The organism is Ureaplasma canigenitalium ATCC 51252 (genome assembly GCF_000712165.1).
Lineage (GTDB): Bacteria > Bacillota_I > Bacilli_A > Mycoplasmatales > Mycoplasmoidaceae > Ureaplasma > Ureaplasma canigenitalium.
In genome coordinates, this window is sequence record NZ_JONZ01000004.1 from 1 (window position 1) to 230,686 (window position 230,686).

At 31.8% G+C, this 230,686-nt stretch carries 188 protein-coding genes, 1 tRNA gene, 1 rRNA gene, 1 other RNA gene, 2 pseudogenes and 2 other annotated features (1 of these 195 cut by a window edge); of the genes and pseudogenes, 122 read left to right on the forward strand and 71 right to left on the reverse strand.

Annotated elements, in window-relative coordinates; all coding sequences use genetic code 4:
- From T416_RS0100005 to uvrA, 13 genes are all read right to left on the reverse strand, one after another.
- Nucleotides 1–413, reverse strand: a 16S ribosomal RNA gene (locus T416_RS0100005); the annotation flags it as partial.
- A gap of 188 nt (nt 414–601) precedes the next feature.
- The gene (locus T416_RS0100010) at nt 602–1,546 is read right to left on the reverse strand and encodes an RluA family pseudouridine synthase (protein WP_031488786.1); all 945 of its coding nucleotides are present in this window, start codon (nt 1,544–1,546) and stop codon (nt 602–604) included.
- Nucleotide 1,547: 1 nt separating this feature from the next.
- On the reverse strand, nt 1,548–2,162 hold the full coding sequence (locus tag T416_RS0100015) for a suppressor of fused domain protein (protein WP_051675812.1): 615 nt from the start codon (nt 2,160–2,162) through the stop codon (nt 1,548–1,550).
- A 23-nt stretch (nt 2,163–2,185) separates the two neighbouring features.
- Nucleotides 2,186–4,540 (reverse strand): type 2 periplasmic-binding domain-containing protein, encoded by a 2,355-nt coding sequence (locus tag T416_RS0100020; protein WP_051675813.1) that lies wholly within the window; start codon nt 4,538–4,540, stop codon nt 2,186–2,188.
- 2 nt (nt 4,541–4,542) lie between these two features.
- Nucleotides 4,543–5,397 carry an ABC transporter permease gene (locus tag T416_RS0100025; RefSeq protein ID WP_031488789.1) on the reverse strand — a complete coding sequence of 285 codons (855 nt, stop codon included), beginning with the start codon at nt 5,395–5,397 and terminating at the stop codon, nt 4,543–4,545.
- Nucleotides 5,375–6,388 (reverse strand): ABC transporter permease, encoded by a 1,014-nt coding sequence (locus T416_RS0100030; RefSeq protein WP_031488790.1) that lies wholly within the window; start codon nt 6,386–6,388, stop codon nt 5,375–5,377. The genes T416_RS0100025 and T416_RS0100030 overlap by 23 nt, the downstream gene beginning before the upstream one ends.
- Nucleotides 6,378–7,961, reverse strand: a complete 1,584-nt coding sequence (locus T416_RS0100035) for an ATP-binding cassette domain-containing protein (RefSeq protein ID WP_031488791.1) — start codon at nt 7,959–7,961, stop codon at nt 6,378–6,380. The genes T416_RS0100030 and T416_RS0100035 overlap by 11 nt, the downstream gene beginning before the upstream one ends.
- Nucleotides 7,962–8,196: 235 nt before the next feature.
- Entirely contained in the window at nt 8,197–8,796 is a 600-nt protein-coding gene (locus T416_RS0100040; RefSeq protein ID WP_031488792.1) for a Vmc-like lipoprotein signal peptide domain-containing protein, read from the reverse strand.
- A gap of 152 nt (nt 8,797–8,948) precedes the next feature.
- Nucleotides 8,949–10,208, reverse strand: a complete 1,260-nt coding sequence (gene serS / locus T416_RS0100045) for a serine--tRNA ligase (RefSeq protein ID WP_031488793.1) — start codon at nt 10,206–10,208, stop codon at nt 8,949–8,951.
- Nucleotides 10,209–10,258: 50 nt separating this feature from the next.
- A complete protein-coding gene (gene ftsH, locus T416_RS0100050; protein ID WP_051675815.1) occupies nt 10,259–12,373 on the reverse strand; it encodes an ATP-dependent zinc metalloprotease FtsH in 2,115 nt (704 codons plus the stop codon).
- A gap of 13 nt (nt 12,374–12,386) precedes the next feature.
- Nucleotides 12,387–12,941, reverse strand: a complete 555-nt coding sequence (gene hpt / locus T416_RS0100055) for a hypoxanthine phosphoribosyltransferase (RefSeq protein ID WP_031488795.1) — start codon at nt 12,939–12,941, stop codon at nt 12,387–12,389.
- A 49-nt stretch (nt 12,942–12,990) separates the two neighbouring features.
- Nucleotides 12,991–14,811, reverse strand: a complete 1,821-nt coding sequence (locus T416_RS0100060) for a Vmc-like lipoprotein signal peptide domain-containing protein (RefSeq protein WP_031488796.1) — start codon at nt 14,809–14,811, stop codon at nt 12,991–12,993.
- Nucleotide 14,812: 1 nt separating this feature from the next.
- On the reverse strand, nt 14,813–17,641 hold the full coding sequence (gene uvrA, locus T416_RS0100065; protein WP_031488797.1) for an excinuclease ABC subunit UvrA: 2,829 nt from the start codon (nt 17,639–17,641) through the stop codon (nt 14,813–14,815).
- Nucleotides 17,642–17,756: 115 nt separating this feature from the next.
- Here uvrA and T416_RS03475 point away from each other — a divergent pair, with 115 nt between their 5' ends.
- Nucleotides 17,757–18,422 (forward strand): hypothetical protein, encoded by a 666-nt coding sequence (locus T416_RS03475; RefSeq protein WP_156953964.1) that lies wholly within the window; start codon nt 17,757–17,759, stop codon nt 18,420–18,422.
- A gap of 65 nt (nt 18,423–18,487) precedes the next feature.
- On the opposite strand, the gene T416_RS0100080 is transcribed toward T416_RS03475, so the two are convergent.
- The 5 genes from T416_RS0100080 to dnaX are packed head-to-tail and all read right to left on the reverse strand — an operon-like array spanning nt 18,488 to nt 25,593.
- A complete protein-coding gene (locus tag T416_RS0100080; protein WP_031488799.1) occupies nt 18,488–21,529 on the reverse strand; it encodes a hypothetical protein in 3,042 nt (1,013 codons plus the stop codon).
- Nucleotides 21,530–21,542: 13 nt separating this feature from the next.
- Nucleotides 21,543–22,898 carry a signal recognition particle protein gene (gene ffh, locus T416_RS0100085; RefSeq protein ID WP_031488800.1) on the reverse strand — a complete coding sequence of 452 codons (1,356 nt, stop codon included), beginning with the start codon at nt 22,896–22,898 and terminating at the stop codon, nt 21,543–21,545.
- 14 nt (nt 22,899–22,912) lie between these two features.
- On the reverse strand, nt 22,913–23,518 hold the full coding sequence (gene recR / locus T416_RS0100090; RefSeq protein WP_031488801.1) for a recombination mediator RecR: 606 nt from the start codon (nt 23,516–23,518) through the stop codon (nt 22,913–22,915).
- A 6-nt stretch (nt 23,519–23,524) separates the two neighbouring features.
- On the reverse strand, nt 23,525–23,824 hold the full coding sequence (locus T416_RS0100095) for a YbaB/EbfC family nucleoid-associated protein (RefSeq protein WP_031488802.1): 300 nt from the start codon (nt 23,822–23,824) through the stop codon (nt 23,525–23,527).
- Between the two features lie 14 nt (nt 23,825–23,838).
- Nucleotides 23,839–25,593, reverse strand: coding sequence for a DNA polymerase III subunit gamma/tau (gene dnaX / locus T416_RS0100100; protein ID WP_031488803.1), 1,755 nt, complete (start codon nt 25,591–25,593; stop codon nt 23,839–23,841).
- Between the two features lie 159 nt (nt 25,594–25,752).
- On the opposite strand from dnaX, the gene T416_RS0100105 reads away from it, so the two are divergent.
- Together T416_RS0100105 and T416_RS0100110 are read left to right on the forward strand one after the other, a co-directional pair.
- Nucleotides 25,753–26,460, forward strand: a complete 708-nt coding sequence (locus T416_RS0100105; RefSeq protein WP_031488804.1) for a deoxynucleoside kinase — start codon at nt 25,753–25,755, stop codon at nt 26,458–26,460.
- The gene (locus T416_RS0100110; RefSeq protein WP_031488805.1) at nt 26,435–26,740 is read left to right on the forward strand and encodes a hypothetical protein; all 306 of its coding nucleotides are present in this window, start codon (nt 26,435–26,437) and stop codon (nt 26,738–26,740) included. Before T416_RS0100105 ends, T416_RS0100110 begins: the two co-directional genes overlap by 26 nt.
- A 67-nt stretch (nt 26,741–26,807) precedes the next feature.
- Here the strand turns inward: T416_RS0100110 and T416_RS0100115 are convergent, their stop codons facing one another.
- The 7 genes from T416_RS0100115 to T416_RS0100145 form a co-directional block, all read right to left on the reverse strand.
- The gene (locus T416_RS0100115; protein ID WP_031488806.1) at nt 26,808–28,322 is read right to left on the reverse strand and encodes an HD domain-containing protein; all 1,515 of its coding nucleotides are present in this window, start codon (nt 28,320–28,322) and stop codon (nt 26,808–26,810) included.
- A 2-nt stretch (nt 28,323–28,324) separates the two neighbouring features.
- Nucleotides 28,325–29,335, reverse strand: coding sequence for a recombinase RecA (gene recA / locus T416_RS0100120; RefSeq protein ID WP_031488807.1), 1,011 nt, complete (start codon nt 29,333–29,335; stop codon nt 28,325–28,327).
- Nucleotides 29,336–29,380: 45 nt separating this feature from the next.
- The gene (locus T416_RS0100125) at nt 29,381–29,860 is read right to left on the reverse strand and encodes a CinA family protein (RefSeq protein ID WP_031488808.1); all 480 of its coding nucleotides are present in this window, start codon (nt 29,858–29,860) and stop codon (nt 29,381–29,383) included.
- Between the two features lie 12 nt (nt 29,861–29,872).
- Entirely contained in the window at nt 29,873–32,404 is a 2,532-nt protein-coding gene (gene gyrA / locus T416_RS0100130; protein ID WP_031488809.1) for a DNA topoisomerase (ATP-hydrolyzing) subunit A, read from the reverse strand.
- 20 nt (nt 32,405–32,424) lie between these two features.
- Nucleotides 32,425–34,371: a DNA topoisomerase (ATP-hydrolyzing) subunit B gene (gene gyrB, locus T416_RS0100135; protein ID WP_031488810.1), complete on the reverse strand. Its 1,947-nt coding sequence runs from the start codon at nt 34,369–34,371 to the stop codon at nt 32,425–32,427.
- On the reverse strand, nt 34,371–34,619 hold the full coding sequence (locus T416_RS0100140; protein WP_031488811.1) for an RNA-binding S4 domain-containing protein: 249 nt from the start codon (nt 34,617–34,619) through the stop codon (nt 34,371–34,373). Before T416_RS0100140 ends, gyrB begins: the two co-directional genes overlap by 1 nt.
- Before the next feature lie 94 nt (nt 34,620–34,713).
- Entirely contained in the window at nt 34,714–35,856 is a 1,143-nt protein-coding gene (locus tag T416_RS0100145; protein WP_031488812.1) for a hypothetical protein, read from the reverse strand.
- 176 nt (nt 35,857–36,032) lie between these two features.
- Here T416_RS0100145 and pth point away from each other — a divergent pair, with 176 nt between their 5' ends.
- Genes pth through whiA form a run of 6 tightly spaced genes read left to right on the forward strand, consistent with a single transcriptional unit; the run spans nt 36,033 to nt 41,402 of the window.
- On the forward strand, nt 36,033–36,596 hold the full coding sequence (gene pth / locus T416_RS0100150; protein ID WP_031488813.1) for an aminoacyl-tRNA hydrolase: 564 nt from the start codon (nt 36,033–36,035) through the stop codon (nt 36,594–36,596).
- Entirely contained in the window at nt 36,565–37,521 is a 957-nt protein-coding gene (gene tilS / locus T416_RS0100155) for a tRNA lysidine(34) synthetase TilS (RefSeq protein ID WP_031488814.1), read from the forward strand. Before pth ends, tilS begins: the two co-directional genes overlap by 32 nt.
- A gap of 7 nt (nt 37,522–37,528) precedes the next feature.
- Nucleotides 37,529–38,470: an HPr(Ser) kinase/phosphatase gene (hprK, locus tag T416_RS0100160; RefSeq protein WP_031488816.1), complete on the forward strand. Its 942-nt coding sequence runs from the start codon at nt 37,529–37,531 to the stop codon at nt 38,468–38,470.
- Nucleotides 38,460–39,476 (forward strand): prolipoprotein diacylglyceryl transferase, encoded by a 1,017-nt coding sequence (lgt, locus tag T416_RS0100165; RefSeq protein WP_051675817.1) that lies wholly within the window; start codon nt 38,460–38,462, stop codon nt 39,474–39,476. Before hprK ends, lgt begins: the two co-directional genes overlap by 11 nt.
- Nucleotides 39,476–40,471 carry an NAD(P)/FAD-dependent oxidoreductase gene (locus T416_RS0100170; RefSeq protein ID WP_245600620.1) on the forward strand — a complete coding sequence of 332 codons (996 nt, stop codon included), beginning with the start codon at nt 39,476–39,478 and terminating at the stop codon, nt 40,469–40,471. Before lgt ends, T416_RS0100170 begins: the two co-directional genes overlap by 1 nt.
- On the forward strand, nt 40,425–41,402 hold the full coding sequence (whiA, locus tag T416_RS0100175) for a DNA-binding protein WhiA (RefSeq protein WP_031488819.1): 978 nt from the start codon (nt 40,425–40,427) through the stop codon (nt 41,400–41,402). Before T416_RS0100170 ends, whiA begins: the two co-directional genes overlap by 47 nt.
- On the opposite strand, the gene T416_RS0100180 is transcribed toward whiA, so the two are convergent.
- Entirely contained in the window at nt 41,399–42,760 is a 1,362-nt protein-coding gene (locus T416_RS0100180) for a hemolysin family protein (protein WP_245600621.1), read from the reverse strand. The genes whiA and T416_RS0100180 overlap by 4 nt on opposite strands.
- 147 nt (nt 42,761–42,907) lie before the next feature.
- Between T416_RS0100180 and T416_RS0100185 the strand changes: the two genes are divergently transcribed.
- The 5 genes from T416_RS0100185 to T416_RS0100205 all read left to right on the forward strand — a co-directional run bounded on the left by T416_RS0100185 (nt 42,908) and on the right by T416_RS0100205 (nt 48,247).
- A complete protein-coding gene (locus T416_RS0100185) occupies nt 42,908–44,962 on the forward strand; it encodes a Vmc-like lipoprotein signal peptide domain-containing protein (RefSeq protein ID WP_051675818.1) in 2,055 nt (684 codons plus the stop codon).
- Nucleotides 44,962–46,026: an iron ABC transporter permease gene (locus tag T416_RS0100190; RefSeq protein ID WP_031488822.1), complete on the forward strand. Its 1,065-nt coding sequence runs from the start codon at nt 44,962–44,964 to the stop codon at nt 46,024–46,026. Before T416_RS0100185 ends, T416_RS0100190 begins: the two co-directional genes overlap by 1 nt.
- Before the next feature lies 1 nt (nt 46,027).
- A complete protein-coding gene (locus tag T416_RS0100195; protein WP_084277109.1) occupies nt 46,028–46,828 on the forward strand; it encodes an ABC transporter ATP-binding protein in 801 nt (266 codons plus the stop codon).
- Between the two features lie 72 nt (nt 46,829–46,900).
- Complete coding sequence (locus tag T416_RS0100200; protein ID WP_031488824.1) at nt 46,901–47,572, forward strand: MPN555 family protein chaperone; 672 nt, start codon at nt 46,901–46,903, stop codon at nt 47,570–47,572.
- A gap of 9 nt (nt 47,573–47,581) precedes the next feature.
- Nucleotides 47,582–48,247, forward strand: coding sequence for a GntR family transcriptional regulator (locus T416_RS0100205; protein WP_051675820.1), 666 nt, complete (start codon nt 47,582–47,584; stop codon nt 48,245–48,247).
- Nucleotides 48,248–48,413: 166 nt separating this feature from the next.
- On the opposite strand, the gene T416_RS0100210 is transcribed toward T416_RS0100205, so the two are convergent.
- A complete protein-coding gene (locus T416_RS0100210) occupies nt 48,414–49,313 on the reverse strand; it encodes a phosphate acyltransferase (RefSeq protein WP_051675821.1) in 900 nt (299 codons plus the stop codon).
- A gap of 71 nt (nt 49,314–49,384) precedes the next feature.
- Between T416_RS0100210 and pepF the strand changes: the two genes are divergently transcribed.
- Complete coding sequence (pepF, locus tag T416_RS0100215) at nt 49,385–51,202, forward strand: oligoendopeptidase F (protein ID WP_051675823.1); 1,818 nt, start codon at nt 49,385–49,387, stop codon at nt 51,200–51,202.
- Nucleotides 51,203–51,318: 116 nt separating this feature from the next.
- Here the strand turns inward: pepF and T416_RS0100220 are convergent, their stop codons facing one another.
- From T416_RS0100220 to T416_RS0100240, 5 genes and pseudogenes are all read right to left on the reverse strand, one after another.
- Nucleotides 51,319–52,452, reverse strand: a complete 1,134-nt coding sequence (locus T416_RS0100220) for a FecCD family ABC transporter permease (RefSeq protein WP_031488828.1) — start codon at nt 52,450–52,452, stop codon at nt 51,319–51,321.
- Nucleotides 52,453–52,570: 118 nt separating this feature from the next.
- A pseudogene (gene rpsB / locus T416_RS0100225) lies at nt 52,571–53,545 on the reverse strand (30S ribosomal protein S2); the annotation flags it as partial.
- Between the two features lie 68 nt (nt 53,546–53,613).
- The gene (locus tag T416_RS0100230; RefSeq protein ID WP_031488830.1) at nt 53,614–54,573 is read right to left on the reverse strand and encodes a hypothetical protein; all 960 of its coding nucleotides are present in this window, start codon (nt 54,571–54,573) and stop codon (nt 53,614–53,616) included.
- A gap of 2 nt (nt 54,574–54,575) precedes the next feature.
- A complete protein-coding gene (locus tag T416_RS0100235) occupies nt 54,576–55,325 on the reverse strand; it encodes a hypothetical protein (RefSeq protein ID WP_031488831.1) in 750 nt (249 codons plus the stop codon).
- A 689-nt stretch (nt 55,326–56,014) separates the two neighbouring features.
- Nucleotides 56,015–56,848 carry a DNA adenine methylase gene (locus tag T416_RS0100240; RefSeq protein WP_031488832.1) on the reverse strand — a complete coding sequence of 278 codons (834 nt, stop codon included), beginning with the start codon at nt 56,846–56,848 and terminating at the stop codon, nt 56,015–56,017.
- A gap of 270 nt (nt 56,849–57,118) precedes the next feature.
- Between T416_RS0100240 and T416_RS0100245 the strand changes: the two genes are divergently transcribed.
- The 23 genes and pseudogenes from T416_RS0100245 to T416_RS0100355 form a co-directional block, all read left to right on the forward strand.
- Complete coding sequence (locus tag T416_RS0100245; RefSeq protein WP_031488833.1) at nt 57,119–59,446, forward strand: MAG2960 family serine endopeptidase lipoprotein; 2,328 nt, start codon at nt 57,119–57,121, stop codon at nt 59,444–59,446.
- A 2-nt stretch (nt 59,447–59,448) separates the two neighbouring features.
- The gene (gene mnmG / locus T416_RS0100250; RefSeq protein WP_031488834.1) at nt 59,449–61,296 is read left to right on the forward strand and encodes a tRNA uridine-5-carboxymethylaminomethyl(34) synthesis enzyme MnmG; all 1,848 of its coding nucleotides are present in this window, start codon (nt 59,449–59,451) and stop codon (nt 61,294–61,296) included.
- Nucleotides 61,289–62,008: a 16S rRNA (guanine(527)-N(7))-methyltransferase RsmG gene (gene rsmG / locus T416_RS0100255; protein WP_031488835.1), complete on the forward strand. Its 720-nt coding sequence runs from the start codon at nt 61,289–61,291 to the stop codon at nt 62,006–62,008. The genes mnmG and rsmG overlap by 8 nt, the downstream gene beginning before the upstream one ends.
- A 63-nt stretch (nt 62,009–62,071) precedes the next feature.
- Complete coding sequence (gene secG, locus T416_RS0100260; protein ID WP_031488836.1) at nt 62,072–62,296, forward strand: preprotein translocase subunit SecG; 225 nt, start codon at nt 62,072–62,074, stop codon at nt 62,294–62,296.
- Complete coding sequence (rnr, locus tag T416_RS0100265) at nt 62,286–64,472, forward strand: ribonuclease R (protein WP_245600623.1); 2,187 nt, start codon at nt 62,286–62,288, stop codon at nt 64,470–64,472. The genes secG and rnr overlap by 11 nt, the downstream gene beginning before the upstream one ends.
- A 14-nt stretch (nt 64,473–64,486) precedes the next feature.
- Nucleotides 64,487–64,921, forward strand: a complete 435-nt coding sequence (smpB, locus tag T416_RS0100270; RefSeq protein WP_031488838.1) for an SsrA-binding protein SmpB — start codon at nt 64,487–64,489, stop codon at nt 64,919–64,921.
- Nucleotides 64,922–64,954: 33 nt separating this feature from the next.
- Entirely contained in the window at nt 64,955–66,676 is a 1,722-nt protein-coding gene (locus T416_RS0100275; protein ID WP_031488839.1) for an ABC transporter ATP-binding protein, read from the forward strand.
- An 84-nt stretch (nt 66,677–66,760) separates the two neighbouring features.
- Nucleotides 66,761–68,488 (forward strand): ABC transporter ATP-binding protein, encoded by a 1,728-nt coding sequence (locus T416_RS0100280; protein ID WP_245600624.1) that lies wholly within the window; start codon nt 66,761–66,763, stop codon nt 68,486–68,488.
- A gap of 15 nt (nt 68,489–68,503) precedes the next feature.
- Entirely contained in the window at nt 68,504–69,979 is a 1,476-nt protein-coding gene (lysS, locus tag T416_RS0100285) for a lysine--tRNA ligase (protein ID WP_031488841.1), read from the forward strand.
- Nucleotides 69,979–71,244: a hypothetical protein gene (locus T416_RS0100290; RefSeq protein ID WP_031488842.1), complete on the forward strand. Its 1,266-nt coding sequence runs from the start codon at nt 69,979–69,981 to the stop codon at nt 71,242–71,244. Before lysS ends, T416_RS0100290 begins: the two co-directional genes overlap by 1 nt.
- Nucleotides 71,245–71,247: 3 nt before the next feature.
- Nucleotides 71,248–72,252: an iron chelate uptake ABC transporter family permease subunit gene (locus T416_RS0100295; protein WP_031488843.1), complete on the forward strand. Its 1,005-nt coding sequence runs from the start codon at nt 71,248–71,250 to the stop codon at nt 72,250–72,252.
- Nucleotides 72,252–73,238, forward strand: a complete 987-nt coding sequence (locus T416_RS0100300) for an iron chelate uptake ABC transporter family permease subunit (protein ID WP_031488844.1) — start codon at nt 72,252–72,254, stop codon at nt 73,236–73,238. Before T416_RS0100295 ends, T416_RS0100300 begins: the two co-directional genes overlap by 1 nt.
- A gap of 45 nt (nt 73,239–73,283) precedes the next feature.
- Nucleotides 73,284–74,120 carry an alpha/beta fold hydrolase gene (locus T416_RS0100305; protein WP_031488845.1) on the forward strand — a complete coding sequence of 279 codons (837 nt, stop codon included), beginning with the start codon at nt 73,284–73,286 and terminating at the stop codon, nt 74,118–74,120.
- Nucleotides 74,113–74,781, forward strand: coding sequence for a dTMP kinase (tmk, locus tag T416_RS0100310; protein WP_245600625.1), 669 nt, complete (start codon nt 74,113–74,115; stop codon nt 74,779–74,781). The genes T416_RS0100305 and tmk overlap by 8 nt, the downstream gene beginning before the upstream one ends.
- Entirely contained in the window at nt 74,771–75,556 is a 786-nt protein-coding gene (locus tag T416_RS0100315; RefSeq protein WP_031488847.1) for a hypothetical protein, read from the forward strand. The genes tmk and T416_RS0100315 overlap by 11 nt, the downstream gene beginning before the upstream one ends.
- On the forward strand, nt 75,556–76,878 hold the full coding sequence (gene mnmE, locus T416_RS0100320; RefSeq protein WP_031488848.1) for a tRNA uridine-5-carboxymethylaminomethyl(34) synthesis GTPase MnmE: 1,323 nt from the start codon (nt 75,556–75,558) through the stop codon (nt 76,876–76,878). Before T416_RS0100315 ends, mnmE begins: the two co-directional genes overlap by 1 nt.
- A 1-nt stretch (nt 76,879) precedes the next feature.
- Nucleotides 76,880–77,686 (forward strand): TatD family hydrolase, encoded by an 807-nt coding sequence (locus tag T416_RS0100325; RefSeq protein WP_031488849.1) that lies wholly within the window; start codon nt 76,880–76,882, stop codon nt 77,684–77,686.
- A gap of 90 nt (nt 77,687–77,776) precedes the next feature.
- Nucleotides 77,777–79,375 carry a BMP family ABC transporter substrate-binding protein gene (locus T416_RS0100330; protein ID WP_051675827.1) on the forward strand — a complete coding sequence of 533 codons (1,599 nt, stop codon included), beginning with the start codon at nt 77,777–77,779 and terminating at the stop codon, nt 79,373–79,375.
- 41 nt (nt 79,376–79,416) lie between these two features.
- Nucleotides 79,417–80,994, forward strand: a complete 1,578-nt coding sequence (locus tag T416_RS0100335) for an ABC transporter ATP-binding protein (RefSeq protein WP_031488851.1) — start codon at nt 79,417–79,419, stop codon at nt 80,992–80,994.
- Nucleotides 80,994–83,219 carry an ABC transporter permease gene (locus tag T416_RS0100340; RefSeq protein ID WP_084277114.1) on the forward strand — a complete coding sequence of 742 codons (2,226 nt, stop codon included), beginning with the start codon at nt 80,994–80,996 and terminating at the stop codon, nt 83,217–83,219. The genes T416_RS0100335 and T416_RS0100340 overlap by 1 nt, the downstream gene beginning before the upstream one ends.
- Nucleotides 83,197–84,126 (forward strand): ABC transporter permease, encoded by a 930-nt coding sequence (locus T416_RS0100345; RefSeq protein WP_031488853.1) that lies wholly within the window; start codon nt 83,197–83,199, stop codon nt 84,124–84,126. Before T416_RS0100340 ends, T416_RS0100345 begins: the two co-directional genes overlap by 23 nt.
- Before the next feature lie 14 nt (nt 84,127–84,140).
- Nucleotides 84,141–85,616, forward strand: a complete 1,476-nt coding sequence (locus T416_RS0100350) for a BMP family ABC transporter substrate-binding protein (protein ID WP_031488854.1) — start codon at nt 84,141–84,143, stop codon at nt 85,614–85,616.
- 96 nt (nt 85,617–85,712) lie between these two features.
- Nucleotides 85,713–86,270: pseudogene (locus tag T416_RS0100355) on the forward strand (restriction endonuclease subunit S); the annotation flags it as partial.
- A gap of 553 nt (nt 86,271–86,823) precedes the next feature.
- Here T416_RS0100355 and rplL read toward each other — a convergent pair.
- From rplL to T416_RS0100415, 12 genes are all read right to left on the reverse strand, one after another.
- Entirely contained in the window at nt 86,824–87,192 is a 369-nt protein-coding gene (gene rplL, locus T416_RS0100360; protein WP_031488856.1) for a 50S ribosomal protein L7/L12, read from the reverse strand.
- Nucleotides 87,193–87,210: 18 nt separating this feature from the next.
- Nucleotides 87,211–87,711 (reverse strand): 50S ribosomal protein L10, encoded by a 501-nt coding sequence (gene rplJ / locus T416_RS0100365; RefSeq protein WP_031488857.1) that lies wholly within the window; start codon nt 87,709–87,711, stop codon nt 87,211–87,213.
- Between the two features lie 9 nt (nt 87,712–87,720).
- Nucleotides 87,721–87,816: a sequence feature (ribosomal protein L10 leader region), on the reverse strand.
- A gap of 32 nt (nt 87,817–87,848) precedes the next feature.
- The gene (mgtE, locus tag T416_RS0100370; protein WP_031488858.1) at nt 87,849–89,405 is read right to left on the reverse strand and encodes a magnesium transporter; all 1,557 of its coding nucleotides are present in this window, start codon (nt 89,403–89,405) and stop codon (nt 87,849–87,851) included.
- Nucleotides 89,398–90,975, reverse strand: a complete 1,578-nt coding sequence (gene mgtE / locus T416_RS0100375; protein WP_051675831.1) for a magnesium transporter — start codon at nt 90,973–90,975, stop codon at nt 89,398–89,400. The genes mgtE (T416_RS0100370) and mgtE (T416_RS0100375) overlap by 8 nt, the downstream gene beginning before the upstream one ends.
- Nucleotides 90,976–91,074: 99 nt before the next feature.
- Nucleotides 91,075–91,572, reverse strand: coding sequence for a PQ-loop repeat-containing protein (locus T416_RS03480; RefSeq protein WP_051675833.1), 498 nt, complete (start codon nt 91,570–91,572; stop codon nt 91,075–91,077).
- Between the two features lie 2 nt (nt 91,573–91,574).
- Nucleotides 91,575–92,165 (reverse strand): PQ-loop repeat-containing protein, encoded by a 591-nt coding sequence (locus tag T416_RS0100385; RefSeq protein ID WP_051675835.1) that lies wholly within the window; start codon nt 92,163–92,165, stop codon nt 91,575–91,577.
- Between the two features lie 111 nt (nt 92,166–92,276).
- Nucleotides 92,277–92,738: an RpiB/LacA/LacB family sugar-phosphate isomerase gene (locus T416_RS0100390; protein WP_031488862.1), complete on the reverse strand. Its 462-nt coding sequence runs from the start codon at nt 92,736–92,738 to the stop codon at nt 92,277–92,279.
- Complete coding sequence (locus T416_RS0100395; protein ID WP_031488863.1) at nt 92,731–93,276, reverse strand: L-threonylcarbamoyladenylate synthase; 546 nt, start codon at nt 93,274–93,276, stop codon at nt 92,731–92,733. The genes T416_RS0100390 and T416_RS0100395 overlap by 8 nt, the downstream gene beginning before the upstream one ends.
- Complete coding sequence (locus T416_RS0100400; RefSeq protein WP_031488864.1) at nt 93,221–94,138, reverse strand: HemK family protein methyltransferase; 918 nt, start codon at nt 94,136–94,138, stop codon at nt 93,221–93,223. Before T416_RS0100400 ends, T416_RS0100395 begins: the two co-directional genes overlap by 56 nt.
- Nucleotides 94,138–95,214 carry a peptide chain release factor 1 gene (gene prfA, locus T416_RS0100405; RefSeq protein WP_031488865.1) on the reverse strand — a complete coding sequence of 359 codons (1,077 nt, stop codon included), beginning with the start codon at nt 95,212–95,214 and terminating at the stop codon, nt 94,138–94,140. Before prfA ends, T416_RS0100400 begins: the two co-directional genes overlap by 1 nt.
- Before the next feature lie 83 nt (nt 95,215–95,297).
- Nucleotides 95,298–95,585, reverse strand: a complete 288-nt coding sequence (gene rpmE / locus T416_RS0100410) for a 50S ribosomal protein L31 (protein ID WP_031488866.1) — start codon at nt 95,583–95,585, stop codon at nt 95,298–95,300.
- 68 nt (nt 95,586–95,653) lie between these two features.
- Nucleotides 95,654–97,042: a DnaA ATPase domain-containing protein gene (locus T416_RS0100415; RefSeq protein ID WP_031488867.1), complete on the reverse strand. Its 1,389-nt coding sequence runs from the start codon at nt 97,040–97,042 to the stop codon at nt 95,654–95,656.
- 225 nt (nt 97,043–97,267) lie between these two features.
- Here T416_RS0100415 and rpmH point away from each other — a divergent pair, with 225 nt between their 5' ends.
- The 22 genes from rpmH (at nt 97,268) to T416_RS0100525 (ending at nt 117,208) form a co-directional block, all read left to right on the forward strand.
- Nucleotides 97,268–97,414: a 50S ribosomal protein L34 gene (gene rpmH, locus T416_RS0100420; protein ID WP_031488868.1), complete on the forward strand. Its 147-nt coding sequence runs from the start codon at nt 97,268–97,270 to the stop codon at nt 97,412–97,414.
- Nucleotide 97,415: 1 nt separating this feature from the next.
- Nucleotides 97,416–97,763 carry a ribonuclease P protein component gene (rnpA, locus tag T416_RS0100425; protein WP_051675837.1) on the forward strand — a complete coding sequence of 116 codons (348 nt, stop codon included), beginning with the start codon at nt 97,416–97,418 and terminating at the stop codon, nt 97,761–97,763.
- On the forward strand, nt 97,764–98,921 hold the full coding sequence (gene yidC / locus T416_RS0100430; protein WP_031488870.1) for a membrane protein insertase YidC: 1,158 nt from the start codon (nt 97,764–97,766) through the stop codon (nt 98,919–98,921).
- Between the two features lies 1 nt (nt 98,922).
- Nucleotides 98,923–99,759 (forward strand): 16S rRNA (adenine(1518)-N(6)/adenine(1519)-N(6))-dimethyltransferase RsmA, encoded by an 837-nt coding sequence (rsmA, locus tag T416_RS0100435; protein WP_051675840.1) that lies wholly within the window; start codon nt 98,923–98,925, stop codon nt 99,757–99,759.
- Between the two features lie 7 nt (nt 99,760–99,766).
- Entirely contained in the window at nt 99,767–100,543 is a 777-nt protein-coding gene (locus T416_RS0100440) for a 4-(cytidine 5'-diphospho)-2-C-methyl-D-erythritol kinase (protein ID WP_031488872.1), read from the forward strand.
- Nucleotides 100,543–101,997 (forward strand): glutamate--tRNA ligase, encoded by a 1,455-nt coding sequence (gltX, locus tag T416_RS0100445; RefSeq protein ID WP_031488873.1) that lies wholly within the window; start codon nt 100,543–100,545, stop codon nt 101,995–101,997. The genes T416_RS0100440 and gltX overlap by 1 nt, the downstream gene beginning before the upstream one ends.
- On the forward strand, nt 101,997–103,226 hold the full coding sequence (locus T416_RS0100450) for an HD domain-containing protein (RefSeq protein WP_031488874.1): 1,230 nt from the start codon (nt 101,997–101,999) through the stop codon (nt 103,224–103,226). Before gltX ends, T416_RS0100450 begins: the two co-directional genes overlap by 1 nt.
- Before the next feature lie 22 nt (nt 103,227–103,248).
- Nucleotides 103,249–103,794: a DNA-directed RNA polymerase subunit delta gene (rpoE, locus tag T416_RS0100455; protein WP_031488875.1), complete on the forward strand. Its 546-nt coding sequence runs from the start codon at nt 103,249–103,251 to the stop codon at nt 103,792–103,794.
- 26 nt (nt 103,795–103,820) lie between these two features.
- A complete protein-coding gene (gene fba, locus T416_RS0100460; RefSeq protein ID WP_031488876.1) occupies nt 103,821–104,696 on the forward strand; it encodes a class II fructose-1,6-bisphosphate aldolase in 876 nt (291 codons plus the stop codon).
- An 11-nt stretch (nt 104,697–104,707) separates the two neighbouring features.
- Nucleotides 104,708–105,814: a redox-regulated ATPase YchF gene (gene ychF, locus T416_RS0100465; protein WP_031488877.1), complete on the forward strand. Its 1,107-nt coding sequence runs from the start codon at nt 104,708–104,710 to the stop codon at nt 105,812–105,814.
- Nucleotides 105,815–105,829: 15 nt separating this feature from the next.
- Nucleotides 105,830–106,492, forward strand: coding sequence for a thymidine kinase (locus T416_RS0100470; protein WP_031488878.1), 663 nt, complete (start codon nt 105,830–105,832; stop codon nt 106,490–106,492).
- A gap of 1 nt (nt 106,493) precedes the next feature.
- Complete coding sequence (locus T416_RS0100475; protein WP_031488879.1) at nt 106,494–106,958, forward strand: hypothetical protein; 465 nt, start codon at nt 106,494–106,496, stop codon at nt 106,956–106,958.
- A 2-nt stretch (nt 106,959–106,960) separates the two neighbouring features.
- A complete protein-coding gene (ylqF, locus tag T416_RS0100480) occupies nt 106,961–107,779 on the forward strand; it encodes a ribosome biogenesis GTPase YlqF (RefSeq protein ID WP_031488880.1) in 819 nt (272 codons plus the stop codon).
- A gap of 43 nt (nt 107,780–107,822) precedes the next feature.
- Nucleotides 107,823–108,524 (forward strand): hypothetical protein, encoded by a 702-nt coding sequence (locus T416_RS0100485; protein ID WP_031488881.1) that lies wholly within the window; start codon nt 107,823–107,825, stop codon nt 108,522–108,524.
- 86 nt (nt 108,525–108,610) lie between these two features.
- Entirely contained in the window at nt 108,611–110,641 is a 2,031-nt protein-coding gene (gene topA / locus T416_RS0100490) for a type I DNA topoisomerase (protein WP_031488882.1), read from the forward strand.
- Nucleotides 110,642–110,682: 41 nt separating this feature from the next.
- Entirely contained in the window at nt 110,683–111,003 is a 321-nt protein-coding gene (gene trxA, locus T416_RS0100495; protein WP_031488883.1) for a thioredoxin, read from the forward strand.
- Nucleotides 111,004–111,061: 58 nt separating this feature from the next.
- Nucleotides 111,062–111,150: transfer RNA gene (locus tag T416_RS0100500), tRNA-Ser, on the forward strand.
- A gap of 109 nt (nt 111,151–111,259) precedes the next feature.
- The gene (locus T416_RS0100505; protein ID WP_031488884.1) at nt 111,260–111,523 is read left to right on the forward strand and encodes an HPr family phosphocarrier protein; all 264 of its coding nucleotides are present in this window, start codon (nt 111,260–111,262) and stop codon (nt 111,521–111,523) included.
- Between the two features lie 55 nt (nt 111,524–111,578).
- On the forward strand, nt 111,579–113,537 hold the full coding sequence (locus T416_RS0100510; RefSeq protein WP_031488885.1) for a transketolase: 1,959 nt from the start codon (nt 111,579–111,581) through the stop codon (nt 113,535–113,537).
- A 2-nt stretch (nt 113,538–113,539) separates the two neighbouring features.
- Complete coding sequence (deoC, locus tag T416_RS0100515; RefSeq protein WP_031488886.1) at nt 113,540–114,184, forward strand: deoxyribose-phosphate aldolase; 645 nt, start codon at nt 113,540–113,542, stop codon at nt 114,182–114,184.
- Nucleotides 114,185–114,309: 125 nt separating this feature from the next.
- The gene (locus T416_RS0100520) at nt 114,310–115,869 is read left to right on the forward strand and encodes an MATE family efflux transporter (protein ID WP_031488887.1); all 1,560 of its coding nucleotides are present in this window, start codon (nt 114,310–114,312) and stop codon (nt 115,867–115,869) included.
- Nucleotides 115,847–117,208 carry a DEAD/DEAH box helicase gene (locus T416_RS0100525; RefSeq protein ID WP_031488888.1) on the forward strand — a complete coding sequence of 454 codons (1,362 nt, stop codon included), beginning with the start codon at nt 115,847–115,849 and terminating at the stop codon, nt 117,206–117,208. The genes T416_RS0100520 and T416_RS0100525 overlap by 23 nt, the downstream gene beginning before the upstream one ends.
- Nucleotides 117,209–117,264: 56 nt before the next feature.
- Here T416_RS0100525 and T416_RS0100530 read toward each other — a convergent pair whose 3' ends face one another.
- From T416_RS0100530 to T416_RS0100545, 4 genes are all read right to left on the reverse strand, one after another.
- Nucleotides 117,265–120,525 (reverse strand): DEAD/DEAH box helicase, encoded by a 3,261-nt coding sequence (locus tag T416_RS0100530; RefSeq protein WP_031488889.1) that lies wholly within the window; start codon nt 120,523–120,525, stop codon nt 117,265–117,267.
- Nucleotides 120,526–120,769: 244 nt separating this feature from the next.
- Nucleotides 120,770–122,578, reverse strand: coding sequence for an MAG3960 family lipoprotein (locus tag T416_RS0100535; protein WP_031488890.1), 1,809 nt, complete (start codon nt 122,576–122,578; stop codon nt 120,770–120,772).
- A gap of 137 nt (nt 122,579–122,715) precedes the next feature.
- Nucleotides 122,716–123,177 (reverse strand): hypothetical protein, encoded by a 462-nt coding sequence (locus tag T416_RS0100540; RefSeq protein WP_031488891.1) that lies wholly within the window; start codon nt 123,175–123,177, stop codon nt 122,716–122,718.
- 79 nt (nt 123,178–123,256) lie between these two features.
- The gene (locus T416_RS0100545) at nt 123,257–125,068 is read right to left on the reverse strand and encodes a ribonuclease J (protein WP_051675843.1); all 1,812 of its coding nucleotides are present in this window, start codon (nt 125,066–125,068) and stop codon (nt 123,257–123,259) included.
- A gap of 118 nt (nt 125,069–125,186) precedes the next feature.
- Here T416_RS0100545 and T416_RS0100550 point away from each other — a divergent pair, with 118 nt between their 5' ends.
- From T416_RS0100550 to T416_RS0100570, 4 genes are all read left to right on the forward strand, one after another.
- Nucleotides 125,187–126,026 (forward strand): Cof-type HAD-IIB family hydrolase, encoded by an 840-nt coding sequence (locus T416_RS0100550; protein ID WP_031488893.1) that lies wholly within the window; start codon nt 125,187–125,189, stop codon nt 126,024–126,026.
- Nucleotides 126,027–126,031: 5 nt separating this feature from the next.
- Nucleotides 126,032–126,724 carry a tRNA (guanosine(37)-N1)-methyltransferase TrmD gene (gene trmD, locus T416_RS0100555; protein ID WP_031488894.1) on the forward strand — a complete coding sequence of 231 codons (693 nt, stop codon included), beginning with the start codon at nt 126,032–126,034 and terminating at the stop codon, nt 126,722–126,724.
- 142 nt (nt 126,725–126,866) lie between these two features.
- Entirely contained in the window at nt 126,867–127,550 is a 684-nt protein-coding gene (locus tag T416_RS0100560) for a class I SAM-dependent methyltransferase (RefSeq protein WP_245600627.1), read from the forward strand.
- 745 nt (nt 127,551–128,295) lie between these two features.
- Nucleotides 128,296–129,702 (forward strand): YitT family protein, encoded by a 1,407-nt coding sequence (locus T416_RS0100570; protein ID WP_051675845.1) that lies wholly within the window; start codon nt 128,296–128,298, stop codon nt 129,700–129,702.
- A gap of 56 nt (nt 129,703–129,758) precedes the next feature.
- Here the strand turns inward: T416_RS0100570 and T416_RS0100575 are convergent, their stop codons facing one another.
- The 6 genes from T416_RS0100575 to trpS all read right to left on the reverse strand — a co-directional run bounded on the left by T416_RS0100575 (nt 129,759) and on the right by trpS (nt 136,355).
- Entirely contained in the window at nt 129,759–130,340 is a 582-nt protein-coding gene (locus tag T416_RS0100575; RefSeq protein ID WP_031488897.1) for a hypothetical protein, read from the reverse strand.
- Between the two features lie 250 nt (nt 130,341–130,590).
- Nucleotides 130,591–131,610, reverse strand: a complete 1,020-nt coding sequence (locus T416_RS0100580; protein WP_051675846.1) for an iron ABC transporter permease — start codon at nt 131,608–131,610, stop codon at nt 130,591–130,593.
- A complete protein-coding gene (locus tag T416_RS0100585; protein WP_051675848.1) occupies nt 131,600–132,679 on the reverse strand; it encodes an iron ABC transporter permease in 1,080 nt (359 codons plus the stop codon). The genes T416_RS0100580 and T416_RS0100585 overlap by 11 nt, the downstream gene beginning before the upstream one ends.
- Before the next feature lie 5 nt (nt 132,680–132,684).
- Complete coding sequence (locus T416_RS0100590; protein WP_051675850.1) at nt 132,685–134,181, reverse strand: Vmc-like lipoprotein signal peptide domain-containing protein; 1,497 nt, start codon at nt 134,179–134,181, stop codon at nt 132,685–132,687.
- 230 nt (nt 134,182–134,411) lie between these two features.
- The gene (locus T416_RS0100595) at nt 134,412–135,305 is read right to left on the reverse strand and encodes a Cof-type HAD-IIB family hydrolase (protein WP_031488901.1); all 894 of its coding nucleotides are present in this window, start codon (nt 135,303–135,305) and stop codon (nt 134,412–134,414) included.
- Between the two features lie 48 nt (nt 135,306–135,353).
- Nucleotides 135,354–136,355, reverse strand: a complete 1,002-nt coding sequence (gene trpS, locus T416_RS0100600; protein ID WP_031488902.1) for a tryptophan--tRNA ligase — start codon at nt 136,353–136,355, stop codon at nt 135,354–135,356.
- 86 nt (nt 136,356–136,441) lie between these two features.
- Here trpS and T416_RS0100605 point away from each other — a divergent pair, with 86 nt between their 5' ends.
- The 4 genes from T416_RS0100605 to T416_RS0100620 are packed head-to-tail and all read left to right on the forward strand — an operon-like array spanning nt 136,442 to nt 138,259.
- Complete coding sequence (locus T416_RS0100605; RefSeq protein WP_031488903.1) at nt 136,442–136,834, forward strand: Spx/MgsR family RNA polymerase-binding regulatory protein; 393 nt, start codon at nt 136,442–136,444, stop codon at nt 136,832–136,834.
- A 1-nt stretch (nt 136,835) separates the two neighbouring features.
- On the forward strand, nt 136,836–137,612 hold the full coding sequence (locus T416_RS0100610) for an NAD(+)/NADH kinase (protein WP_031488904.1): 777 nt from the start codon (nt 136,836–136,838) through the stop codon (nt 137,610–137,612).
- 26 nt (nt 137,613–137,638) lie between these two features.
- Nucleotides 137,639–138,007 carry a PTS sugar transporter subunit IIB gene (locus T416_RS0100615; RefSeq protein ID WP_031488905.1) on the forward strand — a complete coding sequence of 123 codons (369 nt, stop codon included), beginning with the start codon at nt 137,639–137,641 and terminating at the stop codon, nt 138,005–138,007.
- A gap of 30 nt (nt 138,008–138,037) precedes the next feature.
- Nucleotides 138,038–138,259: a hypothetical protein gene (locus tag T416_RS0100620; RefSeq protein WP_031488906.1), complete on the forward strand. Its 222-nt coding sequence runs from the start codon at nt 138,038–138,040 to the stop codon at nt 138,257–138,259.
- A 1-nt stretch (nt 138,260) separates the two neighbouring features.
- On the opposite strand, the gene T416_RS0100625 is transcribed toward T416_RS0100620, so the two are convergent.
- On the reverse strand, nt 138,261–138,740 hold the full coding sequence (locus T416_RS0100625; protein WP_031488907.1) for a 23S rRNA (pseudouridine(1915)-N(3))-methyltransferase RlmH: 480 nt from the start codon (nt 138,738–138,740) through the stop codon (nt 138,261–138,263).
- Nucleotides 138,741–138,793: 53 nt separating this feature from the next.
- On the opposite strand from T416_RS0100625, the gene T416_RS0100630 reads away from it, so the two are divergent.
- The 11 genes from T416_RS0100630 to ssrA all read left to right on the forward strand — a co-directional run bounded on the left by T416_RS0100630 (nt 138,794) and on the right by ssrA (nt 154,873).
- Entirely contained in the window at nt 138,794–139,510 is a 717-nt protein-coding gene (locus T416_RS0100630) for a triose-phosphate isomerase (protein WP_031488908.1), read from the forward strand.
- 2 nt (nt 139,511–139,512) lie between these two features.
- The gene (gene gpmI, locus T416_RS0100635; RefSeq protein WP_031488909.1) at nt 139,513–141,006 is read left to right on the forward strand and encodes a 2,3-bisphosphoglycerate-independent phosphoglycerate mutase; all 1,494 of its coding nucleotides are present in this window, start codon (nt 139,513–139,515) and stop codon (nt 141,004–141,006) included.
- Between the two features lies 1 nt (nt 141,007).
- Nucleotides 141,008–141,853: a hypothetical protein gene (locus T416_RS0100640; protein ID WP_031488910.1), complete on the forward strand. Its 846-nt coding sequence runs from the start codon at nt 141,008–141,010 to the stop codon at nt 141,851–141,853.
- Nucleotides 141,854–141,888: 35 nt separating this feature from the next.
- Nucleotides 141,889–143,190 carry a phosphopyruvate hydratase gene (eno, locus tag T416_RS0100645; protein ID WP_031488911.1) on the forward strand — a complete coding sequence of 434 codons (1,302 nt, stop codon included), beginning with the start codon at nt 141,889–141,891 and terminating at the stop codon, nt 143,188–143,190.
- On the forward strand, nt 143,177–144,154 hold the full coding sequence (locus T416_RS0100650) for a 6-phosphofructokinase (RefSeq protein WP_031488912.1): 978 nt from the start codon (nt 143,177–143,179) through the stop codon (nt 144,152–144,154). The genes eno and T416_RS0100650 overlap by 14 nt, the downstream gene beginning before the upstream one ends.
- Complete coding sequence (gene pyk / locus T416_RS0100655; RefSeq protein WP_051675853.1) at nt 144,130–145,224, forward strand: pyruvate kinase; 1,095 nt, start codon at nt 144,130–144,132, stop codon at nt 145,222–145,224. Before T416_RS0100650 ends, pyk begins: the two co-directional genes overlap by 25 nt.
- A gap of 125 nt (nt 145,225–145,349) precedes the next feature.
- Nucleotides 145,350–149,639 carry a DNA-directed RNA polymerase subunit beta gene (rpoB, locus tag T416_RS0100660; protein ID WP_031488914.1) on the forward strand — a complete coding sequence of 1,430 codons (4,290 nt, stop codon included), beginning with the start codon at nt 145,350–145,352 and terminating at the stop codon, nt 149,637–149,639.
- Nucleotides 149,640–149,657: 18 nt separating this feature from the next.
- A complete protein-coding gene (gene rpoC / locus T416_RS0100665) occupies nt 149,658–153,569 on the forward strand; it encodes a DNA-directed RNA polymerase subunit beta' (RefSeq protein WP_031488915.1) in 3,912 nt (1,303 codons plus the stop codon).
- 5 nt (nt 153,570–153,574) lie between these two features.
- A complete protein-coding gene (locus tag T416_RS0100670; protein WP_031488916.1) occupies nt 153,575–154,111 on the forward strand; it encodes a hypothetical protein in 537 nt (178 codons plus the stop codon).
- A gap of 63 nt (nt 154,112–154,174) precedes the next feature.
- Nucleotides 154,175–154,393 (forward strand): hypothetical protein, encoded by a 219-nt coding sequence (locus T416_RS0100675; protein WP_031488917.1) that lies wholly within the window; start codon nt 154,175–154,177, stop codon nt 154,391–154,393.
- Nucleotides 154,394–154,463: 70 nt separating this feature from the next.
- Nucleotides 154,464–154,873: a transfer-messenger RNA gene (gene ssrA, locus T416_RS03730) on the forward strand.
- Nucleotides 154,874–154,950: 77 nt separating this feature from the next.
- Here the strand turns inward: ssrA and T416_RS0100680 are convergent.
- Nucleotides 154,951–155,475 carry a GNAT family N-acetyltransferase gene (locus tag T416_RS0100680; RefSeq protein WP_051675854.1) on the reverse strand — a complete coding sequence of 175 codons (525 nt, stop codon included), beginning with the start codon at nt 155,473–155,475 and terminating at the stop codon, nt 154,951–154,953.
- A 144-nt stretch (nt 155,476–155,619) separates the two neighbouring features.
- Between T416_RS0100680 and rpsF the strand changes: the two genes are divergently transcribed.
- Genes rpsF through gatB form a run of 11 tightly spaced genes read left to right on the forward strand, consistent with a single transcriptional unit; the run spans nt 155,620 to nt 165,370 of the window.
- The gene (rpsF, locus tag T416_RS0100685; protein WP_031488919.1) at nt 155,620–156,105 is read left to right on the forward strand and encodes a 30S ribosomal protein S6; all 486 of its coding nucleotides are present in this window, start codon (nt 155,620–155,622) and stop codon (nt 156,103–156,105) included.
- A 20-nt stretch (nt 156,106–156,125) separates the two neighbouring features.
- Nucleotides 156,126–156,605 (forward strand): single-stranded DNA-binding protein, encoded by a 480-nt coding sequence (locus T416_RS03625; protein ID WP_051675857.1) that lies wholly within the window; start codon nt 156,126–156,128, stop codon nt 156,603–156,605.
- Nucleotides 156,606–156,619: 14 nt separating this feature from the next.
- A complete protein-coding gene (gene rpsR, locus T416_RS0100695; protein ID WP_031488921.1) occupies nt 156,620–156,856 on the forward strand; it encodes a 30S ribosomal protein S18 in 237 nt (78 codons plus the stop codon).
- Nucleotides 156,857–156,910: 54 nt separating this feature from the next.
- Nucleotides 156,911–157,351, forward strand: coding sequence for a 50S ribosomal protein L9 (rplI, locus tag T416_RS0100700; protein ID WP_031488922.1), 441 nt, complete (start codon nt 156,911–156,913; stop codon nt 157,349–157,351).
- Between the two features lies 1 nt (nt 157,352).
- Nucleotides 157,353–158,777, forward strand: coding sequence for a replicative DNA helicase (locus tag T416_RS0100705; RefSeq protein WP_031488923.1), 1,425 nt, complete (start codon nt 157,353–157,355; stop codon nt 158,775–158,777).
- Between the two features lie 14 nt (nt 158,778–158,791).
- Entirely contained in the window at nt 158,792–160,516 is a 1,725-nt protein-coding gene (locus T416_RS0100710) for a hypothetical protein (RefSeq protein WP_031488924.1), read from the forward strand.
- A complete protein-coding gene (locus tag T416_RS0100715) occupies nt 160,495–161,136 on the forward strand; it encodes a uracil-DNA glycosylase (RefSeq protein WP_031488925.1) in 642 nt (213 codons plus the stop codon). The genes T416_RS0100710 and T416_RS0100715 overlap by 22 nt, the downstream gene beginning before the upstream one ends.
- A gap of 28 nt (nt 161,137–161,164) precedes the next feature.
- Nucleotides 161,165–162,196 (forward strand): membrane protein, encoded by a 1,032-nt coding sequence (locus T416_RS0100720; RefSeq protein WP_031488926.1) that lies wholly within the window; start codon nt 161,165–161,167, stop codon nt 162,194–162,196.
- Between the two features lie 10 nt (nt 162,197–162,206).
- Nucleotides 162,207–162,500, forward strand: a complete 294-nt coding sequence (locus tag T416_RS0100725) for a hypothetical protein (RefSeq protein ID WP_031488927.1) — start codon at nt 162,207–162,209, stop codon at nt 162,498–162,500.
- A complete protein-coding gene (locus T416_RS0100730) occupies nt 162,481–163,911 on the forward strand; it encodes an amidase family protein (protein WP_031488928.1) in 1,431 nt (476 codons plus the stop codon). The genes T416_RS0100725 and T416_RS0100730 overlap by 20 nt, the downstream gene beginning before the upstream one ends.
- Nucleotides 163,904–165,370, forward strand: coding sequence for an Asp-tRNA(Asn)/Glu-tRNA(Gln) amidotransferase subunit GatB (gene gatB, locus T416_RS0100735; RefSeq protein WP_038079542.1), 1,467 nt, complete (start codon nt 163,904–163,906; stop codon nt 165,368–165,370). Before T416_RS0100730 ends, gatB begins: the two co-directional genes overlap by 8 nt.
- Before the next feature lie 79 nt (nt 165,371–165,449).
- Here gatB and T416_RS0100740 read toward each other — a convergent pair whose 3' ends face one another.
- The 6 genes from T416_RS0100740 to rplU all read right to left on the reverse strand — a co-directional run bounded on the left by T416_RS0100740 (nt 165,450) and on the right by rplU (nt 177,639).
- Nucleotides 165,450–170,882 carry a GA module-containing protein gene (locus tag T416_RS0100740; RefSeq protein WP_031488930.1) on the reverse strand — a complete coding sequence of 1,811 codons (5,433 nt, stop codon included), beginning with the start codon at nt 170,880–170,882 and terminating at the stop codon, nt 165,450–165,452.
- Nucleotides 170,883–171,476: 594 nt separating this feature from the next.
- A complete protein-coding gene (locus tag T416_RS0100745; protein ID WP_031488931.1) occupies nt 171,477–175,724 on the reverse strand; it encodes a rhoptry family protein in 4,248 nt (1,415 codons plus the stop codon).
- A 184-nt stretch (nt 175,725–175,908) separates the two neighbouring features.
- The gene (locus T416_RS0100750) at nt 175,909–176,619 is read right to left on the reverse strand and encodes a hypothetical protein (RefSeq protein ID WP_031488932.1); all 711 of its coding nucleotides are present in this window, start codon (nt 176,617–176,619) and stop codon (nt 175,909–175,911) included.
- A gap of 110 nt (nt 176,620–176,729) precedes the next feature.
- Entirely contained in the window at nt 176,730–177,035 is a 306-nt protein-coding gene (gene rpmA, locus T416_RS0100755) for a 50S ribosomal protein L27 (RefSeq protein ID WP_031488933.1), read from the reverse strand.
- A gap of 26 nt (nt 177,036–177,061) precedes the next feature.
- On the reverse strand, nt 177,062–177,337 hold the full coding sequence (locus T416_RS0100760; RefSeq protein ID WP_031488934.1) for a ribosomal-processing cysteine protease Prp: 276 nt from the start codon (nt 177,335–177,337) through the stop codon (nt 177,062–177,064).
- Nucleotides 177,338–177,339: 2 nt separating this feature from the next.
- Complete coding sequence (rplU, locus tag T416_RS0100765; protein ID WP_031488935.1) at nt 177,340–177,639, reverse strand: 50S ribosomal protein L21; 300 nt, start codon at nt 177,637–177,639, stop codon at nt 177,340–177,342.
- Nucleotides 177,640–177,655: 16 nt separating this feature from the next.
- Nucleotides 177,656–177,729: a sequence feature (ribosomal protein L21 leader region), on the reverse strand.
- Nucleotides 177,730–177,835: 106 nt separating this feature from the next.
- Between rplU and gmk the strand changes: the two genes are divergently transcribed.
- The 18 genes from gmk to mip all read left to right on the forward strand — a co-directional run bounded on the left by gmk (nt 177,836) and on the right by mip (nt 201,136).
- Complete coding sequence (gene gmk, locus T416_RS0100770) at nt 177,836–178,417, forward strand: guanylate kinase (protein ID WP_031488936.1); 582 nt, start codon at nt 177,836–177,838, stop codon at nt 178,415–178,417.
- On the forward strand, nt 178,401–179,513 hold the full coding sequence (gene rlmN, locus T416_RS0100775) for a dual-specificity RNA methyltransferase RlmN (RefSeq protein WP_051675859.1): 1,113 nt from the start codon (nt 178,401–178,403) through the stop codon (nt 179,511–179,513). Before gmk ends, rlmN begins: the two co-directional genes overlap by 17 nt.
- Nucleotides 179,467–180,255, forward strand: coding sequence for a PP2C family protein-serine/threonine phosphatase (locus T416_RS0100780; RefSeq protein WP_245600628.1), 789 nt, complete (start codon nt 179,467–179,469; stop codon nt 180,253–180,255). Before rlmN ends, T416_RS0100780 begins: the two co-directional genes overlap by 47 nt.
- 2 nt (nt 180,256–180,257) lie before the next feature.
- Nucleotides 180,258–181,550, forward strand: coding sequence for a serine/threonine-protein kinase (locus T416_RS0100785; protein WP_031488939.1), 1,293 nt, complete (start codon nt 180,258–180,260; stop codon nt 181,548–181,550).
- Nucleotides 181,540–182,409, forward strand: coding sequence for a ribosome small subunit-dependent GTPase A (rsgA, locus tag T416_RS0100790; protein WP_031488940.1), 870 nt, complete (start codon nt 181,540–181,542; stop codon nt 182,407–182,409). The genes T416_RS0100785 and rsgA overlap by 11 nt, the downstream gene beginning before the upstream one ends.
- 176 nt (nt 182,410–182,585) lie before the next feature.
- Complete coding sequence (gene rpsL, locus T416_RS0100795; protein ID WP_031488941.1) at nt 182,586–183,011, forward strand: 30S ribosomal protein S12; 426 nt, start codon at nt 182,586–182,588, stop codon at nt 183,009–183,011.
- Nucleotides 183,012–183,032: 21 nt separating this feature from the next.
- Nucleotides 183,033–183,500 carry a 30S ribosomal protein S7 gene (rpsG, locus tag T416_RS0100800; RefSeq protein ID WP_031488942.1) on the forward strand — a complete coding sequence of 156 codons (468 nt, stop codon included), beginning with the start codon at nt 183,033–183,035 and terminating at the stop codon, nt 183,498–183,500.
- A 21-nt stretch (nt 183,501–183,521) separates the two neighbouring features.
- Nucleotides 183,522–185,591, forward strand: a complete 2,070-nt coding sequence (gene fusA, locus T416_RS0100805) for an elongation factor G (RefSeq protein ID WP_031488943.1) — start codon at nt 183,522–183,524, stop codon at nt 185,589–185,591.
- Nucleotides 185,592–185,697: 106 nt separating this feature from the next.
- Nucleotides 185,698–186,882 (forward strand): elongation factor Tu, encoded by a 1,185-nt coding sequence (gene tuf / locus T416_RS0100810; protein ID WP_031488944.1) that lies wholly within the window; start codon nt 185,698–185,700, stop codon nt 186,880–186,882.
- Between the two features lie 211 nt (nt 186,883–187,093).
- Nucleotides 187,094–188,695 (forward strand): MSC_0624 family F1-like ATPase-associated membrane protein, encoded by a 1,602-nt coding sequence (locus tag T416_RS0100815; RefSeq protein ID WP_156953965.1) that lies wholly within the window; start codon nt 187,094–187,096, stop codon nt 188,693–188,695.
- Nucleotides 188,685–189,197, forward strand: coding sequence for an MSC_0623 family F1-like ATPase-associated protein (locus tag T416_RS0100820; protein ID WP_031488946.1), 513 nt, complete (start codon nt 188,685–188,687; stop codon nt 189,195–189,197). Before T416_RS0100815 ends, T416_RS0100820 begins: the two co-directional genes overlap by 11 nt.
- Nucleotides 189,198–189,199: 2 nt before the next feature.
- On the forward strand, nt 189,200–190,150 hold the full coding sequence (locus T416_RS0100825; RefSeq protein ID WP_031488947.1) for an MSC_0622 family F1-like ATPase gamma subunit: 951 nt from the start codon (nt 189,200–189,202) through the stop codon (nt 190,148–190,150).
- Nucleotides 190,143–190,610 (forward strand): MSC_0621 family F1-like ATPase epsilon subunit, encoded by a 468-nt coding sequence (locus tag T416_RS0100830; RefSeq protein ID WP_031488948.1) that lies wholly within the window; start codon nt 190,143–190,145, stop codon nt 190,608–190,610. The genes T416_RS0100825 and T416_RS0100830 overlap by 8 nt, the downstream gene beginning before the upstream one ends.
- A complete protein-coding gene (locus tag T416_RS0100835; RefSeq protein WP_031488949.1) occupies nt 190,603–192,834 on the forward strand; it encodes an MSC_0620 family F1-like ATPase-associated subunit in 2,232 nt (743 codons plus the stop codon). Before T416_RS0100830 ends, T416_RS0100835 begins: the two co-directional genes overlap by 8 nt.
- Before the next feature lie 9 nt (nt 192,835–192,843).
- Nucleotides 192,844–194,382, forward strand: a complete 1,539-nt coding sequence (locus tag T416_RS0100840; protein ID WP_031488950.1) for an MSC_0619 family F1-like ATPase alpha subunit — start codon at nt 192,844–192,846, stop codon at nt 194,380–194,382.
- Nucleotides 194,382–195,773, forward strand: a complete 1,392-nt coding sequence (locus tag T416_RS0100845) for an MSC_0618 family F1-like ATPase beta subunit (protein ID WP_031488951.1) — start codon at nt 194,382–194,384, stop codon at nt 195,771–195,773. Before T416_RS0100840 ends, T416_RS0100845 begins: the two co-directional genes overlap by 1 nt.
- A gap of 177 nt (nt 195,774–195,950) precedes the next feature.
- On the forward strand, nt 195,951–198,386 hold the full coding sequence (locus T416_RS0100850) for a putative immunoglobulin-blocking virulence protein (protein WP_051675863.1): 2,436 nt from the start codon (nt 195,951–195,953) through the stop codon (nt 198,384–198,386).
- Nucleotides 198,387–198,457: 71 nt separating this feature from the next.
- Nucleotides 198,458–201,136, forward strand: coding sequence for an Ig-specific serine endopeptidase MIP (gene mip / locus T416_RS0100855; RefSeq protein ID WP_031488953.1), 2,679 nt, complete (start codon nt 198,458–198,460; stop codon nt 201,134–201,136).
- Here mip and dnaG read toward each other — a convergent pair.
- The 6 genes from dnaG to T416_RS0100885 are packed head-to-tail and all read right to left on the reverse strand — an operon-like array spanning nt 201,133 to nt 207,139.
- Nucleotides 201,133–203,067 carry a DNA primase gene (gene dnaG / locus T416_RS0100860; RefSeq protein WP_031488954.1) on the reverse strand — a complete coding sequence of 645 codons (1,935 nt, stop codon included), beginning with the start codon at nt 203,065–203,067 and terminating at the stop codon, nt 201,133–201,135. The two genes, mip and dnaG, sit on opposite strands and share 4 nt — an antisense overlap.
- Nucleotides 203,045–204,457, reverse strand: a complete 1,413-nt coding sequence (locus T416_RS0100865) for a glycine--tRNA ligase (protein WP_031488955.1) — start codon at nt 204,455–204,457, stop codon at nt 203,045–203,047. The genes dnaG and T416_RS0100865 overlap by 23 nt, the downstream gene beginning before the upstream one ends.
- Nucleotides 204,458–204,516: 59 nt before the next feature.
- Nucleotides 204,517–205,293: a DNA repair protein RecO gene (gene recO / locus T416_RS0100870; RefSeq protein ID WP_031488956.1), complete on the reverse strand. Its 777-nt coding sequence runs from the start codon at nt 205,291–205,293 to the stop codon at nt 204,517–204,519.
- Nucleotides 205,293–206,198 carry a GTPase Era gene (era, locus tag T416_RS0100875; RefSeq protein ID WP_031488957.1) on the reverse strand — a complete coding sequence of 302 codons (906 nt, stop codon included), beginning with the start codon at nt 206,196–206,198 and terminating at the stop codon, nt 205,293–205,295. Before era ends, recO begins: the two co-directional genes overlap by 1 nt.
- Before the next feature lie 4 nt (nt 206,199–206,202).
- On the reverse strand, nt 206,203–206,646 hold the full coding sequence (ybeY, locus tag T416_RS0100880) for an rRNA maturation RNase YbeY (RefSeq protein ID WP_031488958.1): 444 nt from the start codon (nt 206,644–206,646) through the stop codon (nt 206,203–206,205).
- 1 nt (nt 206,647) lies between these two features.
- The gene (locus T416_RS0100885; protein WP_031488959.1) at nt 206,648–207,139 is read right to left on the reverse strand and encodes a hypothetical protein; all 492 of its coding nucleotides are present in this window, start codon (nt 207,137–207,139) and stop codon (nt 206,648–206,650) included.
- 360 nt (nt 207,140–207,499) lie between these two features.
- On the opposite strand from T416_RS0100885, the gene T416_RS0100890 reads away from it, so the two are divergent.
- The 12 genes from T416_RS0100890 to T416_RS03635 all read left to right on the forward strand — a co-directional run bounded on the left by T416_RS0100890 (nt 207,500) and on the right by T416_RS03635 (nt 224,909).
- Complete coding sequence (locus T416_RS0100890; protein ID WP_031488960.1) at nt 207,500–210,541, forward strand: hypothetical protein; 3,042 nt, start codon at nt 207,500–207,502, stop codon at nt 210,539–210,541.
- A gap of 13 nt (nt 210,542–210,554) precedes the next feature.
- The gene (locus T416_RS0100895; protein ID WP_031488961.1) at nt 210,555–211,079 is read left to right on the forward strand and encodes an adenine phosphoribosyltransferase; all 525 of its coding nucleotides are present in this window, start codon (nt 210,555–210,557) and stop codon (nt 211,077–211,079) included.
- Between the two features lie 138 nt (nt 211,080–211,217).
- Complete coding sequence (gene dnaK / locus T416_RS0100900) at nt 211,218–213,029, forward strand: molecular chaperone DnaK (protein WP_031488962.1); 1,812 nt, start codon at nt 211,218–211,220, stop codon at nt 213,027–213,029.
- 216 nt (nt 213,030–213,245) lie between these two features.
- Entirely contained in the window at nt 213,246–214,367 is a 1,122-nt protein-coding gene (locus tag T416_RS0100905) for a YbhB/YbcL family Raf kinase inhibitor-like protein (RefSeq protein ID WP_031488963.1), read from the forward strand.
- Between the two features lie 66 nt (nt 214,368–214,433).
- Nucleotides 214,434–215,021, forward strand: a complete 588-nt coding sequence (locus T416_RS0100910; RefSeq protein WP_031488964.1) for a hypothetical protein — start codon at nt 214,434–214,436, stop codon at nt 215,019–215,021.
- Nucleotides 215,021–215,707, forward strand: coding sequence for a (d)CMP kinase (gene cmk / locus T416_RS0100915; RefSeq protein ID WP_031488965.1), 687 nt, complete (start codon nt 215,021–215,023; stop codon nt 215,705–215,707). Before T416_RS0100910 ends, cmk begins: the two co-directional genes overlap by 1 nt.
- A 9-nt stretch (nt 215,708–215,716) precedes the next feature.
- On the forward strand, nt 215,717–216,532 hold the full coding sequence (locus T416_RS0100920) for a lysophospholipid acyltransferase family protein (protein WP_084277118.1): 816 nt from the start codon (nt 215,717–215,719) through the stop codon (nt 216,530–216,532).
- On the forward strand, nt 216,510–217,340 hold the full coding sequence (locus T416_RS0100925; RefSeq protein ID WP_031488967.1) for a segregation and condensation protein A: 831 nt from the start codon (nt 216,510–216,512) through the stop codon (nt 217,338–217,340). The genes T416_RS0100920 and T416_RS0100925 overlap by 23 nt, the downstream gene beginning before the upstream one ends.
- Nucleotide 217,341: 1 nt before the next feature.
- Nucleotides 217,342–218,433 carry an SMC-Scp complex subunit ScpB, long form gene (locus T416_RS03630; RefSeq protein ID WP_051675864.1) on the forward strand — a complete coding sequence of 364 codons (1,092 nt, stop codon included), beginning with the start codon at nt 217,342–217,344 and terminating at the stop codon, nt 218,431–218,433.
- Between the two features lie 71 nt (nt 218,434–218,504).
- A complete protein-coding gene (gene tig / locus T416_RS0100935) occupies nt 218,505–219,971 on the forward strand; it encodes a trigger factor (protein WP_051675868.1) in 1,467 nt (488 codons plus the stop codon).
- A 119-nt stretch (nt 219,972–220,090) separates the two neighbouring features.
- Complete coding sequence (gene lon / locus T416_RS0100940) at nt 220,091–222,493, forward strand: endopeptidase La (protein WP_031488970.1); 2,403 nt, start codon at nt 220,091–220,093, stop codon at nt 222,491–222,493.
- Nucleotides 222,494–222,638: 145 nt separating this feature from the next.
- Nucleotides 222,639–224,909 carry an MIP family Ig-specific serine endopeptidase gene (locus T416_RS03635; RefSeq protein WP_051675870.1) on the forward strand — a complete coding sequence of 757 codons (2,271 nt, stop codon included), beginning with the start codon at nt 222,639–222,641 and terminating at the stop codon, nt 224,907–224,909.
- Nucleotides 224,910–224,979: 70 nt separating this feature from the next.
- Here T416_RS03635 and T416_RS0100950 read toward each other — a convergent pair whose 3' ends face one another.
- From T416_RS0100950 to T416_RS0100960, 3 genes are read right to left on the reverse strand one after another with little or no spacing between them, the layout of a single operon-like run.
- Entirely contained in the window at nt 224,980–225,237 is a 258-nt protein-coding gene (locus tag T416_RS0100950) for a hypothetical protein (protein WP_031488972.1), read from the reverse strand.
- Between the two features lie 48 nt (nt 225,238–225,285).
- Complete coding sequence (locus T416_RS0100955) at nt 225,286–225,966, reverse strand: beta/alpha barrel domain-containing protein (protein ID WP_051675872.1); 681 nt, start codon at nt 225,964–225,966, stop codon at nt 225,286–225,288.
- The gene (locus T416_RS0100960; protein WP_031488974.1) at nt 225,959–229,375 is read right to left on the reverse strand and encodes a DUF3713 domain-containing protein; all 3,417 of its coding nucleotides are present in this window, start codon (nt 229,373–229,375) and stop codon (nt 225,959–225,961) included. The genes T416_RS0100955 and T416_RS0100960 overlap by 8 nt, the downstream gene beginning before the upstream one ends.
- 99 nt (nt 229,376–229,474) lie before the next feature.
- Here T416_RS0100960 and sufC point away from each other — a divergent pair, with 99 nt between their 5' ends.
- Together sufC and T416_RS0100975 are read left to right on the forward strand one after the other, a co-directional pair.
- Complete coding sequence (gene sufC, locus T416_RS0100970) at nt 229,475–230,293, forward strand: Fe-S cluster assembly ATPase SufC (RefSeq protein WP_051675874.1); 819 nt, start codon at nt 229,475–229,477, stop codon at nt 230,291–230,293.
- Nucleotides 230,271–230,686, forward strand: the 5' portion of a protein-coding gene (locus T416_RS0100975; RefSeq protein WP_031488976.1) for a SufD family Fe-S cluster assembly protein. 217 nt of this gene lie beyond the right edge of the window; the window shows 416 of its 633 coding nt (coding positions 1–416); its start codon is at nt 230,271–230,273; its stop codon lies beyond the right edge, outside the window. Before sufC ends, T416_RS0100975 begins: the two co-directional genes overlap by 23 nt.

Sequence of the window (230,686 nt, forward strand, 5' to 3'; positions counted from 1 at the left end):
TAGACCTTCATCGTTCACGCGGCATTGCTTCATAAGGCTTTCGCCCATTGTGAAAAATTCCCTACTGCTGCCTCCCGTAGGAGTATGGGCCGTGTCTCAGTCCCATTGTGGCTGTTCTACCTCTCAGTACAGCTACGCGTCATTGACTTGGTGAGCCGTTACCTCACCAACTATCTGATACGTCGCACCCTCATCCAAAAGCGTCGCAAACGCGACTTTCTACATATTCTCATGTGATAATTATGTTATTATTCGGTATTAGCTAATCTTTCGACTAGTTATCCCCAACTTAAGGGTAGATTGGATACGTGTTACTCACCCGTTCACCACTAAGCCAAAAGGCTTCGTTCGATTTGCATGTATTAGGCATGCCGCCAGCGTTAATCCTGAGCCAGGATCAAACTCTTTATAATTGACGGATTCTATTTAGTTTTCAAAGAACATTCGTGTATCTCAAACAAAACAACAAACTAAAAGAACAACAAAATTGATCTTTTAAAAATATAGTTGTTATGAATTATAAGATAGTGATTTTTCTTATTGAGAAATACACTATAAAACTATAACAAAAAGAAAGAAGGATTGCAACACTAAAATTAAATTATTTTGAAAGAAATCATACATCGTCAAGGACGAACTCTTTGTTGGATAAGTATTTTAACTGTTCATCGAACTTACTCAGGTCTCCAAATTTCAAAGAAAAAGCCACAAGACATTGATATTCATAATTGTGATTCTTATCAATATTACTATTAATATAATATTGTTCACCAACAATAGGAGCACCCAAGTAATTAAGGGTAGCTCGAATTTGATGTGTTCTTCCGGTATGCAGTGAAACTTCATACATAAAGAAGTTTTTGTATTTTTGTTTAAAATGATATTCAGTTATAGCTGTTTTATTCGTTTTATTTTTATAATCGCTTACAACCATGTGGTTCGTCTTAGAATCTTTTTCCATAAAAAGATAAACTGTGTCATCTTTTTTAGGAAGCTGCTTATAAGTTAAAACTAAATATTTTCTACTTATTTGATTATTTTTAAAAAGTTCATTAAAGACTCTCATACTAAGCGCTGTTTTGCAAGCTAAAACTAGACCGGTTGTGTTCCGGTCTAAACGGTGTACAATTCCCGGGGTAAATGACGAGGATTGAAAAGGATTGTAATACCCTTTTTTAGCGAGATATTTAAGGATTCGGTTGTTTAAGGTGTCATAACTTTTACCATCAAAATCATGAACGATGAGACCGATTGGTTTTTTTACAACCAGTATATGATCATCTTCATATACTATATCCGTTAAATCCCTGGCATTTGAAAAAGAAATATCAAGGTCTATTTCTAGATATTTATCATCGGTGTAAACACTGACTACATCATCAACTTGTAACTGGTAATCTCCAGCAGTTCTTTTACCATTAATCTTAATATCGTTTTTTCTTAGAAGCATATAAATTGCTGTCCTAGACAACTTTTTGAATTTTTTTAAGAGTAAACGATCTAACCGTTGATTTGCTTCATTTGGTTGAATCTTAAATGATTTCATTCTAAATAAATGACTTTCTATTTATTTCAGTTAACCGGTTCATTGGACGGTCAAAAATTTTACTTAATTCGTTAATTCCTTTTAGACCGAACCGTTTAATATAATCCACTTCCCGATCAGTAATTAGGATGATGACATAATAACTAATATTAAAGCTTTGGCCAACGTCAACCTTAACTGAACAGTCCCCGTAGGATGGAACATCTAGAAAAACACCTATTTTATCTGTGTTGGTAATTGGATTAACACAAGTAAAAACTTGGTATCAACTTAGCATATGATGTCGCTCATAACTTAATTTGACAATATTAATAATATATTGAATTGCTCATTGATCACTTGTCGTACTAAAATGTCAATCAAGCGGTAATTCAAAATAGATTTCACTTCGCTCACTGTTTTGGTGGTCTTCGTTGTGACTAATAAACGAACCAAGCCCAAAGGTCATTAAAATTTGGTGAGTTTTTTTCTTTATTAAAACTAGATTGTAGTAAATCGGAACAATCCGTTGCTCTTTGGTTAGCAAGATTAGTTCACTAATTTTGCCAAAATTTTTTTCAATATTTTCTTTTACTTTTCTTTTTTCTAAATCGCTATACTGATAAGTAATTTCCATGTAGTTTTAGTTAATTCAACGAACTAGACTTTATCTCTAAACTTCAGATAAGCAATTTTTAAATTACCAACAGACAGGTCATTTGTTGATCGTTCGATTAGATTATCATCGTTTTTTGAGATATCAAAACGGACTTTATAAATATCTCTAAGTTTTTCATTAAAGTCTTTTTGTTCAATAAATTCTGCTTTTAAATTATAAAAAATATGTTGAACTAAAATTCGATATATATCAACAATTAGGACAGATTCTGTGTTTTTTGGAACATTAAAGGTATCGTAAAATTGAACAAAATGGTGATAAATTGAAGATGAATTATCAGGATTTTTAATATTTAAAGTGAAATTCGTTTTCTTATTTTCAATATTTTTAATGTGAAGTAGCTCAATAAAAGTATCGTCTTTATTACCTTTTTTAAAAATAATCTCTTCACCATCGTCAGTTACTTTTTTAACTTCAACTAGTTCATATTCGATATTTTTATTAAATTGACTTAAATCGAGTTGAATAGTATTTCCAAGGGCAATCGTATTTGTTAATAAAACTTGTTCATCCGAATTCGGTTGACTTACCCCAACTGGTTGATAAACAAGACTATAATTTTGATATGTTTTCTTTAAAAGATCTTCCCGAATTTCTTGAACAGGTTCAGTTTCATCATCCCCGTTGTCATAGAAGTTGAAAACATTAATTAGTAAATTAATAAGACTTTCTAACTGCTTGTGCTTCGTTTGACGTTCTTTTTTAGTAGTGTATTTAATTTTTTCATCATCTAAAATGTGTTCTCGAATACGGTTGCTGATTAACTCATAAAGAGCACCATTATCTCCAAGGTAACCATCTTTCTTATCAACTACAAAGTCAAAAATTGATTTAAGAGCGGGTGTATAGGCTACATAATCGAAGTTTCGTAACGGTCAATAAAAATAACCGGTGTCGTCAAAAATATTACCAGTCTCCGTCTCATTGTTTTGACTAGTTTCATATTCGTTAATTTCATCATTCGATTTATCACGATGAATGATCAAATCTTCTCGAAGAATATCGCTTCCACCTTCCTCGTTCTTGTTATTAAGACCTTCGAAAGAAAGTTTATCGACAAACTTTAATGCCGCTTCTTCGTTTTTCTGTGAAATGAATTTTGACATCACAAAACCATCAAGCGCTTTTAAAGTATTTTTAGGTCTTACAATATGAAAATTCTCGTTAGTTGGTGTTCTTTTCTTTAGATATTCAGATGCTTCATCATTAATGTATTCCCCACCATTAAAAGAAGCTGCAATGTCACCACTATATGCAATTGCTCCTACAGCATTAATTAAAGAAAGGTCATTCAGAACATCGTTTGAACTTGTCTTTAACTTAATGGTATTGACAGGAGAATCCTTGAGCACATTAAGAATGTTGTCGAATTTTTGATCAATAAAAGGGATGGTTGAACTGTTTGGAAGATTAACATTTGGACTAGTGTTTGCTTTGTAAAAAGTTAATAAGTTTTCTAATCGATTTAATTCATTTTGTAAACGGTTTTTTTCACTATCACTAATAGCTTCTTTAAGACTATTTGTGATCATCGTGATATTTTTTGAAATATCAATAATCTGTTTTTCGTTCTCTTTTTCTGTTTTAAGAATATTATCGCCTTCGTGATCAAGAATTTTACCAAGGTCATAAACAGTTCTTGCATCATCAATCATAACAACTTTACTTTTATTTTTTTCAATGTAAAAGTCGTTTTCTTCATCGAGGAAAACATTAGTTTCATTATCAAAACGGAAACGATTATCCGGGTTGTTTTCGTTAATGTATTTAAGCACATCTGTTCAGGTTACATCGGGCTTAGAAAGTTCTTTAATTTCTTTGCCACGATAAGCAAAAATAAGGTCTTGGAAAAAGTAAGGAACCATGTATTCAATCAAACGATCTGGTTTACCATCCTTGTCAATGTCACCTAATTCAACATCATATGCAGCAATCATGTTTCACACCTCAGGTGTGTAAATATTTTCAAGTTCAGCAACATCTTTGATCACTTTATTAGTTGTTGGATTAATAAGATTAAATGAAGCTCAATTAATTTTTTTAACTAGTCCTAGCTTAGCTAATTTAACAACTTCATAAGAAGATACAACAACGGTGTCAAGCACTCTCGACTGTAAAAAACCGGCTACAACCTCGTTGTTATCATGATAATTAAAAGATAAGTTGTTTTTGTTAAATTGTTCACTTGCTTCAGTAATAATTTCTTCGCTCATATAGCCATCATAATTACCAACGACTAGTTTATTAGTAGTTGTACATGAGCTTAAAATTACTGATGTAGGAAGGAGAAGACCAAGAGACAAAAAAAGGGCTTTTTTGTTTAATTTCTTTTTCATATTTAATCCTGCTTATTTCAAATTTCCAACTTAATTTTGTTATTAATTTTCTTGATTTTTCTCAGTTCATGTGCTTTAACAAGAGCGATAATGGAAATTACGAAGATGGTAGCCATTACCATCAAACTACCAAAAACAATTGCTCAAATTTTAATTCCTTTAGCCATACTATAAAGTTCGGTTGAAATCGTATTAACCTTACCACCAACTAATTTGGTAATAATAAAATCGTCGAATGACATAGCAAAAGTTAAAACAATTGCTGAAATAATCGAAGGAAGAAGATAAGGAATGACAATTTTAAAGAATGTTTTGATTTTTCCATAACCTAAATCATAAGATGCAAGAATTAGATTCTTATTCATTTTCTGCATGCGTGGATAAATAAGAATAATCGCATACGGAGTACAGTATGAAATATGAGCAAGAATAATCGTTCCAAATCCAAAGTTAAAACCTAATGGAATAACAGTAAAAACAAATAACATTGCAAGACTAATCCCGGTAATGATATCAGGAATAACAATATTCGTTTGGGCTGAAATGGTAGTAGCTTTTTGATAAAACTTCTTCGCATTTCAAATACCAAAACAAGTTATTGTCGCAATAAAAACAGATGTTGGAACAACTGCGATGGAAATAATTAAGGTATTAGCAAGTGCTTCTGTAAATTGATTAGTTGATAAGGAAAGATAATTAGAACCATCATTTCAATTAAATGCCGAAGTTACATTCCCTTTGATCGAAGGAGAAGTAAAAGAAAGAAGAACAACGATCAATAACGGAATGTAAATAACTAGTAAAACAATTCAAACATAACTTGTTCTAAGAAAACTAAGAAAGTTCGGTTTTTTCATTTTTAACTTTTCTCCCCATAGTAATTTTTTGATAAACCTTTTTCACAATCTTAGGAATGACAGTTACTAAGATATAAACCGCAATTAAAATAACCCCTATGATTAAGGTAATCGCGGAAGCTCGCGAAAGTTGGATAGAACTCGAAGCTCCACCTTGTCCTAGATTAAATAAAATTTCACCAATTAAAGTTCCATCATTACTATTATTTAAAAAACCAGCAACGGCTACGGATGTAAAAGTTGAAAGAAAAACCAGTGAAATACCTGAAAGTAGAGCATTCTTTGTGTACGGAACAACGATTCTAAAAAAGGTATAAATGTGTCCTCGACCAAGGTCATAGGAAGCATTAATGATGTTTCTTGGCATCACTGTTAATGTGTTGTAAATTGGCAACATCATAAAAGGTAAGTAAACATAAGTAAGACCCATAATGGTAAAAATGTGACCATATGTTGAGTTGATTTCACCATTAACCACATCGAAAAATGTCTTAATACCAATCAACTTTACAAGGAGACTCATCCAAATAGGAGCAGTTATTAAAGCAATTACAATGGTTTTCACTAATTTATTTTTACTAATGCTGACAAAATAAGTGAATGGATATGCAAGGATAATGCATATAAAGGTCGTCACAAGGGAAATTCAAAAACTGTGACCAATTTTTTCAATTACGACACCTCTAATGATTTCAAAATTATCATTAGTTGAGGTAATTCCATCCTTAACACTATTGCTTGGTGTAAAAGATTTAACAACAATAATGATTAAAGGAACGATTAATAAAAAAAGAGTCAAGAAAAAATAAGGTAAACACAAGACGATACCTTTATTAAGTCCTAGCTTTGTTTTAAATGATTTTCGGTATTCTTTTTGATGGGGATGTTTCTTTAAGTCGATGTTTAAATTTTGATAAATTTCTTTAGCACTAATTGATGTTGATGATGAATAATTAATAGTACCTGTGTTTGTAAATTCGTTAGATTTCATCACTAATTACATATTCCTTGGTAACTTTTTGATAATCATCACTCATCCTAATTACATGCACATCAATATCGTCTCAATCAAGAGCAATTTCATCATTAACATTAACTTCATTAATGTCTTCAACATGAATAATCATATCTTGGTATTGACATTTAATTTCTCATAGCTGACCACGATAAAGTTTTGAAATTACTTTAACATTAATTGAACCTTGATCCTTCTTCAAAACATCAAAATCCTCAGGACGAATCATAATTAAACATTCTTCATTTTCGTCAAAACCATCGACAACATCTGTTTTTGAAACAATATCATCAAAAACTACTTTACCTTTTTCAAGGTATTTACCTTCAAAAATATTTGTCTTACCAATAAAGTTCGCAACTCATAAATTTGATGGTGAATCATAAATATCTTGAGGCGAACCAACTTGTTGGATTTGTCCATTTGACATCACCACAATCTTGTCAGACAAACTAAGAGCTTCTTCTTGGTCATGGGTTACTAGTATAAAGGTAATCCCTAAGTTTTTGTGAAGATTTTTAATTTCATCTTGTAACTGTTTTCTTACCTTTGCATCAAGAGCACTTAATGGTTCATCAAGTAGAATTATTTCTGGTTCAATAACGATTGATCTAGCTAAAGCAACTCTTTGTTGCATCCCACCAGAAAGATCGGCTGGATACGAATTTAGTTTATTTTCTAAACCGACAAGTTTAAGCACTTTAAGTGCTTTTTCTTCAACTTCTGCTTTTGTTAGTCTTCTTGTAATATTATGTTTCTCAAACTGTTCTTTCTTTAATTCAGGATAAGTTGCTCAGTATGATTCTCAATAATCAAGGTCGTTATATTTATAGGTTATATAATCGTATTTTTTATCGATTGAACTTTTTTCTTTATATCACTTTTTAAGGTTGAAAATTTCCTTATCGATTGGATTATTTAAATCTAGTTTTTCTCGATTAAAAAAATTTTTAATACGGGAAATTAATGAATCCTTTTCATTTCTTTGTATACCACGTTTTTTATACAATTCATCAAGGGTAGCAAGATATTGGATTCTTCTCATATCCTTAATGGCATTAATGTTTTCGTTTTTTAGGTATTTTTCATCAAGCTTTTTAATCTCAGCTAGAAGTTCAACTCGTTGCTTCTTTAGTTGATTAATTTTTTCTATGGCTTTTTTCTTAGCGGCTTGAAAAACCTTATCGGCCTGAACATATATGTTTTGTTCAATGTTGTCCATTGGTGTTCGCATTAATTTAAGACCATATTCCACATTTTGCTTTACAGTCATATTCGGAAAAAGGGCATAGTCTTGAAAAACCGTTGATGTTGGTCGCTCTTTAATTGCCATATCCTTTATGTCAATTCCATTGTAAAGTATCTTACCGTTTGTGGGGTTTTCAAAACCAGCAATGATCTTTAACATCGTCGTTTTTCCACATCCAGATGGGCCGAGAAAGGTGACAAATTCACCTTTATTTATTTTTAAATCAAATTTGTTTACTGCTGTAAATCCATCATCATAGGTTTTGGTTATATCCTTAAGATGTAGGAAAGTTTTTTCCATCTAATTTTCCTCCTTTTTTATTATTCACAACCTTTGGTATAGAAAGTTGAAAACGGTAATAATCTTAACATTTTTTAATAGAGTTTTTGATTAATATTTTTAATTTGTTTTTGTAAGAAAAAACCACCATTTTTAAGTGTTTTTAAAATGGTGGTTTTATCAAAAAAAAATGAATTTATATCGCTTATTTTTAAAAGCCAAATTTTACCGTAAAATTGGTGCTTTTTATAAAAAATTAAGCAGGGTATTTTGAAGGGAAAATATCTCTACTATTTTGGATGTTTTGGTCGTTAAAAACAACACGTTCGCTACCGTCAGCTTTAATGAAGATGAATGTATAGTACTTACCATTTTCAAGTTTTTCTTTATCGAAATGGAAAATTAACTTAAATTCAACTCCAGGAGTTTCATCGGCTTTAGTAGTAGCTTTTTTTATGCTTAAAGGTTCGACAAGGGTATTGTCATTTGCTGACTTAACTTCTGTCGCGAAAGCAACTCAGTCACCTGTTACTCCCTCAACTGGACTGTGGTGCAGTTGAAATCTAAAAACACCCTCAGCATTTAATTTATTTTCTGAAATAGCCGCTGGATGAAGTAAAGTTCTTGTCTTAACTTGACCTTCATATTTAGGAATACCATATTTAGTAAAGTCTAGATCAATGTTTCTTTTTGCGGTTTTATGAGTTTCACTACCACCTGGAGTTGTTGTTCCACCTGGAGTTGCAACATCTTTGCTTTTTTGTCCTGGTGTACAAGCAGCTATAGTAGCAACGACAGGAACAGCTACAAAGATAGGAGCAAGAATTTGTAATATTTTTTTAGTTTTTAATTTCAAGGTTATCACCGTTTTTTCTAAAAGTAATTGATTGTATCAATTTTTAAAAAAAATTTTTATTTTTTTGTTTTCTCACGTATTTTTCCTTAGGTTAAAGGGAAAAAAGTAAAAAAAAGATACCTTTTAAGGCATCTAGTATTGACTAAAACAAATTAAAATAGGAGAAAAGGCTTAAGTGCTTCGGGTATTTCTATCTCACCGTTTATTTTTTGGTAGTTCTCAACAACAGCAGCTCAAAGACGATCAATGGCTAAAGATGAACCATTAAGAGTGTGAACAAATTTGGTATCATCCTTAGCATTATCACGATAACGGATCTTCGCTCGACGAGCTTGAAAATCAAGACAGTTAGAGCAACTTGAAATTTCCTTATAGGCTTGATATGAGGGAAGATAAACCTCTATATCATAAGTCATAGCACTGCTAAAACCCATATCACCAGTACATAATTGAATGCGTCGATAAGGTAAATTTAATTTTTCTAGAATAGTTTCAGCAGCTCTAGTTAATGTTTCATGTTCTTCTCAACTTGTTTCTGGTCTTACAATTTTAACGATTTCAACCTTATTAAATTGATGCTGACGAATGACACCGCGGGTATCTTTACCAGCACTTCCGGCTTCAGATCTAAAACAGGATGTATTAGCTGTGTAATAAAAAGGGAGAGCATCTCCTTTAATAATTTCATTTCGATGAAGATTAGTTAATTGAACTTCTGCAGTTGGTGAAAGATAATAATTTGAATCATCTAATTTAAAAAGATCATCTTTAAATTTAGGTAGATTTCCGGTCCCAAAAAGTGAATCAGAATGGACAATTACCGGTGCGTGAATTTCTTTACAGTGAAAATCTTTAATATTGTTATGAAGACAAAAAAGTTGCAGTGCTCGGTATAATCGAGCTCCTAAACCAGTATAAATAATAAATCTTGAACCTGTTACCTTTGTGGAACGATCAAAATCAATTAAAGCGTTCGTAATTGCTAAATCCCAGTGTGCTTTGGGGTTGAAATCAAAATTTGGTATGTCTCCTACCGTCTTAATGACTTTGTTGTCATTTTCATCTTTACCAATAATCACATTCTTAGCAGGTAAATTAGGAATATAAAGAATTTTTTCATCTAATTCTTCTTTTACTTTATTAAAAGTATCTTCGATTGTACTAATTTCATTCTTTAATAAAGCAACCTCTTCTAATAATTTGTCTCTTTCTTGTTTCTTGTCTTTTAACAAACCTATTGTTTTTGATTTTTGATTTTTAACTGCTGTTAGGTTTTCTTTTTTAACGAGTAGTTCACGCATTTTACGGTCAAGTATAGCAATTTCATCAACCTTAGAAACATCGAAACCACGTGTAGCTAACCGTGTTTTAACTTCTTCAATATTATTTCTTATTAAATTAATATCAACCATAATTTACCCCTTAAAGAAAAAATAGTTAACATCTGTCAACTATTTAGTAATTATTCCTTGCTATCTTCAGTTTCCTTCGCTTCTTTCATTTTTTCACGATGTTCAATAACTTCTGGAGGAAGTTTTTTGTGTTCGTGAATGTAATCTATTTGTGGTTTAATAATTGTTTCAAGTTCAAGTAATGTTTCAACAATTAAATTTAATTCATCACGGTGTTCAAGAATCATTTCTTTAGCAAGTTTATATTGTTCTTGAATCAATAATTCAACTTCTTTATCGATTTCATAGCCAAGTTCATTGCTATAGTTATTACGGTAAGGGTTGTCAACACCTTCAGTTGGAATGTGCTGAGTTAACCCAAGTTTAGTCATACCAAAGCTCGCAACCATTGCTCGAGCAATTTTTGTTACCTTATAGAAGTCGTTTGCAGCTCCGGTTGTAATGTTATCAATTCCGTAAATTAATTCTTCTGCGGCACGACCACCAAGAGCAACACGGATTCTAGCAATTAAATCAGTTTTTCTTTGTAAAGTGTTTTCTTGTTTTTCAGGAGTTTGAAGAGTATAACCAGCGGCTTGACCACGAGCTACAATAGTAATTTTTTGAACAACATCAACACCAGGAAGGTAAAGACCAATTAAAGCGTGACCTGCTTCGTGATAAGCAATTTGTTCACGTTCTCGGTCGTCAATCACCTTATTCTTTCGACTCGGCCCACCAATCACACGGTCGATTGCCTCATCAAGGTGATGAAGAGTAATTGAAGGAGAGTTCTCACGAACCGAAAGAAGAGCGGCTTCATTTAATGCATTTTCAAGTTGAGCACCAGAAAACCCAGCCGTTCGACGAGCGATATCCGCAAGCTTAACCTTACTTGAAATATTCTTATTACGACTATGAATTTTAAGGATTTGTTCACGTTCAAGAATGTCAGGAAGGTTTACTGAAATATGACGGTCAAAACGACCAGGACGAAGAATAGCATCATCAAGTGTATCGAGACGGTTAGTAGCGGCAATCACAATAACTCCGCTTGATGTTTCAAAACCATCAAGTTCAGCTAATAATTGGTTAATTGTTTGGTCTTGAACCGCATTTAATGAATTACCACGTTTTTTCGCAACTGAGTCGATTTCATCAATAAACACAATAGCTGGAGCTGATCTTCGTGCTTTTTCAAATAATTCACGAACACGACGTGCTCCAACACCAACGAAGGTATCTTCAAAGGTAGAACCTGTTGTTTGAAAAAATGGAACATTAGCTTCACCAGCAACTGCTTTCGCAATTAAAGTTTTACCAGTACCTGGAGGACCATAAAGCATTACACCTTTTGGAATTCTAGCGCCTGCCGCAACATATTTTTTTGGTTGTTTTAGGAAATCGACGATTTCAATTAATTCTTCTTTAACCTCAGCAATTCCAGCCACATCAGTAAAACGAACTTTTGATTTTGTTAATTTAGCATCGCCTTTACCAATTCCGAGTAATGATTCACTTTGTGCTCTATTCGCACGCATAATGAATCACATAAAGAAGATAAATAATATGATGGAAATAATTGGAGAGATGTAAGTTTGTGGAGAAACGCCTGCTCTAGGATATTCCGCTTTTTGAGTAACGAGGTGAATAAATCATCCAAAATCATCATTTTGAAGTTCGTTTTTTGGGTTATTAGGGTCTAGGTGAGTTTCACGAATTAAAGTTTCCCCGATATATCATTTGTCCGCATCGCTTCTAATTACATAAAAAGCATACTTCGCACCAAAGTCTTTAACATTAGCAATGACAAGGTATTTTGTATCGCTTCGACGTTGCACTTCAGCATTAATTAATGCTTGTTCAGTAAATGTAAATGCAATATTTTTACCTTCAGGATCATTTCGCTCTAATTTTAATTCTCGTTTGTTACCAACCAGTTCAGTATGAGCTCTTTTCACAAGAATTTCTTCGTAACCGCGTCTTGTTGAAAAGTAAATAATTAGACCAATAACTGTTACAATCGCTGCAATGATAAAAAAGTAAATAAGAATTTTTCGTCAATTAACGCGTTTCTTATCACTAGAATCATTCTTTCTCGGCTGGGTTAAATCTTCTTTATCTTTGTTCTCTGACCGATTATTATTGTTCCCAGCAAAGAAGTTAATTAGTTTTTTTAAACTCATATCATCCTCTATTTTATTTTTTATAAACTTCTTCTTTTAAGACCCCAATATAGGGAAAATTACGCATAATTTCTTGGTAGTCTAATCCAAATCCTACAATAAAAACATTAGGTATATCGAAACACACAAAGTCAGCAACAAGGTTCGTCTTTCGTCCTTCTTTTTTATCAAGTAAGGTAATTAACTTAACAGTTCTTGCACCACGGTTATGAAGAAGGTCGATAACTAAAGAAATGGTATTACCTGTATCAACAATATCTTCAACAAGAATAACATCTTGGTCTTTAACATCAGATTTTAAATCAGTGACAATTTCGGGTTCAGTTTGTGCTTTTATTCCACCCTTAAAGCTACTAATAGCCATAAAATCAAGGGTAATGTCAACAGTGATGTTAGGTAAAAGTTTCCCTAAAAAGGGAATACAACCCTTTAGAATTCCAACAAGGATTGGTGTTTCGCCGACATAGTTTTGATTAATCCATTGAGCTGCATCAAAAGCTCTTTGATCAATCTCATCCTCAGTAATCAAAACTTCCTTAATTCGTGGGTCAACATTTAAATTTTTCATCTAAAATACAACCTTATGTTTTTATATATATTGTAAAATTATACATTATCTAAATATTAAATAAATTTAACTTAAATTCCTTTAGCGGAATATCTGCTTCCTGACTATATGTTGGTTTGCCGTTAACCCATTTGTTTGACACATAAACTTTTAGAGTAATAATCTTTTTAGCATCAACACTAATTTTTACTCGCGGAGTAGCATGATATTGAAAATCGGTATCACTGAAGGTCACTGTCACTATTTTCGACAGTTCTTCTTGTGTTAGGTTGCTAAAATTAAGTGTTTTTAACACTTCTTCATATTTCTTTTTATTTTGAGGTTTGCTATTCCAAGTCGAAACATTAGCGAATGATTCAAAAGTTAGCTCAGCGGTAGTATTTTCAAAAGAAAGATTACTATATCTAAGAATCAATTTTTTTGATTCATATTCTTTTTTTGTTTTGTTGTTTCTGAATTTAACAGCAACTTCGAAAGAATGATCTTTTTCATTATGATTAGTAATTACATATTCTCTTGTGTAATCATTTAAATCTTCTTTTGCAACAAAAAGAGCAGATGCAAGAGCAGCATCAAGATCATTAATATCTAGTAATCAATAAGGTTTAGTGAACTTTAATGGTGGAAGAAAGTTATATGATTTGCCATTTAAATGTTTTTGATTTTCTCTTAGCTGCTCCTCATCAAATTCTAATGATAAGTTAGGATCAAATAGTGCTCCTTTATAACGTTCAAGTATTCTAACGTTTCATTCAAAGAATGGATAAGGAGTTATTGGCTCGTCTTCACCAAAAATTTTAATTTGATAAGCTTTTTTTAAGTCATCCAAAATAAAATCATACTCTTTGTTATCGTTATCTAAATCAATAACACGGTCAAGGTTATAAACGCCTTTTGGTGTACCTATTCCTAGGTCTATTGCTGCCTCAAAATATTGATTCCTTTCTTTTAGATAAACAGGTTGAACCACAACTTCTTTTTTAATTGATGAATCATCTTCTTTTTGATAAATTAACTTAATTTTCTTTGGAGTTAATTCACGACTATTAGGACCTTTTGGTGAAGGCTTTTCAACGTGAAGTTCCTGAAGTAATTTATCAAAATTAAGAATTGCACCTTTTAGTGGACGGAAATTTCGCAGGGTAACATTATTTCAACGAACTCGATAGTTATCATCATTTAATGGTCTACCATAAACGATATCTTGGTAAATACCATGTTGGATATTATAGTTATAAACATCACTTGTGTAAAAATCGCGACGGAATAATACATTATGAAATAACGGAAGATTAAAACTCGGATTACCTTGTTGACGAAGGTTTGTATTAAATCTAAATGGTTTAATTTTTCGTTTATTGGCATCGCTACCCGTTTCAAGATCTTCTGGTTTGATTGAACCGAAAATATTTGTATCATTAATTAGATGTGGAATTAGTTGGGGGTTTTGAAAAACACTTAAAATTTCTTCTACTTTTTGGATTGGAATGTCTTTTTGTTCAACATCCCAGATGGTTTTATCACCAATTTTAAATAACACATCTCCTTCAACTTGTTTTGATTTAGGTAATTTGAAGTCGTATTTTAATTCAATATTTTTATCAACATAAGGTCTTGGTTTAGAAACCTGAGCTTTAAATTTTTCAAATCATTCTGCAGGGGATGGAACATTTATGATTTTCGCATGGTCTTGTTCTGTCAGTTGTAAATCATGTCCGCCATCGTGAAGTGGTTTGTTTTTATTTAATTCTCCACTTCCTTTCTGTCCTTTTTGCTTATTACAAGCAACTGCAACAATAGCGATAGATCCTAAAACCGTTAGAAGTCCCAAACCTAAACCTAAATATTTTCTCATTTGATTTTTTTTCATATTAATTTTCCCTTAAGTATTTTCTTAAATATTGAGCGGTGTAAGAAATATTTTCCTTTACTAAAATTTGTTCAGGAGTTCCTGTCGCAATTATTTTTCCACCAGCAGAACCTCCATCAGGTCCTAAATCAATAATATGATCAGCAACTTTTATTAAATCGAGATTGTGTTCAATTACCAACACCGTATCCCCGTTATCAACAATTTTATTTAATATTGTAATCAATTTACTAATATCGTCAATATGAAGACCGGTTGTAGGTTCGTCAAGGACATAAAGAGTTTTACCCGTTGGTTTCCTTTGAAGAAATTTTGCTAATTTAATTCGTTGTGCTTCCCCACCAGAAAGAGTTGTAGACGAAGCTCCTAATTGAAGATAACCTAACCCTACATCTTGAAGTAATGAAATTTTTCGATGAATTGAAGGAAAATTTTTGAAAAAGTCAAGTGCTTGATCTACACTCAAATTTAAAACATCAGAAATTGTTTTTCCTTTGTATTTAATTTGAAGAGTTTCATCGTTGTATCTCTTCCCTTTACATTCATCGCACACAATATAAACATCTGGTAAAAAATGCATTGAGATTCGAAGAGTACCATCACCTTGACATCGTTCGCATCGTCCCCCACGAACATTGAACGAGAAGCGACCTTTTGTATAACCTTTCGCCCTTGCTTCGATTGTATTTTCAAAAACACTTCTAATTTCCTCAAAAAGACCAACATAGGTAGCTGGATTGCTTCTTGAAGTCCGGCCGATAGGTTCTTGATTAACCACAACTAGTTTATCGATATGGTTAGCACCAATTAAATTTGAATAAGCACCAGGAATGACAAAAGGATTAAAATTTATCTTCTCTATTGCTTTAACAAGTGTCTGAAGAATAAGTGAAGATTTACCTGAACCAGAAACTCCGGTAACCACATTAAACTTTCCTAGTGGTACAGTTAAATCAACATTTTTAAGGTTGTTGTGTTTCGCACCTTTTAAAATAATTTTCTGTCCATTTCCACTTCGTCGTGTTTTAGGAACATCGATTTTTTTCTCCCCCCGAAGGTACATACCCGTTAACGAATCTTTATTATCCATCACCTCTTGGACAGTACCAGAAGCAACGATTCTTCCACCATTAACACCTGCGTATGGACCAATATCAACAAGATAATCACAACTAAGCATTGTATCGATATCGTGTTCTACAACAATTAAAGTGTTACCAAGATCTCGCATTTCTTTTAAGGTCGCAATCAGTTTATCATTATCCTTTTGGTGTAAACCAATAGATGGTTCATCTAAGACATAAAGAATACCAGTTAATTTACTTCCAATTTGAGTAGCTAAACGAATCCGTTGTGACTCACCACCTGACAAGGTCGAACTATTCCGTGAAAGCGAAAGATAATCAAGACCAACATTTTTAAGAAAAGAGAGACGGTCAAGAACTTCCTTCACAACTGGTTCAGCAATTTGTTTCATCTCATTATTAAACGAAGTGTTAAGTAAAAAATCTATCCCCTCGTTAATATTCATATTAGTAAAATCAATGATGTTTTTGTTGTTAATCAGTACATTAAGAGCACATTTGTTTAATCTTTGTCCCTTGCACACCTTGCATGTTATTTCACTCATATATTTGTTGTAATGCTCACGTGCTAGTTCTGATGATGTCTCTTCATATCTTCTTTTTACAAGTTCAAGAATTCCCTCAACATATTCCACACTCGAGTAAGATTTATTATTGCTAGAAACGAGATCAATATTAATTGGTTCATCCGAACCATAAAGAAGCAATTTACGTTCTTGGTCACTAAGTTCTTTAATTGGAACTTTTTTGTCTATACCGTAATGTAAAATTATTGAATTAAAACGCTGTCAATCCATATTACTGGTATTAACAGTGTTCTTAAAATAATCAATTCCGCCGTCATTAATGCTTAAGTTGTCATTTGGAATCATTTTTCTTTCATCAGGGAGAAAGTTATAACCAAGACCTTTGCAATTTTCGCAAGCACCAAAAGGACTATTAAAACTAAAAAGAGAAGGTTCAATTTTCTTAAAAACAAAGTTGCAAACAGAACAAGATTCATTCTTGCTAAAGGTTGTATCAACTCCGTCAATATTAAAAGTTATTGAACCGTTACCATCCTTAATCGCAATTTCAATGGCATCTGCTATTCTACTTTGAGTTTCACTATCAAAATTAAGAACGATTCGGTCGATAATGATTTCTAATTTATTGTCTTTTTTCGCATCATAATTTAATGCTTCATCAAGCACATAAATTTCACCATTTAGACGTATTCTTAGGTAACCTTTCTTTTTAAGGTCGTCAATAATCTTCGCTAAATCAGTTTTAAGAACATTATCCTGTACACTAAGAATTTGCAGTTTCGCTTGCTCTTTTTGTTTGAAAAGAAAATTAATCATTTCCTTTTCTGTGTGTGCTTTTATTTCACCATGGTTGTTAATACAGTAAGGGGTTCCAACTCGAGCATAAAGCACTCTTAGGTAATCGTAAATTTCAGTAATTGTGCCAACTGTACTTCTAGGATTATGACTAATTGATTTTTGGTCAACGGCTATGGTCGGACACAACCCATCAATACTATCAACATCGGCCTTATCAGTATTCCCAAGAAACATTCGAGCATAACTCGATAAACTCTCAAAATATCTTCTTTTACCCTCATTATAGATAGTGTCAAAAGCAAGTGAAGATTTACCGGAACCAGAAACTCCAGTAAAAACAATAAACTTATCCTTAGGTAAAGACAAATTTATGTTTTTAAGGTTATGTTCTCGTGCACCTTTAATGACAATTTTATTCATAATTAATTGGTTTCCTGTAGTATTTGTACCAAATGTTTTAGTTGTAACTTTATAAACTTTATATATTATATAGATTATAATAAATAATATATTTTTAACATTAGAAGGAGTTTGTATGGCAAAGTTAATTAAAATTGGTCATTCATATATTGATTTGGCTAATGCTCGTACAATTTCTGTCTTACCAGAAGACATTGATACATACTACGAAATAGGTGGGGAAGAAGCGTATAAGGAAAGTGATTTAGGGTCTGAACTTTACATCAATTATGCAGACTTTGAGTCAACGGTTATCCTGTTTGATCTTAAAAAAGACCAACTACAAAGTTTGGTTGAATCTTTCTTATCATCAGATGACAAAATCTTAGATTTAAGTAAGGAATTCCTTGATGTTCACTATTCTGAAGACGACGAAATGTCTTATGATGAAAGTGAAGAATGTTGTGGTAAGGATGATTGTTGCAGCGACCACGAAAGTGCCTGTTGCAGTGAAGACAAAGATTGTTGTAGTGATCACGAAAGTACCTGCTGTAGTGACAACAAAGATTGTTGCAGCGACCAACACAAAGATACTTGCTATAGTGACAACAATATGGAATGCTGTAATGAAGAACACAGCCATGAACACACTCACACACACGACCATAGCCACGAACATCCACACGGAGACCACTCACATGACAATTTCATAATGGGTGAACACTCACATGAACATGAACACACTCATGAACATGAACACGACCATATGCACGGTCATGATGAACATAACCACAAACACTAATTAAATAATCTTTAATTTATAAAATCTATGGTTCAACTGTAGATTTTTTTAATGTTGATATTTAATTAGATAAAAAATGAAAGTTCATTAACTAATTTTGGATTTTCTTTTATTGAAAGGTCAACGACAGGTACATTAAATTTTAGCGAAACATAAATTTTCTTAAGACCAGCGATGTCATATTCAATCTCATCGTTCTTTTGTTTTCCGTTTAAACCAATATTAAAAGTTAATGTTGAAAAATTAATATCTTCTTTTTTAAGGTTTTTGCCTAAAATTATAATCTTCTTTTCAATCAAATAATCTAATGTTAAATTGTTTGTATCTCTTGCTTGATAGATAACAGGTTGACGTCCTAATGCATCGGGTTTAAAAGTATATTCATTTATTTTTTTTGTTTTAATATCAGAGTAAATTTCATTAATTAAAGAACTGGTTAATTTTGTTCGATCAAAAACAATGTCAGTATCACTTTGATACACATTAGTCTTAAAGTTAACTAATTTATTAATAAACTCATTATTTTTGCTGTCATTGTAATCAACCAATGATTCATTAATATTTAAAAAAGAATCGTATGATTGCTGTTTAAATAAAAATAACGAAAGAGCTTGAGCGATGTTTTCTGTATTTAAAAAACCACTGCTATTATTACTTTTGCTTCGTGCAAATGCTTCTATGGTATTACCAAAATAAGGAATTATTTCATTAGTTACAAAAAAACGATAACCTAAATTTAAATGCTTACTTTTGTTCTTGTCGCGGAAAAAATAAGGAAGAATTTTTTTATCATTTTTTACAACCGTATGATGTAAAACATAGTCACCTTTTTTAAAAATGAACTTACGTGGTAATTCATTAATAATTTGTTGGTAAGTATCATCGTTCGAAATTAAACTCGAAATAGAAGGTGGTAGCAAATTAATAAGTGGTGAAATATCAAATGTAATGCTTGCTTCTAGACTATATTTATGCTTCAAATCAAGAGACTTAATTTGTTGGTTATCTTTGTCATATTCAAGATTAAAATCACCAATTCGAGTCTTTTTAACACCGTTATCAATGAAGTCATGAATGTTTTTAATAGAGTCATTTTCCGCTATTACAGGAGAAAGAAAAACATCAATGGCCGTTTTTATTTTTTCCTTAGTTCAATTAATATTTTTAAAGATAACTTGGTTGAGAATACTAAGAATGTTAGGGTTAATTATAATACCTAATTTGGACAATGCGTTGGTAATATTCTCAAGACCAATTCGGTAATCAACCTGGCCATCTGTATTTAAAGAAATAAGGTCAATTATTTTTGTTTCAGAAAGGTAATATTCGTAATAATTACCTTCACTTTCAATATCTTTTTCCTCAATATGTTTTTTCTTAATAAGAATACTATCTATAACTGGTTTAAATAAATTAACAAGTTCCTTAAGGGTATATTCTTTACCATTAATTGGTATTTTAATACTTAGTTCAAGAGTTCTAGCAGCATTAACAAGCAAAGTAATTAAATTATCGATAAAATCAATTGCACCATAATTTCCTACACCATCACGTTTACTTCGTGCTTCAGTTTCATTAATTAAATCAATAACTTGGGTAATTAATGGTTTAAATTGAGCTAATTCAGGTAAGTTTAAGCTATTTAAAAGTGATTTAATTTCCGTAATTTCATTTGTTAGAAATTCTTTAAATTGAAAACTACCTAATCTTTGGAGAATAACGCTTTTGACATTATCATCAAGTCCTGGTAAAGAATTTATCAATTCAATTAAAATAGGTTTTGCGACTGCAAATAAATTACCTAATGAATCATTTTTTGTAAAAGAACCAACTAATTCTGCTAATTGTTTATCCTTAAAAAGAACATTAGTCAACAAAGCAAAGGTAGTACTTGAATTTTTAAGAACCTCTTTAAGTGTTTTTTCTTCTTTTATATCGCTTAACAAGTTTAAAAATCCATGAGCTAACTTTTTGCTTACTTGATAGGTCGTCTCGTATTGATCTTCGATTTGTCTTTTAATCGTTTCTTTATTTAACTTATTAATGTATGTATTTGCTTCATCCTTCAAATTAAAATAATTATTGTTATATGCGGCACTATAAATTTCGTCGTTTAAAACATATGAATAATTATTAAAGAAAAACGAATAGTCTCCAGTAAAATGAAGTTGTCTTTCATTTTTCTTTTCCTTCTTTTGGTCTCCTATTTTAGTGTTTGGTTCGACAATAATTTCCTGGTCATAAACATTAAAATTTTCAAAACTATAAAAAAGTTTGTATGTATTTGCTTCATTTCTTGTTTGACCGTACTCATCCCGCTGAGCTACCCTATTCGTTGGTCTAAAATCGATTTTTATTGAAGAATTATTAATTTCTACAAAAAATTTTCTTGTACTATTAGGGGAGATAATTAAATGATTGTTGGTAAAAGGATCGTTAATTTGTACTGAACTGTTTCCACGGTTTGTAAATGAATACCAGAAAGAAACTTTGGCTTTTATATCTTTATTAGCATCAAAAAAATCTTTATTTGAATTTTCTTCGGCTTGTTTAAAAATCGGTTGATTAGAACTTAAAGGTTCTTTTTTTTCACCCATAGAGTGATAAACTTCAACAATCGGTAAGGTATTCGAGAAAACTAAATCATCTCTTTCATTGGTATTTTTAATATTAGATAAGAATGACAAAAAATCAACATAAAGTGTGTTAGGAGTTAATTTATTTATCCAATTTAAAAAATGATGATTGTTAATATCTAATGCGACTAATAGGTTTTTATATTTTGAGCCCGGATGACTAAAAATATAATGCTTGTTGTTTTTCTTTAAATTTTTAATTCTTTCACTTGATGTCGGATAATTATTAACATACTTATCGATAGTGATTAACTCTTGTTTAAAATTGTCATATTCATTAAAAAGGTTATTAGTCAACCCGCGATCAGTATCGGGCAAACTAATAACATAATCGTCAGGATTAAAGACATTTACACTTGGTTCTTTAATTATTTTTTTGTTGCTACAACTAGCAATAACAGGAACGAAAATAGCAAGGGAAGTTGAAATAAAAATAGAGGTTAATATAGTTTTTTTTATGTGCTTCTTCATTTGTTCCTAATTTCTAAGAGAAAAATGATCCACCATTATTACCTTGCATAAATGGATTTTTCCCTTGTTTTAGCATTTTACCCATATCAGCCATTTTATCACGAGAAGTTTCTCATTGTTTTAACAGCTTGTTAAGTTCATCAGGTGTTCTCCCTGAACCACGAATAATACGAATTCGTCGAGAAGCGTCACGTTTTAATAAACGCGGATCTCTTCGTTCTTTCTTTGTCATTGATGAAAGCAGAACAGACCAAGTTCTCATTTTTACTTCAGCTTCAGCGATTTCATCTGGTGAAATTTTATTAATACCAGGAATCATTGCAGCAAGACCAGAAAGACTACCCATATTTGCGATTTGTCCAATTTGTCTCATTAAATCTTCTAAATCCATTTTCCCGGCCATCATTCTCTGCATTGCACCACGAGCTTGTTTCTCATCAATAACATCTGCCGCTTTTTCAGCAAGTGTTAAGATGTCACCAAGACCAAGAATTCGGTCAGCCATTCTTTGCGGATAAAAGTCATCTATTGAACCAATTTTTTCCCCAGTCCCGGTATATTTAATCGGAACATTAAGTAATGATGTTAGAGAAAGAGCAGCTCCCGCTCTGGCATCTGAGTCTAGTTTGGTAATTACAATACCTGTAAGTTTCAATCAATTGTTAAATTCAGTTGCAACATTAATAATGTCTTGTCCAGACATACTATCAACTACTAAAAAAATTTCATCAGGACTTAAGGTTTTCTTAACATTTAATAACTCTTGCATTAACTCTTCATTAGTTTGCAAACGACCTGCAGTATCGACAATAATTAAGTCATTATCATTATTATTAGCTTGATCAAGGGCGTTTCTAACAATTAATTCCGGTTTAATTGTTCCTTCTTGATAAAAGTCAACTCTAGTTTGTTCAGCTAAGGTTTTTAGTTGATCAATTGCTGCTGGTCGGTATATGTCTCCGGCAACTAAAAGTGGTTTTTTATTATATTTATTACGAAAAAAATTAGCTAATTTTCCACAAGTAGTTGTTTTACCAGAACCTTGAAGACCAACCATCATAATTTTTACAAGCGGTTTATTTACATTAACTGGTTTAGGTTCCTTACCTAATATATTAATCAATTCTTCCTTAACAACTTGAAGAACAACATCCGATGCTTTTTGATTATCTTCAATATAGATTCCTACGGTTTTTTCCTTAATACTATTAATAAATTTTTTAACAACTAAAAGGTTAACATCGGCATCTAGTAAAGCAATTCTAATCTCACTTAATAACGGTTTGATATCTTCATCTTGAAGAGTTGAATTTTTTAATTTTTTAGACAATCTTTTACTAATGATATTAGTAATCATTGCTTTTAACATAACATTGTGCTCCTTTAGTGTTTGATTTCTCTTTTATTAATTAAGGATTGTTTCAAGGTTTCATTATCAGCATAATTAATGCTCGCATTTAATGGAATACCAAACCCTATTCGATAAATTTTAATATGTTCTATATCTTTTAACATATTGGTTATGTATTCAGCTGTCATCTCCCCATCGTGGGTGTAACTAGTCGCAATTATTATTTCATCAAAATTTCCATTAAGAACACGATCTTTAATGTTAGATAAATTTGTGTGTTCAATAGCGGTTCCTTTTCTAATGGAAAGTTCACCATGAGTCACATGGTAAAGACCTTTAAAGAAATTTGAGTCTTCAATTTTTTCAAGGTCTTCAATGGAAGAAACAATCAATAGTTTTTTGCGATCACGATAATTATCGTTACAGATATCGCAAAAAATATCGGTGGCTAAATTACCACAATTTCTGCAATAACTTAGCTTTTCTTTTGCGGTGATAATACGGTCAACAAATTCGTTGATATATTTCATATCTTGTTTAATTAAAAAGAAGGCAAATCTTTTAGCATTCCGTCCACCAACATTAGGAAGTGATTTGAGCGCATCAACAAGCAACTCAAAATCGTTATTTTTCCCCATGCTACCCTAGAACAAACCACCTTGTGATGGCATTATGGAATTAATAAGGTCGTTCTTCTTTTTATTAACATCAAGTACCGCATTATTGACAGCTGCTTTAATAACATCTTGCAGAGTGTCGATGTCATCATGGTCGACGATATCGTTTTGAATAATAATTTCAGTAATCTCTAGAGTTCCTTTTATTACTATTTTAACCAACGATTTGTAATCATATTCAAAGCTTTGTTCGTCAAATTCCGCTTGTCTCTTCTTTAAAGTGTTTTGTACTTTGTTGGCTTCAGCCATTAATTTTTTAAAATCCATGAATTACCTCGTATTTAAAACTTCAATAGGTTAATTTTATTTTGTTTTTCAACTTCAAATTGTTTTAGTTGTTCTTTTAGCTTATTATTATCTACATCCTTAGTGATTTGTCAATTATTATTACCTTTTAACTTATGTAGTTCGTTTAGTTGCTTAGTAGTAAGAACAACAATTTTAGGCTTTCAATCAAACGGTTCTAGAATAGTCGAAAGAATTTCCCCATCATTTAAAAGCGATTCTATTTTATCTATTTTAGATGGATATTCGGTAACAAAAATGGCACCAGCGGATGACGATAAAACCGGTATTACATTATTAAAGAAAATTGAAATATCATCTTTCATATTTTCTTGTTTCAATTTTTGAAACTCCTTTATAAGTTTAGTCGTTTTTTGCTTGTTTCGGAATGTAATTATAGCCTTGGCATCCGCTATTTTTTCATTAGTATCATCTTCGGTTTCGGTTTTAAAAGTTTGCTGGTTTTTTATTTCAACACCAGAAGCGGTTTGATGATAAATAACATCGGTTGTTTTAAATGAGTTTAGTTGGACTTTGTATTGGTTCTTTTTTTGTTCTACTTGTATTGTACCTTCAACATCCAACTGTGGTTCAAGAATAGATTTTTTTAGAAAAGTTTGTTCGTCTTTTTTAGGTGATAAGTTTTTTTCAATGTTAGAAGATTCATATTTAACTTCTTTGTTATTAATGTTTGCTAGTTCATAAACAAGAATTTCAAGATCAAGTAGCAGATTAGAACTATTTTTTTTGTTTTTATGAAGTTCAATTAGCGTATCTAAAATAATTTTATGCTGATTTTTAAACTTGTTTAGTAAGTTAAATTGGTCAACTGTCATTAACATTAAATATCTTAAATCACTAGTTAAATTAACTTTAAAGGCCTCTAATAATATTGCGATTAAATCATTTATAAATAAATTAAAATTAACGCCTTTAATGTTTAAATCTTGAATTAAACTATTCGCTTCTGTTATTTTTTTATCTGCAATTAAATTTAAAAAATCAAGTTTTGTATTATTATCAACTAAACCAAAAACCTGGTTAATTAAATCATCATTTATCTTTTCATAACTTGAAAGTTGATCAAGTATGCTTAATGCATCACGTCCTGAACCATCAGCTAAAGAAACAATTTTTTTAATACTTTTATCTTCAATAGTAATATTTTCTTTGACGATTGTTTTCTTAAGCAAATTATAAATTTCATCATTATTTAAACGATTAAAATCCATTCTTAAGCATCTGCTTACTATTGTTAAGGGAATTTTATAATATTCGGTAGTAGCAAAAATAAAAATAGCATAATCAGGAGCATCTTCAATAGATTTTAGCAAAGCATTCCAGGCTGCTGTTGTTAACATATGAGCTTCATCAATAATATAAATTTTATATTTCAATTGAGTGGGTAGATAATTAAGATTTTCAATAATTACCCTAATCTGATCAACACCATTATTGCTAGCAGCATCGATTTCAAAAATATCATTACTTTGTTCGTTAATAATTAATAAACATGCTTGACATTTAGTACAACAATCACCGTTAACTGGTTCGAGACAATTGAGTGCACAGCTAAATATTTTAGCTATTGATGTTTTACCAATACCTCTTGGTCCAGAAAAGATAAGAGCATGGGGTGTCTTATTGTTTTTAGTTGCATTAGTTAATGCTGTTTTAATTAATTCCTGGCCAATGACATCATTAAAGCATTTGGGTCGATAAATTCGGTAAAGAGAAGATGTTTTGCTCATATTTGTCCTTTTAAATTTGTTTGAAATGCTATCCCTTTAATATAAATATTATTAAAAAAGAGTGAATAAAAAAATTAAAAAGTGTAGGTAATAAATTGCAGTTTATCCCTATTTTTATATTTATAATAAGTTTTATACTAAGGCTTTGTGGGGGATAAAATGACTGAAAATCAAAAACTAACGAAATATCCTGTTTTTAAAAGAAATAGGTTGTCAAATTCAATCGTAATAGGGGGGATGATTGCTTTTGGTAAATCAACACTGGCTGAAGCTTTACACCAAGAATTTCAACCATCTAATGTAATTTATGAACTTCAGGAAAATGACCAATTAATGTCACTTTTATTACAAAAAATGTATGAAAGAGATAACAATGTTTTATTTGGTTCTTTGTTTCAATTATATTTCGTTTTAAATCGTTTTAAAAATTACCGTGATAATTGTAATCAAGAAAACCTAACTATTTTTGATCGATCAATTTTCGAAGATTGATTGTTTGCATCTGCTAATATTGACAAACCGAGTGTTTTTTCATATTACGATGGGCTTTGACAAGGTATTTGTAAGGAACTTGTTTACGAACATGGAGTTCCACGACTTTATGTAATTCTAGACGGGGATTGAGAATTATTTAAGGAACGAATTTTTAAGAGAAATAGAAAAGTTGAAATCGATAACTTTACAATTAACGAGACTTATTTTAAAAGATTATTAGAGCTTTATACCGACTATATGGTTAATGTTTGTAAGGACTTCGGTATAAACTACATTATTCTTAATGCCAGAAACACTGTCGAAGAATCTGTAAATATCGTTAAAAAAGAATTAGAAAAATTAAATAATGAACAATTACAAGGGAACAAATAATAGCTTCACTAATACAGAACAACCTATTGAATCCGGTAACGGCTCTCAAGGGGGAGTAAAACTTAGTAAGCGAGCTAAAATTTGATTAATTATTGGAATCATTCTTTCTATCATCATTGTCTTTGTAGCATGAGGAGTCTCGAATTCAAGAAAAAAGCAATTAAGAACCGATGCTCTCACTGAATGTAAAAGAAAAAATCCAAGTTTTAGCAACGAACAGTGCGAAGCTGAAGTTGATAAAAAATTACCAAAGATTAACACTGGAGAAAAAAACGAATAATTGTTTTTTTATTAATCTAATTTATTTTGTTTATGAATCAAGAAGAAACCACTTAGGTCATTAGCACTTAAATGGTTTCTTCTTTCTTTTCTATTAATTCATCATCCATGCTTGAGCAATAACTCTTATCTTTGTAGTTATGCTTAGCTCGATAAATAACCTCGCGAACAATTACGACTTCAATATTATTTTTTGAACCAGGAAAGTTTTGATCAACCTCTTTTTTTATAGCAGTAGCAAGATCATGTAAATCAATATCACAATAGAAATCAGAATCAACAATAACCCTTATTTCTTCACCAAATCGCATAATGAATACATCTTTAATATGTTTGTGTTTTCCCACAATGCTTTTGATTTTTTCAACCTTAAGTTGAATTGGTTCCTCGTTTTTACACTTACGAGCTAATGGTCTAGATGAAGAAATCGAATCAGCTACTTTAACAATTGCACCAATAATTGTTTTGTGTGGCACTTTATCATGATGTGCTTCAATTGCATTAACAATTTCCTCATCAAGATTACATTGTTTTGCTAATCTAACTCCTGCATCAACGTGGTCAATGTTTTGATCAATATTGTATGTCTTACCAATATCATGAAGGAATGCAGCAAGTTTTGCTTTGTCTGGATCAACATTAATATCATATTGTTGATTAAGTGCTTTGGCAATTCGAAAAGCAAACTCTGCACATTCTATTGAGTGAGTAAGTAATGATTGACCATATGAAGTTCTATGTTCCATTTTCCCAATATAACTATAAAGTTCAAATGGTACATTTAAGTTTAGTTCTGTGGCAATTTCTTGACCCTTCATTACCATATCTTCTTCATATGATTCTTCATATTTACGAATGGTTTTTTCTATGGTTGAAATGCTGTTATTTTTTGAATTAATGATTTCAGAAAGAGCTCGATCTGCAATCGTAAGTCTTTTTAGATCATATGATGAAATCGTAGCTCGAGAGTGGTCTCCTTTACCCTTAATGTCAAAGTCAACACCTGCGATTTTGACAAAATGATTTTTGTTTGAACATTTTTCTCCAAACAATTTACCACGCATCTTTTCGTCAATCGAATATGTTCTTGTGTTTGTTTCTTGGAAAGAAATATCATTACATTTATTTCTTATAACATCAAGTAATAATTCCCCGGCTTCACGTTCATAATTCATCATAAATTCTTTACGTTTACGGATAAATTCTTGGTTTAATTCATTAATAAACTTGCAACGAGCATTTTTAAAAAGTTCATCTTTTATTTGCTCATAGGAAAGACCAATTAACTTTTGATACTCTTCATTCATTTTTGTTTGGTAAAACTCCTCAGCTTTATTTGCTCGCTCTTTTTCAGCTTGCATTTTATCTTGTAATTCATTAATTTTAATAACATCAGTTTCTAACTTATACTGCAGAAGTTTGACATCATTCTCGAGTTCATCATATTCTTTTTTATTAATCGGAACAGCAATAAATTTTCTTTTTTGAATCTTTAAAGTAATTGAAACAACCATTGGAATGATGATTGTCGCAACACTGAATAAGATGATTAAAATAATTACAAGAATCGTTAAGCTGTTCATTTCTAAATTTCTTCGTTTGGAGTTTGTTGTGTGTTTAATGAATTTAGCGTTAGTTCTTTTACCTGATTAAACAATTTATCATCGCTTAATAGTTTGTTTTTTAGTTGTTCTCGTCCTTGTCCAATTTTATTATCATTAAAACTAAATCACGAACCAGACTTCTTAATAATATTATAAGCAATAGCGAAGTCAATTATTTCGTTATTATAATCAAATCCTTGACCAAAAAAAATGTCAATAAAAGCATTTGATAACGGATTGGCAAGCTTATTTTTAATACAAGTCACCTTAATTTTAATTCCAACTTTGTTGTTTCCGTCTTTAATTAAATCAACTTTTCTAGTTTCAAGACGGATTGTTGAATAAAATTTCAAAGCACGTCCACCTGTTGTTATTTCCGGATTACCAAAGAATACATTAATTTTTTCACGAATTTGATTGATAAAAATTAATGCCACTTCGCTCTTTGATAGTTTTGTTTGGATTTTACGAAGTCCTTTCGACATTAAGCGAGCATGTGCTCCCATTTGTTGATCGTTCATATCGCTATTATACTCATTCTCTGGTACCATAGCAGCTACACTATCAACGATAATTAAACCAAGATTATCAGCATCAAGAAGACTTTCAATCATCTCAAAAACCATTTCACCTGTGTTTGGAGTTGCGACAATCATTTTACTGTTATCTACCCCTATCTTCGCGGAATAATTTTTATCAAAGCTACCTTCAAGGTCAATCATCACTACACTTTTACCTTGCTTTTGAACCTCAGCAGCTATTTGAAGAGCGATTGTTGTTTTTCCACTGGATTCATTTCCGTAAATTTCCGTAATTCGTCCTGCTGGAATACCATTAATGCCGGTAAGTTGATCAATTGAGATTGATCCTGTTGAATATGTTATAAACTTTTCTTCATTAATTTCATTTGCTGTACTAAAAACATTTTTATTAAATTTATCTTGTAAACAAGCAAGCGGGTCTTGTTTTTCGTTTTTTATTTTTTCTTTCATTTTAAATTCACCACCTATTTATTTATTCGTGGTAAATCGGAAAAATTAGAAATTATTTTTTTTAATTAAGTTAATTAATCAGTCTGTCGCTTCTCAGACCATTGAAATTCGATTCATTAAACGACCACTATCGGCAATCATGAATTCACGAGTAATGGCAACATCTTGAATTCCAATACCGATATAAAAAAGTCCAACAGGTTTTTCTTCATCACCAGAAGGTCCAGCATTGCCTGTAATTGACACTGATATATCAGTGTTGAAAAGTTTAAGACCACCTAATGCCATTTCCTTCGCACATAAAGAAGATATTGCTCCTTCTTCTTCGAGTGTCTTAGGTGAAACAGAAGCAAGTGTACTTTTAATTTCCTTCGAATAAGAAACAAGAGCTCCTTTTAACACCTGACTAGCACCAGGAATATTACCGATGCTTGAAGCAAAAAGACCTGCGGTTGCTGATTCAACCGTGGAAATAGTTAATTTCTTTTCTTTTAAAATAGCAACTAGTTTCTCAACTATTTCCATCGTAGTGCTCCTTTATTTCTCTTTATTTATATCGTTTGATATAGTTTCATCGTCGTTTTCTTCGTCAATATCACTATTCTTAAAAATAGCAATTGATTTAATTGATTCACCATCTTCAAGTGACATCAATTTAACACCACTAGTGTTTCGTGAGATAATGGAGATTTGATTAATATGAAGACGAATAACCTTACCAGTCGTCGTAATCATCAATGCTTGTTCATCAGTGTCAACTACTTTAATACTGATTAGTTTACCAGTTTTGTTATTAACCCTAAGAGTTGAAACTCCCTTTGCTCCACGCTTAGTTTCTCGATAATCTTCAACAGAAGTTAACTTACCAAGACCTTTTGAACCAACCGCAAGAAGGTATTGTCCTTGGCTTGAAATGCCAGTACCGATAACAAATTCATTTTCATTTAAATGAATTCCTTTAACACCGGCTGCGACTCTTCCCATACTACGGACATCATCTTCATTAAAACGAACGACATTACCATTACTAGCTCCAATGAAAATTTGATTATTTCCATTTGTATTCATTACACTAAATAGTTGATCATCGGGACGTAAAGTAATAAATCGTTTTCCGTTGGACTGAATTAATTTAAACTCACTAACTAGCGAACGTTTAACAACTCCGTTTTTGGTAGTAAAAAATAAGTAACCGGTTTCATAATTTTCAATAGGAAGGATTGAAATAATCGATTCTTGTTTGTCAAGCGGAAGGAAATTAATCGCTGGTATCCCTTTACTAGTTCTTGAACCAAGCGGAATTTGATGACCACGAATCCGATAAACGGTTCCTTTATTACTAAACATTAATAGGTCAGTATGGGTGTTTGCAACAACGATTTTTTCAACATCGTCATCTTCATACATATTAATACCTTTAACACCAACACCACCCCGACGTTGAGACCGATAGGTGTCAATTGGAAGGCGTTTGAAGTAACCACGTTTTGACATAGTAATCACAATGTCTTCCCGTGGAATAAGGTCTTCTTCGTCAATATTGCTTGAAACCCCATATTGAATATAAGTTCGTCTTTCGTCACCATATTTTTCAATAAGGTAATCTAGGTATTCACAGATAATATTAACTTGTCGGTCGTAGTTCGCAAGAATATCTTCAAGATCTGCAACAATCTTTAATAATTCAGCGTGTTCTTGTTTAAGTTTATCAATATTTAGACCAGTTAAAGCTCGCAATTTCATTTCAAGAATTGCTTTTGCTTGTATTTCACTTAAGTTAAAACGACTAGTAAGTGTGCTAATTGCTACATCATCGTTACTTGAAGCTTTGATAATCTTAATAACTTCATCGATGTTATCAACCGCAATCACCAGACCTTCAACAATATGGATTCGTTCCTTCGCTTTTCGTAGGTCGAAAACGGTTCTCTTAACTAGCACATCAATTTGATGTTCAAAGTAATACTTAATCATTTCTTTAATGTTAAGAATTGTTGGAACACCATTTACTAGAGCAAGGTTGTTAACACTAAAGTTAGATTGGAGAGCTGTCATTTTAAAAAGTTTATTTAAAAGGACTTCAGGGATAATGTCCCGTTTTAACTCGATAACAATTCTGATTCCATCACGACTTGATTCATCTCTTAAGTCAGAAATTCCTTCAATTTGTTTATTAGTTACAAGTTCAACAATCTTTTCGATTAAGTTAACCTTGTTAACCATATATGGAATTTCAGTAATGATAATCGCTTGACGACCACCACTTAGGTCTTCAATTTCGTATTTTGAACGTATTGTAATCGAACCTTTACCGGTGTGAAAATACTTATAAATTCCAGATTCGCCGTATATTTCAGCACCTGTTGGAAAGTCAGGACCTTTAATAACTCCTGCAAGTTCGTCAATAGAAACATCATGATTCTTCGCATAAAGTTTAGTTGCTAGACAAACTTCATTTAAATTATGTGGTGGAATATTTGTTGCCATTCCGACCGCAATCCCTGTTGTTCCATTTGTAAGTAAGTTAGGAAAACCGGAAGGCAATACCGATGGTTCTTTTTCTGAACCATCGTAGTTAGGAACAAACTGCACTGTTTCTTTATCAATGTATTTTAACATTTCACCAGCTAGTTTTGATAAACGTGCTTCGGTATACCGCATTGCAGCGGCACTATCTCCATCAATAGAACCAAAGTTACCATGACCATCAACAAGAAGGTAACGTAGACTAAATTCTTGTGCCATACGAACAATTGTTTGATAGACAGCTTGATCACCATGGGGGTGATACTTACCAATTACATCCCCAACTCACCGTGCTGACTTCTTATAAGGCTTATCATTTGTCATCCCGTTTTCGTAAGCGGCGTAAAGAGCACGACGATGCACTGGTTTAAAACCATCACGCACATCAGGAAGAGCACGAGACACAATAACGGACATTGAATAATCAAGGAATGAGTCTTCAACTTCTTTAACAATACTATGATCTTTAATCACTGATACCGAAAGTTGTTCTTTAATTTCTTCGGTAGTTAATCTACTTTTTTTTGGTTTTTTAGTTGCCATATTTTTTTACACACAAATCCTTAAATATCAAGGTTTTTCACAAATTTTGCATTCTTTTCTATAAATTCTTTACGTGGTGTAACATCATCACCCATAAGAAGACTAAATGTTTTATCAGCAATCGCAGCATCTTCAATTTTAACTTGCAGTAAAAATCTATTCTTAGGATCCATTGTTGTTTCTCAAAGTTGTTCTGGGTTCATTTCCCCAAGACCTTTATATCTTTGGATATTGTATTTAGCAGTACCAAATGATTTTAGAATTTCATCTAATTCATTCATGGTATAAGCATATTTAATATTCTTACCACTTGAAACTTTAAATAAAGGTGGTTGTGCAATATAAACATTTCCGTTTTGAATTAACGGGAGCATATGACGATAGAAAAAAGTGAGTAGAAGAATTCTAATATGCGAACCATCAACATCAGCATCGGTCATAATAATTATTTTTGAATAACGAAGTTTTTCAAGATTTAATTCAGGACCAACACCACAACCAATTGCGGTAATCATATTTAGAATTTCTTCATTCGCAAAAACTTTATCAATTTTCGCTTTTTCAACATTAATAATTTTACCTTTAAGTGGTAAAATAGCCTGATATTCTCGCTCACGTCCTGTTTTTGCTGAACCACCGGCCGAATCACCTTCGACAATATAAATTTCTGTCACAGATGGATCACGATTTGAGCAGTCAGCAAGCTTACCTGGTAAACTATTTGTTTCAAACGGAGATTTTCGACGTGTCGCTTCCCGTGCTTCGTGACTTCGACGACGAGCTTCTGCGGCCTGCATTACCTTAGCAAGAATTAATTTGGTCTCGTCTGGGTTTTCATTAATGTATTTTTCAAAAATTAAACTTGTGATTTCATTAACAAAAGGTCTAACTTCGGAGTTACCAAGTTTCTTTTTTGTTTGACCTTCATATTGAGGATTTGGATGCTTAATTGAAATAATTGCAGTTAAACCTTCTGCTACATCATCTTTTGTAATTTTGTCGTCAGTGTCTTTTAAATACTTCTTTTCAAGTGCAAATTTATTAATAAGTCTAGTAACCGCTAGCTTAAAACCTTCTTCGTGTGTACCACCTTCAGTGGTATTAATGTTGTTACAGAACGAGTGAATTGAATTGTTATATGAGGTGTTATATTGGAAAGCAACTTCACACTTAATACTATAAACATCTGAATCGTGACCAGGAACTTTTACATCTTTTTCAATTTCTCCATAAATGATGGATTCAAAAAGCGGAACTTTTTCTCGATTAAGATCTTGGATATATTCCTTTAGACCACCTGAAAAATATCACTCTTCAGTTCGACCTGTGATTTCTGAATTAAAGTAAATATGAACACCACGGTTAAGGTAAGCAAGTTGTTTAAGTCTTGCCATAATTTTCATTTCATCTCATTCGTTTTTTTCCATAATATCGAAATCAGGAAAAAACTCAATAGTTGTACCATTAGCTTTTGGAGTATTAGTCGCTATTTTTTTCAATGGTTCAACCGTGTTTCCACCATTAATAAATTCAACATAGTAAAGTTCGTTTTGCTTATTAACTCAAACTTTAAATCATTTACTAAGAGCATTAACAACAGAAGCACCTACCCCGTGAAGACCACCAGAAACTTTATAACTTGAATGGTCAAACTTACCACCAGCATGTAGGACAGTAAGAACGGTTTCAACCCCGCTCTTTTTTGTTTTCTCGTGAATTTCAACCGGAATACCACGTCCATCGTCTTCAACTCTTATTGAACCATCCTTTAAGATAGCAACACGAACATACGAAGCATATCCACCCATTGCTTCATCAATAGAGTTATCAACGATTTCTCAAATCATATGGTGTAAACCCTCAGATTGAGTTGTCCCAATATACATACCAGGACGTTTACGAACAGCTTCAAGACCCTCAAGTACCTTAATACTTTCTGATGTGTAATTTTGATTATTATCCACCATTAATTATCTCGTTCCTTGGTATTTAAAAGTAAATAAGTAATCTTGTTGATTTTGATTTTATCATTAAAATATAATTTACGACCGCGACGTTCTTCCTTATCGTCGTTGACATAAATTAAATTATTTTTTAAAAATTCTTTGCTCAACCCACCAAAACTAATGTTACCTGTAAACTTTAGAAATTGGGATAAAGTCATCGGTTCACTATCGATATAAACTTTGGTTATATCTTTTGTGCTTTCACTCATTTAAATACCTTATTAATAAAATATATTAATTATAACATATTTAACAAGTTTATATATTTATATATAAAATGTAGTTTTAGTATAGAACCGACTACTACTCACCAGCAATTAAACTAATGATTTGTTGAAATGTCGAATCCTTTTCATCGAAAATTTTAATCGGTCGATTCTTTCCGTTTTGAATTCTAAAAGTAAGAATATCATTAGTAAAAAGTTTAATGCAGTGAGAAAGAAAATTAGGATTAATTATAAATTTAATCGAATCACAAAATATCGTATTTTCAAGCTCAACGGTTTCTGTTAATGACCCAACTTCCATCGTATCAAAAGATAAAGTCGCAATGTTATTTTTTATTTCAACCACCATTTTCGGTTTATTTTCTTGTTCAACATAAACCTTTCCCCGTTCAAGAGCATCAAAAAGGAATCTACGGTTAATTTTTACATCTGTATATGTTTCAGTATCATTAAAGATGGAAATCGCATCAGGAAATTCCCCTTTAATTGTTTTAAGTATAAAAACAATGTTATCGTAGCAACAGAAAAGGTCATTGTTTTGCATATAAAACTTAATTGGTAAGTTTTCCTTTGGAAAAATCTTAAGTAAATCATTAATTAACTTAATGTTCTGTGAAAGCAAAATAATCTTACAATCTTTGCCTGAATAAGGATAAACAACACTCGATGCTTTTCATCGGTCGGTTGCGACTAGAAAAACCTTATCCTTTTCTCGTGTACTATCAATAAGAACACCGGATATTACTTGCAATTTTTCAGTCAAAGAAGTAGTGAGACAATTTGGGACAACCTGATTAATAATTTTATTTAACATCTCATAGCTAATATCTACTTCATTATTAGTCATCACATTAAAACTACTGATCGGCATTCGATCAAAATCAATTACATTGATATTAGTTTCAAACTTTTTAGTTTTAATAAACAGAATTTGATTATCAATTAATTTAAATAAAATATTAGGCTCATTAAGTCGAGAAATTAGGTTAGTTAATAATTTAGCATTAACAAGAACCTTACCTTCGGTTGTACATTCAATTTCATCAGTTACTTCAACCTTAACACTGTTAATGTTACTTTGGGCTTGAAAATAAATCATATTATTAACAACTTCAATTGATACACACGAAGCAATAAGATTGCTTCCTGCATTAGCTGTAACAAGATTTATTATCTTCATAACCTTATCTATTTTCTTAATACTAATTAAAAATTCCATGTGACATCCAATTTAACTTAAATTTAATTTATTTAAATAATAATAAATATTATCTGTAGATATGTAGAAAACTTTACTAAAAGAAAAAACTACCATTTTATTTTCCTCCTTATTTATATATTTGATAAAAAATAAGTTTTTAGGAAAAAATAAGATAAATAGTTAAAATTTATGTTATGGAAAAATATTTAATTGTAGGTCTTGGGAACCCGGGTTCAAATTACTCAAAAACAAAGCACAATGTTGGTTTCATGGTTATTGATGAACTTTTAGAAGCACTTAATCTTAAGCTAACTGAAACAAAGTTTAATGGTGCTTTTACAAAAACTTTTTTGAAGGATAAAATTGTTTATATTGCGAAGCCGATGACCTTTATGAATCTTTCAGGTGAGTTTGTTTCAGCTTTTATTAGGTACTTTGATATCAATACAAAAAATATTATTGTTGTTTACGATGACATCGACACAGTTTTTGGTTCGTTTAAACTTAGATATAAAGGTTCATCCGGTGGACAAAATGGCATGAAAAATATTATTAATCTCATAGGAACTGATGAAATTAAACGTGTTCGTGTTGGAATTGGAAGAAATAAAAATATGGAACTTTCTTCGTATGTTCTTTCTTCGTTTTCAATTCAAGAACGACTAGATTTGATTCCTATTATTAAAGAAATTTCAAAAGCATTGATAGATGCGGTTGGTGAAGATTTTGACAAAGTTATGAATAAATATAATCGATAAACTAAAAGGTAAAAAGTATGTTGCTGGAGTTTCAGGAGGACCTGATTCAATGGCAATGCTTGATATGTATAAAAAGAAAATTAAAGTAGTTTGTCATATTGACTATGGAAAACGTGAATCAAGTAAGAGAGATAAGGAAATCGTTATTAATTTTTGTCAAAAAAACAACATCATCTGTGAAGTTTTAACTGTCACTGATGAAATTTATAATCTTTATGACGATGTTAATAACTTTCAGAAGAAAGCAAGAATGATCAGATATGATTTTTTTAAGCAAATTGCCGACAAATACAACCTTAACCACTTAATGCTTGCTCACCATTTAGATGATCATCTTGAAACTGCTTATATGTTGCAGTCAAAAGAAAGTAAAGCTCTTTTTTATGGTATTAAAAAGAAAACCATTATTAATAATCTAAATGTTTATCGTCCTCTCATTGATTTAAGAAAAACCACTTTAATTCGTTATTGTAATGAACACCACATTTCTTATGGGTTTGATGAAACAAACGACTCTACTATTTATGAACGAAATGCTGTAAGAAAAATGATGGCTGATTGATCAGAAGAAAGAATTTTCCAATTCATTAAAAAAATAAATGAATATAATAAGCAAAATCGTTGACTTGATGTTAATGTTCAACTAGGTTGAACGGAGTTTATGAACAAAGATTTTGATTTCGATTATTTTTTTATTCAAACCGATTCTATCCAATATTATTTAATGTTTTATCTTTTAAATCATTGAAAAATTAAAAATGTATCAGAAGATAAAATTAACGGTATTCTTAATTTTTTATCAAAAAAAAATCAAGCAACTCGGAAATACCGAGTTCAAGATAATACCTTTATCACAGTTAATGAAAATAAAAAAATTGCTCTTTATATAAAAGATAATGAAGAGAAAGAATTGATAATTGATTAGGTTGGATATGGAATTAAAAAATAAACTCTATGTAAGTCAAGTTATTAATAAATTTAACCTTGATGTAGTTGCTAATGAAGAATATATTGACCGGGAAATTTTATCAACTGGTATTTCAAGACTAGGGTTTGAACTATCAGGTGAAATTCTTTTTACCGAAATTTGGTCTATTGTTTACTTTGGATCAAAAGAAAGTAATTATTTTGATAAGTTTTCAGTAACCATCATTCAGGAAAAATTAAATCGAATTTTTAAACTGAATCCCCCTTTAATTATTTATGGTAAAAATTTTAAGCATAGCGATATGCTGCTTAAAATTGGTAAGAAATATAAGATTCCTATCGTTAAAGTTGACTTTAGTTATTATGAATTGAACTTTACTATTAACTCCTATATTTCTCAAAGATTATCACCAAAAAGCCTCTTCCACGGAACTCTTTTAAATATCTTTGGATTAGGTGTGATGTTGATTGGTGAAAGCGGTGTTGGTAAATCCGAACTTGCAATTGAACTTGTCAAAAAAGGTAATATTTTTGTAGCTGATGATGCAATTGTCATTAACCGTATTGCTAACAATATTTATGGAACTGCTGAAGAAAGCACAAAAGGCTTTATTGAAGTTCGTGGTCTTGGTATTATTAACTTTCCGCGTGCATTTGGAATTGAGCGAATGATTGAAAGCACAAGGATAGAATTAATTATTGAATTAGTTAAACCAGTAAAAGAGGAACGAATTCAATTTGAACGATTCGGAAAAGAAATTTTAAAAAAATCCTTTTGTGGTGTAGAATTGGTACACTATACTATCCCGGTAATTGAAGGAAGAAGTATTGCAGACATTATTGAAACAGCAATTACTGACTATAAACTGAAAGCGAGTGGTTATAATAGTGCAGATATGTTTATTGAACAAATAAAAAGAAAGGTTGAAAGCGATAATGACAAATAATGCAACTATTTTAACAAATGTAGCTGCATCTGGATCATTAGATAATTACATTGTTGATGGACGTGTAGCATTTAATTTAGGTGCTAACTTCCCTGTTTATTGATATGGAATTATCTTTATGATGGGTTTTGGAATTGCGGTACTGACATATTGTTTACGACTTAAATTCCATTACAAGGTAAGTTACGAACCAGGTTTCTATTATATGTTTGTATGTATTCCGGTGAGTATTTTATGTGCTCGACTCTGGAGTCTAGCAATAGGGGATGCGACGGATTTTTTAAACTTTAGACAAGGTGGTCTTGCTATTCAAGGTGGAGTCATTGGTGGAGTTATTTCTGCTCTTATTTTCTTCCCTTTAATTTTAAAAAAACCTACATTCCATGTGCGGGATGTAGATGCCGATGGTAATGTTGTTATCCGTCAACCTAGTATGTGAATTTATTGCGATGCCATTCTTCCGACAATCCTTCTAGGTCAAGCTCTTGGACGTTGAGGAAACTTTGTTAATGGTGAAATTTTTGGTGCAGAATCTACCCCCGAAGCTCTCGAATGACTAAAAAATGCGATGCCTAAAGTATTCGAAGGTATGAAACACTTTATTAATCAGGAAAGAACCCTTTTTGTCATTTATCAACCACTTTTTCTTTACGAATCATTTGGCAATATTATGGTGTTCACCTTAATTTATTTCGGACTTTCTTACATTAAGCAAATAAGAATCGGAGTAGTTGGTGCTTCTTATTTTATCGGTTATGGAATTATTCGATTTAGTACCGAATCTGCCCGTGCTTCACAATTCACCTTTACTGGTACTTATGTTATTAATTCACTTCTTTTAATTGGTGGTTTAATTGCTGTTTTAATTATTCAATTCCTCCTTCCGCGTTATCGTCATAAATGAATAGTTGATTCTCTATTTTCATTTATGCTACCTAAGAAATGAAAACATAAATTTACCGATAATAAAAAACCAGAAGAAATGTTTTACTATTGTCATAAATAATGATGCAAAATAAAAAATATAACTTATATGATGTTGCAATAATTGGTTGTGGTCCCGCAGGCATGACCGCTGCTATTTATTCTAAAAGAGCGAATTTAAAAACAATTATTTTCGAAAAAGACACACCTGGGGGTAAAGTGGTTACCACTTCAGTGGTTGAAAACTATCCTGGATTTAAATCAATTGAGGGACCTAATCTTGCTTTTAGTATGTACGAACAAGTTACTAACCTTGATATCGAAATTATCTACCAAAATGTAACTAATATTGAGTTTGATAAAAATAGCAAAATTTACACAATTACAAGTATGGTGAATGATAATTTTAACACCGGTATTATGGAGTCATTCACTACGAAGGCGAAAGCGGTAATTCTAGCGACAGGAACGACTAATCGAAGATTGAATATCCCTGGTGAAACTGAATTTGAAGGTAAGGGTATTTCTTATTGTGCTATATGCGATGGAGCTTTATATAAGAACGAGATCGTAAGTGTTATTGGCTCTGGAAACTCTGCTGTTGAAGAAGCAATTTTTCTAGCTGGTATTTGTAAGAAGGTTTTTTTAATTTCTAATAAGGAACAATTGAAAGCCGATGAATTGATCGTTAACCAGTTGAAAAAAAATAAAAACATTACTGTTTTAATGAATAAGGATACCATTGAATTTTTAGGTGATAGTAATGGCCTTACAGATATTAAGTTAAAAGATAAAAGCACTAGTAAAATAGAGTTGATAAAGGTCAAGGCTAATTTTACTTTCATTGGTCTCCTTCCTTCTATTTTTAAAAATGACCTAATTGACCAACTTAAAGACCAACAAGGTTTTATAAATACAAATGAAAATATGGAGACCGTTTCCAAAGGTCTTTATGCAGCCGGTGATATTAGACACAAAAATATTAGACAAATTTCGACAGCAATAAACGATGGAACAATAGCAGCACTTTATGTCAAAGAATACATTGATCGAAACGATTGAGGAAACGGAAAGTAATATTACTTTTAGTGAATTTGTAAAACACGATGTGTGTACAAACAAATTCTACAATGTGAAAGATTACAAATGAATTTTGTATTCCTTCTTTAAGAACAATTTAACCGTAAAACTCGGTACAGAACAAGAGTGGATAATAAAATCACAAAACGGCCAAATTATTGATTTTATCCTTAATGCTATTGAAACATTAAACAATGTTAATATTGATTTTATTATCGAAGAACAAAATGATATCTTAAAGAAGGAAAAGATAAATTTTAAGTTAATTCTAAAAAAAGAAATCGACAATCTTCAAAAGTCAATTAAACTTTATGAAGGAATTGATGAGAGCTATCTTGCGAATGAGAGAGTAGCCTCTTGCTTTCTTATTGGTGCTTTTCTTTCTGGCGGTTCAATTAGTCATCCGAATGAGCAATATCACCTTGAAATAAGATGTGATTCGCATAACTATGCTGACCTTACTAAAATTGCTCTTACCCGCTTTGGTATTGAGTTTCGTGTTCTAAATCGTCATCAAAAAGAAATTATTTATGTAAAAAAAGCTGACTCAATAAAAGACTTTCTTGTAGCGATTAAAGCAAATGATTCGGTTTTTGAATTTCTTGATATTTACACTACCAAAGATTTCATAATACAAAATCAAAGAGTTAATAATCTTGACATTTCAAACATCAATAAATCAGCACGTAGTGGTGTTCTTATTTCAAATATGATCAAGCACATTATGTCGCACCAAGAAGTTTTTGACACCTTAAATGAAAATCAAAAAAAGTATTGTGAAATAAGATTGATACATAACGAGGCATCTCTTAATGAGATAGCACAATTAATGGAAGAAAAATACGAAATAAAAATAACAAAAAGTGGTCTTAACCACTTTAATACGAAAATAAAACAACTTTATCAGTCACTAGTTAATAGGGACTAATTTTCTTTTACTTTCTTTTCAATTAAGAAGGTAAATTTTTTACCTTTAATATCTTTAAAAACCTCAATTCACATTAGGTCGTGGTCTATTAATTGTCGATCCCTAAAGGGTCGATTTTTATTTAATGAAGATACAAATTGTCTAATACTTAAGTCCTTATCTACTTTAAAATCTTTATCAATGTAGGTGCTTAAAAACAACTTAGCATTAACATTAGTTTTCACCTTTCATGTATGCTCGTTAATATGTTGAATATCATTAATGGAATCGTTATCTAAATCAGTCTCATCATATACTTGACCTGTTAGTTCCTCGGTAATGTTTTCAAGAGTGATAATTCCGCTGATGTTTTTTTCAAACATATTATCAACGACGATAGCAAGGTGACATTGTTGTATCTGCATTTGTCTTAGTCCATCAAAAAGTGTGTCCTCACCTTTTACATAAAATGGTGGAAGTAGGATATCCTTAATGATTCCAGTTTCGTTATTTGTTATGTATGGTAGAACCTTTTTTACATGTGCCACCCCAACTAGTTCGCCGTCGTCATCAATTGCTACTAGACGAGAAAAACCAGTTTTTAAAAAAAACGGAATACTATCACGAATGGAAGTTCTTACATTTATCTTTGCTACCTTATCTCAGCTTACCATTTTTTGTTGGATTTTAATGGTATCGAAGGTAATTGCTTTACTAATAATTAAAGCTTCTTGACTATCCAGGGTTCCTTCATGGTTAATGACATCAACTAACGATTTTAATTCTTCAATGGTAGCCTTTAAAGTCTTTTCTTTTCTATTAAAAATTTTATTTAGAATTCAAGTGAAGGGTCAAAAAAGATAGTAGAAAATATAAAGGAGTCATCCTGAAAAAATAATGAATTTTATTGGTGATTTAAGACCGATGTTTTTAGGTAAATATTCAGCAAAAACAAGGATTAAAAAAGTCATTACTCCCGTTGCTATCCCAGTACCAATTGATTCAGCTTGTCCTGATGATGTAAAGGTCTTAATTATCCCTGAAAAAAACAAACCGGCAAGTGCACTACTCGCTATATTAGCTAAGGTATTTAAAATTAGCACGGTCGCGATTGTCCGTGACATATTGGTTAATAAAAAATAAACAACTTTAACTAACTTTTTTGACTTGATTTTCGTTGATTCAGTTTTTCATTTTACTTTATTCATTGATGTAAAAGCAGTTTCAGCACCAGAGAAAATTGCTGATAACAATATTAATAGTAAAGTAACACAACCGATTGCGATGAAAACACCAGTTGAGAAAAATTCTTCTTGATGGTGGTTTAACGGTTCAATCTCTTTGACAGGCACTTCATCCATTTGCTGAAATTCTTTCATTACACCAATGAGTAAATATTTTTTGTTGTAAATGTACTAATTATTCTTAGCATTGTACTCTATTTTAGTACTCTATAAGTAAAATTTAGATAGTTATTGTTTATTATTATAATAAAACAACATATTAAAGAAGAAATTAGTTTATTTATGAAACTTAAAAATAACAAAAGAAAAATTTTAATCTTCTCTTTATTATCATTGACTCTAGGTGCAACTGTAACTAGTGTTGCTGTTGCTTGCAATAATGAAAACCGTAAAGGTTCTGATTCAGGACATACGCTTGGTCATTCTAAAATTAGATATAAAATAATGCCTACTTACTCTTCACAGGCTGATAATTTAATAGCACTTGGAATTACACCTGACTATTATCCTCATCAACTTTATTGAAAAGGTAATAAACCTTTTCCTTATCTTGATGCAACTTCAAATTCTCAAATTTTTCAACGATCAATATATAAGAAACCAGACTTTCGAAAAAAACTTGGTGATAAACTAACTTCATTATTTGATAAAGTACAAACTTACGATTCAACTTGATGAAGTTTTAGTGGTAATGAATTTGGTGAAAACCTGAATGAAGAATTTTGAGATAAGCACAAAGGGGGTCTTGTTTTCTACGACCGATATCTCCTTGACAACTCTCACTTTATTCCTAATAAAGACCGAAAACTAACACCGGAAAATGGTCCGATTGCAGATGGTTCTACTGTTGTTTCTGTTGACTTTAAATTAAGTCGAGACTTGTATCTTTCATTAAGTAAACATGAAATTGAAAACCTTGAGAATGCAAATGCTAACGATAATTTAACAACTGAATTAAGAAAGAGTTTACAGTACCTTGATGATGACACAAAGAGTCTTCACCCCCTTCATAATTATGGATACTTTGCTCAAAAGTTAAATAAAGAGTTCCTTCATGGTGAAACATTTGATGGAATTAATTTTGCTAATTCAAATTTTGCAAAGCGAGTACTTGATAGCAATGACATTCCACTTTTCTATGCTGAAAAAAATTGAAACACTAAATCTAGTTTAAACAACAAAATTTGATACATTCTTAAACAACTAATTCTTAGTGATGAAATTAAAAAAGGTGGTCTTGACCATTTGAATTATCATCCTTCAAACTTAATTGTTCCCAATGGGGTTGTTCAAAAATTAAGTCATTCTACACTGCATCACCACCCTATCTTCGAACAAAACCTTAGACGTGATGGTGGTACTCAACTTTACTTAGGTAGCATGCGTGACTTTAGTCTTTATTTGTATGAAATTGCTTATAACACCACAAAGTATTCTCATACAGAAAAAGCAGCAGAAGCTTTTAAAAGCGAACCAGAACGTCTTCAAAAAATGAAGGATGCATTAAAGAATGCTAACGAAATAGTTGGTAATTACATTGATCGTCTTAAGAATATGCGTGACCTATTTAAATTAATTGGTTATGTTGATAAGAATTATGATCCAGATACAAAGAATTTTGATAACACAAATTCAAAAACTCTTTCATTATTAACTCTTTCGACTACTGATGGTTCATCAACTGTACAAAGTCAATCTAAGTATGGTTTCCTTTACTATGATTTAGGTTTTAAAGCACCAGCTCCTAAATTAAAAAGTAACGATCCAGAAGCTCTTCTTGAAAAAATCAAAGGAGATATTGAACTTTGTCATACTCACCCCGACGGAAGTCTTCACTGTCCCGAAGGTTATGATGCAAAATTACTTGAAAAGATTACGGGAAGTATCTTTAATATGGATGATAACGGTTGATGATGAAACCTTGGAGAAAAAGAGTTAAAGAGTGAAAACTTTAACTATTTCTCAGGATCAACAGATCTTATGATTCAAGTTGACTATAGCAAAGCTGGTAAAGAATTCTCAAGTATTAATAACACAATTGTTAAGAGCTTATTAAAAAAGGATACTAATCACGAAATTTTAAGAGATAACTTCGAAATTTGAAATGATGGTGTAAAGAATCCGATTGGAATTAATCAGGCACTTGACTCAGTCTTAAAACTAGTTTTAAACCACTTTGAGTCAGTTAAAACTAAATTCTTTGATGATCAAACAAAGAACCTTAATGGTACTGAAAAAGAAGCATTTAAGAAAAAACTTGAAGATCAAATTGAAGCTGCTAAATCTAAAGCAATTAGCTGAGGAAGCTATTGAGATAGATTTGTTGAAAGTAACTAATGTTGTTGAACAATAAAAATCTTAATAAAAGTAAGATAACCTTTTTTGATAATTTTAAAGACAAAAGATACACAACCTGAAATGCATTAAAAATGCTTTTGTTAATCGGGATATGTATCCTTTTTGTATTTCTAACTCTTTCTATTTATTACGATACACACATCGGACTAGAAGCTGATATTGTCAGCAGTATTCATCGTAGATGGCCAAAAATGATGATGGCTTTCTTTTCTGGTGGTGCAATCGCTGTCGCTGGTGTTTTGTTGCAGAAGGTAACCAGAAATTATCTTTCTGATGTGTCAATTTTAGGTATTGGTTCATTAAATATTATTTTAATGACCTTTTACTTAATTTCTGTTTCTGGAAGAATTAAAGACACATCAAGCATCGAAATGCGTGTGTTACCCATCATAATGTTTCTTTCAAGTGTGTTTGGGACAGGAATTATTTACACACTTTCCCGTCTGGGTAAGGCAAATACTGAAAAATTTATTGTAGTTGGTATTGCTCTTAACTTTCTTTTTGAGGCTATATCAGTCGTTGTTGTTAATCCAAGCAATTATGAACTTAAAAATAAGAGCATTACCCTCGCTCTTGGTTTTATCCAAAACTATACTCTTGGAATTATTCCTAATTCGAAACAAATAGATATTCCGACCCTTGTGGTCTGCAGTACACTGATAGCTTTAACGTTAGTTCCAATTTGATTCCTTCGCAAAAAAATTGATCTATACGAAACCTCAGAAGACATTGCTAGAACAACAGGGATTAATACCGAAAAACTTAGAATTGCTGTTTATTCATTAGTTGCTATTCTTGCTGGTCTTGAAATTGTTCTTGTTGGTTATGTTGCACTTTTAGGAGTTATTGGTGGTGCTGTTGCCCGCAAATTATTTGGTAATAAAACAAGCTTAATGATGTTTGGTGCTTTCTTTATTGGTGCAGCTGTTGTTCTTATTGCTCTTTTTATTTCAAATAATTTAAATACCCAAATTCCAGTCGGTTTCCTAGCAACTACTATCATTGTTCCTTACTTTATGTACTTGATTATTAAAGGTAAATAATATGAATACTGCTATTAAAATTAAAAATCTTTCATATAAGTATGCTCGTAATTTACCTAATGCTATTGATGAGATAAATCTAAATTTTTTTGAGAATAAATTTACGACTGTTTTAGGACCTAATGGTTGTGGTAAATCAACTCTTGCAAAGTCAATTGTAAAACTTTTAAAATCCGCTCCAGGAGCGATAAAAGTGTTTGATCAGGACATTAGCAAACTATCGAATAAAAAGTTAGCACAAATTATTTCCTACATCCCTCAAACAATTGAAATCCCACAAGGTGTGAGAGTTATTGATTTTATTACTTATGGTCGTAACCCGTATCTAGGAATTACGGGTATTCTTTCAAAGAATGATAAGGATATTATTAACAAAACTATTAAGGATATGGGTATAGAATCCTTAGCTCATAAATTTATGCAAGATCTTTCTGGTGGTCAAAGACAAAAGGTTATTCTTGCTCTTTGTCTTGTTCAGGATACACCGATTATTATTCTTGACGAACCGACTACTTATCTTGATGTTAAGAACCAATATGAATTATTAGAATCTTTGAAACATTTGCAACTGTATAAAAACAAAACAATAATTGCTATTCTTCATGATTTAAACCAAGCAATTCAGTATAGCGATTACATTTATGTTCTTAAAGATGGTCATGTCAAAGCAACAGGGTTCCCTGATGATGTAATTACTAAAGAACTATTAAAAGATGTTTATGATATTGATGCTTGTTTAATAGATACGCTTTGTCCTAAACTTGTTCATAATATTAAAGTTAAGCATTATATTAAATCTTAAAAGTCTAATTGTAAAGTTGTATATAATAGTATTAATGATTAATTCATTGATTAATAACATAAGGAATTTAAAATGGATTTTAAAAGTAAGATAACTAATAAAAAGGATATTGATTGATCATATACAATCGTCCTTGAGGAACTTCGTGTTGATCCAACCGCTCTTGAAAATCATAAGCAAAGAATTGAAAAAATTTTTGCTAAGGAATCGGATGAAGAAAAGGCTCAACAACTTCACAATATCGTAGTTCGTGATAACCTTTTTTCTGCTGCAATGGATAAACTTGCTGAATTTTATGAATTTGAATTTGTAGATGAAGATATCAAAAATTTAATTCCTCGAATCATTTCAGCTTTTGGCGAATATAAAAACAATATTGCCCCTGAAATTGCTAAAAAAATTATTCAAAAAACTTTAATTTTTAAAGATCTTCAAGATACTTTTAATATTGAAATTAAAGATGAAGAACTTGAAAAAATATTATCAAGTTATTACGAAGAAACGAACCAACCAATTCGTGATTTTAAAGAAAATAAAGCTCAATGAGAAGCGGCACGTCTTACTCTTCTTGAAGAAAAAACTACCGCTTTCATCATTGATAAGTTTAATCGTGATTTGAGTATTCTTGAAAAAAATATTCGTGAAAAACTTGCTAAGCAAATGGAACTTGAAAAACAAATCGAATCAATGACTAAAAAAGAAAACGAAGAATCTAAAGATAAAGAAGAAACTAAGAAAAATTAGTTTGATGGTATGACCAATAAAGCATATATTCTACGTTATGTCTTATTGAAAATTGCTGTAGAAGAATTTAAAATTAAGGATATTATTCCTAGTGAACACAAATTAGCTGATAAATTTAGTATTGGTCGAATTACAGTTCACAATGCATATGAAATTCTAAAGGTTCTTGGAATTATTTCCCCGATTCAAGGTTCTGGTTTTTATGTCACAAAAACGATTGATGAATACATCAATCCTATTTTTGCTCGTCTTTATCATTTTACTGATCGCATTCGTTACGAACAATTTGCTATTAATTATTTAATTGAAGACCGCAGATTTTCACATGCTCTACGGGTTTCCCTTTATGACAAACAAAAAAATTTGATGGGAATGTCATATTTTTTTCTTAATCGCTTTATTGAGAGCGACCGACTATCTGATGTACACATCAATATGGCTAAAATTTTGCTCGATTGTGGGATTGATGATTTCTTTAATGTTGAAACGACAATTTCTTTTCAAAACCGAGAAATTTACGGAAATATGCTCCCTCTAGGACAAATTAAAGAAGATGTTCCCGTCGTTGTCATTAAACTTTATAACACTGAAAACAAACTACAAGCTATTATTGTTACACATTTAACGAAAAAATATCTTCTTATTGAAGAACATAAAAAATTTAATAATATTTAAAAATCCAAGGGGTGGAAAACCAATACTTGGAGCTCGAATGAAAACCCAGATGCGTTGCACTTGAGTTTTCATTCGAGCTATTTTTTTGTTTTGAGAATTGCAAAAAGAAAGAGACAATGAATATTAATTAAGCAAGATTTAACTAATATGGAATAAGCGAACAAAACTACTTTTTATTTTCATTTTGATATCTTTTTAAGTAATCTAATACTAGACAATAAATGGTTAGAATTAATTCTTCAACAGTTGCTGAACGTGAGACCATTCCTATGCTTTTATTTAGATAATTAATGAACGTTCCAACAGCTTGATAATCAAGTTGTTTATTCATCAATTTATAAACAGTGTTAGCTGTTTCGATGTTTTGAAAAATAATATGATTAAATTCGTAGTTAATAACCTTTTGTAACTTCTTTTTTCTTACATTAAGGTCAACAATTGCATCATACTGCAGGTATCCAAGAAGGTTATAATCATTATATTTTTCATCAATGATGATATCAGAAACATAAGAAGCACAAACAACATGGTTTTCTTTTATATTAAATATATTTTTTGCAATACCAACACTCGCTCTAGCGATGTCATAAATATCATCTTTTTCAACTTTAAGATTAAGAGCAACATCTGATAAAAAGATAATTTTTTGCTGTTTAATCAAAGCCATTGTAGCACTACAACGTAGTCCTGGAGCGGGTTTTATGATTCGTAAGATTTTAGTAAAGCATTCTTTACTGCTTGTTTCTTTACCTACCACAAAGACATCAACATAATTTAAATTAGTTAGAAGAACAGCAAATGTGAGATTATCATTAGTAACAATTTTCTTTGCGTCTTCAAAACTAATACCATCTTTGTCTTTTCTCATCTCATAGTATAGCTGACAGCACTCATTTATAATTTTTTCTGTCCGAAAAAAATCAAGTTGGACAAGAGAAAGATAAGGATCTTTTTTGATAACCTCTTTAACTTTTTTTATTTCATCAGAATCTTCAATTAATAAGACCCTAATGAAAATACTTCCAAGATGTGTGATTTCTGCTTTAATTCTATTTAACAAATCCATAATATATATTACTTAGTAATCCAATTTACTTTATTATAAAATTATAAATATTAATGAAGAAAGTAATAGTTATGAAAGATCAATACAATTGAGACCTTGATGATTTACTGAAAGGTAAAACACTCGAGGATTTATTTAAAGAATGAGAGTCAATGAAAGATGAGTATCTAAAAAGATATCAGACCTTCCTTGATAATGTTGATAACTTTTATGAATGACAACTTTTTAACGAAAAGTTCACCATTGTCTCTAATCGACTTTACAACTATATCTCAAATAATTACAACATGGATGTTGCAGATCCTTACTTTAATGCGATGCAACAAAAATTGAGTGCATTGAGTTATGATTTACAAACAAAAACAAGCGATTACAAAAACAAGATTATTGAAAATGCTTCACTTGTAAGCAAGTATCTTGAAGATGTACGAGTTAAACCGTACAAGATGGTTTATGATGAAATTCTTCGTTATCAACCACACACACTTGATAAAGAAAAAGAGAAACTTTATACGATGTTAACTCGTCAAAATAGTGGTTTCTCTGAAATCTTCGGTACTTTTACTGATGCGAATATGAAATTTGCTGATGCTGTCGATAGTAAAGGAAAGAAGCATAAAATTGAAAACGAAGCAAAAGCATTTGTTTATTTGAAAGATAAAGACCGTGAATTAAGAAAATCAGCTTACCTTTCAATGTATGGTGCATATTACGATAATAAAGATGCGATTGCTAAGATGCTTTATTACAATTATCTTTATTTAAATCAAGAAGCGATGGCTAAGAATTACGAAGACTATATTGCACGGACTTGTTTTGATGACCATGTTTCAAAAGGATTTATTGAACATGTTTATGAACAGGTTAAGAAATATAAGTTTAGCTATGAGCGTTATCAAAAGATTAGAAAGGCATTTTTAAAGAAACTTCTCAATGTAACAAAAATTGAACCTTGAGATGCTAATGTTCCTTTGATTAATAAGAAAATTGAATATACTATCGAACAAGCAAAAGACCTTGCTCTCAAGAGTTTATCGGTACTTGGTGAAGAATATGTCAAGAATGTTAAACGAGCTTTTGATGAACACTGAGTTTCTTGGTTACCAAAGAAGAATAAACGTGGTGGTGCTTATTCTATCGGCGGTACAAAGGGAATTGACAAGATTTATGTTTTAATGAATTTTGATAACTCAATTCGAAGTGTTCAAACGATTGTTCATGAAATTGGTCATAGTATGCATTCCCTTTATTCAAATAAGAATCAACCAATTTACAATGATTATGAAATCTTTTATGCTGAAATCGCTTCTGTATCAAACGAAGTTTATTTTAACTATTATATGCTTAAAGAATACCAAAACGATTTAGCAATGAAGGTTATGATTCTTGATGAAATGATTAGCAGTTTCTTTGCTACTACAACTCGACAAGTTGAGTTTAGTAATTTCGAATGAATTGCTAACGAACTTATTAATAATGGAAAACCATTTAATGCTGAAGTTGTAATGAAAACATATGAGCAACTTAATTATGAATATACTAATACTAAACCAAGAGACAAGTTTCATTCCATTTATTCGTTAAAACTTGTTACTCCGCTTAGAATTCCACACTTCTATGCTGGTATTTTCTATGTTTATAAATATGCAATTGGTCAAGTGTGCGGGACTATTTCTGGTCAACGGATTTACGAAAATAAACCAAATGCTCGTGAAAATGTTTTTAACTTTCTTTCATCTGGTGGAAGTCGTGAACCACTTGAAACAATTAAATTATTAGACATTGATTTAAGTAAAAATGAACCTTGAGAAGAAGCCCACCAAATCCTTGATTCTTGAATTGATGACTTTGAAAAATCAATTAAGTTATTAAATAAAAAAAGTAAATAAGAATTAAAGAATTTGAAGTTAATATAAGAACAAATTGATACTTAATATCTTATTAAGAAAACGATACGATTATTAATGTTTTATTTAAAAAATATCAGGAATCTTCCTGATATTTTTTAACGTTTTTCTCAATGGATTCAACCGACATAAGCTAATACAGGTGCCCCAATAATCGTCATTCAGATTGAAGAATTAATGTAAGTAGTTTCACGGAAGAGTACGACACCAACAGATGTAATAATCGCTCCTAGAGCGGCTGAAAGTGGCATAACTAAACGGTAATCACGAATACTAAATACTTTTCGTATGATGTGCGGAGCAAAGAGACCAACAAATGCTACATTCCCGACAAGTAGAATAGCTGGTGGAATTAAAAACATTGTCGCAATAATTGATACTACCTTAATTGTAATGACATTAGTTCCTAGATTTTTTGCCTTGTCATCACCGACTTCTATGATGGTTAATTTGTGAGAAATAATAATACTAGTTATAACCCCGATAGCAATTAAAATTGTGGATATTCAAAGAATTCTAAAGAAATCAGTATACTCATATGCCTTAATGATATTTTCAGCACCGCCGAAAACAAAAAGAAGATTAATCTTCGCACTATATCCATCTTCTACTCTAATGTAATAAGTAATTGTATTAAAAAAAACACCAATCGCAAGGCCAGCAAGAGTCATTTTGATATATCCAACTTTATTTCTTCCACCAAAAACTAATGCGAATAGCATTACGGCAGAAATAATCCCTCCGATAAAAGCGAAACCATAAAGTTGTGCTTCGGTGATTAAACCACGACTGAAAGCAAGAACTACCATAAAAACAGAAGCATGAACAATTCCGAGTGTTGATGCATCGGCCAACGGGTTTCTTGTTAATGATTGAGTAATACACCCAGCAAAAGCTAGTGCAATTCCTGAAAGAATAGAAGCAGTACTTACATAAACAGTTTGTTGTAAATTGATATATTCCTTTTTAAGTTGAAGAAACTGGCTAGTAAAAATTAGTTTTAGGGATTCCTCTATGCTAAAAAAAGCTAATTTTGATGTTGCTTCATCAAAGTACTCAGCATAAGAAATGTTTCATATCCAAACAAGGAATATAACTACTAGTAACAAAAAAAAGCTTGCTCAGACAACAACGTTTTTCTTTAGTTGAGACATCTTGTTAGGCATCTTTTTTTTGTCAAAGACGATGTTTCGGTAGTTAAAAAATTTTTTAGTAGAAGCAATAGATTCCATTAAGATAATTTTTCTTCATGATACATAGGTATTAAATATAATAAAAAAAGCACAAATTCGTGCTCCTTTTTATTAAAAACAAATGTAATTAAATTTATTTGGTTGGTTTTTGTCCACGTTTATGATTTAAATACTTTGGATTAATCATCTTTCGGTCTTGGTTTGCTTGTTTTCACATTGCTGATTTTGTTTCAGGTAAGATAATTTCGCTATCATCTTTACCAACAACTTTTGTCGGTTCGTTTCGAAGTTCAGCAATAGCATCAATAAGGACGCCAAGAATTAAAGTAGTTGATCTAATTGAGTTATTGTTAACAGGGATAATGTAGTCGATAAGTGACGGGTCTGCATTTGTATTAGCAAGAGAAACAACAGGGATGTTTAGCTTTCTAGCTTCTTTAATTGCATTTATATCATTAACCGGATCAACAAGAATAATGACATCTGGTCTTTGTTTTAAATTTTTAATACCACCATAAAACTTTTCTAGTTTAGCAGTATCTTTTTGAATTTGTAGTTGTTCTTTTTTTGAATACTTATTAATGTCTTCTGATTCAAGAAGAGCAAGATTACTATTAAATTTCTTTAAGCTCTTTGTAATGTTTTGGAAGTTAGTTAACGTACCACCAAGTCATCTTTGAGTTACATAAGGAGCCTGAATTCTAGTTGCTTCTGCCTTAATTAGTTCTTTAACTGGTCGACCACGAGTCCCAACTAATAAAACAGTCCCACCATTTTGTGCAACTTCTTGTATGAATTTGTAAGCACGGTCAAGGAATAAAATAGTTTTGACAATGTCAATAACATGGTTATTTGAACGCTTAGCATGGATATATGAAGCCATTTTTGGATTTCATTTTTTAGGATTTAATCCGATGTGAGCACCAGACTCAGTAAGCTTTTGAATTGATACAAGTGTTTTTAAGTTTTTAATTGCTGAATTTGCGTTGACTTTTAACTGAATGGCGTCAGCAGGTGTAGCAGGACGAGAGTCTTGCTTCGCATTGGCAGTTACGACTACTTCACCGGAAGATTGTAGCTCTTCCTTTTTTTCCTCAGTAACCGATTCAACAGAGTTAGTCAAATTTTCCATTTAGGAATGCACCTTTCTTTTTTTGTTTGTTTATTAATAAATTAATAACTTCTAATTATAGCACATTACTAGATTTTAAAACCACTAATACTCGTGATGTAGGTATAACTTGCTTTACGATTTCCCTCACCGCGACTAATTTTAACTTCAAAATCAAGCTTAGTAAGATCCGATACATTCTCCTTAATATTTGTAATTTCGAAAGTATAGCCACTTTTTGATGGAATAATAAAGTTCTCGCGATTCTTCTTTGCTTCACTTCCAGAAAGTTGAAGTACTTCTGGATACTTAACTCTTACACTAAGATGATTATTGACATCGGCCACAAGTTTCTTATTCTTTTCCTCTGCCTCCTTATCTGTAAGGAAACCAGGAGCTATTCGTTCGTAGACTAATTTTTCAATCGCTTCACCCACACCTTTTGACATCTCAATCGTAAACTGCACTTCTTTATCATTTAGTTTTTTAAGTGAAATTAGTCGATAATTTACATCTTCTTCTAACTTTTTAAAAGCAAAATTTTCAATTTTGGAAGCAACCACAAAATCAATATTAAATTCATTAACACTTACACCAGAAAGAAGTGGGAGAACTTTGAAAGGACTTGATGCATCTTTCTTTTGTAATTCAAGGAATTCACGGTTTTTTCGTTTTGCAATGGCGATTTCCTTTTTTAAAAAACCACTTAAGATGGAAGAGTAAGTAGTTTCTTTGTCATCAAATGTTACCCGAACGATGACTTCAATTAAGTCTGGGTCATTCGGTACTAATCTTGCACCGATAAAGAAATATTGAACACCATTCTCGTTTTTTGGTAAAAGAATTTTATCTTCAATGTCCTTTAAAAATTCACTTGCTTCTGTCTTTGCTACCAAATTAACTTGAGTATCACGAAAACCAACCGGAAGGTGGTATTTTTTTAAATCTTGATAATGAAGAGTGCACGAAGCAACAATAGGAACGATAGTTAATGATGTCAATAAAACACCAGATGTAATAACTAATTTTTTCTTAATTTTATACTTCATAATTACCCCTCAATTACATACATTACTTTTTTAAATGCCATAGTTTTCCCCTCACCTTTGGTTACTCCAAGTGTTACGATAATTTGATTGCCATCTTCATCTATCGGTTCATTCTTATTGATATCAAGGATAACAATTTTAATCCCCTGAAATTTTGGATCATCTTTATGTTTGTATGAAGATTCGTTAAAGGTAACCGTAAATGCCATTTCGCTTTTTGTTTTAAGAATCGAGAGAGGTTTATTTTTAAACGGTTCATTAATTTTCACTTCAAGCATTTTTAATTTTTTTTCCTCACTGTATTGAATCGCCTCGTTTAAAAATGCTTGATTTTCTTTTCTTTTATTACGGTTGTTTTTTTCTTCCTCCGTAATAAAATTACGGAAAGAACTTACATACTCATAAGGATAACCGTTATTAAAAGTGACGACCATTGTGAGTTCAAGCACTTCGTTATTAACTTTCTTTACATCCTTGATGTGATAAACAATTTTATGTTTATCACTTTCTATTTTATTTGTAATAATAACTGCTCTATTTTGTTCAAGAGGTTTAGAATATTCAACTAAAGCATCATCAATCGTTATGTTTTCACTTTTGTATTCTTCCTTAATAACGACATTTGGATGTAACTTTTCAAACTCTTCTTTAACAAATTTCGGTTTTTCCTTACAACTGGCTGTGATTAATATACCAGTTGCGGATGCCGTAACTACTGAAAAAATGCCAATAAATAATTTTTTATTTGTCATAATCTATATATTCCAAAAGTCATACACAACTTATTAGTAAAAAAATGTTATTTAAATTTTACTAAATTTTCATTTTAAAAAAGTAAGGCTCTTAATTGTGATTAAGTGGGTGCGATTTAAAAATAAGATTCGGGTCAGATTTCTTTATTGCTTATTATCTTAATTTATCTGAAATTATGTCCCTATACTCATTAATATATATGCATCATATATTCAATTACAGTTTGTGAATATTTAACAATTGTTAAAGATTTGATATTAAGATTTTACTTTTGATTAAACATTTTAAAGTCAATGTATCATTTTTGAATTTTCAGCAGAAATAGATGAATAGGCATTTTTCGTAATTGAAAATGTTTAGATTTTCCGACCTTTTTACTTATGTTATATATTCTGTTGAGTGTGCAGAAACCTACAAGATAAATTAGTTGGTGGGTTTATTTTTTATCAAATAATGTGTTTTAAAACACTTTTACATTCTAATATCCACTTAAATATTAAAAGCGTAAATTTCTTTATTAGAATTGTTTTTGTTCGATTATCCTTTATCTACCCAAACTATTTTTCCACTAGAAGAAAATAAACCACTTTTCGATAAAAAAGTATGATGGATTTGCAAAATTCATCTCTATACCTTCATCATTTAGGGTTGGTAAATTTTAAAACAGTCTTCATTAAATACTTTTATCTTATCAATACTGATAGTTTGTAATAATAACCTCTTCGCCTACCCTATTATTACCATTACTATTTATATTTCTTTTAACATCAACCACTTCTATTTTATATTCAGAATATAAATCTCTAATTAACTCGGTATTATGGTTTGTTAGCATTAATAAACATCCTTTTTTATCCAATCTCTTAAAAACTTCCGATAGTCTAATATGATTTTCTATATCAAAACCGTCTTTAGTATATGCCTCAAATGATGTTGGATTTAAAGGAGCATAAGGACTATCAAAAAAAATAAAATCTCCTTTTTTAGCATTCTCTAAACTATCTTCAAAATCTAAATTTGTAATATTAACGTTTTTCAAATACTCACTTATCCCGAGTATGTTTTTTTTATTGTAAGAATCACATTTAAGCTTGTTGTTAAAAGGAACATTAAATAATCCTTTTGAATTAACTCTAAACAATCCATTAAAACATCTTTTATTTAAGAAAATAAATAAACTTGCCATTTCCACATCATATTCTTTAGATAGTATCTTATTGTTAAATTTGTCTCTTATACTAAAGTATGTTTCTTTTGTACATTCCATTTTGTCCAAATAATTTAATAAATTAATTAATTGATTTGGATTTGTTTTTATTACATTGTAAGCATTTATCAATACAGAGTTAATATCATTGATGTGTGCTTTTTCTGGTTTTAAATAAAAAAGAATTGCACCTCCACCGACAAAAGGCTCATAATAGTTTTCTATTTGCTTTGGTAGTCGTATTTCAATTTCATTAATTAATTGTCTTTTACCACCCACTCACTTTACGAAAGGTGTTAAATTACTATTAACCATTTTATTATCTTCCTTAGTAATCCGTTTATATTTCTACTATATCTTCAACATTAAAATTTAAAGCTAAGCAAATCTCTCTATTGATTTAAGGTTTACATAATTACCTTTATTAATTATTACAACTATATTGCTTGTTATACCGCTTGCTCTTTATAAATCTTCTTTATTTATCTCTTTTTCAACTAATAAGTTCCATAAAGGTTTTTTAATTATAAAATAATATTTAATTATTAATTAAATAGTTAAAACAACTAAAAGGTAGTGGTCGTCTTGTATTTTAAGAAAAAAATTTTAAATCTCTTTTTAGGAGTTGGTGCACTATCAATTGTTGTGCCTACCATTGCGGCCTGTAGTCATCTTTATCGCAATTGCTGTCGACCAAGTAATCGAGTTGTATCAGTTCAGTTAAGAGCAATTAACTATGCTCCAGAAATAACTTCTAAAATCCGTCCGTCAAAGGTTACAGAAGAGATTTTGCAGCAGTATTTTGAGTATGTCGTAACTGATGTAAAAACTACTAACGGTACTTTCCCTGTCCTTGGGAAAAATGTAAAAAGTGTTCTTCAAAACACCGCTATTATCAATCTACGTAATGATAGTTTTATGGTAAGATCGATTAAAGCAGACGATATAAACGGAACCTTATCAGCAGAACTTTTCTTCCCTAAAAAGAAAATTCTTGGTTCTGTTGAAATTAAATATGATTTTCAATCTTATTATGATGACGATATTGAAAAAGCGGCAAGTAGTCAACCGACACCTGCTATTTATTCCTTAGATGAAATAATTGAAAAGACCAAAAATAATCCACAAGATTTTTTAATTAATAATCAGTACTATCAAAGAAGATTTCAAATAGCAAAAGATCGATTCAAAAGTAAAAAACCATTAACTAGTACAGAAAGCATTCACTATATTAAAAGAGTTGGATATAGTGAATTTGGTGATACGACAGAAGAACGACAAAACAATTACTTGAAGGTCAGAAACGATAGCGAGAATACGTATCAAATTGACATTTTTAATAAGACCTATCAAGGTGATGAAGTCTTAGAGAATCAACTTGATGACGAGATAACAGGTAAACAAATCTTTTTTAACAAAGATGTAATCGAAACCTTAATTAGACAAAATCCGTATGGTCGTCTTCCAACTTCGCTTGTTCAATTATTATCAAATTTAAAAGAGAGTGATTATCACTCTTTACTCTCTGTTCGTGGAGAGAATCAAGGTGAAGAAAATTCAATTCTTAAACAATTAACGATCGATAAAATGCTTTTTAGATTATCTGACCGTTTTGGTGAAATTGAAATTATTTTTACCGGGCAAATACAAACTAATGGTAAAGATTTTATCTTCTCAATAAAGCTTGATCCAACTAATTCTTCGTTACTTAAAAACGAAGATTATTATAGATACATTTATGATCGTTCAATTAGTCTATCTTACATTAGCACACAAGACGGTGAAGAAGCTTCTGTTCGCTCTGGGACAGGATGAATCGTTGATCGTATCGTTAACAACAATCTCGCTGATGATGAAGCGGAGTTCTTAGTTGCGACTAACAATCATGTTTTAAATTTTAGTTCGTTTTCAAGCGAACTTATCGGTAAAGGGGAAACAAAAGAAGATAAGAAAACACTTCCTTGAAGATGATTTACTAAAGAAGAATATTCTCGTTATTTAAATAAGAAAAAACCAGTACTTTCTGAAAAAGAATATCACGATAAGGACAAATATCGTTACCTTCTTTGAAACACCGTTCCCTTAAAACCTAATCGTTCTGATACTGATGACATCCTTGGTGCAATCAGCTTTGCTAATGCTTCAAAGGTGGTTAACATTACTAATGAAAATTATGGTAATCGAACTTGATTCCTTCCTAAATTAAGTGGAAAGGGTGTTTTTCAAAACGATAATGTTTATAAACAAATCAAATCAGCCGGTAAGAGTGATATCTCAAATGGTACCTTGGATTTGATTATTTCAAAAATGGTTTTAAAGAAGAAAGACATCAAAGAAAAATTACCTTCTCTTTTTAGTGTGCTTGACACCAAAAATGAAGCACAATGATACACAGGACTTGGCAATTCTCAAAAATACTTACCTATGGTTCAAAATTTCCGCGGAGGTTATAATTCTAATAAAAATTTTGATTTTGGTTCTCTTGTTGCTTGAAAATCATCAAAAGGCTTTGGTTCTCTAGTTAAAGGTTTTGACCGTAATGTTGATGAATTTAATGCTCTCCCTTACTACTCTATTAAGAAGGATAACCAATCGCGAATTCGTGGTGAAGATATGCCAATAACCAATTATTTTTATAATATTGGTTCGAGATTAATTACATCACAGGAAATTGGAATGCTTTATCCTGGTTCATCTGGTTCCTTAGTTATTGATGCTAATTTTAATCCTATCGGAATTCACTATGCTGCTCTTTATTCAACAGAGTATAAAGCATCTTATGACACACAAATTGCTAATCTTTTTGTTGCACAATCAGATGACTTAACAGGTGACACGGATATTCGCCAATCAGTTATTAATAAATTAATCCACGATAACTTATATACTTATAAGTTGAGGCCGATTAAGTAAATATGAAAAAATACGATGTAATAGTTATTGGTGCAGGACATGCTGGTCTTGAAGCTAGTTTTGCCTCATCTAAAAAAGGGTTAGCAACTTTATTGATTACCCTTGATGAAAAAGGTATCGGAATGATGCCGTGCAATCCGAGTATTGGTGGTCCAGCTAAAGGTGTTGTAACGAGAGAAATTGATGCTCTTGGTGGAATGCAAGGTAAAGCTGCTGATGCAACAGCTCTGCAAATGAAGATGTTAAACACCTCAAAAGGTCCTGGTGTTTGAGCTTTGCGATGTCAAAGCGATAAAGTAATGTATCACAAATATTTTATCGACAAGATAAAAGAACAAGAAAATCTTGATTTATTAATTAATGAAGTTGCTAAGTTAGAGGTTAGCGAAGGAATTGTTAAAGGAGTGGTATTGGCTGATGGTTCTTTAATTTCAGCTGATTTTGTAATAGTAACTACTGGAACTTATCTTAATTCGGTTACTCATCGTGGAGACATTAAGGAAAATACTGGTGCTGATAATTTAAAGAATGCTAAATATTTGTCTGATAATTTTAAGGAGTTAGGAATTGGTCTTCTTAGGTTAAAAACTGGAACTCCAGCGAGAATTAAAAAAGATACCATAAATTATCACCTATTGAAAGAAGAACCTGGTTCAGCAGAAAAATTGGCATTTAGTCATGACCACCCAACATATTTACCAATTGAAAAGCAACTTTCGTGCTACATTACTTACACAAATGAAGCGATTCATCGTTTAATTGAACAGTCACTTAATCAATCAGCAATGTACGGAGGGATGATTTCCGGGATTGGTCCAAGATATTGTCCTTCAATTGAGGACAAAGTTGTTAAATTTCGAGAAAAAGAAAGACACCAAATCTTCGTTGAACCAGAATCGCTTTTTCTTGACACGATGTATCTTTCGGGTTTTTCTACTTCAATGCCTGTTGAGATTCAAGATAAAATGATTCAGCTTCTTCCTGGATTTGAAAATGCAGTAATTGAAAAATACGCTTATGCAATTGAATATGATGCAATTGATCCTACCCAACTCTTCCCTACATTAGAGTATAAAAAAATTAAAAATCTATTTTTTGCTGGACAAATTAACGGGACAAGCGGTTACGAAGAGGCGGCTGCACAAGGTTTGATGGCAGCTATTAATGTGATATGCAAAAAAGAAAACAAAGAACCAGTTATCCTTGGTCGCGATCAAGCTTATATTGGAGTTATGGTTGATGACCTTGTTACTAAGGGGATTACTGAACCATATCGACTCTTAACAAGTCGAGCTGAACACCGACTTTATCTACGAAATGATAATGCTGATGATCGTTTACGAGAGATTGGATATCAAATCGGATTAGTAAGTCAAGAACAATATGATAGTTTCCTTCAAGAAAAAAATAAAATCGAATACCTAATTAACTGACTTAGAACCACAACAATCGGACAAATAGATAGCCTTAAACACACCACTCAAAAAACAAATACTTACCTTGTTGATTATTTAAAAAGACCAGAAATTACTATCAACGATATCATTTGTTTTTATCCCAATCAAGACCAATTTAATGCATCGATGTTAAATAAAGTGAATATTGCTGTGAAGTACGAGGGTTATATTAAAAACCAACAAGAAAATATTAATCAACTACGTAAGTTAAATAATATTAATTTAACATCGATTAAGGACTATAAAGAAGTTCCTAATATAAGTCTTGAAACCGTTGATAAATTAAATAAAATTCAACCTATTAATCTTGACCAAGCTTCTAGAATTAGCGGAATTAACCTATCAGATATCGCGATGATTAAATATTATATAGAAAGAATTAAACATGGATAAACCGCTTTTTATAAGTCAAATAAGAAATTATTTTGGTGAAATAACTGATGAACAATTTTCTCAAATTTTTCGTTATGTAGAATTAGTTAAAGAAAAAAATAAAGATTTTAACTTAACTCGATTGGTTAGTAATCTTGATGATATTTTTCAAGCTTTTTTATATGATTCTTTAATTCCGTTTAAGGCACTTAGGGAAAAATTTAATCTTTCTAAAATTGGTTATAAATTGCTAGATATAGGTAGTGGAAATGGTATTCCCGGTATCTTACTTAAAATCATTTTCCCCGCTCTGGAAGCGGTTTTGCTCGAATCTAATGTTAAAAAATGTGATTTTTTAAGAACTGTCATCAATGATCTACAACTAAAGGATATTGAAGTTTGAAATATGCGAGCTGAAGACATTAAGAAAGAGCAACGAGAAACATTTGATATCGTAACAAGTAGAGCAGTGGCTTCACTCTATAAAATACTTGAAATTTCAGCCCCATTTGTAAGAGTTAATGGTTTAATTATTTGTCCAAAGTCAATTAAATTCGATGAAGAAATGGAAGATGCATTAAATACAATTAAGGTTCTTCAACTTTCTTTAGTTTACCTTGATCAATTTAATCATTATGAGCAGCAACACACAGTTGGTTATTTTACAAAAACACAGAAAACAGAAGAGAAATATCCGAGAACCTGAGCACAGATAATTAAGAAACCTTTATAACTCACTATTATAATTACTTTATTATTGTTATACTATATAGATATAAAAAATATAAGGATTTATATGGGTTTAACAATCGCAATAATTTTATTTTCTATCTTAGCCCTTATCATTGGCTTACTTTTATCGCGAAGTTCACCAACTGGTGGTCTTAGCAGCCTTAACGGACAAGATCTTGAACTTTTCAAAAAAACAAAAGACAGGGGATGAACAAAAGGATTTCAAATAGCAATGTTTTTCATTGCTATAGTACTTCTTTTAATTGTGATAATTTACCGTGCCGCATAATTTAAGTGATTTTTACCGTAAGCTGGTTGTTAACTTTATTAGAAAATCCGGAAAACCCATTTCAACGAAGACTCTTTATGATGTAGTTAGTCGAAAAGTTAAAAACTTTAATCCTAATGTGCTTGATAAAACTTTAGAAGAATTATTGAACGAACACACATTACGACAATTAAATAGTGGCTCATTTGTATTGTCTTATGATGACTTTGAAAAAGAAACTGACATTCGAACAGGTACTGTTTCTATAAATTCAAAAGGTGATGGTTTTATTAAGGAAGATGAAACCGAAGTTGAATATTATGTCAATAAAAAATATTTAAATGGTGCCCTAAAGTTTGATAAAGTCAAATTTGTTAAACTCAAAAAAGAACCGAAGAATGAACTTTATGATGCCGCTATCATTGAAGTTGTTGAACATAGTAAAGATTATTTTGTTGGTGTTTTTAAAAAAAAGTCAAACCAAAAAGGTTATGAAGTTCAAATCGATGATCCATTATTCTATCTAGAAGTTGAATTAGATGACATTAAGGGACTTGTTAATAACCACAAAATTCTACTTCACATTATTAAGAGCGATAACAAGAAAGCACTTTGTGAAGTTGTTTATATTATTGGTCATATGAATGATGTTGGTAATGATATTTTAAGTATTGTTTACGACAACGGAATTAATCCAATAATTAGTGAAGAAGTCAATGAAGCCGCTGCTAAATGTGTTTTTAATGTTGACGAACACCAAAAAAAAATAAGAAGATTCCTTTTTGATCGTATGATTGTTTCGATTGATCCCGAAGGGTCTAAAGACATCGATGATGCTGTTTTTGTAAAAAAACTGAATGTTGACAAGTATTTTTTAAGTGTTAACATTGCCGATGTTAGTTTTTACGTACAACCTGGTACAGTTCTTGATCAACAAGCAAGAAAACAAGGAACAAGCGTTTATCTTGCAGATCGTGTAATTCCAATGTTACCTCATAACATTTCTAATAATATTTGTTCTTTAAACCAGCACGAGGAACGAATGGCGATTACGGTTGACATGATTATCCATCGTAAAGGGCACATTGTTTGAAAGGATATTTATCCTTCTGTTATTAAGAGTCAAAAACAACTTAGTTATGATGAAGTTAACTATTATTTCAAAAATAATCTACGTTCACCACTCAGCATTTCGATTAAGGAAATGCTCGATGAAGCTCGTGAGTTAAGTGCTAACATTCGCCAAAAACGAAAGAATGATGGTTATGTAAGCTTTGACATCAAGGAACCAAAAATTATTCTTAATGATAAAGGTATTCCAATCAGAATCGAAGTTAAAGATTCTGGAATTGCCGAAGAAATGATTGAGGACTTTATGATTACTGCTAATGAAGCAGTAACTACTTTTGTTAATGAGTTTGCTGAACAGCAAATTAAAAATGGTGACAAGGATATAATGCCGTTTATCTATCGTGTCCACGATAAACCAAGCATCGAAAGTCTTAAACGCTTTGAAATCGAATCCAAGAAGTTAGCCTTTCATATTGATTCCGACCATGAAAACATCAAACCAAACTCAATTAGTAATTGACTTGAAGGCAATAAGGATAATGAAAACTTATCATTAATTTCTAAAATTCTCCTTAGAGCAATGGCAAAAGCAAGTTATGAAATTAAGAATACTGGTCACTTTGGTCTCGCTCTTGAAGACTATACACATTTTACTTCCCCAATTCGAAGATACCCAGACCTTCTTGTTCATAGACTTCTTTGAATGTATGTTTTTGATAGAGAAGCTTATAGCGATAAAGAACGACAAGAACTTAAAACTAACTTAAAAGTACTTTGTGATGAAGCAAATAAAAATGAAATTATCGCTCTTAAGACTGAACGAGATGTTAATGCTTGTAAGTTTGCTGAATATATGAACTTTCATTTAAATGAAGAATTTGATGGTGTTGTAGTTGCAGTTAACTCTTTTGGTGTTTTTATTGAACTTGTAAATACCATTGAGGGTCTGCTTAGAATTTCAAATCTTGACAATGATTATTACACTTATATCCAAGAAAATAATACTCTTGTAGGTCAAAACTCAAATAATGTAATTTCAATTGGTAAAAAAGTTAGAGTTAAGGTAATTGATGCTAATAAATTAACAAGAAAAATTGAGTTTTCACTTGTTAAGTTCTATCGTTAATTTTTGGTGGATAAATGATTATTACAAACAAAAATGCTAACCGCAATTATTTTGTTAAAGAAGAATATGAAGCTGGTATGGTGTTAAAGGGAACCGAAGTTAAATCAGTGTCGCATGCGAATTGCTCAATCAACGAATCCTTTATTAAAATAACCAAAGGGGAAGTTTATATTATTAATATGCATATAGCTCCTTTTTTCGAAGGAAATCGCTTCAATCAAGATCCCTATCGTTCGAGAAAACTACTTCTCCATAGGAAAGAAATTATTAAAATCAGTCATAAAGTAATGACTGATAACCTAACATTAATACCACTTAAAATTTATTGAAAAAATAATAAATTAAAAATGTTAATTGGTCTTTGTCAAGGTAAGAAACTACATGACAAGAGAGAAGATCTTAAAAAGAAAACATTATCTCAAGAAGCTAGATTCATTAAACAATATTAATATTAGATTAGAATAAGATAGGGGGTGGATGAAGTGAAATTAATATGACACGTTTTATTAAGAAGACACAAAGCCCTTTTGTTTCTAGTCATTTTTTTTAACATCTTACAATTAGGGTTAATCTTAGCTCAACCCTTACTACTTAGTGCTCTTAATAATAAATCAGATATTTCACAACCAACAACTAGTCAAGATACTTATATCCTTGGTGGGATATTAATTGCTCTTGCTGTTGTTTGGATTATTATCATTTTAATTAAAAATTATTTACTAACGCGACTCGAAGTTGCTGTGATGGAGCAGCTTCAGAAGAAGGTTTTTGAAAAATCGATGTTCCTTAGTCTAGAGGATAAACAACTATTTTCCAAAAGTAAATTAATTAATATTTGTGTTAAGGATGTTAAAGAAATTTCAAAGACATCAACTTTTATTTTCCGTCCGATGTTTCTTGGTATTCTTTACTTCATTGGTGCTATCGTTTTGCTTTTTGTTTTAAATGGCAAGAATTGACAAATACCAGTTGCTATTGTCACAATTGCCGTTTCCATCGGCATTATTTATGGTTGCTTTGCTATTTGAGCTAGAAAATTTTGAGTAAGAACAAAGAAAGCGAGCGACAAGCTTGCTGTTTCAATTCACGAAAAAATTAACGGAGTAAGACCAATTAGATCTTTTTTATTACAATCCGTTTTTGATTATGACATTGAAAAAAGATGAAAGGAAGTTGTTCATAAAAGTGAGTATGCCGCTCTAGTGATTCAGGGAGCTCTTGCTTTTGCGACTGTTGTTATTTATTTAATTAGTCCGTTTATTCTTCTTCTTGGGATAACAGTAACAAACTTAAAAGCCGCTGATATCCTTTCAATTATGCAGTCAAGCAACCTTCTTATTCTAGGGATTACCTTAATTGCTCTTTCAACTGAACAACTTCTTCGAACCAATGTAAGTTTTATTCGTACTCGGGAAATCATCTTCTATAAAAACAAAATTGAATATACAGGAACAAAGTCAATTTTAACCAACGATATTGTGTTTGATAATGTGTCCTTTATGTACGATAAAGAGGGTGGCAATGTTCTAAAGAATGTTTCTTTTAAAATAAATAGTGATGAGACAGTTGGGATTATTGGGACAACAGGTTCTGGTAAAACCACTTTAATTAATTTATTAATGCACCGTCTTGTACCAACTGAAGGTAATATTCTTGTTGATAATATACCAATTAAGGAAATTGATATTAAGTGCCTTCGTTCTTCGTTTTCTATTAATGAGCAAACTCCCCTTCTTTTTAAAGGTACATTCATTCATAATATCCTTTTTGGTCAGAAAAATATAGAAAAGGAAATCATCGATGAATCGATTGACATAGCACAAGCGAGAGATTTTATTTTTAGCACAGAAAAAGGTCTTGAGTCGTTGGTAGCACCTAAAGCTAAAAATCTTTCTGGTGGTCAAAAGCAACGTCTTGCCATTGCTAGAGCACTTTGTCGAAAAGGAGCACGTACCTTAATTCTTGATGATTCAACATCAGCACTTGATATGATTACTGAACGGAAATTAATCAACGCCCTTAAAAAACAAAACCGATTTAAATCAATCATTATTATTGCACAACGAATTACAAACATCGTTAACTGTGACAAAATTATTGTGATGGATAGTGGGCGAATTGTTGGTATGGGGAAATGGAATGAACTATTAAAAGACTGTCAAGTGTTTAAAGAAATTTATCAATCACAAATTAAAGAAGATTAAATTATGAGTTTAAAAAGTAATAAAGCAGTTTATTCTAAATGAGAGTTAATTAGGTTTTACTTTAAACCCTTTAAGAAATATTTTATGGGTTTAACACTTACTATCATTGGTTGATTAATTTTTAACATCGGCGCCATCTTTCTTCTTCAAACACTGATTGATCAATTTTCCAAAGGTTTAACGACTGAGGAAATTCTTGTATACTTCTGTCTTGGAGTAATGGGTCTTTACCTTTTTGCTGGTATTTTAAACTTCTTCATTAACCTAATTTCGATTAAGGTATCATATAAACTTGAGCGTCATCTTTCAATGATGGTGATTAATAAATTAAGTCGCTTACCGATGCGATTCTATGATATGAACAATGCTGGTGAAATTTTTAATAAAGCATTGTCCGATCCCACTAATATCCAAAATGGGATGGTTAATTTTTATATCGAATTAAATAAAGCAATATTTGGGGGAGTTTTTTACGGAATCGCTCTTATTCTTTTAAGTCCATACATCGCTCTTATTGGTCTTGCTCTTTATGGACTTCTGATGTCAATTATTGCTTTTATCTTTAAGAAATCTCAAAAGCTTGCAATTAAAAAGCGACAAGATTTTGTTCAACTTAATGACTATATGGAGGAAATGATTACTTCACAAAGTGTTATTGAAAATTATGGTGAACAAGATTACATCGTTGATGGTTATAAGAAAATTGAACAAGGACTAAGAGCTAACTGAATTAAAGCCTATGCGACTAGTGGGGTCATCTTTCCGTGAAGTGTCTTTGCTTTAAGAATTTTAAATGTTTGTATTACCGTTGCCTTCCTACTACTTTCTATTTCAAAGATTGAACTTCCTGGTATTGTCAAAAATATTGATCATGCGACCAAAACAATTTCCTTTGGTACATTAGTTAGCCTATCCCTTGTTTCAAACTTGTTCGCTGACCTTTTTAGTACTGTATGTAATAACATTCAAATTTTTATTTCAGCTCAATCTTCTTTAAGAAAGATGAATGAACTAGTCCAAGAAAAGGAAGAACATGATGATATTGAACAGTTACATATCGACCCTTCAGAGGGGATTGATGTTGAATTTAAAAATGTGTATTTTAACTATCTTGAAAACAAACCAACATTAAAAAATGTTTCATTTGTTGCTAAGCGAAATATGAAGGTTGCTATTATTGGACCGACTGGTTCAGGTAAAACAACAATTGTTAACTTAATTAACAGATTCTATGATATTAACCAAGGAGACATCACTTTTAACGGTGTAAGCATTGTTAATAAAAGTCGGAATAGTGTTCGAAAGAATATCTCAATTGTATTACAGGATACCTTCTTATTTAGTGAATCAATTTTAAAAAATGTGCTTCGGGGAAACGAAAATGCGACCCCCGCAGATGTTATTAAAGCATGTAAAAAAGCACAAGTTCACGATTTCATTATGAAGTATGAAAATGATTACGGGACAATTCTTGATGACAGTCGAAACCTTTCGCAGGGTCAAAAACAATTATTAACAATCGCCCGTGCGATTATTTCTGATGCAAAAATTATTATTCTTGATGAAGCGACAAGTTCTATTGACACTAGAACTGAAAAATTAGTTCAAAAAGCAATTGAAAACCTAATTCACTCACGAACAGCATTTGTTATTGCTCACCGATTGTCTACAATATTAAATGCTGATTTAATTTTAGTTATTAAAGATGGTGAAATTATAGGACAGGGAAATCATGAAACGTTGCTTAATTCATGTCCGTTCTATAAAGAGCTTTATTATGCTAATTACTCAACTAAGCATATTAATGAATAAAAACAAGGGGAAGTTATGAATCGTAAATTTACCGAACAAGAAATCATTAGAAGAAACACATTAGAGAAACTTTTTTCGAATAACGAAGATCCCTATCTCACATCAAAAATTGCTCGTTCTTCTGACCTTAAAACCTTTAAGGAACAATATATTAATTTTTCAAAGGATGAATTACACGATATGAACATTAAACCGGTCACTTTAGCTGGTCGTCTTATGAATGTTCGTCAGACTTTTGGTGTTATTCAGGATTTTTCAGGCACTCTTCAAATCTATTTAAATAAGAAAAATGTTACACCCGAACTTTTTCAACTTTTTAAGAGTCTTGACCTTGGGGATATTATAGAAGCGCAGGGTACACCGATGAAAACAAACAGCGATGAACTGACTCTTAATATTTCGTCTCTTAAGTTAATCTCAAAAAGTCTTAAAGTGCTACCTGAAAAATATCACGGTCTAGTTGACGAAGAACTTCGTGCCCGTCACCGTTATGTTGATTTAATTGTTAATCCAAATAGTAAGCAAACTTTTATCCTAAGATCTTTAATTATTCGTGAGATAAGAAATTATCTTGATCAACTTGGTTATTTTGAAGTTGAAACACCAGTTCTAAATGACATCCTTTCTGGAGCTGCGGCTCGTCCTTTTATTACTCATCACAATACACTTGATAAAAATTATTACCTTCGCATCGCGACAGAAATTCCGCTTAAGAAATGCATTGTAGGTGGTTTTGAGAAAGTTTATGAAATTGGTAGAATCTTTCGCAATGAAGGAATGGACTCAACACACAACCCGGAGTTTACAAGTATTGAACTTTATGCTGCTTATGAAGATATGTGATATGTGATGGATCTAACTGAGAAGTTAATTCGTCATATTGCTGCTAAATTTAATATTAACAAACCAACATTCCGTGGTCATGAAATTGATCTTTTAAAACCTTTTCATAAAGCACATATGGTCGATTTAATTAAGGAACACACAGGTATTAATTTTTTTAATATAACTGATGTGAAAGAAGCAATGCAGTTAGCAAAGACAAATAATATCAAGGTTGAAAAGCACCAAGAAAGCACCGGACATATTATTAATTTATTTTTTGAACATTTTGTTGAAGATAAAATCATCCAGCCAACCTTTGTCTATGGACATCCAGTTGAAGTGTCTCCGCTTGCTAAACGTAATAAAGATGATGACCGATTTACAGACCGTTTTGAACTTTTTATTGCCCAAAAAGAATTTGCTAATGCTTTTAGTGAATTAAACAATCCAATCGACCAATACAACCGTTTCCTTGATCAATTAAATGAAGCTCGTCTTGGAAATAATGAAGCTAACGAAATGGATATTAATTTTATCGAAGCTCTTGAATACGGGATGCCACCAACCGCCGGACTTGGGATAGGAATAGATCGTCTTGTTATGCTCTTTACTTCGAACGACACTATTCGTAATGTCTTACTCTTCCCACATATGAAAGACAGATAATGAAAAATAAAAAACTATTTAAACTATCGTTAGTTTCACTAGTTTTTATACCAGCATCTTTAGTTTTTGTATCTTGTGTAAAGACCGATTACCAGATTACTGATAATCATTTTTTTACCAAACAATATTACACTAAGGATTTTTTTAACATTATAAATGACTATGCCTTACAATTTGATCAAATTATCGATTTTAATGAACTTAAAAAAAGATTGCCTAGTCGTTACCAACATTATCAGTCTTTTCTTGATTACTCAAAAAATGAACTTTCTTTATTAATAAAAGATATCGAAAAGACTAAAGATAAATTAAAGGAAAAGGGTATCGAAAATAAGACCATTTTGTTTTTAGATAATCGTCAACCTTTAACTTTTGATGAACATTCATACAATAATTTTTTTATCTCATCTGTTCCTAACCATAGTCTTTTTTATAGTAAAGAAAATGGTCTTGGGTTTCACTTTCCCTTAACTAATAATAAAACAATAAATAGCTTGATTGACAATGCTGATGGAATTGGTAAAACAAGTTTAAGAGTTAATCCGACACTAAGTACAAATGTGATAAAAGATGCTTTTAAAAACCAAGTTGACTATGTGATTTATTTGTGCAATATTGATGATTTAGCTAGCAACCAGAAATTCATTTTTAATCATCTAAGAACGACGGATAATTTTTTACCTAATCATTTACTAAAAGATAGAAATAGTAAAGTTTTATTTGCTGATCGTAAGCTTTTTGTAAATCAAAACCACGCCCCACTCGCTATTTTTGAAATGTTAAATTTTTTAAATAACCAGTTTAATTTAAATCTATCCTTTGCTTTTACACCATTTAAAAAAAGTGAGTTAATTAATATCGCTAACGGTTCTCTTGATTTATCGCCTTTGTTCAAAGGTAATAGTCACAAAGTTAATCGCCGGATTGTTGCATCTACATCTTTTAGCATTGATTTATTATTATTTTTTGGTATTCAACCGGATACCATAATTGACTATAATCAATTCCTGGATCCTTCGGATAATGCTTATGGAATGTCTAGTGTTCTTAAGCAATATTTAAATCCTAAATTACCGTTAAATTTAATTAATAAGGAATTTAGTTCAAGCAATGCCAAAGATTTTTTAAATATGAATAATGCTATTTATTTAATTCATCCGTGATTAGAAGATGAATTTAAGATTATTTATAAAGAAAATAAAGAAAATGTATTTTTTATAAAATTAAATTTAGGTAAAGAAAAGAAATATAAGCAAAAAATTTAATCAATGAAGATATTTAAAGAGAAAAGGAACTTTCGTCCATTAAATAAACAAGGTTTGATTATTTTATCATTCCTATTTTTTTGTTCATTAATTACTTATTTTTGTAATATCTTTTACTTTCAAGATATTCCGTTAGTAACCACCTTTAATTCTTTAACTAGTAAAGAAATTTTGTTTAAATATTTTTATACTCCAACACTTCTTATGGTTGCTGGAATTGGTTTGTCGGTTGTTGGTTTTTCGTTACAAGCTATTAATAAAAATCAGCTTGCTTCACCGTCAATGATGGGAATTTATCCGATTACAGTTTTTGCTTTTTTGATTCTACAAATTACAAAAAACAACTCCTTAATTACTTATCTAGGTTTTTTTCTAGCGATTCTTTTTTGCTCAATTTTATTGTTAATTAATTATTATTTTCAAACAAAAAATACAGGTAAATTTACCGAAAAACCCCTTCTTTTTGGTTTTGGTTTAGGTGTTGTTTTTTCAGGTATTAATTTGGTGCTCGCTAGTTATGTAAAAAACGAAAATATAAGTTTTGTACAGCTGATAAGTAATTCGGTTGTTTATTATTCGGTTGATAATTTTGTTATTAGTCTTGTTTTAATCACCTTATCTACAGTTACACTTTTTATTATTAATAAGCACATTAACATTATGGATATTGAATTTAAATATGCTCGTGTAGTTGGGGTTCGTGTTAATCTTATTTATTTCCTTGTTTCCTTATGTGCTATTTTAATTAGTGTTTCGACTGTTCTTTCACTTGGTAGTATTTCACTAATCGCGACAATTATGCCTTTCTTTTCTCGACTTATTTTTAAAAAGCAAAACTATATGATAAAAAATATTGGTGCAGGATTAATTGCTAATATTTTTCTTCAACTAAATGGAATTTTAGTTGAATTTTTCTTGTCGATTAATCTTGTTTTTTTGGTTGCTTCTTTTCTCGCAATTCCCCTTATTTTTTTAGTTAGATACCAAATTAGAAGGAAGTTTTTCTAATGGTAGGTAATCATAAATCTTTTAGTGAGAAAAAGCTAACAAGAAAATTTATTAAGGTTTTTTTACCTCTGATTTTTCTTATCTTTTTGTTATTTTTTATCTCAGTTTATGCATCAAGTGGATTTAAGAATGCATCATGATTTCAATACAAAATAATTTTCCAATTATTATTATCAGGGTTCGCTCTAGGAGCGGCTTCTTATTTAATTTCAAGGTTAACTAAAAACAAGTTAGTTGACACATCGATAACAGGAATATCAAACATAAATTTAATTGTTCTTTTAGTCATCTTTCTTATTACCGATTCTGTTTCACTAGCGAACCATCAGAATATTATTTATGCTCTTCCTTTGGTTTTTTTTGTTGGTTCAATCCTAGTTACTGGTATTCTTCAGTTAACTTGTCATTCCTTTAACCGTTATTACTTTAAACGACTAGTTATTATTGGGATAGTAATTAATTTAATCGCAATTATCATTGCTCAAGCACTACGGATTTATGTAAACAAGGATAATAGTCTTTTTTTGAAAACCATTATTCTTGGTAGTATTAATGCTAAAGAAGACTATACTTTTTTTGTTAGCTTAGTTTTGCTTCTTCTTGCCCTTTTTATCCTAATTATTTTTCAAAGAAAAATTTTTCTTCTAGTTAGCCACGAAGGTATCGCTCGTCAACTAGGAGTAAACACAAAAGGAATTACTTTTCTTATTTTTTTGATTATTTCCCTTTTTACGACAAGTAGCTATCTCCTAAATGGAAATGTGGTTTTTGTCGGTCTTGTTGGCTCTTTTGGCGGGTTTCTTGTTTCACGGAATTATGTTATTAAAGGTTGTTTTATTTCAGGTCTAATCAGTTCTGTACTTATGATTTCTTCGTACGATATTTTTTATCTCATACTAGATGTCGATGCAGCTAATACCATTGTTCTTTTTCCAATTTTAAGTGGAACCATTTTCCTTGGGATGGTATTGTTATCAAAAATTTAATAACTTTTAAAAATTAATTGTTTAAAATTTTTAAAAGGTGGTTTTATGGAATATATTGAAGGTCAGTATTTAAATTATTATTTTATCGAGAGTGATTCAAAAAAGAACAAAAAAGGTACCATTGTTTTTATCCATGGTTTATCTTGCACTCCGCATTATTTTTTTCTAATGAAGAATGACTTTACCGAATACGATTGTTATTTTTTTGGTTTACCTGGTCATGGGTTAACACCAGAATTGCCACCAAAATTTATGAATACACTGTCCTTTAAAGAGATAGTTATTAATCAAATTAAAAATCTTGGTTTAAAAGATGTAATTCTTATCGGTCATTCTCTTGGTGCTGCTCTTTGTGCTTTGGTAGCACACCCCTTAAAAGATATTGTTAAAAAATGTGTTCTTGTATGTCCTTACACCTATGGATTTGACCCTAATCATAAAAACTTTTACTGACTTTTACCTTTTAATGTCAAAAAGCACCCAGATCGTGCTCTTCAACAAATTTATTACGACTATCGAAAAAATTATGTTACTCTACCGGATACCCGAATTGACCAGATTACAAGGGAGAAATTACAAAAAGGGTTAAGGTCGGTATGACACATAGTTGCTAATTTAATTTTTTCTATAAAACTCCGTAAGGAATTAAAAGACGCATACCATCACCTATCTATTCCGTCCCTCCTTATTCTTTCAAAAGAAGACCGTTTAATTAATTGTCAAACAACTAGGAAGAAGATCAAGGCGAATAATCAATTAATCGTTTATACTTTTTATAAATCGGGTCATATTCCTTTTATTGAGGAAGTTGATTTATTTGTGAAGGTTGTTAAGGATTTTATTGATGGAAGAAATATCGATGATGGTGAATACAATGAGTAAAAAAGGTCTTTTCATTGTGCTTGAGGGTATAGATGGTGCTGGTAAATCGTCAGTTATTAATACCGCTAAAGAACTTCTTTACAAGAAGTATCCAAACATTGACTTTTACTTTACTCGTGAACCCGGTGGTTCTAATTCTTATGCTGAATTAATCCGGGATTTTTTTCTTAAACATCTTGATGATTTTCATCCTATTACAATTGCCTACTTATATGCGGCGAGTCGTGCTGAGCACACGATCACTAAATTGCTTCCTAAAATCAATAATGGGTCTATTGTTATTTGTGACCGTTATGTTCATAGTTCATATGCATACCAAGGGAAAATGCAGAATGTTCCGATGGAAATTGTTCATCAAATTAATAAAGTAGCAACAACAGACATCGCAATTGATTATCTTATTTACTTTAAAGTTGATGCTAAAACAGCAATGAATAGGATAATGGTTCGTGATCTAAATTCAAATAATGTTAATGCTTTTGATAAGAAGGAACAGACTTGGTATGAAACTTTAATTGATCAGTATGAAGAGGCAATTAGTACTTATCAAAAACCTAAAAAGATTATTGTGATAGATGCTAATCGCTCTTGGTCAGAGGTCTTTAATGAGTTTTTTCGAGTTTTAACCACAATTATTGATAATTACCAATATGACAAATAATTATTTATTAAAGTTAACTCCATACTGTAATGTTGATGAATCAATTAAACAAATAATGGTTAATTTAATTATCGAAACTAACCATCCGAGAAAAGATTTGTTTGTTGAAAAAATCCTCAAAAATGATTATTTTGATACATATATTTTTGATGGGAGAGAACTTACAAAACAAGATGTCATCAATCTACAGAATAAACTCATTTATAACAGCGGAGAAGAGATTGGTTATATTTTTTACATCATAAAAAACATCGATCGCTGTTCTTCTTTAATCCTTAATTCTTTACTTAAAACAATTGAAGAAGCAGAAGATAATATTGTTGGAATTTTTGTTTGTGATGAGTTCGAAAATGTCCTTTCAACAATTGTTTCAAGATGTACAAGATTTATTTTAATGAAGGATGAAAAGATTAAGGATAAAATCAACGAAATCCTTTCTAGGAGCGGATTGGAGTATTTGACGAGCAAAAATATTTTTGCAAATTATGAGGATCTTTTTTCTTTAGATAGCAATAATGAATTAATTAAAATTAAAAATATCATCGAGTCTTTCAACCGTGAAGATTTAAAGTTAGTTATTACTAATCGGGAAATCTTTAACAACCTTAGTTACCTTGCTATTAAATATGTAATTAATATTCTTTTCTTTTTAAGTAAAGACTTATTAGCAAAGAAAAATCTAGCCTCTCTATTATCTTCGCTTAATACTGTTGACTTAAATAAAAAGGGAATTTATTCCTTATTAATTGCTTATTTCTTTATGAAAGGAATTTAATGAAATACAACACCATAGTAGCTCTTGCAACTGCTAATTTGAATTGTGCAATACACATTATTCGAATTAGTGGTCCGGAAGCTTTTCAAATTATTAACAAAGTTTCTTCGAAGGAAATTACTAAGGAAACTTTTAAGATACAGCGAACACAAATTGTTAACAAAGGTGTTATCCTTGATGATGTTTTAATCATGAAGTTTGTCGGTCCAAGAACATTCACCGGAGAAGACTTGATAGAAATTAACTGTCATGGTGGAGTTGTTGTTGCACGAATGATTATCGATCTTCTCTTGCAAAATGGTTGTGTTTATGCCCAACGTGGGGAATTTTCTCAAAGAGCATATATGAATGGTGCAATGGATTTACTTACAACAGAAGCCATCAATAATCTTGTTAATGCAAGTAATGACAATGCCGTTTATGGTATAGCCTCAGCTCTTGTTGGTAAACTTCAAACTCCAATTAATCACATTAAGGATGTAATTTTTAATTTACTTGGTACCATTGAGGTTAACATAGACTACCCAGAATATGATGATGTTGAACATGTTGATCAAAATAAGTGTTTAAATCAACTTCAATTAATTGAAAAAGATGTTGCTGAAATCATTAATAATTCAAAAAAATTTATTCCTATTAACGAAGGAATTAAAATTCTTATCTTAGGTAAACCGAATGTCGGTAAATCGACATTGTTAAATGCTCTTGCTAACGAAGAGAAGGCTATTGTTACCGATATCCCTGGAACAACTCGTGACCTTATTGAAACAATAATTAATGTTGATGGTATTACTCTTAAAATCATTGACACAGCAGGGATTCATGAAACCAATGATGTTATTGAAAAGATGGGGATTGAACGTACTCTTAAGAAGATTGATCAAGTTGATATTATTCTTTATTTAATTGAAAAGAATGAAACAAAAGACCCGAATCTTTTTGACTTAATTAAGGATAAGGATCACCTTATTGTTCACACTAAAAAAGATTTAATAACATCTTTTAATCAAAATGAAATCTATATTAATGCAAAAGACAATGATATTTCACCGTTGATTCAAAAACTTAAAGAATTATTTCACATCGTTGATTTTGAGATGAAAAATGTAAATGCTCTCCAAAGTGTTCGCCAAATTTCATTGCTTGAAAGAGTTCATTTTTTAATTAAAGAATCAATAAAAAATCTTTTAAGCGGTGCAACAGTTGATTTAATTGCTGATTACCTACAAGAGTGTAATCTTAAAATTAATGAGATTCTTGGTACTAGCCGAAACTACGATTTTCTTGATGATCTCTTTAAAAGATTTTGCTTAGGTAAATAATATGTTTAAGAATTTTAAATTATTTGACACTCATACCCATACCAACATCGAACCCCTTGCCTCTAATGCCAATGAAATCATTAAAGAATGTAAAGAAAAATCTTTGTTGATTTGTGTAGTTGGTACTGATTTAGAAACGAGTAAAATTGCTCTAGAGCAAGCTCAAACATATGATCATGTTTTCTGCACCATCGGTATCCACCCAACTGATATTTACACAGTTGATGTTAATACATTTATTGATGAGTTAGAAGCACTGATTAAAAAAGATGTTAAGAAAAAAATAGTTGGTATCGGTGAATGTGGTCTTGATTATTACCATAAACCATTTAATAAAGAAGATCAAAAATCTTTCTTTATTAAACAAATGGCGTTAGCTAAAAAATATGATTTAGCTTTAATGATGCACATTCGGGATGCTCATACAGATGCTATTGAATTACTTAATAAAAATAAGAATCGTCCAGATCGCTGCATCGTGCATTGTTTCACTGATGACAAGAAGTATATTAGTGACTATATGAAGCTTGGTTGTTATGTTTCTTTTCCGGGAGTAATTACCTTTAAGAATACTCCGAATAACAATATTGCTAATCTCTATGAAGCTATTAAGATGACAGAAGAAGATAAAATACTTGTTGAAACAGATGCACCATTTTTAACGCCAGTACCGTATCGTGGAAAAGTTAATTATCCTTATTATGTTTATGAGACGATGAAAAAGATTGCTGAAGTTAAAAATATTCCAATTGATGATGCATGTTTGATGTTAAAAAATAATGCTCTAAAAGTTTTTAAAATTATTTAAAAAAAATGGTACTCCTTTTTTAAAAATTATCTATAATAAATTACTAAAAAAAACAAAATTTATATATACAAGTTAATTAGGGTAATTTGGATGAAGAAGAAATTAAATAAAAAACTGCTATTTAGTTCGCTTGGTTTTATAGGTGCTATCGCTCTTGTAGCACCGGTTATAGCGGCATGTACTAATAATCATGATAATGGTTCTGGTTCAAAAGATGGTGGTGCAGGTAGTAGTAAACGTATTGGAAGTAGTACGAAGGATTTCTATGTTAGTGTTCACGGACAAAACTCAGATCAATTCGCAGGTACTCTTTTAGGTGCGATTAGTGAAGGGACAAAAACATTACTATCTATCGGTTATGGTCAAGGTGAAAAGCTTGGGACAAGTTTAAACGCTGGTAAATTTGGTAATAATACTTCATTTGCATTGATCGATGAATCATACTCTGGTTCTTTTGGTGCTTACGATCAAAAACTTAATGCTCTTCGTGTTGCCTCAGTTACTTTTAAAACTGAGCAAGCGGCTTTACTTGCTGGAATAGCTGCAGCTTACTATTTAAATAGTAATCAAGCTCAATTTGTGACTAATGGTAAGTTAGGATGAGGTGGTTATGCCGGTCTTCCATTTTATTCAGTTCTTCAATTTAATCAAGGATTTAAGTTTGGTGTTGAGTGAGCTAACGACCTATTAAAGGATAAGGATATTAAACAAGCTGACGGTTCTTCTAAGAAGTATATTAATGTTGACTATATAACTAAAAACGGTAGTGAGAATATTGACTTAATTACTGGTGGTTTTGACCCAGGGGACAAGGATAAAAAAATTACTAATGATTTAATTTCAGCCGGAGCAAACATTATTCTTCCAGTTGCTGGAAAGCAAAGTTTAGACTCAGCTTCTATTGTGGCTGAATCTAATCAAAAAGCCTTTGTTGTTGGGATTGACTCAGCTCAGGAACTTGATGATACTGCAAATAAACGTCGTAACTCTAACAAAGATTTAACAGGTGGTAAAACAATACTTTTCTCAATTTTAAAGCGTGTTGACCTTGCTGTTTACAACATCCTTAAAAAGAAAATTGCTGGTGAAGATTTAACTGGTGATATTACAAAAGACTACTTTAAAGATGGGGTTAATACACACGCCGATCTTGATTCAGGGTTAGTTCAAATTAGTGAAGCTGGTCAAAAGTTCTTGATTGATGCTTATAATGTAGCTAAAGGTACTTCTTTTACAACTTACCAAGAAGTTGCTAATGTAATTAAGAATGATGAATATATGAAATTACTTGATTCAACAAAAACTCTTGATGAAATCAAGGATGTCGTTACAACAAATGCTGATAAGAGTCTTACTCTAAAGTCTGAGTATGTAAACAAACCATTTAAAGAACTTGTTCAAACTATTGGTGCTAATAACTATGTACACGGTACTCATGTAATTCATTATGATTTAGTTACTTCATCATACATTGATGAAACAAAGAAAACAGGATCTACAAGTAAAGATCTTAAAAATGCCTGAGAAGCTGCAACAACTAATGAAGCTAAAGGTAAATTAATTAAACTTTCAATTGACAATGGTACTGTAGGAATTAATGACCGTTCATTCACACAAAGTGCTTATGAAGGAATTACTAAATTCTACAAAGACACAATTGATGCGGAATTACCTGCGATTACTGAATAGTTATAATATAAATATATAAAAAGATTAAAGGATTTGTTTTTATGAATGACACTCCCTATGCCATAGAGATGGAGGGTATTACTAAAACGTTTTTAAATGGTGCTGTTGTCGCTAATAAAGACGTTAAGTTAAAGGTCAAAAAAAACGAAATTCATGCTATTATCGGAGAGAATGGAGCGGGGAAATCAACCCTGATGTCCATTCTTTTTGGGATATATAAACCTGATAAGGGTACCATTAAAATTAATGGTAATTATGTCTTTTTTGACTCAGCGAAGGATGCGACCAAACTTGGTATTGGGATGGTACATCAACACTTTAAACTAATTGATACCTTCTCAGTTCTTGATAATGTTATTTTAGGTCAAGAACAAACCTTTGCTGGTGCTCCGATTAACCGCCGTTTTATTGAACTCGAACTTAAAAAACTAATTGACGATTACAACTTGAAGATTAATCCGAGAAGCAAAATTGCTAAATTAACTGTTGGTCAACAACAAAAAACCGAAATTCTCAAATTGCTTTATCGGGAAATCGACATTCTTATTTTTGATGAACCAACTGCTGTTTTATCGGAAGATGAAATTAAAGCATTTCTTCAATCATTAAGAGATTTTAAAAAAGCTGGTAAAACAATTGTTATCATTACTCATAAATTTAATGAAATTAAAGAAGTTGCTGACACCGCTACTGTCATTCGTCGTGGAGAATATATTGATAGTTTTCCGGTTAAGGATAAGACAATCGAAGAAATGACCGAACTAATGGTAGGTCGTAAGGTAGTTGAAATTAAGAACAGTCAGCAGTTTGTTCGTGATGAAAATACTACTCCGGTTCTTCAAGTAAAGAACCTTAATTTGAGAAAAATCTTAAAAAAACAAGCTGACCATCTTAACACGGATGAAAACCAAATTAAACCCATTGACTATAACCTTAATTTTTCGATAATGCCTGGTGAAATTTTTGCGATTGCTGGTGTTGAAGGTAACGGTCAGAGTGAATTAGCGGAAATTATCTCAGGTTTACTGCCAGCACCTAGTGGTTCAGAAATCATTTTTAATGGAAAAAACATTACCCACCAAAGCATTAAAAATCGTTATACCCTTGGAATGGCCCATGTACCTGAAGACCGTCACAAGCACGGTCTCATCCTTGATGATTCAATTGCATACAATGTTGTTCTTCAAGAAATTAGTAATAAACCATATAGCACTAACGGTTTTGTTAAGTATGCTGAAATTGAGAAAAAAGCAATTGAAGTAATTAAAAAGTTTGATGTAAGAGGGACAAAACGAGGGGATAATAATGCCCGTGGTCTTTCTGGTGGTAACCAACAAAAGCTAATTATCGGTCGTGAAATCGAACGGGAACACAATTTAATCTTAATGATTCAACCAACTCGTGGTCTTGACCTTGGTGCAATTGAATTTATTCACCAAAATATTCTAGAGGAAAAAAAGAAAGGAAGAGCAGTTCTCCTTATTTCATACGAACTTGACGAAATTCTTTCGTTAGCTGATACAATAGCTGTAATTAATGTCGGATCTTTTATTGGTGTTGGTCCAAGTTCGTATATGACACGGAATAAAATAGGGAAATTAATGGCGGGTGAAAAATAATGAATACATTTAAAACAAGACTCTTTTTTGACTCGCTTTTTTACAGTTCAAAATCACGAAGTGTAAGTAAAAAAATACTATCAACAATTATTTCGATTTTCTCCGCTGTTGTCGCAAGTGCTATTCTTGTTGGTATCCTTGGGTACGATACCAATGATTTCCTTCAACGACTTTTTACGAAGTGAAAGTTAATCCCTGAATTTTACCTAACTAAGGTCGCGATTCTTGGGATTGCAGCATTATCCTTTATCTTTACCTATAAGGTTGGAATTTTTAACATTGGGATAAGTGGCCAAATGCTTGGTGCTGGTTTAATCATGCTCCTTGTTGTTAAAAATATGGAACTTGCTAATATTAATATGCCGAAATGAGCTGGTCAGTTTTTTCTTTTAGTAATCGGAATGCTCGCCGGAGCAATGTTCACTGTTTTCATTGGTATTCTGAAAATATTCCTTAAGATCAATGAGGTGGTAAGTAGTATCCTTCTTAACTGGATAATCTTCTACATTACAAGATATGTGGTCTTTACCTCACAAAATAAAATTTATAATCCAAAACCAACTCAAATTGGGGACTTATCAATTCCTTTTGCTGAAAACTATTCGCTATCACACCTTGTACCGAAATACACATACTTATTTAACTTATTAATTTTTGTTAGTTTAGCCTTACTTGTTTTCATCATTCTTCAATTTACTGTTTTTGGTAAAAAAATTCTTTCGGTTGGTCGATCAGCAAGCGCTTCAAAATATGCTGGATATAAGACTAAAGCAATTTCGCTATTAACCTTTGCTATCTCAGGGATGTTAGCCGGTGCTCTTGCGATGGTGACATATACTGGAACAACAACAAATGCTATTAATATTCCCCAAACTTCCGATGTCCTTCCGCTTGAAGGGTTTGACGGGATAGCTATCGGGTTAATCTCCCAAAGTCATCCGCTTGCCTCAATCCCTGTTTCCTTCTTAGTCGGAATGTTTCAACAATCAACTCAGGTGCTTGGGGGGATTATTCCTAAAGAAGTATCTGGAATTATTATTTCATTCGTAATGTTAGGTGCTGCCTTATTCGTTCTTTTCGAACGAATTTCACCAGTTTACTGAACGATCGTTCTTCTTTATACAAGAAAAGGTGTTGAACACTATCGAAATTACGAGAATGTCAACGAAGATAATATTTCTGAATATTACTTCATCTACCGGGAAATCAGTAAAAATGAGAAGAAGAATATGATTCTTCTAAAGAAGTATTTAATTGATCTTAACCGTCATAAACAAGATGGTGATTATCCAGCTCTTAAGGAACAATATTATGATTTAAAGCAAAAAGTTAAAGAACACTTCAAAAACCTTTATTTAATTAAATATCAAGAATATATAAAAGCAATGCGTGATAATCGTAATCAACTAATGAAACACTTTATTGTTGATCGAGCATCCCTACTCTTCTTCCCTGAAATTTATGTTGAACGTCATGTTGAGAATAGAATAAAGTACCTTGAAACAAAACGAGCAGCAGTTCTAAACCATATTAATAACAAAATCGGGGAACTTGATGATGTTCTTAACATCATTATTAAGAATCATATTTCACATTATCTCTTCAGTTTTAAGATTAATTACGATTATCTTAAATCAGTGAAGAAAGATATTGATAAGAACAAACCGATTAGAAATGAACAAGTAGTTCAGTTAGTTAAATATGCTTCAAAAAGTTCTAGTATGAACAAACTAATTCGTTACCTGAAGAAGCTTAAGATAATGAATGATACTGTTTCAGATTATGATGAAGATTATTTAAAAGATTTGATTAATAATCAATTCACTGATCACTATGAGAAAGTGATGGAACTTCGTACTCATAGCTTTAATGACCTATATGAGATATCGAAAATAATGGTTAATCTAAATAGTACTTACAAACGAATTCTAAAGAAAAAAGAAAAACTAAATAAAAAATATCAAGCACAAAAAGATGCTTTCAACAACAGACCAATTAATGTTGAAAAAATCAGAAAAGAAGTTGCTTGAAAAGTACCTAAATATAGTTACCGTTACTTAATGAATGCTTATCTAAGATTTACAAAGAAGGTTCAAAAATCAACACTTGACATTAAAGAGAAGAGCTTACTTCAACAGTGATTGAATGTCACTACGAACAAAGCTCTTCACCAATCAATAAATACAAGTAAGGAGGAAGGTTATGCCCACAATATCATTAGTTAATGAAGCCGCATTGTATGCTTCCATCCTTATTATTGGAGCACTATCTGGTTTCTTCTGTGAGCGTGTTGGAATTGTTAATATCGGGATTGATGGCCAGATGGTAATGGGAGGATTCTTTTTTGCTTTATTTGCAACCATCTTCTACAAACACTTCGGTAGGATTCAAGGATTTGAATACACCTTTATTGTTCCGCTGGTCTTTGCTGCTCTCTGCACTATTCCGGTTAGTATGCTTTTTGCCTTCCTTACTATTAAGTTAAAAACTGACCAAACGATTGCAGGGACAGCAATCAACCTACTTACTACAGGAGTTGCAACTTTCCTTTCACCAGTTATTAGTCGAAAGATTAACGGTAATTCTCTTCTTACTAGTGATTATTTTGGTTTGTGGAAATTTGGTGATGGTAATACCACGGTATACATTGGAAGTATTGCTATTCTAATTGCTGTTGTTGCTTTTGTTGTCGCAATTTACTACACAATGAAGAAGACGACTTTTGGGCTTCGTCTTACAGCAATCGGGGAAAACCCTAATGCGGTTGATGCACAAGGGATCAATGTTTATAAGTACCAATGAATTTCTCTAGCTATCTCTGGTCTTCTAAGTGGTATTGGTGGTAGTATATATGTATATGCTTCAAGAGGTACCTTTAATGGTAATGTTGGTGGTATCGGGTTCCTTTCTCTTGCTATCCTAATCGCAGGAGCTTGAAAGATTCCGTTAATCGCGGTAGTTTCCATTGGATTCGCTCTTATTACAAAGACACTCGGTCAGGTTAATCGAATACCAAGCGAAGTTGGTAAACTTTTACCTTATTTAATCACTCTCGTCGCTATGGTTGTTTTCTCAAGGTTCTCCGCCGCACCGAAACATATTGGTATTCCTTTTGATAAATCAAAACGTTAGATTTAGGTTTTTGAATGAAGAAAAATAAAAAAAAGATTGTGATAAGTTTATTTTCAACTACTCTTGTTCTCTCGTCAGCGATTCCTTTAATCGTCAGTTGTGTCAAACAAGAGTCTGATATACGTGAGTTTTATCGTACTCCGCTGAATAATACAACGCAATCGTTTGTTGAAATTTATGATAGTCTTTACCATGACGATAAACGCTTCCTAATTTTATCAGGATTTAACCATCCTGATAAGTTTCTTGACTTTACGAAAAAGAATTTAGTTCACGATGATGAACTGTTCCTTCTTATTGATAACGAAGTCCCTTTAAAAGATAAAAATATGAAGGATGAACCGAGTATTGTAAGAAAGTTAGACCAAATCATTAATGTTCAATTTAATGTGCAACTAGCTTCTTTTCTTGCTGGGATGGCAGCGGCTTATATGCTAAACTCTAACCAGGAATTCTTCCTTGAAAATAAACCAAAAGATAAGCAACAATTACTGTGGGCTAGTTATGTTGGAATGCCCACTATTGGTGCTATTTCTTACCTTTCTGGTTTCGAAAAAGGAATTTCCTTCGCTAACGAAAAGATGAACGGTAAATCTTTTACCATTAAGAAAAACGGTAAGGATAAAACACTTTCTTATAAACCTGTACTTGAGTATGTTAGTCAATTTGGTAATAATGCTGGTTCCTTTGAATCAAAAGCAGGTGAAAAGTTTATTAATGATTACATCACTCACCAAGTTGATGTCATTTTCCCGATTGCTGGGGGGATTCAGGGAAGAGAAGCGGTTAATATTCTTGTTGAATCACAAAAAAGAACTGTGATGATTGGGGTAGATGGTCCGCAGGAAGACGATTACTCTTTTAACCGCCAATATCGAAATAATAACCTAGAAGGATCTAACTTCAAGGATCAAAATCGACCAATTCGTTTTAGTGTTATCAAAAACCTTACCAAAGCAGTTGATGAAACATTAACAACGGCCATCAGTAATGATAGTTATGTTAATACGAATGCGAAACGCGATGCCCTTCTGGCACCTGAAGACCGTTTCAAACCAGGAACGGTTAATGTTCTTGGACTTGAAGATAACTTTACTGGTCTTTCTGGAATCGGAAAAGAATACTTAACAAATATTGCTAAACTAATTTACAACAATAATAACCTAACTTATCAAACAGCGATTGACCTTATCTCTAAAGAAACTGTTTTTAAAAATCTAATTGATGAAATTAGTTATACTGGCAAACAAGGAGATCATGAACAGACTTGAAACTATCATATTCCTAAATCAATTTATTTAGCAAATAGTCCCAGTTCTTTGTTTAAGAATGATTATCTTATGTTAAGTGATGAAGATAAGAAGAAACGAGTTGCTCAAGTACTTACATCTCCCTCAGATGTTATTAACGATAAAGGATTTAATGAATCAATATACTTAGGGGTTCACAACTTCTATTCGAAGCAAGGAATCAAGACACCTAAAATCTAAAGAACACACGGTGTTCTTTTTTTATCAATAAATTGAATTTTTTTAACTTATTAAGGATTAATCCATAACATATATAAATAAAGAAAGGATACCAAACTTTATAAAATAGGTGATATTTGCAATATCGCACACGGAAAAGTTTACTCAAAACCTTATATCAGAGATAATCCAGGTATCTATCCAGTCTACTCATCACAAACATTAAATAATGGGGTTCTTGGAATGATTAACACTTATGATTTTGATGGTGAATATCTTACCTGAACAACTGATGGTTATGCTGGAACTGTGTTTTATAGGAATGGTAAGTTTTCAGCTACAACTCGTTGTGGAGTTCTTCATATCAAAGATGGAAACATAATAAATGCTAAATATCTCTCGTATATAATCAGGATTATTTTTCCTAAGTTTGTAAATAAATCTATTAGTAACTATAAGTTAACAAGCAATATAGTTGAAAACATTAAAATCCCTGTTCCTTCTCTTTCCATCCAGAACAAAATTGTTAATATTCTCGACCAACTTGAAACTTATTCAAAAGACATCACCACTGGTCTTCCACTTGAGATCAACCTAAGAAAGAAACAATACGAATATTATCGGAATTTATTATTAGACTTTGACAAGAATGCAGTAACGAAACACGAAATTTAATTAATAAACTTAATGCGATTTAAATGCCTTAGTAATCCATCTTTTGCCTTTTATTAAGTAATTTTGGTTTGTTATGATTTCTGCAATTAATAATATGAGTTTCGATTAACCAACTAATTTTCCTTATCGAATAAATTAGTTACATAAATAAAATAAGTGGTTAACAAGAATTTTTGCTAATTTGTACCATTTTGGTCGTCTCTCTTACCAAAATCTATAATATTTTGGTATTAATAAAATGTAAGAGTGCAGAGAACAAGATGATATTAAAATACTGATGCCTTATTTAGGTTCCGGCTCTTACTTTAAACTAAATTTTTCTATGTTAATTTGTATAGGGGAACAAAATACTGACCATCCTTCTTAGATAAAAGTTTTATTTATTCTCGTTTTCATTTTTATTTATATAAAGTTTTCTTACCTGAAATGTATTTAGCATTTACACATAATAAAGATGGTTGGTAACGACATAGACAAATTGCACCTAATATAAAAAAAACACTACAACAGCTTGTAGTGTTTTTTTTATCAAGTTTATGGACGGTAAAGAGAATTAAACTAATTCTACCTTAGCTCCGACTTCTTCGAATTTCTTCTTGATTTCCTTAGCTTCTTCTATCTTCACATCTTCTTTAATGATGCTACCAGCTGTTTCAGCAGCTGTTTTAGCTTCCATTAAACCAAGACCAGTAATTTCACGGATTAGCTTAATTACACCAACCTTGTTAGAACCAGTTTCAACTAGTTTAATAGTTGCTTCAGTTGCGGCTTCAGTTGGAGCTGCCGCTGCTGCTGCCGCTACTGGAGCTGCTGCTGAAACACCGAATTCAGTTTCGATAGCTTTAACTAGGTCGTTTAGTTCAAGCATTGACATTTCTTTAATAGCAGCAATAAATTGTTCAATAGTTAATTTGTTTGACATAATTTCGTTCGCTTAAAATTAAGCACCTTTCTTTTCAGCTACGGCTTTTAATCCGTATAAGACATTTCTCAATGGAGCTGTGAAACATGAGAGAAGCATTGAGTACAATCCATCACGTCCAGGAATATTTGCAATACTTGCAACTTGTTTGACATCAATGTACTTATTTTCTAGATAAGCACCTTTGATAGGAACAAAATCAAATTCTTTTTGTATCCCGTGTACAGCCTTGATGGCAGCAACTTCGTCGTCGAAGCCAACAGCGAAAGCATTAGGACCACTTAATGAGTTTTCAAACCCTTTAATACCAGCTTTTTCAAAAGCACGCTTTGAAATGTTGTTTTTTAAAACAAACATCTTTGAGTTTGATTCATGTAATGTGTTTCTTAAAGCAAGGATGTTAGCTGCAGTTAGTTTGTGGTATTCGAATACAACAAAAGACTTTGCACTCTTAAATACTTCTGCCATATGCTCTACTAAAGCTTGTTTTTTAACAACACTTTCTTTTTGTTTTTGCATATGATTTCCTTATTAAATAAAAAATGGCAACATGCACTTGCTTCCTCGGTAACAAATTAAGTTTAGATAAACAGTTACTTTCTTAGGCACATTGCTTTTCTATTTTACCAAAAAGTTCGTTATAAAACAAGGATGAATTAGTTGTTAAGCGCAGCTTGGATGCTACTAAAAATTGTGTTTGTTTCTTTCACTTTTTCAATTTCTTGAATGATTTTTATTTTATCTGGGTCAATAATAGCAAGGATGATTAAAATGCAGAAACCAAAAAGAATCACACTAGTGATCATATCAAGTAGAGTAGCTAATATAGGTGTCGAAACAACAGTTGGGTCTAACTTAATTTTGCTTGCAAAAAGCGGTAGACTAGCACCAAGGAAGTTAGCGACAATAACTGATAATAAAAGTGAAATAGAAGCAGCGGCTGAAACGATACTTGCGACAATCATCGGATCTTTAATGGTTGTAAGAAGATGACCGTTACTATAAAGGTCGGGTCTAATGATTGCAAAATAAATCATTAGACGAAGGAAGTTAACAACACATAATAAGGAGGCAATCAGTAAACTTACCAGGAATTCTTTTAAAATAACTTTCCAATATTCCCGGGTGGTGATTTCACCAATCGAGAGTGACCGAATAACACTAGCGGCCGCTTGTGAACCAGCATTTCCGGTTGTCCCGGTCATGACCGGAATCATTGGAGCAACAAGGAGAGTAGAAAGACCAGCCGTGATAAATTGACCTAATTCTTGGAATTGGTCAATAAGGAAAGCTGTAATTGTTTCAGAGACCATTAAGATGACCAGAAGAAGAATCCGTGATTTAAAAATCATTAGAGGATTTTGTTTTGAATAAGGAAACTCAGGTTTGGAGATACCATACATTTTATAAATATCGTTAGTTGCTTCGGTGTCAAAAGCTGGTTGGATATCGTTGTCGCTGATATAACCAACCATTTTGTTATACTCGTCTACAACGACAACCATTTCAAGGGAGTATTTACGGAAGATATCTATAACATAATCAAGGTCATCGTTCGTTTTGATGATGAAACCATCAATACGCATTATTGAGCTTACCTTGTTATTGAAGGATTCGGCAAGTAGAAGGTCGTGTAGTGAAACGAAACCCTGCATTACTCCATCTTCATCGACGACAAAAATTATTTTTGTGTGTTCGTACTGGTCTTTGTGTTTTTTAATCTTATAAAGAGCCTCTTCAATTGTTTCATTAACCTTTAAGTTAAGGAATTCGCTGTTCATAATTGAACCAGCATCGTCTTTGTCGTATTGTTCAAGTTCCTTAATTGCTTTTCTTTGATTTGGTTCAAGGGAAAGCAAAATCTTTTTGACATACTTAGGATACTGGTCCATAATCTTTAGGACATCATCATTAAAGCATTCATAAAGAATGATTTTAAGTTGTTGATTAGTTGAGAATTCGAGGATTTTAGTGGTCGATTCCTTGTTAATGAAACGGAAAATTTCCGATGAAATACTGTCCTTGGTAGCAAGCAAGATAAAGATGTTTAAATCAGGATTATTAATTTCTTCCATACAAGAGACAATGGTATAAATACTTTTCCCTTTAAAAAGTTTTTTAATCCCATGAATGTCCTTGTTACTGTAAAGAGAAAGAATACTTTCACGAAGAAGGATGTTAGAAGGTGATTTTAATTTAATCTTACTATTCATAATTTCCACCTATGTTCAAGTATGATTGAATGGTTGAAGCTACCTCACTCTTTGGCTGATGAAGCATATTTATTTGGTCCACATTACCTTTATCGATGATGAAGATAAGGAAGAGGATACCAAAACCAAAAAGGACAACGGTGGTAATCATGTCACAAAGAGTTGAAAGGATAGGTGCTGACATAATTGTAGGATCTGCTTTTACTCGTGTAGCAAAAAAAGGTAGACTGCACCCAAGAAACTTTGAAACTACAGTTGCAATAAAAAGCGATAGCGAAGTTGATGAAGCTATAATTAATCCAACAATCATTGGATCGGTAATGGTTGTAATAACTATCCCGCTACTGTGAATCTTAGGTGGAATAATTGCAAAGTAGACGACAAGCCGAAGGAAGTTGACAAGAGCAAGAATAAAAGCGATTAAGCTCGAGGCGAGTAGTTCTTTTAAGATTGTTTTTCCGTACTCTTTAACTGTGATGTCACCTATGGAAAGAGCACGAATGATACTTGCGGCCGATTGAGAACCAGCATTACCAGTTGTTCCCGTTACAGCGGGGATAATAGGGACAATGATTAAGGTAGAAAGGCCAGCGGTCATTGTTTGACCGACGTCTTGGAAGCGGTCAATAAGAAAAGCAGTGACTGTTGCTGCTATCATTAATAACACTAATCAAAAAAAACGAGATTTAAACAATACAACTGGACTTGACTTAATGTATGGAAAATCAGATTTTGTAATCCCGTACATCTTATAAATATCAACGGTAGTTTCAACATCCATATATGGTTGAATGTCATTGTCAGTGATGTATCCGACAAGATGTTCATTTTCATCGATAATCGCAAGCTGCTCAAGCTCATACTTCTTAAAAGCCTTTACGACATCATCGATGTCGTCGTTCTTGTGAAGGGTAATAATTGATGAATCGACGATTTCCTTTAACTTAATATCATAAGAGTCCGCGAACAACAATGAGTGCATTGAGATAGAACCAACAAGTTTACTCATATTATTAGTGACATACATGATGTTGTTTCGCTCATAATCATCTTGAATCCGTTTAATTTCAACCAATGTCTCTCTGATAGTAAAGTCTTCATTTAGAGTAAAAAAGTCAGTATTAGCAAGAGAGTATGCATAGTTTTCATCATAGTCAGCGAGTTGACGAATTGCTGCTCTCTGATTACTATCAAGACTATGGAGAATTTTCATCTTTAACGAAGGAAGATCCTTCATTAGAATGACGATATCATCGTTAAACAACTCAAAAAGAATAACCCGCAGTTGCTGGATTGTAGCCTCTTCAATAATTGTTGATCGAAGTTCAATATTAATTGATTTAAAGACATCAGTACAGATTGTATCCTTAATTGCTATTAGGACAAAAATAATGATTTGCGAATCATTAATTTCTTCAAGAGCATGGACGATGACATCAATTGGTTTGTTCTTTAACGTTTTAAGCAGGAGATTGACATTTTTTTGTTCAAAGAATTGTTCTATTTGTTTGCTTAATTGTTGAATTAAAAATGTTTGATTTTTTGTTAATGAAATAGCCAAACTAATCATCCCCCTTTTACTAATTATTATTATACTTACCTTTAACCATAAAACAAAGGATAAAAAAAAGAGCGGTTCGCTCTTTTTTTCAAATGTTTAGTGTTTGAGTTATTTCATTGGGTAACGCATTTCGCAGTATTCAAGTTCAGACATACCTTTTGCTTTTGCTTGATTCATATTGTAAGCTTTGACAGCAATAACAATAAGTGAAGCAAGGAATGAAAGAGTTTCTGACATCGCAACAAGGATGAAACCACCAACGGTTACAGATACACCCATTCAAGCAAAAATTGAAAGAAGACCTAGAGCTAGAACATTAATAATTCACATCAATAAACTCATTGTTTCTGTACGTTTTGTTCTAAGAACTTGAATAACAACTGGTACGAATGCCGCAAATACAAGAACAGCACCCATTACTTGGAAAACAACTCCTCAAATGTCGGTTGGATAACCATATCTAGTTGGGTTAATAAAGTCAGCTTCTGCCGTTGAACCACTTGGGAATAAACCTTGAACCTTATCAAAAACACCAACTTGGACTTCGTTACTTACATAAACATTTCCTACTTTACCAGCAGCATGTAATAATGATTGAATACTCATAATTATTTACCTGCCTTTCCACTCTTTAAACTAAGACAATATTCAGCATGAGTCATACCCATTGAAGATGCTTTTCTCTTGTTATAAATAATAAGGAAAGCAGTCATAAATGAAGTAATTGAACACAATAGTTCTCCACCAATTAGGAAGATACCTGGAACAAGGAATCCAGCTACTCATTCTTGATAGTTGAAGATTAGGAAACCGTCTTGTGTTTGATAAGCCTTACCTAATGTATCTTTAATTAAGAATGTATATGAAGCAGGGTTAGCTGCAACTAGTGAGCATCCATAAATTGTAAGGAAAGCAGTCGCTAAACCAGTTAAGAAGAATAGTAAGAATGATAATCCTTGAGTTTGTCTGTCTTTAAATGTCTTTATTGTTTGAGGTAAAACACTAAAGGCAATAACAATAGTACCAACTACACTAAAAACAGCAATTGCAATTGATATTGGGCTTGCGCCTGTACCTAAATTCCCAAGCACACCGTTTATAGCATCTTCTGATGGAAGATTGCTTTCGGTTGCAGTACTAGTACTAGGTGCTGCGCTGTATAGGGAACTAGATACATTTAAAAAATCAAAATTTGACATATTTTTGCACCTTTTTGTTTTATATTTTCATTTTAATATTATGACAAAAGGTTAAAAAAAACAATAAAAATATAATGATTATAAAAATATTGTTATTAAAACATTCAAAGTCTATTTATTTTTGGACTCAAAATCTTCAATTTTCTCAATTCGTTCCTCGTGACGTTCACCTAAAAAATGAGCATCGAGAAAGTTATTTATCATTTCATTTATTTCATTGACAGAAAAGTTTCTAACACCGAAACATATGACATTTGCATTGTTATGTTCTTTTGCTAGTTTAGCGACTTCCTTATTGTAAAGCAAGGCAGGACGGATATTTTTAACTTTTCCAGAAGCGATGCACATACCAATGCCAGAACCGCAAAGAAGAATTCCGAGTGAGTCTTTTTCTTTGTTGACAGCATTTCCTACAAGGAAGGCATAATCAGGATAATCAACACGTCCTTCGTTTGGATGAGCACCTAGGTCAACTACATCGTAACCTTTATTAGTTAAGAACTTGATAATAGCCTCTTTTTGTTCATAAGCCGCATGATCATTTCCTAGAAAAATTTTTATTTTTTTATTCATGACTTTTTAGTTCCTTGATATATTCATCAATAAGTTCGACCTTCTCACCTTTGCGTATGTATTCCCATTTATCAATGTCAACAATGGTTGAAGGAAGGTCAACTTTCTGCTTACCTTCTATATAAAGAATTTTTGAATTGCTACCAAATTTAAAGATAGCTTCTTGTGTATTTTGCACTGGCTTTTCGTTTGTGATGTTTGCACTACTGCAGTAAAGAGGACCTAATTTATCAATTAATTTTAGGATGGATGGACAATTTGGCATTCGGTATGAAATCCCATCTTTAATTACGGTCAAAGGTCCTGGTCAAAACAAGTTCAAAAATTGTTCTTGTTCGACGGTTAGGTTTTTTAATAACTGATAATCTTTGACAAAAAGGACTAACTTTTTATTTCTATCCCTTTTTTTTATCGAGTAAATGATATCTTCGTTTTTAGCGAGAAGTCCCATAATGGTGTCCGTTGGAATGCAGACACATCCATTATTTTGAAGCATTTCGTGCATCTTGGTAATGTCAGTAATTTTGTATGTTTTCATAATTGTTACTATGTATGATTAGCAATCTAACTAAATAATTATAATCATTTAAAAAATAATAGTTGTAGTTTACATTCATCGATTTTAGTAACTCAGTTAATACCAGCTCTTGATCGTATCCGATTTCAAAAACAATTAAAAATCGGTCATTCATAATATTTGGGATTTGTTCAATAATAAATTGATAATATGAAATACCTGAGTTACTTTTAAAATCGATAAGAGCATCTAGTGGTTCATTTTTTAAAAGAGTGGTGTCGAGATAAGTCAAATCATCCTTCTTAATATAAGGAGGATTACAAACAAGGAGATCAAATTTAAATTTAGTATTTGTAAGAAAAACTTTGTAATCAGTTTTAATAACATCCGCTTCCAGAGAGTATGAAATTAAATTTTCCTTAATATTTAAAATAGCTTTTTCACTCTTATCGATTAAGGTAAGATGAGTAGTTAATTTATTAATTAATAATGAAATACCAATAACACCAGTTCCTGCACAAATGTCAACTGCATTAGAAAAATTAACTTTATTAATTTTTCTAAATTGTTCGACAAATTCAATAATTAATTCTGTTTCTACACGCGGAATAAAGACATCATCATAAACAGTAAAATTATTGTTACTAAAAGTGACTTTTTTGGTTATTCTTGGTAATGCTTTTCCTTCTAGAAGTTCATCAATTTTAGTTTGGTAAAGATGGATAAAATCGGTTTCTAATTCTGTGTTTCTTTGACTTATAAATGTAATGTTATCTTTGATATTTTTATGTAAAGAATAAAAAAGAAGATAAGCATTTTTAGAATCAATACCGTTTTTTTCAAGAGTAGTAATTGCATTACTAATTAACTCGATGATAGTCATTAAATCCCCAAGTTACTAATTAATGATGTTTGCTCTTCAGCGATTAATGCATCGATAATTTCGTTGATATCACCAAGCATTATTTGATCTAGTTTATTTAGGGTTAAATTAATTCGGTGGTCAGTTACTCGATTTTGTGGATAATTGTATGTTCTTATTTTTTCAGAGCGGTCACCAGTACCAACTTGGTTACGCCGCAAGTTTGAAAATTCGGCATTTTGTTCTTCTTGTGCCTTTTCTCATAATTTAGATCGTAGCATCTTCATTGCAGTTTCTCTATTTTCAATTTGCGACTTACCTTCTTGACAAGCCGCTACGACTCCTGTTGGGATGTGAGTAATTCGAACAGCACTTTCGGTTCTATTTACATGTTGGCCACCAGCTCCTGAAGCTCGGTAGGTATCGATTCTTAAATCGCTAGGATTAATTGTGACATCGACCTCATCTTGCTCTGGAAGTACAGCAACAGTTATAGTTGATGTATGAACCCGTCCCTTAGATTCGGTAGCGGGAACTCTTTGAACTCGGTGAACACCAGACTCAAACTTCATCCGTGAGTAAACTTCATTACCTGAAATCATAAAACTAATAAAACTAAACCCAACACTACTTGGTGACATTTCGATAATTTTCATTTTTCAATTATTTGCTTCTGCAAAAGCACGGTAAAGGTCAAACATATTACCAACAAAAATTGATGATTCATCTCCACCAGCTGCTGGTCTCATTTCCACGATAACATTTTTATCATCATTTGGGTCTTTTGGAAGAAGCAGAATTTTTAATTCATGTTCTATCCTAGGTATTTCTTCCTTTATTTCATCGAGTTCGGCTTGTGCTAACATTAATAATTCGTCGTCTTTTTCGGTTTTTAAGATCTTTTCGTCGTTTAGACCATTTTCTATTAGTTTTTGGTAATGTTTAAAAGCTTCAGCGACATCTTTCGTTCTTTTTAATTGAATGTTAATTTCTCGCATTCTTTTGTGATCAGTACAAGTTTCAAGCTCCTTATTTAGTTCTTCATTCTTAACCGATACCTTATTTATTGCCTCAAAGAGTTTCTTATTATATTCCATAGTCCACCTAATAGTTATTTATTCATATGATAATAAAAAATAACAGGATAACCTGTTATTGATAATAATAAAGACAAAAAGATTTATAAACTTGATAGAGATTGTTTTGGTTTAGATTTTTTCACAGCTTCTTTTTTAGTTGGTTTAGCATTAACATTCTTAAGACCAGTTTGGAACATTGTGTTAAGTTTTTCAGCTCTACCACGCAGAGTAGTTGAAGCGTTTTGTTTACCAATATAAAAAGGGTGACAACCTGAACAAACTTCGATTAATACTTCGTTTTGTTTACTAGCAGTATTAATTAAAAATTCCTTGTGACAAGTTACACATTTATAAGTACATTGGTGAATATTTGGATGAATATCTTTCATTATTTGTTGTGCTCCTTGTTTATAAATCATAAAAATTATTATATATTAAAATAAGATTTTTTTCTAATCTAATTTAATTTAGCAATTATTTCAGCAACAATTTTCCCATCTTCACCACCATTTTTTAGCAACTCAACGACCTGGTTTTTAGCATGCATTATAGTAGTGTGTCGTCTTCCACCTAGAAAACTACCTATGTCCTGCAAAGTGAGTTTCAATTTTTCTGACAAGACATAAACAAGGATATTACGTGCGAAAACAATATCAGCTTTTCTTGAGTCGGATTTAAATGATTCGACTTTGATGTTAGTCATTTTAGCAATTTGTTCAAGGTAGTATTCAGGTGTAATGTTTTCGACATCATTAATTCCGAGAATTAGGTTTTGTTCGCTTGCTTTTTTAATGATGAAAGTTTTATCAATCTGTTCGGTTTCATCTAATTCACTTCAAAGAAGTGTATTCTCAAGAAAGGAAATCATTTGACGAATATCTTTATGGTAGTAGTTTGCAACTAAATCAATAGCATCGTCGGTAAAAGTTTTTGTTGATTGATGTTTAATTCATTGTTTAATAATTGATTTTGCATCATCGATTGATGGTGAACCCATTGTTGTAAAAAAACCACTACCAAGACGACTTACAAGACGATCGGTTAACCCTTTTAATTCTAAATGTGGACGATCTGCGGTAATAATTATTTTGCCATCATTTTTTTTAGTAATCTCATTGAAGATGGTAAAAAACAAATTAGCAAAAGTTTCTCTTTGTTTCAGGTTTTGAATGTCATCAATAATTAATAAATCAGCTTTCATTAATTCTTGTTTAAAATCTTCAACTGCACTTGACGATGTACCAGATGCCTTAATAAATCGATTGGTAAAATCATTTGCTTCAATATAGTAAACTAAATTTTTAGGATTATTTTTGTGGTATTCATTACCAACGGCACAGATTAAATGAGTTTTTCCAACCCCTACCGGGCCGTGGATAAACAAAACTTGATTTTTATAAAAACGGTTACTTTTATCGAACATTTTTTGGACAGTTCCAACGACAAATTTGTTGTAATCAGTAACTACAAAATTATCAAAATTATGTTCTAACAATTTATTAGTAAAACCATTTATTTTATGTTCGTTTTTACTTTCTGGGCTTAGGTATCCCGTTTTAACTAACAACAAATTATTTTGGTCAATGATGGTTATATTAGCAATTGATATTTCATTTTTTGAGAAAGTTTCAATTATCTTTTTTTTAAGGATATAAAAAGTATTTGCATCCTTCAAAATCATTTCATCTAATTTCTTTGCAACAACGATGGTAAGAACACCATCGTTGAATTCAAGATTCTGTGGTTGGATTGCTTTTAAAATTGTCCAAACCTCTGAGTCAAGAAGATTAAATGAAATATTTTTGTATGCAGTCTCAAATAGCGAAAATATTTTTTTGTCTACCATATTTTAAAATTATAAACAATATTAATTAATAACCTTGAAAAGGTTGGTGTATTTTTGAAATATCAAACAGATAGAAAGCTTTTTACCGTTTTTTTAGGTAAAACACATTTTTAGTTTTGCTAGTAAATTTAAAAAGCAAAGAAGTTTCGATTATAATTAATGTTTTATTTATTAATATAAATGTTAAAATTATAAAAGTGTTTTGAAAAACAAAGGTGGTGTATTATGAAAAGAACTTTTCAACCTAATAACCGTAAGCGTGCTAAGGTTCATGGTTTTAGAGCTCGTATGAGCACTAAGAACGGACGAAATGTCTTAGCAAGAAGACGTTTAAAAGGCAGACATAACTTAACAGTATCTTCTGAAAGATAAAATGGTTAACCTTTCCAGTTTAAAACAAAATAGAGTAATTGCAAACATTATTAAATTAAATCAAAAAATTCATTCCAGTGACCTTAGTTTGTATTATCAAAAAAATAGTGAAGGTCAAATTCGGTATGCGATTAGTGTTTCTAAAAAACACTTTAAACTAGCCGTTAATCGAAACCGGATTAAAAGACAGATTAGAGCGATGTTTATTAAATTAAAACATGATATCCCGGTCGATATTGTTATTATCATCAAACCGAACTATAAGTGCTTTGAATTTGAGAAGAAATGTTTACGATTAAATACACTTTTAAATAAAATATCAAAAAATTTAAAGACAAAGGAGGCGTAAATGGGATCATCTGTTATTGAACAAAGAGATCAAGCTGCAAAACTACGTTTTACTGTTTCGCACTTTAATAATGCCTCGTCAGCTAATTCAAGTAAAAATGAAAAAGCAAAAAAAGTTTGAAAAATAGTAAGACTAATTTTCAAAACAATCATTTATCTCTTTTTCCTTGGTATTGGACTTTATGGTTGCTTTCAAAACCTAACTGATCACTGAACCGTTAACTCAACAACAGTTGGTAATGGTTTAGAAATGGGTTTTCAAGTTGATCCACTTAAGGGAGTTAATGATATTCGTTATGACCTAGTTTATGCTGGTTCAGGACCATGGTATCCAATGGATAAGCATAGTTTTGCATTTGGTCCATTTTATGCTCTTTTTGTCTGACCAATTGCTCAGATTCTGCTGCATTTTATGTATGCAACTAGGGATTGACCGGTAGGATTAAATGCGATTCTTGGGTTAATTATTATCTTATTTATTATTCGGATTATTACATTAGCAATTACAGCACGTGCTACCCTTCAAACAGAACGAATTTCTGAAATCCAAGGTAAAATTGCGGAAATTAATGCAAAGTATAAAGATGCGAAAGATGTTCAATCTCGTCAAAAGAAACAAATGGAGACTCGCGAACTCTATAAGAAACATAATATTAAACCGCTTGCTCCTTTTGAGAGTATGATTATTACTTTACCAATTTTCTTAATTATTTACCGTGTCGTGACTATCCTACGTCCTTTAAAATTCATTAGTTTATTTGGTATTTGAGACCTAACTACATCACCAATTTCAGAGTTATTTAGCAACTTCTCTACAACAGGTTGACCATACTTATTCTTCTTATTAATTATTATTCCTGTTCAAATTCTTTCTCAAAAAATTCCACAATGACTTGCCAAAAAGAGAAATAAGAGTGCGACGACAGTAGGTGCTAATAATCAAAAGCAACTTAAACGATCGAGAATGATGCAAAACATCATCGCTATTGTTCTTGCAGTAACTGTTGCAATTTCTGCAGCCGGTATTGGTTTATACTGGTTCTTTAATGCCTTATTTACAATTCTTCAAAGTGTGATTATTCACAAAATTATTATGAAACGAAGAGCGAATTCATCAACACGGATAAATTCGAAACTTGCAAAATTAGGTATAGAGTAAGATGCACGATAAAAAGATTATTAAGGATAAATTAAATAAATCAAGTTTTGTACCATCGAAAAAAATGGGGCAAAACTTTTTATCGTCTAATAGAGTTGTTAATGATATTGTTTCAAAGAGTAATTTAACAGCCGACAGCAATATTCTTGAGATTGGTCCCGGACTTGGTGCTTTAACATGCGAACTAGTTAAAAATGTAAAAAGAGTTGTTGCTATTGAACTAGACCGTAGACTTTTTGATCATCTTCAAACAACGATGAACGATGACAATTTAAGTTTAATCAACGATGATGTACTTAAAGTTGATTTAGAAAAAATCTTGAAGAGTTACTACAAGGATGAACCTGTGACTGTAGTGGCTAATCTTCCTTATTCGATATCTTCGAAAATTATTTTAAAGATACTTAAAGTTCCGCAAATTCAACATGTTTATATAATGGTGCAGAAGGAAATGGCCGAGCGAATTGCAGCAAAGGTTTCGACCAAAGGTTATAATGCTTTTACTGTTCTTGTTCAGCTTATTTTTGATGCTAAATTATTGTTTAATGTTGACGGTAAAAATTTTGTTCCACCCCCTAAAGTAAAAAGTAGTGTAATTGAACTTACCAGAATTCAACCAACATCTCTTTTTGATTTAACTGCTATTGAAAAATTCCTTCGTGTTTGCTTTCTAAATAAGCGAAAGAAACTTTTTAATAATTTAATTACCGCTTACAAAAAAGAATCAGTTACTAAACTTTACAAGTCATTTAATTTAGATGAAAATATAAGAGCTGAGAGTATAAAAAAGGAAGATTTTATTGCATTCCTGAAATTCTTAAAAGACTTAGAAGATTAGGTAAAGTATGAAAATTAAATCATATGCGAAAGTTAATTTCGGTTTGAGTGTTTTTAGAAAGCAAAAAGACCACAGCAAACATGATTTTGAATCAATTTTCATCCTGCTTGATTCGGTATATGATGACATCGAAATCTTCATTAATAATCGAAATTATGATGAAGTTAGATATTATAACGAAACAGGAGAAATTTTTGTTTATTCAAAACTTGTTTACTGTATGTTAGATTACATGCGCAAAACATATTGTTTTAAGGATTATTTTAAAATTAATATAAGAAAAAGAATTCCTATTGGTGGTGGTCTTGGTGGTGGGTCTTCAAATGCTGCCTCTATTATGCGAATGATTATGGAAATTGAAAAAATTAAAAATATTAATGTTGAAGAAATCGTTGAGGAACTTGGCACTGATATTCCGTTTTTCCTAAGCGGTTATCGGATTGCTTATGTCAGCAAATCAGGTACATCATTAAAGGATTTAACTAAACTTTTTAAATTAAAATACGAAATCCACTTAATGGATATCAATGTTAACACCAAACTTATTTATGAATTATTTGATAGTAATAAATACCATGTTATAAAAAATAATTATTGACAAATTATCAATGATTTAAAGAGAAAAAAGATGCCAGATGTTTACAACGATCTCCAAGAAAGTTGTTTTACCCTTTATCCTAATATTAAACATAAATACACAGAACTTACGAATAATGGATATTTTGCTTTATTATCAGGCGCTGGAAGTTCATTCATCTGCATTAAAAATAAGGAGAAGAAATAATGAAAATAAGAACACGATATGCCCCTTCCCCGACTGGTTTTCTTCATATTGGTGGTGCTAGAACAGCTTTATTTAATTATCTATATGCTAAAAAAAATAATGGTTCCTTCATCATTCGGATTGAGGATACAGACATAGAAAGAAATGTTGAAGGTGGTGCTGATGATCAGCTTGACTACCTTGCTTGACTTGGAATTAAACCGGATGAATCGCTAAGAAATCCGAATCCTTCCTATGCTCCGTATATTCAAAGCAAAAAACTAGAAAAATATCGTTCATTAGTTAATCAACTTTTAATAGAAAAAAAAGCATATCGGTGCTTTTGTACCAAGGAAGATCTGGAACATGATCGAATAGTCGCTTTAAAAACTCAATCAACCCCAAAATATAAACGTCATTGTCTTAAACTCACTGAAAAAGACATTGATGAGCGTTTAAAAAATGGCTTACCTTATGTCGTTCGTCTAAAAATCGATGACCAAAAAACTTATGAATGGAACGATTTAATTAGGGGACACATTAGTATTCCGGGCACAGCTCTAACAGATCCTGTTATCCTAAAGTCAAATGGCATTGCTATGTATAATTTTGCAGTTGTTGTTGATGATCACGATATGGAGATTTCTCATGTAATTCGTGGTGAAGAGCACATTTCTAATACTCCTTATCAACTAGCAATTATGGAAGCTCTTGGTTACGAGATGACTGAGCGACAATTCGCTCACCTTTCAATTATTGTTGATGAAAATAACAAGAAACTTTCTAAACGCAATCTTTCTATTAAACAATTTGTCAGTGATTATATGAATGATGGGTATTTTCCACATGCTATCACTAACTTTATTTCGTTATTAGGTTTTTCTCCAAGAGATAACATTGAAGAAATGTCAATGGAAAAATTAATTGAAAGTTTTGATTTAAATTTGGTCTCAAAAGCTCCTGCTTTTTTTGATATGAAAAAGATGAACTGGTTCGGTAACCGCTATTTAAATCACCTTACTAATGATGAATTTATTGAATTTGTTAAAAGTCATCATTTAACGAAGCAACTTGTTGTTAGTGATCCATATTTTTTAGAAAAAGCTTTACTATTTAAACCCCAAGTCTACAGCTTACATAATCTCATTGAGTTAATTGATCAAACTTTTAAGGTTGAACCACTTTTGACTGACGAAGATAAAGAATTTATTCATAATGATCGTGCTCAAGCAATCATCAAATTATTCTATGAAAAAATAAAAAATCTAAATCAGTATGTAGAAGAGAATATCAAGTTGATAATTAAAGAAATAAGCAAGGAACTATCGGTTAAAGGTAAAGATTTATTTATGACGATTAGAATCGGTGCTTCAAATGTTTCGCATGGTCCCGAATTAGCTAAAATTATTTTCTTTCTAGGAAAAGATAGAGTATTGAAAAACCTTGAAAATAATTTATCAAACGGAGATAAATAATGGATATTAACAAAAGAAATTACTTTATTCGTTGCCCTATTCATGGTCTTATTAACTTAAGTGGAGAGTATGAATTCGCTAGTGAAATTATTAATACTAAGGAGTTTTGACGATTAAATCGGGTAAAACAACTTGGTAACTCATGAGTTGTTTTCCCTTCAGCTACTCATACTCGTTTTGTCCATTGCATCGGTGTTTTTGAAGTTGCTAAAAAAATGATTGAAAAAATCACCTTTGTGGATTCATGTACAGAAAATATTGACTACTATAAGAAAGTTGTTGTAGCCGCTGCTCTGCTTCATGACATTGGGCATGGACCATATAGCCATGCTTTTGAAGAAGCAACTAATTACAATCATGAGCAAGCCGGAAGAACTATAATTGTCGACGAGCAATCAGAGGTTAATAAGATTCTTAGAAAGTATAATCTTGATCCATATGATGTCGCGAACATTCTTGACCATAAAGCAAAACACAAATGAATGGTTGATTTAATCTCTTCTCAAATTGATTGTGACCGTTTGGACTATCTAGAACGTGATTCACACTACACCGGAACTAGTTATGGACAAATTGATTACGATTTAATTTTTGAAAAAGCAATCATTTATAAAAATGAATTAGTTTTTTCAAAATATAGTTGAAATGTTATTGAACACATTTTGCTTGGACGGTATGCAGCTTTTGAGAATATTTACCTAAACAAAAAGAGTGTTACTTACGACCAAATTATGAAGTTAACTCTTCAACGTTTTAAAGAACTTTATAAAAAGAATTTTCAATTTAAGGATGATTCATCAATCCAAAAACTGAAACCATTCCTTGATGACACAGAGTGAACTCTTGACTATATCATTAACCTTGATGATTTTGAATTTCACTATATCATAGAAAAATTACAAAATGAAGACGATGAAATATTAAGTCGTCTTGCTAAAAATTTCCTTAAAAATAAGGAATTTAATACCGTTGAGCGTGGCGACTTAAGCTTTTATCTTAAAGATTTAAAAGATAAACAAAATAATTATTATTTTCACCAATTTGAGGCTCAAAATAAAGCTGTTTATGATTTCAGTATGCCAATTAAACTTTACCATTACAACAGAAAAAATGAGATTGTCATTAGCAAACTTGAAGATAAATCTATGATTTTTAAAATCCTTAAAAAGGATGATGATGAAACCAAACAAACAAAAAAACTAGTGTTTTATTCCACACAAAATTTGTAAGATATATAGAGTAGGTAAAAATATGACAAAGAATGACATTATTGATAAAGTTTACAATGGAATTATTAGCAATCCAACAGACAATGAAAAAGGAAAAACATTTACTTTTCAAGCTATCTTAGATATTTTGAATAAGTCAGGAGATATTAAAAAAGGAGACTTGTCGAAAATTCATGGTGAACTTTACACAGGTCTTCTTCAAGATACTCGTTTTATCCTTATTAATGATTTGGAATGAACCATTCGAGAATGACTTACAATTGATAAAATTAACCAAATTAACAATGCTCTTTACGAAGTAGGTCTTTATAAAGACAAAGATGCTGAAGACATGAGCGAAGAAGTTGATGACATTTCTAACCTGAAGGTAAAATCAGCGAAGAAAACAAAAATTGTTATCGAAGATCAAGACGAAGACGATGAAGATGGAGTTTCATCAATCCTTTATGATGACGAGGACGACGAAGACTACAAAGATACTAACTCTGATGATCCAATTGATGACGAAGTGGAAGAAGTTGACCTTGAATCGGATGATTTAGATCTAAACGATAAAGCAAATAATTAAGAGTGATATAAAGGAAGTTAAACAGTATGAGTCTAGTCAATGCTCGTGGAATCATAAGGAAAGCATATGAACAAAAATATGCCATCCCAGCGATTAACATTAACAATCTAGAATGAACAAAAGCAGCTCTGGAAGCGGCTCAAACTGTTAACTCGCCAATAATCCTAGCGGTTAGTATGGGTGCTTCAAAGTATATGGGTGGCTATCAAAATATATATCATATGGTGACATCACTAATGAAATATATGAATATTAGCATCCCTGTTGTGCTTCACCTTGACCATGGTAATTTCGAGCATTGCTATGAAGCTATCAATAGTGGGTTTTCTTCCATTATGTTTGATGGTTCAAAATTAGATATTAAAGAGAATATTCTAAAAACTACGGAACTTGTCGAATATATAAAAGAGAAGAATATTTCAATTGAAACCGAAGTAGGGGGAATTGGTGGTGAAGAAGACGGTATAACATCAGATGGTGAACTAGCTGATGTTAATCAATGTCTTCTAATGAAGGAAACTGGTATTGACATGCTAGCTTGCGGTATTGGTAATATTCACGGAATATATCCAGTTGATTGAAAAGGTTTAAACTTTAGCTTATTAAAAGAAATTAATAATAAGTTAATGTTACCACTTGTTCTGCACGGAGGGAGCGGAATTCCGATTGAAATGATTCAAGAATCAATTAAATTTGGAATTGCTAAGATTAATATTAATACCGAATGTCAAATTGCTTTCGCGAGTGCTCTTAACAATTACTTCGTTCAACACCAAAATGACCTTTATAGAAATAAAAATTATGATCCAAGAAAGGTTTTAAAGGACGGAGTTGAAGCAATCAAAAAAACCATTATTGAGAAATATCATCAATTTAATTGTGTTAATCGAAATGAAAATTAATAGGTAATTTAATGAGTTTAAGTGCAGGTTTTGTAGGTTTACCAAATGTTGGCAAGTCTACCCTTTTTAATACAATCACTAATTCTAGAGCAGAAGCGGCTAATTATCCTTTTGCAACCATTGAACCAAATGTAGGTTATGTTAATCTAAAAGATATTCGTCTTGATAACCTTCAAAAAATGGTTGAACCGGAAAAAGTAGTTCCAACTAGTTTTAAATTTGTTGATATTGCTGGCCTTGTGAAAGGTGCATCAAAAGGTGAAGGGCTTGGTAATCAATTTCTTAGTAACATCCGAGATGTTGATGCGATTTGTCACCTTGTCCGTTGCTTTCAAGATAAGGATATTACTCATGTTCATAATGCAGTTGATGCAGTATATGATGCTGAAATCATTAATATGGAATTAGTACTTGCTGATCTTGAAATTATTAGTAAAAGAATTGATCGTATAAGAAAGAAAGCACAGGTTAATGATAAGGAAGCAAAAATTGAATTTGAATTGCTTTCAAAAATTAACGATGCCCTTCTTGATAATAAGTTTGCTAACACTGTTCCATTAACAGAAATTGAAAAGAAGATGCTTGGTAGTTTTAATTTAATCACTCTTAAACCAATGGTCTATATCGGTAACATTGCCGAGGATGAAATTAATAATCCGCTTAAAAATACCGAATTTGTAAAATTAAAAGAATATGCTGAAGCAAATGGTTCAGTTTGTATTCCGGTTTCTGCGAAAATTGAATATGAAATCTCATTACTTGATGAAGAAAGTAAGAAAATTTTTCTTGAAGAGTTAAATATTGCATCAACAGGTCTTGATTTAATTGTTGAAACTACATATAAATTACTTCATCTAAAAACATATTTTACAGTTGGAAAAAAAGAAGTTAGAGCTTGAACTTTTCACGATGGTATGAATGCAGCTCAATGTGCTGGTATCATTCACACTGACTTTGAAAAAGGTTTTATTAAGGCAGAAGTTGTTAGTTACAATGACCTTATGACATACGGTTCAGAACACGCTGCTAAGGAACATGGTAAGGTAAGAATGGAAGGCAAAAACTATTTAATGCAGGATGGTGACATCTGTTTCTTCCGATTTAATGTAACAAAATAAACAAAGGTGACTAATATGGCTAAGAAACATGCATTTTTCCCAGAACTAGGTTCCATCCATTTAATTGTTGGTCCAATGTTTGCCGGTAAGACAACAGAGATGATTCGCCGCCTTGAACGATTTGATTATGCCGATGTTGGTTATTATGTTTTCAAACCAAAAATTGACACAAGAACTTGCGATCAAATCCTATCCCGTAATGGTAAATCAATGAAGAGTATTGAAATCACAGAACCATTCGAAATCCTTGATTACATTATGAATCATGACCCGAAGCAAATAGTTCGGGTGATTGCTGTCGACGAAGCCCAATTTTTTAATGATAACTTAATTGAAGTCGCTAACCTACTTGCAGAAAACAACTATGTTGTTTTAATTTCAGGGCTTGATAAAGACTTTCGGGGAGAATCGTTCGGTCCGATGAGTGGTCTTATGACTTATGCTGATCAAATTACAAAACTTTCTGCAGTTTGTACTGAGTGTGGTGCTGATGCGACATACTCTCTTCGTAAGGTTAATAATAAGAATGCAGATTACAATGACCAACTGGTAATGATTGGTTGTCAAGAAAAGTACTTAGCTGTTTGTCGTCATCACCATAAGGTACCGAACCGACCTTATCGAGTTAAGAACTCAAGAGAGTTTATTAAGTTTAATAAAGCAAATAAAGGAAATTAAAATGGATACAAGACTGACTGAACTTCGGGAAAAATTATTGAAGAGCAATGTGTACCGATTCAAATTAATTCCTTTGTTTATTTATCTCTTCTTTTTTGCTTCATTCATTGTTTTCCTTTTTTCGATGGTGGTTGTTTCTATTTATCATCAATCGCCAAATGTCATTAATTATTTGAAAGCATATCCTTTTATTATCCTGCTTGCAGTTTTTACACCAATTTTTATTTTGCTTTTAATTTCTGTTATTTTGCTTACTATTTACATGGATGTAATTAGTTTTGTCATTAATAAAACAAACTATTATGCCCCTAAAAAACCACTTAAAAATCCTAAACCTTATTTATTCAAGTTAACCTTGTCTCTATATTGTTTTGCAAAAAAGGATGATTTGCTCTTACAAAGTTGAAAAGAACTTTTTACCCTCCTTGTTAACCATCATGATTATCGAATTTCAACTAAACTATAATTATGGATAAAAAAATAATAATAAACTGGTTTCCAGGTCATATGAAGAGAACAACATCGGAGATTCAAGATAAAATCCACGATGTTGATTTTATCATCGAAGTACTGGATGCACGTTCCATCAAAGCTTCTATCAATCCTGATTTACAGGATGTTATTAAAAACAAACCAGTAATAAGAATTGCTCTTAAAGAAGATCTTGCTGATATTAGAGAAAGTTATCCTGACATTCTTATAGGGACAATTAAAAACAAAAGTTTTAAACAACAAATCATTAAAGAACTAGAACAGAGAAACAAAGAAAAAATCCTAAAATTAAAAAACAAAGGTCTTATTTGTCCGGTTTTTAAGGGAATGGTAGTTGGACTTCCTAATGTAGGTAAATCAACACTGATTAATTTTCTATCTAACAACAAAGTTCTTAAAACTGAAAACCGCCCTGGTGTAACAAAAAACATTGCTATTCGGCAAGTAAATGATATGTTCTATCTTCTTGATACTCCAGGTGTTTTTCTTAAAAAGGTTAGCGACACAAAAACAGGGATTATCCTTTGTTTGCTAAAAACAATAAAAAAAGAAGTAATTGATTTGCAGAGTATTATTCACTATCTTTTTAACTACATGGTTGAAAATTATAAGAATCTTTTCTTCAACTTTTATCAAATGGATGTTAATAATGATTTCGTTTCTTTCATCAATACCTTTTGCGACAAGTTTCAGTATAAAACAACGAATGGTGAGTCTGATCTAAACAGGGCATATGAAGCAATTTTTAAAGATGTTGCTGACGGAAAAATTGGAAAAATAAATTTTGATTTCTAATTTTTTCATTTTTTTGCGAATAAATAAATGGGTGATATATTTTATGCTTTTACTAACACATTATTTCGCAAATAAATACAAAGGTGATTGAAGAAAAATTTATAGTGCTATTCTTAACCGTGAACATGTTAAGGGTGGAGTTATCAATCATGATTACAACCTAGTTGGAATGTTAGACATTACTGATTTTAATTATTCCGACCGTTTAAAACAATTGAGACAACCACCGTTTATTCTTTACTATTCAAACAATATAAATTGAATTGAAAATAAGAATATATGGTTAATCGACAGGTATAAGACGCTAAACGAAAAGGATCTAAAATTCCTAATGTCTTACGGCTATGGTTTTGTTGTTTTTGATGATGATGACCATCAACATCTAATTACACTATTAATTGCTCTAAGAGCAAGATTGATTGTGATTTCAAAAAGCGGAGTACTTTCTGATTTAAATAAGAAATATTTCGAATTAAAGAATGTTTGCTTATTAACTGAAATTCCAGATAAACATATTAATATCCAAGTTTATCAAGATACTAAAAGAATTTGTTGTGCTATTTCGAATGATGTACTCTGCGGAGATGATCGCGATATTAAGACCATTAATAAATATGTTTTAGACCAATATGGTTCAAAAATGCCAACCCTTTATTTATTAAATAAAGATATGAATAAAAAGAAGACAATCTTCCCTAAATTGATTTATGATGTCAAGGAAATTATGACAAACAAACCTTCTTAGTTAATTTCTTTTTACCTAACTTTTCTCTATGTAATTAGTTATTTATGCTATATAATAATTGATATTTTGAAAAAAGTAGGTTACTAATGTCATCAAGTTTAATCGTCGTTGAATCACCAAATAAAATAAAGTCTATCCAGAGTTATGTAGGAAATAACTTTATTGTATTAGCAACAGGTGGACACATCAGAGAATTAAAAAAATATGGTGGTTATAATCCAACTACCTATGACCTACAATGAACGATTATTGATAATGCAAAAAATAATAAGAAAGAAGTTATTAGTAAAATCTTAAAAGAAGCTTCTAAAGCGGATGAAATTTTACTAGCAACCGACCCGGACCGTGAGGGAGAGGCAATCAGCTGACATGTCTACGATTTACTACCAGAAGATCTTAAGGATCGGGTAAAACGAATCACATTTAACGAAATTACTAAAAAAGCAATTGATCGAGCAATTAACGAAAAACATGAAATTGACCAAAATTTAGTTGGAGCACAATTTACAAGACGTGTTTTTGATAGAGCTATTGGGTTTAAATTATCGACGATTGTGCAACGAAATTTAAAGGGTTTATCAGCTGGTCGTGTGCAGTCCGTTGCTCTCCTTTTCATTGTTTTACGAGAACTTGAACGTCGTTCATTTGTTAAAGTTGAATGATATGAAATTTATGGTACTCTAAAAACACAGATTCCGATTTATCTTCAGGGTCTTCCAAATAACAACATCGAACTTTTAAATGAAAAGTTAGAATCAGATCAAAGTATTAAAATAAAAAACAAGGCTGATGCTGAAAAAATCTTAAAAGAACTTAGTGATAATTTTATTGTTGAAAATGTTGATGGAGTTAAACTAACCCGAGGTGATACGGTTGCCCAGTTAACGACTGACCGATTACTTCAACAGGCTTCTAATTATTTCGGTTGATCTGCAAATAAAACTACACTGTTAGCTCAAACGATGTTTGAAGGATTACAAATCGATGAGCAACATCGAGCTTTAATTTCATATCCAAGAACTGATAGCGAACGTCTTAGCGAAGATTTCTTAAACGAAGCCTATACCTATATTGAAAAATATTATGGTAAAGATCAAATTGTACCATTTACCGAGAAGAAGCAAAAAAAATCAAGCAAGCCAGATGTTGCTATTCAAGATGCACACGAAGCTATTCGTCCTGTTGATGTTTCACTTGAACCGTCCATGTTAAGTGGTAAAGTTAGCAATGACATTATTAAACTATATACCTTAATATGAACTAAAACAGTCGCTTCGCTAATGAAGGTACCGACCTTCAATAAACATACAGTCCGTTTTGATAACAAAGGATATAAATTTATTTCTGGGTATAAAACTATCAATGAATTAGGATACTGAAGATTGCCTTTTTATCAAAAGCAAAAGGAAGCATTTCTTAAAGATAATAATGTTTTCGAAGCTAAAGTTGGAGATGTTTTTACAAAAGAATCGCTAAAGATTATAAATAAAGAAACTCTTCCTCCTCCCTACTACACAGAAGCTAGTTTGATTGCTGCTCTTAAACAAAACGGAGTTGGACGTCCCTCTACTTATGCTAGTATGGCAACAATTGGGACAAAGCGAGGTTATGTTACAAAAGAGGAAGGTAAATTAATTCCGACTGACTTAGGAATTAACATTATTCTTCAATTGCAAAAAGCCTTTCCTGGAGTAATTTCAATTGAGTTTACTAAAGATATGGAAACGAATTTAGATAAGGTCGCAAGTGGTCTTATTAATTGAAAAGAACCATTGAGAGAGTTTCTACCTCAGTTTGATGAAGATGTAAAAAATGCTTACCAAATTATAGAAAAGGTTAAGGATGAAGAAACCGACCGTTTATGTCCTAATTGCGGTTCTACTCTTGTAATTAAAATGTCGCGTTGACGAAAGAAATTTATTGCATGTCCACAGTATCCGAAGTGTGTTTATGCCGAACCTCTTGATAAGCCCGATATCCTTGATGAACAATGTCCTATGTGTCAAGGACAATTAATTAGACGAAAAAACAAGAAGAACCAATTCTTTATTGGGTGCAATAACTTCCCCCAATGTAACTATATTCGTAATGAAGAAACTAAGAAAAATAAAAAATAATAAAGTAAAATTAAATAGATTACTAAATTTAAGGATTTTTTATGATTATTAATTTAGAACAAGGTCAAAGCCTTGATAAAATAATTAAAGAAGCTGGTAGCAAACCAGTATTAATCGATTTTTATGCTGACTGATGTGGTCCTTGTAGATTACTAGGACCGATTATTGATAAGGCTGATAAGTATAACGAAGGTGAATTTGTAGTTGTTAAAATTAACATTGACCACCACGAGGCTTATGCTAGTCAATTCCAAGTAAAGTCAATTCCAGCTCTTTTCTACTTTAAAGATGGTGAACAAAAAGCCTCATCGGTTGGGTTTATTGATGAAATTAGTTTAGTAACTAAATTAAAAAACCTTTAATCACTATTTTTTAAAATTGATTAATGATCTATATTGTAGTATACTTTATAGGTCGATTGGAAACATACTCAAGTGGTTAAGAGGGCACCCTGCTAAGGTGTTAGGTCGTTCTGCGGCGCGTGGGTTCGAATCCCACTGTTTCCGCCATTAATTGATAAAACCAGGTTCGCCTGGTTTTTTTATTCATTTAAAATATTTACGACAAGATATCTTATAACTTATAATTTAAGAAAAATACAAGGTAAAGATAAAAGGTATGACATCGAAGAAATATACAATTAAGGTAGAAATAACTGTTTTTATTAAATCAATAACTTTTCTTGTCAATGTAGCAAGTGAATTTTCATCTAACATCAAAATAAATGCCAACGGTCATACCGCAGATGCTAAGTCAATCATTAATGTAATGGCACTTGGTATCAAGGAAAATACAGAAATTGAAGTAATTGCAGAAGGTGACGACGAACAGGATGCTCTTCGCAAAATCGATAAAGTCCTAAAAGAACAATCTTTAATCTAGTTACTAATATTAGCTCCATACGGAACTATTTGTTTTTATATTCAAGGAGTTTTATATGAATAGATATGTTAATGCGATGCGTTCTCTCGCTTTGCAGGCTATTAACCATGCTGGTTCAGGTCATATGGGAATGGCGATTTCCGCAGCGCCAATTTTTTATATTTTGTATAAAAGTTTAATGACCATTTCAAAAGATCATCCGAAGTGATTTAATCGCGACCGTATGGTATTAAGTGCTGGTCATGGATGTATGTCGCTTTATCCTGTTTTTTATTTTGCTAATATGATTTCGCTTGATGAAATTAAGAAATTTAGAAACGGGTCACAAATTGTTAGTGGGCATCCCGAAGCTCTTCCTAATAACTGAATTGATGCATCAACTGGTCCTCTTGGACAAGGAGTCGCTAATTCGGTGGGAATGGCAATGGCTGAGGTATATCTTAGTGAAATTTTTAGCGAATTAAAAGGACTAGTTAACCACTATACATATTGTGTTGTCGGTGACGGTGATATTCAAGAGGGTATTTCATACGAAGCGATGTCGCTAGCTGGTAAACTTGGTCTTAAGAAATTGATTGTGATTCACGACTCAAATGATTATCAACTTGACAGTAAAGTAAGTGATGTGTTTACTGAAAATCTTGAAGAGCGAATGCATTCAATGAATTGAAATTACATCAAGGTTGATAATAACCCAGAAAACATCTTTAAAGCAATTGCCGAAGCGAAGATGAAGAAAAATGTTCGTCCTACTTTTATTGAAGTTAAAACAATTATTGGCGAAAATTTAAAATCAGAAAATTCTTTTATGGCACACGGTGGTTCAGTTTCTAAGGAAGATCTTGATGATTTTCACACTAAATCACATTTTCATTCTGAAAATTTTGAATTCCATAGTGAAATCTTTGATCATTTTTATTTTAATGTGGTTGCTCGCGGACAAAGTGCTTACGACCAATGAGAACAATTACTTGAACAATACGAACAAACTAAACCAGAATTAACTCAATTATTTAAAAACTATATTAACGGTAATTTTGAAAATTTAGAACAATTATTGGATGAAAATAAAATTACCAAACTAAATCAAAGTACACGTGCTTATTTAAAAGATTATTTAGGTCAGTTAAACCATCTTAAATCTTGTATGGTTTTAAGTGCTGATCTTGCTCGTTCAACTTATACAAAAATTGGTGAAGACAGTTTTGAAATGAATCACAAAGCACCTTATGTTAAGGTTGGTATTCGAGAGCATGCTATGGCTGGAATTGCTAATGGAATTATGTATCATAGTGGTTTAAAAGCGATGTCAGGAACATTTCTTGCATTTAGTGATTATATGAAACCAGGTATTAGATTAGCAGCACTTTCTAAGTTAGCGAATATTTTTGTTTTTAGTCACGATTCTTATGCGGTAGGAGCAGATGGGCCGACTCATCAACCTATCGAGCAATTAGGAATGCTTCGTGCTATTCCTAACCTAGCTGTTTATCGTGTAGCTGATCAATATGAATTGAAATATGCATTAGTTCAAGCTTATCAATCAAAAACAAAACCACACTGTATTATTACAAGTCGCCAGAATCTTCCTGCTATTAACGAACATATTCCTAATGATTTTAAACAAGGTGCATATATTGTAAAGAGTCAGTTTAGTTTTAGTTCAAATAATGAATTTACAATAATTGCATCCGGTTCTGAAGTTTCACTTGCTCTTGAAGCCGCTCGGACTCTTTTTGAGAAAGAACACCGTAAGGTTAAGGTTATTTCTTGCTTCGAATTAAATACCTTCCTAAATCAAAACTCTAATGTCATTTCTAACATGCTTTTTGCGAATAAAAAAGTTTTGGTTATTGAAGCGAGCAATGATGCTAAGTGATACCGTTTACTTAAAAATACCAGATCAATTGATTTCATTTTAGCGAAAGATTTTGGAGAAAGCGTTGACGGTAATTCCTTAATGAAGAAGATGGGATTTAGTGTTGAAAATATCTTATCTAAACTTAAGGAGTAGTTATGTCGTTGAATAAATTAATTGAACACACAATTTTAAAAGCAAACACTTCATTTGAAGATATTAAAAATCTTTGTTATGAAGCAATTGAATATGATTTTTTTGGAGTTTGTGTCAATCCAACTTTTGTGAAATATGCTAAACATTTACTAACAAATAGTAATGTAAAAGTAGTTACTGTTATCGGTTTCCCTCTTGGTGGTAATACCATTGAAACTAAAAAATTTGAAGCACATGACGCAATTAAAAATGGTGCCGATGAAATTGATATGGTCATTAACATTAGCCAATTATTAAATAACAATAAAGATTATTGTCTTGAAGAAATTAATGCTGTTAAAAGTGTTATTCCAAATCATACTCTTAAGGTGATTGTTGAAACTGCATTACTTGATGAAGAACACAAGAAGTTAGCAGCTGAAATTGTTAAAGAATCTAATGCAGATATTATCAAAACATCTACAGGTTTTAGTACAGGTGGTGCGACTGAACACGATATTAAATTATTTAAGTCTATTTTGGGGGATGAAAAAGGGATTAAAGCAAGCGGCGGTATCAAAGATTATCAAGATTTAGAAGTCTTTTTAAAAGCCGGAGCAACCCGTTTTGGTACTTCTCGAGGAGCATCTATTTTTAAGAATCGTTAATAATTTTTATAGTCTACTAACAGTCTGTTTTTCGCTTTGACTCGACAAACTGACTATTTTTTCATATCATTTAAATGACCTACCTTGTAGGTACAGGAGCATAGTTTTAAGACTATTATCTTATTATGAAAGCTAATCAGCCGACCAAAACACGAACCTGATTTATTGAAAGATTTGGTACAAAAAATCTTATTAAACAGCTCGCTAAACTATTTTTTCCAGCGATCCTTGAAGTTATTATTGTTACATCCTTAAACTATTTCGATAGCTTATTTTTAGCACTTTTTACACCAGAAAATCAAGGGACAATCGCGAAAACAGCAACTGTTCTTACTAGTCAGTTAATGTTTATGCCTGAAATAATTATTTTCGCGATCGCATCAGCTGGAAGCATTCTTGCAGCACAATATTACGGTAAGAAAGATTATCAACGCTTTAAAGAATGTATTAATTTTATGATGCTATTTTCAATGATAGCCTCTCTTACCTTTATGTCTATTTATCTAAGTGTGCCAACTCAAATGATTAATTTATTTGCTGGTGATAATTTACCTGATACAAATGATATCGCAGGTTTAAAAGCATATGAGATGACTAACCTACTTGCTTCCAACTTTCTCTTTTTCTTATCTCTCACCCTAATTCCGCTTGCTTTTGTACTTGTCATTGCTAATGCTCTTCGTCAGGATCGTGCCGTGGTTGTCCCGCTCATTTCAAGTATTGTTTCCGTTTTATTTAATATAATTCTTGACCCTATTTTGATTAAATTTCATGCATCAACCGCTCTGGAAGCGGTTAGGAATGTTGCTTATGTTACCATCGGTGCTCGATTCCTTGATATGCTTATCCTTCTTATTACCATTGCCGTAAGAAAGAATAAACCTTATCACATCTTTAATCATCCAAAATTAAGTAAGACCGTTTTTAAAGAAATTTTTAAACACGGTTGACAAATAATTGTTAATGAGATTGCTTATAGTGTTGGGATTACGGTCATCATTATGTTTTATTTAAGATACAATGCTGTCCATCGTGATGCGATTTCAACCGTAGCATTGCTTGTCCAAATTACCGGACTTGTCTGGCCTGGTGCCGCTGTCGTTGTTTCTGTTTTTGTCATAGCTGAACTCGGAGCAAATAAGCAAGAACTTGCGAAGAAAAATACAAAAATCATCCTTAATTGAAGTATTGTAGTTGGTATTGTTCTTGGTATAATTATTTTTATTATTTCTCTTTTTATTAACCCCATTCTAAATCCTCCAACTGACATCAATAACAAACTATCCGTTGAGCATGCTAAGAATATTGCTTTAACCGCACAACATCTTGAATGAATTTTAATGATGACTGTAATGTTACAGTCACCAATGGCTGTTATGTATTTCTGTATCCGTGGTGGGGGAAGTCGATTTATTCTTTTGATTAACACTCTACCAATTATTATTTGATTAATTATTATCGGATGTCTAACCAACATTAATGTTCCAGAAGATCCTAATGAACGGATTAATGTTGTTGTTGTTTTCTTTATCATTGAACTTAATAATTTATTAATATTAGTTATCAGTATCATCCTTCTTCTTAAGACAAAATGAGCGAACAACATTGTTGGAGTAAATAAGGAAGTTAATGACATAGAAAACAAAACTAATACCGAGGTAAATGAGGTACAGAATGGACAGTAACCATTTTTTATTACTAAATGAGTGGATTAAAGAAACACTAATTGATTTAAACATTAAAAAACCCACTGAAATTCAATCAAAAACTTTTTCTTCTATTATGAAGAAGGAAAGCTTAATAGCAATAGCTCCGACTGGTACTGGAAAGACCCTTTCGTACCTTCTTCCTCACTTATCAAACATTGATTTTAAATTGAAAAATCAAGTTTTGATTCTTGTTCCAACCCGTGAATTAGCTCGCCAAATTTTTAGTGTTCTGGCCTCCTTTAAGAAACATTATTCTATCCTTAATGTTAAATTATTGATTGGTGGTGTTTCAAAGGAAACACAAATGAACAAAAGACTTGATGAAGCACATATTTTAGTTGGTACACCAACAAGAATAAGGGAATTATACAGTCTCAATCTTTTTAATTTTAAAGATTTAAAAGCGGTAGTTTATGATGAAGCTGATATGCTAATGGATCTTGGTTTTGCTAACGATCTTGATTTTATTATGAGTAGTTTAAGTAAGATAGATCCACAAAAATTATGCTTCTCAGCGACTATCAATGATCTACTTGCTAACCAACTTAAAAAATATTTTGATGGTGCTAAAATCATCAATACTGGTTCATCAATATATACTAATAACAATATTAAGCATTATATTGTTCATAATAATGATAAATTGCATAGTCTTGCGATAATCACAAAAACAATCAATCCTTATTGTTGTCTTGTCTTCTGTAATACTAAGAAAAAGGTTGATGAAATTTTTAAGTATTTTAAGGAACTTGGAAGATCTGTTACTATTCTTCACGGGTCTTTAAAAGAGCGAGAACGTAAAAATACTTTAAAGGAAATTAATAGTAATCATTTTCAATATGTTATTTGTTCTGACATCGCAAGTCGTGGTCTTGATATTAATGGTGTTTCTCATGTTATTAATTATGATTTACCAAATGAATCTGAATGATATATTCACCGAGCAGGAAGAAGCGGTCGGGGAAAATATACTGGAGAATCGTATGTTCTTTATGATGGAAAACAAGATGAATATTTATCTAAACTTGAAAAAAGAAACATCCCTTTTCATCATTTAAAGGTAACCAATAACACCCTTGTTCCTATTAACTTTAAATTTAAAACAAAAAAGAAAATAGTTGACTATAAAACTGAAGCTGAGATTAAGAAAAAGTTAGCTACGATAAAGAAGAAAGTTAAACCTGGTTATCAAAAAAAGATTAAAGAAGTTATAAAGGAAATTAATCAGAAAAATAAGCGAGCTCACATCGAAAAAAAGATGAAAGCCGAACGTATTAAAAAGTATAAAATGGAAAACGCATCTAAAAAAAGATAGTAATATTTTTTTCTAATTACTATCTTTTTTCTTCGTTAGGCCAGGATGAAATGATTCTAAATACTCTGTTCTTCCTGGATTATTTTAGTTTTTTTCTCTTTATTAAAGTTCTTAATTATTTCAATCATTTTGTCAAAATATGGATTTTTTAATCTGGAATACAAATTAAGATTAGCAATAACATATAATTCATCTTTTGAGCGAGAAACAGCAACATTTAGGATATTAGGTTCTTCAAGTGCTCAACGAGCGGATTCCTCTTCTGTTTCGTCGCACCCAAATACTAAAATAACCCTTTTCGCTTCCTTCCCCTGGAAAGTATGAATAGTTCCTACATTTTGTTCTAGTATTTCATCAATCGGAATTTCATTTCCGTGTTCATTGGTAGCGATTCCTTGTTCTTTAAGATAGTCACTAATTGACTTTTTAAGAAAATTTCTAGTTTGATCAGCAACCTCTCTAAAAGGACTAATCACAAAGGTATCTGTTAGAAATTGCTTAATCTTTTCCTTTTTTCTTTCAGTCGCATCATAAGCTAATAGTATATTCAACTTTTTAATATAAATATTAGCAACCATTTCCGCTTGTGCTTTAACATATTTCTTATTCGATGTACCTACAACATCGAAAATATAAGCAGCACCTTTTGCATCGTTTTTACCCTGCACCATATTACCGTTATATGAAATTTCATTTGAAATATCAAACATAGGAGATTTACAACGTCGATGAACCCAGAGTGGTATTCCGTAGAATTTATTTATCAGTCTATCTTTTTCAATGTAGCAAAAGCGAGCATTTTCATCCACTATCGACTGTACTGATGAATTAAAGCTGACATATTTAGGATCAACCTTAAAGTAGTTAGCAATTCCGTTGACCACATTTTGTTCAATATTATTTATAGGGGGAATTTGTTTTGGATCTCCCACCACAATTATTTTTGATGCTCGATTGATAACCGGAATTAAACTACAAGGTACCGCCTGTCCGGCTTCATCAAGAATAACATAATTTAATTCACCGACAGAGAAATGGGTAAACATCTTTTCAAAACTAGCAAGTGTTGTACTAATCGCAGGAAAACAAAAAGTTAATCATTCGAAGGAAGTGTGCAGTGCTAATTTGAAATCATCCATTTTCACTTTAATTTTCTCGATGTCTTTTGAATAGTTATTTTTAAAAAATTCGATGGATTTAATAATATCGTCTAGGTTTTCCTTAATCACCTGATGACGAATTTTTAGACTATAAATTAAGAGTTTTGACCTTAGTTTATTTAATTCTGGTTCAAAGAAAGGATATTCCATTTCAACAGCATCCTTGTTACCAGTTTGGTCTTTGAAGAAAAATGAGTGAAATTTAAAATACTTCTTGTATTGATGCAATGATGTAATTTCGTTTAACAGCTTTTTTTCATAGTTTTTTGTGTATTCAAGATCATCATTACATGTTTTATATTCCTTAACAAATCTATTAAGGATTTCAAGGTTGCTAGTTAAATTTAGTCGTTCATCTTGGAGCATTTTTTTGCATCATTTTTTTCGCTTAAAATTAAAAGGACCTAATCCTTTTAATTCTAGTTCAAGATCATAAATCCGCTCCCTGTTTTGTTTAACCACATTCTCGCAAAACTCTTTATCAGCTTTGATTTTTGCTAATAAAGATCACAAATTTTCATTGTTTTTTTGATTATCATCGTTTTCAAAATTTAATGAATCTAGTTTGTCTAAAAGATTATGATATGTTAAACTACTCCAATCACCTTGTAATCGGGTTTTTATTTTTTTCAGCTCATCTCCAAGATATCAGAACTGATCTTCGATTGCTTTGTATAAATTAAAAAAGTCAGCATCACTTACTCGCTCATTATTTTGTATTAAATTATTTCTGTTTTGCAATCAATCAATAGCGTACTGTAGTTTAGTTGTATTGCTTTTTTTTCCACATTCAAAAGTAAAACCGATATGATGGATATCACTATTGAGATTCTTTTCTTTTTCATAAAAATAATTAATGCTTTTAATCAAAGATCAGAGGTCTTCATCATCAATACTATCTTTTTGGAAAATTGGTCATTCGTTAACAATGTTTTGAACTGCACTATTGTTGTTGCTAGTGACAACAATAGAATATTTTGAAACTGCTGGAATTAACCTTTTTTGAGGAACCTTGTCAATAAATTGCTTATCTGATTTATATTTGTTAATCGTCGTATAGTTATTGTTAGTGTCAAGTAACTCAAAAATTTGTTCAACCATAATGTGACTGAGAGCATCCTTTAAAAGAGTTGTTTTTCCAGTCCCTGGTGGACCATTTACACTGATGATGTTATCGTTAAAATTTTCATTACTTTTCTTAATGAAGAAAGTAGAAAGAGCAATTTGTTGCATTAAGGATAATTTATGTTTTGGGTTTGATGGAAAGCGACCAATATTACATTTTTTAGGGTTCATCAGGTAATAAAAAAGTTCGTGTTTTTCCTTTTTTCTTATGTCTAAATTATATTTTTCATCTAGTTTTCATTGGGGAAGCAAATAGCGATCAAGGAGGGGATTTGGTTTATTTATATTTTTAATAGCTTGCTCAATGCTTTTAGTATAAAACGAATCTAAATTGGTTGGTAAATCCCTTTTTTCCTGGATAGTGAAAAAAACATAACCTTCGTTCTTTTCTTCACGATTAAAGGTTTTGTAAAGTAGGTCAAAAACCGGATTGATTTGCGAAATTTCGAACTTTTCAAAAAGTTTATAAACATCCTTGTTAAAGTCTTGATAGTCATCAGTTGATGTCGGAAGTTTGTTTCTTTGAAGAATGTAGTAAAAAGGTGAAATATAAATCCGTTCTCGTTTCTTTATCTCATCTTCCTTGTCATTAATAGGGCTATAGGAAAAATCATTTTCCTCAATGGTGTAGCAAGCGACAAAACGGTCTTTTGGTTTTAATTTTTCATCAGGATCTTGCTTGTTCTCTTTATTTTCGTTTTGTAAAAAGCGCTTAGGTAAGATTTTTTCTAGTTTTTCAATATTAAAAAATAATTTTAAAGTTAAATTATTAACCGATCGATGTTCTGTAGTGGCCTGTTCACGGTATTTTTGAAATTCGTCTTGCAAAAACTTGGCAACATTCTTAATATCTGCAGGTTTAAACTTTTTAAAACCTTTGTTATTTTTGTTAAACTGTCTAGTTCCTATGGTTCAACTCTTATTTTCGTTTTCATTAATATCGAAGTCCACTTGGGCATTATTTAGAAGCTCTATTAACCATCAAGTAATAAGAATGTCTAACTTTTTTTCGATTGCAGGATTTTTAACCATAATTTATACCTTAATGTTTCAATATTAATATTATCTTACTGTAGTGTTTTAAATAGTAATTATTATTGTTGTTACTTATTTTATAAATTTTAAGAAAAGGGATTAATAACAATCCCGACAATATATACCCCTTTTTACATAAACCCCCCTTAAAAAGAAAAAAACCACAAAGCATACACTTTTAGTAAGTGTAAAACTCAGTGGACTTTTTATTGTTTAGTTTTTAGTTTTAATCTTTACTTATTTATTTCCCAGTCTTTTCATCCTTTTCTTTCACCACAATGTCATATTCCTTTATGATGGAGTCTATTTTCTTTTCCCCCTTAGCGATATAACTATCATCCGGAGCCCCGATTTCCCCTTTTGGTAAATCAAGAGTTCTTCAAAAATGACCATATGCCTGTTTTAAGAAAGCATACACCATATCCCGCTTTCCCTTATATTTATCCAGAAAAGCAAGTTTAAAAGTGTTTTGGCGGTTATACAAAGTATCAATGACCGTCAAAACCGGAGCGACTTCGTCATAGTATTCTTTCGCCGCAAAGAAAAAGAATTCCGTGAAATCTGTTTTGTAATTCCCATAATACGGTTGACTACCAGGGAACATTTGAATCTGTACCTTCGCGGTTTCCTTCACTGTCATCCCTAAAATATCTTTAACCGTGATGTAATCAAGCAAAGCATTTTCGTAAAACCCAATTTTGTCACGGTACCCATTAGCGTATGCATTATCCTTAAAATTTTTATCCTTTTCTCATAGCCCATTAACCAAGACATTTTCTTTTTCAAGGAAAGTTTCAAGCACTTTTGCTTCTAGTTTACTCATAAGCAAAGCGGAAATGGTATTAGAGTATAACCAAGTCAATCAATCATTTGAAAATACTTCAATGATGTTTTCATCCTTAGTTTTATTTAACTCATTTTTCTCAAAAAATTGACGGGAAAGGAATAATTCGCTATCCATCCGATAACGGTATTGTTTAGCCCCAATTCTACTTCAAGCGGGAGTATTATTTGGAATAAAAACACGATTAAGCGACCAGGCATAACTAGGGGAGCGATAATCTTTCCCGTCACTACCTGTTCGTACATTATTTGAAACGTGGACGTCTTCTTCTTCCCATTGATCAATATGATATATCTTATACTTATCGCCTTCTTCTACAAACGGCACTTTTAAAAGAGCAAGTGGTATCCCGGATGGTTTACCGATGCTTTTCATAGCACCAACGACATCCTTCGTTGACAATGCATAACTATCATACCCGGAAAGACGGACAAGATCAATCCCAGCAAAGATTCTTAGATTATCAAGTAAATTTTTTATGTTCGTTTCACCATCAAAGAAATTTTCGTTTAAATTATGAATGGCCTTAGATGCGACACCGTAAACACGATTGAATAATGTCTTATATGCTTCTTTACTAAGAGTCTTTTGTTTAGCCTTCACCCGACGAATAAGACTAGATGCGGCGGACAAAGTTGGAAAAACGGCACCTACAATCTGTTGAATATTAGCAAATTCTTCCCTTACCGGGAAAAGCATTCTTATATAGTTTTCATTACTTAAAAAAGCATCCGACAAATAGTAATAAGGACTATTTGGATCTGTCACTTCGATACTTTCTACCTGATAAGCACCCTTATCTACTTTTTCATACATCCCAGTCTTTAAATCAACAAATGCTTCTTTACCCTTTTCTAAACTACCATCATATATTTTTTTCTTAGTAATAAACGCTTCTTCTTTACCATCCGGTTTTTTAATCTTTTCTATTACGACATTATACTTTTGACTTTCGATGTCTTCATCCTGATATACATACTTAATCCCGTCATAAAGGAATACCTTTTCATTAGTGCGAGAGTTGTTTTTATCCTTCTCAGTTTTAGGAGATGAAGAGCTACCACCAGCTTGGTCAGTTCCACCAGGAACTTTTGTTTTTCCATTATTACCCTTATTGTGACTACAAGAGACAATGATTGGAATAATGGTTATTAGTGCGAGAGAAGAAGCTAGTGAAGATAATATTAATTTATTTTGCTTTGTCATTGATAACTCATTTCACCATTCATATTAACTTTATTATATTACCTATTAGTGTCATTCATCAGTTATAAGAACATATGAAAGATAAAAAAAAGATTCATACAGAGATGAATCATTATTAGTGTCTTTTCATAGGTATTTTATCTTTGTTCAAAATGCTCAATAATTTTAAGCACATCATTGACATTACTAGCTTTAAAAAGTTTTGATCGGTTGTTCATCATATCTACAACCCGAATAGCACCTTTTTCCTCACCAGCTAGAAGAAGATAACCGTAATCATTATATGTAATATGCAGAGCATCGATCATTTCAAGGGTAACCTTATCCCTAGTTGGTAGATGTACTTCATATTTAAGACTTTTATTGCTCTGGTCAATTAGAGCATTGACCATATCATCAAAAGGGAAATGGTTAGTTGTGATTTCCTTAGTATCGTGAGTATCTAATTGGATTCAGCGTTTTGTTTCGTTGTTTTTTTGTCAGTTGATAAAAAAACCTCTATCCTTGCTGAATTTCATTGTTCATCTTCGGTCATCACCATCTGTGATGGAAGTACAAGCAAAAGCAATTAATTCCTTGCTAGGAGTGTTCTTTTTCATATTTACCTACTTTTTCTAAATCAAAATAATTATATAAACTAAAAAAGGAGGAGGGATGAAACAAAACACAAGGAAAAGACTAAAGTTGGTCAGAAACGATATCTTCGATATCTTCTTCGATACTTTCTTTGAAGTCTTTCTTTTCAATGAATTCAATATAGTCTTTTTTTGCAATTAGGTTTTTAATGTCCATTTCATCAATAATAGCGATGTTTATGATTGGATTCTTCTTTCGCCATTTTCAGACAATTGCTTTAACTTCATTTTCAATTTTAGTGGTGATTTGTTGTTTAAAATCCTTAATAGAAGCCGTTTTAATAACATTTTCTGCAATTTCTTTGGAAGAAGTTACAATCTTGTTTACAAGTCGCATTGATTCCTTACTAAAAAAACATCCACGTGTTGAAAGATTAGGAAGGGTTAAGATTTTTTTCTTATTGATTGAAGTCGCGATTTGAATGGTAAGGATACCATCACTTGAGAGAGTAAGACGATCTTTAAGTAAAGCTTGTGCGTTGGCGGTCACATCTTTACCGTTAATAAAAGTTGGTGACGAAGGAACATATTGATCGGTCAATGTCATTTCCCCGTTTAGAAGTTCGGTAATTTGTCCATTTTGAGCGATGATGACCTTATCACGATCAAAACCAAGGTCTTCAGCATTTCGTTGAATAGCTCGGAACATTTTGTATTCACCGTGGATTGGAACAAGATATTTAGGATTAATTGCTTTTATCATTAGTTGCTGTTCGCTTCGTGTCGCATGACCTGAAGCATGAATTTTTTTATTTGGATGATTTTCATAAACAGTCAAACCAAGACGGTAAAGCTTATTAATCATTTGCTCAACTTGAAAGTAGTTTCCTGGAATTGGATTCGAAGAAAGAATAACGGTATCAGATGGTTTAAAGGTAATTCTAGAATGGTTGTTATTAGCCATAACATTTAAAGCGGCCATCTCCTCACCCTGACTACCGGTAAGGATAACCAAGATTTCGTCATCATTGTAGTTAGCAATTTCTTTGTGGGAAATAAAAGAAGTTTCAGGAACTGTAAGGTACTTTAAGTTTCGAGATATTTTAATGTTGGCTTCCATACTTCGGCCAATGATACAAATCTTTCGGTTTAGACCGACAGCCATCGCGATTATTTCTTCAACACGACTTAGATTACTAGCGAAAGTGGAAATAAAAATCCGACCTTTTGCATTCTTCATATAGTCGTAAATATTGGTAAGAATATAACGTTCCGATTCGCTAAAACCAGGAATTTCAGCTGAAGTACATTCACATAAAAGAGCATCTACTCCCCGCTTAGAAATGGAGTGGATTTTTAATAGGTCGGCTTGATCCCCGAAGGTTGCGAAGTCAAAACGGAAGTCACCAGTTGAAACAAGATTTCCGTTTGGAGTTCCAATAAAAACACCGAAAGCATCAGGTATGGAGTGACAAACCCGAAAGTAGTCAATAGTAAAATGTTTTGTCTTAATCATTTTGTTTTCATCGATTACTTCAATTATTGGCCGCTTAATGTCTTTATACTCCGACAGTCGCTTGTCGATTAATTTTGCTGGTAAAGCTCCAGCATAAATTTTTTCTACATTTTTAAATCGAAGAAGGTGGGGAATTCCACCGATGTGGTCTTCGTGTCCGTGGGTAACACAAAGAGCAACCACTTTCTTATCAGTATTTTGTAAGTATTCGAAATTAGCAACCATTCCGTCAAAACCGGGTAAGGTCGCATTAGCAAATTTAATTCCAGCATCAACGATAACGATTTCATCGTCGTATTCTATACAATAGGTGTTTTTTCCAATTTCTTCCATTCCACCGATGGCAAAAATTTTAGTAGGTTTAGTCTGCACTTTGCGATTATTTGTTTGTTTTCTCATATCTATAATTTTTATTTACTATCTATATTTCAGTCACAGTAAAACTGCAGTAATTTAACAAAAATAATATTGTCAAGTTTATATAATTTTATATGAAAAAAGAAAAAATATAAACACAATGAAATACAAAGCACTTTTTATTGATTTGGATGGGACACTTCTTTGTAAGTTTAAAAAAATTAGTAGAGAGAACCTCCAAGCTCTCGAGAAATATTATCTCGGAGGAGGAAGTATCGTTCTTTCAACAGGAAGAAGTCCTTTAAATACTTTTAAAATAGTCGATAAAATTGAATCAAATACAAAAGTTAAAATTCGTTATGTAAGTTGTTTTAATGGTGCTATTGTTTATGATTTAGAACAAAAAAAACCACTTTTTGATAGTAAAATCAGTGTCGATGTAGCTAAAGCTATTTACCAGTATGCTCTTCAAAATAAATTAGGTTTTTGACCATATAATAAACGCTATACTGATAAAAAAATAATTGATATTTTAAACACTAATTATGCTTTTGTCATTAAGCTTTTTTATCAAAAGCAAAACAGTGTAAATACAAAAGTAATCAATGATTTGTTTGATGATATTTACAAAATTAATATTATTCCTTCACATTTGTTTAAAAAACACACAGAAGAGATCTACAACAAAATGAAGGATGCTTTTGGTTTAAATTTAAATCTTTGCTTTACTAACAAACATATTATTGAAATCACAAACCTAAATGTGAATAAAGGAACTTCATTAAAGTTTATAGCTAATCTCCTTAATCTTAAAAAGGATGAGATTGCGAGCATTGGTGATTCTTTTAATGATGTTCCAATGTTTCAGGAATCAGCAATTTCAGCACTAGCACGGGTTAAAAATATCAAGCTAGTTAAAGATGCTACTTTTATTATGAATAAGAAAAATAATAAAAAATCAGTTGCTAAGTTTATTAATAATTACTTACTTGAGAGTTAGAGTATATGCAGATAACCATTATGACACTTTTTCCGGATTTATTAAATAAATGGAAAAAGCACAGCATCGTCAAAAGAGCAATAGATAAGAAGAAGGTTAAGATAAGAATCGTTGATTTTCGGAAGTTTAGTCACGATAAACATAAAAAGGTCGATGACTATCCTTATGGCGGTTCACCAGGGATGGTGCTTTGTCTTGAGCCGATTGTTGAGTGTATTAGAAAATATAAAAAAAAGAACACAAAAGTTTATCTAACAAGTCCGAAAGGATTTGTTTGGAATCAAAATAAGGTTAATCAGTTTGTTGAAGAACAGAGTGACATTATTCTTATCGCTGGTCACTATGAGGGTTTTGATGAAAGAATTAAACACTATATTGATGGTTATGTAAGTATTGGAGATGTTGTTCTCTCTGGTGGAGAAATTCCTTGTATGCTAATTGCTGATTCAATCATTAGAACACTAGATGGGGTAATTAGTAATGAAAGTTTAAGGGATGAAAGTTTTAATCACTATTTACTTGATTTTCCAGTCTATACCAAACCTAGAGATTTTGAAGGACACAAGGTACCTGAAATCCTTTTTTCAGGTAATCATCAAAAAATTGATGAGTTCAATTACAATAACAGAATAATTGAAACTAAAAAATATCGTAAAGACTTATATCGTAAGTATTTAATAACAAAAGGTAAGCAATAATTTTTGTTATCTCTCTTTTATCTCAGTCTACAGAAAGCACTCCTAGAGCGGTTCTGGTATTTTTTGAAAAATTTTTTAGAACTTTTATAAATTTATTTTTAAAAACTTTTATATATTAAAATTAATTAAAATGGTAATAAATGTGAATAATAAAAAAATAAAAAAGGTTTCTGTATCAGATTTAAAAATTACCAATAAGGGTTTGCATCTGTATTTAAACGAAAAAGAATTAACAAGTAAAGCTATTCGTTCTAATGATATTACTAAAGCCTTTCGCTATGCTAATGATGATGAATGATATACAACATATGAAGATGTTGATTTTTTTATAAAACAAGCAAAAATACCAAAAGATAAAGTAATTTGATGCCCTTTTGATTTAGAAACTTCGAATTTTGTTAGAGCCTTTAGATTTCACGGTTATAGGGTTATTTTTTCACATATTCTTTACGAACAGGATTTTTATAATTTTATTCCTAATGAACACTTTGATATCATTATTTCCAATCCTCCTTTTAGAAATAAACACAAATTACTTGAACGAATATTAGAATTTGGTAGCGATGTACAATGAGCATTAATTTTTGGTATCCAAGCCCTAAATAGTGAAAAATTTTGTGATATGTTACAAAAATTTAAAAGAGTACAATATGTGCATCTGAAAAGGAGAATGTGCTTCACAAAAGACCATTTGAACTATGATGTCCTTAATTTACAGCGGCCTAGTTTTGCATCGATGTGGATTTGTAATAATCTTTTTAAATCAAAGGACATTCATGTTTGAGAAGGGGTAAACTACAAAAAGGATAATAAAGAATATACATAATAATGATTGATGTTTATGTTTCATGCTTGATAAAAATAACAAATTGCGGTCAAGAAATATTTTTTAGCTCAAACATTTCCTTCAGCATTTACGATTGCTAATAATCTAGGTTACCAACTAGTAGTTTCTCTAAATCCAATATTAAATAATTTTTTTGATTCATATCATCCAACAGCGAGTAGTGTTGTCACCTCCATCGTTTAAATGAAAATGTTTGGTGGAATTTTCAAACATACCTTAAATATTGATAATAGCTTAAACTCAAATTTACAACTTATCGACTATTTGTTGAGAAAGAAAAAGACAGAAAAAGGTACCCAAAAAATGATTCAAATTATGTTAAGAAAATTAATGGTAATCAAATAAATATCTACGCCACCTTTTCAGGGACTAAATCTGGTGCTACATTTTTAATGTGTTCCGTATTTAAAAAAATGTTGAATCTTTGAAATATTTCTAAAGTAAACATAATTTGCTATGAGAAGAATGTTAGTAAGAAATTGGCTAGTAGAATTAATGAACTTAAAGAAACGAGTTTTAATAAAGAACACTTAAATTGAATTGGAGTTAGCGATTATACTTTTAAAAATCATTAATTAAAAAGATTTAACTACCTAAAATTTAAAATCTTTGATTAATTTTTAAAACATTAATTCTAAAATAAACTATTAATTTTTTATAATCTAATATAGTAATAACCTTTGGTTATACTATTTTGTTATATATTTAGAAAAATAGACAAAGTATGGAAGAAAATCACACTGAACAAAAGGATAATGGTTTAGGCATAATAAGACCTAAAAAACAAGAGACAATTGTTTTAACCGAAAAAATTAAATTTAAAGCAGGGATCCTGAAATTTGCTAATTTTTATGCGACAAAAAATATTGCTTTGACATATTTAATTGTGATTGGTTTTAGTCTTTTTACTGGTTTGATTGGTCTTGTTTTTGTTCAAAATACAGGTATTTATTCACCAGGGATTACCGGTTTATCACAAGGAGTTGCTCGTTTAACTCAAACTCTTCTTATTCAAGCTGGATATAGTGCTCAAGTTAGTAAAACAACATATGATGTGCTCTTCTGGTTGTTGGTCATTTTAATTAATGTTCCACTTGTCATTTTTAGTTACTTTAAGATAGGAAAGCATTTTGCCCTTCTTACTCTTGTTTTTTTAATAGGTTCTCAGATTTTTGGCCTTATTCTTGCTTTAATTCCAGGAAGTGATCACATTAATATTTTCGGGGATAACCGAATTACTTACCCAGATATTGATAATTTCTTTACGAACAACATTCTAAACACGGTAGTGAAGAAGGATACCCTTAATTTTGATTCAATTGCTGATGAAAACATTAAGACAACATTCCTTGAATTTGTTGATAAGAATCCAGATGCGAAGGTGCTCGACCTTTTCAGAATTGCGAACAACCATAATGAAGCTTATCAAAATGCTCTTTATGAACTTGCCAAGCCGCTTTATAAATATCACCAGTTAATAGTGAATAAGGTTCAAATTCTTCCGTGAACGGATAGTGATCAAGCCACAAAAATACCAAGTCTTTTTGTTTACTCTATTGTTTTCTCGATTTTTGATGGAATCTTCATTAGTGTTGTTTATATCGTTGGAGGATCATCAGGTGGGACTGATGTTGCCAGTTTTTATTATTCAAAGAAGTATGGTAAACCAATTGGAAGTATTCTTACGTACTTTAATGTAGCGACCTTAATTCTTGGTATAATTCTTGGTTCTTTTATTCCCGCTGGTCTTTCTGACCATAAGTTCTTTGATGCTCAACTTTTCTTCTCCCCTAATTTTGTAGCTTCTATTTTAAGTTCAATTATTCTTGGTGTAGTATTAAATATTTACTTTCCACAAAATAAGACATTGAAGGTTCAACTATATACTACTAAATTGAACGAAGTGATTGAAAACCTACGAAACCACGATTATAACAATTCGATTACGATTTCGACAAGCGGTCAAAGCTGTGCTCTTAAGACAACTTCTCTTGAGACCATTTCACCATATGTTGAATTCCCAAGTCTTCTTCGATTAATCAGGGAAGTCGACCCTGATGGTCTGTTAATTATTTATCCGATTCTTCAAATTGACGGAACAATGGTAGTAAGAAAGAGTAAATTAGCATAAAAAAAGATGATAAAAAAAATTCAAGTTTCTGCTTGAATTTTTAATTGCATTTTCACCTACTTAATTATGTTTAATGCCGGCTTCATTGTGACTTTGTTGTTTATCATATACAACTTAAGAGAGACTAGAGGGATATATATTAGTAAAGGAACAATAAAGAAGAAGTAAAGGACGAAGGAAAACGGTACACTTCTCTCTTCTCCCAGATCTTTGATGACGAAGAAAAGGTTAATTAACATTCCTAAAGTACAGATGACAAAGATAGCAAGATAAGAAATTAATTGGTTTTTCATCTTGTTATTATCTTTATTTAAATACAATATTTTCCCGTTAACATCAAAAGGAAAGAATAGTAAATAAACCTTGGTTCCATTTTGTCTTAAGATTGTTAATCGAGTAATGTAAATAATTACCATACTAAAGATAATGGAAGCATAATGACCACTAAAGTAATCACCATACTTAAGGTAATATAGGAATGGGTGAGGTTGATTATTATTGGCTAAAGAGTGATTATAGTAGCTAGCATAAAGGTAATAGAATAAAATAAAAAAGAAAAATAATATGAAACCTATATCGAAGATAATGTTCGCTGCTGATAGTGTCTTGTTTACTTTTTTTGATAAATTATTAAACATAAATTTTAGTTTCGTCTTCTCCTTGTAATATTTCATTTATTTTTTTACCATTATAAGAATAATTTTTATATTTAAAATGTTCGTATAATATTACGATTTTTTAACCCTTTTTTGTGTTCTTTATATTAAAAAAATCTACTTTTTTCATTCAATAAGTGTCCATTTTTTTGGGGAAATAATAACTTTGTATAATTAGTTAAAAAGAAAAAGTAAACAAAAAATTCAGGCCAAAACCTGAATTTATAATATTTTATCCTTTAATAACCTGGTAAATGAAGTATGGACCGATGATTAATGGAACTAAGGTACCGAACGACTCTGGATCAATACTTAACATATTAACGGCAATGAAGTATGTTAAAAGGGTTGAAATAGCACCAAAGAAACCTGAATTAAAGATTCCAAAACCCATATTATTATTTCGTTTTCGCATTGCTACATTTCCAGCAAGTAATCCGACATAAACAAAATCACCAGAAAGTGCATAACTTGCCCCTACCATTATCCCGATACATACCATCGCAAGAGCGATATGAAGATTAACTTTAACTCCAAGTTGTTTTGCGATTTGTTGATTAATGGTAATTAATTGCAAGTTATAACTTGAGAAAGCAAGGAAAATTAAACAAACAACAATAAAACCAAGACTAACATAAATGGTTACATTGCTTTTGATAATTGCTCCCCCATGGATATAAGCTTCAATATACGGAGTTGCAGCATAGTCAAGAAATGATTTAATCGACTGACCAACAGCAATTAGGAAGAATGAAAGAATAACCCCAAACATCAAAAGTTTTTTAAAGTTAAAAACCCCACGACTTTTTGCTGAAAGATAGTAAATTAGAGTAAGACCAAGACTAACCGGGATGAAGATTCACTGAGTAATTGCGGATAACTTTTCTGTTTCAGATGGTTCATTAAAATTAACATAAAGTCCGATACAACAAAAGACGAGTAAGTTTATAGCACCAATCCCCATAATGCTGACATCGGCAAACCGGTTTTTACTTAGTCGTTGTATGATATACGAACTAGTTCCTAATGCCATCCCGCTCATTAGCAGTTGTATTACAACCTTGTAAGTTTGTATTGCATTTTGACTGAAGTTTGTAAAAGCCTTACCTTCGACAATTGTCACCCCAAAAATAAGACAAATAAGACACCCGATTGCAAGGATAAAGAACAACATTGTCGTCAAAGGACGATACTTGATTGGAATAAATCACTTTTTTTTAATTTGTGTTTTTAGTTCAATATTACTCAACATGTTTTGCGAACCTCTTTGAACTAAAAATATAGAAGAACACTGGCATAGCAAGGATAGAACTTAGGAAGTTAATATCATATGCTGGTTGGAATCGTCCTAATCATTTTGATGTTGAGACGAAGAATCATGATACAAAGAATGATAGGAATAAGTTTTGTCAAATAGATCCCCTAGGATTAATAATCCGTGCTATATGTGGTGCGACTAAGCCAATAAGGGTTACAACGCCGACAAGGATGATAGATGAAACCGTTGAAATTACGGCAAAAATTGCGGTCATTCAAAAGACTAAATTAATCTTAATTCCGAGAGTCTTTGCAAGAAGGATATCTTTACTCATAATTTGGTAATATGGTGACATCGCAAGAACAGCAATAGCCGAACATAGGATTAAAGGCGTTGTATAGTATAAGTCTTGAATCACAGGACGACCAGAAAGTGGGTTACCAACAAAGTTAGCGATGTTTGCATTACGTAATTCATTAACATAATTTTTTAGTAGGAAGTTTACCCCGGTAATCATCCCTCCGATAGCAAAACCAACTAGAATTGGTTTAAAACCAGCTTCAAAAATTTTACCTTTAATCATAAAGAAATTAATAACGATTAAGGAACCTGCGAATACAACACCAAGAACGATTGGAAGAGAAAATTCAGCACCAGTTGCGAGACTACTTACCGCTAGACCAAGAATTGCCGCGGGTAAGTATCCTAAAGTTGTTGGGCCGGAAAGGGGGTTTCGTGAAACTATCTGCATTGAGAATCCAGCGAATGAGAGAGCAATACCGGAAAGTATAACCCCGACCGGTTCAAGAACAATTGCACTAAGTGCAGAATCACGTCCTCTTTCTATTTGATCCACTTTTCGCTGGATTGCTTCAAGGGAAATACCAAGTTCTTTGTCATAAAAGAAATAAAGGAGAAAAAACATAGAAGCATGAAGACCAACGACCACAAGAATGAATGATTGGTACATTAGTCTTCTTTTTTTCTTTTTTTCAAAGTTTAAATCTATTATTTTTTCATTGTTATCGTTGTTCTTTTCGAGCTTTTTTTGATAACTAAACATAAAAATTATAGTTTCTTAGCTTCTTCTTTTGCTTCCATTGCCATCTTGTCAGTTGCATCTTTAAGTTCGTCTGCTAACTTTTTAAATGACTTAACATAAGGTGTGCTAGCATCATCTTTGAATTTTTGTATTGTATTAGCTTTCTTGTCATAAAGTTCAAAAGTTCATGGAGATCTCGTTCTACCTGTGTCACCACGTTCTGTTTCGACCTTTGCAATAATTGACTTTTGTTCAAAGTGTTTAGCGAATGAACGACCAATATGGCTTGAGTTAGCCGCAAGGGCATAAATTCCTAATGAACCAGCCTTAGTTGGGTCAGTAAGTGTTGCTGAGTCAACAAATTGTGTTTTTGACTTATCAACATATTCTTCAAGGAAACCAGCAATTTCTTTATGAGTTGTACCTTTATCATCGTTATAAGATGAAATATCTGGTTGAACTCCAAGAGCAATCAAGTGGTCTCATAAACTATAGAAGTGAGTTGCTAGTTTTTGCTTTTCAGCAGGAGCTTTTGATGATCTTATATAATTAATTTCATCCTTTGTAGGAATTTTTCATTCAAGTTGAATAGCGTTAAGCTCAGCATCAGTTACACCAAGGAACTTAGCGATTTGTTTAGTTAAGTGAACTGTACCGATTAAACCTCAAATTGCAGCATAACCGTGTTGGAAGTCAGAAACAAATACACGGGAATTGTTAATTTTGTTCTTAGCATATTGTTCTCATTCAGCCTTAGTTTCCCCAGCTTTAATTTTGTTACTATCATAGTTAAAAATTAAATAATCAGCTGTTCCAGCATATGAGTCGTGTAGGGTTCCGTAGAAAGAAGGTTGAGCTCCTTTTCCACCACCATAGTTAGCTTGTGCTCCAATTCCGTATCAAACATCGATAAACTTGTCAGTGGTTTTATTTACTGGTTTAGGGAATCTTAAACCAAAGCCAGGTACTTCATCGGTTGGTTGACCATAAATAACCGGGAATAATGAAGGTTGTTGGAAAAAGAATTCTTTTAGAGCTAAATCATTATTTTTTGTTGAAATATCTTTGTATGCAACTTCTGCATAAAGAAGAGTAGTGTTATCATCTCTTAATTTTTTAATTTTAGGTAGATTAGCAACAGCTTTAACATACTTCTTAACCTTAGCAATTGCATCTAAAGCATATTCTTCATAAGAAGCAAAATTCTTACCTTGGCTATTTTTTCTATCCTTCAATCCTGATTCACTGAATTTATAACCAGCATTATCAAGACTTCTAGCTAGATAAAGAGCTGCTTTGTAAGGGTCAGTCATTGAGTTAGCAACAAGAGTACCTTTATCGTTTTCACTTAATTCGTAGTCGCTACCTTTTGATGGGTTTTGCTTAGCTTGAATACTTGGTGTAAGTATGTCATTAATTTCAACAATTCCTTTATGTTGTTGACTTCCACCGTTATTTGGTCGACATGCCACAGCAACAGAAGCGATTGCTCCACCAATTGCTAGTGCTCCAAAAGTGAGCATTAAGGCTTTTCTTATTTGAGTTTTTTTTCATTTTACAATCCTTTACAATATTTATATTTATTTAACGATATAAATAAGTAATATATGTTCTATATATAAAAACATAGATTTATATATCAATATTATTTAAACATAAAAAAAATTTGGTACAGTTTATTACTATCTAAAAAAGCAAAAAAATCATCAAACAGTTTTTATTTGATGATTTTTTATGATGAAACAAAACCTTACTATTTAATGCAATTACGTTCGTAAATTTCCTTTAAAACATAATCTAATTCTCAAATTACACCATTTTCCTGGTTAGTGTGTTTCGTGATATGACGAGCCATTAGTTTAGCACTTCTTGTACCGTTTTTCATTGCGAAACCATAACCAGCTTGATTTAACATAGTTAAATCATTTTCACCGTCACCAAAGGAAATACAACGATCAAGAGGAATACCGTAATATGACGAAAGATAACGCATGGCCATTGCTTTATCAGCGAAAGCGGAATTAATTTCAATAACTTCAACGGTATCAGCACTTGATGTTGATCAACTTCTCACAGCGAGAGTCGGAGCTATTTGCTTGATGTGGTAAACCATAGTGTCAAACAATGATTTTGAATCGACATTTAGCAATAATGCATTAACATCGTCTTTGATATTTTCAATCTTATTTTCAAGATTGTGTGATAAGTTTCCACCTTCTTCCATTTTAACATGGAAAATATCACGGAATGACTTTCAAATAACAGGGTCCATATGGTCATTTAGAAGTCTCGCTTCATTGTTTGCTTCAACAACCGCATTAGAGATATTTTTTGAGATATAAGGGTCACACAAAATAGCCTTAACAATATTTTTACTAAAAGGCATGTTAATTGGTGTAAAGTTAATATCAGTTGGATTTGAGATATAAGCACCATTGTAATTGGCCATTAATGTTTTAAGTCCAAGCTGTTCATAAACATGAAGAGCACCACGGATTGGTCTTCCTGTTACGATACAAAAAATGTGGCCATCTTCAACTAGTTTTTTTACTCCCTGAATTGTTTTTTCACTCAATTTACCTTCGGAATCTAATAGAGTACCATCTAAATCACAGGTAATTAGAAATTTATTAAATCGTGTATTCATTTTTCCTCCTGCAAACTTTATATAGTTTATATATTATATAGAATACCATTAATTAAATTTCATATTTTTCATCACCAAATCAATTGTCGAGTTAGCAACATCATTTGCTTTGAGAGTTCCACGACTAATTACCTCATCGAGAACACTTGATGACATTAGTTCAGCAACTTTTTCGTTAATTGAAGACAACTTATTAATAACTAAATCGGCAACATCCTTTTTAAATTCACCATAACTCTTACCCTCATATTTTTTTTCTACATCTGTTATTGAGTTAGATGAAAGTGCCACAAAAATGTTGATTAAATTAGTAACGCCTGGTTGTTTTTCAGGGTCATACTTAACATTATTTAAACTATCTGTTTTAGCTGACATAATTTTTTTTCTGATAGTACTCTCATCATCAGTAAGAAAAATTGTCCCTTTTGTATTAGAAGCGGATTTTGACATCTTATTTAATGGGTTTTGTAAATCCATAATCCGCGAACCATATTTTGGTATAAATGGAGTTGGCATAGTAAAGGTTACTTCGTACCGTTGATTAAAACGGGAAGCTAAGTTACGTGTTAATTCAAGATGTTGTTTTTGGTCGCTCCCTACAGGAATTAAGTCAGCATTAAAAATTAAAATATCCGCAGCCATTAGGGTTGGATAAGTTAGAAGTCCAGTAGGAATCATCTTTGTGTTGTTAGACATATTCTTTAAATTTTGAATCTTATCCTTATATTGTGTCATACGTTCTAACTCTCCTAAGGTTGACATACACAAAAGGATATGCGATAAAAGCGGAATTGCTTCCACCTTACTTTGATAGAAGAAGTTAACCTTATTTAAATCAAGTCCACAAGCGATATATGTTGCTATGATTTTTTTCTTTTTTGTAATAAAATCAGTGTTATCAAAAAGATTTGTCGTAAGAGCATGGAGGTCTGCTACAAAAAGAAACATCTCATATTCATCTTGAAGTAAGACGAGCGGGAGAATGGCTCCTAGGTAGTTACCGAGTGTTAAGTTATTTGTTGGTTGAATACCAGATAGAATACGCTTCATATTTCCTCGAAAAAATTTTAAAAAATTTAATATATTTTATTACTTTTAACGATAAAATAACATTGGAAGAAAATATAGGAACTTTAATGATATATGTACTTTACTCGCAAAACTGTACTGCATCTAAGAAAATCGTTGCTTTTTTTAGAAGGAATCAAATTAGGTTTAACAAAATTTTGCTTGGTATAGATCATGTCAGCAGAAGTATGATACTTGACATTTTGCTCTTATGTGACAACGGTTTTGAAAACATTTTTTCATTAAAAACAGCAATTGCGAAAGAAATGAATATTACAAAGGAAAAACTTAATAACTTCACTACTAATGAAGCGATTAATTTACTTTCTACTCATTCTAATCTATTTAAAAGTCCTATCACTATTCAATACGACCAATTTCAAAGACCATATCGACTATTAGTTGGTTATAATTCACAAGATGTAGAAATTTTTCTTCGAGATAAGGAAGATATTCGTTAAAATGAGCAAAACTCTTAAATACAACATTCACTGTTGCAATAACATCTGCACCTCACTGATTGAAAAACTGAAGGATAAACTAAACTCAGGTAAGGACTCATTATTTATTTACGATGAAGAAGAGTTTGAATATCTCTTTGTTCTTGGAGGAGACGGAACAATTCTCTTTAACCTTGATAGGTATAAGGAAACAGATATTAAAATTATTGGTATTAATTATGGGAGACTAGGTTTTTATAGTTTTTTCGATAGTATTGATGATCTTGACATAAATTTAATCCTAGAACCGTCATCGTATAAGCATTTAGATGTTTTGGAAGTTAAGGTTGATAACGAAACATATTTTTCATTTAATGAAATATATGTTGAAAACCACACAGTTTTTCAACATCATTTATATTTAGATAACGAATTCTTTTTTTCCTCACATAGTAGTTCTTATTATGTTTCAACAGTTACAGGTTCTACTGGAAAAAATTTATCAATCGGTGGGCCAATGCTCTTTAATGTAGAAAATCTTTTTATTTTTAAAAATGTTTTTAGTGTTAATAACAATGTTTATCGAACTTTTGACCAACCGATTGTTTTTGATAAAAAAAACAGTTTAATTATCAAAAACGATGACAATTTAGCGAATATAGTAATTGATGGTAGACTTGTTTTAAAAAATAAAAAAATTTCAACCATCAAGATTGAATTATCTAAATCAAAAATCTTTTTAATGTTTAATTTGAAAAAACAAAAACTAATTAACAAAATAACTAGGTCGTATTTATAATTATATGTAGATTTGAAAGGGTAGTTATGAAGAAGAATTGAAAGATCATTTTGTTGTATATATTTACTTTTGGGATAGCCTATTTCGTTCTTCGAGCGAAGGCGAAAAAAAGAGCAAAGATGCACAATGAGCAACTTTCAATCACTGAAAAGCTACCATTTGATATTAATGATTTTTATTCTTATGTCGGAATGAAGGATAATATCCTTGATGTGGATGCAACCATTAATACCCTAAAACTGCAAGTCAAAGACAAAGAATTAATTAATAAAGATAACTTAAAAAAACTAGGAGTTAAAGGCATCTTATCAAATGGCCAGCAGATTTCATTGGTCATTGGTGATTTTAGCCTTAAATTAAAAGAAATAATTAAAAAAGATATTTTTAATGTATAGTTATATGGTTAACTTGAGAGGTTCACAAATATGTTAATTAAACCACAGAAGCAAGACGAAAAAATATATAGGATTAAGGAAATCACTGATGATTTTATCATCCTTGAAAACTCAGTCGGTGATGTTAAAAAGATTGAACCCGTTGAATTCGTTTTGCATGAAATTGAACCAGTGGTCGATCACTATATTCATTTAATTAAGTTTGATTCACACGGTGGTTCTGTATTTGAAGAATATAATCAAGAAGATTAAACTATTTGTGATATTTAATGTTTTTAGTAATCGTTATAGCTCGATAAATTTGTTCGAGTAGCATTACAAGAAAGAAGTTATGTGGGAAGGTCATTGGACTAAAACTAAGTTTTACGTGAGCGATTTCTTTGATGGTTTTTGACAGTCCATGAGAACCACCAATGATAAAAACAATATTTTTATGGCCACCGATGTTAATTTCTTCGATTTTTTGACTAAACATGACACTGTCAAATAATTCGCCTTCAATACACATACTAAAGATAAAATCGGTCTTAGGATTGATTTTATTTTTTATTTCATTTCCTTCATCCATTAAGATTCTTTCAAGTTCCCCCTGGCTATCGTTTTTCGGATCATTATGGTCTTTTAGAAAAATGATTTCAATTTTGCTATAAGGGAGAATTCTACAAAGGTATTCATTAATCAATTCTTTAAGATGGTTATTTTTGACACTACCAACCGCAATGATTTTTATCATATTTAAAATTCTTCAAATGTATAATTAATACTAAATAATTATAGGGATAATGTATGCGGTATTTTATAGCAAATTTTAAAATGTATAGTACAAGAGAAATGTTGCTTTCGTTTCTTGAAAAGGTAGATGTTAAAAAAAATGACGACCTATTTGTTGGGATAGCAATTGGGGATGTTTATCTGCAACACTATCGAAAACTTTTTAAAGAAAAAGGTTTCGAAGTGCTTGGACAAAATGTCCATTATGAAGAAAATGGTGCTTTTACTGGCAATATTAGTGTGCTACAGTTAAAAGATATTGGAGTTAAATATGCGCTAATTGGTCATAGTGAGACTCGAGTTTACATCGGTCAGGATGAGGTTAATGAAAGAACAAGAAGAGCACTTAAATACGGAATGAGAACAGTTCTTTGTATTGGTGAACCACTTGAAACTTATGAAGGAATGAAGTCAGAAGCTTATTTAAAAAATCAACTAAGTATGATTAAAACCTTTGATCATCTTGATCATTTGATAATTGCTTACGAGCCAATCTATGCTATTGGGAAGAAAATTGCTTCAAGTGAACATATTGAAAAAATGATTCATATGATAAAAAGCCACCTTAAGGAGGAAACAGGTTTTAATATCCCTGTTGTTTATGGTGGTTCTGTTAGTCCGAATAACATTGCTAATGTGTTAAATATTAAGGGCATTGATGGTGTACTTGTTGGTAAAGCTTCAATTGATCCGGTTTCATTTAATGAAATTATGAGTCAATTTGGTAAGTAGGTATGAAACGAAAAAAAATAGGTTTAGTGATACTAGATGGATATGGAATTGGTGAAGCAAATGAACACAATGCCATTTACCAGAATGATCATTTTATAAAAGAATTGTTATCTAAATATCCGCATAATACAATTCATGCTAGTGGAAGGTATATGGGGTTACATGATAACCAATTTGGTAATTCAGAAATTGGTCATCTTACGATTGGTGCAGGGACAATTATTCTTAATGATGAGAAACAAATTAACAGTTTTATTGATGATCAAAACTATCGTAACCCGCTCCTAGACACGATTAAAAATGATTATGTCCATATTGTTGGTCTTTATTCAACAGGAAAAGTGCATGCTAGTCATGACCATATTAAGTGATTAATTAGTCAACTTTATAAACGAAATAAAAAGACAATTTTGCATATTCTTACTGACGGTCGAGATTCTTATAAACATGAATTTCATAAATTTATTGATGAGATAACAAATTTTTGTTCTAAACATAATGCAGTCATTAAATCGCTAGGTGGACGTTATTTCGGAATGGATCGTGACCAAAGATGAGAAAGAACTTCGCAAGCTTTTAATGTGATGTTTTTTAATGAAAATACAACTAATAAAACCTTAGAAGAGATTTTTAATGAAGCTCACAGTAAAAATATTTCGGATGAGTTTATTGAACCTGTTTCCTTTCCTACTGAGTTTGATTTTGCATTAAAAGAAAATGACACAGTAATCATTGCAAACTACCGTGCTGACCGAATGATGCAGATGTGTCATCTTCTTAAACATAGTGATTATTTTCAATATCGTCATAATAAATATATTGAAAATATTAACCTATTTACCATGGTTGAATTTCCGGGAATTAATTCATCGTCGTTATTTAAAAAACAGATTATAAATGAAACGCTCGGTGATGTTTTAAAGCAAAACAATCTTCGTCAAGCGAGAATAGCTGAAACAGAAAAATATGCTCATGTTTCTTATTTTTTTGATGGTGGAATTGATAAAAAATACCCTTCAAAAACCCAAATACTTGTCCCTTCGAAAAAGATCAAAACCTACGATTTAGATCCTACAATGTCAGCTTCCTTGATAACTAAAGTAGCGATTGATTTTTATCATCAATACGATGTTTTTATTATTAACTATGCGAATGCTGATATGGTCGGTCACACAGGGAACCTTGAAAAAACGAAGGAATCGATTAAACACCTTGATAGTGAAATTAAAAAACTTTACGACTATTTTAGTAATAACAACGGAATTCTTTTTATTACCGCTGATCACGGAAATGCGGATTGTATGGTTGATGAATATAAACAAGTTATAACTTCACACACAAATAGTAAAGTTTTGTTTGTCATTACCGATAATAAGGTAAAATTAAAAGATAATGTCAATTATTCTCTTGCGAATGTCGCTCCGACTATTTTAGATTATCTTGGTATTGATCAACCTTTATTGATGAAAGAAAGTATGTTAGAAAAAAATAGGTAATATGAACAAAGAATTTAAAATGTACTTTACTACCCTTTTCTTAACGATGTTTTTTGGATTGCTCGTTTTCTCTTGATTGTTTGTAGGAGCGATTGCGAAACCATCGGGTATTGAATTTAATCCTAATATCAAAGATTATAGTTCAAGTGTCACCTTAAACTTTGATTATCATTATTCCGTTTTTGATAATGGATACATCAAAACTTGAACATCGTTAAGTCCTAATGGAATACTAGTTAGCGTCTTTTTTAGTATCGCTATTTTTTTCTATTTTTTCAATATGGTTCTAATTGGGAAACTAAACTTAGGACGTGGTAGCATTGCTTGAATAGTGCTTACAACAATGTTAATGTCTACCATAGTTTATCTTTTTGGAATTAATATGCATATTTCAAATGTAAATGAGATAATTGCTAATTCTTTCTATAATAATTATCGCAACCTGGTTATTAGTAACCCAGCGTTAAGTATTGATGAGAAAAATCAAATGCTGATGAATTTTATGATTTATTACAACATCACTCCGATTGAAGATTTACACACAAACCTACTAAATATTAATAGTTTCACAATAGCTAGCGATAATCTTTCAATCAGTCCTTCGTTTATTTATCATAGTGTTGGTTATACCAATCAAAGTCTTATTTATTTTACAATTACAATAGGAAGTATCATTCTAATGATTTCCTTTATTTTTTATTTAATTGTCGCTATTCAGCTAATCAATGCTTTAGTCAAAGAACCGGTTAAACAAGTTGACGAACTACCGAAAAAACGGAGTCGAAAACCAATGATTGTCGCTCCTGACCCTTCGCTTGAACAAGTGTTCGTTGATCTTGATCTTTAATCTTTATTTCTTTTTATACAGATGGATGTTTCTTTATGCAAATTAAAAACATGTTTTCCCTTATGGTCTTAGATTCTCGTGGTAATCCTACTTTGATGACCAAAATTATTCTTAGTAATGGTGAAAAAGTAAGTGCTATTGTTCCCTCAGGTGCTAGTACAGGTAAGAAAGAAGCACTAGAACTAAGAGATGGAGATAAGAAAAAATTTAAGGGTAAAAGTGTTTTTAATGCAATTCAAAATGTCAACGACATCATCGCCCCTGTTTTTATAGGTGAAGAACTTGACGATTTTACTAGACTTGATAGGAAACTACTCCTATTAGATGAAACAAAAAATAAAAGCAACCTAGGAGCAAATGCTATTCTTTCAGTTAGCATCGCACTACTCAAAGCGGTTGCTCTTACCAAGAAAATGGAAATTTATGATTACATAAAAAAAGAGTTAATGGGTGACAAGACAGATCTTTACCATGCTCCGATTCCGATGCTTAACTTAATTAATGGTGGAGCTCATGCGAATAATTCGCTTGACTTTCAGGAATTTATGATTGTCCCCCAAAAAGCAAGTTCTTTTTTTCAAGCAATAAAGATTAGTGCTGAAATTTTTTATGAACTAGAAGCTTTTATTAAGCAAAAAAAATTGAGCACTTCAAAAGGAGATGAAGGTGGTTTCGCCCCCGATTTACCTTCAATTGAAGAAGCACTTAAATTACTAACAAGAGCAATTAAAAAAGCAAAATATACTCCCGATTCAACCGAAGGAGTTGGTATTGCAATCGATGTTGCTGCTAACGAACTTTCTGATAATTCAATTTATATTTTTAAAAAAGCAATTAGTAACAACTCGAATTTTAGTCAATTAACTTATACATCAGAAGAACTCCTTCAATACTATAAGGAATTAATTGAGTTATTTCCTATTGTTAGTATTGAAGATGGTTTTGCGGAGAACGATCTTCAAGGATTTGCCCAGTTTAATAAAGAGTGCTCGATTATGAACGTTGGAGATGATCTTTATTGTACGAATCTTCATTATTTAAAAGAATATAGTAAGATGAATCTTACTAATGCTATCCTTATCAAACCCAATCAAATCGGTTCAATCACAGAAACAATTGAAACAATTAAGTTCGCCCAATCAAAAAAGATGAAAATTATTGTTTCACATCGTTCTGGTGACACTGAAGATACTTTTATTGCCGATCTTAGTATTGGGGTTTCTGCTGACTATATTAAAACCGGTTCACTATCGCGTAGTGAACGGGTTTCGAAATATAACCGTATCCTTGAAATTGAAAATGAGTTAAAGGATAAATTAATTTATGGGAAAAATTAATGCATTAATTATTACTTCCGGTGGGGATAGTCCGGGAATGAATAAACTTATTAAAGAGACAAGTTTGAATTTAATTCATTATGGTAGAGTCAACAAAAAGGAAGTTAAAATTTTCTTTGGATATCGCGGTTATCTTGGACTTTTTCAGGATGACATAAAAGAAGTCGAACCAGAAAACATTTTTTTTATCGACGAAAATGCTTCTGGATCGGTTATTAAGAGTGCTCGCTTTGTTGATCTTGGCAACAATATTGAGACTAAAACAATTATTAAAAATCTGAAAGAAAAAGGAATTAATTTATTAGTGGTTATTGGTGGCGATGGTTCAATGGCAGGACTTAATGAGTTGCACCAAAAAAGCAAAATTACATCAATCGGTATTTTAGCTTCAATTGATAATGATTTCAAATATAGTTACACGGTCGGAGCAGATTCGGCGACAATTTCGAATATTCTAAATACTAATGCCCTAATTAAAAGTGCTAGAACACATGATGCTATTCAATTTATAGAATATATGGGTCGTAATAGTAACTGATTAACAAGAGAAAGTCTTAAAACTTTCAAACCACTTTTAATTCTCGACAACACAAATAGAGAATTAGACACAATAGAAATAATGGATTTAATATTTGAACGAATGAAAGATAAAACGTCGAATTACGATCCTATTGTTGGGGTACAAGAAAAAGTTTTTAGTGCTGGTCTCTTTGAAAATCTTAAGGGTGTTATTGAAGAACATCCGCTCTACCGTTTTCGTTATATTAATCTTTCTTATTTACAACGTGGTGCTAATATCTCTATTAGTGATCAGAAAATTATAAAGCAAATCACTTCGTTTCTTAACTCTCAATTAAAGACTATTTTATTTAATCATGAGATGAATGTGATTTGTTATGATAAAGAAAAAGATGTAGTTGAGGTTAAAAAAACTTTAAAATGAAAAAAAAGACTAAAATCATAGCAACAACAGGTCCGGCTATCCTTGGAGCACTTCAATCGATTGACGAATTTAATCATTTACCGTCAAATGAAAAACAAAAATTGATTACATCATTAATTGATCTTGTCAATCATGGTGTTAATGTTTTTCGTGTTAATCTTTCACACAACAACGAACCCTACTACCGACTTGTTAAGTACCTTGTAGTCATACTTAAAAATGATTATCATTTGAATGTTGATATTATGTTTGATACCAAGGGACCTGAGATTAGAGTTTCATTTTTAACCGCTCCTAGAGCGGTTGCTATGAACGAAGAGATTGTTCTATACACAAAACAGAGAAATGTGATGGATGGACAAATCTTTCTTACTGATGGGTCAGGCACATACAATATGGCATCCGATGTCGATAAGAATGATACTATTTTAGTTGATGATGGAAAACTAATGCTTAAGGTGATTAGTAAAGATGTTGATTTAGGTGAAATTAAATGTATCGCTTTAAATACTCACACAATCAGAAACAACAAAAGAATCAATTTACCTCACAAAAATTATTCCCTACCTTTTCTCTCAAAGAAAGATAAGGATGATCTTCGATTAGCTTACGAATTGGGAATAAATTTAATTGCCATTTCCTTTATTAGTAACCAAAACGAAATAAAGGATTTAATAAACGAAATTAAACAAATTGATTCTAATTGAAAACCAACATTGATTGCGAAGATTGAAACTAGCGAAGCGATTCGTAATTTAACAGCAATTGTACATCACTTTGACATGGTAATGGTCGCACGAGGAGACCTTTCGCTTGAAACTAATTTTTTTATGGTACCTTTCCTGCAAGATATTATTGTAAAAAAATGTAAAGAAATGGGTAAACCAGTTATTATTGCTACACAATTGCTAGATAGTTTAGAGAAAAACATTCTTCCAACAAGGGCTGAGGTTACCGACGTTTTTTATGCGATTAAAAGCAATGCAGAATATTTAATGCTTTCTGGCGAAACAGCCGCCGGTTTTAATCCACTTAATGCGGTTGATAAGCTAAGCGAAATCATCGCTTTCTATGAACCAAAATCGTTTTAAATCTATCGGTTTAGTAGTTTACTTTTACTGATTATTTTGCTATTATTAATAGTTACTATATATTTTGATATAAATCCCTTAATCGGGTATTTTGTCATTTATAAAGATGTTTGAGGTAAAAATAGATGCAAACGAACCGACACTATCGTTTAAAACAAATCGCTAGACGTGTTTTACGTCGTGATTTTTCAAAGATCGAAAATTCTTTTGAAGGACCAAATTTACTAGAACTACAAGTACACTCTTTTGCTCGTTTCATTAAGAAGGACTTAAAAGAAGTGGTTAGCTCGATTTTTCCAATGAAGTCTCCACAAGGGAAGTATAGTCTTAATTTTAAGGGAATTAAAATTAAAGAGCCAATCCGTAGTGAAGATGAATGTCGTGATGAAACAAAAACTTACGAAACACCAATTTATGTTGATCTTGAACTGGTAGATAATCATACTGGTGAAGTGAAACGTGCTGTTAAAAATTCTAAGTCTGGGGAAGATGGTATTTACCTTGGTGCGATTCCTCGAATGACTCAAAAAGGGACATTCATAATTAATGGGATTGAAAAATTTGTAATTTCTCAAATTGTAAGATCACCCGGGATTTATGTCCTTGGGAAAGCGAATATTAAACTAAACGGTTCTCGAAAACGTCTTTATGAAGGGAGAATTTGTGAAATTTTCCCTGCTAAAGGTACTTTGATGTTAGGACATTGTCCAAAAGATAAAAACTACATTCAATTTGTAGCACGTGATGCTTCTGGGGATAATGCTCAGGTCTTTAGTGCAACTACTATCCTTAAAGCTTTTGGTATAAGTAATAATGAAATTTTAAATATTTTCAAGGATGAGGTTGAAATTCAAAATTCCTTAACTTGAGAAAACTACAACAGAGAAAACATCTTTGCAGCATCGGTTGATTCTGATATTTTAGCTAAAATTCTTGTTGATGTAACAGACCTATACGATAAACTTTTCCACATTGGCCAATACTTCAATAATAAAGAAGAATACATGTGAAATGGTTCTCCTTTACTGGCTCACATAAAGGGTCTTGTCTATGATTATGTAGCTAAAAAAGAAGAACTTGAAAGCCTTCTTCATATGAACCAAGATGTAGAGGATGCGGCTTTTAAAAAAGCAAATAAAAAACTTTATGACGAAATTAACGACATCCTTGATGAAATTATTACCGAAAAAGCTGCTAAAGAAGTAGTAGAGCAACTTTCAATCAATATCAAAAACATTGAAACTCTTAAAAATATTTCTAATATTTCTTACCAATATGCGCTTCAAAACCATTTCTTTAACAAGCGTTCATATGATATTTCTTCTGCTGGACGTTATAAGTTTGATAAGAAACTTTTTGTCACATCTAGATTATTCCAAAAAGTAATTTCAGAAGACATCCTTAATAAAAAGGGTGAAATCATTGTTGCGAAGGATACCTTAATTACTAAAGATCACATAAGATTGATTAAAGATTATGGTAAAGAGAACGACATCAAATGAGCTTCAAGAATCAAATTAACAAAATCTTCACTGCGTGATGATGTTGACCAGTATCTTGATATTGAATCAATATCTGTTTATAAGGATAATGATGACCGTACTGATACAACTAGAATCGTCGGTATTGCTCCTGGTTGTAAACTTGAACATTTAACTGTCGCTGACCTTGTTGCTACAGTTAGTTATATTTACAACCTTAACTATGGTATTGGTGATTTTGATGACATTGACCATATAGGTAATAAGCGTCTAAAATTAATTCACGAACTTCTTCGTGCTCGAGTTGCGACTAGTATGAGTCGTATCGAAAAGTTTATTGCTGAAAAACTTGCAATTTCAGACGGTTCTTCAAACAATATCACAAACACCAATGATAAAAATATTGACCCTGAACTTGATAGAGAACTTGAAGAAAGTGATTTAACTGAAGAAGAAAAGAAAAAGAAAATCAGTGTTAAGTCGGTTATTAACACAAAGCAATTCCAAGCATTAATTAAAGATTTCTTCAACAGTCACCAATTAATACAATTTATTGACCAACAAAATCCGCTTGCAGAATTAACTAACAAGCGACGGATTTCAGCAATGGGACCTGGTGGGATTTCACGTGAAGACCCAAACCTTGATATTCGTGACGTTCACCACTCACACTATTCAAGAATCTGTCCGATTGAAACTCCTGAAGGGATGAACATCGGGTTAATTATGTCGCTAGCTTCGCTTGCGAAAATTGATGAAAATGGATTTATTGTTGCTCCTTACTATGTTGTTAAAGATGGAATTGTAACTGACGAATTTGTTTATTTAACAGCTCACGAAGATGACAATTATATTATTTCCGAATCAACAGTTGAATTAGATGAAAACAACCGAATTAAGGGTGATTCTGTTATTTGTCGTTATCGTGGTTCGACAGGTCTTTTCAAACCATCTGAAGTTGATTTTATTGACATTGTTCCGCGCCAAGTAGTTTCAATTGCCGCTTCTTCAATTCCGTTCGTAGAAAATGATGATGGGGCTCGTGCTTTAATGGGTTCTAATATGCAACGTCAAGCTACACCGTTAATTCGACCATATGCTCCAATTGTTGCAACTGGTACTGAATTTAAGATTGCTCATGACTCTGGAATGGCCGTCACAGCTCGTGATAACGGTATTGTTACACATGTTGATGGTCGAAGTATTACAGTAGAATATGAAGATACAAAGAAACCAGAAAAAGTTAAGTTGGTTAAATATCGTAAATCAAACCAAGATACATGTAATAATCAAACCCCGATTGTTGATGTTAATGAACATGTTACTAAGGGTCAAACTTTAGCTGATGGTCCTGCGATGCAAAATGGGGAGTTAGCTCTTGGAAGAAATGTTCTTGTTGGTTATACAACATGACGTGGTTATAACTTTGAAGACGCCATTGTTATATCTGAACGACTAGTGACAAGTGATGTATTTACATCGATCCACATTGACGAACATGTTATTCAATGTATGAAAACAAAGAATGGTGATGAGGAAATTACTCGTGATGTACCAAACACTTCCGATAATTCACGTCGTTTCCTTGATCAAAATGGAATCGTAATTGTTGGGGCTGAAGTTCATGAGGGTGATGTTCTTGTTGGAAAAACAACTCCGCGTGGTAATGTTGACACTATTCCTGAGGATAAATTACTGCAAACTATTTTTGGTGATAAAGCAAAAACAGTCAAAGATAGTTCACTTAAAGTTAAACATGGTCAAGAAGGTATTGTTGCTGCTGTTAAACGAATTTCAAGCAAGGATGACAATGCGAGTGATTTACCTGATGATGTACTTGAAATTGTCAAAGTTTACATCGTTCAAAAACGTAAAATCCAAGTTGGAGATAAAATGGCGGGACGTCACGGGAACAAAGGGATTGTCTCAAAAGTTGTTCCAATACAAGACATGCCATTCCTAAAAGATGGGACACCGCTTGATATCCTTCTTAACCCATTAGGGGTTCCATCGCGGATGAATATTGGTCAAATTCTTGAGTTACACCTTGGTTATGCCGCTCATGAAATAGGAAAGAAGGAACTTGTCCGAGTTGCTCTTGAAGGTAAAGGATTTGAAGAATATGTAAACCTTTTTGGTCTGCACGAAAATATTGCATCACGTCTTTATAAAAAGATGACAGATCTTGTAAAGGAGAAAAATGCAACTAAAGTTGAAGACATCGACTTAATTGATAAGCTAATTATTCTTAACTCACTTGGTCTTTCGATGGATGATATTGCAATCAAGGTCGCATCTCCTGTATTTGATGGAGCTACTAAAGAGGATATTGTTAAGATGCTTGATGAAGCAGATATCGACACAAATGAAAAGCGTGCAAAACAAACTCTTTATGATGGTCGAACTGGTGAAGCATTTGATGGTCTTATCTCTGTTGGTGTTTCTTATATGCTAAAACTTGATCACATGGTTGATGATAAGATTCACTCCCGTAGTGTCGGACCTTATAGTAAGATTACACAACAACCACTTGGTGGTAAATCACAAAATGGTGGTCAAAGATTTGGAGAAATGGAAGTTTGAGCACTTGAAGCTTATGGTGCTGCTTATAACTTACTTGAAATCCTAACTATTAAGTCAGATGATGTTCAAGGACGAAACCAAGCTTATAATGCGATTATAAAGAAAAAAGACATCGTCGCAAACGGAATGCCTGAGTCGTTTAAATTATTAACAAAACAAATCCAAGGACTTGGATTGTGCTTGTCAGTTGAAACTCACGATGGTCAGGAAATTGATATTAATGACTACATTCTTCGTGACTATAAACAAAAAGAAGAGCTTGAAGAACAAGAAGAAATTAAACCAATTACTTATACTCAGGATTCTTATGTGATTACGAGTGATTACGATGATGACGAGGATAATTTCTAATAAAGGAGAACTTAGATTATGACAAATAAAAAAGGAATTAAGTCACTTAAACTAGGAATTGCCTCTCCTGAACAAATTTTAAGTTGATCACGTGGTGAGGTAACTAAACCAGAAACGATTAACTATAAATCATTTAAACCAGAACCAGACGGGTTATTTGATGAAAAAATCTTCGGTCCATCAAAGGACTATGAGTGTTACTGTGGTAAGTATAAAAAAGTAAAACACAAAGGCAAAATTTGTGAAAAATGTGGGGTTGAAATCACAGAATCAATTGTTCGTCGTGAACGAATGGGGCATATTGAATTAGCGAGTCCAGTTGCTCATATTTGATTTACCAAAGAACTACCCTCTCCTTCAAAAATTTCCTTACTGCTTGATATTACCTATAAAGAAGTTGATCAAGTTGTTTATTTCGTAAACTACATTGTTATGGATGAAGGGGACAACAAATACGATGGAAAACCTATCTTTAATAAGAAGGAAGTGTTAGACTTAACTTCTCAAAAAAATTCCATCAGATCTAGAAATAAGTTAAGACGTACATTAAGAAATATCCAAGAAAAAATCTCACTTGGTCTTTCAAATGAAGACTTAATGAACAACCGTGAATTCCGTCTTGCTGTCACTTATGACCAAATGTTAAAGGACTCAAATATTCCCTTTTCACTAAAAGATGTAATGGCTTTCATCTATCGACATACTGGTGTTCGTTTCGGGATTGGTGCTCAAGCCATCCGTGAGTTACTATCAACTCTTGATTTAGAACAGGAACTTGAAAAAATTAAAGAAGATATTAAAGCATCAAATAATGCAAATGATCAAAAAACACGAAAGTTACTGCGTCGTCTTGAGTGTGTAAGATGAATCAAAGATTCTGGATGCAAGCCAGAATGAATGATTATGACTCGAATCCCAATTACGCCAAGTGAAACACGTCCGATCATTCCACTTGATGGGGGTCGTTTTACAACAAGTGATACAAACACTTTCTATCGAAAAATTATCATTCGAAATGAACGTTTAAAATTAATGAAGCAAACCGATGCTCCTGAAATTTTACTTGACAATGAAAAACGTCTACTACAGGAAGCTGTTGACTCATTATTTGATAATAATGCAAGAAAGAAACCAGTTGTCGGTAAGGATAAACGTCCTCTTAAGTCATTAAGCAATCATTTAAAAGGGAAACAAGGTTTATTTCGTCAAAACTTACTTGGTAAGCGTGTTGACTATTCAGGACGTAGTGTAATTGTTGTTGGCCCGGAATTAAAGATGTATCAAGTGGGGATTCCTGCTTTAATGATTCTTAAATTATTCCGACCGTTTATTATTGCTGAGTTAATTACAAAGCATGATGATAACGGAAATGAAATTCAACCAATTTGTACAAATATTAAAGTTGCTGAACAAAAAATTATCGCTCAGGATAAAGATATATGACCAATTGTTGAAAAAGTAATTAAGGAACGTCCTGTTCTTTTAAACCGTGCTCCAACCCTTCACCGTCTTGGGATTCAAGCTTTTGAACCCAAGATGGTTGATGGAAAAGCAATTCGTCTGCACCCGCTTGTAACAACGGCATTTAACGCTGACTTCGACGGGGACCAAATGGCTGTTCACATCCCTCTTTCAAAAGAAGCTGTCGCTGAAGCTAGATCAATTCTTCTAGCTTCGTGACACATTCTTGGTCCAAAAGATGGTAAACCTATTATTACTCCTACACAAGATATGATTCTTGGTATTTACTATCTAACGAAAGAACATTTTCCAACTAAGATTGAGCAAATGATGAAGGATGAACCGGGTAAAGCAATGAATGAATTGTATGACCACCTTCATACTTTCCATAGTATTGATGAAGCAATTAACACTTATAAATTAAAAACAATTAAGATTAATGAAACAATCGGTATTGCGACAAAAGCTTTCCCAGGAAAACGTTTTCGTCGCGAGGGACTACTTATTACAACGGTTGGACGAATCATTTTCAACCAAGCTTTACCGGTTGACTTCCCTTACATAAATAGTGTTAAGAATTTAACCGATTTGAATGCTCATGAAATTATTGAATACGGAGCTGACTATCGAAGTTTCTTAAGTAGTTATCTAAAACGAGAACCATTAACTAAGAAAACATTAAGTAATGTTATTGATTTCTTATACCGAACATGTCCGATTGAAGTTGTTCCTGAAACAATGGATAAAATTAAAAGTCTTGGTTTTGAATACTCAATGATTTCAGCGACAAGTATTTCTGCTTTTGACATCCCGTCTTATGATAAAAAGTATGATTACTTTAAAGAAACAGACGAAAAAATTAATCTTTATAAAGAATTCTACCTTGATGGTAAATTAACCGATGATGAACGTTATACCAAGGTTGTTCGTACTTGAAGTGAAACGAAGGATCAAGTTACAAAGGACATTGAAGAGTTAATCGAAAGTCCTGAGTATCAGGATAATCCAATTGTTATTATGGCCAAGTCTGGTGCTCGTGGTAATACTTCAAACTTCACCCAACTTGCTGGAATGCGTGGTCTTATGTCGAAGTCATATAACTATGACCAAAAACATCAATCAAAAGTTATTAAAGACACCATCGAAATTCCAATTAAGCACTCATTTATTGAAGGATTAACAGTTTCTGAATATTTTAACTCTTCATTTGGTGCCCGTAAGGGGATGACCGATACTGCGATGAAGACCGCGAAGTCAGGATATATGACAAGAAAACTTGTTGATAGTACCCAAGCTGTTGTTATTCAAAATGATGATTGTGGAACAACTAAAGGAATTTGAGTACGGGAAATTCGAAACACAAAAGACAACACTGTCATTGAACCGTTGAAAGATCGTATCGTTGGACGTTTTGTGCTTGACGACATTTATGACTCAACAGGTAATAAGATTCTTTCACATGATAACATCGTTACAACAGAAGTTGCAAACCGGATTCAGAAACTTGCGATTCGCGAAGTTGAAGTTAGATCACCGCTTCACTGTCGAAGTAAGCGTGGTATTTGTCAAAAGTGTTTCGGACTTGATTTAAGTACAAATAAACTAATCGAAAAAGGGACAGCAATCGGAGTAATTGCTGCTCAATCTATCGGTGAACCAGGTACTCAACTTACGATGCGTACCTTCCACACTGGTGGGGTTGCAGGGGATACAAACATTACGCAAGGTTTCGAGAGAATTAAGCAATTGTTTGATTGTATCCAACCACAAGAAAATGAGAAAGCAATCATCTCACAAGTTAAAGGTGAGGTGACTAAAATTGAGAAATTACCTAACCATAACTTTGAAATTACCGTTGCTTATAATGACAACGAAGAAGTGGTTTACACTACAAAGCATAGTGCTGTTCTTCGAGTAAGAAAAGGAGACCAAGTTGAACCTGGTCAAAAGATTACCGAAGGTTCTATTGATGTCAATGAACTCCTTAAATGAGCTGGAATTGAGAAAGTTCGTCATTACATTATTAAGGAAGTGCAGAAAGTTTATCGTCTTCAGGGGATTGAAATTTCAGATAAGTATATCGAAGTGATTATTTCTCAATTAACAAATAAGGTGACAATTACATTTACTGGTGACTCACAACTATTTGTTGGTGAAACAATTAGTATAAATGATTTCATTGACATATCAGATAAATTGCTTTCAACAGGTAAACACCCACCAGTGGCCATTAATCAAGTATTTGGTCTTGATAATGCTCCAAGTAAGTCAGGTTCATTCCTTTCAGCTGCTTCATTCCAAGATACGAAGAAAACTTTGACCGATGCCGCTGCTCGTGGTCAACGAGATATGCTAATTGGATTAAAGGAAAATGTCATCCTTGGTAACTTAATCCCAGCTGGTACAGGTCTTAAAAAACCGAATGAAGTTCTTGCTCTTGGGGAAGAGATGTTTAATAAAGAATATTAACAATAATGACTAATATTGATAAAAAAAAGAAATACAAACTATTTTTTATCCTTGGTGGTTTAAGTGTCGCAGCCCTTGGTATAGTTATCGGAGTAGCCGCTGCTTTCGGTAAAAAAACAAGTAAACTTGAAAGTGCTTATACTGAAATTAAAAAGACGGAAAACGGATATGATATAAGATTCGCTATTTCCCGTTTCTACCGGTTAAGAAGCCAATACATGCAAGGTGAGTTAAATAATTTAAAAGCGAGTATTGTTAGCGAAGTCGAGGACGATAAAGGGAAGAAGACAGCTCTTTTTCAAGGATTAAAAGAACCTGTTACCTATACAATCGACTTCGAACTTGGTCATTTAACACTCCATTTACCAATGAAATTTGTTACGGAACACCCTGACGGTTTTCCATTTGTAACAAAAAGACGATTTACTCTTCAGTTCGATACTATTCTAAATAGTGTTGTCTTTCTTATTACAAGTGAGCAAATCAAGGAAATTGAACAAAAAGGTAATTTAAACTACATTAAAACCATTGACAATAAATAAATATGTTATAAAATAAAAATGAACAATTATTTCAATGGTCAGTTAGTAATATAGGTGTACTAAATGGCATTAAAAAAATGACAAAAAATTACCTGATTTTCACTATGTGGTGTTGTTGTTGTTGGAGCAATTGCTTCAATCACCTACATTTATTACAACAAAGACCCACTTACAAATAGTATAGTTCAAGGAGAAAAATATGGTAATCCTCGTTTCGCTTCCGAAATACCGTCTAAAAAATCTTTAACTACTGGTGAAAACGAGGAGAAAAAAGAGAAATAAAATCAGCTACTGGCTGATTTTTTTGTCTTCAACTTGGAAAAATAATTTAGCTTAGTTATAATTAAATTACGGGGATGTCAGTGGATTCGACGTGATATTTTCAATCCTAATGGCAGTAGGGTAAGCCCTTCAAAGCTGTCGAGGCATAATAAATGCAAACAAAAAACAAACTAAACCTGAAGCTAATGTAACAGTTAATATGTTAATGTCTTCAGTTATGAATAATCAATTAGCTTTCGCTCTTTAATTCTTCATATTTACTAAGAAGGAATGGTAGTTGGTTCTTTCATTAGTAGATGAGTCACAACTACTTTTATCAAATACATTAATTAAGAGTATTTGATAAAATAAGTTTCTTAATTATCAGGAAAACAATGTTGTATTTCTACTACTCTTCCTGATTACATAAAGAAATACTAAACTGTAGAAGTTAGGAAAGAAGTATTGCGGAAAGGGGTTCGACTCCCCTCATCTCCACCAAACACGAAAAGGAAAAACTACCGTTCGATTCGGTCATTCGTGTCCAAACAAAAAAAATAAAAGAGTGCAGAGCTCTTTTATTTTCGTTCTCTCCCGTTCTTAACATCATATAACATATGAATGGTATTCCATGGGTCATTTTTTTCGTTATAAAGATAATCTCATCCTAACTTAAAATATAGTTGCTGTGCACCTATTAAAAAAGGATGGGTATGAAGGTAAATGTAATTAATTCCCATCTCTGATGCTTTATCAATCATTATTTTTACTAATGTTTTAGCTATACCGTTTCGACGGACTCTTGGATCGACAAATAACTTCTGCAATTCGACAATTTTTTTGTCTCTCGGTAAACTCAAAAAAGGAAAACGGTGGTCATATTTACGAAATGCAATCGTTGCTACTATTTGGTTCGTGTCAGCATCAATTGCATTTAACCAGTATGCATCTTTATCAAGCATATAATATTGCTTAAAATTAATTAGGTCTTCAGGCATTTTAGAATGCTCAAGCATCGGAAAAATGACTTTGCGACCAGCCATAATGAAATTGACCGATTCATCAATTTTTTCATTATTAACTTGCTCATATTTTATGTTCATAATGATACCTTTTACCTTTCTTTTATTATACTTATAAGTTATAATATTTAAGTTTATTATCTATATAAACAACTCTTGCTAAGGAAGATAGATTTAAGCATTGTTTTAAGGTTCCTTAGCTATTAAACCATAAGAGGAGAAAAAATGGCAAAATATGAAATTATGCTAGTTGTTCGTGGAGACATCGAACAAAAGCAAGCAGATGAAACTGCTAATGAATTATTAAAAACACTTGGTGATACAAAGGTTGAAAAACTTAATTTGTATGAAGGGTTGCAACAACTTGCATACGAAATTAAAAAGAATAAATATTGCTATCGTTATGTTTATCAATTTACAACCACTAATGTTGAAACTTTAAACGAATACCGTCGACTAGCTTTAATCAACAAGAATGTGTTGCGTCACATTATCATTAACCTAGAAAACGACTATGGATACAAAGCAACAATCAATCCAAAGAAGATTGAACGTAATGCTAAGAAACTACAAGTTTACGAAAAGAATCAAGAAGAATATGCTAAGAAAATGGCTGAACGTCAAGCTGCTTATGAAGCACTTAAAGCTCAACGTGAAGCTCAAGGATTACCTTTTGTTGATCGTTATCGTTATCGTAAACAATCAGCATAATACAAAAGAGATTAAAGATTATGAACAAAGTTTTTTTATATGGTAATTTAACTAATCAACCAATTAGTAAGGTGACTTCTAAAGGTCGTGATCAAAGTTCATTTTCCGTAGCTGTAAAAAGCGGTTTTGGACAAAACGAAAAAACCGAATTTATTAATTGTATTGCTTTCGGTCAAACAGCTTCATTTATTAATAACTATTTAAAAAAAGGGTCTCCTATTTTAATTGAAGGTCGTCTTTCAACTTACCAAGGAGTTAACCAAAATAACGAAAATGTGTACCGGGTTAATGTCGTTGTTGATCAAGCGAACTCACCAAAAAGAGCTGAAGGTGTTGTACCTAATACTCAACAAAACTTCGAAAATCTAAACCAAAATTTTGAAGCTATACACCCGATTAATGAGCAACCATATAACAAAACAAAAAGTATTGAACAATCACTAGATGTCGCTGATCAAAATGTTTGATTTGATGATGATGGTGATGATATTGATGAATAAATAAAGGATTTACTATGGCAAACTATTCAAATAAAAATCGTAAACCGCGTAAGAAAATTTGTGTCCTTTCAGCTAAAGGAATTGAACATGTTGACTACAAGGATGTTGAACTTCTGTCAAAGTTCATTAACAACAATAACAAGATTACTCCAAGAAGAGTAACTGGTTGTTCGTCACGTATGCAAAGAAGAGTTGCGAATGCAATTAAGCGTGCTCGTATCGTTGGTTTATTACCATTTGTCAAAGAATAATTTTTTAATAAAGCTCGTCTAGCTTTATTTTTTATATTTAATGGAGGTTTCTATATGAAGATTATCTTACTTGAAGACATTAAGAATCTTGGAAAAAAGAATGATGTTGTTGAAGTATCCGATGGCTATGCAAAAAACTTTCTAATTAAGCAGAAGAAAGCAGTTGCTTACACTAATGCTTCAAAAACTCGACTTGAAGAAGATTTACTTGAGATTGAGCAAAACGAACAAGAATTAATTGTTCAAATGTCTTTATTGAAAGAAAAACTTGAATCAACTCCAATTTTTTTCAAGTTGGTGGTCAATGATGGTAAAACATTTGGCAATATTTCAAATAAACAAATCATTGATGCAATTAACGGATTAATTGATCATGCTATAACAAAGCATATGATTACAAAATCACATGCCCTTTCTATTGGGGAACACATTATACCTATTCAACTTCATAAAAAGGTGATAGCAAATGTTAAAGTAATTGTAGAAGAGGCTTAGGATGTACGAACTCGGTTATCGAATCGCATGTCTTACCTTGTTCAATCGCATCATTAATGATCCGAATACAATTAATGATGTTAAGCGAATCCAGGTTGATGATTTTAATAAGGATGATTTTACCATCCTTTTTAGTCTTGTATCTCGTGTTGATCAAAAAGGGAAGACTATTAGTTATCCCGTCTTGCTTAATGAAATTAATGGCCTTGATGATACACAGAAAGAACGTCTAGTTTCCTTACTAAACGAGGTTATTAGTTTCACACCGAGCATCGTTGATATTAAGCAGATTATCGAAATCATTCAAAACTATGCGACCAAGCGAAGACTTAATGAATTTGCTTCAAATATTCTTAATTCCGACATTAGTTATATCGGTGCTAGTGATTATTTTGATCAGAAAGTATCTGAGATTAATGATATTATGAGCAAACGAACCGCAGAACAAATGCAGTCGCTTGATCTAGCAATCCAATCTTTCCAAAGGAAAGTTGAATTAATCAAGTCAGATCCTAAGGTTGATAAGAAAATTAATTCTGGTTTTCCATCTATCGACCACTTTACTAAAGGATTTAAACCTGGCGAATTAATTATTCTAGCGGCACGTCCTGGTCTTGGAAAAACGACACTTGCTCTTAACATTATTGCTCGAAATCTTCCGTTGCTTCAAGAGGAGAATATCAGCCGCGACCGACAACGAATTATTGTTCTTTTTTCATTTGAAATGACTATTGATGAAATCATAGCGAAATTAATTTCAATGCAAACCAGTGACATTTCATCAAACGAGGTTTCATCATATCGTTTCACTAATAATCCGATGAACGAACACACGGTTCTTAGCGTATCCGAACTTGTTAAACACTGACCACTTAAATTAACTGATAAGAATCTAACCATCCTTGATATTGAAAGTCAATTGAATGATTTAAGAAAAAAATATGATATCGCTCTCGTTGTCATTGACTATCTTCAATTAATCGATGAACCACCAAGTTTCCGTGGTCTTAATCGAACTCAGATTGTTGGTAATTTCTCAAAAAGACTTAAACAACTTGCGAAGCAAATTGAAGCACCAATTCTTACTATTGCTCAACTTTCTAGAAAAATTGAAGAACGGGAAGGAAGCGGAAAAACGAATATTCTTGGATCAATCAACCAGAATGTTCCAAAACTTAGTGACCTACGGGAATCTGGTCAAATTGAGCAAGATGCTGACATTGTTAGTTTTATTCATTACGATCGAAGAACAACCGCTGATGATAACCGTGCTAAAACAACTCAACTATATAATTTTAAGGTTGATGTTCAGTTCATTATCCTTAAAAATAGAAGCGGTGAAACTGGTGAAACACAACTGCTCTTTAATAAAAAGCAATCACAATTTAAAGATCCTTCAGAACTTGGGGATGAACGAATTAAATAACATTGAGGTTAATTATGAAAAAAAGTAAAAGAGTTAAATTATTACTTGGCTTCGGTCTTGGAACCATTGCTTTATTAACTCCGATTGTCGCTGCATCTTGTAGTTCAGCGGCCACTCCTGGTGTCCCACATGTTTTTGTTGGTTCAACAAATAAAGATGCTAACATTCGAGTAAATATCCGTATTCCAACTGCTCAAAATAGTGCCCACGAAATTATTTTTAAAGATGAAAATAACCTCCTAAAAGAATACTACCAACCGGGTGACCTTACTTATATCACTAACAAAGATGGCTTACGAATTGATAAAAATAGTCAAAAAATTGACCAAGATGGTTATGTGCTTGATGAAAAAAACGAACGCAAATTAGTTTGAAAAAATGATCTAGAAGACAAGAGTAAAAGTAAAAATATCCCTCTTACTGCTCTACAGAATGAAGTTTTACGTGAAATCTACAACCCATTAACTTTTGATTCGATTAACCAAGACAATCCAAATCAAGTTTATTTTCCAACTAATTTTCAAGTTAATGGCAACTTAAATACAAATATTTATACCCCTGAAAAGCAAAGCTTAATTGAGAAAAAAGCTAATGCTTTTAATACTGCAAATATAGCTGAAGCAGTTTATGTTTACTTATCGTCATTTACTGATGAGTTATTTAAGTATTTAACTAACCTTCTAGAAGTTGACAAGTCACCAGTATTTAATAATCAAGTCGCAAACGATGATCGTGATGAATTTATCCGCGGTCTTTTCCGTGGTGTTGGAAGTGGTAAATTTACTTATAAAATTAACCTTTATAACATTAGTTTTGATATTAGCAAAGTCAATGCTACTAATGGGGCCTCGAGAGATTTACCTAAATTCGGGACTAAATTAACTGATGATGAAATCCTTGACCCAAACAAACGACTTGTTATGTATAAAATTAGTAATATCAAACTTCAGTATGCTTGGTATGATTCGTCAAATAAAAGGGGAGGAGATTTTATTGTCTCTAGTTCAAATAAAACCCTTAATACTTTAAATAAACACCTTAGTGTTGATGATGCCAGTGTTTATAAGGATGGAACGATTAAAAACCTTGTTTACGATATCCCACTAAAGGATCAGTATTTCTTATTTAAACCAGGAATTATTAGAGTTAACGAGAAACTAGATGCCCTTACACAAAAACAACGTGAAAATGTAAAAACTATTAATCCTGATATTAAAGAGGAAGATTTAAACAACATCAATATATATCGGGAATACTATACAGGTTTGATCGAAGCTGTTTCACCTTTTCAAATACTTGGAAAGGATCTGAAGGAAGACATTAAAAAACAACAAGAGTTTGAAAACGAAAAATTCGTTGAAGACCAAAGCATTAATAATGCTGATTATGTTGACCACAATAATGGTTTACACGGTGTCTATCCGTATGCTTTTTCTTATGGTAATCAAGTTCCTAGTCGGGAAGACTTTATTAAGTCAAAAAACTTTGTTGAATACATCAAAAAAGGAGTTCTTTCAAAGAACCTGAAGAAGAGTGATAAGAATAATAAATTAAATCTTTTAAAGAAAGCATTAATTGGTTTGAACCATTCAGATGTGACTACACTTGACATCGATACCCTTTATTCTGGTGCAATTGATAATCTAAGAAACTTCGTACTTGACCTTGATCAGGTTAAAGGTGCGAATGTCACTTCAAACACTGATTTAGGTCGTATATGAAATGACAAGAGTATATAAGTAAGGAAATTGAAAAAACATATTTTAAAAAAATTATGGAAAAAGTTAATGAACTAAGTCACGGAAAGGAAATTATTCCTGACTGCTCGATGATGTTCAATTGCTTTAATTATTTTTCCATCAACGAAACTAAAGTAGTAATCTTAGGTCAAGATCCTTACCCAAATAAAGACCACTCAAACGGTCTTTGTTTTAGTGTCTCAAAAAAAGTAAAAACTCTACCACCTTCACTACTTAATATATTCCGTGCTCTCGAATATGATCTTGGAATTAAAAGGGATAATCCTGATTTATCTGATTGAGCGATGCAAGGTGTTTTGCTATTGAATACCGTATTAACAACAAACATTAATGAGCGGAATAGTCATAAAAATGTCGGATATGATGAATTTATTGCGAATATACTAAATGAACTATCAAAAGTTAAAAATGTTGTTTACTTCCTTTGAGGGAAGAAAGCATGTTCTTATGAAAAACTAATTGATAGTGAAAATAATTTAATCTTGAAAAGCGTTCATCCAAGTCCACTTAGTTTCTATCGTGGTTTCTTATTTAACAAACATTTTTCAGCAGCTAATGACTATCTTTTTAAAAATAAACGAAAGGTAATTAAATGGTAAAATATGAAGAAGGAGTTTTGATATACAAATGAGTAGTGTTTTACACGCAAATAGTAGTAGCAAAGGTGTTCACATTCAAAGCTGACAAACCATTTTAATTTTTTTAGCCTTTGTCATCACCTTTATTATTTTTACCGCGATTAAAAAAATTTACTATTCCATTAAATACCAAAAACGTTTTTACATCATTCCGCGTGTGAGTGTCAAAGGTATTTCTTCGATTGGAATGGTTATTTCCATTTCAGTTAGTATCATCCTTCTTATCACCATTGTCTCAGCTAATGCTGCAAGCATTATTTTCCGTGCTTGACCTGGTACCCGTGTTACCCTTGAAGGTATTTTAATTAAGATAGGTGGACTTCTTTTTGGACCTATTTTAGGAATTTTCATCGGAGCAATGACTGATCTTTTATCTGTCGCTCTAACTGCGGGTGTGTTCCACCACGGTTACTTAATCGCCTCAATGGCTTTTGGGTTAATAGGTGGGTTAATCAGAACAATTTTAACAACATCAAAAAAGAGAGATATTACCTTTGCTATTTATTCAAGTATTACGACAGTCTTAATTGGAGCAGCGGTATGTCTTTTCCTATACTTTGCTCCAGGAGTGAGTGAGGAAGGTTTTAACCTTCAATTATTTAACAACGATATTAAGATTAGTGCTGAAATAATGGTAGGAATGATGGCCGGTTTCTTTGGGTTTTCTATTGTTATTGTGTGATTATGTTTGTTAATCAAACATATTAATGAGAAAATTAACAAACGAAATAAATTACCTAATAAAAAGCAAAGTTGGTTTATCGTTTTTGCTCCCGTCTTGGTAACTATCCTTTTAACAGAAGCAATTGTAAATGTAATTATGCTTCCAAGCTTTGATGTTGAATTAACAAGTCTTAACTATACTCAATGACTTTCCATTCGAGCTTTAATGTTCGCACCAATGATTGTTGTTAACTTAATGATCATTTATCCGATATTTAAAATTGTTGTACCATTAATAAGATATGATTATGAAGATGATGTAGTTGAAGATAAAAATGTCCCATTAGTGGTTGATTAAAGGAGTTGCGATGAAATTAATTGACATAAAGAAACTGACAGATAGTTGTATGTTTGACATCACTAGCGAAGAACAAAAAAGTGTTACAGAAAGCATTTTGAATCTAACTGAAAAGATTAAAATTTTTGACGATTTTAATCTTGATACAATTGCTCCAATGCACTCTATTGTCGCACATAATAATAATCAATTGCGGGATGATGTTTGTGGTGAAGAACAAATTGATGTGGAGGCAACACTAAAACGGCACATCAAAGTAGTTGACGGTTACGGAGTTCTTAAAAATGAAAAATCAGACAATTAGAGAATTACATAATTTACTAGTCAGAAATGAAACAAGTGTTAGTGAACTTGTTAAGAATGCCATTGCTAAATCAATTGGTATTGATGTTTATAATGCTGATATCACCGAAAATTATGATGATGCTACTGACCAAGCTCTGACACTTGATGAAACTGAAATTAAAGAAGGTGATTATCTTTTTGGGATTCCTTATTCATTAAAAGATAATATATCAACTAAAAATATAAGAACAACAGGTGGTTCACGTTTTCTTAGCAAATACATACCCTGTTTTAGTTCTACAGTACACGATTTATTAAATAATCAAAAAGCAATTTTAATTTCAAAAAACAATCTTGACGAATTTGGTTTTGGAGGTACAGGTCTTTTTTCAGGGTACAATGATGTAATCAACCCATTAAATCCCGAACAAGTAACAGGTGGGAGTTCATCTGGGAGTGCTGTTGTTGTCTCTCAAAATGTAGTTCCTTTCGCTATCGCAACCGACACCGGCGATTCAATTCGAAGACCAGCTTCAATTATGGGAATCGTAGGGTACAAACCTTCATATGGTCTTGTCTCTCGTTACGGTGTATTTCCTTTTAGTGTTAGTATGGATCATGTCGGTTTTTTTACGAATGATGTTTACGATGTCGCAATTTTAATGGATGCTCTTGCTAAATATGATCCGAAGGATGCCACTTCAATTAAACTTGAAAACGAATATGTAAAAAATCTTAAAATTGATAAAGAATTAAAATTAAAGGTATTAACTCCCGCTATTAATCTTCTTGATAAAAACTACCAAACGGAATTTTTAAAACTGATTGATAAATTACGTCAAAACAACCATAAAGTTGATATCGTTGAATATGATATGAATCTCGTAAAAGCCATTAGTAGTGTATATCAAATCATTGCTTATGCTGAAGGTTATTCTTCTTTTAGCAATCTAACGAACATTACCTTCGGGAATCAAGATATTCAATACGAAAACTATGTTGATTTAATTTATAAAGCTCGTGATATGTATTTCAATAGCGAAATCAAGCGTCGTTTTATGATTGGTGCTTATATTTTAAATGAAGAGAACATCGATTCTATTTTTATTAAAGCAAAGAAAATGCGTCGTTTAATTGTCGAAAAGACTACTTCACTAATTAACGATGACGAATGTTTGATTATGCTTGGAGCACATGATGTCGCTGAACTTGTTAGTGATGTTAAATCGAACGATGTCATTCCTAATGTTTACGATGACTTGCTTCAAATTGCTAATTTTGGTGGTCTACCAAGTATTACCATCCCTTTCCTAAAACTTCATAATGGGAACATTGGACTAAATATTTCCGGTAAGCATTTAAATGATCAAACAGTTTTAAATGCAGCTTATACAATTGAAAAAATGTTAAATGGTGGTAGCAATGAATAATTTTGAAGTTATTATTGGAATTGAAGTTCATACAGCATTAAATACAAAAACTAAAATGTTTTCACCATCAGTATGCGACCATAATAGTGCTGTTAACACAAACATTAATCCGGTTGATTTAGCTCACATCGGTACTTTACCGACAGTTAATCGAAGTGCTGTTAATAAGGGCATTAAACTAGCTTCTGCTCTTCATATGGAAACAAACCATAAGAACATTTCCTTTGATCGTAAACACTATTATTATCTTGATCTGCCGAAGGGTTACCAAATTACCCAACAATACAATCCGATAGGTCAAAATGGTTATCTCACTATCCTTGATGAGAGTAACAATATGAAAGAAATTCGCATCGAAAGAATTCACCTTGAAGAAGATACAGCGAAGCAAATGACCATTGAAAACGAGGTTTATCTTGACTATAACCGAGCTGGTTGACCATTAATTGAAATTGTTAGCAAACCTGATATCAGATCTGGTTATGAAGCTATGAAATACCTTGAAGAATTAAGAAAAATTTTACTTCTTAATAACATTTCAGATGCTAAGCTTGAAGATGGTTCAATGCGTGCTGATGTTAATATTTCAGTTCGTTTACATGGTGAAAAGAAGTTTGGTACTAAGGTTGAAATTAAAAATATTAACTCGTTTAATAATGTCAAAAAAGCTATTGATTTTGAGGTTAAACGTCAAATTGGTTTAATCTTAAACAACAAGCAGGTTGATCAAGAAACAAGACGATTTGATGACTCTGTAAACCAAACAATATTTATGCGAAAGAAAGACAACGCTATTAACTATCGTTACATTTTTGAAGGTAACATCACTCCAATTAGTTTAAGCGATGAATATAAAAATGAAGTCATTAAGGATGTTGTTTATATAGATGAACTGGTTAAAACCTTAACTGAAAACGGGTTGAATGGCAAGGAAATTAATATTTTATTAAACGATATTGATCTTTATCGTGCTTTCATTTTTGTTAATGAAAAAATCAATAATATGAAAATATCCTTTAATTGATTAGCAATTGAAGTTTATGGATTGATTAATAAACAAAATCAAAAACTTACTGATTTACCTTCATTCTTCCTAGCTCATTTAGCTGAAATGCTTACCTTATTAATTAATAAGGAAATTAATGGTAAACAAGCAAAGAGTCTTCTTGAACATATTTTTAAGACAGAGAAAACTCCAAGAGAGTTAATTATTGAACTTGGTTACGAACAAATCAAGGATGAACAAGTGCTTCTTAAACTTATTGAAGAAATTGTCCTTGAAACTAAGAATGCGGAAACCATTTATTATGAAAATAAGGATCGTCTGTTTAAAGCTATTATGGGTTCTTTAATGAAAAAGACAAACGGACAAGCCAACCCAAGTATTTCATATGATTTAGTAGAAAAATACTTTAAGGAAAAATATCCAGATGGTTCAGATTCTAAGAGTGACGAATAGTCTTAGAATTACAAATAAAAACAAAACATAAAAAAACTCAAGCCCTTCGCTTGAGTTTTTTGTTTTCGCTTAGTGTTTGTTAGTCTCAGAAGAATTGAGTAGGTAGTCCATATACTTTAATTCGTTCAGGAAGACCCGCTTTGTCTGCCTTAGGATTTGGATTATTTAGTTTAAGTACTCATTCATAACCAGCCTTGACGAAAGCACTATTAGTTTCAACCAGAGAATCAAAGTTATCAACATTAATCGCATATCGATCTAGTCATAAGTATTTTTGCTCTTCGGTCATATTGCTTTCGATAATGTTATTAACGATAAAGTTTAGAGCATCTTCTTGAGCAAGAAGGTTTCATTTAAATTCTTTAGTGGTTTGGTCGAGAATCCTATTATCCATTCCTAGGAATACTTGTTTCTTGTTATTGATTTCGTAAGTATTTCGGATTTGATTTAATTTGAATCCGACAAGATCCTTGATTTCAGTTGATTTACTAGCATTATTTATAAACTTGTCATATAAATAGTGACCAATTTCGTAATCAAGTTTTCTTGATCGACGGGCAATGAAGTATGCGTTCTTCATAAACTCTTTCTCAAGTCGTTTCGCATCTTCTTCGTTCTTAGTTGCTTTAATTGCATTAATAACACTATCAACTTGTCAGGTTGGAACATTTACATTAAATGCACTGTTAACTCCTTCAACAACTTTATATGAGTGGTGACGAATTCGTTTTGTGTATTTACTAGTATAAGCTTCACCAGCCTTATGTTTGCTCTTAAATTCTTCAACATCAACGATTAGTTTACGGTATTCATTAAGGTTTTTGATAGTTCTAATTCGATATTTAAAATTATCAAGTTCATTAAAGTAAGCATCATCTTCTCTTTTAGGAGTAAAGATAATTTCTTTAAATAAGTTACTCTTTAGATAACTGTAATAGTGGGTACCTTGTTGTCTTAAAATATCTAATTCAGAACCTTCAGCGGTTCTTGCCTTGAAGTCGTTTTCTTCAGCAACCCTTTGCTTTTCTACATACTGTTTAACTTTATTAATCTCTTCAGTAGTTACAGCATCGTTCAATTTATTTGCAAGGTTATTAATATTATAAAGAGTTTCTGGATTACCGGTTTTTAGAACTTTGTCATAATTGCTTCGAGCATAAGCTCCACCAAAACGTTCAAGGTCGATAAGAATCAAATTGTTTAAAATTTTTCTTACTTCATCTTTTCGCTTCTTCAAACTAATCTGATTGTTGATATTTATCACATCATCAATCGTTTTAATTGAATTAATATTTCGCTTAATGTGCTCAGTTTCGATATCGTTGGTGTTACCAAGATCTTTTTGAAGTTGTTTTTTACCCTTGTCAATAAATTCTTTTTCGATTTGTTTTAACTTATTAATATCGTTTGTTTTATCAATATCATTTTTAATTTTATCTGATTCACCCTTATTCTTTAATACCTTATCAAGATTTTTGGTAATCATATCCTTGGCAATCTTGACCTTTTCCTGTTCAGCATCACTGAGTATCTTATTTCACTTATCAATGCTGTTATCATTACTTTGTTTTAGTTTATTTATTTCAGCTTCAAGACGTTCTCTTTCTTTGTTACCATGAGGAAGTGAGTCAACAATTTTTTGAATGTTTTGTTTTGTGATATTCTCAAATTCATATTGTTTTTGACGAGCCTTTTGAGTTTCGTCGATAATCATATTCTTAAGGGAGTTAACCTGGTCTTTAGTTTGAACTTCATTTAGTTTTTTAGTTAACTCTTCTTGTTTAGCTTGAGTTGCGAATTGATTATTAATCAGTTTAAATTCATCAAGTTTACTCTTAGCTTCAGCAAAGAGATTCTTAAACTCAGCGATTTCGTTTTTAATTTGGGTAATTTCAGCTAGTGTTGAAGCATTATTAATTCGGGTATTTCATTGAGTTTTGTTGTGTTCGGTCGCTCCAATGATTGAATTAAGTAATGTTTTAGCCTCAACTGTAATTCTTTCAAAGTTCTGTGCTTCCTCGCGAACAGTGTCAATTGGACGACGAACCTGTGCCGCGAAAACTCTTTCTTTAAATTTAACTTTAGCATTCTTTGTGATGTTGTGACTATCCTTTAATACTCTTAAATAATCAATAACTGCATGGTATTTACCAGCACCTGTATCATTAAATGCTTTAATCTTATTAGCATCGCTTGTACTTCTTAATTCATGGATTAATTGGTCATAAGTTTTAAAGTGATTTTGGTCAACAATCTTAATTGAACTATCGTTTCCACGACTATCTTCGTTAAGAGTTTCTTTTCAATTTTTAATGTAATTATGAAGCTCACCAGAACCGGTTTTGAATCGTTGTCATTGTGCTTTTCATTGATCGTATTTATTTCTAACTTCTTGAGCTTTAGCCGTATCTTTAGTTGTTTTTATAAGATCAAGGAAAGTCTTAAAGACAAGAACATCATCTCTCATATAGTTACTCTTAATGTCATTATAAAGAGCAACTTTCTTAGCTAATGTATTTTCAAGGTTACTGTAACTATTGACATTAGAACTATTGTTAACAATGTTGTTAAGCTCAGTAGTTAAATCATTTCTTAGAGTATTAATCGATGTATTCGCATCATTAAGGTCATTCTGACCATTATTTGATGTAATAATTTGATCATTGTTGATTGCAGCAATCTTGTTAATTTCAGCTAGAAGTGATTTATACTTGTTAATTTCATTAATGATTGAATCAAGGTTGTTAAATTCAGTTCTTGAAAGTTTATCTTTAAACTTATTTTTGACATTAGTATCAGTAATGCTGTTGATTAGGTTATTAGCACTATCAAGTTTAGATTTAGTTGGGTTTAGGATATCTCTTTCGATTCGGTCGATAGTACTTTGTTGACCATCGAAATTCTTTCATTGTTCCTTAATCCTAGCTTTACGTTTTGTGACTTCAGCTTTGTAGTTATTTTCAGTTGGATAAGGAAGTTTAGTATTAACAAATTGATCAAAGTTCTTCTTTCAAGCTTCTTTTACAATGTCATCAATGTTTTTAAGAGCATTGAAGTCAGTTGGGAAGTTATTAGAGTTTACGGCATCAATTCTATTAATGTAGTCATTAACCATTTGATCTGTAAGGTTGTGACGATTTTTAATATCGTGATTAATCTTACTCTTAGCATTAGCTTTCTTAGTATCAATAATTTGAGTCTTAAGATTATCTTCATTAAATCCATCAGTTGATGTTGGATAAGTCTTATTAAGACGACCCATCAGACCGTGATTCGTACCGAAGTTAGATGTAATGGTATTTTTGTATTTTTCTACCTTATTGTGTCAGTCATTTGGAAGGGCTCTATCAAGTTCTGCTTTATTATGTGCTTTATTGAAAGTGTGCAGAATTGAGTTTTTCGCTTCAGTACCATTTTGGTACGGAAGACGCTCAACAGCTTGTTTCTTTTGGTCAAGATAAGTCTTGAACTCATTGATTTCGTTTAATTTTTCTGTTAGTTTGTTTAAGTTATCAGTCTTTGAAGAACCGTTGATTCCCTCAACTTCATTCTTTAGAGTGTTCTTACTACTTGTTGAATCAGCATTATTCTGAGGATACTGAATTGTATCAACAACTGCCTTGATCTCTTCTTTACGGTTTTGAACTTCAGCATTATCTTTGACAGTGTTGATTTCCTGTTCATTTTGTTTAGCATTAATTTCAGTTTTGAAATTATTTTTTTGATCCGTTGAAAGATGACTTAAAGTACCAACATATTTAGAAGCAGCTTCTTTCATATTTTGAAGAATAGCTTCTTTTTTAATTTGTTCAATAGTTGAAGCATCACTAGCACTATTAATTCTACTGATAAAGTTTTCTAGTTCATTAATACCGTTACCTTTTTTAAGGTCGCTTAATGATTTAAGGAACTCAATAGCAGTTGTTTTGTCATTACCAAAACTAATCTTTGATCTAAGTTGAATTGCTTTATCTTTGTTAGTCACTGTCTTAAGTTCATTCTTAAGATTACTTAGTATCTCGCTACTCTTATTTGGATTTTTTTCATATTGAGCAATTAGATTCTTAGTTGTTTCATATTCCTTTTTAAACTCTTCAATTTGAGTTTGAACATACATTAGACTTTGTTGGTCAGTTGAAGTACCAACTTTATTGACGTTGTTAAGAATATTTTTCATTTCGCTTCGGTTAGATTCTTCACCGAAACTATTTAGAAGATTTTGAACTTCAATAAGCTTGGTCTTGTATTCATTAATATGATTTCTGACAGCTGTAATTTCTTCAACTGTTGATGCTTTTTCAATTTCAGCTGTTCAATATGACTTGTTGTTTTCAGTCACACCTGGAATTGAATTTAGAAGATCCTTGGATCCTTTCGCAAGTCGTTGGAAGTTTTGAGCTTCAGTTTTTACTGTGTCAATAGTAGAACGATTAACCGCTTTATAAATTCGGTCTTTGAATTTAATCTTTGCTGCCTTTGTAATGTCGTTACTTGCTTTAACGACAGTTAGATAATCAATTAGTGCGTGGTATTTACCAGCGGTTGTGGTATTAAATTCTCTTTGCTTTTCAACACTACTTGAGCTTCGTAGTTCATTCATTAAGTTTTCATATGTCTTAAAGTGAGTTTGATCAACAAGTTTAATGTCAGTATCAGTTACATTACTATCTTCGGTTAGTAGAGTTTTGTGTGAATCTATTCAACCATGAAGGTTACCATTTCCAGTTTTGAATGTTGTATATAAAGAACTTCACTGATCAAACTTAGTTTTAATAGTAGCTGCATCATTTCCTGTTTTTGCTGTCTTTAATTCATCAAGGAACGTCTTAAAGACAAGGACGTCTTCACGCATATGGTGTTGTTTAATTCCGTTATAAACAGCTAGCTTGTTTGTAATTTCTTTTGTTAAGTCTGTGTAAGAAGCTTCGTTTGATGTTGTTGTTACTATGTTATTTAGTTCGTTAGTTAATTCAGTTTTTAGATTATTAATTGAAGTGTTCGCATTTGTTAAATCATTTGAACCATTTTTACTTGAATCAATTTCACTTTGATTAATTTGTACAAGCTTATTAACTTCGGTTAGTAAAGTATTGTACTTGTTAATTTCACTAATCAATGTATCAAGATTGTTTCAATCAGTTAATGAAAGTTTTTCCTTAAATTTAGTTTTAATAGCATTGTCAGCTAAAGCATTAATTAAAGTATTAACTGCTTCTAGCTTAGTTTTTGTTGGATTAAGGATGTTATTTTCAATGTTGTTGATTGTATTTTGAGTTCCATCAAAACTACTTCAATTTTCCTTAATCTTGTTCTTACGGTTTGTGACTTCAGCTTGAAGGTTAGTTTCTGATGGATAAGGAAGATTGTTTTCAACAAATCGGTCAAAATTCTTCTTTCAAGCTTCGTTTACAACATTATTAATGTTTGCTAATGCATCAAAGTTATTTGGGAAACCGTTATTGTTTTGATTATTAATTTGTTGTTCAAAAACTGTTATATCTTGAGTCGTCAAATTACCTTTATTTTTAATAGTGGTCTTGATAGTGTTTTTTGCTTGAACTTTTTTAGTTTCAAGAATTTGATATTTAAGATCATTTTCAGTATGACCATCTGTTGAAGATGGGTAAGTCTTATTTAAACGAGCATTAAGTGGGTGAGCTGTACCGAAGTGTTCCTTAATTGCATTCTTATATTGTTCAACTTTATTATGTCAGTAAGCTGGAAGATAAGTATCAAGTTGGTCTTTAGTATATGCTTTATTAAATGATGTAAGGATTCCGGTTTTTGCTTCATTTCCGTTAGGATATGGAAGATTTTGAACTGCATTTTTCTTTTCGATTAGGTAGTTCTTGAAATCGTTGATTTCATTTAGTTTTCGGTCTAGTTGACTTAAGGTATCGACCTTGCTTGAACCGTTAATGCTTTGAATAGCAGTATTTAAAGCATTCTTACTATTTTGTGTGTCGTGATTGTTGCTGTGGTAAGGAAGGTTGTTGACAACACCTTTTAATTCTTCTTTTTTATTTTGAACATCAGCAGCATCTTTAACGGTATTAATACCAGCTTCATCTGTTTTAGTGTTAATTTGATTGTTGAAATCAGTTTTTTAGGTTGGCGAAAGATGAGTTAATTGATCAACATAAGAAAATGCTGCTTCCTTTTTGTCTTGAAGGATGGCTTCATTCTTAAATTGGTTAATCATTTCGCTTGTATTCGCATTATTAATTTTAAGAATGAATCCACCAAGGTGAAGGTCATTTTCACCTTGTTTTAGATGAGTTAGAGTCTTGATTGAAGCGACCGCAGCAGCTTTTTCCTTCGCGAAATTAATCTTAGTTCGAAGACTAACTGCAGCTTCCTTGTTTGTAACCGTATTTAGTTCACGTTTCAAGTTCTCGATGATACCATCGTTCTTGTTATCATCAGCTTCGTATTGGTCAAGTTGTTTTTTTGTTTCTTCGTATTGACGTTTATATTCTTCAATAACATTCTTAGCATTAGTGATGTCGTTGACACTCGCAGCATTATTGATTAAAGTTTTCATTTCAGTTCGGTTACTATCTTCTCCGAAACTATTAAGAATCGCTTTAGCTTCACTTGCGATTCGATTAAATTGTTTTGCCTCGTTTTTAACAGTATCAATGTCGCGACGGTGTGTTGCTTTTAGAATTCGTTTTTTAAATTCATTCTTAACTGCATCAGTTAGGTGTTGAGTGTCGTTTTGTGGAAGTTTTAGATAGTCAATTAGAGCATGGTGAATGTAACCCCGGTCGTTTAGATTTTTGATTACATCGGGATCTGCTGTGTTCTTTATGAGACGAATCATTTCTTCGTATGTTTTGAAAGTTTGATTATCAACAATGTGGTTAACATCAGAAGCATTATGGTTGTTGTTTGAAAGGTATGTCTTATTTTTCTTAATGTAAAGACCAATATCCTTACCAGCAGCGGGGCTTCATCACTTATCAAGTTCTTTTTTGAATTCATTTGACTTTGTCAAAATACTGTCTATTTCAGATAAACCATTATTGTCATTTACTTTTGACTTAACTTCATTAATGAAGTTTTTCATCACACTGATTGCTTTATTACCGAAACGGTCTTTAAGTGTAGTATAAGCACTTATTGTTTTATCAACCAAATTCTTAGTTGAATCAAGTTGTTGATTGTTTTCTATACTATCAATCTTTTTATAAAGTTCTTCTTTTAAGCTGTTAATTGCTTGATTTAAGGATTTTTGATCATCGATTGTATTTTCGTGTTCTTGATCCACATTATCATTGATATTTGAAATTATGTTAACTTTTTCAATGATTTCTTTTAACTTAGAAATATCTGCAAAGACTTGATTTAATTTTGTTTCACTATCAGCGCTATTAAGTTGGTTAATTAATCTTTGTTTAGTTAAGTTAAACTTACCATCAATTGAATTAATTTGGTTTTTAACTTCAGTTACCTTGTTCTTTAATTGACCTATTTTGCTATCGAATTGATCTGCACTATTCATATTAGTTAAACTATTTATTTCGCTAGCAAGAGTAGAAATAGCAGGAGCGGTAGCTCCACCAGGATAACCAATGCTATTTAATTTTTTAATTAAAGCATTTTTCTTATCCTTTAAACGAGCTTGTTTAACAATTTCTAGAATCTTGGTATTGTTATCTGTTGATGAACTATTGATTTGGTTATTAAAGTGATTCTTTTCGTCTTGAGAAAGGTTTGAAAGACCATTAACACTTTGAACACCGTTTGCTTTATCACTCTTTTTCTTTTCGTCTATTAGCTTATTGAGTGTGTCAAATTTTTCCTTATTGTTTGATGTAGAAGTAAAACCAGTTTCATCAAGTTTGTTGTTTAGTTCTTTATGGTGAATGTCACTAACTTTTTTTATTTCAGATTTTGCTTTTTCAATTTCAACAGTTAACGAAGGAAGAAGATCTTCGATTTCTTTTGCTTTCTTACGTTTATCCTCTTCACTTAGTTGACTATTATTTTTAACATCATCTAATTGCTTAATTAATTCTTTAACAGCAGGAGCATTTTCTTGTTTTGGATAAGGAAGGTTAAGAACCTTACTCTTCGCAATTTCGATAATGTCCCCGCTTTCATTAGCAACTTTTGTTCTAGCTTGTTTTCTAATTTCATCTAGTTTTTTGTTTGCATCAGGCTCATTAACATTAATATTTTTAACCTTATTGATTAGGTCGTTTTTGGTAGTTTCATCATTAATCTTCTTAATGACATCAAGAGTTTTGATTTTGTTATCAATAACCCCAAGTTCGTTTAGGTTATTTGCATTATTAACATCATTGTTAAGGTGATTTTGTAAATCAGAATCAAGACCGCTGTTTGTGATTTTAGTCTTTTCGTCTTCTTTTTTCTTGTTGAAGATGTTTAACGCATCTTCCTTAAGAATCTTTAAGTTCGATTCAGTTAAATCGTTAGTATCAAGTTTCTTCTTTAGTTCATCAAACTGGTTATCACCTTCAAGTTTGTTAATAGCATCATTTGTTTCTTTTTTTAAGTTGTTTAAATATTCATCAACCTTGTTAATGATGTTTAAGTATTCGTCGTCTGATGTTGAAAGACTATTCGCATTGTCCTTGTTATCGGATTTAATTTGGTTACTATCTTCAAGTTTGTTTAAAGCATCTAAAGTCTTGTCTTTCAGATTATTATGTTTGTTTACATAATCATTAATGTTGCTAATGATTTGGTTAATTTCTTCTTGAGTTCTAGCATTATCAAGTTGTTCCTTAAATTGGTCGTGAACCTTAGGATCTTTAACCTTATCAAGAGTGTCAGATGAAGCTTCTTTATCCTTTTTAATGATTTCTTTTGCAGCCTTAATGATTAAATCAAGTTCGGTTGCTCTAACATTGTCTTTATTAAGAAGCTTAGTTAATTTATCTTTTAGTTCACCGTCATTTAATTGGTTAATTGCTTTTTTAGCTTCTTCTTTTAATTTACTGATGGTGTTCTTACGGTTAAAGTCGTGTTCGATTGGTTTCAATGCTTCAATCGATTCAGCATTTTCAATTTGTTTTAGAAGATCATTGATTTCATCAGGAGATAAATTAGAGTTATTAACTCTAGATTTAAGGAGATTCTTGATTGCACGAAGAAGGTTTTCATCTCCGTGTTGACCGTTAGCATCTCCTTTACGAATTTGTTCATAAGCATCATCAACAATTTTCCTTAATTCGTCATTTGTTGAAGCGTTTTTTAATTTTTCTTTTAACTCATTTTTCTTTTCATCATCAAAAATATGATCGATTAGGATTTCGATCTCTTTTTTATTGATATTTGGGGTGTCAGTTTTAGATTTTTGATCAAATTCTTCAATGATTTTTTCATCATTGATTTGATCATTAATTTTTGATAAATCAGTTAACTTATCAGCATTATTAAGTTGACTAATTAGTTTATTCTTAGTCTCGTTATTATTAAGTGAGTTAATAAGATTATTAATCTTTTGTTTTTCATCATCAAATAATTGATTAGCATCTTTGGTGATATTTTTTAAAGTATCGTAATCCTTCGCAAGAATGAAACGTTCTTCCAGCTTTCTCTTGTCATTGCTATTGATGTCTAACCTAGCAATCGCTTCATATGCTTCTTGCTTAGCTAGTTCATTCATTAGGTTTTTAACGTCATCGATGTTATTAACATCAAAGTCGTATTGACGACGGAATGAATTTTTCTTTGAAGGGTCTTTGATTTTTTCAATAAGGGAGAGAACAACGGGTTGTAGTTTTAAAAGAGCATCGGTTTTTTCTTTTACATTTAAACGGTCTTTAAAAGTTTTTGACTTACCTAATTCATCTCTTAATTTCGACTTTAATGTAGTACTCTTCAGTTGATTTATAAGTTGATTAATGACTTTTTCTTCTTCAAAAGATTTTGCTTTAATGTCAGAAAGAAGAAGGTTTAGTTCATGCTGGTTTTCATCATTAAACTCATTATGTTTTTGGTCGTTAATAAAATCAAGTGCTTCTTTTCTTAATTCATCGTCAATGATGATATTAGTAATAGTTTTTAATTCATCAAAAAGGTGTTTGTAGTTTTGCTGTTTAGCCTTTAATTCTTTCTCCCTATCCTTTTCGGGTTGAAGATTTGAACCATCATCATTGTTTTCAGGTTCATCCGGAACTACCTTTTCCTTGCTCTCATCAGTACTTAAGTTAGGATTTGGTAAAGGCTTAAAAGGTTCAACATTGTTCTTTTCTTTTGGTTTAAGATAAACGATGGCAAGAGCGATGGCAGCGGTTACTAGCGAACCACCAGCAAGTCCAAAACCTAGGGCAATTTTTTTCTTTTGTCTTTTATTGTTATTGTTGTTATTATTTTCCATAAATCTTTCCTAGCCTTTCACGTTAGTTTGTTAGATTTGATAATGATGGATATAGTTTGAGAAGTAAAAAAAATTAAATTTAGTTTCGAGTTAAATTTAAATTGATTTTTATATTCATTAAATTAAAAGAAAAAATATTTCCTATTAAAATAAACGCTAAATTGAGACCTATTTAAAGATTGTTTTAACTTAGGTAGTTAACTACTTTTTTCTTTGATCGAACAGTTATTGTGTCAGTGTCACCCTTTAATGAGTAAACGAACACTTGAAGTTCAATAACGGCTACGATGAATGAAATAGCAAGGAAACCTAATACCGCAATACCGTATCCGATCACAGCATCGTTAATTTCAAAATACAATACACGTCTTGCTGCATCACTTCGGTAAATTTCAAGTGTATATCATAGATATACGTCGTCTTTTCTTACATAAGGAGCATTTGAAAGATCAACGAAAGCTTGAAGTGATGGAGGTACAAGGAAAGCGACAAGTAGAATAGTTGCTATAACAGATGCCATCAGGAATAAAACAATTCACATTAGATGGACAGGAGTATATTTTTTGAAACGAGCACTACCAGCAATGTTTGTGAGAAATAATACTAATCAAAAGAACGACATTAGTGAAATACTAGCGATTGCTTCGTTAGTAATTTCTGATAAACTAACTGTTCCTTCACCACCGGGCACATTAATGATTGTAGGATTAGTTAAAGTGAAATGAAAAAAACCAAGTGTAATATTTTGTTCAATTCGTTGGAAGTTTGAATGAACATCGTATGAATATTTAGGAGGAAGGACATTGATCGCGAAACATCATAGGGTAAATGCGATACATAACATCAAAAAGGTATAGTAAACATACCGGAATGATTTTGTATCTTGCAGATACATATTTCTCCTATATCTAAAAATGTAATTTAAGTTCAAAGCAAATCACCTATTTATATATTAATATAAGATTATACAATAAAAAACGGAACTACCTAAGTTCCGTCTACCTTTTATTTTTCTGTACTACCTTCTTTTAAGATACTCACTTTTGTTTTAGTTCCCATAAATTTACTGTATTTAACAATTCCAGGAACTAGAGCGAAAAGTGTGTGATCCTTACCTTGTCCAACACCTACACCTGGATAAATTTTATTACCACGTTGACGATAAATAATTTGACCAGCTTTTGTGTGTTGACCGTCCCCTAGTTTCGCACCAAGGTACTTAGGATTTGAATCTCTACCGTTCTTTGATGAACCTACCCCTTTTTTAGAGGCAAATATTTGAAGGTCAGTTATTCACAATAATTTTTTCATAATTTTTTAAAATTCCTATTTTTGAACTAACTTACAATTTTGATGTATTTTTTGTAAATTGCTTCGATTGCTTTTAGTTGAATCATTATTAAATCAAGATAAGCTTTTTCACTTTCATTGTCTTCGACGTTTATTTCAATATAACCATCGTTGACAATGATTTTGGCCTTTTCATTAAATCAATTAAGTGCTCCCATTACAATAGCAGACACTCCTGCACACACGATATCCTTACCATATTGGTTTTGGTTCGCATGACCTTTAACGATTAATGAAGATGCTTGTCTTTTGATTTCAATCATTACTAACCTTTGATTGAAGCGATTACAAGTTTAGTGTAAGGTTGTCGGTGACCTTGTCTTTTTAGGTGGTGTTTTTTTGACTTAAATTTGATGATGTTGATTTTCTTTTGCTTACCTTGTTTTTCAACAGTAGCTATAACTTTAGCATTCTTTACAAAAGGCATTCCAATTTTGTTGCCAACCATAAGGACTTCACTAAATTCAACTTGTTCTCCAACATTGTAATCAAGTTTTTCAACATAAATGACATCTTGTTCTTGTACTTTATATTGTTTTCCACCAGTTTGGAAAATAGCAAACATGTATTTTTCTCCTATAAAATTTACTTAGACTCACCATTTAGGTACTCAATAAAGAGATTTAAGACCTATTTTGAGTGGTTGAAGCTGCATAAAAACACACAGCTAAATAATTATAGCAAAAGTTAATTAAAATTATTTTTATATATAGATTTTTTATAATATTATTATTTATTTTAAAAGGTGTAGTGTGGTTTTTATGGCTAAGGTAAAACGGGGAAAATTAATAGTTTTTTCAGGTCCAAGTGGTGTTGGTAAACACACTATTTTACAACAAATTTTAAATAAAGAAGATTTGAATTTGGCATATAGTGTATCAATGACAACTCGTCCAATGCGTGATGGTGAAGTTAATGGTGTTGATTATTATTTTGTCTCTCACAATCAGTTTGATCAAGCAATTAAGAATGGTGATTTAATTGAATGAGCAGAGTTTGTCCATAATAAATATGGAACACCTAAGAAGGAAGTTGATCGACTTCGAAATCTTGGAAAACATGTCATTCTTGAGATTGAAGTGGTTGGGGCACTACAGGTGTTAGAAGAATTCAAAGATGATGATTTGCTAAGTATCTTTCTACTCCCTCCAAGTCTTGAAGAGTTACGAAATCGCTTAAATAAGAGAAATACGGAAACGAAGGAAATCATTGAAAAAAGAATCATTAAGGCCGAGAAAGAAATTGGTGTTAAGGATAAATATATGTATAACATTATTAATGACACACCAGAAAGAGCGGCCGCTGAACTTGAAGAAATAATTAGATATGAAGTTAACAAATAAAGAAACGAATATAGATCAAAAATCAATTTTTGATTATCCAATTAATGAACTTGAAGAGCTCCTTGTTCAGCATGATCTAAAAAAATTTACCGCAACTCAAATTTTTGAATGATTGTATCGTAAAAGAGTTTATGATTTTGACCAAATGACTAATTTAAGCAAGTCTGGGAGAGCATTTCTTAACGAATTCTTTGATGCGAACTTACTTAAAACGATTATTACTCAAGTGTCTAAAGATGGTACGATAAAGTTTCTTTTTGAACTTTATGATGGTGCTAAAATCGAGACTGTTTTAATGCTCTTTGAATACGGATATTCAGTCTGTGTGACAACACAAGTCGGATGTAATATGGGTTGTACTTTTTGTGCTAGTGGTATCTTAAAAAAGAAACGAAATCTAGCAACATCAGAAATTGTGCTTCAAGTTTATATGGCTCAACTTTATCTTGACCAATATGCTTTAAAAAACGAAAATGAGAATAACACTTTTACTAATGATGTTGATAAAAGTAGAATTAGAAACATCGTTGTGATGGGAATTGGTGAACCGTTTGATAACATAGTTAATGTAAGTCGTTTTATTGACATTGTTAATCATCAAAAAGGCCTTGAAATAAGTAAAAAGAAAATTACAGTTTCAACCTGTGGGCTTGTTAACAAATTTGAAGAATGAACTAATCTGCAACCTAACGTCGGCCTTGCGATTAGTCTTCATGCCTCAAATGATGAAGTAAGAAGTCAGATTATGCCAATCAACCGAGCATTTAACATTGAGAAATTGTTAAATGCAGCTAGAATATATATTAATAAAACTAACCGACGGATTACTTTTGAATATATTATGCTTGATGGCATTAATGATCATAATGAGCATGCTTATGAACTTGTTGAACTGCTTAAAGGGATGCTTTGTTATGTTAACCTAATTCCTTATAATCCGGTTTTTGAAAACGGGTATAAGAGATCGAAAAATATTTTAAACTTCGCTAACATTCTCCAGGAGAACGGTATCCAGACAACTACAAGATTTGAACGTGGGTCTGATATTGATGCAGCATGCGGTCAACTTAGAGCAAAAGAACAAGGAGTACTTTAAAATGCAGTATGGTTCAATTTCGGATATTGGTAATGTACGATTACATAATGACGATTGTTCGTCTGCAGTAATGAATAACGACCAACAACTTTTGCTCATCGTTTGTGATGGTCTTGGTGGTTATAAGGGTGGAGAAACCGCTTCACATATTGTTTTAAATAACATCGTTAATCAATTTCAAAACACTAACTTTATTGGGTATGATAAAAACCAGATTCGTAAATGGTTCATTAATGTAATAACAAGTGCTCAAAAAGAAATTGATGCATGTGTACTCCTTGAAAAAGAGTCTTATAATATGGGAACCACACTTGTTGCTTCGATCATTATTAATGACAAGGTTTACACAATTAACATTGGTGATAGTAGGGCATTTCTCCTTAAGGAAAATTGCTCATTAAAGATAACTAAGGATCATAATTTATTTGAAGCACTAAAAGAAAGAAATGAACCAGATTCTTTGTTTGAAAAATATAGTTCACAACTTGCTGCTTTAACACAATTTATTGGTCGTACATCGAATGTCTTAATTACTTACGATATTTTTGAAAATACACTTGAAAATGGTGACATCATTCTTCTTTCGTCAGATGGTTTTTACAACTTTATTGATATTAATGACATTTATTCAAAATTAACTCATAAAAACTTTAATACAGAATTAACAAAATTAATTTCTCTCGCTCTAGAAAACGGTAGCAATGATAACCTCTCGCTTGCTGTTTATCAACATATAGGATAATTATGGAACGAAAAAGATATAACAAAGGAGATATCTTAAACAACAAATACCAGATTTTAAAATATCTAGCATCTGGTGGTTTTTCTGATGTTTATCTTGTTTGTCTCAAAGAGGATTATGGTGTCCTTGCAAAGACTTATGATGATGAGAAAGATCAACTTAAAGTTAAGAAGAAAAAGGTGTCTGAACTTGAAGGAGAAGAAAGAGAAAAAATAGTTTTTGCATGTAAAGTACTTTACATTAAAGATAAGGAAAAACAAGAAACCTTTTTTGATGAAGTCAAAATTCTTAAAGTTGTTAAGAATTTAAAAAGTGAATACACTAAAAATATCGCTCAGTTTATTGAATATTTTGAACTCGGTTCTCTTGAACATGAGAATTATCAAATTTGTATTATTCAGGAATATGTTGATGGGATTACACTTGCTAATTATTTAGCATTGCATCCTAATTTAACTTGGATTTCAGCGGTACGAGTAATCAAAGAAATTGCCCTTGGTTTAAAAGCGTTTCATGAATCTAATTTCAAGATTATCCACCGGGATCTGAAACCAGAAAATTGTTTAGTTAATTTAAGTTTAACTAAAGTTAAAATTATTGATTATGGTGCTTCGTCTGCTTTTTATAGTAACAAAGATTTAACACTTGACCGGGACATTAAATGTTCGATTCCGTACGCTCCGCCTTCAATTCTTAAAATCTCAAATGAGATTACGAAGAAAGCGAAAATTGAGAACAAGACTGCTATTTCTTATAATGCTCAAAAAATTTACCAGGAAGTTTTTAACCATCACTATGACATTCACTCTCTTGGTGTGATGCTTTACGAATTAATTGCGAATAAACTTCCATTTGACCATATTCCAATAGACAAAGGTAAAAGTGAGACCAAAAAATTTATTGAGATGTTAAAGATGTATGAACGATATGACTACGACCCACTATCTTTAATGAATCCGACCATCCCAATTGGAATTGACAATATTCTTACAAGATGCTTTGCTTGAAAACCAAAGGATTATCTATGGAAGTATCCTGACATTAATGCTTTCATCAAAGATCTTGATGCAGTTTTTGATGAGCAACATGATATTAACCAAAATTATTACAAACCGCTTGAAACCCAAATTTTATATAAAGATCGGAAAGCAAGTCTTAATTCAATCAAAAAAGAAGATCAAAAATTTTACCTTCGAAAATGAATGCTCATACTCATTACTTCGATTGTTTGTATCCTTGTTTTTGTGTTAATTGTTTTACTTATATACTATAATGTAGGTAATTATGGAAGTTAAGGTTGTACGACAAATTAAAGATCACTATTTCGGATACTTTAAGGAACAAAAAACTATTATTAAAATTTATCCAAGGGGGATTTTTAAGCACGACAAACACGAATTAAAACCTATTGTTGGTGATGATGTCATCGTTAAACTTGTCGATGATTTGTACATTATTGACGAGATTAAAGAACGAAAAAACCGGTTTATCCGTCCAAGAATTGCTAATCTTGACATCATTCTTATCGTGATGAGTGCAACAAAACCGACCTTTAATGTGAATCTTCTATGTCGTTTTCTTGCCCTATATGACCGATACCAAATTAAAGATACGATTATTGTGATAACCAAAACCGATTTAGTTGAAGATACCAACCAAGTTTTTCAGTACATCAATGATTTAAGAAAAGATGGGTACCAAGTTTTGCTCTCAAACAGGAATGAAGATATTGATTACTTAAAAAGCATAATCAAGGATCATGTGGTTTGTCTAGTTGGTAACTCAGGTGTTGGAAAATCGACTCTTATTAATAAGATAGACCATACATTTAATCGACATACCCAAGAAATTTCGTTATCTCTTAATCGAGGTAAACATACGACAACCAATACTCATTTGTTAAATTTTAATGATGGTTACCTTGTTGACACTCCTGGATTTAGTACCATTCTACTTAATATGACGAAAAAGGAACTTTCAACATCGTTTAAAGATTTTAATCAAATTGCTCCTTTGTGTAAATTTAGTGATTGTCTTCATACGAACGAACCGGGGTGTCGAATCCGCGAAGCGGTTGATGAAAAAACGATTGCAAAGTGACGCTATGATGAGTATTTAAAGTTACTAAATCTGGTTGATAAAGAAAAAAAGTAAACATATAAAAGAAGGAAAAAAAACTGATTTTTTTGTTCAGTTTTTTTATTTCATCTTGAATTAAATAAAACTTTCCTTTATAATTTTAAAGTTTTGTCAATAGTAAAAAAACGACATTTTGACACACCCGAAAGTGTTGTCATAAATTAAAAATTAAGAAATGAAAGGAAAACAATATGCCTACAATTGCACAATTAATTCGTAATAAACGTGTACCTAAGGTAAAGAAAACAAAATCACCTGCACTTTTATATACGTATAATTCATTAAAAAAGCAAACAAAGCGTAATCCAAGTCCACTTAAATCTGGTGTGTGTACTCGTATTGGTACAATGACTCCAAAGAAACCTAACTCGGCTTTGCGTAAGTATGCAAAGGTACGTCTTACAAACGGTTTTGAAGTACTTGCTTATATCCCAGGAGAAGGTCATAACTTACAGGAACACAGTGTGGTTATTATTCGTGGGGGAAGAGTTAAGGACTTACCAGGGGTAAGATACCACATCGTTCGTGGGACAGCCGATACTGCTGGTGTTGATAAACGTCGTCAACAACGATCATTATATGGTGCGAAAAAACCGAAAGACGCAGCTAAAAAATAGTTACTAAGGAGGAAATGGAAAATGAGAAAATTAAAACCTGAAAAAAGACAAGTCCTTGCTGACCCAGTTTATAACTCTAAATTAGTAACAAAACTAATTAATACCATTATGTATGAAGGTAAAAAAGGGCTAGCACAATCAATTATTTACAATGCTTTTGAATTAATTGAAAAGAAAACAAACAAACCAGCACTAGAGGTGTTTAATAAAGCAATCGATAACATTATGCCTGTTATTGAGCTTCGTGTTCGTCGGGTAGGTGGGTCTAACTTCCAAGTACCAACCGAAGTGACTCCTGAACGTAAGCAAACTCTTGGTCTTCGTTGATTAACTCAATATGCTCGTCTAAGACACGAACACACGATGACCGACAAACTTGCTGGGGAAATTATTGATGCTTCAAACAACACTGGAGCTTCAATTAAGAAAAAAGAAGATACTCACAAAATGGCTGAAGCTAACAAAGCGTTCGCTCACCTTCGTTGATAATTCAGTAGATAAGGAAAAAATATGTACACGAAAGATTTACATTTTTATCGTAACTTTGGAATTATGGCACACATCGATGCAGGTAAGACAACTACATCAGAACGAATCTTATTCCACACAGGTAAGAACCACAAAATTGGTGAAACACACGATGGTGCTGCTACGATGGACTGAATGGCACAAGAAAAAGAACGTGGAATTACGATTACTTCAGCAGCCACTTATGCTCAATGGGCAGATCATGAACTTAACTTAATTGATACACCAGGACACGTTGACTTCACAGTTGAAGTTGAACGTTCGCTTCGTGTTCTTGACGGTGCTGTCGCTGTTCTTGATGGTCAAAACGGGGTAGAGCCACAAACTGAAACAGTTTGAAGACAAGCAACTAGATATAATGTCCCAAGAATTGTTTTTGTAAACAAGATGGACAAGACTGGTGCTGACTTCTACTATTCAATCGACACCATTAAAAATCGTCTTGGGGTAAAGGCAACAGCGATTCAAATTCCAATCGGTGCTGAACAAGATTTCGTTGGTCAAATTGATCTTCTTGAAATGAAGGCTTACTACTATGATGGTGGTGCTGATGAAAAGTATGAAATCAAGGATATCCCAGCTGACCTATTTGAAAAAGCGAAAGAAATGAGAGCAAAACTAATCGACGATGTTGCTCTGTTTGACGACGATGTGTTAAATAAGTACCTAGAAGGTGAAGAATTAACTATTGACGAAATTAAGAAATGTATCCGTAAGGGAGTTATTTCAACTCAGTTATACCCAGTTCTATGTGGTTCTGCTTTCAAGAACAAAGGTGTTAAGAAACTACTAAATGCGGTTGTTGATTACCTTCCAAGTCCACTTGATGTTCCACCAATCAAAGGTCACAAACCGCATGGTGGAGAAGTTGAAGTTCACAACGATGAAAAAGAATCATTTAGTGCTCTTGCCTTCAAAGTAGCAACTGACCCATTTGTTGGTCGTCTTACATACATTCGCGTTTATTCTGGTAAACTTGAAAAAGGTTCTTATATCTTAAACTCAACTAAGGATAAGAAGGAACGTGTCTCACGTCTTGTTAAGATGCATAGTAATAATCGAACAGAAATTGATTCAATTTCAGCTGGTGATATTTGTGCTGTAATCGGTCTAAAAGACACAACTACCGGGGATACGATTTGTGATGAAAAGAATCCAATCATCCTTGAAAAGATGACTTTTGCTGATCCTGTTATCTCGCTTAGTGTTGAACCAAAAACTAAAGCTGACCAAGAAAAGATGTCAATTGCTCTTTCAAAATTAGCAGAAGAAGACCCAACTTTTAAGACATATACTGACCAAGAAACAGGTCAAACAATCATTGCGGGAATGGGTGAATTACACCTAGATGTGCTTGTTGACCGTATGCGTCGAGAATTTAATGTCCAAGTTAATGTAGGTGCACCACAAGTTTCATACCGTGAAACATTTACTGTTGAAGGTGAAGCTGAAGGGAAGTATATTAAACAATCTGGTGGTCGTGGACAATATGGGCATGTTTGAATTAAATTCGAACCTAACCACGATAAAGGATTTGAATTCGTTGACAAGATTGTCGGTGGTAAAGTTCCTAAGGAATACATTAAAGAAGTTGAAAACGGTTTAATTGAAGCTCTTGAATCAGGACCACTTGCTGGATATCAAACGATTGATGTAAAAGCAACAATCTATGATGGTTCATATCACGAAGTTGACTCATCAGGGATGGCATATAAAATTGCAGCATCACTTGCTTTTAAGGAAGCTGCTAAAATTTGTAAACCAGTTTTACTTGAACCAATTATGGATGTCGATGTTTCAACACCGGATGAATATTTTGGGACAGTAATGGGTGATATTTCAAAACGTCGTGGTATTATCGAAGGACAAGAAACACGAGGTAATGCTCACACTATTAAAGCAAAAGTTCCACTATCTGAGATGTTTGGTTATGCGACGGATCTTAGATCAAATACACAAGGTCGTGGACAATATGTAATGCAGTTTAGTCACTATGCCCAAGCACCTAAATCAGTGACTGAAGAAGTAATGGAAATGAGAGCTAAGAAATAATTTTCTAAGTTCTATTAACATTTATTATTAAACATAAAAACTTGGTTAATGTTATAATGTAAAAAGCATTTAACACGAAAACCTTGTTATATATTAGGAGAAAAAAATGTCAAAAGCAAAATTTGAACGTACTAAACCACACGTTAATATTGGTACAATCGGACACGTTGACCACGGTAAGACAACGCTTACTGCTGCTATTTCAACAGTGTTAGCTAAGAAAGGACAAGCAATTGCTCGTTCTTATGCTGATGTTGATAACACACCAGAAGAAAGAGAACGTGGTATTACTATCAACGCTAGCCACGTTGAATATGAAACAGCAAGTCGACACTATGCTCACGTTGACTGTCCGGGGCACGCTGACTATGTTAAAAACATGATTACAGGGGCTGCTCAAATGGATGGAGCAATTCTTGTTATTGCCGCTTCTGATGGGATTATGGCTCAAACAAAGGAACACATCCTTCTAGCTCGTCAAGTAGGTGTTCCTAAGATTGTTGTATTCCTTAACAAATGTGACTTCATGACTGATGGCGAAATGCAAGACCTTGTTGAAATGGAAGTTCGTGAACTTCTTAGCAAATACGGATATGATGGTGATAACACTCCAGTAATCCGTGGTTCTGCTCTTAAAGCACTTGAAGGCGACCCAGTTTGAGAAGCTAAGATTGAAGAATTAATGGACGCTGTTGATACTTGAATTCCATTACCTCAACGTGATACAGACAAACCATTCCTTCTTGCGATTGAAGATGTATTTACAATCTCAGGTCGTGGTACTGTTGTAACAGGACGTGTTGAACGTGGTACTCTTAAATTAAATGATGAAGTTGAAATTGTTGGTCTAAAGGAAACTCAAAAAACAGTTGTAACTGGAATTGAAATGTTCCGTAAACAACTTGACACCGCTGAAGCTGGTGATAATGCTGGTATTCTTCTACGTGGTGTTAAGAAGGAAGACGTTGAACGTGGTCAAGTATTATGTAAACCAGGTTCAATTAACCCACACAGTAAGTTTACAGCTAAGGTATATATCCTTAAAAAAGAAGAAGGTGGACGTCATACACCAATCGTTTCAGGTTACCGTCCACAATTCTACTTTAGAACTACTGATGTGACAGGTGCAATTACTCTTCCAGCAGGAACTGAACTTGTGATGCCAGGGGATGACGTTGAAATCACAGTTGAATTAATTGCTCCAGTTGCCATTGAAGACGGAAGTAAGTTCTCTATTCGTGAAGGTGGTAAGACAGTTGGTCACGGTAGTGTTATTCACACAACTAACTAATTTATATTAAAGTCATTAAATAATGAAAAAAAGGTGAGCAATCATCTTTTTTTCTTTTATCTCCTTTGACCGGTCACTAAAAACATGTTTTCATCTACTCTACTAGGTAGCGAAACAGCTGATATTCTGCTAAAAAGATGATGAAAAAACGATGAATTCTAATAAAATATATTAAATTGTTTTTATTTATTAAATATGTAAAAGGATTATTGTGAAAAAAGTTATTAAAATCAGCGAAAGGATGGTCTTTGATGATACCTATAAGCTTGGTGGAGCATTGAAAGCTTCAACACCTGTCAAAGCTTATAAAGGTATCATCCTTTTATCCTTATTCGCTTTTTGATTAACGATCTTAATCGATGCTAATAAAAGTATTTTCATGTCAGATCTTCTACCGGTTCGTAACTTCTTAAAAGTTACTGACTTCTCAAATGAGCATTTTAACACGATTATACTTTTTAAATTTATCATTTTGTCTTTTGTTTTCTTCTATACGATTATTAAAAATTATCGGAATATATATTTCCAGAAGGAACTAATTAAGCGCTATGGTGCTTGATTCTTTTTGTACTACAGTCTTACCGTTTCAGCATTTGGTTTAATTGTTGGTTATCACCCAATCCGGTCAACAACTTCCTTAACATACCAATACGCATCGTTGGTTTATATTTTGTTACCGTTATTTTTTGTTAATTTTGCTTATCATATTTACATCCATATACTAAAGCAAAAAACAGAACCACTTGCTTATAACAGAGTATGAAGTCTTTCAATTACCCTAATTAGTCAAGCACTTACCGCTGCTCTTGTGATTGCTTTTGTTTTGAGTTTTACGAAATCAAGTCTTTCCATACAAAATAACTTAAATCGAACTGACGGTAAGAACAACATTATTATTAATGAGTTTATTTTTAATAACAACAAGGTTTATATTTATTTGCAACAGTTGTTCTCAGTAGCTTCTTCGAAAAACTTAAGCATCATTATCTTTGGTTTTATTGGAATTGGTGTTTTACTAGTTGGTATGAATACATCAGAAATTTTGTTTATTGCTTCAAAACAATACACATATCATTTCTTCCGTGATCAAATGGTAATCCTACTTGTTGTTTTTATTGCAATGTTATTGTGGTTCATCCAAGTACTTTCACTAACAATAGAAATACCACAATTTGAAATTATCAATAATAAGCAGGTTGTAAAACCAAGTTTATTTGTAAGACCTGACGAATTTAATAGTGTCCTTGGCGTACCTAATAAAAAAGACTTTGCTTATCTTACAAACATCTTATTTAGTTTTGTGATTCTCGCATCATATCTTCTAATTAATTTCATGCCTAAAACAAAGCAACGAAGTGATGTTTTCCAAAATCTACAGTTCTCATTCTTCCAAACATTATTATGAGCAATTCTTGTTATTTTTGATTTTGTTAACCGTAATTCATTTGTTGCTCTGCTTAATATTTTCTTTACATCAATTTGCTCTTTAACGATGTTAATCGTTCTTCTTACGAGTAAAAAAGTAATGAACTACCATGCGATTGTTTTTGTTTTAATTACTACAACATCGTTAATTCTTGTGCTCTTTAGTTATGGAGTTAATAACTTTTTAATTGTTCAAAATAATAAGAGTTTCGAAATTATTGACTCACGCTTTAACTTTACCCAAATCTTTAGCATTCTTACCCTAGTTTCATACTTCGGTTTCTTGCTTGCTAACTCAATTCACATTAAGGTTGTTGTTTACCGTATTAATAAATTACAAAAGGTAATGAACGAAATGAAAAAAGAAGAGGTTGCCTATGAAAAATAATAAAAAGAAAAATGAAATGAATCAGGTAGAAGAAAATAGTTTTGATTTATATCAGGAATATAACAACTTAAAAGAAGACGAAAACCTAGTAAGTTTTCGTCAACTATGTGCGACAGCTCTTATTAAAAATAATTTAGGTTTCGATGATGAGCGTTATTTACAATTTGTTGAAAATGTAAACGATGCATTAAGAAGAAGAATTGACCTTGTTTTTGATAACCTTGTTATTACCTTTAAAATTAATGAACGCTATAGTTTAATGCAACTTGCTCCTTATGTTTCAAAAACCCAAAATCCCAATGTCCCAGCTCTTACTTTAAAGAGTAAGATGGGAACTGATTTTGATGTTTTTTATAACACATTAAATCTTGAAATTAACCGTCTTCTTTCGAGCGGCTCATTACTTGAACTTGTTCCAAATACAATTATTTATTTCGATTTTAAAACAAACAATATGGTCTTACTTTTTGATCATTCACTAGTTTCTGACATTAAAGGATAATTATGCAGTTAAAAGTACATATTGATCGAAAAAAGAATCTACAAAGCATCCTTCTTAAGGTTAATAATGACAAAAATATTTGTCTGATTGACATTATGAAGTTAAATAAGCGACTGAAACACTTCATTAATAGTTCTACACTTAACCGTCAATTAATCCTTACCCTAGACAAAAAATATCGTTTTCAAAACGAATTTATCGGTGATGATGTAACTAAGAAAACGAACGGTGAATTTATTAAAAAAGTCAAAAAAACCTTTTTAAGATCTCACCAATTAATCGTGTATATCACCGAAAACCAAAAGTTTTCAACCGACTCATATACCCGTTATGAAAAACTAATTAAGAAAATGATTAAAGAATCTCCGGCCGATTTTATCTGTATTGGAGAAAGAGCGGAGAAGTTTTGTCAAGAACACGGTTATAATGTTTTAAAATCATTTACTAATGATAAGAACGACCATAGCATTGCTCCTAAATTAGCAAAAATGGTTAAAATTATGTATCAAGAATTTAATTATGAAAAAGTAAATTTTGTTCTTAACTCAAACAAAAACTTTAATAATTATTTTACTATCCTACCAATTAAACATTTTGATGTTGATAAGTTATTAAGTAAGGATGAAAAAAGTATCCTTGATAATGAAGATTATGACCGTTTCCTTAATTACAAAATTTATCCCGGAATTGATACTTACATTAATTCCCAAATCAACATCTATATTGTTAATACAATTCAATCATTACTAATTGAATCGAGTTTTTACGAAGCAAAAACAAGACTTGTTAACTATAACCAAACAACGAAAAACTTAGATGATCTCCTTCTTAAATTAAATAAAAAGATCATTAAGATTAAGCGGGAAAACGAAATAGAAGAAATTGTTCTTCTTACAAAGAGTGCTGATAATTTCTCTTTAGATTCTCCGCTGAAAGGAAAAGCAAATGGCTAAGGATTTTAAAACAAGTACCCTTAATATCCACTTTCTTCATGGTAAGAAAATGCACTTCCAGGTAGCTTCGCTTTTCTTTAATGACGATGAAGAAAATAACTGGTATACAATCGATAACAATAGTATATGTGCATATGAAGATATCCTTGTTAAAATAGTTGACCACATTGAGAAAAAAGAAATTTACGTCTTCCTTGTTAATACTACCATTGTGGTTGAGAACGATAGCATTGAAGTGACTACTACGAATGAAATTAATTATTTTATTCGACGTAATACGAAGAAGAAACAGCACAAGAATTTGACTGATTTAAATGAACAAATTAATTATTTTCAATCAACCCGTGTCCTTGGGATAGACATTGAAGAAATGATCAATTTTGATGAGATTAAACATCAATATTATAAGAATAAATTGATTAATATTCTAAATCTAAAGGAGGAGTTTAATTATGAATAAAAAATGAAAAAAACTTGCTCTTTATTCTACCCTAATTCTCCCTATACTAGCTGTTGCTCCAGTTTCTTTAATTGCTGCTGGTGAGTCGACTGACAATAAACCAAAAGACACTCCTGGACAAGGAAAAACATCACCTGGTAATGATAAGAAAGATGCTGATAAGAAGGATTCAGGAACAGCTGGAACCCCACCTAAGAAGAAACAAAAAATCTTAAGTCCTGAGTTTGATACCTTTAAACGTCTTGTCCCAGGAACATTAAAGGAAGCTTTTGAAAAAGGATACGATGAAGCAATTAAATTTTTCGAAGCTCAAAGAAAAAAGCTCCTTGATAATAAGGAAATTGATTTTAAGAGCAAAATCGCTAAAATTCTTTACTTTAACGAGGTGCTTAACTTCCTTTATAAAAATAAAGAAGCTTTTCTAAAAGACCCTAAACTTTTTGGTGTTTTTACCATTTTTCCCAACATTATTGCGAATAATAAAGAATTTACTAAGGGAAAAATTAAGTTTGACGGTAAAAACTTCGAAAAAATTGTGTTCGGTGAAGGAAAGAATAATGACGACTACGAGAGCATCATTCGACCAAACACTGACGATAATATTGAGAAGTTCAATGAAAAAGAAAAGAATTTCCAAACCGCCGAGGAATTTAAAGCAACTCTAAAAGGATATGCGAATGGAATTGCAAACGGTTTCCGTAAATTTGTCTTTGATGAAAAAAAGGATGATTTCAAGATTGACGAGAATACCACACTAGAAAATTTAAAAGATAAAGGTCTAAGTATTACTCCACCAAAAGGTTATAAGGATTGAGATTCTTACTTTAAGGAACGTCTTAGCAAGGAATTTACAAAATTCGACCTTGATCAAAATGTCGAGTTTACAAAAAAACTAGAGGAAGACGAACCAACACCAGAGCAACCAAAACCACCAAAACCACCTCTTCCTGGTCCAGAATTACCACCAACACCACCAGCTCCACCATTAATCCCAGAAGACAACGATGTTGATACAACAATTCCAAAATTAGCAATTAACACCTTACAAGCTTGGGTTAAAAGTGAACATACAAACAAGAGTGCGGATGATTTAATCGCTTTCTTTAATAGTGCGAAACCAATTGATAAAATTAGTGTTTCTGATCAAATTTTCTTCTTTGACAACCCAATTAACACTAGTTATAGTTACCAAGTTAATAGTCTAACCAAAGATGACAAAGGAAATGTTACAGCAATTATTCAAATTGCTGAAAAAGCTCATCCCGAACGTATTCGGTTCTATGCTAAGCGAGTCCTAATTGATAACCGTCCGCAATTCCGTACTTATAGTAAAATCCTTGAGACAACAAGTAATGAATTAAGACGTGATATTTTTGAAAAGTTCTATAAAGCGGTTGGTCTTGATGAAACTTATGACATTAGAAAGTTAAGAAATAAACGACAACAAGACCATCTCTTTAGTATGATTTCCGCTGCGAACCAAGTTTATACTTCAAAAGACATATCATCAAATAAAGAAAAAACTTACTTGAAGTATGTCCGTGAATTTACCGAAACAGAAGACCTTGAAGATATTCTGCAAAAGGCTTCATATGAAATAAAATACGAAGTTTTAACTTCACTTGCAAAAACCAGAATTTCTAACATTTTATTTTGGATTTTATGACAAAATGGCAATGCTTCTAATATCAATGCATTCCGTCAACAAATCAAGCAAAATAAAGAACAATATATGAAGGCCTTCCAGGATCAAGGTAAAGATATTTATATCCTTGATGATCTTCTTAATTATCTTGATAACAACAACAACATATTACTTGCGAAAATCAATGCTCGACCTTTTGATTACATCCAAGGGGTATCAGAAATGCTTGACCAATTTAAAGTTGTTAATGATGCCATGCTTCTTCTCTCTGAGTTGCTAACAAACGTTGTGTTTGATAGTACGAAAGAAGAGAATCGAAAGATGTTTGAAAAATCGTATACTAATGCTTCCACTATGATTAAAGAAAGTTATCACGAACAAGCAAACTTCTTTATTATCTTTGGATCAATTACACTTGCTTTAAGTGCGATTTCACTAGTTGCTACACTTGCTTATAGTGTTAGTCGTATGAAATTACTGAAATCAAAGAAAAATGTCTGAAGAATTATGATTGCTATCGCAATCGTTTCAGCTTTAATCATATGCATTGGTATCGCTCTTATTGCGATTGGAGTCTAGGGGGATTTTATGAATAATTTAAATAACAAACCAAAGGTCAATGCGGTCTTTGGTTACATTATTGAGGTTGTTGGCGAGTATCCATATCGTCAAAAACAAATTTTTAAAACGAAAAATGTCGATGATGCTCGATTGATATTAATTAGTGCTTCATCCGACAAAGCTTATTTACTGCTTGATAACGGTAAGTTTGATATTAAAGTCGGTGACGAACTAATCGAAATCGAAGTTAGTAACCATATCTATACATCTGATGAACAATTCGGTAATGTTATTGACATTAACGGAAACATTGTGCTTCCTATCCAAAAGAAAGTGGTTGTTGACACAAACGGATATTCATCACCAACATTCGGTTCAACACACGACTTAATGAAGGTTAAAACACTTGATACTCAACTTTACACAGGAATCGTTGTTGTTGACCTTCTTATCCCGATTGGTAAAGGTCAACGGGAATTGATTATTGGTGACCGTGGTACTGGTAAAACCCATATGGCTCTTAATACAATTATTAATCAAAGTCGTCGTGGAGTTAAGTCAATTTATGTTTCAATCGGTCAAAAACGAGAAGACATTTCCCGTATTTATAGTGTTTTAAAACATTACGATGCGATGAAAAATACCATTATTATCGATGCTCCATCAACTTCAGCTTACCAACAATATTTAGCTCCATATATCGGGATGGCACATGCGGAAAACATTTCGCATAAAGACGATGTATTAATCATTTTTGATGACCTTACAAAGCATGCTAACATCTTCCGTGAAATCGCTCTACTAACTGATAAACCAGTCGGAAAAGAGGCGATGCCAGGTGATATGTTCTTCGCTCACTCATCCCTTCTTGAACGTGCTGGGTCTTTCAAGGATAAGAAGACAATTACTGCTCTTCCAATCATTAAAACCGTTGATGGTGACATTACTAGTTTAATTGCTTCAAATGTTATTAGTATTACAGATGGACAAATCGTAACGAGTAGTGACCTTTATGCTCAAGGTGTTTTACCTGCAATTAACATTGACCTTTCTGTGTCAAGAACAGGTTCAAGTGTTCAGACAAGAACAATCACTAAAGTAGCTGGTGAAGTTAATAAAACTTTCCGTGCTTACAAGCGTCATCTTAAACTTGCGAACCTTGACTATGACTTTAATAAAGAAACAACCGCACTGCTTAAAAAAGGTAAACTGATTGATAAGATGTTTAATCAAAAGGGATATAGTTTATACTCAGATAAGTTTATCCTTCTTACATCAAAACTAATTACCTGAAACATCCTTTCTGGGATTGATAATCAACAAAAAGCTCTCGAATTTATTAATTTATTAATTAATACTAATAAAGAAGCGAGTCAGCACTATGAGACTATCTTAATGAATAAGAAACATGATGAAAAACTACTGCGTGATTATTTCGCATATAGTTTACTGCAATATAGCAACTACCTTGGATTGAATTGACACATCGAAGTTGAAAATGAGTTTGTACCATTTGACAAAGAATATCTTGATTTCATCGTTGAGAAGCTAGGAGATAAGAAATAATGGCAAAGTTTACAAAGATTTGAAGTGATGTTGTCGAAGTATCATTCAAAGATAACGAGCTTCCTAAAATTAATACCATTTTAACAACCCATAATGATATGACCCACTTGCTTGTAAAAAGAATCATTGATGGGAACACTGCTCGTGCCATCATCATTAAATCAAGCAAAGACATTGCTCTTAATGACGAAATTACAATTACCAACAAGAGTTTTATGGTTCCTGTAGGGAATGGTTCGAAGAATAACCTTTATTCGATCGACGGTATTCCGATGCTAAAAGATCGTCAAGCTAATCCGATTTATGTTGAAATGGATTCAACAATTAACAATACCCGTTTCCTTAACCAGAAGGTACATATCGTACAAACTGGAATCAAAGCAATCGACTTTTTTATGCCAATTATTAAAGGTAGTAAGCTTGGTATCTTTGGTGGTGCTGGAGTTGGAAAAACGGTTTTAATGAAGGAAATTATTTTCAATGTAAACCGTATCAAAGAAGCTTCATCTAACATTTTTATTGGGTCTGGTGAACGAAGTCGTGAGGGTGTTGAGTTACTAAACGAACTTGAAAGTTCAAACTTAATGAAGAGTTCAGTAATGTATGTTTCAAAGATGAACGAAAGTCCTGGTGCTCGGATGTCAATTGTTCCCATCGGGATTACAGCAGCGGAGTACCTTCGTGATAATAACAAGGAAGATGTCCTTCTTTTTATTGATAACATCTACCGTTTCGTTCAAGCAGAAAACGAAGTTTCAGCTTCCCTTGGGAAGCGTCCTTCTGTTGGGGGATACCAATCTACCCTTGAGAGTGATGTCTCTCATGTAGAAGAACGTATGTTTAAAAATGAAAACGGTTCAATCACTAGTTTCCAAACGATCTTCCTTCCAATGGATGACCTTTCTGACCCAAGTGCGGTGGCTGTTTTTAACCACCTTGACGGTAACTTAGTATTAAGTCGAGCTCAAAGTGCAAAAAACATTTTCCCAGCTTTTGACCCACTTGCCTCTTCTTCAAACTCAGTTGATGAAAAAATTATTGGAAAACGACATTACGATGCCATTTTTGAAGTAAGAAAAATCCTAAAACGTTATAAAGAACTTGAAGATGTCATCCTAATTCTTGGTTTTGACGAACTTGATGAACAAAGTAAAATCGTTGTTAAAAAAGCACTACAACTTGAAAACTTTTTCACTCAAAACTTCTTTATGACTGAACACTTTACCAAAGAAAAAGGTCAATTCGTACCACTTCACGAGACGGTTGAATCAGTCATTCGTATTCTTGAAGGAAAATATATTAACCAATCCCCTGAAATCTTTAGTTACATCGGTTCAAACAAGGACATTCCAACCGATGAAATGCTTGAAGAGATGGCCAAAAATAAATAATTTTCAACGAATAATATTGGAAATTATGGTGAAACACTATTAAAAATATTGCAAAAACCTACTATTTTTCATTGATGTTGTTCATCATCCATCCGATTTTATTAAAATAGAAATATAGTTTTAAATATCAATATTAATGGCGAATAACAAGAACAATTCTATAAAGGATTATTATCTATGAAGAAATCAAAAATCGCTTTAATATCACTAACCAGTTTAGCCGCTGTTAGTGCGGTAGCGACAGGTATTGGTTTATCTGTTTATTTTAACAATCCCAAAAATAGTAACAAGAAAATTAATTCGTTAATTTATGAGCACAACCGTTATCCCTTTCAAGACGGTAACCGTGATCTTGACCAAGTTATCGATTCAAGTTTTGATAATAACCTAAAGAAACTTGATCAAAATGACCCGGTAGCCCCTGAGGTAATTGAACCGCCTAAATTAATTATTCCTGACATTATTATCGATATTAAAGAAGAAAAACCAAAAATCGAAGAAAAGAAGGAAGAAGAACTTCCACCACCTCCTCCACCAGAAGAAAAGAAACCTGAACCAGAAAAACCTGAACAGCCTAAAAAGCAACCAGAACCAGAACCGCTTCCTCCACCTCCTCCACCCAAAAAAGAAGAACCAAAACCAACCCCTCCTCCACCACCTGAAAAGAAAGAAGAACTTCCTCCACCACCTCCCCCTGTTAAACCACAAATTCAAAAGAAGGAAGAAAAAAAAGAACCACCTAAAGCAAATCCACCAGTTGCTCAAGCACCAAAATTGCAGAAAAATAAACGTAAAATTAAGGTCGGCGACAAGTATGTTGAAATTAACGTAGAAGAAGAACCGGTACGTCCACGACAAACTTTTGAAGAAGACAGACAAAAAGGTCTTCAAAACCGAAACCCTTATATTAGTCAAACAGTACCAAAAATTAAGTCTTTTGAAGTTACTGACGAATTCCGTAATGCCAATGTTGAGTTTGGTCGAAAACGAATTCAAGGCATTAATAATATCCCGCAAGTTAAGTGGATTACCGATGGTCAAATTCCTGATTCTGAACTAAAAGATTTCATGAATCAAAACCCAGATTTTTATAAGGGTTTATTCTATAAGTACTTTAGATTATTTGAATCCCCTAATGTTGTTAATTTTTTAACCGAAGAAGGTAAAAAGAAATATCCGCAAATTAAAAATATTCAAGATCGTGATTTAAGATACATTACTTACCTTAAATATCTTGATTATACTAAGTTCACGAAACTTTCAAGTGAAGCGGAAAAAGAACTTAAAAAAGGATATACCCTTGGTGGCGAAGTTTATATTGAAGCCGATGGTTCAATTAACTCACATACTTTTAGTCCACCTGCTGAAAACAACAATGTTATCGCAGAATACACACGAAACAATTACAAGCGACGTGTCTTTAGTTATAACTCACCTTGAAAGAGAAGTCCTTCTGACATCTTAAACGGAAGCTATGATGGATGAATTAAAGATGATAAGACTAAGGAATATGCTCAAAAATATAACTTTAATACGACTGACGGAATTGAAGTTAGTGAGTTAATTCGTGTTAAACCAATCAACGAACCTGGTCAAATTAACAAAGGTCTTGTTGTTAAAATTGATGCATCGAACCCTGCTGGTTATAAGAAAACTCTTGAATTAATTAATCAACTAAAAAATGCTGGTGAAAAGATTACTTCTTATCGTATTTTTAATATTGGTAAGAATGATACGAATCAATCTTTCTATAAGATTTTCGAAGCCCTTCCTGATGAACTTCCACAACTTGAATTATTCTTTGAAACACAAAACACTTCTTATCTAAAAGCGATTAAAAACAAGCATATTAAGGAACTTTCACTATATACTGGTGGTAACTCACTTCTTGATACATGGAACATTAATCCGCTCGCACTAAAAAATGTTGAATGAGTAAACACCGCTGACTATAATGTAAGTCGTGATTATGGCCGTGATGTAAAAGTTTACTCACGTATTACCTTTAACACTCTGAGTTTTGATGATGAAGATTACCTTGAAGGTTCATCAAATCCGTTTGAATTAATTAACGATGGTTTAAGATTGGCTTACTGAGTAAGAAATAACGAAGGCTTCTTCCAAGGTGGTTTTGGTTCCGGTCTTAGTCCTGACCACGACGAACGTGGTAATAGTTATCCAACCGGTCTTGACCTTGGTAGAATGACAAAATTGAAATCACTTCGTGGCTTACGATTTAATGATCACTTAAAACCACAAAATGGATCAAGAAAATTAATTCTTCTTACTCTTCATAATGATGGTCCTGTTTTTGAAATTAGTGCTGAGGAATTGAATCAAGCTCAATTTAAAGATGTTATGTCTCTTGACCCTATGGTAAAAGCGAAAATTCTTTACAGCAATGGTTCGATTACGAACACAATAAGAGTGACCGGTGGTAATTTAAATTCAGATGGTTTAAGAAACCTTGCAGTCCTTAAAGAACTTGACCGTGATCACAATCTGAAAAAACTTCAAATTACTGACCAAAGTATCAAAGGACTTGTTTCAAGTTCAGGTTTTGGAGATATTGAAGTTGTTGATCCGTCAACATCTGATGTAGACTATATTTAGTGTATCTTCGAATTTTATCTTTATTTAGTATAATTTATTAAATATAAATAGATTAAATAAGAGATACACATATGACTAAGAAAACGAAAAAGACATTAAGACTATTTAGTATCCTAGGTGGTAGCCTAGTTGCTATTAGTCTTTTTTCATCAGCAGTAGTGGCTTGTGTTAATAAAGGTAAAGAAGAAAAAGACGGTAAACAGAAAAAACCAGGTGAGAGTGGACCAGAGAAAAAAGAACCAACTCCACCTAAACAACCAGGAGAAAATGGTGAATCACATACCCCACCAAACAATAATGGTCAGGATGCTTCAAAAGATCGCAAGAAAAAAGAAGATGCTCTTGTTAAAGTGCTTCAAGATCTTATGATTAGTGTAACCCCAGACACTAGCAAGCTAAGCAATAAGGACATTAGCAAAGTGTTTTTATCTGAAATTAACGGATTTAAAAAAGATGATTTTAAAGTTAATATTGAAGGAAAAGACAAAGATAAAGTTCGTGTGCTTGATGTTAAGTATGAACCCGAATACACGAACGTAGTGATTCAAAACGGAAAAATTGAAGGTTTTCAAAATCCCGATGCCCCTATTGTTCCAATTAACGTAGTAACCGGAAAAGGAGTCGTTTCAGTCACTTTTTCATTTAGTGATGACAAAGATCAAAATCCGGTTACCGTTATTAAAAAAGCATCATTAAACGGTTTTAAGAAGAACAACTTAGGAATTGATCATACAGGAGTTGTACTAGATCCTCAAACTTATTCTATCCGTAGCGGTTATGATGACTACAATAAGTTAGAAAATAACAACGAGCGTTTCTATCGTGATAATGATAAATTAGTTCGATTCCTTGTTAACGAGTTAGCATCAAATCCAAATTTTGCCGATACTCCTAAGGGAGATGAAAATTTCGGTCTTCTTTCAAAATACCGAAACGATGCCACTTTTACCAAAGAACAAATTGAAAAATTTGACGAAACTGCTGCAGGACTTGATATTCCTAAATTCCATAGTGCCGGTTTCCGTGATCTCGCTATCCCTTCATATAAGGATGGTCAATTTGAAGGTATCTCGTATCCAAAAACCAATGCTATTAGTCAAGGTCAACAGTACCCAACGAACAACTATCTACCAAAGATGCCTAGCTACCTTGATCTCTATAATCGAAGAATTGATTTAGCTTCTGGTGTTCCACGTATTCTTCCTAATGAAACATACAGAGAAATTGCTCTGCAAACTTATTCTGTTAGTTATGGCCACATCTTAAATCCGATTGGACAAGACGGAAAACCTGCAGGAGAAACAGTCGGTTCAACTGTAGGTACAATGTGAATCCTTGACTTTGAACAAACTGATAACCAAACATATCCTACAAAATGATTCTTTGCGACAAATGTCCATGTGGCTGAACATATCACAAAGAATCTTGCTGGATTCTCGATGACGACAATTAAACCTACTGCACCAGTTAAAACCGATTTTGGATTCGCTCAAAGTGACGAGCATTTTGATACAAAAGTGTTTAACTTCATTCCTAACATTGATCACAATTCATTAAGTGGTACTGACGAAGAAAAAGCAAAACAATTACAAGATAAAACTCTTGCAGAAGTTAAAAAAGTTAATCAAGATGCTGTTAAGGTTATTTACGAAGGAAAATCATTTCTAAAAAACAACCCAAAAGACTATCTTACTCCTACACTAAAAGAACAATTTAAAGATGGTGATGTATTTGCTGACTTTGCTGTCGTAATGGTTGATTTTGAAAAATTGGTTAGCGAAAGTAAAGATCCGGAAGTTATGAAGTTAAAGGCAATAGATCTTGCTAAAGAGATAACTCATGACTATGCTACTAAGACCGACAAACATATCAAGTTTATCCATAATTCTTACTTAAAAGACTATGATAAAGTTGATACAAAAGCACATCGAAGAGAAATTGATCGTCCAGCTAACTACTTTAATAATAAGGATCAAATATTCTTGCTTGGTTACCCAAATGCTCTTTCTGACCGATTCCCGTATATTGGTAAGACAGAAAAAGGGAATCTAAGTGAGAACGAATATAATGCCAAGTTAAATGCTGAAGCATCTCAACAAACTTCATTATGAGTTAATCAAAACCCTGCTTACTTCTTCGAAAACTTTATTGATAAAGAATCTAAGAAGAAGTTTAAAGAAATTGATTCAGGCTATAATTTTGATTTAAGCGATCAAATTTATAATCAAGGTAATATCCTTTCAAAAAACATTTCTTATTTAACTTTCACTAACAAACCAGGAGTTAGCGACATCTTCCTTGCCGCTCCATTCGCACAAGACCGAAATACAGGCCGTCTTACTGCTTATATTGACAAGAATAATAAACAATACCTATCATATGGTCTTACATATATCCTACGTGACTATAGTCCAAAGGGTGGTTCATCTGGAAGTAGTATGAGAAATCAAAATAATGAGTTAATTGGGATTTACAACCGAAGTGATGAACAAACCAAAACAGGTCTAGCTACTGCTTTTAGAAGCGAAGGATTTGACTATAAGAATCTTTATGGTAATTATAATCTAGCTCAATACGACCTTATTTACGGAAATGGTAAAGACCAAAAAGAAGGTTCGTCATACCGTGAAGCACTTAAGAACCTATATAACGGTCAGCCTGGGAAGAAGACAAACCTTTTTAAAAATGGTTTTGAGGTTGACAATATACCAAATGAATTTAAATTCGATGATACAAAAAAAGCTTCCTAGGTGGAAGTTTTTTTATTTATTAGATATTTTTCCTTTATCTTTAACCAGTGCGATAATTTTTCTGAATTAATAGATACATCTTCACTAATATTGCTCTTTAATAAATTCATCCAATAATTGATTTTCTTGTTAATAACGAGCATTAAATAGTAATCAAGTTGCTTAACAAAAGACTCTTGTGAATCGTTTTCAACACTTCAGACATTATATTGGATACCATATTTAAAGTGCATAAATTTTGAGTTAATAATCGTTAAAAAACTTTTAATTTTTTCATCGTCAGGTATATATTCCTGATAGATATATTCGATAAAATGATTAATATCCTGGTCTATGTTTAAGTATGTTTTATCCCAATATCCTTCAATAATGGAAAAGTAAAATTTTGCTTTGGTATTTTCAAGGATTTCATCAATATATTCCTTGTTTAAGATAAATTTAATTTGCGAAGTAAACTTAAACAATCAAAAAATTATTTGTTCAAGACAATTATATTCTCCGCTTGTATAACTACTATTAATAGGTGATATTTTATTATTATTTTTATTTAATAATTCTTTACCAAACATTCTCTCTTTAATGTAATTTTGCTTGTTCAAGATTTTCATTAATATTTCTCAAACATACTCTTCATCAAAGGAAGGAATTCTTTTCATTAGTTGATTAAAATAGTTTGAAATATATTTGCTAGTTCCATAATTCTTAACATAATCGATTAATCTTTTAAACATACTCTCATTACTAGCAGGAGTATTGTTTTTTTCCTTCGGATGATTAATAATCAATCAAGTACAGTAATCAATTTGATTACTAATTAAATTCCTTGTTTTTTCATCACCATTTTTAATTAAATATTCATTCATATCCTTTTCTGAAATTGCAGATTGATCAACGACAAAAACAACAAAGCCCTCTTCGAATAGGAAAGCACCTTGTTTTCTCGTGGTTATTTTTCCTGCATCATCATTGTCAAAAGAAAGAACAACAACAGAAACATCGTTTTTTTTGAGTAAATTAATATGTTCCTTTGTCAGAGCAGTTCCCATTGTTCCAACTACATTTTGAAATCCGACTTTGTGAATACTTATTACATCAAAGAAACCTTCCGCAATGTAAATAACTCCATCTTCTCTAATACTAAAAAGAGCACGACTAAAATTATAAAGAGTATTTCTTTTTTGAAAGATATTCGTTTCTTTTGAGTTTTTATATTTAGAAACTTCTTTGTTTTGACTTAGAGTTCGACCACTAAAACCAATTAAATTACCTAATTCATCGTCAATAGAAAAAATAATTCGGTCATTAAAATAGTCGGTATATAACCCGTTATCCTTTTTAGAAATTAGTGAATTTTCTTCGACCATTTTAAATGAAAAATCATTAACTTTGTTCTGAACATATTCTTGATTACTAGATATATATTTAACAAAAGCATCGTTATCGTTGTAACCAATTTTGAAATACTCAATATCTTCGGTAGTAATTAATCTTGATGATAAATAATTAAGTATATTTTCGTATTTCTTTAACTTTAAAAGATGAAGACATGTGAGATCAAAATAAAGTTTATTTAGTTCGTAAATCTTATTATTTTGATCACTGACTTCTTTTTGTTTGATGAGACGGTCACTAAGGTTTATGTCTAGGTTATATTTATTTATTAGTTTAATAACCGAATCAAAATAACTTAAATTATTTTTAAGTTGGTAATATTTAATGACATTACCACCAACACCACATCCAAAACATTTAAAGAGTTTTTTCTTAGGGCTTACAGTAAAACTTCCGGTTTTTTCGTTATGAAAAGGACAAAGACCTAGAAAATTATTCCCTTTTTTAGTTAAAGATACATCACTGGAAATAACATCGACAATGTTTAATTCATCAACCACTCTACTTAACTCATCATTATAGTTTTTTGAATACTTCATGTGATTCTCTTGAAAGATATTTGTTTAATTCATTAAAAGCAACTCGTTTTTGCTTCATTGAGTTTCGTTCTCGAATGGTGAAAGTGATTGATTCATCTTTAAAGGAATCGTGATCAACGGTAAGACAATAAATGGTACCAATCGCATCCTGGCGTCGATATCGTTTTCCAATTGACCCAGATTGGTCAAAAGTAGCACTAACACCCATTTCTAAAAGTTTTAGATAAAGTTCATATGCTTCCTTTTTAAAAGTATTTATAAGAGGAAGAACACATATTTTGTATGGTGCGAGATCGTAATTTAAATCCATTACAATCCGTTCATCGTCATCACCTATTTTCTCAATGTAAGTAACTTCGGTAAAAAGTGCATACATTAATCGCTCTAGACCAACAGAAGGTTCTACAACATGTGGAATGTATTTTTCATTAGTTAATGGATCAAGATAAGTAAGATCTTTTTTTGATAAATTTTGGTGAACAGTTAAATCGTAATTAGTTCTATAAGCAAGCCCATAAAGTTCACTAAATCCGTGAATAAAATTGTACTGAAAATCAATTGTTTTTTTAGAGTAATGAGACAATTCTTCTTTTGGGTGTTCGTGAATCCGTAGGTTTTTATCGCTTAAACCAACCTTATTAATTAAGAAATCTCTAATTTTGTTTTCAAAATGAGAAAATTGATCATGAGCATACTCTTCCTTAAGAAAATATTCAATTTCCATTTGTTCGAACTCACGTGTACGGAAAATGAAGTTACCAGGAGTAATTTCATTGCGGAATGCTTTTCCGATTTGTGCTACACCAAAAGGTAATTGTTTTCTCGATGATCGCTGAATATTTTTAAAGTTTGTAAAAATTCCCTGGGCCGTTTCAGGACGAAGGTAGACGATACTTTTCTTTTCATCAACAACACCCATACTAGTTTGAAACATCAAATTAAATTGCCGAATATCAGTTCAATTAAATGATTTACAAGATGGACATTTAATTTGATTATCCAATAAAATTTTTTGGAATTGTTCGTTAGTAAAATTTTCAGCAACTTGAATATTTTCATCAAAGTTTTCAATTAGTTTATCAGCACGGTAACGTGATTTACATTCTTTACAATCGATTAATGGGTCACTAAAATTATCAATGTGACCAGAAGCTTTTCATACTAGCGGATTATAAATAATGGCACTATCAAGACCGACCATATCAGGAGCGGAAGTGACGAAGAAATCCCATCATAATTTCTTTAAGTTATTTTTAAGTAGCACTCCAAGCGGCCCATAATCCCAAGCATTAGCAAGGCCATTGTAAATTTCTGAGTTAGGAAAAACATATCCTTGTGCTTTTAGGTGATTCACCAAATCAACTTGATTTTTAAAATAAATTTTACTCATAAATTACCGATACTCTAAATTACATATTTATTAATAATATAGTAAACAACATTGATAAATTAAGCAATTTGACGATTAAGTCAAAAATGATCCTTAAAATTTTTAATGAATTTAAGATTAATACCTAAATCATTTTTTAGTAAATCATTTAGAAAAAAAAGAACACTAAAGAGAATTGAGTCATCGTCGATTTCAATAGATTCAGTCTTGTAACAAATTTTGATAAACATTTTAATCGTTGATACATCATAAACCTTCTCATTAAGCAAAAGGTTGTCATAACACGGTTTACAAATGACTCCGCGGTGTTTTTTACTAAAAGTATAAAGCATTGTTTGCTTTTCACATATTACACAATGATTAAGAATATATGTGACACCGTTTAGAAAAAGAAAATCAATGATACTGTAAATAGTAAGCATTAAATCATTTCCACCACGGTAGATTTCATACAAGTATTTTTGATATCAAAAAAACCAATGATGATTGAAATTATTGACTTGTTCAATTAAAAAATTAATAGTCGTTACTAAATAAGAATTAGAAATTTTTTGACCAACACTATCGAGAGTAAGAACTTTTTTTAATTTAGATAGTTTATCTTGTTTTTGGCTCTGAAAAAAAACCACATCAAGATAATTACCAAAAATTAAATTACGACTATTTTTAGATGTAATTCTTTTAACTCCTTGCCCGAACATTGAGATTTTATGATAAGAAGAAAATGATGGATCAATTTCATCTTTAATTTCAAGGATAAAAATTAAGATTTCATCGAACACATCATAATCATAACGACTAATTAAATAACCAGTAGCATTTGTCTCTTTTTTCATTAATCTTCTTGACTATAACCAAAGGCTTTAAGACGATTAGGATCATTTCGTCAATCTTCTTCAACTTTAACAAAAAGATGAAGCATAATTTGACAATCAAATAGTTCTTCAAGTAATTTACGACTTGTCATTCCGATTTCTTTGATTTTTGTTCCACCTTTTCCAATTACAATCGGTTTATGTGATTTTTTTTCTACAACAAGATTTGCATTAATGTATCACATATGACGTTCTTGATTGTATTCTTCACGTTCAATTTCAACATTGATCCCATGAGGTACTTCTTGTTTTAAAACTTCAAGACACACCTTACGGATTGTTTCACGAACCATAAACTTATCATTTTGTTCTTCAACTTCAAAAACATAATCACTAACGACATTAGTAAAACTATATTTCTTGATTAATTCAAGAATTTTTTTTGCATCGTCAGTATTCATCGCAGAAAGGTAAATAACTTCTTTTGGATGAAGTTTGGTTTTTAATTCTTCAATATGTTTATCAAGTGATTTACGGTCAGTTACTTGATCCATTTTATTAATTAATAAAAAAATGTTTTCCTTCTTTTGGTTAATAATTTCTTCAATTAGTTGTGTATCATCTTCCCGGTTGAAGTTTCGTGCGTCAATCATATAAAGAACAATATGAGCTTCGTTTAGAGTGCTTTTTACTTCATCGTTTAAGAAATGATCAAGTTTGAATTTTGGAATATGGAATCCTGGTGTATCAATAAATAAAATAGTTGCTGTCTCGTCCTTGTAGGTAGCACGGATTGCATTTCTTGTTGTTTGTTGTTTGTTGCATACAACACATATCGGTTTATTATTAATGGAATTCATTAATGTTGACTTACCAACATTTGACTTTCCAATAATAGCTACCTTCGCATATTTTACTTCATTCATAAGATTACCCCCTCATAATTTTAAAATAATCAAGAATTTCGTCCTGAAAACCAAACATTATTGCAGCATCATCTTCTTCGATATGATCATACCCTAGAACATGGAGTAAACCATGTGTAAAAAGAAAATTAATCTCACGATAAACCGAATGTTGATATTCTTTTGCTTGGTCAACCGCAACAGGATAGCATATGTAAATTTCACCAAGGGCAAAAGAAATAAAACCTGACTCATCAAAAGCAAACGAAATGACATCAGTTTCACGGTCTTTATTTCGATATTTGTGATTAATAACCCTAATCTCTGCTCGATCTACTATATTGACCTCTAAAAAACGGTTTGTATTTAATTTTAATTTAGAGAAAACATAAGCGGCAATATTATCAAATATTGGCTTGTATGTTTTGGTATCAAATTCGTCAACACTGCTGTAGATATTAATTTCCATATTAGTAATATTTCTTTAAATCAATAATTCCATCATATATTTGGATAATTAAATGATAATCAATAAAAAGCGATAAGTTGTTATTAAAGTACTGCAAAAGTTTAAAAAAATGAGTTTTCGCATTTTTTATTATTTTTTTACTCTGTGCATTTTCAATAATAAATTCAATAATGAATTTAATTGTTTGAAAAAAACCGCTTTGGTTTTTTAGAATTAAATCGACAAGTCGATTATGATGCATCACATAATTTCTTATCTCACGGAGCAGTTGACAGTCGATTTTTAATTGTTTTTTTTCGAGTTCGCCAATAATATAAACAGCTTCCGAAATCGAAATCCTAGTAAAGATATTTTGAAAATAGGGAAACATTAACTTTTCGTCTACTTTAATCAGTTGTGGAAAATAGTGATCAATATTTTCAATATTTTTTTCATTAATTAAAGTTCAAAGTTTAACCTTAACTAAATGCTCGAAAACTGAAATCAGGGACATAATAAAGCAACGAAGGTAAAATTCAATGTTTCCAATAACCCTGAGATGTTTAAAATCAAGACTCTTCGCTCTAAAAAGTGGTATTAAATTTATCAAATGAAAAGGGTCGCAACGATACTTTAAGTACGATAAAATATAACCAATATTTTGTCTTGTAATCCTTAAACCTTTCACAGATAAAATATAAAAAATAGCACTATAAATTTTATTGTTTTTAATAAATGCTGTAGCTTGTTTATAATTTAGAATACTAACCTCCTTTACCTTACTTATTTATTCGCAGAAAAATTTCTTTTTTAGAAAAATTTGTCAACAATATTATTTAATGTTTATAATTTATAGTTATTATTAGTATTAAGTATGAATGAATCAAAGCAGTTTAAAAATCCATTCAAAAAGAAGAAAAGCATAGCAGCAGCTGGTCTATGCTTCTTTTCGTTGGCTGCAGCGGGTATTATTGCGGGAACGACTGCTTATACCATTACAAAAGGTAAACCTGGAGCAAATTTCAACGGAACTATTGAGACCACAACTTATGTTAGTCTTGATTCATTTAAAACAAATACCGAAAACCTAGCTGTTTTAAAGGAAATATCTGATAAGAATATTCGTAACTACGAACAAATTGGCTTTCAGGAAATTAAAGCAAGTTACGGAGTTAGAACTGATTCTAAAAAGAAGACTGGTTCGGAAACGATTGGTTATATTACATATAATTTTGTGCCGAATAGTAATAACCTTTCCATTCTTAGTTTAATTGATGGAGAAAATACAGATGAACGAGTGCGAGCGAAATTGCAGTTACTATCTGTGTTCGCTAACTCCAACCGTGTTGAAATTCAAAACATTAATCAACTGTTAGTTAAGTCAGAGAAGAAGTCTGAACTTTTCAAGGATAACCGCTTCCAGACTGAAAATAAATTATTGGTAAACGGTAATGTTGAGAAAAATAATGTGCATTCCGTTACTATAAATGCGGACAATCGACGGAATCAAAGAACACAAGATCAACTATCTATTGATTTAAAACAATTCAATGGCGACCTACCGTTAAACTTGAGGGATTTTGACCAAGAATTCAGAATTAATCTTGGATATAATCCAACCGAGGAACGAACATACGAGGATGTAGTACGTGATTTTAACGGACGTCCCGAGTCAAAAAAAGTTGATCCTAAACAAAGTTATTTAATTTGGTTTAACCGTGATGCACTTGTTAACAAACTAAATTTATTAACCTTACTTGCTTTTGGTTTTGACCAAAAAAACATTTCTGTTGATGAATACAATTATTTAACTCTTGTTTATAACGGTCTTAACCAAGATAGTGAAGAACGTGCTTATATTGACTGAATAAAGAGCAATCTTTCGACTTTTAAATATGAAGATTTTTATATTAGTAGCACCGATTTAAACTATAATTTTGATCCAAAAAAAGATAAACTACTTAAGGTTATTAGTCAGTTTTATAAAACCGATAAGCATAAAGTTCGTGACACGAGCAATCCGCAAGGTCAAAATAAAGTCTTTAAAGATTATGAAATGTTTTATTCATGATACATTAAGGACTTATCCTTAATTAATCAATATGTAAGAGCAATTGATTATCAAACATTCTTTAGTTATTTTCCTAAAAAAGATAAAGAAAACAAGGATTATTTTGCTGATCACTTGGAATTAAAACCAGATAATCTTCCAACTAGTGCTGTTGATAGTTTGCGATTACTCGCTGGTAGTGCTTTTGATTTTATGTTAATCAATCCACATTTTGATGTGGTTAACAAAAACTACGCTCACTATTTTAAATCTGTACTTGATTCAACAAGAGGAATTAAGAGCACTTTTAATAATGGTGCTATTTCAACAACTCCACTTAAAACTTATGAAATAGTTTTAATCGGTCTTGCTGTGATGATTTTGATTGTTGGAATTGTTGTTTCTATTTTATATAAAACAGGCGGAGCAATCTTCTTCCTTCTCTCATCAACATCGTTCACATCGCATCTTGCAATTATTACTTCAAGTGGTTTTGGATTTAGTCCACAATCATATGCTTCAATTATTGCTTCTCTTTTTGTTGGGCTTTTCCTTTTCGTTAACTTTAACAATACTTTTAAAGGCTATATTAGAGATAACTATAGTTTTAAGAATGCGATTGAGAAAGCAATCCTTAAGTCGTTGTTTAACTTTACAATGATGTATCTCCTTCTCCTTTTTGCTTCCCTTGTCTTTATGTATTTTGGTCAGTATTACCATAGTACATTTGGATACAACTTTATTTTTGGGGTCTTTACAAACATCATTTTCTGTTTTCTCGCTTTTTTACTTCTTAGTTACACCGTTGGTTATGTTTTGAGTAATAAGCCTAAACATTATGTATCAGGTATTTACTTAATGAAGGTGAATGCGATTAATAACAATGCATTTGATTTCCAACCTAATTTTGATGAGGCACTTGGTACATCTAATTCTGCTTATTTATTAAGAGTTCTTAAACACAAAAAAGCATTAGCAGCGACTATGATAGTCATTTTATTTATTGCTATTGCCGGGATTTTACTACTATCTTTTTTAAGACCTGACAGTAGTTATTTATTTGGTTCGTTGTTTAAAGGACAAATTGAATTCGATGTTTCAAAAAACGAACTTAAGCCTTTCAAGAGCATTAAGTCAATCATTTATAATGAACCGGTGACAGAGATTTATTTTGATCCAAACAAGACAAGTTTTAATGATGATCTTAACCAACTCGCTTTGCTATACCGTGACGGTTTTGTAGTTTTAAACTCTAATCCAAACGGTGGAACTTCTATCTTCTATAATGCTCTTGCGATTTATAGCATTATTTTTGCTGTAAACATTATTTGATCATTTATTTGGTTCCGTAATTTCTATAGTTTAATTGCGAATATCGTTCTGCTTTTCAGTTTTTTTCTTAGTTTAGGTTACCCAATGCTCTTTAGAATTGATGTTAATGAGTATTCACCGATTGCACTTAATGTTATGAGTGTAGTTCTACTTGTTTATGTCAATATTTCATCTCTTAGTTTTAATCAAAAGATGATGAAGGTAAATAGTGGTATTGAACACGAGACAACTGCTAGTAAATCATTAATTGAACATTTGTTTAATTACAATGTTATTTATATCCTTTATGTATTTACTCTCCTTTTTGGAATGATTTTCCTTCCGCTTGAACTTGTTTCTTTTAACGGTCTTATTGTTGTTGGTTTCCTTTTTAGTTATTTACCGTCAATTTTATTAATCTATCTTCTTTCAAAAACTAAGTTTACTAGAGTCCATAAAGAAAATAAGGTAAAATTAAAATTATTGAATAACAAGTATTTATTTAGTTATGATAAATATGATGAACAACCAATTGTAAAAATCAATAAATTTTAGGAGTTAGAAAGTTATGAAGATAGACAAAGACTATTTAAAGTCGAAAATTAAGGATGTTCCTGACTACCCTTCTCCCGGAATTATTTTTAAAGATATTACTCCCCTTTTCCTTGAACCAGAAATTATTAATTTCGTTATCGATGAGTTTGCTAAACATGTTGCGTCACTTGATGTAGATGCTATTGTGGGTGTTGAATCAAGAGGATATTTATTTGGTTTACCACTTGCTCTTAAAATTAATAAACCTTTTGTGATGGCTAGAAAACCAAATAAACTTCCTCGTGAAGTTTATAGTGCTGATTATAGTCTAGAATACGGAAAATCAACAATGCAGATGCATAAGGATGCACTTGAAAAAGGAATGAAAGTTTTAATTGTTGATGATCTCCTTGCGACAGGTGGTACTGTTGGTGCTGTCGAGGATCTTGTTCGTCAAGCAGGCGGGATAGTTGTTGGTAGTTTATTCCTAATTAAATTAAACTTCCTTGAAGGAGATAAAAAATTAAGTGGTAATATTTATAGTTTAATTAACTACTAGTTACATTCTCTATTACTCTAATTTAAGGTAGCACGAGCTACCTTTTCTTTTTAAATAAAAAATAGCACTCTATATTGACAATTGCTAATTTTTACCTTATAATTCTTTCAATTAACATTAATTATGGGGGATATGAACATGGCAAAGGAAATCATTTTAGGGATTGACCTTGGGACTACGAACTCATGTGTCGCTATTATTGAAAATAAAAAACCAATTGTAATTGAAACACCAGAAGGGAAGAGAACAGTACCAAGTGTCGTTGCATTTAGCAATGATGAGGTCATTGTTGGAGAAGCTGCTAAGCGTAAACAAATTACAAACCCAAATACAGTAAGTAGTATTAAACGTTTAATGGGTACTAAGAAAACAGTTTCAATTTTAAATAAGCAATACACTCCAGAAGAAATTTCATCTAAGATTCTTCTTTATATTAAAAATTTTGTTGAAAAAAAGCTAAACACGAAAATTAGTAAAGCTGTTATTACCGTCCCAGCTTACTTTGATGATGCACAACGTCAAGCGACAAAGAATGCCGGAATTATTGCTGGTTTACAAGTTGAAAGAATCATTAATGAACCGACAGCCGCAGCTCTTGCGTACGGTCTTGATAAATTAGATAAAGAGCAACGAATCCTTGTCTTTGACCTTGGTGGGGGAACTTTTGATGTCAGCATTCTTGATATGGCCGATGGTACCTTCGAAGTTCTTTCAACAAGTGGGGACAACCATCTTGGTGGGGACGACTGAGACCAAGTCATCATTAATTGATTACTAAAATCAATTGCTGAAGAGCACAACATTGACCTTTCAAAGAACAAGATGGCAATGCAACGTCTAAAGGATGCGGCTGAAAAAGCAAAGATTGACCTAAGTGGTGTTAATTCAACAACCATTTCATTACCATTCATCGCAATGGATGGAGATAACAACCCTGTCAACTTTGAAAAAGAATTAAACCGAGCAACTTTTGATGATTTAACTAAACATTTAGTTGAACGTTGTAAAAAACCAGTGCTTGATGCTATCGCTGAATCTAAACTTGAACTTTCACAAATTGATCAAGTGTTACTAGTCGGTGGTTCAACAAGAATTCCTGCGGTGCAGAAATTAGTTAAAGAACTAACTGGTAAAGAACCGAACCGTTCACTAAACCCAGACGAAGTTGTAGCTCTTGGAGCTGCAATTCAGGGGGGAGTGCTTGCGGGAGAAATTGATGACATTCTTCTTCTTGATGTTACGCCACTAACTTTGAGTATTGAAACAATGGGTGGAATTGCGACTCCACTTATTAAAAGAAATACGAAAATCCCGGTAAGTAAATCTCAAATCTTCTCTACTGCTTCAAACAATCAACCAAGTGTTGATATCCGTGTAGTTCAAGGAGAACGTTCATTAGCGAGTGATAATAAACTTCTTGGTAATTTTGAACTAAGTGGAATTGATCCCGCTCCAGCTGGTGTTCCACAAATCGAAATCAAGTTTAATATTGATGCGAACGGAATTATGTCAGTTCATGCTAAAGATTTAAAAACTCAAAAAGAAGCTTCAATTGAAATTAAGGATGCTCAAGGACTAAGTGAAGAGGAAATTGAACGAATGATTAAGGAAGCTGAAGAAAACAAGGAAAAAGACGAAAAAGTAAAACACAACCGAGAAGTCGTAAACCGAGCTGATGCTCTTATTAATCAATTAAACCAAGTTATGAGTGATGAAAAATTCCCGGCTGATAAGAAAGAAGAATTTAAAAAACTACTTGACGAACTTGAAAGTTTAAAACAAGCAAACGATTATGAAAACCTTGAAAAGAAGGTTAAAGAGATTGAAAATATGATTAATCAAGCTGCTTCATTTATGAAGGGTCAACCTGGACAAAGCGGTGATTCATCTAATGATTCTTCAAAACAAGATCCTGAAGAGGCTGTCGTAACTGACGAAGAAAAGAAGTAACGATTATTCACTTTTATGAGAAAAGATGCACAAGCATCTTTTTTTGTCTGTTTGTTTAAATGTTCCCCTTTTAGCCTTTTATGTTATATTAAAAAGATACTATGTTAAAAAATAGGTAAAAATTCTACTTTTTATTAATAAAAAAGTTAATAACCATTTTATTTTTCATCACCTTAAAAAAAAAAAAAATATAATAGCAAAGAGTGAGAAACTGACATGCACAAATCAATATACGAAAACCTCGAGTCTATAACTAAAGATGATCATATAAAAATCAAAGTTGAGAACTTAGATCGCAATTTTTTTCTTGATGACGAAAGCGTTGGGCATAGTCATAAGTCATTTGGAGTTGCTTGAACACCAGTTGAAGGAGCAAAGAGTTATGCTCTTTGTTTTACTGATTACGAGGCAAGCGGGGTGATGGGGGTACCATTTGTTCATTGGTATTGTCTTAACATCAAGCAACCCTTTTTAAAATTTGATTCATCAAATAACACACCTGGTTTAATTGAAGGGGAAAATACAGCTAGTTGTCATTTTACCCATCCCATTGTTAACCTAAGTAATAATCTTCGCTATGGTAAGGGATATTTTGCTCCTTGTCCACCGAATAAAACACATAAATACGAAATTAAAATTTATGCTTTAATGAATGAACTTGAAGGTTACGACCAAGATCAAAAACTTTACCTAACAGAGTTTGAAAAAATCATTGATCAGTTAGGTGTCATTACTGATGGTGTTTTATATGTTAACTGTCCTAGATTAACTTTTAATGAAAATCGTTTAATGCAGAAACATAATACAATGCACACAGAACCGTTAATAATGAAAAAAACATGTGGTACATACTACATGATTGAAGACTTGTTAATTACCGATCTTAAACTAAATTACTATGATGAAATTGACCTTAACTATCTAAAGATACATAAGAATTGTCATTTCAAAGTAGTTGATAATAACCGTCGTGCAAAAGCTTATGCCATTTTAATTACAAGCAACCACCTTTATGAAAAATACGGTGCTCCCTTCATTCACTATGCCCGAATCTTTAATAAAAAGGATTATTCAAAAAATATCCCCTTTTTAAATACATATGGTCTCCGACCTGATCTAACTCATTTTCAACAAGATTACTATCGTCACCTTATTTATGAGTTTTGTATTTTAGCAGATCCTTTGTATAACGAAAAGAACACTTATACCATTAATGTTTATGCGATTGACCGGGATGTTACTGAAATAAGAGAAACAAAAGATAAGAGTCCATCCGGGATGTTCGACATTATTTCAGGGCATGTTATTGGTTTTATTAGTAAGCGTGTAAAACTATAACTTAAAAAAACTTGTGACAGACAAGTTTTTTTAATGTTTAATTTATACTATTAATAAGGTAAGAATATGCACCATCGTAAACAATTGTTTAGTAATTATTACCAGTCAATTAAAGGACTCGATTTTTATTATCAAAGAAACAAGTTTTATATTGCACAATATAATGAACTTTTTAAAAAAATCAAACCTATCCTTTATCTTGATCACGATTTAATTAACGAAGCTATTCATATTGAAGATTCCTACATTAATTATGTTTGACCTGAGAATCTAGTAATTCTTGATTTAATGAATAAAATTAGTAACTATAAGGTTACTGAACTTGAAACGATGGTTGATGCTTTTAATGATATCGAGAAAAACGAAGAGTTAAAAGATCATGAACTATATTCGGTCATTGAAAACGAAGTTGATGTGGTTAAAAAAGGAATTGAAGTTTACCGGAAAAAACCAACTAATTTAATTTTGTTTGATGATTATCAAATTAAACAAGAAATTACATACGATAAGGAAAAAACAAGTATTACAATGAAGGCGATTCAAGTAAAAGAGAAGATCAATAAAAAAGGATTTTATGCCATTCTTTCTTTTATCTTCCTTACCTTTGGAATTGGTATTATTGTACTTGGTCTTTTTATTGGTGGGGTAATTTAATGAATAAGAAAGTGAATTATAGTATAGCAATTGACGGACCTTCTGGTTCTGGTAAGAGTAGTGTCGCAAAATGACTAGCTAATAAACTGCATTTAACCTATATTAACACTGGACTTGTTTATCGAACGATAGCCTATTTGATTAATAAAGCTAACTTACCGCTAACAATTAATGATAGTCATTTTACCGTTCTTGACCAATATCAATTAAACTTTAATGGTGATAAGGTGGTGGTCGATGGAGAAGAAATTTCTTCTTTACTCGCATCCCAAAAGGTTGCTAACCAGGCAAGTACTTTAAGTATGAACCAAAGGATTCGAGATTATGCGAATAACATTATTAAAAAACTAGCATCACAGGTTGATGTCATAATGGATGGTCGTGACATTGGTACCGTTGTACTCCCTGATGCTTTTCTTAAAATTTATTTAACATCTACTCTTAAGGAGAGAGCAACCCGTCGGTTTCTTCAAAACCAAAGTCTTGGAATGAAGGATAAAACTTATGAAGAAATTTTTGATGAACTCCTTTACCGGGACACTCAGGACATGACTCGTGCTATCGCACCGCTAAAAAAAGCAACTGATGCTTATGAAATTATGAATGATGGAATGAACATTGAAGAGACTGCTCTTTACATTCTAGGTATATACAACGATAAATTAAAAAACAAAGAAAAAAGATAGGAAAAGATTATGAATTTTTTAAAAGGATTATTATGGATATTAGCATTACCATTCGTTGTATTTTATATTCTCTTTATGATGCTAACAGCTAAATTAATGGCGAATAGTTATAAAAAAGATCCTGAAAGTATTCCGTTAAAAGATCGTTATAAAAAAGTTAACACCATCTTATCTGCAATCTTTTACTTAATAGCAATTAAGCCTAAAATTGAGAATCGGGAAATGTTATTCGATAAGACAATGCTTTATGTTGGAAACCACAAATCAAACATTGATCCACTTGTGATTTTTAGCATTCTTTACAAGGCAGGAATTAATGTTACTTTTGTCGCAAAAAAAGAATTGGAGAAAAGTTTTTTCAGTCCCCTTTTTGACCTTATTGACACTATTTATATTGACCGAAACAACCTTCGTCAAGTTGCGAAAACAATTGAACTTCAAAAAAATATGGTAAAAGAAACAGGACGTGGTCTTGTCATCTTCCCCGAAGGTACAAGAATGATTGAAGAAGACTTTGGTGACTTTAAGCCAGGTGCTCTTACCTCGGCTTATGAGACAAAAGCTAGCATCCAACCCTTTGCCATTGCTAATGACATCGGTTGTCTTGAATTAAAAGATAAGAAAAATAATAAGCTTCCGCACCGTAATCTCCTTGTACCACGTGAAGTCATTGTATCTTTTTTAAACCCAATTAATAGTTTTGATTATATGAATATTAATAAAGAGATTACGATGAAGAAAATTAGGGGTTTAATTTTGAATGAATACCTGCGATTAAAAAAGGTTTATAAGTTAAAATCATATGATCAATTTGCCAACAAATAATACTTTTCAACTAAAAATTGATGTTTATGATGGTCCACTTGATGTACTTGTTGAGTTAATTAGAAAAGGTAGAATGGATCTTAATGATATCAATATTATTGAATTAACTAACCAATATGTTGCTTTTGTAAAAGCGAATGAGCATCGTCTTCCACTTGATAATTTATCTCAATATCTTAATTATATGAGTAAGTTAATATCACTAAAAACGGCTCTCCTTCTTCCGTCACTTGATGGGAAAATTCCGCTTAATATTGAACAAGAGCGTGATGATCTTTTCCAACGAATTATTGAGTATAACAATATTAAAGAAGCTGCTCTCTACTTAACTTCACGAAAGGATTTCCGGGAACTTCTTTATGATTTACCAAAGCAAGATTATGATGAATACCGGTCAACGGAAATTATTTACAAAGAGCTTCCAAAGAACCTTGATGTAAACATCCTAAGGGAAGTTATGGAAAAACTGCTTCTTTCGTATAATGAAATTATTAAACCAGTTGATTTCGTTAATACTGATTACGATATTAAAACAGTTATGAATAATATCCTTGTTTTTCTTGAAGGTTCAGTAAATAATCAAGCTAACTTAACTTCTTATTTAATGCATATAGGTCATCAATACTGGAATAAAAAATATTTTAGTGTAATCTTTTTTACTATCCTATGTCTTATTCATACCCAAATGATTAGTATTGAATTGATTGATGAACTTGATTATCTTTTAATATTAAATAAGGATAAAAGTTTAAGCTTAGAAAAGGTCGATGATCTAATTAATAATGTAGCTGGTAAGGATGGTGAATAATATGAGTAAGGATTACAAAAAAAAGGATGATGATTTAATTACTTATACCCTTTACAAAAATAAAAAAAACCAAAAACAAGAAGACGATTTAGATTTTGCTTTGAACGACTTTATTTCTTCAAAGGACGACACTATTGAATTAACTAAAAACGAGGATAACGAAGATTCGATTTATCTTACTGATAAAGAAAAAATAAACATAAATCAAGAAGTGAAAGCAGATTCGAATCAACATAAAATCAAGACTGGGAGCGACTTTCTTAATCTAGTTAGCCAAAAAAATCATCAATTAAAAAATAAAACAACCCTGAAGAACAATATTCCTTCAAAACCCTTATTATTCAACAAAAAAGAACTTAAGTCGAAACTAAAAATCAGTGAAGAAGGAACTAATAAAGAAACCTTTGATGATTATTTTGATGACAATGAAAATCAAAATATTGATTCAAATCAAAAACAAATTCCTGTTCTAAAAAAAGAAGTTCATCAAAAAGTAAAACAATTTAAAAACGATTTTTCATATACAAACTTAACCGAAGAACAAAAATATAGTAAACGTCACGAGATCGAATCGCTTCTTTTTGTTGCTGGTGAGGAAGGAATCACCTTCTATGATTTAAAAAGAGCAACTGAACTTGACGGAGACAACCTAAACCTTTGTTTAAATGATTTAAAGTCTTTTTATAGTAAAGAGCAAAAAGGTCTTGTGCTTGTCCGTTTTGGTGACCGTTTTAAAATTGTGACTAACCCAAATAGTCGATCCGTTATTTCTAAATTTGTGAATGATAAGCCACAAAATCCTTTAAGTCAAAGGAACCTTGAAACCCTTACCATTATTGCTTATCACCAACCTTGTACAAGAAGTATGATTGAACGAATTCGCGATAAAGATCCGACGAGTGCCATTCATGCACTAATTAATCTTGGTCTTGTTGCTGATGCAGGTAGAATGAAAGCACCAGGTAATCCACTTCAGTATGTTGTAACACAAAAATTCTTTGATCTTTTTGGGATAAGATCACTCAGCGAACTTCCAAAACTAGATAAAAAGAAAGCACCATTTAATCCTTATTTAAACGATGATAGTGAATAATAATAAATAGCAAAATTAATATGGATTTGCTAAAATAAATTAATTTTGTTTAATCAAAAACGGAGATAGAAATGCAATTAGTTGAGAAAAAAACACTTGACCATCAAATCGTGTTTAAAGTTGAAGTAGGAGAACAAGCTTGACTTGAATTTATTGATAAGGCATACGATAAAAAAGCACGTGCAGTTCAAAAGAAATTAAAATTACCAGGTTTTCGTCCAGGGAAGGTTCCGTTAGCTGAAGTTAAGAAATATGTTGACCAAAATGAAGTTATTCAACAGGCTGCTAACGATGCGATTCCTGGTGCTATTCAATTTATTGAAAGCACTGATGAATATAAGAATGACAATTCAGAAACAGTTGATACTCCAACTGTTAGCATCGCTAGTGATGAAGAAACTAAAGGTCTTGTTTTTGAAATAACATATGATCTATACCCAAAAATCATTTCAACTGAATACAAAAACCTTGATATTGAATATCGCGATATGAGTGCTAGTGATGAAGAAGTTCAAGCAGAAATTGATCATGCTCTTAAAGTCAAAACCAAACATGAAACAAAAGACGAAAACGGAGTAATTGAAAAAGGTGATGAAGTCACTTTTGACTTTGTTGGTAAATTAGATGGAAAACCTTTTGAAAACGGTTCTGCAACAAACTACATTTTAACTGTTGGTTCAAACACTTTTATCCCTGGTTTTGAGGATCAAATGGTTGGTATGAAGGTTAATGAAGAGAAGACTATTACAGTTTCTTTTCCAAAAGACTATCACGAAAAAAGTCTTGCTGGTGAAGAATCTACCTTCGACATCAAAGTTCATAAGATTGATAAAATTATTGTTCCTAAATTCGATGATGAATTTGTTAAATCCCTAAATGTCGAAAATGTATCTACTCCTACTGCTTTAAAGCAATACTTAAAAGATAAAATTCTAGAAGCTAAGATCGTTAATCAACAACAAGTTATTTGAACAGAAATGAGTAAGGATTTATTAGCTAATACAAAAACAACGCCGATTCCTAAGAATTTAATTGAAAATGAAAAGAAAGCTCTTTACGAACAAGTTCAAAAACAACTTGAGGCATATAATGTTAATTTAAAAAACTACCTTAAGATGACAAATAAGAGCGAAGAAGAGTTTGCTAAAGAACTTGACGAAAAAGCAAAAGATACAATTATACTTTCATTAATTATTGAAAAAATTGCGAAAGACAACAAACTTGAACCTACTAAGGATGAGATGGAAGCGAAAACAAAAGAGTTGGCTAAGCAATACCAAGGTGAGTATGAAGATAATGTGAAGATTCTACAATCTGAATTACACCAAGATATGATTAATGAAACAGTAATGCATGAAAAAGTTACTAAATATTTAATTGAAACTAATAAAGGAAACAAATCAGCTTCAAAACCTTCTTCTAAAAAAGCTGAAAAAGTAACAGAAACCGCTCCAGTAAAAGCTGAAAAAGTTTCTAACGATGTTCCAACAAAGAAAAAAGCACCAGCTAAAAAGAAAGCTACAACTGCTAAAAAATAACATTTAGGGCGGTTTTCCGCTCTTCTTTTTCCCCTTTTATTTAGCACTCTTTTAATTAAATTGCTAATTAAAAAGGAGTTTATGCTATAATTTTTAAATAATTAAAGGTTAGGTAAATAATGAACAAGAAACCGGTAATATTTGCGAGAGCTGCCATGATTCTCCCTTATGACGAAGAGCGGATCGAAATCGGGAGAACGAATTCACTACATGCCATTGATTTGGCTTATAACACTCTTGAAAAAGAACTTATCATCGTAACTCAAAGAGATCCTGATATTGATGAAATTGATAATATCAATCAAATTTACGAAATTGGTACACTAGTTGAAATCGTTGATCTTGAGGGATCACATAAGAATGGTTATTCATTAACTGTTAGATCTAAGGAAATAGTTAATGTTTCTTTCCCTGAACCGCTTTCTAAAGATACGATTATGTGTGAATATGAAACACGTTTTGATCTTAAAAAGGTAAGATCTGATGTTGAAAAAAAGATTGATGACATTAATCTTGAAATTCTTAACACAATCGAAAACCGGGACGACAAAAATATTAAGCTTGATTTTGATGAATTAATTGCTTTTTCTAAATACAAGAAATATGAGTTCCCGTTAAAAGCACTTTCAATTTTCCAATCCCGTGTGTTTAAGAAAGAATATGAAGTCGATAATATCGCTGATAAGTTCAAACTGATTAACCAAAAATCATTCCTTGGTTTAGCTGAAGATATTTTAATATTACTTTTTAAATCATTAATCAATCCTACCGCTTTAAATGATGATATTGAAAAGCAAATTGCTGATAAAATTAACTACAACTTGCAACGTCAACAACGTGAATATTTCCTAAGAGAAAAATTAAAAGTTGTTAAAAATGAACTTGGCAAATTCAGTGGTCGCGAAGACGATGCTGAAAAAATGCGAAAAAAAATTGAAGAAAGTGGAATGCCAAGTGATGTAAAAGAACGGGTACTGCAGGAACTTTCACGCTTTGAAAATGCAATGTCATCAAATGAATCTGGTATTATCAAAACTTACTTAGATTGAATGATTGAACTTCCTTGAAAAGAAGTAAGTACGGATAATAAAGATCTTGTATCAGTAAAGAAAACTCTTGACCGAAACCACTACGGAATTGAGAAGGTGAAAGAGCGTATTGTTGAATACCTTTCACTACGTCTAAGAAATCCACACATTAAAGGTCCAATTATTTGTCTTGTAGGTCCTCCTGGTGTTGGTAAAACCTCACTTGTTAAATCTATTGCTGAAGCTCTTGATAAAAAATTCATTAAAGTTAGTCTTGGTGGAGTCCGAGACGAAGCGGAAATTCGCGGTCACCGAAAAACTTATGTTGGTGCGATGCCCGGAAGAATTATTAAAGGGATGAAAAAAGCTGGAGTTTTAAATCCACTATTTCTTTTAGATGAAATTGATAAAATGACCGCAGACAATCGTGGTGATCCAGCTTCTGCGATGCTTGAAGTGCTTGACCCTGAACAAAACAAATTCTTTAGCGATCATTACATTGAAGAAGAATATGATCTTTCAAAAGTAATGTTTATGGCTACAGCTAACTATTACCAACAAATTCCATATGCTTTGATTGACCGGCTTGAAATTATTGAACTTTCAAGTTACACGGCTATTGAAAAACGAGAAATCGCAAAAAGCCACCTACTTGAACGAATTTACAATGATGCTCTAATTACCGAAAAAGAACTAGTTATCAATGACGATGCTCTTGACTTCATTATTGAACACTACACTAAAGAAGCTGGTGTGCGTGAACTTGAACGTCAGTTAAGTCATATTGTAAGAAAATATGTGGTTGAAAATTATAACAGTAGTGCTAAAAAAAGCAAGAAAGACAATGAACCAACAATTTTAACTAAGGAATTAATTATTAAATACCTTGGTAAAATCAAATATGACTTTACAAAGAAAGATGAAACAACAATCCCTGGAATTGTTAATGGAATGGCTTATACATCAGCTGGTGGTGATTTGTTACCAATTGAGGTTAACTATTCTACGAACGGTAAAGGTGGTAATGTGATTATTACCGGTAACCTTGAAAAAACAATGAACGAAAGTGTCAATGTTGCTCTTGGTTTTGTTAAAGCTAATGCAGCAAAATACGGAATTGATACAACTAAAATTAATTTCAAGGAAATTGACATCCATGTCCATGTACCGCAAGGAGGTATTCCAAAGGATGGACCTTCAGCTGGGATAGCAATTACGACAGCAATTATTTCAGCATTAACAAACAGACCGGTAAGTACAAACATTAGTATGACCGGAGAAATAATGCTTCGTGGTCTTGTAGGAATTATTGGTGGGGTTAAAGAAAAAGTGATTTCTGCTTACCGTGCAGGAGTGCGTGAAATCTTTATGCCAATCGATGATGAACGATTCCTAGAAGAAATCCCTGGTTACATCCTAAATGATCTAAAAATTCATCTTGTTAAACACTATGATGAAGTCTATAATAGCATCTTTAAAAAGACTATAGATTAAGATAAAGGAAGATCAAAATTGATCTTTTTTTATTTTAAACTAATAATAAAATCTCATTTTATTATTGAAATTAGTGAATGCGATGTAAAATAATAATCATTGTATTCTATCGAATAATAATCCATACAGGAATAACTTTTAGTATATGAAAAGAAAAGCAAATAAATTTTTAATTTCTCTTGTTAGTTTAATTGGTCTTTCAGCTTCAATAGCTGGAATTGCAGTTAGTTGTATTCCTTCAAAACCAAAAACTAGTGATCCAAAGAATAAAGACAAAGATTCTAGTAAAAAGGATACTATGAAGGATAAAGAAAAAGAAAAGGGAAAAGAAGAAACACCTAAAACCGAAGGTAAAGAGGGAAAACAAAACGGAAAAGTTAACCCTGACCCAAAGCAAAAGGATGAAGAAACTCCATTACCAGATCCTTTTCAAATTCCAATCATTACTTCAAAGGAATCGACACTTCAAGTTAGCAAAGTAGAAATTAATAATCAAAAGACCAACGATCTTTTTACGACTTTTAATGTTGTTTTTAACATTGAAAAGAATGCGGATGATAAAAGTAAGACCCCCTATCCACTTGCGAATAAAAGAGTTGTCATTAATCTAAAAGGTAACAAAAGAAATTATTGATCTTTTTCACTGGATCAAAATACAAACACTTTTGAAGTGCGTCTTGACGACCTTCAAAAGGATAAGCAATATACTATTGAACGAATTGTTGTAACTCCTGATAATGAAAAATTAAATTTAAGTAACATCAATGCATCATCTCTTACCTTTACATCAAAGAGCGAAGGAAAGAAAGAACCAGAAAAGAAGGATAAAGGTGAAGGTCAAAAACAGGGTCAAAAACCGGGTGGTAATTTACCTGATGGTCAAATCCCACAATTTGACATTAACGAATTTAATCGTCAAAAACGAGAACGTGAAATAAAAAACAATACTTATCCTTCGCATGCTTCCCTATTTAAGAAGGTTGATCGAACTGAAATTTATAAAGAAATTTTTGATCGTACATTTGCTCTTGACTTCGGTTCTGAACTTGGTCATAAATTAGATCATGAAAGTTCATCGAATAATTTCCTTTCAACAGTTGGTGGGACAGGTTGATTACTTGACTATCATAAATATTCTAACCATACAAATAAATACAAATTATTTATTGCAACTAATATGCATGTTATTAATATGTTTGGGAATACATTACCAAATAACATGGATCAACAATTCAATACTGTTGACCCAACCGGTAACAAGGCCGTCGCAATTGCTCTTGGTAAGGTAAAAGAAACAGTTGATTTAAACCCAAGACCAAATAATACAAGATCTAGGTATAAGGCAATCTACTATACAAATGATCAACGTCTTAGTAGTAGTGATACTGGAAACAGTAAAACCTTCCATGATACAAAACAAACAAATGCGATTAGTAAACCAAAATTAGTATTTGCTGGTTTTGACTTTATTGATCAAAAATATACTAAGAAAACTTCAGACCACCTATTAGATCTTTTAAAGAATAAGGATACTAAAGATAGTAGTGACGAAGAACGTCTTATTTATGAATATGCGAAGAAAAATGACAAACATATTCCGTCATACACTGACTTTGGTGTCATTGAAGTTGATGTTGACCTAACAAAAGCGGATGAAACGCTAAAGAAGTTTGTAATGGATGCCGTTCAAGCTGTTGACCGTTACCTTACACGATTAAAAAACACAGCAACTCTTCCAAACCAGGATAAGACTATTTCTAAATATATGCAGACAACGGACTATGTTTCAGCTAGTCGTGATAAAACTAATAAAAATAATTTATGAAGTAGTAAAGATGTTTATGTTGGGGGATATCCTCGGGTTGAAGAAGTACCATATTGGGATATTAACAATCCAACTGAACGAACTTCAACGGCAACGAGCGCTGCATTAGCTTTAAGTTATGCTGATACATTTGGACTTCCGTCAGCTGAAACAGCTGGCGAAAATGTAACAACAAATAATGTTAATCTTTACACTTCTGTGTTCGGTCGTGTCCTTGGAAGTATTTATGGTTATTCAATTCCAATTAACTTCAGTTCACTTTACTATGGTGCATCTGGTTCCGTTGTTTATAATGAATTTGGTCAAATGATTGGTGTTTATAGTAGTGTATCAAGTAATGTTGAACAAAATGACCACCTACGATATTCAGCCTTCACTCCATTCCTTCTTTCAAAACAAGTTCCAGGAGTTAGTGGAAATGAAAACCTTGAGGCTTATAACCTAATTGATGGTTCAGATAAGAATAAATATCCACATCAAACAAGAAGCTTCCGGGAAAACCTTAAAAAACTATACCCTAATGGTTTTTCTGATGAAACAGGTAAACTTGATACCGACAAAAAAACCGCACTTTTCGATAGTGGAATTTAACCTAACAAATGAAGATAAAAATAGACCCAAACAAATAGTTGGGTCTATTTTTAATTGTTAAATTAATTTGCTATTTCATATTTTCTTCAAGATAAAGAGCAACGACATCGTGACCATCATCGACAATGACATCTCCATCTTGAATTCAAGAAGCAAATGCTTTTAGATTAACTAAATATTCCTTCCCATTAGATGCAGTTAAAGTAACAGGACCACTTGATAGTTCTTCACGTGAAGTTAAGATTTTATAAAGGTGGTAGTGGTCTCCGTGGGTAATGTGAATAGGATATTTATAAAGGTTTCTTAAAATATATTTTAGTTCTTTCATAATATCTTCCTTATCTTTATATAGATATTTTAATATAAGGTTAAAGATTTAGAGTAATTTAAGAAAGAACATATTAAGATCATCGAGATATTTCATTATAGTTGAACCAACGACAAAATAACGAACACTGTCTTTAAGTAGGTTAATATAACTTTCGTTAATACCACCATCGATTTCAATCTTAAATTTAAGATCATGTTGTTCTTTATATTGATTTAGTTGCTGTAGTTTTTGCACTGAGTCACTTAAAAAGTTTTGTCCACCTTTTCCTGGAATAACACTCATTAATGTAACATAGTTGACATAAGGAAGGTAGTGAACATAGTCATTAAATTTCATATTTGGGTGAATTTGAATACCAGCTTTAATTCCGTAACTTTGAATTTTTCTGAATAAATACATATTGGTATCAAAATCATTAACTTCAAATGGAAAAGAAATTCCTTTGATGTTTTTTAGCATCAGAAACTGGTTAACTCAATTTACCGGATCGATTACCATCAGGTGGATATGAGCACGATATCCATCGTTAATAAGAGCATTTAAGATATCAATTTCGTTTGTTTTAGTTGAAACATAAATCCCGTCCATTACATCAAAATGCATCATATTAATTTGTGGATGTTGACGAACTTTGGCAATAATATCATTAATTCGCTCTGGTTTAAAGAGCAAGGTCGATGGTAATAATTTATATTTAACGATTTTTTTATTTTGATTATTAGACATAGTATTTTAAAAAACCATATAGGGAAGCATCATTTACATTAATTCTACGATCATAAACAACATTAGTATTTAATTTATTGATTTCACTTAATGCATTTATTTTTAGTACTTGATCGTTAAGAGCTAAATCAATTATTATTTTCATCATTTCGTCTTTTGAAAGTCCAAACAAGTTTTTAGCTTCATCAGTTGTAAGAAGATTATCAGTGATTTGGTCGATATGTTCTCCCGTAATTTGTGTAAGGAGCAATTGTTCGACAATGTCACTATTTCCATTTTGTTTAACAAGAGCTGAAGGGTTTGAATCGAGCTTATGGTAAACAAGTTGGTGAACAACTGGTTTGAATGCTTCATCATTAATATGGTCAATTGCTTTGTTCATTAAAGGAAGTAATTCGTTCAATGATAGTTCAATCGAATTAATTGTATTTTTATTTTCAGCCGATGATGTTGTTTCCTTTTTATTTTTAATAATAGTATCAAGTGGAATATTTACATCCTTATTAATGTTTAGGAGATGAATTTCTTCAGCTAACTTCTTAAATTGATTATAAGTTGTAAACTTACTTACAAGCATTTTCAGATTATCTTTTGAATAGTATTTAGCTAACGAACCACGTGCTTTAAAAGCAGGGTTGTTTGTAAAAACAAGTGGATCAAAAGGTGAAATCTTTTTAAAAGAATCACCAAGTTTAGCATTTAAATTATCCTTTGTAATAAGTCCAACAAAACCATTATATTCCTTACCGTCGATTGTTCTTGCTGTATTGTAGTAAGAAATGTTATTAGCAAAGCCTAGACTGTTTACAAACGATTCATTTAACTTAATTTGATCATTTTCGATATGGTAAACATCAGCACGTTTGTGATTGAATAATGATTGAGCATTAAATGAATCAAGCTGTGTTGACTTATACTTAAAATCATCATCGGTATTCGCTCCAAATGAAGGTTGAATACCTTTATTTCCAAGTGCTTTATAACCAATAAATAAATATCCATCTTCATTAATACGACGTTTTAGATAAGCCTTTAGGTTTTTAAAAGTCGGAACATTATTTTCAATAGACAGTAATCAATTAATAACACTTAATGTTTCAAGAAGGAAAGTGCTTTTTCCTTCTTCATGTTGGTAATAACTGTTTGGATCAAGAAGACCGTTATCAGTTAATTCATTATTGAAAATAAGGTTCGATGCACTATTTAATTCGTCGATCGTTTTTGACGAATTAATGTGGTAATTATTTTTACCGTTAATCGTAAAGAATAGTTTTAGATATTTATTTAAACCATCATTAAGAATATTAGCACCCTTAATTGTTGATTTAATTGAAATATCATTACCATTAAAATTATTAGCGATGTTCTTTAGAAGAATAAGGTTTTTGAGTGTACTAATGGTTTCCCGACTACCAATATTGTCATTAAAAATGGAATGAAGAAGGTAATCATCGAAGATAATTTGATCAAGTTTATTGACCTTACTTAACTTGCTTTCGACATTGGTTTTAGTTAAGAATTCGTCAATACTTGCTAATAATTTTTGATCACTTTCTTTTCGACTTTCCTTAATAAAGAGATTAATAAAAGAAGAAACAAGATTAATACCAAAAAGGTTTTGGTTGTTTGTTGTTGAAAGTAAAAGAGGACTTTGAAGACCTTTATTAAAAATCTCTTTGGTATTTAAACTTGGATTACTTACTGCATTAAATCTTCGGTAACCATTAACCAAATTTGTTTCAAGTTTTCGATAAGTATTTTCTAGATTAACAATTTCCATTTTTCTAACAAGCTCGCTTGCTTCATCGCTAATCACTTTTTCACTTTTAGCATCCTTAAAAAGGAAATTGTTGCTGTCATTTTTTTCCGCATAATATGAAGATAAAATTCTATCCATATTTTTTTCGAAATATGAACGCAGTTTTTCTTTGATGCTTACACCTTTTGGAACAACGGAACTTGACGGTTTATATGATGAAAGATAAAGAGCACCCTGATAAATAAAATAATGCTTAAGCGCTTGATAAAATTTGTCAATGTTATTTTGACTAGCAACAGTTTTTAAGTTATTAAAATCATTAATCCCAATAATACTAATTCCAGTCTTATTAATGAAGGTTAAAAGTTGATCGTTAATATAAGCAAGCGGTGAAACTGCGATGGTATTCGCAAGATCATTCTTAAAAACTGAAGCATTTTTTAAGAAAGAAGGAAAAAACAACTTCGTATATTTAGTATCTTTAAAATCATCAACAGCACTAATCATTGAGTTGACATCGGGTTTATCTTTTAAACGATAAACAAAATTGAAAAGCGGATTTTTTTCGTTTAATTGGTTTTGTTCAAGTGTTATTAAATTATCTTCATTAACCCCAAAAAGTCGCATAAATGAAAGCAAATATGAAAATTTGCTTACTTCATATTCATCGTTTTTGTTTAATAATTCAGTCAAGTTAATAACTTCGTTTACACTCTTTTCGCCTTGGTTGTACTTTTGGTCAATATTATTGAAGTTTTTTAAATCAAGATATTGTTTTTGATTAATTAACTTAGCAACTTCTTCGTATTTATAACTTGTTTTTGAAATATTGTTTTGGTGTGCTTCAAAATAAGGAAATTGATCATTACCAGTTTCTGGTATTGATTTAAAGTACTCTTTATCATAAATTTCTTGCGATTTTGTTTTATCAAAAGGAAAATCAATATGACTGAAGCTAATCGGTAGATTATATTTGACATAATCGTTGATAAGGAAATCAAGAAGGTCAGCATAACCTTTTTTATCGTCATCGATTGCTTTGATTTGAACTTTGAAATCACCTTGCTTGAAAATTTCATTGTAATTACCAAGGAGAACTTCGGCTTCACTATCAGTTGCAAGAATATCACCGTTTGAAGTTTTAATGGAAATCAGGTTTTCGTATTGGTCAAAAAATTCATTAGTGAACATTTTATATGCTTCATCAACCGATGATGAGTATTTTCAAAGTTTTTGACTCCCGCCACGAGCATTTAAAAATTGATTTTGAAAGGCAATTTCAGCATCATTAGGATAGAAACGTTTGAAGTTACCCTTGACTTCATCATATTGACTATCAAGTTGCTTTTCATAGTTCAGAACAGATTGCTTAATTCGAGCATTATTATTATTTTTTGCTCAATGGTAAACGACTTGTTTCGCAATACCTTTATTTAAACTAGCATACCCTTTATTACTAAACAACATTTGTTTAAGAGCATCTCTTGTGCTGAAGAAATTACTTACCTGTTTGCCATCACCAGCATCAACGAGTGCTTTGTAAATATTAGATGTTCGTTCTGTTGGACGACAACTAACTGCGATAGTAGCGATTGCTGATAGGATAATTGATGAAGATGCGAGAGTAATAAAAAGCTTCTTTTTCAACATGTTTAACCTTTCATTGTGAATTAATTAATAAAATTAATTTAATTTTTTATTATACAATATATAAAACTAGCAAAATAATCTAATTTTTTGGGGAATGTTGTGAATAGCATAAAAATAAAAGATTTAACTGTCGAAATCGAGGGGAAAGAAATTCTGAAAGATTTCAATTTTGAAATCAAAAAAGGTGACATCGTAATGATTGTCGGGCCTAACGGACACGGGAAATCAACTTTGTTTAAAACGATTATGAAGCACTTTAGTACAGAAGTGACAAAAGGGGATATTTTGATTGATGATGATTCTATTTTGTCACTTGAAACTGACGAGGTCGCAAGAAAAGGTGTATTCCTAGCTAACCAGCATCCGATTGAAATTCACGGTCTAAATATGATTGATTACATGCGCACCATTCTTGGTTCAAGAATGAATAAAACGGTCGATGTTTTTAGTTTGTATCAAGAGCTAAGTAAATATATGAAAAAACTAAATCTTTCTTCTGTTTTGCTTGAGAGATCATTGAACGACGGATTCTCAGGTGGTGAACGAAAGAAAAGTGAGATACTTCAAATGCTAATGATCAACCCTGAATTTATTCTCCTTGATGAGATTGATTCAGGTCTTGATATTGATGCTCTTAATGCGATTGCTAATGTTTTGAATGAAATTAAAAAGGAAAAAGCTATTGCTTATATTTCACATAACAATAACCTTTTCAACCAATTATTACCAAATCGGGTGGTTCTAGTCATTAATGGACGAAATATTCTTGAAGGTGATATTGAACTTGCGAAGCGGATTCAAGATGAAGGTTATCAATGAGTTGAACGGGAGTATGGCATTGTCATTAATAATGTGAATGATGATCGTTTAATTTTTGAAAAAGGAATTTCAAGTTGTGCAGTTAATAGCAAAAAATAAGAATTCATTTCTTTATCAAATTAAAAATGAACAAAAGATTTTGTTTTCAATTGAAAAAAACGAAACACAGGAATCTTATTTTTTAATCCACTTTGACAATGAAAATGTTGACCTTGAAATTGATTTTCAAATTAAAGAAGGAGCAAGTGCTCTTGTTCAAATCCTTATTCTTAATTTCGATGACCATAAAAAAAGTATCACGACCCATTTGCATTTAAATGGGAGTGATGGAAAAATCATTAATAATGTTCAGGTGATTGGATTTAATGATTCATTAACGAATATTGAATTAAATGCTTACATCCCAAAAAAATCACATAATAATGAGGCTTATCAGAATATCTATGCTAATTTGTTTGATCGAGCAAAAGCTGTCGGGAAACCTAATTTAAT